General features: G+C 58.1%; 227 protein-coding genes, 3 tRNA genes and 1 riboswitch (1 of these 231 cut by a window edge). Of the genes, 122 read left to right on the top strand and 108 right to left on the bottom strand.

Going from position 1 to position 226,787, the window contains the following annotated elements:
• The 4 genes from WNY39_RS03135 to WNY39_RS03120 all read right to left on the bottom strand — a co-directional run.
• A protein-coding gene (locus tag WNY39_RS03135; protein WP_342843967.1) for a zinc-binding alcohol dehydrogenase family protein crosses the window boundary here: on the bottom strand, positions 1-962 show its 5' portion. It extends 52 nt beyond the left edge of the window; only the first 962 of its 1,014 coding nucleotides appear in the window; it begins with the start codon at positions 960-962; the stop codon falls past the left edge of the window.
• 64 nt (positions 963-1,026) lie between these two features.
• Positions 1,027-2,124, bottom strand: coding sequence for an L-dopachrome tautomerase-related protein (locus WNY39_RS03130; RefSeq protein ID WP_342843965.1), 1,098 nt, complete (start codon positions 2,122-2,124; stop codon positions 1,027-1,029).
• 140 nt (positions 2,125-2,264) lie between these two features.
• Complete coding sequence (locus WNY39_RS03125; protein ID WP_342843964.1) at positions 2,265-2,426, bottom strand: hypothetical protein; 162 nt, start codon at positions 2,424-2,426, stop codon at positions 2,265-2,267.
• Positions 2,427-2,455: 29 nt separating this feature from the next.
• Positions 2,456-2,746, bottom strand: coding sequence for a putative quinol monooxygenase (locus WNY39_RS03120; RefSeq protein WP_342843962.1), 291 nt, complete (start codon positions 2,744-2,746; stop codon positions 2,456-2,458).
• A gap of 104 nt (positions 2,747-2,850) precedes the next feature.
• Here WNY39_RS03120 and WNY39_RS03115 point away from each other — a divergent pair, with 104 nt between their 5' ends.
• From WNY39_RS03115 to WNY39_RS03100, 4 genes are all read left to right on the top strand, one after another.
• Complete coding sequence (locus WNY39_RS03115) at positions 2,851-3,747, top strand: LysR family transcriptional regulator (protein ID WP_342843960.1); 897 nt, start codon at positions 2,851-2,853, stop codon at positions 3,745-3,747.
• A gap of 219 nt (positions 3,748-3,966) precedes the next feature.
• On the top strand, positions 3,967-4,986 hold the full coding sequence (dusA, locus tag WNY39_RS03110; protein ID WP_342843959.1) for a tRNA dihydrouridine(20/20a) synthase DusA: 1,020 nt from the start codon (positions 3,967-3,969) through the stop codon (positions 4,984-4,986).
• A gap of 33 nt (positions 4,987-5,019) precedes the next feature.
• Positions 5,020-5,841 (top strand): sulfite exporter TauE/SafE family protein, encoded by an 822-nt coding sequence (locus WNY39_RS03105; protein ID WP_342843958.1) that lies wholly within the window; start codon positions 5,020-5,022, stop codon positions 5,839-5,841.
• Positions 5,842-6,047: 206 nt separating this feature from the next.
• The gene (locus WNY39_RS03100; protein ID WP_342843956.1) at positions 6,048-6,251 is read left to right on the top strand and encodes a hypothetical protein; all 204 of its coding nucleotides are present in this window, start codon (positions 6,048-6,050) and stop codon (positions 6,249-6,251) included.
• A 5-nt stretch (positions 6,252-6,256) separates the two neighbouring features.
• Here the strand turns inward: WNY39_RS03100 and WNY39_RS03095 are convergent, their stop codons facing one another.
• The 3 genes from WNY39_RS03095 to ccmI are packed head-to-tail and all read right to left on the bottom strand — an operon-like array spanning position 6,257 to position 8,213.
• Positions 6,257-6,496, bottom strand: coding sequence for a DUF1289 domain-containing protein (locus tag WNY39_RS03095; protein ID WP_341234750.1), 240 nt, complete (start codon positions 6,494-6,496; stop codon positions 6,257-6,259).
• A complete protein-coding gene (gene ruvX, locus WNY39_RS03090) occupies positions 6,493-6,978 on the bottom strand; it encodes a Holliday junction resolvase RuvX (RefSeq protein ID WP_342843953.1) in 486 nt (161 codons plus the stop codon). The genes WNY39_RS03095 and ruvX overlap by 4 nt, the downstream gene beginning before the upstream one ends.
• Positions 6,975-8,213 (bottom strand): c-type cytochrome biogenesis protein CcmI, encoded by a 1,239-nt coding sequence (gene ccmI / locus WNY39_RS03085; RefSeq protein ID WP_342843951.1) that lies wholly within the window; start codon positions 8,211-8,213, stop codon positions 6,975-6,977. Before ccmI ends, ruvX begins: the two co-directional genes overlap by 4 nt.
• Before the next feature lie 222 nt (positions 8,214-8,435).
• Here ccmI and WNY39_RS03080 point away from each other — a divergent pair, with 222 nt between their 5' ends.
• The 8 genes from WNY39_RS03080 to WNY39_RS03045 all read left to right on the top strand — a co-directional run bounded on the left by WNY39_RS03080 (position 8,436) and on the right by WNY39_RS03045 (position 16,043).
• Positions 8,436-9,680: a sarcosine oxidase subunit beta family protein gene (locus WNY39_RS03080; protein ID WP_342843950.1), complete on the top strand. Its 1,245-nt coding sequence runs from the start codon at positions 8,436-8,438 to the stop codon at positions 9,678-9,680.
• Entirely contained in the window at positions 9,680-10,105 is a 426-nt protein-coding gene (locus WNY39_RS03075) for a hypothetical protein (protein ID WP_342843949.1), read from the top strand. The genes WNY39_RS03080 and WNY39_RS03075 overlap by 1 nt, the downstream gene beginning before the upstream one ends.
• Positions 10,106-10,283: 178 nt before the next feature.
• Entirely contained in the window at positions 10,284-10,577 is a 294-nt protein-coding gene (locus tag WNY39_RS03070) for a hypothetical protein (RefSeq protein WP_342843947.1), read from the top strand.
• Positions 10,578-10,670: 93 nt separating this feature from the next.
• A complete protein-coding gene (locus tag WNY39_RS03065) occupies positions 10,671-11,000 on the top strand; it encodes a sarcosine oxidase subunit delta (protein ID WP_342843945.1) in 330 nt (109 codons plus the stop codon).
• A 76-nt stretch (positions 11,001-11,076) separates the two neighbouring features.
• Positions 11,077-14,094 carry a sarcosine oxidase subunit alpha family protein gene (locus WNY39_RS03060; RefSeq protein WP_342843944.1) on the top strand — a complete coding sequence of 1,006 codons (3,018 nt, stop codon included), beginning with the start codon at positions 11,077-11,079 and terminating at the stop codon, positions 14,092-14,094.
• On the top strand, positions 14,087-14,662 hold the full coding sequence (locus tag WNY39_RS03055; RefSeq protein WP_342843942.1) for a sarcosine oxidase subunit gamma family protein: 576 nt from the start codon (positions 14,087-14,089) through the stop codon (positions 14,660-14,662). Before WNY39_RS03060 ends, WNY39_RS03055 begins: the two co-directional genes overlap by 8 nt.
• A gap of 205 nt (positions 14,663-14,867) precedes the next feature.
• Positions 14,868-15,467 carry a superoxide dismutase gene (locus WNY39_RS03050; protein WP_342843941.1) on the top strand — a complete coding sequence of 200 codons (600 nt, stop codon included), beginning with the start codon at positions 14,868-14,870 and terminating at the stop codon, positions 15,465-15,467.
• 120 nt (positions 15,468-15,587) lie between these two features.
• The gene (locus WNY39_RS03045) at positions 15,588-16,043 is read left to right on the top strand and encodes a host attachment family protein (RefSeq protein ID WP_342843939.1); all 456 of its coding nucleotides are present in this window, start codon (positions 15,588-15,590) and stop codon (positions 16,041-16,043) included.
• A gap of 271 nt (positions 16,044-16,314) precedes the next feature.
• On the opposite strand, the gene WNY39_RS03040 is transcribed toward WNY39_RS03045, so the two are convergent.
• Positions 16,315-16,866 (bottom strand): TIGR00730 family Rossman fold protein, encoded by a 552-nt coding sequence (locus tag WNY39_RS03040; protein ID WP_342843937.1) that lies wholly within the window; start codon positions 16,864-16,866, stop codon positions 16,315-16,317.
• 110 nt (positions 16,867-16,976) lie between these two features.
• Between WNY39_RS03040 and WNY39_RS03035 the strand changes: the two genes are divergently transcribed.
• The 3 genes from WNY39_RS03035 to WNY39_RS03025 all read left to right on the top strand — a co-directional run bounded on the left by WNY39_RS03035 (position 16,977) and on the right by WNY39_RS03025 (position 21,475).
• Positions 16,977-18,161, top strand: a complete 1,185-nt coding sequence (locus tag WNY39_RS03035) for an Ig-like domain-containing protein (protein ID WP_342843935.1) — start codon at positions 16,977-16,979, stop codon at positions 18,159-18,161.
• A 154-nt stretch (positions 18,162-18,315) separates the two neighbouring features.
• Entirely contained in the window at positions 18,316-20,118 is a 1,803-nt protein-coding gene (locus WNY39_RS03030) for an ABC transporter ATP-binding protein/permease (protein WP_342844351.1), read from the top strand.
• Between the two features lie 148 nt (positions 20,119-20,266).
• Positions 20,267-21,475 carry a multidrug effflux MFS transporter gene (locus tag WNY39_RS03025; RefSeq protein ID WP_342843934.1) on the top strand — a complete coding sequence of 403 codons (1,209 nt, stop codon included), beginning with the start codon at positions 20,267-20,269 and terminating at the stop codon, positions 21,473-21,475.
• Positions 21,476-21,478: 3 nt separating this feature from the next.
• On the opposite strand, the gene WNY39_RS03020 is transcribed toward WNY39_RS03025, so the two are convergent.
• Positions 21,479-25,279 carry an efflux RND transporter permease subunit gene (locus WNY39_RS03020; RefSeq protein WP_342843933.1) on the bottom strand — a complete coding sequence of 1,267 codons (3,801 nt, stop codon included), beginning with the start codon at positions 25,277-25,279 and terminating at the stop codon, positions 21,479-21,481.
• A complete protein-coding gene (locus tag WNY39_RS03015) occupies positions 25,276-26,523 on the bottom strand; it encodes an efflux RND transporter periplasmic adaptor subunit (protein ID WP_342843931.1) in 1,248 nt (415 codons plus the stop codon). The genes WNY39_RS03020 and WNY39_RS03015 overlap by 4 nt, the downstream gene beginning before the upstream one ends.
• Before the next feature lie 214 nt (positions 26,524-26,737).
• Between WNY39_RS03015 and WNY39_RS03010 the strand changes: the two genes are divergently transcribed.
• Genes WNY39_RS03010 through der form a run of 3 tightly spaced genes read left to right on the top strand, consistent with a single transcriptional unit; the run spans position 26,738 to position 30,407 of the window.
• Complete coding sequence (locus tag WNY39_RS03010; RefSeq protein WP_342843929.1) at positions 26,738-27,451, top strand: tetratricopeptide repeat protein; 714 nt, start codon at positions 26,738-26,740, stop codon at positions 27,449-27,451.
• 52 nt (positions 27,452-27,503) lie between these two features.
• Complete coding sequence (locus tag WNY39_RS03005; RefSeq protein ID WP_342843927.1) at positions 27,504-28,880, top strand: PQQ-binding-like beta-propeller repeat protein; 1,377 nt, start codon at positions 27,504-27,506, stop codon at positions 28,878-28,880.
• A 51-nt stretch (positions 28,881-28,931) separates the two neighbouring features.
• Positions 28,932-30,407 carry a ribosome biogenesis GTPase Der gene (gene der, locus WNY39_RS03000; protein ID WP_341234733.1) on the top strand — a complete coding sequence of 492 codons (1,476 nt, stop codon included), beginning with the start codon at positions 28,932-28,934 and terminating at the stop codon, positions 30,405-30,407.
• Positions 30,408-30,466: 59 nt separating this feature from the next.
• Here the strand turns inward: der and WNY39_RS02995 are convergent, their stop codons facing one another.
• From WNY39_RS02995 to WNY39_RS02985, 3 genes are all read right to left on the bottom strand, one after another.
• Positions 30,467-31,174, bottom strand: coding sequence for a hypothetical protein (locus tag WNY39_RS02995; RefSeq protein WP_342843925.1), 708 nt, complete (start codon positions 31,172-31,174; stop codon positions 30,467-30,469).
• Between the two features lie 65 nt (positions 31,175-31,239).
• Positions 31,240-32,532, bottom strand: coding sequence for a serine--tRNA ligase (serS, locus tag WNY39_RS02990; protein ID WP_342843923.1), 1,293 nt, complete (start codon positions 32,530-32,532; stop codon positions 31,240-31,242).
• Between the two features lie 105 nt (positions 32,533-32,637).
• A complete protein-coding gene (locus tag WNY39_RS02985; protein WP_342843922.1) occupies positions 32,638-33,984 on the bottom strand; it encodes a pentapeptide repeat-containing protein in 1,347 nt (448 codons plus the stop codon).
• A 176-nt stretch (positions 33,985-34,160) separates the two neighbouring features.
• Between WNY39_RS02985 and yajC the strand changes: the two genes are divergently transcribed.
• From yajC to WNY39_RS02930, 11 genes are all read left to right on the top strand, one after another.
• Positions 34,161-34,439 carry a preprotein translocase subunit YajC gene (yajC, locus tag WNY39_RS02980; protein WP_093914628.1) on the top strand — a complete coding sequence of 93 codons (279 nt, stop codon included), beginning with the start codon at positions 34,161-34,163 and terminating at the stop codon, positions 34,437-34,439.
• Positions 34,440-34,475: 36 nt separating this feature from the next.
• Positions 34,476-36,125, top strand: a complete 1,650-nt coding sequence (gene secD / locus WNY39_RS02975) for a protein translocase subunit SecD (RefSeq protein WP_342843920.1) — start codon at positions 34,476-34,478, stop codon at positions 36,123-36,125.
• A 9-nt stretch (positions 36,126-36,134) separates the two neighbouring features.
• Positions 36,135-37,103, top strand: coding sequence for a protein translocase subunit SecF (secF, locus tag WNY39_RS02970; RefSeq protein ID WP_342843919.1), 969 nt, complete (start codon positions 36,135-36,137; stop codon positions 37,101-37,103).
• Complete coding sequence (locus tag WNY39_RS02965; RefSeq protein ID WP_342843917.1) at positions 37,096-37,851, top strand: sulfite exporter TauE/SafE family protein; 756 nt, start codon at positions 37,096-37,098, stop codon at positions 37,849-37,851. Before secF ends, WNY39_RS02965 begins: the two co-directional genes overlap by 8 nt.
• Positions 37,852-37,855: 4 nt before the next feature.
• Positions 37,856-38,209: an Mth938-like domain-containing protein gene (locus tag WNY39_RS02960; RefSeq protein WP_342843915.1), complete on the top strand. Its 354-nt coding sequence runs from the start codon at positions 37,856-37,858 to the stop codon at positions 38,207-38,209.
• 1 nt (position 38,210) lies between these two features.
• A complete protein-coding gene (ccmA, locus tag WNY39_RS02955; protein ID WP_342843914.1) occupies positions 38,211-38,828 on the top strand; it encodes a heme ABC exporter ATP-binding protein CcmA in 618 nt (205 codons plus the stop codon).
• The gene (gene ccmB / locus WNY39_RS02950) at positions 38,825-39,481 is read left to right on the top strand and encodes a heme exporter protein CcmB (protein ID WP_342843913.1); all 657 of its coding nucleotides are present in this window, start codon (positions 38,825-38,827) and stop codon (positions 39,479-39,481) included. The genes ccmA and ccmB overlap by 4 nt, the downstream gene beginning before the upstream one ends.
• Before the next feature lie 64 nt (positions 39,482-39,545).
• Positions 39,546-40,280 carry a heme ABC transporter permease gene (locus WNY39_RS02945; protein WP_342843911.1) on the top strand — a complete coding sequence of 245 codons (735 nt, stop codon included), beginning with the start codon at positions 39,546-39,548 and terminating at the stop codon, positions 40,278-40,280.
• The gene (ccmD, locus tag WNY39_RS02940; protein WP_342843909.1) at positions 40,280-40,429 is read left to right on the top strand and encodes a heme exporter protein CcmD; all 150 of its coding nucleotides are present in this window, start codon (positions 40,280-40,282) and stop codon (positions 40,427-40,429) included. Before WNY39_RS02945 ends, ccmD begins: the two co-directional genes overlap by 1 nt.
• Positions 40,422-40,961, top strand: coding sequence for a DsbE family thiol:disulfide interchange protein (locus tag WNY39_RS02935; protein ID WP_342843907.1), 540 nt, complete (start codon positions 40,422-40,424; stop codon positions 40,959-40,961). The genes ccmD and WNY39_RS02935 overlap by 8 nt, the downstream gene beginning before the upstream one ends.
• Before the next feature lie 176 nt (positions 40,962-41,137).
• A complete protein-coding gene (locus tag WNY39_RS02930; protein ID WP_342843905.1) occupies positions 41,138-41,860 on the top strand; it encodes a DUF3445 domain-containing protein in 723 nt (240 codons plus the stop codon).
• 18 nt (positions 41,861-41,878) lie between these two features.
• Here the strand turns inward: WNY39_RS02930 and WNY39_RS02925 are convergent, their stop codons facing one another.
• The 5 genes from WNY39_RS02925 to WNY39_RS02905 form a co-directional block, all read right to left on the bottom strand.
• Positions 41,879-42,307, bottom strand: a complete 429-nt coding sequence (locus WNY39_RS02925) for a glyoxalase superfamily protein (RefSeq protein ID WP_342843903.1) — start codon at positions 42,305-42,307, stop codon at positions 41,879-41,881.
• Between the two features lie 258 nt (positions 42,308-42,565).
• Positions 42,566-43,369, bottom strand: a complete 804-nt coding sequence (locus WNY39_RS02920) for a lytic murein transglycosylase (protein WP_342843902.1) — start codon at positions 43,367-43,369, stop codon at positions 42,566-42,568.
• A 149-nt stretch (positions 43,370-43,518) separates the two neighbouring features.
• A complete protein-coding gene (glnA, locus tag WNY39_RS02915) occupies positions 43,519-44,925 on the bottom strand; it encodes a type I glutamate--ammonia ligase (protein WP_341234717.1) in 1,407 nt (468 codons plus the stop codon).
• Positions 44,926-44,959: 34 nt separating this feature from the next.
• Complete coding sequence (locus tag WNY39_RS02910) at positions 44,960-45,298, bottom strand: P-II family nitrogen regulator (protein ID WP_341234716.1); 339 nt, start codon at positions 45,296-45,298, stop codon at positions 44,960-44,962.
• 377 nt (positions 45,299-45,675) lie between these two features.
• The gene (locus tag WNY39_RS02905) at positions 45,676-46,197 is read right to left on the bottom strand and encodes a Hint domain-containing protein (protein ID WP_342843899.1); all 522 of its coding nucleotides are present in this window, start codon (positions 46,195-46,197) and stop codon (positions 45,676-45,678) included.
• A 119-nt stretch (positions 46,198-46,316) separates the two neighbouring features.
• Here WNY39_RS02905 and WNY39_RS02900 point away from each other — a divergent pair.
• Positions 46,317-46,400 (top strand) — tRNA-Leu (locus WNY39_RS02900).
• Positions 46,401-46,665: 265 nt separating this feature from the next.
• Here WNY39_RS02900 and WNY39_RS02895 read toward each other — a convergent pair.
• A complete protein-coding gene (locus WNY39_RS02895; RefSeq protein ID WP_341234713.1) occupies positions 46,666-46,947 on the bottom strand; it encodes a hypothetical protein in 282 nt (93 codons plus the stop codon).
• Positions 46,948-47,195: 248 nt separating this feature from the next.
• Between WNY39_RS02895 and WNY39_RS02890 the strand changes: the two genes are divergently transcribed.
• Entirely contained in the window at positions 47,196-49,157 is a 1,962-nt protein-coding gene (locus tag WNY39_RS02890; protein ID WP_342843896.1) for a prolyl oligopeptidase family serine peptidase, read from the top strand.
• A 29-nt stretch (positions 49,158-49,186) separates the two neighbouring features.
• On the opposite strand, the gene WNY39_RS02885 is transcribed toward WNY39_RS02890, so the two are convergent.
• From WNY39_RS02885 to WNY39_RS02855, 7 genes are all read right to left on the bottom strand, one after another.
• Positions 49,187-49,486 carry an antibiotic biosynthesis monooxygenase gene (locus WNY39_RS02885; RefSeq protein WP_342843894.1) on the bottom strand — a complete coding sequence of 100 codons (300 nt, stop codon included), beginning with the start codon at positions 49,484-49,486 and terminating at the stop codon, positions 49,187-49,189.
• Positions 49,487-49,584: 98 nt separating this feature from the next.
• Positions 49,585-51,099, bottom strand: coding sequence for an amidase (locus tag WNY39_RS02880; RefSeq protein ID WP_342843892.1), 1,515 nt, complete (start codon positions 51,097-51,099; stop codon positions 49,585-49,587).
• Between the two features lie 59 nt (positions 51,100-51,158).
• A complete protein-coding gene (locus WNY39_RS02875) occupies positions 51,159-51,866 on the bottom strand; it encodes an ABC transporter ATP-binding protein (protein ID WP_342843890.1) in 708 nt (235 codons plus the stop codon).
• Positions 51,863-52,588, bottom strand: coding sequence for an ATP-binding cassette domain-containing protein (locus WNY39_RS02870; RefSeq protein ID WP_342843889.1), 726 nt, complete (start codon positions 52,586-52,588; stop codon positions 51,863-51,865). Before WNY39_RS02870 ends, WNY39_RS02875 begins: the two co-directional genes overlap by 4 nt.
• Positions 52,585-53,616: a branched-chain amino acid ABC transporter permease gene (locus tag WNY39_RS02865; protein WP_342843888.1), complete on the bottom strand. Its 1,032-nt coding sequence runs from the start codon at positions 53,614-53,616 to the stop codon at positions 52,585-52,587. The genes WNY39_RS02870 and WNY39_RS02865 overlap by 4 nt, the downstream gene beginning before the upstream one ends.
• Entirely contained in the window at positions 53,616-54,482 is an 867-nt protein-coding gene (locus WNY39_RS02860) for a branched-chain amino acid ABC transporter permease (protein WP_342843887.1), read from the bottom strand. Before WNY39_RS02860 ends, WNY39_RS02865 begins: the two co-directional genes overlap by 1 nt.
• An 11-nt stretch (positions 54,483-54,493) precedes the next feature.
• On the bottom strand, positions 54,494-55,732 hold the full coding sequence (locus WNY39_RS02855) for an ABC transporter substrate-binding protein (protein WP_342843886.1): 1,239 nt from the start codon (positions 55,730-55,732) through the stop codon (positions 54,494-54,496).
• A gap of 521 nt (positions 55,733-56,253) precedes the next feature.
• On the opposite strand from WNY39_RS02855, the gene WNY39_RS02850 reads away from it, so the two are divergent.
• Positions 56,254-57,207: an AraC family transcriptional regulator gene (locus WNY39_RS02850; RefSeq protein ID WP_342843885.1), complete on the top strand. Its 954-nt coding sequence runs from the start codon at positions 56,254-56,256 to the stop codon at positions 57,205-57,207.
• Positions 57,208-57,249: 42 nt separating this feature from the next.
• On the opposite strand, the gene WNY39_RS02845 is transcribed toward WNY39_RS02850, so the two are convergent.
• Both WNY39_RS02845 and WNY39_RS02840 read right to left on the bottom strand, forming a co-directional pair.
• Positions 57,250-58,899 (bottom strand): sulfatase-like hydrolase/transferase, encoded by a 1,650-nt coding sequence (locus WNY39_RS02845; protein WP_342843884.1) that lies wholly within the window; start codon positions 58,897-58,899, stop codon positions 57,250-57,252.
• A complete protein-coding gene (locus tag WNY39_RS02840) occupies positions 58,896-59,405 on the bottom strand; it encodes a MarR family transcriptional regulator (RefSeq protein WP_342843883.1) in 510 nt (169 codons plus the stop codon). Before WNY39_RS02840 ends, WNY39_RS02845 begins: the two co-directional genes overlap by 4 nt.
• Positions 59,406-59,542: 137 nt before the next feature.
• Here WNY39_RS02840 and WNY39_RS02835 point away from each other — a divergent pair, with 137 nt between their 5' ends.
• Both WNY39_RS02835 and WNY39_RS02830 read left to right on the top strand, forming a co-directional pair.
• Entirely contained in the window at positions 59,543-60,598 is a 1,056-nt protein-coding gene (locus WNY39_RS02835) for a TAXI family TRAP transporter solute-binding subunit (protein ID WP_342843881.1), read from the top strand.
• 102 nt (positions 60,599-60,700) lie between these two features.
• Positions 60,701-62,986 (top strand): TRAP transporter fused permease subunit, encoded by a 2,286-nt coding sequence (locus WNY39_RS02830; protein WP_342843880.1) that lies wholly within the window; start codon positions 60,701-60,703, stop codon positions 62,984-62,986.
• 12 nt (positions 62,987-62,998) lie between these two features.
• On the opposite strand, the gene WNY39_RS02825 is transcribed toward WNY39_RS02830, so the two are convergent.
• From WNY39_RS02825 to WNY39_RS02780, 10 genes are all read right to left on the bottom strand, one after another.
• Positions 62,999-64,114, bottom strand: coding sequence for an alanine racemase (locus tag WNY39_RS02825; protein WP_342843878.1), 1,116 nt, complete (start codon positions 64,112-64,114; stop codon positions 62,999-63,001).
• Positions 64,111-65,268: an amidohydrolase gene (locus WNY39_RS02820; RefSeq protein WP_342843877.1), complete on the bottom strand. Its 1,158-nt coding sequence runs from the start codon at positions 65,266-65,268 to the stop codon at positions 64,111-64,113. The genes WNY39_RS02825 and WNY39_RS02820 overlap by 4 nt, the downstream gene beginning before the upstream one ends.
• Positions 65,269-65,277: 9 nt before the next feature.
• Positions 65,278-66,570, bottom strand: coding sequence for an ArgE/DapE family deacylase (locus WNY39_RS02815; protein WP_342843876.1), 1,293 nt, complete (start codon positions 66,568-66,570; stop codon positions 65,278-65,280).
• A gap of 9 nt (positions 66,571-66,579) precedes the next feature.
• Positions 66,580-67,233, bottom strand: a complete 654-nt coding sequence (locus tag WNY39_RS02810) for a 3-oxoacid CoA-transferase subunit B (protein ID WP_342843875.1) — start codon at positions 67,231-67,233, stop codon at positions 66,580-66,582.
• Entirely contained in the window at positions 67,220-67,912 is a 693-nt protein-coding gene (locus WNY39_RS02805; protein ID WP_342843873.1) for a CoA transferase subunit A, read from the bottom strand. Before WNY39_RS02805 ends, WNY39_RS02810 begins: the two co-directional genes overlap by 14 nt.
• Complete coding sequence (locus tag WNY39_RS02800) at positions 67,909-69,261, bottom strand: aspartate aminotransferase family protein (protein ID WP_342843872.1); 1,353 nt, start codon at positions 69,259-69,261, stop codon at positions 67,909-67,911. The genes WNY39_RS02805 and WNY39_RS02800 overlap by 4 nt, the downstream gene beginning before the upstream one ends.
• Positions 69,258-70,028: an amino acid ABC transporter ATP-binding protein gene (locus WNY39_RS02795; RefSeq protein WP_341234702.1), complete on the bottom strand. Its 771-nt coding sequence runs from the start codon at positions 70,026-70,028 to the stop codon at positions 69,258-69,260. The genes WNY39_RS02800 and WNY39_RS02795 overlap by 4 nt, the downstream gene beginning before the upstream one ends.
• Before the next feature lie 17 nt (positions 70,029-70,045).
• Positions 70,046-70,702: an amino acid ABC transporter permease gene (locus tag WNY39_RS02790; protein WP_341234701.1), complete on the bottom strand. Its 657-nt coding sequence runs from the start codon at positions 70,700-70,702 to the stop codon at positions 70,046-70,048.
• Positions 70,703-70,720: 18 nt separating this feature from the next.
• A complete protein-coding gene (locus WNY39_RS02785; RefSeq protein ID WP_342843869.1) occupies positions 70,721-71,368 on the bottom strand; it encodes an amino acid ABC transporter permease in 648 nt (215 codons plus the stop codon).
• Positions 71,369-71,472: 104 nt separating this feature from the next.
• Entirely contained in the window at positions 71,473-72,249 is a 777-nt protein-coding gene (locus tag WNY39_RS02780) for a transporter substrate-binding domain-containing protein (RefSeq protein WP_093915365.1), read from the bottom strand.
• Between the two features lie 137 nt (positions 72,250-72,386).
• Here WNY39_RS02780 and WNY39_RS02775 point away from each other — a divergent pair, with 137 nt between their 5' ends.
• Positions 72,387-73,349: a LysR family transcriptional regulator gene (locus WNY39_RS02775; RefSeq protein ID WP_341234698.1), complete on the top strand. Its 963-nt coding sequence runs from the start codon at positions 72,387-72,389 to the stop codon at positions 73,347-73,349.
• Positions 73,350-73,394: 45 nt separating this feature from the next.
• Here the strand turns inward: WNY39_RS02775 and WNY39_RS02770 are convergent, their stop codons facing one another.
• A complete protein-coding gene (locus tag WNY39_RS02770) occupies positions 73,395-74,393 on the bottom strand; it encodes a helix-turn-helix domain-containing protein (protein WP_342843866.1) in 999 nt (332 codons plus the stop codon).
• 142 nt (positions 74,394-74,535) lie between these two features.
• Between WNY39_RS02770 and WNY39_RS02765 the strand changes: the two genes are divergently transcribed.
• Positions 74,536-75,558 (top strand): hypothetical protein, encoded by a 1,023-nt coding sequence (locus WNY39_RS02765; RefSeq protein WP_342843864.1) that lies wholly within the window; start codon positions 74,536-74,538, stop codon positions 75,556-75,558.
• A 53-nt stretch (positions 75,559-75,611) separates the two neighbouring features.
• On the opposite strand, the gene WNY39_RS02760 is transcribed toward WNY39_RS02765, so the two are convergent.
• Positions 75,612-76,259 (bottom strand): TetR/AcrR family transcriptional regulator, encoded by a 648-nt coding sequence (locus WNY39_RS02760; RefSeq protein WP_342843862.1) that lies wholly within the window; start codon positions 76,257-76,259, stop codon positions 75,612-75,614.
• Positions 76,260-76,321: 62 nt separating this feature from the next.
• Between WNY39_RS02760 and WNY39_RS02755 the strand changes: the two genes are divergently transcribed.
• The 7 genes from WNY39_RS02755 to WNY39_RS02725 all read left to right on the top strand — a co-directional run bounded on the left by WNY39_RS02755 (position 76,322) and on the right by WNY39_RS02725 (position 84,358).
• Positions 76,322-77,638, top strand: coding sequence for an NAD(P)-binding domain-containing protein (locus tag WNY39_RS02755; RefSeq protein WP_342843860.1), 1,317 nt, complete (start codon positions 76,322-76,324; stop codon positions 77,636-77,638).
• Entirely contained in the window at positions 77,635-78,531 is an 897-nt protein-coding gene (locus WNY39_RS02750) for a bile acid:sodium symporter (protein ID WP_341234693.1), read from the top strand. Before WNY39_RS02755 ends, WNY39_RS02750 begins: the two co-directional genes overlap by 4 nt.
• Positions 78,528-79,457 carry an SDR family oxidoreductase gene (locus WNY39_RS02745; protein WP_342843857.1) on the top strand — a complete coding sequence of 310 codons (930 nt, stop codon included), beginning with the start codon at positions 78,528-78,530 and terminating at the stop codon, positions 79,455-79,457. Before WNY39_RS02750 ends, WNY39_RS02745 begins: the two co-directional genes overlap by 4 nt.
• The gene (locus WNY39_RS02740; RefSeq protein WP_342843856.1) at positions 79,454-80,221 is read left to right on the top strand and encodes an SDR family NAD(P)-dependent oxidoreductase; all 768 of its coding nucleotides are present in this window, start codon (positions 79,454-79,456) and stop codon (positions 80,219-80,221) included. Before WNY39_RS02745 ends, WNY39_RS02740 begins: the two co-directional genes overlap by 4 nt.
• A gap of 539 nt (positions 80,222-80,760) precedes the next feature.
• The gene (locus WNY39_RS02735; RefSeq protein ID WP_342843855.1) at positions 80,761-81,951 is read left to right on the top strand and encodes a TAXI family TRAP transporter solute-binding subunit; all 1,191 of its coding nucleotides are present in this window, start codon (positions 80,761-80,763) and stop codon (positions 81,949-81,951) included.
• A gap of 93 nt (positions 81,952-82,044) precedes the next feature.
• Positions 82,045-83,982, top strand: coding sequence for a TRAP transporter fused permease subunit (locus tag WNY39_RS02730; protein ID WP_342843853.1), 1,938 nt, complete (start codon positions 82,045-82,047; stop codon positions 83,980-83,982).
• A gap of 58 nt (positions 83,983-84,040) precedes the next feature.
• The gene (locus tag WNY39_RS02725; protein ID WP_342843851.1) at positions 84,041-84,358 is read left to right on the top strand and encodes a putative quinol monooxygenase; all 318 of its coding nucleotides are present in this window, start codon (positions 84,041-84,043) and stop codon (positions 84,356-84,358) included.
• 63 nt (positions 84,359-84,421) lie between these two features.
• On the opposite strand, the gene nrdF is transcribed toward WNY39_RS02725, so the two are convergent.
• The 16 genes from nrdF to WNY39_RS02645 form a co-directional block, all read right to left on the bottom strand.
• Positions 84,422-85,396 carry a class 1b ribonucleoside-diphosphate reductase subunit beta gene (nrdF, locus tag WNY39_RS02720; RefSeq protein ID WP_342843849.1) on the bottom strand — a complete coding sequence of 325 codons (975 nt, stop codon included), beginning with the start codon at positions 85,394-85,396 and terminating at the stop codon, positions 84,422-84,424.
• 8 nt (positions 85,397-85,404) lie between these two features.
• On the bottom strand, positions 85,405-87,531 hold the full coding sequence (gene nrdE / locus WNY39_RS02715) for a class 1b ribonucleoside-diphosphate reductase subunit alpha (protein WP_342843847.1): 2,127 nt from the start codon (positions 87,529-87,531) through the stop codon (positions 85,405-85,407).
• Entirely contained in the window at positions 87,513-87,929 is a 417-nt protein-coding gene (nrdI, locus tag WNY39_RS02710; RefSeq protein WP_342843845.1) for a class Ib ribonucleoside-diphosphate reductase assembly flavoprotein NrdI, read from the bottom strand. The genes nrdE and nrdI overlap by 19 nt, the downstream gene beginning before the upstream one ends.
• 6 nt (positions 87,930-87,935) lie before the next feature.
• Positions 87,936-88,157 (bottom strand): glutaredoxin-like protein NrdH, encoded by a 222-nt coding sequence (nrdH, locus tag WNY39_RS02705; protein WP_341234685.1) that lies wholly within the window; start codon positions 88,155-88,157, stop codon positions 87,936-87,938.
• A gap of 102 nt (positions 88,158-88,259) precedes the next feature.
• Positions 88,260-88,452: riboswitch (cobalamin riboswitch) on the bottom strand.
• A 117-nt stretch (positions 88,453-88,569) separates the two neighbouring features.
• Positions 88,570-90,384, bottom strand: a complete 1,815-nt coding sequence (locus WNY39_RS02700) for a sodium:proton antiporter (protein ID WP_342843842.1) — start codon at positions 90,382-90,384, stop codon at positions 88,570-88,572.
• 143 nt (positions 90,385-90,527) lie between these two features.
• Entirely contained in the window at positions 90,528-91,124 is a 597-nt protein-coding gene (locus tag WNY39_RS02695) for an SDR family oxidoreductase (protein ID WP_342844349.1), read from the bottom strand.
• Positions 91,125-91,186: 62 nt separating this feature from the next.
• Complete coding sequence (locus tag WNY39_RS02690) at positions 91,187-92,563, bottom strand: NAD-dependent succinate-semialdehyde dehydrogenase (RefSeq protein ID WP_342843840.1); 1,377 nt, start codon at positions 92,561-92,563, stop codon at positions 91,187-91,189.
• 161 nt (positions 92,564-92,724) lie between these two features.
• A complete protein-coding gene (rsgA, locus tag WNY39_RS02685) occupies positions 92,725-93,732 on the bottom strand; it encodes a ribosome small subunit-dependent GTPase A (protein WP_342843839.1) in 1,008 nt (335 codons plus the stop codon).
• Positions 93,733-93,771: 39 nt separating this feature from the next.
• A complete protein-coding gene (locus tag WNY39_RS02680; protein ID WP_342844348.1) occupies positions 93,772-94,407 on the bottom strand; it encodes a glutathione S-transferase in 636 nt (211 codons plus the stop codon).
• Positions 94,404-95,333, bottom strand: coding sequence for an AEC family transporter (locus tag WNY39_RS02675; protein WP_342843838.1), 930 nt, complete (start codon positions 95,331-95,333; stop codon positions 94,404-94,406). The genes WNY39_RS02680 and WNY39_RS02675 overlap by 4 nt, the downstream gene beginning before the upstream one ends.
• An 81-nt stretch (positions 95,334-95,414) precedes the next feature.
• A complete protein-coding gene (locus tag WNY39_RS02670) occupies positions 95,415-96,212 on the bottom strand; it encodes an MBL fold metallo-hydrolase (RefSeq protein WP_342843837.1) in 798 nt (265 codons plus the stop codon).
• Entirely contained in the window at positions 96,212-97,018 is an 807-nt protein-coding gene (locus tag WNY39_RS02665; protein ID WP_342843835.1) for a TatD family hydrolase, read from the bottom strand. The genes WNY39_RS02670 and WNY39_RS02665 overlap by 1 nt, the downstream gene beginning before the upstream one ends.
• An 18-nt stretch (positions 97,019-97,036) precedes the next feature.
• Positions 97,037-98,152: a DNA polymerase III subunit delta' gene (locus tag WNY39_RS02660; RefSeq protein ID WP_342843833.1), complete on the bottom strand. Its 1,116-nt coding sequence runs from the start codon at positions 98,150-98,152 to the stop codon at positions 97,037-97,039.
• A 94-nt stretch (positions 98,153-98,246) separates the two neighbouring features.
• Positions 98,247-98,873 carry a dTMP kinase gene (tmk, locus tag WNY39_RS02655; protein ID WP_342843830.1) on the bottom strand — a complete coding sequence of 209 codons (627 nt, stop codon included), beginning with the start codon at positions 98,871-98,873 and terminating at the stop codon, positions 98,247-98,249.
• Positions 98,870-100,039 (bottom strand): D-alanyl-D-alanine carboxypeptidase family protein, encoded by a 1,170-nt coding sequence (locus tag WNY39_RS02650; RefSeq protein ID WP_342843828.1) that lies wholly within the window; start codon positions 100,037-100,039, stop codon positions 98,870-98,872. The genes tmk and WNY39_RS02650 overlap by 4 nt, the downstream gene beginning before the upstream one ends.
• Positions 100,040-100,062: 23 nt before the next feature.
• Positions 100,063-100,875 (bottom strand): SPOR domain-containing protein, encoded by an 813-nt coding sequence (locus WNY39_RS02645; protein ID WP_342844347.1) that lies wholly within the window; start codon positions 100,873-100,875, stop codon positions 100,063-100,065.
• Between the two features lie 279 nt (positions 100,876-101,154).
• Here WNY39_RS02645 and WNY39_RS02640 point away from each other — a divergent pair.
• Positions 101,155-101,244, top strand: a tRNA-Ser gene (locus tag WNY39_RS02640).
• Positions 101,245-101,288: 44 nt separating this feature from the next.
• Here WNY39_RS02640 and WNY39_RS02635 read toward each other — a convergent pair.
• Positions 101,289-101,978 (bottom strand): response regulator, encoded by a 690-nt coding sequence (locus tag WNY39_RS02635; protein WP_342843826.1) that lies wholly within the window; start codon positions 101,976-101,978, stop codon positions 101,289-101,291.
• A gap of 167 nt (positions 101,979-102,145) precedes the next feature.
• On the opposite strand from WNY39_RS02635, the gene WNY39_RS02630 reads away from it, so the two are divergent.
• Entirely contained in the window at positions 102,146-102,874 is a 729-nt protein-coding gene (locus WNY39_RS02630; RefSeq protein WP_342843825.1) for a HAMP domain-containing sensor histidine kinase, read from the top strand.
• A 90-nt stretch (positions 102,875-102,964) separates the two neighbouring features.
• Here the strand turns inward: WNY39_RS02630 and WNY39_RS02625 are convergent, their stop codons facing one another.
• Positions 102,965-103,831 (bottom strand): 2-dehydro-3-deoxygalactonokinase, encoded by an 867-nt coding sequence (locus WNY39_RS02625; protein ID WP_342843823.1) that lies wholly within the window; start codon positions 103,829-103,831, stop codon positions 102,965-102,967.
• A gap of 191 nt (positions 103,832-104,022) precedes the next feature.
• Between WNY39_RS02625 and WNY39_RS02620 the strand changes: the two genes are divergently transcribed.
• The 6 genes from WNY39_RS02620 to WNY39_RS02595 all read left to right on the top strand — a co-directional run bounded on the left by WNY39_RS02620 (position 104,023) and on the right by WNY39_RS02595 (position 111,639).
• Entirely contained in the window at positions 104,023-104,946 is a 924-nt protein-coding gene (locus WNY39_RS02620) for a choline ABC transporter substrate-binding protein (RefSeq protein ID WP_341234671.1), read from the top strand.
• A gap of 78 nt (positions 104,947-105,024) precedes the next feature.
• Entirely contained in the window at positions 105,025-105,858 is an 834-nt protein-coding gene (choW, locus tag WNY39_RS02615; RefSeq protein WP_342843819.1) for a choline ABC transporter permease subunit, read from the top strand.
• Between the two features lie 8 nt (positions 105,859-105,866).
• Positions 105,867-106,898: a choline ABC transporter ATP-binding protein gene (gene choV, locus WNY39_RS02610; protein WP_342843817.1), complete on the top strand. Its 1,032-nt coding sequence runs from the start codon at positions 105,867-105,869 to the stop codon at positions 106,896-106,898.
• A gap of 208 nt (positions 106,899-107,106) precedes the next feature.
• Entirely contained in the window at positions 107,107-109,356 is a 2,250-nt protein-coding gene (locus WNY39_RS02605; RefSeq protein WP_342843816.1) for a pyridoxal-dependent decarboxylase, read from the top strand.
• 261 nt (positions 109,357-109,617) lie between these two features.
• Positions 109,618-110,778 (top strand): FIST N-terminal domain-containing protein, encoded by a 1,161-nt coding sequence (locus tag WNY39_RS02600; protein ID WP_342843815.1) that lies wholly within the window; start codon positions 109,618-109,620, stop codon positions 110,776-110,778.
• Positions 110,779-110,787: 9 nt separating this feature from the next.
• Positions 110,788-111,639 carry an adenylate/guanylate cyclase domain-containing protein gene (locus WNY39_RS02595; RefSeq protein WP_342843813.1) on the top strand — a complete coding sequence of 284 codons (852 nt, stop codon included), beginning with the start codon at positions 110,788-110,790 and terminating at the stop codon, positions 111,637-111,639.
• On the opposite strand, the gene WNY39_RS02590 is transcribed toward WNY39_RS02595, so the two are convergent.
• Both WNY39_RS02590 and WNY39_RS02585 read right to left on the bottom strand, forming a co-directional pair.
• The gene (locus tag WNY39_RS02590; RefSeq protein WP_342843811.1) at positions 111,629-112,840 is read right to left on the bottom strand and encodes a DUF4331 family protein; all 1,212 of its coding nucleotides are present in this window, start codon (positions 112,838-112,840) and stop codon (positions 111,629-111,631) included. The genes WNY39_RS02595 and WNY39_RS02590 overlap by 11 nt on opposite strands.
• 207 nt (positions 112,841-113,047) lie before the next feature.
• The gene (locus WNY39_RS02585; RefSeq protein ID WP_342843809.1) at positions 113,048-113,923 is read right to left on the bottom strand and encodes a hypothetical protein; all 876 of its coding nucleotides are present in this window, start codon (positions 113,921-113,923) and stop codon (positions 113,048-113,050) included.
• A gap of 129 nt (positions 113,924-114,052) precedes the next feature.
• On the opposite strand from WNY39_RS02585, the gene WNY39_RS02580 reads away from it, so the two are divergent.
• Positions 114,053-114,128 (top strand) — tRNA-Thr (locus tag WNY39_RS02580).
• Between the two features lie 188 nt (positions 114,129-114,316).
• Here WNY39_RS02580 and WNY39_RS02575 read toward each other — a convergent pair.
• Positions 114,317-115,273: an EamA family transporter gene (locus WNY39_RS02575; RefSeq protein WP_342843807.1), complete on the bottom strand. Its 957-nt coding sequence runs from the start codon at positions 115,271-115,273 to the stop codon at positions 114,317-114,319.
• A complete protein-coding gene (locus tag WNY39_RS02570) occupies positions 115,270-115,860 on the bottom strand; it encodes a TetR/AcrR family transcriptional regulator (protein WP_342843805.1) in 591 nt (196 codons plus the stop codon). The genes WNY39_RS02575 and WNY39_RS02570 overlap by 4 nt, the downstream gene beginning before the upstream one ends.
• 356 nt (positions 115,861-116,216) lie before the next feature.
• Here WNY39_RS02570 and WNY39_RS02565 point away from each other — a divergent pair, with 356 nt between their 5' ends.
• The 14 genes from WNY39_RS02565 (at position 116,217) to WNY39_RS02500 (ending at position 130,434) form a co-directional block, all read left to right on the top strand.
• Positions 116,217-118,511, top strand: a complete 2,295-nt coding sequence (locus tag WNY39_RS02565; protein WP_342843804.1) for a bifunctional salicylyl-CoA 5-hydroxylase/oxidoreductase — start codon at positions 116,217-116,219, stop codon at positions 118,509-118,511.
• On the top strand, positions 118,511-119,230 hold the full coding sequence (locus tag WNY39_RS02560) for an SDR family NAD(P)-dependent oxidoreductase (protein WP_342843803.1): 720 nt from the start codon (positions 118,511-118,513) through the stop codon (positions 119,228-119,230). Before WNY39_RS02565 ends, WNY39_RS02560 begins: the two co-directional genes overlap by 1 nt.
• Positions 119,227-119,697 (top strand): MarR family transcriptional regulator, encoded by a 471-nt coding sequence (locus tag WNY39_RS02555; RefSeq protein ID WP_342843801.1) that lies wholly within the window; start codon positions 119,227-119,229, stop codon positions 119,695-119,697. The genes WNY39_RS02560 and WNY39_RS02555 overlap by 4 nt, the downstream gene beginning before the upstream one ends.
• Positions 119,690-120,490: an enoyl-CoA hydratase family protein gene (locus tag WNY39_RS02550; RefSeq protein WP_342844346.1), complete on the top strand. Its 801-nt coding sequence runs from the start codon at positions 119,690-119,692 to the stop codon at positions 120,488-120,490. The genes WNY39_RS02555 and WNY39_RS02550 overlap by 8 nt, the downstream gene beginning before the upstream one ends.
• Before the next feature lie 76 nt (positions 120,491-120,566).
• A complete protein-coding gene (locus tag WNY39_RS02545) occupies positions 120,567-121,715 on the top strand; it encodes an acyl-CoA dehydrogenase family protein (RefSeq protein ID WP_342843799.1) in 1,149 nt (382 codons plus the stop codon).
• A 12-nt stretch (positions 121,716-121,727) separates the two neighbouring features.
• Positions 121,728-123,344 (top strand): AMP-binding protein, encoded by a 1,617-nt coding sequence (locus tag WNY39_RS02540; protein ID WP_342843797.1) that lies wholly within the window; start codon positions 121,728-121,730, stop codon positions 123,342-123,344.
• Positions 123,341-124,168 (top strand): tryptophan 2,3-dioxygenase family protein, encoded by an 828-nt coding sequence (locus WNY39_RS02535; protein ID WP_342843796.1) that lies wholly within the window; start codon positions 123,341-123,343, stop codon positions 124,166-124,168. The genes WNY39_RS02540 and WNY39_RS02535 overlap by 4 nt, the downstream gene beginning before the upstream one ends.
• Positions 124,169-125,359, top strand: coding sequence for a kynureninase (gene kynU, locus WNY39_RS02530; RefSeq protein WP_342843795.1), 1,191 nt, complete (start codon positions 124,169-124,171; stop codon positions 125,357-125,359). It abuts the gene before it with no gap.
• Positions 125,360-125,447: 88 nt separating this feature from the next.
• Positions 125,448-126,587, top strand: a complete 1,140-nt coding sequence (locus WNY39_RS02525; protein ID WP_342843793.1) for an ABC transporter substrate-binding protein — start codon at positions 125,448-125,450, stop codon at positions 126,585-126,587.
• An 84-nt stretch (positions 126,588-126,671) separates the two neighbouring features.
• Positions 126,672-127,589 (top strand): branched-chain amino acid ABC transporter permease, encoded by a 918-nt coding sequence (locus WNY39_RS02520; RefSeq protein WP_342843791.1) that lies wholly within the window; start codon positions 126,672-126,674, stop codon positions 127,587-127,589.
• 1 nt (position 127,590) lies between these two features.
• The gene (locus WNY39_RS02515; protein WP_342843789.1) at positions 127,591-128,574 is read left to right on the top strand and encodes a branched-chain amino acid ABC transporter permease; all 984 of its coding nucleotides are present in this window, start codon (positions 127,591-127,593) and stop codon (positions 128,572-128,574) included.
• The gene (locus WNY39_RS02510) at positions 128,567-129,322 is read left to right on the top strand and encodes an ABC transporter ATP-binding protein (RefSeq protein ID WP_342843787.1); all 756 of its coding nucleotides are present in this window, start codon (positions 128,567-128,569) and stop codon (positions 129,320-129,322) included. The genes WNY39_RS02515 and WNY39_RS02510 overlap by 8 nt, the downstream gene beginning before the upstream one ends.
• A complete protein-coding gene (locus tag WNY39_RS02505) occupies positions 129,319-130,008 on the top strand; it encodes an ABC transporter ATP-binding protein (RefSeq protein WP_342843786.1) in 690 nt (229 codons plus the stop codon). The genes WNY39_RS02510 and WNY39_RS02505 overlap by 4 nt, the downstream gene beginning before the upstream one ends.
• Positions 130,009-130,032: 24 nt before the next feature.
• Positions 130,033-130,434, top strand: a complete 402-nt coding sequence (locus tag WNY39_RS02500; protein WP_339758902.1) for a RidA family protein — start codon at positions 130,033-130,035, stop codon at positions 130,432-130,434.
• Here the strand turns inward: WNY39_RS02500 and WNY39_RS02495 are convergent.
• The 3 genes from WNY39_RS02495 to WNY39_RS02485 are packed head-to-tail and all read right to left on the bottom strand — an operon-like array spanning position 130,431 to position 132,459.
• A complete protein-coding gene (locus WNY39_RS02495) occupies positions 130,431-131,222 on the bottom strand; it encodes an iron chelate uptake ABC transporter family permease subunit (protein ID WP_342843780.1) in 792 nt (263 codons plus the stop codon). The genes WNY39_RS02500 and WNY39_RS02495 overlap by 4 nt on opposite strands.
• The gene (locus tag WNY39_RS02490; RefSeq protein ID WP_342843778.1) at positions 131,222-131,980 is read right to left on the bottom strand and encodes a metal ABC transporter ATP-binding protein; all 759 of its coding nucleotides are present in this window, start codon (positions 131,978-131,980) and stop codon (positions 131,222-131,224) included. Before WNY39_RS02490 ends, WNY39_RS02495 begins: the two co-directional genes overlap by 1 nt.
• Complete coding sequence (locus tag WNY39_RS02485) at positions 131,977-132,459, bottom strand: transcriptional repressor (protein WP_342843776.1); 483 nt, start codon at positions 132,457-132,459, stop codon at positions 131,977-131,979. The genes WNY39_RS02490 and WNY39_RS02485 overlap by 4 nt, the downstream gene beginning before the upstream one ends.
• Before the next feature lie 86 nt (positions 132,460-132,545).
• Between WNY39_RS02485 and WNY39_RS02480 the strand changes: the two genes are divergently transcribed.
• Complete coding sequence (locus WNY39_RS02480; protein ID WP_342843774.1) at positions 132,546-133,586, top strand: zinc ABC transporter substrate-binding protein; 1,041 nt, start codon at positions 132,546-132,548, stop codon at positions 133,584-133,586.
• Positions 133,587-133,591: 5 nt separating this feature from the next.
• Here WNY39_RS02480 and WNY39_RS02475 read toward each other — a convergent pair whose 3' ends face one another.
• The 3 genes from WNY39_RS02475 to WNY39_RS02465 all read right to left on the bottom strand — a co-directional run bounded on the left by WNY39_RS02475 (position 133,592) and on the right by WNY39_RS02465 (position 137,110).
• Positions 133,592-134,644 carry a permease gene (locus WNY39_RS02475; RefSeq protein WP_342843772.1) on the bottom strand — a complete coding sequence of 351 codons (1,053 nt, stop codon included), beginning with the start codon at positions 134,642-134,644 and terminating at the stop codon, positions 133,592-133,594.
• Entirely contained in the window at positions 134,641-134,955 is a 315-nt protein-coding gene (locus WNY39_RS02470; protein ID WP_341234645.1) for a metalloregulator ArsR/SmtB family transcription factor, read from the bottom strand. The genes WNY39_RS02475 and WNY39_RS02470 overlap by 4 nt, the downstream gene beginning before the upstream one ends.
• Positions 134,956-135,079: 124 nt before the next feature.
• Positions 135,080-137,110, bottom strand: coding sequence for a PhoX family phosphatase (locus WNY39_RS02465; RefSeq protein WP_342843770.1), 2,031 nt, complete (start codon positions 137,108-137,110; stop codon positions 135,080-135,082).
• A gap of 341 nt (positions 137,111-137,451) precedes the next feature.
• On the opposite strand from WNY39_RS02465, the gene WNY39_RS02460 reads away from it, so the two are divergent.
• The 3 genes from WNY39_RS02460 (at position 137,452) to WNY39_RS02450 (ending at position 140,013) form a co-directional block, all read left to right on the top strand.
• Positions 137,452-138,099 carry an ATP-dependent Clp protease proteolytic subunit gene (locus tag WNY39_RS02460; RefSeq protein WP_342843768.1) on the top strand — a complete coding sequence of 216 codons (648 nt, stop codon included), beginning with the start codon at positions 137,452-137,454 and terminating at the stop codon, positions 138,097-138,099.
• Positions 138,100-138,231: 132 nt separating this feature from the next.
• Complete coding sequence (clpX, locus tag WNY39_RS02455; protein ID WP_341234643.1) at positions 138,232-139,497, top strand: ATP-dependent Clp protease ATP-binding subunit ClpX; 1,266 nt, start codon at positions 138,232-138,234, stop codon at positions 139,495-139,497.
• A gap of 153 nt (positions 139,498-139,650) precedes the next feature.
• On the top strand, positions 139,651-140,013 hold the full coding sequence (locus WNY39_RS02450) for a RidA family protein (protein WP_342843765.1): 363 nt from the start codon (positions 139,651-139,653) through the stop codon (positions 140,011-140,013).
• Here WNY39_RS02450 and WNY39_RS02445 read toward each other — a convergent pair.
• The gene (locus WNY39_RS02445) at positions 140,010-140,657 is read right to left on the bottom strand and encodes a DUF4760 domain-containing protein (RefSeq protein WP_342843764.1); all 648 of its coding nucleotides are present in this window, start codon (positions 140,655-140,657) and stop codon (positions 140,010-140,012) included. The two genes, WNY39_RS02450 and WNY39_RS02445, sit on opposite strands and share 4 nt — an antisense overlap.
• A 427-nt stretch (positions 140,658-141,084) precedes the next feature.
• Between WNY39_RS02445 and WNY39_RS02440 the strand changes: the two genes are divergently transcribed.
• The 3 genes from WNY39_RS02440 to WNY39_RS02430 are packed head-to-tail and all read left to right on the top strand — an operon-like array spanning position 141,085 to position 142,274.
• A complete protein-coding gene (locus WNY39_RS02440; RefSeq protein WP_342843762.1) occupies positions 141,085-141,468 on the top strand; it encodes an NADH:ubiquinone oxidoreductase subunit NDUFA12 in 384 nt (127 codons plus the stop codon).
• A gap of 3 nt (positions 141,469-141,471) precedes the next feature.
• Complete coding sequence (mlaD, locus tag WNY39_RS02435; protein ID WP_342843760.1) at positions 141,472-141,921, top strand: outer membrane lipid asymmetry maintenance protein MlaD; 450 nt, start codon at positions 141,472-141,474, stop codon at positions 141,919-141,921.
• Positions 141,921-142,274, top strand: coding sequence for a DUF2155 domain-containing protein (locus WNY39_RS02430; protein ID WP_342843758.1), 354 nt, complete (start codon positions 141,921-141,923; stop codon positions 142,272-142,274). Before mlaD ends, WNY39_RS02430 begins: the two co-directional genes overlap by 1 nt.
• Here the strand turns inward: WNY39_RS02430 and aat are convergent.
• From aat to accB, 3 genes are read right to left on the bottom strand one after another with little or no spacing between them, the layout of a single operon-like run.
• Positions 142,238-142,873, bottom strand: a complete 636-nt coding sequence (aat, locus tag WNY39_RS02425; protein ID WP_342843756.1) for a leucyl/phenylalanyl-tRNA--protein transferase — start codon at positions 142,871-142,873, stop codon at positions 142,238-142,240. The genes WNY39_RS02430 and aat overlap by 37 nt on opposite strands.
• A complete protein-coding gene (gene accC / locus WNY39_RS02420) occupies positions 142,866-144,218 on the bottom strand; it encodes an acetyl-CoA carboxylase biotin carboxylase subunit (RefSeq protein WP_342843754.1) in 1,353 nt (450 codons plus the stop codon). The genes aat and accC overlap by 8 nt, the downstream gene beginning before the upstream one ends.
• 11 nt (positions 144,219-144,229) lie before the next feature.
• Positions 144,230-144,730 (bottom strand): acetyl-CoA carboxylase biotin carboxyl carrier protein, encoded by a 501-nt coding sequence (gene accB / locus WNY39_RS02415; protein WP_342843752.1) that lies wholly within the window; start codon positions 144,728-144,730, stop codon positions 144,230-144,232.
• Positions 144,731-144,879: 149 nt separating this feature from the next.
• Between accB and WNY39_RS02410 the strand changes: the two genes are divergently transcribed.
• Positions 144,880-146,373, top strand: coding sequence for an AMP-binding protein (locus tag WNY39_RS02410; protein ID WP_342843750.1), 1,494 nt, complete (start codon positions 144,880-144,882; stop codon positions 146,371-146,373).
• A gap of 80 nt (positions 146,374-146,453) precedes the next feature.
• Here the strand turns inward: WNY39_RS02410 and WNY39_RS02405 are convergent, their stop codons facing one another.
• From WNY39_RS02405 to WNY39_RS02385, 5 genes are all read right to left on the bottom strand, one after another.
• Positions 146,454-147,209 carry an ABC transporter ATP-binding protein gene (locus WNY39_RS02405; protein WP_342843748.1) on the bottom strand — a complete coding sequence of 252 codons (756 nt, stop codon included), beginning with the start codon at positions 147,207-147,209 and terminating at the stop codon, positions 146,454-146,456.
• Between the two features lie 43 nt (positions 147,210-147,252).
• Positions 147,253-148,017 (bottom strand): ABC transporter ATP-binding protein, encoded by a 765-nt coding sequence (locus tag WNY39_RS02400; RefSeq protein ID WP_342843746.1) that lies wholly within the window; start codon positions 148,015-148,017, stop codon positions 147,253-147,255.
• Between the two features lie 12 nt (positions 148,018-148,029).
• Complete coding sequence (locus tag WNY39_RS02395) at positions 148,030-149,232, bottom strand: branched-chain amino acid ABC transporter permease (protein ID WP_342843744.1); 1,203 nt, start codon at positions 149,230-149,232, stop codon at positions 148,030-148,032.
• A gap of 3 nt (positions 149,233-149,235) precedes the next feature.
• Positions 149,236-150,267, bottom strand: a complete 1,032-nt coding sequence (locus WNY39_RS02390) for a branched-chain amino acid ABC transporter permease (RefSeq protein ID WP_342843742.1) — start codon at positions 150,265-150,267, stop codon at positions 149,236-149,238.
• A gap of 127 nt (positions 150,268-150,394) precedes the next feature.
• Positions 150,395-151,759, bottom strand: a complete 1,365-nt coding sequence (locus WNY39_RS02385; protein ID WP_341234630.1) for a substrate-binding protein — start codon at positions 151,757-151,759, stop codon at positions 150,395-150,397.
• A 230-nt stretch (positions 151,760-151,989) separates the two neighbouring features.
• On the opposite strand from WNY39_RS02385, the gene WNY39_RS02380 reads away from it, so the two are divergent.
• The 5 genes from WNY39_RS02380 (at position 151,990) to WNY39_RS02360 (ending at position 157,988) form a co-directional block, all read left to right on the top strand.
• Positions 151,990-153,288, top strand: a complete 1,299-nt coding sequence (locus tag WNY39_RS02380; RefSeq protein ID WP_342843739.1) for a short-chain fatty acyl-CoA regulator family protein — start codon at positions 151,990-151,992, stop codon at positions 153,286-153,288.
• A 119-nt stretch (positions 153,289-153,407) separates the two neighbouring features.
• Complete coding sequence (locus tag WNY39_RS02375; protein ID WP_341234628.1) at positions 153,408-153,791, top strand: response regulator; 384 nt, start codon at positions 153,408-153,410, stop codon at positions 153,789-153,791.
• Entirely contained in the window at positions 153,788-154,060 is a 273-nt protein-coding gene (locus WNY39_RS02370; RefSeq protein ID WP_341234627.1) for a hypothetical protein, read from the top strand. The genes WNY39_RS02375 and WNY39_RS02370 overlap by 4 nt, the downstream gene beginning before the upstream one ends.
• The gene (locus tag WNY39_RS02365) at positions 154,060-156,786 is read left to right on the top strand and encodes a sensor histidine kinase (RefSeq protein ID WP_342843736.1); all 2,727 of its coding nucleotides are present in this window, start codon (positions 154,060-154,062) and stop codon (positions 156,784-156,786) included. The genes WNY39_RS02370 and WNY39_RS02365 overlap by 1 nt, the downstream gene beginning before the upstream one ends.
• A 119-nt stretch (positions 156,787-156,905) precedes the next feature.
• Positions 156,906-157,988, top strand: coding sequence for a FliM/FliN family flagellar motor C-terminal domain-containing protein (locus WNY39_RS02360; protein ID WP_342843734.1), 1,083 nt, complete (start codon positions 156,906-156,908; stop codon positions 157,986-157,988).
• 19 nt (positions 157,989-158,007) lie between these two features.
• Here the strand turns inward: WNY39_RS02360 and WNY39_RS02355 are convergent, their stop codons facing one another.
• From WNY39_RS02355 to WNY39_RS02340, 4 genes are all read right to left on the bottom strand, one after another.
• Positions 158,008-158,433 carry a TIGR01244 family sulfur transferase gene (locus WNY39_RS02355; protein ID WP_342843732.1) on the bottom strand — a complete coding sequence of 142 codons (426 nt, stop codon included), beginning with the start codon at positions 158,431-158,433 and terminating at the stop codon, positions 158,008-158,010.
• 8 nt (positions 158,434-158,441) lie between these two features.
• Entirely contained in the window at positions 158,442-158,873 is a 432-nt protein-coding gene (locus tag WNY39_RS02350; RefSeq protein WP_342843730.1) for a DUF6691 family protein, read from the bottom strand.
• A gap of 1 nt (position 158,874) precedes the next feature.
• Positions 158,875-159,306 (bottom strand): YeeE/YedE family protein, encoded by a 432-nt coding sequence (locus WNY39_RS02345; RefSeq protein ID WP_342843728.1) that lies wholly within the window; start codon positions 159,304-159,306, stop codon positions 158,875-158,877.
• 106 nt (positions 159,307-159,412) lie between these two features.
• Complete coding sequence (locus WNY39_RS02340) at positions 159,413-159,652, bottom strand: hypothetical protein (RefSeq protein ID WP_342843726.1); 240 nt, start codon at positions 159,650-159,652, stop codon at positions 159,413-159,415.
• A 106-nt stretch (positions 159,653-159,758) separates the two neighbouring features.
• On the opposite strand from WNY39_RS02340, the gene WNY39_RS02335 reads away from it, so the two are divergent.
• The 3 genes from WNY39_RS02335 (at position 159,759) to WNY39_RS02325 (ending at position 162,363) form a co-directional block, all read left to right on the top strand.
• Positions 159,759-160,043 carry a DUF2312 domain-containing protein gene (locus tag WNY39_RS02335; RefSeq protein ID WP_093914748.1) on the top strand — a complete coding sequence of 95 codons (285 nt, stop codon included), beginning with the start codon at positions 159,759-159,761 and terminating at the stop codon, positions 160,041-160,043.
• Positions 160,044-160,187: 144 nt separating this feature from the next.
• Positions 160,188-161,519, top strand: a complete 1,332-nt coding sequence (gene tig, locus WNY39_RS02330) for a trigger factor (protein ID WP_342843724.1) — start codon at positions 160,188-160,190, stop codon at positions 161,517-161,519.
• 277 nt (positions 161,520-161,796) lie between these two features.
• A complete protein-coding gene (locus WNY39_RS02325; RefSeq protein ID WP_342843722.1) occupies positions 161,797-162,363 on the top strand; it encodes an FkbM family methyltransferase in 567 nt (188 codons plus the stop codon).
• Positions 162,364-162,397: 34 nt separating this feature from the next.
• On the opposite strand, the gene WNY39_RS02320 is transcribed toward WNY39_RS02325, so the two are convergent.
• The 4 genes from WNY39_RS02320 to rpsF all read right to left on the bottom strand — a co-directional run bounded on the left by WNY39_RS02320 (position 162,398) and on the right by rpsF (position 164,394).
• The gene (locus WNY39_RS02320; RefSeq protein WP_342844344.1) at positions 162,398-162,844 is read right to left on the bottom strand and encodes a lytic transglycosylase domain-containing protein; all 447 of its coding nucleotides are present in this window, start codon (positions 162,842-162,844) and stop codon (positions 162,398-162,400) included.
• A gap of 298 nt (positions 162,845-163,142) precedes the next feature.
• The gene (gene rplI, locus WNY39_RS02315; RefSeq protein ID WP_342843720.1) at positions 163,143-163,763 is read right to left on the bottom strand and encodes a 50S ribosomal protein L9; all 621 of its coding nucleotides are present in this window, start codon (positions 163,761-163,763) and stop codon (positions 163,143-163,145) included.
• Positions 163,764-163,774: 11 nt separating this feature from the next.
• Positions 163,775-164,002, bottom strand: coding sequence for a 30S ribosomal protein S18 (rpsR, locus tag WNY39_RS02310; RefSeq protein WP_005852865.1), 228 nt, complete (start codon positions 164,000-164,002; stop codon positions 163,775-163,777).
• Positions 164,003-164,031: 29 nt separating this feature from the next.
• Positions 164,032-164,394 carry a 30S ribosomal protein S6 gene (rpsF, locus tag WNY39_RS02305; protein WP_005852867.1) on the bottom strand — a complete coding sequence of 121 codons (363 nt, stop codon included), beginning with the start codon at positions 164,392-164,394 and terminating at the stop codon, positions 164,032-164,034.
• A gap of 324 nt (positions 164,395-164,718) precedes the next feature.
• On the opposite strand from rpsF, the gene WNY39_RS02300 reads away from it, so the two are divergent.
• The gene (locus WNY39_RS02300) at positions 164,719-165,294 is read left to right on the top strand and encodes a YceI family protein (RefSeq protein ID WP_342843717.1); all 576 of its coding nucleotides are present in this window, start codon (positions 164,719-164,721) and stop codon (positions 165,292-165,294) included.
• A gap of 75 nt (positions 165,295-165,369) precedes the next feature.
• On the opposite strand, the gene WNY39_RS02295 is transcribed toward WNY39_RS02300, so the two are convergent.
• Positions 165,370-166,578, bottom strand: coding sequence for a cytochrome b/b6 domain-containing protein (locus tag WNY39_RS02295; protein WP_342843715.1), 1,209 nt, complete (start codon positions 166,576-166,578; stop codon positions 165,370-165,372).
• Between the two features lie 142 nt (positions 166,579-166,720).
• Between WNY39_RS02295 and fabD the strand changes: the two genes are divergently transcribed.
• The 23 genes from fabD (at position 166,721) to cysE (ending at position 187,367) form a co-directional block, all read left to right on the top strand.
• The gene (fabD, locus tag WNY39_RS02290) at positions 166,721-167,653 is read left to right on the top strand and encodes an ACP S-malonyltransferase (RefSeq protein WP_342843713.1); all 933 of its coding nucleotides are present in this window, start codon (positions 166,721-166,723) and stop codon (positions 167,651-167,653) included.
• Positions 167,654-167,700: 47 nt separating this feature from the next.
• A complete protein-coding gene (gene fabG, locus WNY39_RS02285) occupies positions 167,701-168,438 on the top strand; it encodes a 3-oxoacyl-[acyl-carrier-protein] reductase (RefSeq protein WP_342843711.1) in 738 nt (245 codons plus the stop codon).
• 201 nt (positions 168,439-168,639) lie between these two features.
• A complete protein-coding gene (locus WNY39_RS02280; protein ID WP_093914756.1) occupies positions 168,640-168,873 on the top strand; it encodes an acyl carrier protein in 234 nt (77 codons plus the stop codon).
• A 176-nt stretch (positions 168,874-169,049) separates the two neighbouring features.
• Positions 169,050-169,583 carry a GNAT family N-acetyltransferase gene (locus WNY39_RS02275; protein ID WP_342843708.1) on the top strand — a complete coding sequence of 178 codons (534 nt, stop codon included), beginning with the start codon at positions 169,050-169,052 and terminating at the stop codon, positions 169,581-169,583.
• A gap of 86 nt (positions 169,584-169,669) precedes the next feature.
• Complete coding sequence (gene fabF / locus WNY39_RS02270) at positions 169,670-170,929, top strand: beta-ketoacyl-ACP synthase II (RefSeq protein ID WP_342843706.1); 1,260 nt, start codon at positions 169,670-169,672, stop codon at positions 170,927-170,929.
• Positions 170,929-172,113 (top strand): endolytic transglycosylase MltG, encoded by a 1,185-nt coding sequence (gene mltG, locus WNY39_RS02265; protein ID WP_342843703.1) that lies wholly within the window; start codon positions 170,929-170,931, stop codon positions 172,111-172,113. Before fabF ends, mltG begins: the two co-directional genes overlap by 1 nt.
• Before the next feature lie 612 nt (positions 172,114-172,725).
• Positions 172,726-173,952, top strand: coding sequence for a terminase family protein (locus tag WNY39_RS02260; RefSeq protein ID WP_342844343.1), 1,227 nt, complete (start codon positions 172,726-172,728; stop codon positions 173,950-173,952).
• A 179-nt stretch (positions 173,953-174,131) separates the two neighbouring features.
• Entirely contained in the window at positions 174,132-175,310 is a 1,179-nt protein-coding gene (locus WNY39_RS02255) for a phage portal protein (RefSeq protein ID WP_342843701.1), read from the top strand.
• Positions 175,303-175,527 carry a hypothetical protein gene (locus WNY39_RS02250; protein WP_342843699.1) on the top strand — a complete coding sequence of 75 codons (225 nt, stop codon included), beginning with the start codon at positions 175,303-175,305 and terminating at the stop codon, positions 175,525-175,527. Before WNY39_RS02255 ends, WNY39_RS02250 begins: the two co-directional genes overlap by 8 nt.
• Before the next feature lie 38 nt (positions 175,528-175,565).
• Positions 175,566-176,162: an HK97 family phage prohead protease gene (locus WNY39_RS02245; protein ID WP_342844342.1), complete on the top strand. Its 597-nt coding sequence runs from the start codon at positions 175,566-175,568 to the stop codon at positions 176,160-176,162.
• A 40-nt stretch (positions 176,163-176,202) separates the two neighbouring features.
• Positions 176,203-177,378 (top strand): phage major capsid protein, encoded by a 1,176-nt coding sequence (locus WNY39_RS02240; protein ID WP_342843697.1) that lies wholly within the window; start codon positions 176,203-176,205, stop codon positions 177,376-177,378.
• 165 nt (positions 177,379-177,543) lie between these two features.
• Positions 177,544-178,143, top strand: coding sequence for a head-tail connector protein (locus WNY39_RS02235; protein ID WP_342843695.1), 600 nt, complete (start codon positions 177,544-177,546; stop codon positions 178,141-178,143).
• The gene (locus WNY39_RS02230; RefSeq protein WP_342843693.1) at positions 178,140-178,478 is read left to right on the top strand and encodes a head-tail adaptor protein; all 339 of its coding nucleotides are present in this window, start codon (positions 178,140-178,142) and stop codon (positions 178,476-178,478) included. The genes WNY39_RS02235 and WNY39_RS02230 overlap by 4 nt, the downstream gene beginning before the upstream one ends.
• A complete protein-coding gene (locus tag WNY39_RS02225; RefSeq protein ID WP_342843691.1) occupies positions 178,475-178,885 on the top strand; it encodes a DUF3168 domain-containing protein in 411 nt (136 codons plus the stop codon). The genes WNY39_RS02230 and WNY39_RS02225 overlap by 4 nt, the downstream gene beginning before the upstream one ends.
• A gap of 36 nt (positions 178,886-178,921) precedes the next feature.
• Positions 178,922-179,362, top strand: coding sequence for a phage major tail protein, TP901-1 family (locus tag WNY39_RS02220; protein ID WP_342843689.1), 441 nt, complete (start codon positions 178,922-178,924; stop codon positions 179,360-179,362).
• A gap of 4 nt (positions 179,363-179,366) precedes the next feature.
• A complete protein-coding gene (locus WNY39_RS02215; RefSeq protein WP_342843687.1) occupies positions 179,367-179,681 on the top strand; it encodes a gene transfer agent family protein in 315 nt (104 codons plus the stop codon).
• Positions 179,678-179,887 (top strand): rcc01693 family protein, encoded by a 210-nt coding sequence (locus WNY39_RS02210; protein WP_342843685.1) that lies wholly within the window; start codon positions 179,678-179,680, stop codon positions 179,885-179,887. The genes WNY39_RS02215 and WNY39_RS02210 overlap by 4 nt, the downstream gene beginning before the upstream one ends.
• Positions 179,884-180,540: a phage tail tape measure protein gene (locus WNY39_RS02205; protein WP_342843683.1), complete on the top strand. Its 657-nt coding sequence runs from the start codon at positions 179,884-179,886 to the stop codon at positions 180,538-180,540. The genes WNY39_RS02210 and WNY39_RS02205 overlap by 4 nt, the downstream gene beginning before the upstream one ends.
• Before the next feature lie 12 nt (positions 180,541-180,552).
• Positions 180,553-181,185: a DUF2460 domain-containing protein gene (locus tag WNY39_RS02200; RefSeq protein ID WP_342843681.1), complete on the top strand. Its 633-nt coding sequence runs from the start codon at positions 180,553-180,555 to the stop codon at positions 181,183-181,185.
• Positions 181,185-182,072 (top strand): DUF2163 domain-containing protein, encoded by an 888-nt coding sequence (locus WNY39_RS02195; RefSeq protein WP_342843679.1) that lies wholly within the window; start codon positions 181,185-181,187, stop codon positions 182,070-182,072. Before WNY39_RS02200 ends, WNY39_RS02195 begins: the two co-directional genes overlap by 1 nt.
• The gene (locus WNY39_RS02190) at positions 182,069-182,515 is read left to right on the top strand and encodes an NlpC/P60 family protein (RefSeq protein WP_342843677.1); all 447 of its coding nucleotides are present in this window, start codon (positions 182,069-182,071) and stop codon (positions 182,513-182,515) included. The genes WNY39_RS02195 and WNY39_RS02190 overlap by 4 nt, the downstream gene beginning before the upstream one ends.
• Positions 182,515-186,435 (top strand): glycoside hydrolase/phage tail family protein, encoded by a 3,921-nt coding sequence (locus WNY39_RS02185; protein WP_342843675.1) that lies wholly within the window; start codon positions 182,515-182,517, stop codon positions 186,433-186,435. The genes WNY39_RS02190 and WNY39_RS02185 overlap by 1 nt, the downstream gene beginning before the upstream one ends.
• Before the next feature lie 119 nt (positions 186,436-186,554).
• The gene (gene cysE / locus WNY39_RS02180; protein ID WP_219580669.1) at positions 186,555-187,367 is read left to right on the top strand and encodes a serine O-acetyltransferase; all 813 of its coding nucleotides are present in this window, start codon (positions 186,555-186,557) and stop codon (positions 187,365-187,367) included.
• A 191-nt stretch (positions 187,368-187,558) separates the two neighbouring features.
• On the opposite strand, the gene WNY39_RS02175 is transcribed toward cysE, so the two are convergent.
• The 5 genes from WNY39_RS02175 to WNY39_RS02155 form a co-directional block, all read right to left on the bottom strand.
• On the bottom strand, positions 187,559-188,881 hold the full coding sequence (locus tag WNY39_RS02175; protein WP_342843671.1) for a pyruvate dehydrogenase complex dihydrolipoamide acetyltransferase: 1,323 nt from the start codon (positions 188,879-188,881) through the stop codon (positions 187,559-187,561).
• A 12-nt stretch (positions 188,882-188,893) separates the two neighbouring features.
• Complete coding sequence (locus WNY39_RS02170; RefSeq protein ID WP_342843669.1) at positions 188,894-190,261, bottom strand: pyruvate dehydrogenase complex E1 component subunit beta; 1,368 nt, start codon at positions 190,259-190,261, stop codon at positions 188,894-188,896.
• A gap of 3 nt (positions 190,262-190,264) precedes the next feature.
• Entirely contained in the window at positions 190,265-191,275 is a 1,011-nt protein-coding gene (gene pdhA / locus WNY39_RS02165; protein ID WP_342843667.1) for a pyruvate dehydrogenase (acetyl-transferring) E1 component subunit alpha, read from the bottom strand.
• Positions 191,276-191,444: 169 nt separating this feature from the next.
• Positions 191,445-191,744: a septum formation initiator family protein gene (locus tag WNY39_RS02160; RefSeq protein WP_341234606.1), complete on the bottom strand. Its 300-nt coding sequence runs from the start codon at positions 191,742-191,744 to the stop codon at positions 191,445-191,447.
• 163 nt (positions 191,745-191,907) lie between these two features.
• Positions 191,908-193,101 carry a phosphoglycerate kinase gene (locus WNY39_RS02155; protein WP_342843664.1) on the bottom strand — a complete coding sequence of 398 codons (1,194 nt, stop codon included), beginning with the start codon at positions 193,099-193,101 and terminating at the stop codon, positions 191,908-191,910.
• 133 nt (positions 193,102-193,234) lie between these two features.
• Between WNY39_RS02155 and WNY39_RS02150 the strand changes: the two genes are divergently transcribed.
• The gene (locus WNY39_RS02150; RefSeq protein WP_341234604.1) at positions 193,235-193,741 is read left to right on the top strand and encodes a peptidylprolyl isomerase; all 507 of its coding nucleotides are present in this window, start codon (positions 193,235-193,237) and stop codon (positions 193,739-193,741) included.
• The gene (locus tag WNY39_RS02145) at positions 193,734-194,288 is read left to right on the top strand and encodes a peptidylprolyl isomerase (RefSeq protein ID WP_342843662.1); all 555 of its coding nucleotides are present in this window, start codon (positions 193,734-193,736) and stop codon (positions 194,286-194,288) included. Before WNY39_RS02150 ends, WNY39_RS02145 begins: the two co-directional genes overlap by 8 nt.
• Before the next feature lie 58 nt (positions 194,289-194,346).
• On the opposite strand, the gene WNY39_RS02140 is transcribed toward WNY39_RS02145, so the two are convergent.
• The 5 genes from WNY39_RS02140 to WNY39_RS02120 form a co-directional block, all read right to left on the bottom strand.
• Positions 194,347-194,697, bottom strand: a complete 351-nt coding sequence (locus tag WNY39_RS02140; RefSeq protein ID WP_341234602.1) for a DUF6614 family protein — start codon at positions 194,695-194,697, stop codon at positions 194,347-194,349.
• A gap of 122 nt (positions 194,698-194,819) precedes the next feature.
• Positions 194,820-195,329: a polymer-forming cytoskeletal protein gene (locus tag WNY39_RS02135; RefSeq protein ID WP_341234601.1), complete on the bottom strand. Its 510-nt coding sequence runs from the start codon at positions 195,327-195,329 to the stop codon at positions 194,820-194,822.
• Positions 195,319-196,647 (bottom strand): M23 family metallopeptidase, encoded by a 1,329-nt coding sequence (locus tag WNY39_RS02130; protein ID WP_341234600.1) that lies wholly within the window; start codon positions 196,645-196,647, stop codon positions 195,319-195,321. Before WNY39_RS02130 ends, WNY39_RS02135 begins: the two co-directional genes overlap by 11 nt.
• Positions 196,648-196,843: 196 nt before the next feature.
• Positions 196,844-197,653: a ferritin-like domain-containing protein gene (locus WNY39_RS02125; RefSeq protein ID WP_342843658.1), complete on the bottom strand. Its 810-nt coding sequence runs from the start codon at positions 197,651-197,653 to the stop codon at positions 196,844-196,846.
• Entirely contained in the window at positions 197,650-198,111 is a 462-nt protein-coding gene (locus WNY39_RS02120; protein ID WP_342843656.1) for a peroxiredoxin, read from the bottom strand. The genes WNY39_RS02125 and WNY39_RS02120 overlap by 4 nt, the downstream gene beginning before the upstream one ends.
• Positions 198,112-198,208: 97 nt before the next feature.
• Here WNY39_RS02120 and WNY39_RS02115 point away from each other — a divergent pair, with 97 nt between their 5' ends.
• The 8 genes from WNY39_RS02115 to uvrA all read left to right on the top strand — a co-directional run bounded on the left by WNY39_RS02115 (position 198,209) and on the right by uvrA (position 210,902).
• Entirely contained in the window at positions 198,209-201,562 is a 3,354-nt protein-coding gene (locus WNY39_RS02115; protein ID WP_342843654.1) for a DUF3971 domain-containing protein, read from the top strand.
• Between the two features lie 9 nt (positions 201,563-201,571).
• Positions 201,572-202,636, top strand: coding sequence for a tRNA preQ1(34) S-adenosylmethionine ribosyltransferase-isomerase QueA (gene queA, locus WNY39_RS02110; protein ID WP_342843652.1), 1,065 nt, complete (start codon positions 201,572-201,574; stop codon positions 202,634-202,636).
• Between the two features lie 73 nt (positions 202,637-202,709).
• Positions 202,710-203,969 carry an MFS transporter gene (locus WNY39_RS02105; protein ID WP_341234595.1) on the top strand — a complete coding sequence of 420 codons (1,260 nt, stop codon included), beginning with the start codon at positions 202,710-202,712 and terminating at the stop codon, positions 203,967-203,969.
• A gap of 100 nt (positions 203,970-204,069) precedes the next feature.
• A complete protein-coding gene (locus tag WNY39_RS02100) occupies positions 204,070-204,648 on the top strand; it encodes a DUF924 family protein (protein ID WP_342843649.1) in 579 nt (192 codons plus the stop codon).
• A gap of 98 nt (positions 204,649-204,746) precedes the next feature.
• Positions 204,747-206,141 (top strand): dihydrolipoyl dehydrogenase, encoded by a 1,395-nt coding sequence (gene lpdA, locus WNY39_RS02095; protein ID WP_342843647.1) that lies wholly within the window; start codon positions 204,747-204,749, stop codon positions 206,139-206,141.
• A gap of 59 nt (positions 206,142-206,200) precedes the next feature.
• Positions 206,201-206,764, top strand: a complete 564-nt coding sequence (locus WNY39_RS02090; RefSeq protein ID WP_342843645.1) for a methyltransferase domain-containing protein — start codon at positions 206,201-206,203, stop codon at positions 206,762-206,764.
• Between the two features lie 21 nt (positions 206,765-206,785).
• The gene (locus tag WNY39_RS02085; protein ID WP_342843643.1) at positions 206,786-207,949 is read left to right on the top strand and encodes an MFS transporter; all 1,164 of its coding nucleotides are present in this window, start codon (positions 206,786-206,788) and stop codon (positions 207,947-207,949) included.
• Positions 207,950-208,019: 70 nt separating this feature from the next.
• Positions 208,020-210,902 carry an excinuclease ABC subunit UvrA gene (gene uvrA / locus WNY39_RS02080; protein WP_342843641.1) on the top strand — a complete coding sequence of 961 codons (2,883 nt, stop codon included), beginning with the start codon at positions 208,020-208,022 and terminating at the stop codon, positions 210,900-210,902.
• 78 nt (positions 210,903-210,980) lie between these two features.
• Here the strand turns inward: uvrA and mmsB are convergent, their stop codons facing one another.
• The 4 genes from mmsB to WNY39_RS02060 form a co-directional block, all read right to left on the bottom strand.
• On the bottom strand, positions 210,981-211,853 hold the full coding sequence (gene mmsB, locus WNY39_RS02075) for a 3-hydroxyisobutyrate dehydrogenase (RefSeq protein ID WP_342844341.1): 873 nt from the start codon (positions 211,851-211,853) through the stop codon (positions 210,981-210,983).
• A 2-nt stretch (positions 211,854-211,855) separates the two neighbouring features.
• Positions 211,856-212,899, bottom strand: coding sequence for an enoyl-CoA hydratase/isomerase family protein (locus tag WNY39_RS02070; protein WP_342843639.1), 1,044 nt, complete (start codon positions 212,897-212,899; stop codon positions 211,856-211,858).
• Positions 212,896-214,038 carry an acyl-CoA dehydrogenase family protein gene (locus WNY39_RS02065; protein WP_342843637.1) on the bottom strand — a complete coding sequence of 381 codons (1,143 nt, stop codon included), beginning with the start codon at positions 214,036-214,038 and terminating at the stop codon, positions 212,896-212,898. Before WNY39_RS02065 ends, WNY39_RS02070 begins: the two co-directional genes overlap by 4 nt.
• A 108-nt stretch (positions 214,039-214,146) precedes the next feature.
• Complete coding sequence (locus WNY39_RS02060; RefSeq protein ID WP_342843635.1) at positions 214,147-215,646, bottom strand: CoA-acylating methylmalonate-semialdehyde dehydrogenase; 1,500 nt, start codon at positions 215,644-215,646, stop codon at positions 214,147-214,149.
• Between the two features lie 187 nt (positions 215,647-215,833).
• Between WNY39_RS02060 and WNY39_RS02055 the strand changes: the two genes are divergently transcribed.
• The 3 genes from WNY39_RS02055 to coaD all read left to right on the top strand — a co-directional run bounded on the left by WNY39_RS02055 (position 215,834) and on the right by coaD (position 217,826).
• Positions 215,834-216,730 (top strand): LysR family transcriptional regulator, encoded by an 897-nt coding sequence (locus WNY39_RS02055; protein ID WP_341234586.1) that lies wholly within the window; start codon positions 215,834-215,836, stop codon positions 216,728-216,730.
• 61 nt (positions 216,731-216,791) lie between these two features.
• Complete coding sequence (locus WNY39_RS02050; protein ID WP_342843632.1) at positions 216,792-217,226, top strand: CBS domain-containing protein; 435 nt, start codon at positions 216,792-216,794, stop codon at positions 217,224-217,226.
• 102 nt (positions 217,227-217,328) lie between these two features.
• On the top strand, positions 217,329-217,826 hold the full coding sequence (gene coaD / locus WNY39_RS02045; RefSeq protein WP_093914799.1) for a pantetheine-phosphate adenylyltransferase: 498 nt from the start codon (positions 217,329-217,331) through the stop codon (positions 217,824-217,826).
• Between the two features lie 3 nt (positions 217,827-217,829).
• Here coaD and gap (WNY39_RS02040) read toward each other — a convergent pair whose 3' ends face one another.
• The 3 genes from gap (WNY39_RS02040) to gap (WNY39_RS02030) all read right to left on the bottom strand — a co-directional run bounded on the left by gap (WNY39_RS02040) (position 217,830) and on the right by gap (WNY39_RS02030) (position 220,197).
• The gene (gap, locus tag WNY39_RS02040; protein ID WP_342843630.1) at positions 217,830-218,831 is read right to left on the bottom strand and encodes a type I glyceraldehyde-3-phosphate dehydrogenase; all 1,002 of its coding nucleotides are present in this window, start codon (positions 218,829-218,831) and stop codon (positions 217,830-217,832) included.
• A 124-nt stretch (positions 218,832-218,955) separates the two neighbouring features.
• Positions 218,956-219,099 carry a hypothetical protein gene (locus WNY39_RS02035; protein WP_341234583.1) on the bottom strand — a complete coding sequence of 48 codons (144 nt, stop codon included), beginning with the start codon at positions 219,097-219,099 and terminating at the stop codon, positions 218,956-218,958.
• 96 nt (positions 219,100-219,195) lie between these two features.
• Complete coding sequence (gene gap, locus WNY39_RS02030) at positions 219,196-220,197, bottom strand: type I glyceraldehyde-3-phosphate dehydrogenase (RefSeq protein ID WP_342843628.1); 1,002 nt, start codon at positions 220,195-220,197, stop codon at positions 219,196-219,198.
• Between the two features lie 208 nt (positions 220,198-220,405).
• On the opposite strand from gap (WNY39_RS02030), the gene WNY39_RS02025 reads away from it, so the two are divergent.
• The gene (locus tag WNY39_RS02025; RefSeq protein WP_341234581.1) at positions 220,406-221,398 is read left to right on the top strand and encodes a DUF808 domain-containing protein; all 993 of its coding nucleotides are present in this window, start codon (positions 220,406-220,408) and stop codon (positions 221,396-221,398) included.
• Positions 221,399-221,483: 85 nt separating this feature from the next.
• On the opposite strand, the gene tkt is transcribed toward WNY39_RS02025, so the two are convergent.
• The gene (gene tkt, locus WNY39_RS02020) at positions 221,484-223,499 is read right to left on the bottom strand and encodes a transketolase (protein ID WP_342843625.1); all 2,016 of its coding nucleotides are present in this window, start codon (positions 223,497-223,499) and stop codon (positions 221,484-221,486) included.
• 234 nt (positions 223,500-223,733) lie between these two features.
• Between tkt and WNY39_RS02015 the strand changes: the two genes are divergently transcribed.
• Both WNY39_RS02015 and WNY39_RS02010 read left to right on the top strand, forming a co-directional pair.
• Positions 223,734-224,255 carry a hypothetical protein gene (locus tag WNY39_RS02015; RefSeq protein ID WP_342843623.1) on the top strand — a complete coding sequence of 174 codons (522 nt, stop codon included), beginning with the start codon at positions 223,734-223,736 and terminating at the stop codon, positions 224,253-224,255.
• The gene (locus tag WNY39_RS02010) at positions 224,255-224,647 is read left to right on the top strand and encodes a cell division protein ZapA (protein ID WP_342843621.1); all 393 of its coding nucleotides are present in this window, start codon (positions 224,255-224,257) and stop codon (positions 224,645-224,647) included. The genes WNY39_RS02015 and WNY39_RS02010 overlap by 1 nt, the downstream gene beginning before the upstream one ends.
• Positions 224,648-224,688: 41 nt before the next feature.
• Here the strand turns inward: WNY39_RS02010 and WNY39_RS02005 are convergent, their stop codons facing one another.
• The 4 genes from WNY39_RS02005 to WNY39_RS01990 all read right to left on the bottom strand — a co-directional run bounded on the left by WNY39_RS02005 (position 224,689) and on the right by WNY39_RS01990 (position 226,674).
• Positions 224,689-225,609, bottom strand: coding sequence for a calcium/sodium antiporter (locus WNY39_RS02005; RefSeq protein ID WP_342843619.1), 921 nt, complete (start codon positions 225,607-225,609; stop codon positions 224,689-224,691).
• Between the two features lie 205 nt (positions 225,610-225,814).
• Positions 225,815-226,177: a Grx4 family monothiol glutaredoxin gene (gene grxD / locus WNY39_RS02000; RefSeq protein WP_341234576.1), complete on the bottom strand. Its 363-nt coding sequence runs from the start codon at positions 226,175-226,177 to the stop codon at positions 225,815-225,817.
• Positions 226,174-226,419 (bottom strand): hypothetical protein, encoded by a 246-nt coding sequence (locus WNY39_RS01995; RefSeq protein WP_341234575.1) that lies wholly within the window; start codon positions 226,417-226,419, stop codon positions 226,174-226,176. Before WNY39_RS01995 ends, grxD begins: the two co-directional genes overlap by 4 nt.
• 18 nt (positions 226,420-226,437) lie before the next feature.
• Positions 226,438-226,674 carry a BolA/IbaG family iron-sulfur metabolism protein gene (locus WNY39_RS01990; protein ID WP_341234574.1) on the bottom strand — a complete coding sequence of 79 codons (237 nt, stop codon included), beginning with the start codon at positions 226,672-226,674 and terminating at the stop codon, positions 226,438-226,440.
• Positions 226,675-226,787: the final 113 nt, after the last annotated feature.

The raw sequence follows: 226,787 nt of genomic DNA, 5'->3' as shown, positions 1-226,787 counted from the left end.
GCATGGGCACGTTTGAGGTTTTCGGCATTGATAGCCCCGAAGCTCTCTGTCGCGGTAGAGCGGATCTTGCCCGCGTCGATCAGACCCGCCACGGTATCAAGGATTTCACCCTGACGTGCGATGTCGTCGGTGGTGAACAAAGACCGCGTGAACATCAGCTCCCAGTGGATAGAAACTGCCTTGCCTTTGAACGGCATGATGTCAAAGCCCTTGGGATCATCAATCAGACCAAAGCGGCCCTGCGGAGCGATGAATTCAGCGATCTGCGTCACATAGGTTTCAGAATAGTTGGTCGAGAACACAAAGGCTGGCGCGCCGATGTTTAGGGCTGCAATCTGTTCCGGCAGTGGTTTGGAATGGTCCACAACGTGATGCGCGCCTAACTCTTTCACCCAATCTTGCGTTTCAGGGCGCGAGGCCGTGGCGATGATCGTCAGGTCGGTCTGCTCGCGCAAAAGCTGGATCGCGATGGAGCCAACGCCGCCCGCGCCGCCGATGATGACGATGGCGTTGGCAGCACCCGGCACCGGATTTGTGACGTTCAGACGATCAAAGATCATCTCTTGCGCTGTCAGTGTTGTCAGAGGCAGAGCCGCTGCCGCAGCGGTGTCGATAGATTTGGGCGCGTGGCCGACGATGCGTGCATCCACAAGGTGGTATTCGGCGTTGGTGCCGGTGCGGTTGATGGCGCCTGCATACCAGACCTTGTCACCGGCTTTGAACTGGGTGACTTTATCGCCAGTCTCAACAACCTCGCCCACGGCGTCCCAGCCGAGGATCACAGGCGCATCGCCTTCTGCTGGGCGGTTTTGACGGACTTTAACATCGACAGGGTTGACCGAAACGGCGGCGACCTTGACCAGAATGTCATGGCCTGTCGCTGTTGGTTTATCGATCTCAAGATCGATCAGAGCATCAGCGCGGTCAATAGCGCCGTTTGTGGTGTAACCGATGGCTTTCATTATTTATTCTCCGAATGTGTGTGGGGCTACGCGGTGCCCATGTTAGACGCCACGCGATGTTTGATTACGGCTGGGTTGTTAGGATGACATAGGCGTGGTCGCTGCCATCGGTCCCCATGTTTAGTGCAGGGTGCGTGTGCAACTGGTTGGCGACGATATAAAGCGTGCCGTCTGGCGCAAAGGCAAAGCCATCGGCCCACCGCAACAGCGTGTCGTCTTGGGCGAAGACCTTAAAGCTGTCGGGTGTGGAGACCGTCACAGCATTGAGGGTGACATCTCCTGAGAACACGCGGCCCTCACCGTCAATGATAAAGCCGTCATTCGGGCCTTTCTCAGCGTAGCGGGTGATCTGTGCGGCCAGCGCGGTGTCGTCTTGTGATGCGTCCGCCAAAGCAGCAGCAGGGATGGACCATATATCGCGGCCATTCATCGTGCCGAAGTAGACATTTTCAAATGCCGGATCGATTGAGATGGCGTTCATCGACAGGTGCCACGGGGTGGCGTTGCCGTCCGCATCTTTGAACCCGACAAGATTACCGTCGATCACGACATCTTCGTCAGAGGGCATGAAACGTTTCGTGGCCTCCATCACACGGCGTGCCGCACCTGATTCAATATCGATCACAATGAACGCGGGCTTCAGGTCGGCCGCAGGTGCAGTGAAGGTCATGTCGGCGATGTAGATCTGGCCGCGTTCTTCATCGAGGGCGAAGTCCTGAAGGAAGGAGATCGGGGTCACCACCTCGGACGGGATCTCGATGATTTTGTGCAACGCGTCAGTCTGCGTGTCCCAGCCGACCAGTTTCGGTGCGCTGTCAGCACCGCCCATATCGAGGATCCAGACAATCCCGTTTGCATCAGATTTGATCCCGATTGAGCCAGCAATACCAACTTTGCCAGTTTCAGGGCCATCAGCCCAATCCTGCGTAGGGAACGGAACCTTCGTGCCGTCTTCGAGGACTTCAACGACCCGCAATTTCGGACCATCCAGTGGCTGCTGGGTGATGATGACGCGGTTGTCGGGTGTGACAGTGATGTTGCCGGGGCGCGTGTCGCTGATTTCCGCAAAGGTTGTAAGCTCGGCGGTGGTCTCGGCAGATGTTTGCGTGGCGAATGCAAAGGACAAGGCCATCGCGGATGTGAGCAGTTTTGTAAGGGTCATGGCAGGCACCTTTCCGAGGAGCGAATGGAATTTGAAGGAAAACAAGTGAGGGTGAGGCACACCGTCCCCGTGATCCGACACGCACGTGCGAGATTTTTTGGAATCACGGAGAAATTTTTTAGTGCAGGTCGTTGAGATGGTTACTTGCGAAAGGCGCGTCGCAACCACCCCGCCAGATCGACGGCGCACGCCGTCGAGCCAAGGTTCCGGATGCCTGTTAGATCATGTGGCGACAGCCGCGCCACTGGGCGTTTTACGTCTTTTGGTTGGACAACTACTGGGGTGGCGTGGATCGTTTTCATGATGCGGTCTCCGGTTGTAGTGGCGTCGATCAGCCGATGTGGGACATCTCGTTCAGGATGAATTCGGCTACAGCGCCATCAGTGGCCGTCATGTAGGCTGCAAGGTGCGGCGCGCCCATGTGCGTCTGCCACAGCTCGCGGCTTTCCCAGTTTTCATAAAATGTGAAATGCTCAGGGTTTTCGTTGTCCTGATGCAGGTCGTAATTGATGCAACCCTCTTCGGCGCGGGTGATCGGAACCAACTTCAAAAGCTCGGCCTTAACCAGTTCGATTTTGTCTGCGTTGGCTGTGATGTTGGCGACGATTGTAAGCTTGGACATTGGGTTGTTCCTTTGAATGTCTGTTCTGATAATAAACATATACATCGCAGGCATATGCGGATAAACAGACATCCTTCGAAATAATAATCCGAGAAATCCGTTTAATGCTGATCGACAATATACGACTGTTTTTGACCATCACCGAAAAGGGAAGTCTCGTCGCTGCAGGCCGCGAGGTTGGGCTTTCGGCGACCACGGTTTCCGAACGGTTGGCAGCACTTGAGGCCCATTACGGCGTGGTTCTGTTCAACCGCACGACGCGTTCCCTCAGCCTGACGGACGAAGGCCGGACGCTCCTCAGCGGGGCCAAGGTCGTGCTGGGTGAAATCGAAGACCTTGAAACACGCATCCGGCACGGGGCTGAAACCTTATCTGGCCCAATCCGGGTCAGTGCGCCGATCGACATTGGCCGTAGCATCGTGTCAGACGTGATATCGAGCTTTACGGCCGAGCATCCGGCGATTTCAATCGAGCTGCTGCTATCGGATGGGTATGTCGATATCGTCGGGCAAGGCTTCGATCTGGCCCTGCGGTTTGGTGCCGTGACGGACAGCACTTTGCGCACGCGCAACCTCGGCCACTTCCGCCGCATCGTTTGCGCCGCGCCATCCTACATCGCACAACATGGCGCGCCACAAACGCCCGCCGATCTGGCGCACCACAACTGTCTGATCATGCGGTTCGGGCCGACCCTCGACAACGTCTGGCGCTTCGGCTCAGGCAATAAACCGCAGGCCGTAACCGTCCGAGGCAACAAAACCGTGAACGATGGATCACTGGTGCGGCAATGGGCGCTGAACGGGCATGGGATCATTCTGAAATCTGAACTCGATGTCATTGGAGACGTAGAGTCAGGTAAGCTTATCGCTCTCCTCGAAGATTTTGCACCACCTCCCAATCCGCTTCAAATGATGTTTCCCCCAGGAAGAGCACAGCCAAGGCGCGTGCGCGCCTTGGCCGATGCATTTTCACAAGCATTGGCACCATGGAAGTCAAAATAGCGCGCTGAAAGAACCCGAAGCCGTGCCCTCTATCTATTGATGTCTGCTATAACAACTCAAATCATTTCGCGATCGTTGCGCAGCGAACGACCGCTTCCCGCCCGTCGCATCTATGCCGAGCCATACTAAAACCTCCCCCCTCATCCCTACCTATTGTCGTCCCTCCAATTTCCCCCTATCTACACATATTGCCAGTCGCACAGCACATGGGTTTCGTAAGTGTCTGAAAAGAATAAATATATCCTCAGCCGAAATGCACGCCTCTCCGTGGCACCGATGATGGACTGGACGGATCGCCATTGCCGCTATCTGCACCGGCTGATGTCAAAGCACACGTTGCTCTATACCGAAATGGTGACGTCGCCTGCGTTGGTGCGCGGCGGGGCGTTGCATTTGTTGGATCATAACCCGCAAGAGCATCCGGTGGCGCTTCAACTGGGCGGGTCTGACCCGGCAGAGCTGGCCGAGGCCGCGCGGTTGGGGGCGCAGGCGGGGTATGACGAGATTAACCTTAATGTCGGCTGTCCGTCCGACCGTGTGCAGTCGGGCAGTTTCGGGGCCGTGTTGATGGAGCAGCCGGCCTTGGTCGCCAAATGCGTGGCGGCGATGCGCAGGGCGGTGGATGTCGAAGTGACCGTGAAATGCCGCATTGGTGTGGATGATCAGGACCCCGAAACCGTGCTGCCGGAGTTTCTGGCGCATGTCGTGGGGGCGGGGTGTGAACGTGTGACGATTCACGCCCGCAAGGCGTGGCTCAAGGGGTTAAGCCCCAAGGAGAACCGCGATATTCCGCCCTTGGATTATGACCTTGTACACCGGATGAAGGGGCTGTTTTCGAACCTGCATATCTCGGTCAATGGCGGGATTACATCGCTGGATCAGGCAGAGGCGTTTCTGGACGGTGGCTTGGACGGTGTGATGGTCGGGCGCAGTGCCTATCACAGCCCGGCTGATATTTTATGTCAGGCGGATCGGCGGATTTACGGGCAGGGCGAGGATACCACCGCCGAAGCCGCCGTTGCACAAATGCTGCCCTATATTGACGCGCATATTGCGGGCGGCGGGCGGTTGAACCAGATCACCCGGCATATGATGGGGCTGTTTGCGGGGCGGCCCGGTGCGCGGGTCTGGCGGCGGATGCTGTCCGAAAACGCATCAGGCCCGCAAGCAGACCGTCAGGTTTTGATTGATGCGCTGGATGCGATGCAAACGCTGGCAGAGGCGCAAAAAGCGGTGTAGCACCAAGGGCAAGCATTAACGGAGCCCCGCGCCATGACCGATACATCCCTTTTAGTTCAAATGATTGTCCTGATCCTGTTTATCGGGGCCTTTGCCGGTGTGTTGGCCGGGCTGTTGGGGGTGGGCGGCGGTATCGTCTTGGTGCCTGCGTTTTTCTATGCATTCCAAACCCTTGGTTTTGACGGGCCTCAGTTGATGCAGATGTGTCTGGCGACCTCGCTTGCGACGATTATTGTGACGTCTCTTAGGTCGGTGCACAGCCATAATAAGAAGGGCGCGGTCGATTGGGAGATCCTAAAGACATGGGCACCCGGCATTGTGATCGGGGCGGTGATTGGCATGCTGACCGTCGCGCAGCTGCGCACATCGGTGTTGCAGGGGATCTTTGGCGGACTGGCGTTGATTGTCGGGCTGTACATGGCGTTTGGCCGGTCGGAATGGCGCTTGGGGCAGGCGATGCCAACGGGTGTGGCGCGCGCCACGCTGTCGCCGTCGGTCGGGTTTTTATCGGTGCTGATGGGGATCGGCGGGGGCAGCTTTGGTGTGCCGCTTATGAGCCTGTTTAACGTGCCGATCCACCGTGCCGTTGCCACGGCCGCCGGGTTTGGTGTGCTGATTGCGGTGCCGTCGGTGATCGGGTTTTTGCTGGTCGCGTCGCCTGAAAACAGCCCGCCTTGGACGGTTGGCGCGGTGAACCTGCCCACCTTTGCGATTGTGATTGCGATGACGCTGATGACCGCGCCGCTGGGGGTGAAACTGGCCCACGCCATGGACCCCAAACCGCTCAAGCGGGTGTTTGCGGTGTTCTTGATCCTTGTGGCGTTGAACATGTTGCGCAAATCGCTGGGTCTTTGATCGGCGGGCTTTCTGTGCCGGCGTTCATGATCAAACTGCTCAATTAGAAACAATACTGCTGAATTGGTTCGCAATTACGTGCAAATACCTCGGTATTGCCGCAATCTCGCCTTAACTCGAAGGTTAGTTAATCAAATCGGAAGCTAAAATTCCGAGACTAACACCACGCGACAGAATCAGCGTGGTATCGAATGAGAGACAGTGCAATGACAGCGAAAGTTGAAAACCAAGACACGAATGTGATCGCATTCACACCCAAGGCACCGACTTGTGGCCATTGGACAGCGGCACAGCAGTTTCAGAAAATTGCGCATATGACGGCTGTGAATGACAACTACGGCCCCTCTGCTTGCGAGGGCGCACAGACCAGCGACCTGTTGTTGGATTTTCTGTACAGCGTAGCGCAGTAAACGATTTAATCTTGCTGTCTGGCCAGTTTAGCAGCCCGACCGCCGCGCCGTTTTGAATGCGCGCCTGCGCGCGACGGCAATTCGTCCATGATCTGACGCCGTGTTTCAGGCGTCATCCGAGACCATGCACCGATTTCATCAATAGACCTGAGGCACCCGGTACAAAGCCGCGTTTCGGGATGCACAACGCACAGCTTGACGCAGGGGCTTTCGACCTCGTCCCGTTTCCAGACTTCGTCTGTCATGCCGCGCCCCCTTGCATGCGCAACACGCGCAAACGATCCAATACACCTTGCAAGATATACCCCGCCGCCACGTGATCAATCACCTCTGCGCGACGTTTGCGTGACGTATCCGCCTCGAGCAGGGCGCGTTCGGCGGCAACAGTGCTAAGCCGTTCATCCCAATACCCGATGGGAATATCACCCAGCCTGTCAAAATTACGTGCAAAGGCGCGGGTCGATTGGCAGCGCGCCCCTTCTGACCCGTCCATATTGCGCGGCAATCCAAGGATCAGCCCGCCAATGCGCCGGTCCGCAATAATCTCACTCAGCCGTGCCGCATCGACGCCGAATTTCTTGCGACGCACGGTTTCAAGTGGCGTAGCAATCGACAGAAAGCTATCGGTGACCGCCACGCCGATGGTTTTTTCACCCAAGTCCAACCCGATCAGCGCCTGCATCGGGGGCAGGGCGGCGGCGAATTCTATGATGTCTTCATAGATCATTTTATCAAATTTGCCTTTTCGCCCGCGCGCGCAATCATATCGGTCGATGCAGGATCACCCGCAAAGACGTCCATCGCGTTGTCATATATCGCTTGGGCACGATCAGTCTGCCCCAATACGCCAAGGCTCGATATCAGGCGCGCCCAGTCTTCGGCAGGGCCGCCTTCGGTCGCCAAACGCTCTGACAACCCGTCGACCATTGCGCCAATCATCTCCATCCGCGCGGCCGGGGTCATGTCTTGGGCCGCTTCAATATCATCCTGCGACGGGCCGGGCAGGTCGCTTTGGCGCGTACCGGTGCCGATCTCGGGGATGGTATAGTCGACCCCGGCCAGATCCGCGACGGGTTCGATTTGCCCCAATATGGGTTCAATCCAGGGCGCATCGGCGGGGCCACGGCGCAGCAATCCATCCCAAATTCGAAAGCCCTGATCGGGCCGTCCGGTCTGGATCAGCATCAAGCCCCAGTAATAGCTGGCGGTCCCGTTCTCGGCATCGCGCGTCAACACGGCCCGCAAGACCGCTTCGGCCTCGGGGGACACATATCCACCCGCAGCCATGATCAATAACTCCGCGTAATTCACGACCTCTTCGGTCGACGCATCAGCCCCTTTTAACCGCACCACGGCGGATTGCGCCTCGGCGGCGGCAGCGTAATTGCCAATCCGCGCCTCGTTCTGCGCCAGCAAAGTTTGCCCCTGCACATCATCGGGCCGTGTCGCAACTGTTTCGCGCAGCCGGGTCAGCAAGGTCTCGTATTCGGCGCTCAGCTCGGCCCCGACCGACGCTTGGGGAATACCCGCAACGGCATCAGCCTGACTGGGGCGGGTTTCACGCAACGTCTTGGCGAAAGCGATGCGGTCTTTCAGCGCCAGATCGCCATAGCCCGGCGCGCCCAGCCTAGAATACATAAACAAGCTGCCCCCGATCAGCGCCAACGCAATCACCGCCATCAGCGCTTTCGAAGGCGCGCGCCCGGTCTGCACATCCGCGGTGCGGCCCTTGTCAGCGGCCAGAATGCGGCGCGAAATTTCGGTCTTGGCCCGTGCCGCATCTTCAGACGACAACACCCCACGTGCGACCTCGCGTTCAACCTCGGCCAGTTGATCGCGGTAAACTTGCACGTCTTGTTCAACCCGCGACGGGGCCTGTACTGCCGCGCCACGCCACAGGGCGCGGATCAGCAAAACGGTCACAAGGGTGGCACCAGCGGCGGCGATGATCCAGAAATTCATACGGGTCGGGTCCATTCATTCAGTAGACCGCACATCTAAACCGTGTTGCGCCGTGAAAAAAGGGGCCATATTGCAGCACCCTGTTTTGCGATTTGTGCGATTGCAGGGGATGTCGTAAAACTGATACGGAATGCCGCGCAGAGTATCCTCTTTTCTGCCTGCTCACCCAGAAAGAACCCAAGCGCACAGCCGCGTGCGAATCCATGCCGGGGACCGTCCTTTATGAAAAAGTATTCCGCCTTTGCCATCGCCCGCGAAGCACTGCGCCACCACACAGGTTGGACACGGGCATGGCGCGACGCGCAGCCCAAAAAACGCTATGACGCGATCATCATCGGGGCAGGCGGGCACGGGCTGGCGACGGCCTATTACCTTGGCAAAAACTTTGGCATCACCAATGTGGCGATCCTGGAAAAGGGCTGGCTTGGCGGCGGCAACACGGGCCGTAACACAACGATCATCCGCTCGAACTACCTCCAAGATCCGTCCGCCGCGATCTATGAAAAGGCCCGCAGCCTTTACGAGACGATGAGCCAGGATTTGAACTACAACGTCATGTTCTCGCCGCGCGGCGTGATCATGCTGGCCCAAACCCACCACGAGGTGCGCGGCTATCAACGAACGGCCCATGCCAATGCGTTGCAGGGTGTGACGACAGAATTTATCAGCCCCGCACGTGTCAAAGAACTGGTGCCGATCATCAACCTCGACGGCCCCCGCTATCCCGTTTTGGGCGGCTTGTGGCAGGCGCGCGGCGGCACGGCGCGCCACGATGCGGTGGCTTGGGGCTATGCGCGGGCCTGTTCCGACATGGGCATGGACGTGATCCAGAAATGCGAAGTCACCGGCATCCGGTCCGAGGGCGGCAAAGTCGTCGGCGTGTCCACCAACCGCGGCGATATCGATTGCGACAAGCTGGGCATGGTCGTGGCAGGCCACTCCGGCCATCTGGCCGATATGGCCGGTTTCCGGCTGCCCATCGAATCCGTTTCGCTTCAGGCGCTGGTGTCCGAGCCGATCAAACCCTGCATGGATGTGGTCGTGATGGCCAACACCGTTCACGGCTATATGTCGCAGTCGGACAAGGGCGAAATGGTCATCGGGGGCGGCACCGACGGCTATAACAACTACACCCAACGCGGGTCTTTCCACCATATCGAGGAAACCGTCCGCGCCTTGATCGAGACCTTTCCAATGGTGTCGCGCCTCAAGATGCTGCGCCAATGGGGCGGTATCGTAGACGTCACGGGCGACCGCTCTCCGATCCTCAGCAAAACCCCGGTTGAGGGCGTGTTCATCAACTGCGGCTGGGGCACAGGCGGCTTTAAGGCGATCCCGGGGTCCGGCTGGGCCATGGCCGAACTGATGGCCAAAGGCCGCTCGCCGCTCACGGACGCCTTCGGGCTGAACCGTTTCCAAGAGGGCCGGTTTATTGATGAAAGCGTGGCTGCTGGGGTGGCGCATTGATGGAATATCTAGCTGTGATCGGACTTTCACTTGACTTGGTTGGTGTAGTTGTTCTCGGTTTTGATGTTCTATCACTCCAAAAGGCTGCCCGAGATTCTGCAGAGAGCAACCGAAAGTCTATCGAGTTTCACCGAGAGGGCCTCGCCTTAGGTGTTGGTTGGTTAGAATGGCGTACTGGCTCGGTTTCTGAAGGGTTATTTGAAAGTGATGGAGGAATTGATGCTGATGCAGCTCAAAATGACTTTAAAGCATTAACTGACTTTGCCAGAGACCTCGACGACCGTGTTTCAACACTAGTTGAACTGATTGATGAGACCACGATTACTCAAGAAAGCGCAGCTAGCCGCTCTCTTAAGCTTACAGGGTTTGGCTTGGTTCTGATCGTGATAGGGTTTGGCCTACAGATCGCAGCTCAAACGATTTGAGGGAATAAATGCATATTTTAATCAAGTCCATCTGCCGCATCGCCACCGCAGAGCCCCATTTGACACTCCAGATCCATCTAATGTCCCCACATTCCATGGCAAACCCTCGCAATTCCCGGAACAATTTTCCCGTTCACGGTGTTGTGTCTTCATACAGAGTTTATGAAGGATCAGTACAATGGCAACACCAGAGCATAACCAAACACCCCACAGCCAAACACCGCACACCACGGTTAACAAAACCAACGGCACCAGCACCGGCATCATCATCGGTGTCCTTGTTGTCTTGGTTCTGGGCTTCGGCTTCTACTACTTTTCGGACGGCGATCCGATGGATACGTCCAACGACATCAACGTTACCGTTGAAGGTTCCGGCGATGCGATGGAAAACGCTGCGGAATCCGTTGGGAACGCCGCAGAATCCGCGGCTGAATCTGTCGAAGACGCAGCTGACTCCGCTACCGGCAACTAAGCCGACCACACACCATTCTTTCGCGACCAAAGTCGATCCCGCACGCGGGGTCGGCTTTTTTGCGTTTCGCGCAACCTGCCAAAGGAGCGTCTCATGCTGATCCTCACCTGCCCAAACTGCGGCATCACCGCCGAAGAAACCGAATTCCACGCAGGAGGAGAGGCGCATCTAACCCGGCACGGCCCCGGCGCATCGGATGATGATTTTGAGAAATACCTGTTCATGCGTGAAAACCCCAAGGGCGTGCATTTTGAACGGTGGCGGCATGTCTATGGCTGCGGCAAATGGTTCCACGCCGCCCGCGATACCATGACGCTGGAAATCTTTGGCACCTACACGGCCCAAACCAGCACGATCCCCCAAGATATCATCGACAAAATCACCGACCGACGCCCCGATTGGCAGCCCCCCAAGGCCCCGTAATGTCGCTGTTTCATTTTGCCCAAAAAAACTCCCGCCGGAGGCATCCGCGCTCTCCGCAAACACCAAGGTTAGACCCATGAGCACCAGAATTGCCACAGGCGGCCGCCTGCTCAACAAATCCAATGCTGTCAGTTTTTCGTTCAACGGCAAACAGTTGCGCGGCTACGAAGGGGACACGCTTGCCTCGGCACTTCTTGCCAATGACCAGATGCTGGTGGGCCGGTCGTTCAAATATCACCGCCCCCGTGGCATTGTCGCCGCGGGCCCAGAAGAACCCAACGCGTTGATGAACCTGGGTCGTGGCGGGCGGTTTGAACCCAACCAGCGCGCCACCACGACCGAACTTTTTGACGGGCTTGAAGCGGCCAGCCAGAACCATTGGCCCAGCCTCGAATTCGATGTGGGCGCGATCAACAAACACCTCAGCCGGTTCCTGCCTGCGGGCTTTTACTACAAGATGTTCATCCATCCGCGTCCGTTCTGGAAACATGTGTATGAACCGATTATCCGTCACTCCGCCGGTCTGGGCAAAGCGCCCAAAGAACAAGACGCGGACAGCTATGAGCATTTCCACGCCTTTTGCGATGTGTTGATCATCGGTGGCGGTATTGCGGGGCTCGAGGCCGCGCGCACCGCCGCGCGTGCCGGGGCCAAGGTGATCTTGCTGGAGCAAACCGCCCATTGGGGTGGCCGCGCGCCAGTTGATGGCGGTACCGTCGAAGGGGCGTCGGTGACGTCCCATATCGACGGGCTGGTCAGCGAATTGTCTGCGATGGAAAACGTCCAGATGCGGACCCGCGTGATGGGGGCAGGGGTCTATGACCACGGCTATGTGCTGGGCTATGAACACCTGACCGACCACGCGCCAGCGGCCCAAGGGCCACGCCACCGTTTGTGGCGCATCCGGGCGGGCCATATCATTACCGCAACCGGCGCGATTGAACGGCCATTGTCCTTTGCGGGCAATGACATCCCCGGCGTCATGCTTGCGGCCGCTGTGCGGGATTATCTGGTGAATTTCGGTGTCTCCATCGGGGATCGCACGGTCCTCGTCACCAACAACGATGACGCATATCGCACGGCAATCGCGCTGACCGAGGCGGGCCTGAACGTGCCTGCGATCCTTGATGCCCGCGTGCTGCCTGAGGATTCCACCCTGATGGCCCGCGCTAAAGAGCTGGGCATACGGGTGATGATGGGCCACGCGGTGTCGTCGGTCCAAGGTGGCAAACGGGTGACAGCCGTCAACGTCTGCAGCCAGGCTGGCGAAGGTGCAGTGCTGGAAACCATCGACTGTGATGCGGTCGCCATGTCGGGCGGCTGGTCGCCCGTGGTGCATCTGTGGTCCCACTGCGGCGGCAAACTGGTGTGGGATGTAGCGCTTGCCACCTTCCGCCCTGATGTGAACCACCCACCCATTGGTGCGGATGGACATGGGTTTGTCACAGCCGCAGGTGCTGCGGCGGGCTTCTTTAGCTTGGACGATATCCTGCATGATGCCCACGCGGCGGCGGATGGCGTTGTTACGACCTTGGGCTTCAAACTACCTGCCGATGTGGTTTCCCCTAATGCCGAGCGTCAAGAGGAAACCCCCTTGGCCCCAGTCTGGATGATGCCCCACGGTGCCAACGTCAAGCTGCGCGAAAAGACGTGGCTGGATTACCAGAACGACGTGAAAGTGTCCGACGTGCGCCTTGCCGCACAAGAGGGTTTTGTAAGCGTCGAGCATACCAAGCGCTACACCACCCTTGGCATGGCGACGGATCAGGGAAAACTGAGCAATATCAACGGCCTTGCGACGCTTGCAGGGGCATTGGATGCGGATATTCCAACCGTGGGCACGACCACCTTCCGCCCGCCATACCACCCGATTTCGATGGGTGCGATTGGCGGGGAGGCGCGCGGTGACGTGTTCCAACCGCTGCGCCGCACGCCGATGCATGACTGGCACGCGGCGAATGGGGCTGAATGGGAACCTGTCGGCCATTGGCGCAGGCCCTATTCCTATAACCGCCCCGGCGAGACGATCCATGACGCGGTCATGCGCGAAGTGACCAACACACGCACCAATATGGGCCTGCTGGATGCGTCCACCCTTGGCAAGATCATCGTCAAAGGGCCGGATGCGGGCAAGTTCCTTGATATGCTCTACACCAATATGATGAGCAGCCTGAAACCGGGCAAATGCCGCTATGGCTTGATGTGTTCGGAAAACGGGTTTCTGATCGACGATGGCGTGGTCGCGCGCATCGATGATGACACCTTCCTGTGCCATACCACCACGGGCGGCGCGGACCGTATCCACCAGCATATGGAGGAATGGCTGCAAACCGAATGGTGGGATTGGAACGTCTATGTCGCCAATGTGACCGAGCAATATGCGCAGATCGCTGTCGTTGGCCCCAATGCCCGCAAATGCCTTGAAAAGCTGGGCGGGATGGATGTCAGCAAAGACGCGCTTGGTTTTATGGAGTGGGTCGATGGAGAGTTGGGCGGGTTTAAATGCCGCATCTACCGTATCTCGTTCTCGGGCGAGCTGAGCTATGAAATCGCCGTGGATGCGGGCGTGGGTCAGGCATTCTGGGATGCGTTGATGGTTGCGGGCAATGACTTGGGCGTAATGCCCTATGGCACCGAATGTCTGCACATTCTGCGCGCCGAAAAGGGGTTCATTATGATCGGGGACGAAACCGACGGCACCGTAATCCCGCAGGATCTGGGGCTGAACTGGGCGATCTCGAAAAAGAAAGAAGACTACCTTGGCAAACGCGCGCAGCAGCGCAGCCATATGGTCGACCCGACCCGCTGGAAACTTGTGGGGCTTGAGACAACCGATGGCAGCACCTTGCCAGACGGGGCCTATGCCGTGGGCGAAGGCGTCAATGAAAACAACCAGCGCAATATGATTGGGCGTGTGACGTCCACCTATCATTCGCCCACGCTGGGTAAAGGCATCGCCATGGGGCTGGTCCTGAACGGCCCTGACCGCATGGGCGAGGTGCTGGAATTCCCCGGCACCGATGGCAAAACCTACAACGCGAAAATCGTCGATCCGGTGTTTTACGATAAAGAAGGGGAGAAGCAGAATGTCTGAGCCCATCAGCGCCCTGAACGGGGCCGTTTACACGCAAGGCATCGCAGAAATCACCGCCCTTGATCCGATTGGTATGATCTCGCTCCGTGGTGATTTGACTGCGGGTTATCTGAAAAAACCTGTCAAGAAGATCACCGGTGTTGCCATGCCGGAGATGCGCGGCATCAATCTTGAGGACGGCAAAGGCGTTGCCTGGATGTCGCCGGATGAGCTGCTCTTGATCGGCCCCTATGCGGATGTCGCCACCAACCTTGAGACGTTGCACAAGGCCATTGGCAGCAATCATGCGTTGGCCGTGAACGTATCTGATGCCCGCGCCGTTTTCCGCATTACCGGCACACACACCCGCGAGGTTCTGGCCAAGCTGGCTCCGGTGGATACCAGCCCCGATGCATTTGCCCCCGGCACGATCCGGCGCACGCGGCTTGCGCAGGTGCCAGCGGCATTCTGGTTGATTGATGATGATACGGCAGAACTGGTCTGTTTCCGGTCGGTCGCGCAATATGTCTTTGATCTGCTGAAAACCGCGGCACAGCCCGGATCAGAGGTGAATTACCACCGCAGTTAACCTTTGCAGTCATAGCCTGCGCATAAAACCCGTTGCGATAACGGAACTTAGCGCGGGTTTGATTTGTTGAGGTACCAAGACGTCAGGTGAACCCGTGTTTATTGGCGGGTCTTGGGGGGACGTTCTTTTGCGTCCTGCCCCTTGACCTTAGGCCTTGAGGGGCTTCATGTGACCCAGATGAAATTAATCAATGGAGGCCCAAAAAATGGCTTTTTCACTTCCCGATCTTCCCTATGCCCACGACGCCCTTGCTTCCAAAGGCATGTCCGCTGAAACGCTGGAATATCACCACGACAAGCACCACAATGCCTATGTTGTGAACGGAAACAAAGCGATTGAAGGCACCGAATGGGCTGACAAATCCCTCGAAGAGATCATCAAAGGCACCTATGACCCCAAAGCGGTCGCCCAAAGCGGCATTTTCAACAACATCAGCCAGCTGTGGAACCACAACCAGTTCTGGGAAATGATGGGGCCAAAAGGCAACGCAATGCCGACCGAGCTGGAAAAAGCCATCACCGAAAGCTTTGGTTCCGTTGACAAGTTCAAGGATGATTTCAAAGCGGCTGGCGCAGGTCAGTTCGGTTCCGGCTGGGCGTGGCTGGTTAAAGACACGGACGGCGGCCTGAAGGTTACCAAAACCGAAAACGGCGTGAACCCCGTTTGCTTTGGCCAAACAGCATTGCTGGGCTGCGACGTGTGGGAACACTCCTATTACATCGATTTCCGCAACGCGCGTCCTGACTATCTGACAAACTTCCTCGACAACTTGGTCGATTGGGAAAACGTCGCCTCGCGCATGTAAATTGCTAATGCATTAAGATCGAAGGCCCCGTGAACAATTTTCGCGGGGCTTTTTCTTTGGAACAAGTGTATTTTTGAAGTGTTTTCTTAATGACGCAACTCTCACGACAGGAGCAGACAAATGGCAAAGCTGGAAAATGGAACCTGGGTCTTGATCGCCGACGGTGAAAAAGCACTGTTTATGGTGAACGAGACGGATGCCGAAGACCCGTTCTTGCAAGTCTTCCGCGAGGAAGAGCAGGACAATCCGCCAAACCGGGATCAAGCCGCCAACCGCCGCGGGCGCTTTAACGATGGTCCGTCCGTCCACCGCTCGGCTGTGGATGACACCGACTGGCATCAGCTGTCAAAGGACCGCTTTGCCCACGAGCTGTCGGAAATCCTGTACAAGCAGGTCCACAAAGGGAAATTCGAAAGAATCGTACTCGTTGCGCCGCCGAAAACTTTGGGCGAATTGCGCGATGAAATGCATCAAGAGGTCGCGGCCAAGGTTGTTGGTGAAATCCCTAAGACGCTGACCAATCATCCTATGGATGAGATCGAAAAGATCGTGAAGGCAGAGCTAGAGAAGGCTTAGCCCTGTGTGAAGCCCGCTTAGAGCGAGATATTTTTGCAACATCGAAAAAGCCGGCGGGGCAGGTAAGCCACGCCGGCTTTAGATGCGTCTGGCGGCGGATGGGGTGGCTTTGAATGCCTGTTCCTGCCGGCTGTCTGCCTCACGTAATATATCAGGAACGGGCGCTTAGATGCGCCCTCACAGCGCTAACAGTTGGTGCTGCGATAGCTCCGCATGTGGCAGGTTCGTCGGTTTGCATCGATCCAAAAGATCAGGCGCAGCTAGGTGTCTGTCAGGCGAAGGAAGTTTTTAGCGCCTCAAACACGGCATCTACATCCGGGACGGATACAAAGTAATCCAGCAGCGTCTTATCCGCAAATCCGTTCGCCACAACATGATCCAAAAGCTGGATCAACGGGTCCCAGTAACCATTTGTATTCAATAGAATTACCGGCTTTTCATGCAGACCCAGCTGCCGCCATGTCAACACCTCGAACAGCTCGTCCAGTGATCCGGCCCCGCCGGGCAGGACGACGACTGCATCGCAGTTCATGAACATGACTTTTTTGCGCTCGTGCATCGTTTCGGTCACGATGTATTGGGTCAAATCGGTTTTCCCGACCTCCCATTTGACCAGATGTTCGGGGATCACGCCAAAGGTTATCGCGCCTGCGTCCTGTGCTGCACGGGCAACCGCACCCATCAATCCAACATCGCCCGCCCCATAGACCAGCCGCCAATTGTTGTCTGCCAACCCCTGGCCCATGGCCTGCGCGGCGGCCATGTATTCAGGGTCCGCACCGGGGCGTGATCCGCAATAAACGCAGATGGATTTTTGAAACATGACGGGGGTCCTTGTCAGCAAATGTGAAACTGCGGTGCAGCTCTATTTTGACCCTTGATAACCTGCTTGTTACAAGGGCTCAATGTGGTGAGTACCAAGGGGTGGTGGTAATGTCGGTGTTCCAATCGCGAAATGCTCAGGTTTTGGGCGGGGTTGTCGTTGCTGCGGTTGTGGTCGTGGCGGGATATCTCCTTTTTGTTCCTAGTCTTACCCCCGACACCGACCTGTCAGAAGACGTGTCAGAAACCGCACAACCTGTCGCCCAATCCGCAGCGGCCCCGGAACTTGCCAAGCCGGAAACCTCTGCCAAGCCGGAAACCGTTGCCGAGAGCGCCGAACCAACCCCGCAAAAGCCCAGTTTTGACGAGGTGCGCCGCGATGCGGATGGTGTAACGGTCATCGCAGGGCGCGCCGCGCCGGGCAGCGAGGTCAAGGTCGTCAGCAACGGAGCCGAGATCGCGACAACCACCGCCGATAGCGCCGGAAAATTCGCAACGCTTGCCATCCTGCCCCCCGACGGAAAGGGGCAAGTTTTAAGCCTTGAGGCCGACGTGGAAGATACCGAAACCCGCTCCGAAGATGAGGTTATTCTGGCCCCCATGATGCCGAAGGCCCCCGAAGTTGCGGCGGTTGAGGAAGACATTCAGACGACCTCGGAAGTCGCTGAGAACGAAGCGCAAACCGAAGAACCCATGGCTCAAACTACACAGGCTGATCCTGTCGACACCGCCCCAAAAACCACCGCTCAGGATGACGCCCCGCAGCAGGTGGCGCTGTTGAAATCGACGCAGGACGGGGTGGAGTTGTTAACCGATGAAACCCGTGATGCGGCGCAAAGTGTGGCGCTGGACACCATCACATATTCCGAGCAGGGCGAGGTACAGCTTGCCGGGCGCGCCCAATCGACAGGTGCCGCCGTTCAGGTGTATCTGGACAATGCAGCCGTTGGTAAATTGCCCGTAAACGAAGAGGGGCGCTGGCGCGGTGATATCGAGGGGATCGATACCGGGATCTATACCCTGCGAGTGGACGAGCTGAACCAAGACGGCGACGTGATCAGCCGGGTCGAAACACCATTCAAACGCGAAAGCGCCGAGACTTTGGCACGCGCCACTGCCAATTATGATGGCCCGATCAAAGAGGTTACCGTGCAGGAAGGGGCGACGCTTTGGGCCATTGCCCGCGAACGCTATGGCGATCCGACCTTGTATTTGCGCGTGGTCGAGGCGAACCGCGATTCAATCCGCGACCCCGATTTGATTTATCCCGGTCAGGTCTTCGATCTGCCCGACTAACGCGCGCGGCGTCCAATTAGCGTGATGATTTTGCCCGTTGCTCTGGCAACCCTGTGGCTTGCGACCTATGTAGTGACGCAAGCATTCAGGAAAATTTATGTCAGCCGATACCACCCGCGCCGCACCTGGTGCTAAAAACCCGCCTCGCACCCCCATGACCGAAGAAGAAATGGCCAACGCAGCCGAGCGTCAGTCAAACCTTTTGGTGTTGAAAAAGGTCGCCCCCTATCTTTGGCCCAAGGACATGCCTTGGGTGAAAAAGCGTGTGGTTTGGGCAATGCTGTTTTTGGTCATATCCAAGCTGATTTCCGTATGTATTCCAATTATTTACAAAGGTGCTGTTGACGGGCTGGCGAACGAAGGCGTGCCGCTTTTGGCCCTTGGCGCGATTGGTCTGACCATTGCTTATGGCGTGGCGCGGGCGATGAATGTCGGCTTTCAACAGCTGCGCGATGCGGTGTTTGCGCGGGTCGGGCAGCGTGCGCTTCGAATGCTGGCGTTGGAAACCTTTCACCACATTCACCGCCTTTCGATGCGCTATCACATCACCCGCAAGACCGGCGGCCTAAGCCGGATTATTGAGCGTGGGGTCAAAGGCGTTGATTTTCTGCTGCGCTTTTTGCTGTTCTCGATCGGGCCGCTGATCCTTGAGCTGATATTGATCGGGATCATTCTGACGGTGCTGTTTGATTTCTGGTATCTGCTGGTCGTTGCCGTGACCATCGGGCTGTATGTTTGGTTCACCTTTGCGGTGACCGAATGGCGGGTAAAGCTGCGCCGCCAGATGAACGACCAAGATACCGATGCCAATCAAAAGGCCATCGACAGCTTGCTGAACTATGAAACGGTCAAGTATTTCGGCGCGGAAAACCGCGAGGCACAGCGCTATGATATGGCGATGGCAGGCTATGAAGAGGCCGCGATCAAGACCAACTATTCGCTGGCGTTCCTGAACTTTGGTCAGTCCCTGCTGATCACCTGTGGTTTGGTTGGTGTGATGATCATGGCCGCGATTGGCGTGCAAAACGGCTCGCTCACAGTTGGTGATTTCGTCATGGTGAACGCCTATATGGTGCAAATCACCATTCCGCTGAACTTCCTCGGCACGGTCTATCGTGAAATCCGGCAGGCGCTTGTTGATATGGGGCAGATGTTCACGTTGCTGGATCAACCCGCTGAAATTAAAGACAAACCAAACGCGCCAGACCTAAAGGTTGACGGCGGTCGGGTGACGTTGAAGGACGTGAAGTTCGGCTATGACCCTGAGCGGCAAATCCTCAAGGGCATATCGCTTGAGGCCGCACCGGGTGAGATGGTTGCGATTGTCGGATCAACGGGATCGGGAAAATCCACCATCGGGCGGCTGTTGTTCCGGTTTTATGATGTGAACGGCGGCGCGCTGTTGATCGACGGCCAAGACGTGCGTGACGTGACCCAAGACAGCCTGCACAAATCCATCGGGGTGGTGCCCCAAGACACCGTGCTGTTCAACGACACGATTGGATATAACATCGGCTATGGCCGCGATAATGCCACCCAAGCCGAGATTGAAGCCGTGGCGAAAGCCGCGCAGATCCATGACTTTATCCAAAGTTTGCCAAACGGATATGACACGGCCGTGGGCGAGCGGGGGCTAAAGCTGTCGGGCGGTGAAAAGCAGCGCGTGGGGATTGCACGGACCTTGCTCAAGAACCCGCCGATTTTGTTGCTGGACGAAGCCACCAGCGCCCTGGACAGCGAGACAGAGCACGAAATTCAAGATGCACTGCGTCAGGCGGGCAAGGGCCGTACGGTGCTGACCATCGCGCACCGTCTGTCTACTGTTGCCGAAGCAGATAGAATTGTGGTGCTTGAGCAGGGCGAGATTGTCGAGCAGGGCAGCCATGATGATCTGCTGGCGCGCAATGGTCGTTATGCGCAGCTATGGCAGCGTCAACAGTCCGAGGATGAAACTTAATTATACGGCGCGGCGGTCACGCGCTAAGTGACTGCCGCGGCCACGTCTATGGGGCAGATCACCGGTATTTTGCGGTAAGCCTCTCTCATTTTTCTATGTAAACGGCCCTGTTAAAGCGCCTCGATATCCAATTCAAAAGGAACGTCCCATGCAAACCAGCATGCTCCGCACGGCGCTAATTCTCGGACTGATCTGTGTGACCGGCCCCTTCGCCATCGACATGTATCTGCCCGCATTGCCCGCGATCGAGGCCGCACTGGGCACATCGGTTTCCGGCGCGCAATTGACCTTGGTTGCGTATTTTCTGGCTTATGGGGTGTCGCAGCTGGTTTACGGCCCGCTGTCGGATCAGATCGGGCGTAAAAAGACGTTGCTAATCGGGATGAGCATCTTTGCAGTCGGATCGGTCATCTGCGCAGCTGCCCCCACAATCGAGGTTTTGGTGATTGGTCGCCTGATCCAGGGGATGGGTGGTGCGACCGTGATGGTGATCCCCCGTGCGATTATCCGCGACATGTACACGGGCGCGCAGGCCACGCGGTTGATGGCAACGATCATGCTGGTGATCTCGATCTCGCCGATGCTAGCCCCCTTGGCGGGCAGCGGCATTGTGGCGGTCGGCAGCTGGCGCGAGATTTTCTTGGTGATGGGGATATTTGCAGGCCTAAGCCTGACCTTGGCGCAGGTGACCCTGCCAGAAACCCTGAAACAGGAGCGTCGGCGCAAGGTGAATATCAAGGAGCTGTCGCGCAGCTGCGGGATATTGCTGCGCGATCCGGTTTTCCTAGGCCTGACCTTTATTGCGGGCTTTGGCATGGCCAGCTTTTTCCTGTTCGTGTCCAGTGCATCCTTTGTCTACACCGGAGAATACGGGCTGACGCCGACGGAATTTTCATTGGCCTTTGCGTTTAATGCGGTCGGGTTTTTCATTGCCACCCAGATGGCTGGACGTCTGGCAGATCGCTGGGGGCTGGCCACATTGATCGGGCGCGGCGTGATCGGGTTTGCCACCTGCGCGACCGTGTTGGCCCTGCTTGAACTGGCGGGTTTCCAAGGCATGTGGTTGCTGCTGATCGGATTGTTTATGGCCTACGCCTGCCTTGGTGTGGTGATCCCGTCGGCCATGGTGGCGGCGCTTGACGCCCACGGACGGCGGGCAGGCATGGCATCATCCCTAAGCGGCAGCATGACCATGATGATCAGCGCGGCCTGCATTGGCCTGTCGACCCCGTTCTTTGACGGGACCGCATTGCCCATGGTCGTCAGCATTGCGCTATGCGGGCTGGCGGCGGTGGGGCTGGTGATTGTGACCATGCCAAAGCTGCGGCAGCAGCAAATGGAACTTGCTACCGCCTAGGGGTTATTCCGCTACCTTCAGCTTTGACAAAGGGGCTGCGTCGTCGCCCCAGATCAGGATGCCTGTCTTAAGACGTTGCGCATCCTTTTCCAGCGCCCAATCCTGTGCTGCCTTGCTGGCACGGCCCAGCGACATCTTGGCCAGCAACTGGGCAACCCAGCGGGCATAGGTGGTGGCCCAGACCCGCAGGGCCAATAGCGAGGGCGTCACCATCAGCGTCAGCACCGTTGCCACGCCAAGGCCGAACACCACAGCCGTCGCCAGTTGTTTCCACCACAGGGCAGTGGGGCTGTCGATGGTGTAACCGCCATTGGCGAAATCAAGGCTAAGGCCGAACATCATCGGGGCAAGGCCCGCCATCGTTGTAATGGTGGTCAACAGAACCGGGCGAATACGGGCCTGCGCGGTGCGAATAATCGCCTCGATCCGGGGCATGTACTGGCTGAATTCCTGATAGGTATCGATTAGAATGATGTTGTTGTTCACCACGATCCCGGCCAAGGCGACGATCCCCGTGCCGGTCATGATGATCGAAAACGTCTGGTCCATCACCAGCATCCCGATCAACACGCCTGTGGTTGACAGAACGACGGCAATCAACACCAACACCGAATTATAGATGCTGTTGAACTGGGCCAGCAGAATGATGAACATCAACCCCAAGGCCGCCGTAAAGGCAGAGCTTAGGAATGCCTGGCTTTCGGCCTGATCCTCTTGGTCGCCGGTCCATTCCGTGGTGATGCCAGCGGGCAGCGGGTTCGTCTCAAGCCATTTGCTGATCTCGGTGATCCGTTCGTTGGCGTTGATCGGGATCATGCGCAGCTGCGCTTTGTCCATCCCATCTTGCAGATCAATATCGGCCGCCGCGACCGTGCGGTCGGTGATCTTATAGCTGGTACCATCCAGTGTGGTGATATCCGCGTCAGATGCCGCAGGGCGCATGGTGGCAAGGGTGATGTCGGTTTCCGCGCCGTCGATCACTTCGGTTTTCACCAGTTTGGCCAGACCGACCGAAACCCCAGCCTTGATATCAAGGTACCGCTTTTGATCGACGCGGTTAATCTCGGCAAGCTTTGGCACAGGCTTGCGGGTGATGAAATTCGACAGTGGCACCAAGCCGTCAATCGTGCGCACCTTGAGCGTATCAAGGGTGCTGAGCACGCGGTCTTCTTCGGGCAGGCGAACCCTGATCTCGATCTCTTCGTCTGAGGTATCAACCCGCATGGTATCCAGCAGCAACCCGCGCGTCACCAGTTGCACCATGGCACCGACGGTCAGCACATCGGCCCCGTATTGGCCCGCCTTGGCGACATCCACGTCGATTTGCCAATCAATGCCGGGCAGGGGGCGTGTGTCTTCGATCAGGGTCAGGCCGGGGGTTTTGTCGAAATGGTCGCGCGCCAGTTCGGTCGCAGTGATCAGATCGTCAAAGTCATTGCCTTTCAGGCGCAGATGCACCGGCTTGGCCGACGCCGGTCCACGGGCCTGCGCCAGAATTTCGATTTTGACGCCGGGGATCTGGCTTAGTTCTTCGGTCAGCTCTGAAATCACGATATCGCCATCCAGCTCGGGCTGCAGGGCGCGGTCTTCCCATGGGATCGTTTCAAGCTGGACTTGGCCGATGCTGTCCTTGGGGGCCTGCGCGCCACCGGTATTGCTGTCCAACCCACCTTCGCCCGCGAAGGCAAAGGCGGTTAGCACGCCGGGATGGTCAAGCACGATCTCTTCGGCCTGTTTCATGATCGCGTCTTTTTCCGTCAGCGACAGGTTGCCCCGCGCCAAGACATAGACAATGGCCTGCTCGGGTTCGGATTCGACAAAGAATTCGACGCCCTTTGAGTTGTTGCTAAAGAAGATCATTGTGGTGCCGACAAAGACAAACACCACACCAATCACGACCAGCGGCATCACGGGGTTGCCCGCGATAAATTCGATCACGCGCCCGAATGCCGATCTGCGGTAGCCCGATTTGATCACATCAACAGGCTTGCTGAACAGTTTGGACGTAACCCATTGGCCACCGCGCCCCATGCGCGTGAACAGCGCGAAAAAGCTGACCAGCCCCAACATCGCACCCGAGATGCCAATCGAGACCAAGGCCGCGAGCGCCGCAATGCAAAGGAAAACGATGGCAAATACAGGAATGACGGAGCCGAGAATATCCAGCCCGTCCATTGACGCAAATTGCGCGGAAATCACCCCAAACAATGGCTGTGCCAGCGCCATCGGAACGGCCACCATCGCAAAGGCGACCGGAAACAGCAGCAGATGCAGGTAAAAACGCAAGCCCGCGATGGCTGTCATATTATCAGCCATCCAGCGTTCCAGCCGCCCGGTCACGCCGCCCAAGACAGGCAGATAGACCAAGGCCACGACAAGGGAGGCGGACAGAACGAAAATCAAGGTGACGGGCAACATGCCCATGAATTGCCCCGGCACACCGGGCCAGAACAGCATTGGCAAAAACGCGCATAGCGTCGTGGCCGTGGACGAAATGATCGGCCAGAACATGCGCTTGGCGGCGGTGACATAGGCCTGCATCGGCCCTTCGCCTTGTTGCTGGCGCGCATCGGCATATTCGACCACAACGATGGCCCCATCGACCAACATGCCCACGGCCAAGATCAGCCCGAACATCACGATGTTCGAGATCGAGATGCCCATGAGCGCCAAAAAGGCGAAACACAAAAGAAACGAGGTCGGGATCGCAAAACCCACCAGCAGCGCCGCGCGGATACCAAGGGCCGCCAGCACCACAATCATCACCAGCGCCACGGCGGTCAGAACAGACCCCAAAAGCTGTTGCACCATGCTGTCCACGACGCGGCTTTGATCGTTCGAGGTGCCAATTTTCACGGCGGCCTTCAGCCCGTCGGGCCAATTCGCGCTCTGCTCGGCCACGACCTGTTTCACGCGGGAAGACGTGTCGATCAGGTTGAAACCCTTGCGTTTCACCACCTGCAAGGCCAGCGTCTTCTCGCCGTTAAAACGTGCGGTGCCTTCGCGGTCTTCAAAGGTCAGGTTGATGGTCGCCAGATCACCCAAGGTCACAACGCGATCCCCGTTGGTTTTAACGGGCAGGTCATAAACATCGCGCGGCTCGTCAAAGGACGACGGAATCTTGACCGAGAATGTCCCCTGATCCGACTGTACCTCGCCTGCGGCGATCAGTTGGTTGTTGTTCTGAACGGTGTTGATCAATTCACCAGCGGTGACGTCATAGGCCTCAAGGCGCAGCGGATCGATCAAGACCTCCAGCATCTCGTCACGGTCGCCAGCAAGCCCGGCCTCAAGCACCGCATCCATGCCTTCCAGCTCGTCCTGCAATTCGCGGGCGACACGGGCCATCGTGCGTTCGGGCACGGGGCCGGTCAGGTTGACGATGATGATCGGGAATTCGGAAAAGTTGATCTCGGTGATCGAATATTTCTCGTAACCTTCGGGGAATTTGCCCTCGGCTGTGCTCATGGCGTCGCGCACATCGGCCATGATCTTGGTTTTGTCCCAGCCAAATTCAAACTCAAGCGCGACACCGGCATAGTTTTCAGCGGCGGTGCCGGTCATGGTTTTCAGCCCGTCCAGATCGGACAGCTCGGTCTCCATCGGTTTGACCAGCAAGGTTTCACTGTCGATGGCGGAAATACCGGGGAACTGCACGGATACAAACAGGGCAGGGATTTCAATGTCGGGTTCACCCTCTTTGGGCAGGGTCGAATAGGCATATCCGCCCACCACAAGGCTGAGCAGAATAAACGCCATAACCATGCGGGCACGGCCAGCGGCCCAATCGACGATACCACTCATTGGGTAACCTCTTTGTAAGTGGGTGCAACGGTGACGCCAGCAATCACGTACTCTTGTCCCAACACGATCACATCTGACGTTTGCGGCAAGCCGCTGACCCAGACGCCCTGTTTGCTGTCACGGACCAGTTGCACGGGCACAAAGCCAACCACATTCGCGTCGTCGATGACACGCACGCCCAAGATGCCCTCGTCATTCAGGGTGAGCGCAGATTGCGGCAGCAAATGCGCGTCGACCCCGTCAGAGGAAATGGCGATTTCGGCGGTTTGGCCGTCACGGATGGACAGATCGCTGTTGTCAACGTCAATTTCGATGCGGAAGGTGCGTGTTGTCGGATCAGACGCACGAGAGATAAACGTGACCTGACCGCCAATCTCGCGGTTGTCTGCGGCCAGCCGCGCGCGGGCCATAGCACCAAGCGCGACGCGGTTCACCTCGGTTTCGGGGACAAACCCAACCAGCTTGATCGGATCCAGTTGGATCACGCGGGCGCAGAGGCTGCCGGTTTGCAAAAGGCTGCCCAATTCGGCGGTGTCGCTTTCCAGCAATCCGTCAAAGGGGGCGGTTAACGTCAGGCGGTCGATTTCTGCTTGGGCGCTGGCCACGGCGGCTGCGGCGGCTTCGATCCCGGCTTTGGCCGCGTTCAACCCGGCTTCGGCAGAGCTTAGGCCGGCCCGCGCACCTGCGGCTGTTGCCTGTGCGGTTGCCAGTTGTGTGGTGGATGAAAACCCGCCTGCGCCCAGCTTTTCGGCTGCATTCAGCTTGATCAATGTCTCGTCCAGGCGGGCTTGGGCCTCTTCAACGCGGGCTTGGGCCTCGGGTACGCGCGATTCAGCCTCGGCAAGGCGGGCTTCGGCCTCGCTTTTGGCGGCACCGCGTGTGCCGATGTCCAGCGTACACATGGTATCACCTGCGGTGACTTTCGTCCCTTTGCGCAGGGGCGGGGACGTCACGATGGCGGATGTTTCTGAGGCGACATCAACGGTCCGGGCGGCGGCGGTTTGGCCACGTACAATCACGGCCGATGCCAAGGGGCTGGCGGTGCTGCGCTGCACCACGACCTTGACCAATTGCTGTTCAGCGATTTGGGACGGGTTTGCGCCGTCCTCTGCCGCGCCTTCCTGCGCTGCCGTGGCATCGTCTGGCTGTGCGTCAGACCGGCCCAACAATATGTCCCGTTCAAAGATCGCCATGTACAAGAGGGCGGAAACGGCTATTGCCGCAAGAATGGAAAAAATACGCATATTTCGCCTTTGGCCGGTCAGATTTCATTAGTCGCATACTATAGACAACGATTTGTTAGGCCAAATTGACTGGCATGACCAGTTCACAGGTGTTTTTTATGGCGGCTGCGAAGCCGTGGCCGGACGGATGCTCAAAGACGATGCAAGGATGCCCTTGGCAGGGTGGCTGTCGCAGGTTAAGAGGGGCGCTAATTCACGGTGGGACAGGCAAGATATGAGCGATACAGACAGTTTCATTGACGAGGTGAACGAAGAAGTCCGCCGCGACCGTTTTTATTTCATGCTCAAGCGGTATGGCTGGATTGCCGTTCTGGCTGTGGTGCTGCTGGTCGGCGGTGCCGCGTGGAATGAATACCAAAAGGCGCAGGCCCGTGACCAAGCCGAGGCACTGGGCGATGCGATGTTCGCCGCCCTTGAGATTGAGGATTCGGCCAGCCGCGCCGCCGCTTTGGAAGAGATTGAAACGGTGTCACCGCAGTCTGCTGCCGTGGTCGGGTTTCTAACCGCGTCTGAACAAGCCGCGGCAGGGGATACTGCCGCTGCAATTGAAACGCTGAATGCGATTGCCATCAACGGCGATGTGCCAGCCATCTACCGCGAGATCGCGCAGTTCAAAGCCGTCACCTTGCAAGGCACGGACACACCAGCCAGCCAACGCCGTCTGGCGCTTGAGGCACTGGCCCAGCCTGGCAACACCCTGCGTTTGCTGGCCAGCGAACAATTGGCACTGATCGAGATAGAGCAAGGCAATACACAAGCTGCGATTGACCAGTATCAGGCGATCTTATTGGATGCTGAAGTCACCACAGACTTGCAACAACGTGCCCTTCAGGTGATTGTGGCGTTGGGCGGCGAGCCTGAGATGGGCGGCGCAGCCCTAGGCGCGCAACCTGATGTGTCTGATGCGACAGGTACGGACGGAAACTAACGTCAGAAATGGCGCAAGAATGACATGAGTTAAGAGCAAAGCGAGCAGGGCTATGACCAATCTCCACCGCATCCGTGCAAGATCACCGCGAACCGGACGGGTCTCGTTGGGCATGGGGGCCGTTGTGGCGTCATTGCTGCTGTCCGCCTGTTCTGAGCCTGATGTGATTCTACCCGGCCTGCGCGAAGATGTGCGCGCAGTCGTACAAAGCGACGATGGTTTTGACGCGCCAGCCGATTTGGCAGTGCCGGAAAATACATCCCGCGCAATTTCGCTGCCCGCCATGACAAACAACGCCAGCTGGACCCAAGCTGCAGGCACACCCAGCACACGCGTGAACCACGCGGCGTTGTCGGCGGCACCACAATTGGCATGGTCCGCCAACATCGGCAGCGGTGATAGCCGCAAACAGCGCATTAATGCGACGCCGGTCGTCGCGGGCGGTCAGGTCTATACCATCGATTCCGGTGCGTTGGTCACTGCGACATCAACCTCAGGTGCAACGCTTTGGACGCGTGATCTGACGCCTGTCAACGACGGGCAGGGCGATGCCACCGGTGGCGGCTTGGCCGTTGATGGCGACACGGTTTATGTCTCGCTTGGCTTTGGCACCGTCACGGCACTGGATACCGCATCGGGGGCCACCCGCTGGGAACAAGATATCGAGGCGACCGGATCAGGCGCACCGACCGTTTATGGCGATCTGGTGTATTTCACATCCGGTGATGATCTGGGCTGGGCGCTGAACAAAAACAACGGCCGCGTGCAGTGGCAAACCGGGTCGAACACCGTCGTTGGCAACGTCTTGGGCGCGCCAGCCCCCGCCATCAGTCCTGAAATCGCGGTTATGGCATTCGGGTCTGGCGAAGTGCAGGGCCTGTTCCGCCGTGGCGGTCTAAGCCGCTGGGACACGTCGGTTGTGGGCAAACGCCCGGGCCGCGCTTTGGCGAATGTATCGGATATCACCGGTGCGCCGGTCATCTCTGGCAACACCGTCTATGTGGGTAACATGTCCGGCCGCTTGGCCGCTGTGACCTTGGCTGGCGGTGAACGTCTGTGGACCGCACGCGAAGGCGTGGTTGGTCCGGTCTGGCCAGCGGGCGATAGCGTGTTCGGGATCACCGATTTGAATGAATTGGTACGGCTGGACGCTAGCACTGGGCAACGTATCTGGGGCGCGAAGCTGCCGAATTTCGTCAAGGAAAAGCCGAAACGCCAATCCGAGGTCTTTGCACATTACGGTCCGATCCTGGCCGGTGGCCGGATCATTATCGCGTCGAACGACGGGGTGATGCGCAGCTATGATCCCACCAATGGTGCGCTGATCGGGACGGTCGAAATCCCCGGCGGCGCGACAACGGCACCGGTTGTGGCGGGTGGCACACTTTATGTTGTCTCGTCAAAAGGGCAATTGCACGCTTTCCGTTGACCTTGAAATAGTCTAGAGGGCAGGCTTGACCTGACCTTCGGAGCCGTTTCAATGTCCTTCACCCTCGCCATCGTGGGCCGTCCCAATGTGGGAAAATCCACGCTGTTCAACCGTCTAGTCGGTAAAAAACTGGCGTTGGTCGATGACCAACCCGGTGTGACGCGCGACCTGCGCGAGGGCGCTGCACGTCTGGCTGACCTGCGATTCACCGTGATTGACACCGCCGGGCTTGAGGAAGTCACCGATGACAGCCTTCAAGGTCGCATGCGCCGCCTGACGGAACGCGCGGTTGATATGGCCGATGTCTGTCTGTTTATGATCGACGCGCGCGTCGGCGTGACCCCGTCCGATCTGGTCTTTGCCGATATCCTGCGCAAAAAATCCGCTCATGTCATTCTGGCCGCCAACAAGGGCGAGGGCAAAGCCGCTGATGCTGGCGTGATCGAGGCCTATAGCCTTGGTCTGGGCGAACCGATCCGCATGTCGGCCGAGCATGGCGAAGGGTTGAACGACCTTTATACCCATCTGATGCCGATCGCCGACGGTTTTGCCGAACGCGTTGATACGGACACGCCTGAAACAGACGTGGACCTGACCGAGGAAGAGGCCGAACTGGGCGACGAAGATGCGCCCATGCCCGTGCCCACCAATACCAAGCCACTGCAAGTCGCCGTGGTTGGCCGCCCGAATGCGGGTAAATCCACGCTGATCAACCAGATCATGGGCGAAGACCGCCTGCTGACCGGACCAGAGGCGGGGATCACCCGCGATGCGATTTCCTTGCGTACGGTCTGGGACGATGTGCCAATGCGTATCTTTGATACGGCAGGCATGCGCAAAAAAGCCAAGATTCAGGAAAAGCTGGAAAAGCTGAGCGTCAGCGACGGTCTGCGCGCGGTGAAGTTTGCCGAAGTCGTGGTTGTATTGCTCGACGCTGAAATCCCCTTTGAACAGCAAGATTTGCGCATCGCCGACTTGGCTGAACGCGAAGGCCGCGCCGTGGTCGTTGCGGTGAACAAGTGGGATCTTGAGACCGACAAACAAGGCAAGCTGAAAGACCTGCGCGAAAGCTTTGAACGCCTTTTGCCGCAGCTTAAAGGCGCGCCTTTGGTGACGGTATCGGCAAAAACAGGCCGTGGTTTGGACCGCCTGCAACAGGCGATCATGCGCGCCTATGACGTCTGGAACCGCCGGATCACCACCGCGCAACTGAACCGTTGGCTCGCGGGTATGATGGAGGCGCATCCGCCCCCCGCGCCCCAAGGCAAACGTATCAAACTGCGCTATATGACCCAAGCGAAAACCCGGCCACCGGGCTTTGTTGTCATGTGTAGCCACCCTGACAAAGTGCCCGAAAGCTATAACCGCTATCTGGTGAATGGCTTGCGGATTGACTTTGACATGCCCGGCACACCTATCCGTATCTGGATGCGGGGTCAGTCCGATGCGAACCCCTATAAGGGCCGCAAAAAGTCCAAGCCGTCAAAGCTGCGCAAACATACAAACGGGCACCGTCAGGACCGCTAGGCGCGGCAGATTTTTTCAAAAAATCTGGGCCGGATTTTTTGAAAAATTCCGCGCGCCCCTCAAGCCTTACGCCATGATCTGAATGTTGGCAGCAGCAGGGCGATCGCGCCGCCCGCTGCCAGCGCCGCAACGCTTGGCGTGGTGGCATAGTTCTGCATTACAACGGCTATCAACGCCCAGATGACCGCGACCCCATAGGTCGGCGCGCGCATCAGCGTCGATTGCACCGCAGCGGCAATCACGATTGCGAGGCTGACAAAGATCAGCGCGGCTGCTTCCGCGCCGACCCAGCCATAGCCCGCCGCCAACAGACCCAAAGACACACAGGATGCCGCACTTAGCCAACCTGCATATAGCCCGACGGGCAGGGCGGCGAACCAACGGTCACCGTCGGGGGCTTCGAACAGGGCGATCAGGGCCGCGATCAGCATCGCCCAGATCAGGACAGACGCCCAGATCGGGCTGGCATTGGCCACGGCCAGCCAGAAACATCCGATGAACAGCGAAACAGCCAGTGGCACGCGCATGTCATGCCACGCGAAATCCTCGCGGGCCTTCCACAGACCCCAGCCCATGCCGATGATCAGCCACAGATAGATGACGCCCCAGATCGAAAACGCATAGCCCGCTGGCTGCACAGGCGGCGACACCTGCGGCACGGGGAACTGATTGGGGTCAAACCCGGCAAAGCTGGTCACGAAAAACGGTGACGCGGCAAAGCCGATGGCCAGTAAAAATGTCACAAATGCGGTCAGGGGGCGGGCCATGATGCGTCCTTTTGAAGTGATCGTTCAAAACGCAACATAGCACGGCCCCATTCAGTTCCCAGAGCTTATGACAACTTGCCATCCGCGCCCAAAAGCGTCTTGCCACCCAGATAGGGGGCCAGCACGTCGGGCAATTGCACCGATCCGTCGGCTTGCTGACCGTTCTCAAGCACAGCAATCAGGCAGCGCCCCACGGCCAGACCGGACCCGTTCAGCGTATGTACAAACTGCGGCTTGCCACCATCGGCGGGCTTGAACCGTGCGTTCATGCGCCGCGCCTGAAAATCGCCGGTGGTCGAGACCGAGGAAATCTCGCGGTAGGTTTTCTGACCGGGCACCCAAGCCTCGATGTCATAGGTGCGGCACGCGCCAAAGCCCATGTCGCCGGTGCACAGCAGCACGGTGCGATAGGGGATGTTCAACCGTTCCAACAAATCCTCGGCACAGCGCAGCATGCGCTTTTGCTCGGCCTCGCTTTCATCGGGATGCGTGACCGATACCATCTCTACCTTTTCGAACTGGTGCTGACGCAACATGCCTGCGGTGTCGCGGCCCGCCGATCCGGCCTCGGACCGGAAGCACAGGGTGTGCGCGGTATAGCGGCGCGGCAGGTAATCGGCGTCGATCACATGGCCCGCTGCGATATAGGTCAGCGGCACCTCTGAGGTCGGCACCAGCCACCAGCCATTGGTGGTCTGATAGCTGTCTTCGCCGAACTTGGGCAGTTTGTCAGTGCCATACATGGCGTCATTATTGACCAGCACGGGGGGGTTCACCTCGGTCAGGCCGTTTTCATCGACATGGGTGTCGACCATGAACTGCGCCAGCGCCCGGTGGATGCGCGCCACGGCCCCCGACAACAGCACAAAGCGGCTGCCGGACATCTTGGCAGCCGTCTCAAAATCCATCGAGGCGGCAACGCCGATGATGTCAAAATGTTCGCGCGCTTCAAAGTCGAACGTCTTGGGGGTGCCCCAGCGGCTGACCTCGACGTTGTCATTCTCGTCTGCACCTTGGGGCACATCATCGGCGGGAAGATTGGGGATGCGTGCCAACATGTCGGTCAGCTTGGCGTCCAGTTCCTTGGCGTCGGCGTTCATCTGCGCGACCTCGGCCTTCTTTTCGCTGACCAAGGCCCGCAGCCGTTCGAATTCAGCCTCGTCGCCCGATGCCTTGGCCGCGCCCACCAGTTTGGAGGCTTTGTTTTGCTCGGCCTGCGCTGTTTCCGCGCTAAGGATCATGCCGCGCCGCGCCTCGTCCAGTGCTAGGATGTCGCCCGAGACAGGCGCATCGCCGCGCCGTGCGAGGGCCGCGTCAAACGCATCAGGGTTTTCGCGGATGGCTTTGATGTCATGCATGGGTCTGTCCTTTGATCTGGTATCGCCCGATTTTGAATCGCTCAGGCGCGCTTTGCCCGCGTTATGCCCGATTGTGGATCGCGGGGCCAGATGTGGTGTGGGGGGTTATGTGGGGTTACTTGGCTGGTATCCGATAGAAAGTTGGTGCGCACGCCAGCCTTGAAAAAAGTCAGGTTGGCTATCAAAATCCGGTTCGTCTTTGCTGTCGGGCAGTTCAGAGCTTGTTCCTTTACAATTGAAAAGGAAAACACCGTCAAAGTCTTCTTCTCCTCCATTATATTTAGACAAATCTACTTTCCGAAGCGCGGCACCAAAGAAGTTACATCTTTCAAATTCGCTAACTCCTTCTAGCTTGAGAGACCGAATTTGGAGGCCTTGGAAATTTGCCTGGAAGAAACGTGTGCCTTTTAGGTGAACGTACTGACAGTCGCTGTATTTAAAGTTATCGCCGGAAGCGTTGCTGTCATCAAAGAAAGAATTCCTTACATCTGCCTCAACAAATGAGTTTTTGAAAAGCTGGCAATGGAGGAACTGGGCACCATTAAGTTTTGCTTGATCGAACCGGTTTCCCTCAATGGTTGAGTGAGAAAACTTTACACCCGACATAACAGCATCTTTGAAATGACTATTTTGGATGATGCACTCGCTGAACTGACAATTTGTCATGTCTGCACCAGAAAAACTCGTGCTTTGAAATGAGCAATTGGTCCACATCGTTCCATCTAGCCGACTATTTTGGAACATTGAATCGCTTAATGTGAGAGTGTGGAAAGAGCATTCAGCCAAGTCCAAATAATAACCACGATCTCGTTCGTGGGCTAAGGCTTTCTTCGATCTTCGATCAAGTACAAGAAGCGCAGTTTGCACGTCCACCCGTGTTCCTATATTATCAGAAATTACGTTATTTCTGACGTAAGCACAAAGAGTTTCCATGACCTGTATATGATCACGCAGACTATCTTGGGCGATGCGTTCTAGCGCATAGATCGCGCCTATGCGTACTTCTAGATTTGGTTTTGTGGACTCACCATACTCATCCTTAACTGTCTTTTCCGCACCCAGTCCTTCAACGGCCTTGTTTAGTCGATCTGTGATTTGGCCCTGTTCAGCAACATTGACTTGTTTCTGGGCAACGACAGCGCGCCATATTACAAAAGGGGCACCGATCATAGCGACGATAATGCCTGTCAGACCAAAGCTAGAGCCTGCACCCTGTGGAAAATTACCAAACACAGCCGAGCCGAGCAGCTTGAACGCTGCCGCAATGGCGAGGGAAAAAAGCCCGCCTACGATCAGTATACCGACCACAGAAAGAAACGGCCCTAAGTAGCTGCGCTTGCGCCAGTCAAACGGCTCGGCAAAACCGAACCATGCTCTCATTGATTGTTTTTCGTCGTCCAACGGCACACCCTCATATTCCCCACCACCATGCCGTGCAAATTCGCGTGTCACAACCGCTCAAAACGGGTGAATGGCGCTGAACGTGGCTGTTGGGGCCGTGCTTGGCCCATTGGGGGTTGAAATACGCGTTAAGCCTCCTTGCAAAGCCCCGCATCTAGACCTAGGTTCCGCCAAACTTCGACGGCAGGCCGGAACGGGCGTGCTCCCTCATTCAAAGGACCAACGCCATGCAAGGTATTCAACAATTCGTCCCTCTCATTCTGATCTTTGCGATCATGTATTTCCTGCTGATCCGCCCGCAGCAGAAGAAGGTAAAAGAACATCAGGCGATGGTTAAGGGCCTGCGCCGTGGCGATCAGGTTGTCACCCAAGGCGGTCTGATCGGTAAGGTCGTCAAGGTCAAAGACGATGGCGAGCTTGAGGTCGAACTGGCCGAGAACGTCAAAGTGCGCGTTGTGCAGTCGACCATCGCGACCGTTGTCTCCAAGACCGAACCCGCCAAGTAAACTGCCAATAGGGCAGCGTTAAGAAGGGCTTGCGCCATGCTTCAGATTGATCTGTGGAAACGGGTGTTGATCATCCTCACCTGTGCGGCTGGCCTGTATCTGGCGCTGCCCAACGCGTTTTACGGCCCCGTAGAGCAGCATAATGATGCGCTCAAGGCGATGGAGGTGGCTGGCCCCACGCCCGAGCTTGAGGCGCAAGCGGCCCTGTGGCCCACATGGCTGCCCGAGCAGTTGGTGAACCTTGGGCTGGATCTGCGCGGCGGTGCGCATCTGCTGGCCGAGGTCAACGTATCCGAGGTCTATGCCAACCGGATGGAAGCGGCATGGCCCGAGGTGCGCGATGTGTTGCGGTCGATCACGCCCGTGCGTCGTGTCGAGGCCCCCGAGGGCGAGTTGCGCGTGCGGATCAACGACGCAGACAAGATGGCCGAGGCGCTTGAGGCGGCGCGCACATTGGCGCGGCCTGTGCAAACGATCACAGGGGCGGGTCAGAATGACATCGTCGTCAGTGGTGCCGAAGACATCATTAGCGTGACCCTGACCGACGCCGAAAAGCTGGCCACGGACGAGCGGACGATGCAGCAATCGCTGGAGATCATCCGCCGCCGCATCGACGAGGTTGGCACACGCGAACCCACGATCCAGCGCCAAGGGTCGGACCGCATTTTGATTCAGGTGCCCGGCATCGGATCAGCAGCCGAGCTGAAGGCGATCATCGGGACCACGGCGCAGTTGACGTTCAACCCCGTTGTGAACCGCGGCGCGGATGAAAACGCATCCCCCGGTCTGGGCAATTCGCTGTTGCCCGACGCGGAATCCGAGGGCGTGTTCTACATCATCGAAACCGCCCCCGTTGTGACCGGCGAACAGCTGGTTGATGCGCAGCCCAGCTTTGACCAGAACGGTCGGCCTGCGGTCAGCTTCCGCTTTGACACCACGGGTGCCCGTAAATTCGGGACCTATACGGCTGAAAACATTGGCGCGCCCTTCGCGATTGTCTTGGACAACGAGGTCATCAGCGCCCCCACCATCCAAAGCGCCATTCCGGGCGGGTCGGGTATCATCACCGGCAATTTCTCGGTCGAGGAATCGACCAATCTGTCCGTCTTGCTGCGGGCAGGGGCCTTGCCTGCGGGGCTGACCTTTGTCGAGGAACGCACAATCGGGCCGGAACTGGGCCAAGACAGTATTGATGCGGGTAAGATCGCCACGAGCGTCGCCTTCATCGCCGTGCTGTTCTTTATGTGGGCGAGCTATGGTTTGTTCGGTTTCTTCGCCAACATCGCGCTGATCGTGAACGTATGCATGATCTTTGGCCTGCTCAGCCTGATCGGGGCGACGCTGACATTGCCCGGTATCGCGGGTATCGTTTTGACCGTCGGTATGGCGGTCGATGCGAATGTGCTGATCTTTGAACGCATCCGTGAAGAACTGAAAACCGCCAAAGGCCCGGCACGTGCGATCAGTCTGGGATACGAGCGCGCGCTCAGCGCCATTCTGGATGCCAACATCACCACGTTCATCATCGCTGTGATCCTGTTTGTTCTGGGGTCGGGTCCGGTACGGGGCTTTGCCGTGACGTTGGGCATTGGCATTATCACGTCGGTCTTTACCGCATATTTCGTCACCCGTCTGATGGTCGTGTTCTGGTTTGAACGCTCCCGTCCCAAGACGATCACGGTCTAGGAAATTGATATGAAACGCTTGCGACTGATCCCTGACGAAACCAGCTTTGACTTTTTCAAACACGCTAAATTCACCTTTGGCGCGTCCTGTGTGGCTGTGGTGCTGGCCTTGGCCGTGTGGTTCACGATGGGTCTGAACTATGGCATCGATTTCCGCGGGGGCACGACATTGCGCACCCAAAGCGAAGCGGCCGTTGACGTCGCCGCCTACCGCGCGGCGATCGAGCCGTTGGGGCTGGGCGATGTCTCGATCTCTGAAGTGTTTGACCCGACCAGCGATGGCAGCAAACACGTCGCCATGGTGCGCATTCAGGCGCAAGAGGGCGAAGAAGCCGCAACGCCCGAAATGATCGAAGCGGTCGAAGGCGCGCTGAAAACCGTCGCGCCGAGCATCATCTTTACCTCGGTTGAATCCGTGGGTCCGAAAGTATCGGGCGAGCTGATCCAGACCGCGTTCCTTGCCGTTGGTGCGTCACTGGCGGCGATCCTGATCTACATCTGGTTGCGGTTCGAATGGCAGTTTTCCGTTGGTGCGGTTGCGGCGCTGTTTCACGATGTGATCCTGACCATCGGCATTTTCTCGGCCTTGCAAATCCGGTTCGATTTGCCGGTGATTGCGGCGATCCTTACCATCATTGGTTATTCGATCAACGATACGGTGGTGATCTTTGACCGGCTGCGGGAAAACCTGCGCAAATACAAAAAACGCCCCCTGCGCGATGTGATGAACATCAGTGTGAACGAAACCCTTAGCCGCACCTTGATGACATCGGGCACGACCCTGTTGGCGCTGATTGCGCTGCTGGTGCTGGGCGGTGATGTGATCCGTGGCTTTGTCTTTGCGATCACATGGGGCGTTGTCGTCGGGACCTATTCGTCGGTCTTTGTGGCGAAGAACGTGGTGCTGTTCCTTGGGGTCAAACGTGACTGGACCAAGAAAGACAACAACACAGGTCAATACGCCAACATAGATGCCTGAGGTATTAGCAGCAGCCGGATCGACCTCGGGTTTGATCTGGCTGTTGTGCGCTGTCATTGTTGCCGGGCTGGTGCGCGGCTTTACCGGATTTGGCAGCGCAATGATCATCATGCCCGTCGCGGCATCGGTTCTTAGCCCCGTCCAAGCTGTCATATTTCTAACAGCCGCAGAATTACTGGGCCCGTTGCCCAATTTGCCCTCGGCCTTGCGCGAAGGCACCAAACGCGACGTATCCCTTTTGCTGGCCGGTGTGGTGGTGGCGATGCCGCTGGGGTTGCTTTGCCTGTCCTACATCTCTCCTGATCCGTTCGGTTGGATTGTATCCGGTGTTGTTATGCTGCTGCTGGTCCTGTTGATCACGGGCTGGCGCTATTCGGGCACTTTGGGGACTTCGTTGATTGCTGGAACAGGTGGATTGGTCGGTTTTATGACGGGCTTTGCCGGTATTCCCGGCCCGCCGTTGATTATGCTCTATATGGCCAGCACCTTGCCGATACGTGTGATCCGCGCGAATTTTCTGCTCGTTCTTGTGGGCATCGATTTGCTGCTGTTTGCCATGCTCTGGGCCAGCGATCTGTTGGTCTGGCAGATCGTGGTGCTTGGCCTGCTGATGGGCATTCCCAGCGTCTTGGCCAATATGATCGGGGCGCGGCTCTTTAACCCCGGCTCCGAGAGGCTTTTCCGCACTGTGGCCTATATTGTCATCGGGCTTTCCGCTATTATCGGTCTGCCGCTGTGGAAAGGATAAGGTCATGCGCCTGAACGAGGTTGTATTTAACGATGCCAAACCTGTCGAAGGGTACGGCCCCGGATTTTTCCGCATCGGCGGCACCGTTGTCGAGGGCCCCGTGATCACCGGTGCCATGGGCACCCAGACATGGGGAGGCTTTGACGACGTGACCCCGCTGCTGGAACTGGTAGGCAAGATCGACATCTTGTTTCTGGGGATGGGGGCCGAGATTGCCCATGTCCCCGCCGACATGCGCCGCCAGCTTGAGGGCGCAGGGCTGGGCCTTGAGGTGATGTCGTCACCCGCAGCCTCGCGGACCTATAACGTGTTGCTCAGCGAAGGCCGGCGCGTGGCGCTGGCGATGATACCGATCTGATATGACATTGCGGGTAAATGATCTGGCGGTCGCGCGCGGCGGCGTGCCCGTGCTGAGCGGCGTATCGTTTGAAATCGCACCGAGCGCGGCGCTGATCCTGCGCGGGCCGAACGGTGCGGGCAAAACAACGTTGCTGCGCACCATCGCAGGGCTGCAACCGGCGCTGTCCGGTCAGATCGACGGGGCGGATGAAACCATCGCCTATGCAGGACATGCTGATGGCCTCAAGGCGATGCTCAGCGTGGCCGAGAACCTGATGTTCTGGGCGCAGGTCTTTGGCAACAGCGATACCGAACCGGCGCTGGCTGCCTATCAGCTGGACCCGCTGCGCGACCGTCTGGCAGGTACCTTGTCGGCTGGCCAGAAACGTCGCTTGGGGCTGGCGCGGTTGATGGTGACAGGGCGGCCCGTCTGGGTGCTGGACGAGCCGACCGTGTCACTGGACGCCGATGCAGTTGCGATGTTCGCGGCGGCAGTCACAGCGCATCTGGGGGCAGGGGGCATGGCGCTGATCGCGACCCATATCGACCTTGGCCTGAACGCAGATACCTTTGATGTGACCCCATACCGTGCCAAACCCGACATGCGCAGCGGTGCCAGTGACGAGGCGTTTTTATGATCGCCCTGCTGCGCCGCGACCTGATGCTTGCGTTCCGCGCGGGCGGTGGCTTTGGCCTTGGGCTTGCGTTCTTTTTGATCGTGACGGTGCTGGTCCCGTTCAGCGTCGGCCCGCAATCTGAATTGCTGTCAACCATTGCGCCGGGAGTGTTGTGGTTGGGGGCTTTGCTGGCCTGCCTCTTGTCGCTGGATCGCCTGCTGGCCTTGGATTTCGAGGATGGTACGCTGGATCTGCTGGCCACCGCGCCCCTGCCGCTTGAGGCCGCACTGAGCATCAAGGCGCTGTCCCATTGGCTGACCACGGGCCTGCCGCTGGTGATGGCCGCGCCGATCTTGGGGCTGATGCTGAACCTCGAACCTATCGGATATATCTGGCTGATTGCCTCGCTCGCCCTTGGCACGCCAGCCCTGTCGGTGATCGGCACCTTTGGTGCCGCGCTCACGGTCGGGATCAAACGCGGCGGGTTGTTGATGTCGCTGCTGGTATTGCCGCTGTACGTACCGACCCTGATTTTCGGGGCCGAAGCCGCACGTCGCGGGGCGATTGGGTTGGATGGCACAACGCCTTTGATCCTGCTTGCAGGCATCACACTTGGCACAATTGCGCTGATGCCTTTCGCCTCGGCTGCGGTGCTGCGGATGACATTGCGGTGAGCAGCGCCGCGCCTGAGGCGTTTTGCCCATTGAGTGCATCCTAGCGGAAGGGTAAATACCAAACATGTCTTTGTGGGAATACGCCAATCCGGTGAAATTTTTGGGCCTCTCCGCCCGCGTGCAGCCGTTTCTATGGGCGGCGGCCGCCATTTGTGTGGTCGTCGGCTTGGTCTGGGGGTTTTTCGGGACGCCCGATGATTACCGTCAGGGATCAACGGTCAAGATTATCTATCTGCACGTCCCCGCGGCCCTGATGGCGATTAACGCATGGTTCATGATGCTGGTGGCGTCCTTGATCTGGCTGATCCGCCGCCACCATGTCAGCGCTTTGGCGGCCAAGGCCGCTGCCCCCGTGGGGATCACCATGACGCTGATCGCGCTGGTGACTGGGGCAATCTGGGGCCAACCCATGTGGGGCACGTGGTGGGCGTGGGATCCGCGCCTGACGTCCTTCCTGATCCTGTTTTTGTTCTACCTCGGCTATATCGCCCTGTGGGAGGCGGTCGAGGACCCAGATACCGCCGCTGATCTGACCTCGGTTCTGTGCCTCGTGGGGTCAGTATTTGCGGTGCTGTCGCGCTATGCCGTGAAATTCTGGAACCAGGGCCTGCACCAAGGGACCTCCGTGCCGGTGGCAACGGGGGGGCGCACGGTTTCAGACGTGTTCTTTTATCCGCTGGCAATCAGCATGGTCGGCTTCGGCCTGCTGTTTCTGGCGTTGGTCTTGTACCGCACCGGCACTGAAATCCGCCTGCGCCGCGCCCGCGCGCTGCTTGCCCGCCGCAAAAGGGACATGTGATGCCTGATCTGGGAAAATACGCTACCGAAGTGTTGGGGGCCTATGGCCTGTCACTGTTCCTGATCGCTGCACTGATCGTATTGACCTTGCGCAAAGGTCGCCGAGCACGGGCCGATTTGGCGCGGATCGAGGCCGATAAAGATGCCTAAAATCTCGCCCCTCATGATAGCCCCGCCGCTGATCTTTGCCGCCTTTGTAGCGCTTGCCGCCTTTGGCATGTTCCGCCCCGACCCCGAAGGGCTGCCATCGACATTGGTCGGGCAAACCGCCCCCGCGCTGCCCGACAAAGCGCTCGACGGCTTTGCGGTGCCCGCTGCCGATGTCTTCACGAATGGCGAAGTCACGCTGGTCAATTTCTGGGCCAGCTGGTGTCCGCCCTGCCGGGCAGAGCATCCGAACCTGCTAAAAATGCAAGCGGACGGGATTGCCATCGTCGGGGTCAACTTCAAAGATACCGCAGGTGCGGCGAGCAGTTACCTCACAGACGACGGCAATCCGTTTCAGGGCGTCGCCTTTGACCCTCAGGGGCGCACTGCGATTGACTGGGGTGTCACCGCCCCGCCTGAAACCTTCATCATTGATGGTGAGGGGACAGTTCTCTTTCGCTTTGCCGGCCCCTTGGTGGGGAGCGATTATGAACAACGTTTCCTCCCCGCGCTTGGGGACGCTTTGGCGCAGTAACGGGTATTTCCAAATGGACTTAAATCCTCGCCGAAGGCATCTCTTCCTTTTGGCGGTAGTCCAAAGAATTTCGCCTTCGGCGAGGATACTTACGAGCCAGAGAAGACGGACGGTCGCGCCACATGTCATTTTATGTGACTTGATTGAACCGTCCCCCTATCACTTGAACTATGAGAATGATTTTACAGCAAGTCTTACCGTCTGAGCAGAGTGGCGATGTGCGGTTGCCGGGGGTGGCACCTTGTGGGGCGGAGGATTGGCTGCGTGTCGATGATGCATATGGCGCGCAGATGCAGTACCGGGCGGCGTTGATTGCCGGGCGTCCGTTAGATGTCTTGTACGAGCCGGAGAGTGCGCGTGCGGGCAGTTGCGAGGTGTTGCGGGAGGCATTGTTGATCTTGCCGAAGCTGGGGTTCGATGTCGGGGGCAGCCGCGTCGTTTGCCCGGATGGGCGCGAGGTTGATCTGGATTGGCAGGCCCCGCTGCGCTGTTTGGGGCATTTGGTGCAGGAAGACATATGCGTTTTGCAAAAGCGGGGGGACGAGCATGTATTGGCCGCCGCCGTGTTATGCTTTCCTGCGAATTGGCGATTGGTCGAGAAGGTCGAGCAGCCGTTGACGGCGATCCATGTTCCGGTGGATGAGTATGACGCGAATATTGCGCGCCGTGTGCAGCGGTTGTTTGACGGTGTGCAGGTTGGCAGGCCGTTGTGGCGGTACAACAGGTTGAGCTATGCCGATGCTGATCTGCACCAGCCCCGCAAGCGCGAGGTCGATGATGCGATGCCGTTTCTGCGGTCGGAACGACAATGTATTTTGCGGCTGCCTGAAACGGAGGCTGTGGTCTTTACCATCCACACCACCGTGGTGCGCCGCGAAGACACGCCTGCCGCAGAATGACCGGGCAGGCGTGTTACGTTAGCGTGGGTGGAGCACCAGATGCGGTTGCCCGTCCGAGGTCTTGCGCGGTGAGATCCCATCCGCGCCCACCACTGCCGTGACCTGTTTGCGCAGGTTGCTGAACAGTGGCGAGGTCACCACATCAACCGCTTTGTCAAAGCGCAGGGTGAGCGACCACATGCCGCTGCCGGACAGTTTGGCGGCTTTCACGACGCCTTTGAACGGTTGGGCAAGGTAGTTGCCCGAGACGCGGTCACCCGGCGTCCAGCCATGAGCGGGCGCGCTGGCCTGTGCGCTCAGCGTGTTCCAGTCGCGCGCGCCCCATTGATGGGCGACCATTTCCAAGGTCGCCGCATGGGAGACGGCTTTGCCTTGGGATGCGAGATCGGCGCGCAGACGTTTTGCCTGAGATTTCAGGACATCGGTCGAGGGTATTTGGGTTGTCATTATAACACTCCTGCTCTCGCAAAAGTCGAAGGGGGTCCGCGTTGCCCATCAATCGGCGAGATTGAAGGTGTTGTGTTTTCAAGGGCTTCACCGGAATGCGGACGGCAGGGGCCTTTCCCTTTGCCTTATATGGCGGGTTACCGCCCGGATTTCAAGCGAAGGTTTATGTGGCAATGATGGATGCCTTCGGCGAGGATTTTGGACCATTTGGAATAGGAGGGGCTACGTACCACGTCCGGCGCGCAGCCTGTTTCGGGGTTAGCCGTCGATGCGGGCCGCCATGATGGCGATTGCCTTTTGATAGACGCCGGCGGCATTCCATTGCTTGATGACTTCGAAATTGCCTTGGCCTTCTTGGTAGCCGACGCCGGGTTGCCAGCCTTTTTGACGCAGGAAGTTCGCGGTTGAGGCAAGGGCGTCTGCTTGGTTATAGAAGTCAACGCGCCCGTCACCGTTTGCATCAACGCCATAGCGTAGGGCATTGCCGGGCAGGAATTGCGTGTGGCCAAGTTCGCCGTGTTTCGCGCCCTTGGTGGTGTTGGTGATCGCCCCTGCATCGACGAGCTTTAGTGCGCCGATGGCGTGGGGTTCAAAGAATGCAGAGCGGCGGCAATCATAGGTCAGGGTGGTAATGGCCGACACGACGGCGCTGTCGCCCATGAAGCCGCCGAATGCTGTTTCCATCCCGTGGATGGCGATGATCACCCCTGCGGGGACTCCGTACCGGGATTCAAGCGCGGCGTAGAAACTGGCATCGCGGGCTTTGCGTTTGCGACCTTGGGCCACAATGGTGTCCGCGCCGCGCACCTGCATGAACTTTGACAGGCTGTATTTGAAGGACTTCTGATTGCGGTCTGCGGCGATTGTGCCAGAGGCATATTGTGCCTTTGCCAAGGCGTTTAGCCCGGCCTGACCCACGCCTGCTGCGGCTGCTTCCTTGGCAAAGGCGGATTTCCATGCGTTAAAGCCGCCCGCGTTGTTGCCGCATTGCGCGGCGAACACCGGCGACGACAGCCCCGCCGTAAGCAAGCAGGCTGCGGCGAAAATCTTGGATGGATGCATGGGGGAAACCTCAAAGTGACGGAATTTAGGCAACATTAGCCGTTGGTGTTAAAACTTCAAAGTGAAACTAGTGTGAATACCCGGCCAGACAACATGCAAAAAGGGCGCCCCGGATGGGACGCCCTTTCGCTGTGTGTGTATGCTGTGGATTAGCAGCTGTAGTACATGCCGAATTCAACAGGGTGGGGTGTGTGCTCGTATGTGTGCACTTCTTCCATCTTGAGTTCGATATAGCCTTCGATCTGGTCCTTGGTGAACACGTCGCCGGCCAGCAGGTAATCCATGTCGTTTTGCAACTCTTCCAGCGCTTCACGCAGGGAGCCACATACGGTTGGGATATCGGCCAGTTCTTCGGCAGGCAGATCATAGAGGTTCTTATCCATGGCTTCGCCCGGATCGATCTTGTTCTTGATGCCGTCAAGGCCGGCCATCAGCAGAGCCGAGAAGCACAGGTAGGGGTTCGCCGCAGGATCGGGGAAGCGTGCCTCAACGCGCTTGGCTTTGGGGCTTTCTGTCCATGGGATCCGAACACAACCCGAGCGGTTGCGGGCGGAGTATGCGCGCAGAACGGGGGCTTCGAAGCCAGGGATCAAACGCTTGTAGCTGTTTGTCGCCGGGTTGGTGAAGGCGTTCAACGATTTGGCGTGAGACAGGATGCCGCCGATGAAATACAGCGCTTCTTGGGACAGGTCGGCGTATTTGTCGCCTGCAAACAACGGCTTGCCGTCTTTCCAGATCGACATGTTCACGTGCATGCCAGAGCCGTTATCGCCGTAGATCGGCTTGGGCATAAAGGTTGCCGATTTACCGTACGCATGTGCCACGTTGTGGATCACATATTTGTACTTTTGCAGCTCGTCCGCTTGATGCGTGAGGGAGCCGAAAATCAGGCCCAGCTCGTGCTGACAGGACGCAACCTCGTGGTGGTGCTTGTCCACTTTCATGCCGAGACGTTTCATCGTCGACAGCATTTCAGCGCGCAGGTCTTGGGATTCGTCGACTGGGTTGACCGGGAAATAGCCACCCTTAAGGCCGGGGCGGTGGCCCATGTTGCCCATCTCGTAGTCAGTGTCGGTGTTCCAGGACGCATCGGATGCGTCAACTTCGTAGGATACCTTGTTGATCGAGTTCGAGTATTTGACGTTGTCGAACAGGAAGAATTCAGCTTCTGGGCCCATATAGGCCACGTCGCCGATGCCGGATGATTTCAGGTATGCTTCGGCTTTTTGCGCTGTACCGCGTGGGTCGCGATCATAGGCTTCGCCTGTGTCTGGCTCAACAATGGAGCAGTGCACGCAAAGTGTTTTTTCTGCATAGAACGGATCAACATAGGCGGTGTCGGTGTCGAGCATCAGTTTCATGTCCGATGCTTCGATGCTTTTCCAGCCCGCGATCGAGGAGCCGTCAAACATGAAGCCCTCTTCGATGAAGTCTTCGTCGACCAGATCCGAAACGATTGTGACGTGCTGCAGCTTGCCGCGTGTGTCCGTAAAGCGAACATCTACGTATTCGATGTCCTCATCCTTGATTTTTTTCAAGAAGTCCTTGGTGCTCATTGGATGATATCCTTTTTCTTAAAACTTTGTTGGATTACAGCGCGTCTGAACCGGTCTCGCCGGTACGGATGCGGATTGTTTGTTCGATGGTGCTGACAAAAATCTTGCCATCGCCGATTTTTTCGGTTTTCGCGGCGTTCACGATGGCGTCGATAGCGGCATCAACTTGGTCATCATCCAGAACAATCTCGATTTTAACCTTTGGCAGAAAATCAACGACATATTCGGCACCACGGTACAGTTCGGTGTGGCCTTTTTGGCGACCGAAACCTTTGACTTCGATCACGCTCAGACCTTGAACGCCGACCTCCTGAAGTGCCTCTTTTACTTCATCTAACTTGAACGGTTTGATCACAGCTTCGATCTTTTTCATCTGAGGCCTCCCTGCCGATATGCGCCATTAATATTTGCATCTGGGTCATTTCACGATGCAAGGCGACGGTCTACCAGACGTCGGGCGGAGTCCACATCAAGCGATGAAATTTCGGGCGCGCAGCATGAAAAATGTGCTGCGCGATTAAATTATAGGCAGAAGTGAAATGACGAGGGCGGGGGTATCCGCATTTTTGCGCGCTGCGCCTGATTTTGGCTGGCAGTAAGCCGACCTGCACGACATTTGGCACGGCTGTGATTCCACATCAGCGGGTCGCAAGGGGGCGGACGCCATGTGCGTGACGGGCAGGATAGGGCGCTATCAAGGGGGCCGGGCTGCCTAAGCCGTTGGCTCGGGCAGCTTTGATTTTACGCAGCTTATGCGGCGTCTAGTGCGGCACCTCTGGCCCGGCTGGCATCCGCTGTTCCCAGCTCAAGCCCGCCAGCATAGATGATATGCGGGCTGTCGCAGAAGATCTGGATCAACACCTGATTTTGTTCGCCTTGGTCGATGATAAATTCATCATCCACAAGCGCGCGCGCTGGTACCAAAGCCCGTTCGCAGTTGAACAATGCCCGCGACCGCCAGTCGCGGATCAGAACCATTTGATCACCAGCTAACAGCGTATCGGATTCAGGGCGTGTATGGCCCAAAGACCCGGCCGCAAAAGAGATCGTGCGCACCTTGCGTGTTGTACGTTGGATATGAGTGACTTTGGAGACCCCGCAGTCGCGCGTAATAAGCTTGTCACCTATACTGAGAATTTCCGCTGGAATTTCCCCATCAAGCGTGAGCAAGCGAGTCCCCGATGTCAGTCCTGTATCGACGCTGACATAGGGCATATATTGGCCCGCTGGCGAAATATTTTCGCCGACGCGCACGACCGTATTCGGTTTCATGGGCGTATTTTCCTTATTTACCTGCCTCAGGTGCCGATTATCTTATTGCAAAAAACAGTTGGTGTCTTGTGTTTTTTGCACTCGCCTATCCCAAAGTTGTTTGATAGAGACCGCGCAATGCGGGTGTGGCGGAATTGGTAGACGCACCAGATTTAGGTTCTGGCGCCTATGGCGTGGGGGTTCGAGTCCCTTCACCCGCACCACTCTATCCCATTGATGTTGAATTTAGACGTTTGTTTGAATGCGGATTTATCCGCTTCAAGGTTACAAGTCTTATTGCAATTAGGTTTAGATTTGGCTGGAAGACACACGCTCCTTACCGGCCTATCAGATTGATATCATTGGCTTCTTGTTGTCGCTAAAGAGCTACACAAGATTATCCTTAACGCAGAACTGCGCGGCCCATTGGGTGCGCAGTACCGCCAAGCGAAAACGCGTTGGGCTAGCGACTTAGAGTGTGCATGCGTATTACGACGGATCAACTTCGGGAACGGTGCCAAGCCTAACGATGAACGTGGGCTCACTTACTTCACCGGAATCGGGGTCTTCGGTCACCCAATAGGCATCAACACCGACGCAACTGTCAGAACGATCCTCGCGTTCCGCACGCAGTTCGGCCTCGTCAGCCGTGGAATATTTTATCTGTTTATCAATGCTCAAGCTGACGCGCCCGTCACGGCCGGCCGGTTTTTCGACGTAGGTCTGGCAGATATAATGCACCTTAGGCCCGGTTTCGTGGTCGTTGCTCATCTCTACCTCCTGAACGGATCGTTCAACTTACGTCGATGATTACCCTGATCCGCGGGGATGCGCTATCGGTGAATGGTTTGCCTTTTGACGGTCGCGCGCAGCATATCCTTAACCTCCGAACAATTTACCAAAACTTGCCGGTTCGAAATTTCTTTTGCCTCTGCATTGTTATTACCTCCCGCTATGATAGAAATTTTGTGAAATGTACCACGTAGTGTGGTGTCCAATTCTGCGAAGAGGTGTGTTTCTTGAGGAAAGTACTGGTGGCCCTTGTCGGCATCGTCGCGATCATTGGGGCGGGCGCAGTGTTTGTGACCCGTGATATCCCAGCAACCCAAGTGACCCTTAAAGACGGCGATCTACCTCCGCTTATTCCCACCCGCGCATTTTATGCTGATCCGCGTGCCGCCTATGCTTATGTCGCATCTGGCGACGGGAAATATGTATCATACGAACAGGCCAGCCTAACCGGCCGCAGTACCGCCATCAAAGAGGTCACGACAAACGAGGTTATCTCGACGCTTCCGACAGAGCTTCAACTTCGTAGGTGGCACCCGACGAAACCGTTGTTGCGCTTTTTATTCGAAGGGCACGACTGGGAGGTGGACCCATACAAGCCTGAGCGGGAGAACTGGAAACGTATCAGTCCGGTTCGTCTGTCAGGGGGATGGGCGAAGAATGAGCGTGCTGCCACTGAATATCAAAGGATTTTGACATGGGGCAAAGCACATCGAAATGATGTCGGTCATATGTGGTTGGTGTCTCAGGATGGCCTGAGCGCCGAAAAAATCGCCGAGGGGAATGCGAAAGCGAAGTATTGGGTTTTCGATCAAGACACCAAACCAATATTGCGTTTGGACAGCCTTGACGCCGCAACAACGCGATTGTTTCGTAAGAAAGAGAGCGGCTGGCAAAAGCTTGCGGACATCAGTTTGAACGATCAGTTCGAACCTTTGGAGCGGGTGCGTCCCGATGGTACTTTTCTTGCGCGCTCCTCCAGAGGGCGTGATAAAGCTGCGCTTGTTTCCTTCGATGTAACGACGGCAAAGGAGACTGTACTGCTTGAAAACCCAGATGCTGATATCGGCCGGACAACGGCATTGAACATAGCGGGGCAACCCGATGTCATCCGGATGGGTATTGATACCAACGAACGCGTCGCATTAACCGAGCGCGGGCAGGTGTTCCTTGATATTCTGGCAGAGTTTCCACAGCCAATATCCTTGGGCGCGACGAGCCCAACAGCATCGGGTCGGTATGTAACGCAATCTCTTTCTTCACAGAATAAATCCTATGTTTTCCTTCTTATTGATCTTGAGGAGAAATCATATGTTACGCTTGGCGAATATCATTTCCGCCGCTTCGCGGAAAATCTTGTGCAGGAACAAGCGGTGTCTTTCAAAGCACGAGACGGGCTAGGCATCCCGGCCGTTTTGACGATGCCGAACGATGTTAATGGCCCGGTGCCTTTCATCGTCTATATTCACGGTGGACCGGCCCAGAACGTGAGCGGCGGTTATAATCATGAAACGCAGTTTCTTGTGAACCGGGGATATGGGGTGTTGGCTGTGAATTTTCGCGGGTCAACCGGCTTTGGCAAGGCATTCCAAAACAAAGGGTTCAAGCAGTTCGGACGTGCCATGCAAGACGACATCGCGGATGCCGCGCAGTGGCTTGTTGATGAAGGGCTTGCGGACACTGATGCATTGGTGGCGATGGGAGGGAGCTATGGCGGATATTCCGCCGCTTTGGCCATGACCCGTGATCCCGGCCTATTTGACGCAGCGATTGTCGAATTTCCGATGTTGGATGTTGAATTCCAGTCAAAGACTTACCCGGGCTTTTGGGATAACGGCATAGACGGCTGGTGGCGGTATTTCGGCAAGGTTGATAACCCTGACGATCTCGAACTGATGCGGGAATACTCGCCCTCAAATCGGGTTGAGAAACTCCATGGGCCGATCATGTTGCTGGGCGGCCTCCGCGACCAGATCACCGCAGTTCAACAAGTGCAGGAGTTTGAGGCCGCAGCCAAAGCCGCCGGCAAAGATGTCGAGGCGCATTATTTTGCCGACGCAGGTCACGGTGTCAGCCATTGGCGCGACCAGCTACGCCGCGCGCGTTTGGTTGAGGATTTTCTGGCAGAGCACGCAGGCGGGCGCTCTGGCGGGTTCGAGTTTGTTGAGCGTGCACCGGCATTCATCGACTGAATGGGGCGGGGTGCGGGCTAAGTCATTAATTATACTTTTTTCGAAATCTCACGACAAACGTGCAAGGTCACCGGCTGTTCGACAATCATATCGGCTTTTTGAAAGAACGCCTGCACCGCGCCGGACCCATTATGAAGATCTTTGGCTGCTTCGGTCGCGAACCGTTCGTAAGTTGTGAAAATCCGGGGGTCGGTTGTATCTTGGGAAACAAAGAAGCCGACAGTTTCCGGTTCATGCGCTGCAACATAATTTGCAACCTCGCAAAGTGCGGCGCTTAACTCTTCGTGTTTTCCGTCCTTTGAACGAATTATCGCAGTGATCGTAATCATACCGGTTTCCATATTCATATTGGGGCGGGCCGACCGACTGTGCCGGTCGGCCCGGTACTTTTGTTTGTTGTGTAGGGGGCAGAGTCCGCTGTTTTCTTCTAGGCGCTGGCCCAGTCTACGGTCGCCTCGAATGCAGCTGCGGCCGCATAGATGGTGCTTTCGCTATAGTCTGCCCCGGTGAGCATAAGACCAACTGGCAGCCCATCCACTTGGCCGCAGGGGATCGACATCGAAGGATGGCCGGTCACATCGAACTGCGATGTGTTTGCGATCATTTCAAAGGCGCGGGTGATGACTTCGGTGATCGAGGCCCCAGGCTCTGGCAGTTTCGAGGCCGTGATGGGCAATGTGGGCATCAACAGCAGATCATAATCTGCAAAGACGGCGTCATAGCTTGCCTTGACCTTACGGGCGAGGTTCTGCGCCTTGGCGTAGTAACGTCCGTTGTAGTGATCGATGCCGTATTGCCCGACCAGCATGCTGATCTTGAGACTCTCGGAGAGATCATCGGCCTTGTCACGCCAAGCGGCATGGAAGTCGAGCAAGCCAACATCATACGCTCCTTTCCAGTTCATTCCCATTCCGTTTCCCTGCATCATCTGCCATTGCAGCCCCTCAAGTGCGATTGGGCCCCATACGGCTGCGGCAAGCAGGTGATCAGGTATGGAGATTTCCTCTACGACGGCACCGAGGCCGCGATAGGTTTCTGCCGCTTCTTTCACGGAATCCGCGATGCCGGGCATCATGTTTGGGGCAACAAATCCTTCCTTAAGGACACCTATTTTCATGCCCTGGACACCACGATCCAATGCCTTGGTATAGTCATCAACTTTCGGCGCATATTGGCGGGGGTCCATTCCGTCTGCACCGGCCAGCACCTCAAGCAGCAGCGCGTTATCCGCTACGGTTGTGGTCATCGGGCCTGTGTGGTCAATCGTGGCTTCGATCGGCATAACGCCGGTATAGGGTACCAGTCCGTGGGTCGCCTTCATCCCAGCGATACCGCAGAAAGACGCGGGCATGCGGATGGACCCGCCTTGATCGCCGCCGATGGCCATATCAACGATGCCGCCACCAACCAGCGCCGCCGATCCAGAGGATGACCCGCCTGCGGAATAGCCCGCCTTGCGCGGGTTGTGGACCATGCCGGGCTTTGAGGTGTGGCTGCCGCCAGACAGGCAGAAATATTCGCACACGGCCTTGCCTTCGATGGTGGCACCTTCGTCCAACATGCGCGTTACGATTGTCGCATCAGATACCGGAATGAATCCGGCAAGTGTGGAGGCACCGTTGGTCATAGGCACACCGGCCAAGGCCACGTTATCTTTAAGGGCAATGGTCTTGCCTTTGAGCTTGCCCTCGCCCGCGCCTTTTACCTCTACCTTGCGCGCCCATGCGCCGAACGGATTGTCGGCAAGTTCGGGGGTGTGTCCGGTTGTGCGCGGGTAGGTAACGGGCGGGGTATAGTCCGGTTCGGCATCGACAACATCATAGGCGTCAAAGTTGCCCTGCATCAGGCTCATATACTCTTCGGCTTCGGCATGGGTCAGGGACATGCCGAGGTTTTCACCGATCTCAATAACCTGTTCTAGGGTGGGTCTTGTGATAGTCATGGTTGTTCTCCTTCTCAGATGTCTTGCTTGGTGGCTGTTTGCAGCTGTGCCCGACGAGGTCAGGCCGCGCTCATACCGACGAATTGGGAAACGGTTTCAGGGTTTTGCAGGTCTTTTGGCGACATCTCTCCGGTGATGACGCCTTTCTGGATGGTCAAAACGCGGGTCGACAGTGCGGCTATGAATTCAAGGTTCTGTTCGACGAGAACCAAAGAAAGGCCACGCCCCCTGAGCACCTTCAAAGTTTCGACGATTTCTTCCAGAATTGACGGCTGGATGCCTTCGGTGGGCTCATCCAAAAGCATCAGTTTAGGGCGTGAACAAAGACACCGCGCAAGGGCAAGCAATTGTTGCTCTCCACCGGACAGCGCGCCGCCCCGACGGTCAAGCAAGCGTTGCAGGCGCGGGAAAAGTGAGAGGATTTCGTCAATGAAACCCGCGTCCTCGTCAGATTGCCCGGCCATTCCCATACGGAGATTTTCATAGACCGTGAGATCGGGAAAAATCTGCCGCCCTTGAGGCACCAGACCCAAACCTGCGCGGGACCGTTTGTGCGGCGGCAGTTTGGTGATGTCTTGGCCATCGAAAATAACGCGGCCGCCCGTTGCCGGGAGGTGCCCCATCAACGTGCTCATCAGCGTGGTCTTGCCCATGCCGTTGTGCCCCAGAATGCCAAGGAACTCGCCCTCTGCCACGTTCAGGGTTGCGCCCATCAAGATTGGGATGCGGCCGTATCCAGAATGTAATGAATCGACTTCAAGGATCATGCTGCCAATCCTTTGCCGAGGTAAACATCGCGTACGCGCGGATCCGCAAGGACCACGCTGACGTCGTCTTCGATCAATACCGCGCCTTGGTGCAATACGGTTACCGTTCGGGCAATCATTTTGATAAACTGCATGTCATGCTCCACCACAATTAGGGCTCTTTTCTTGTTGATCTCGATGATCAACTCGGCCGTGCGTTCGACCTCGTCGTGGGTCATTCCTGCAGCGGGTTCGTCTAATAGGATCAGTTCGGGTTCACCGGCCAGAACGGTTCCGATTTCAACCCACTGGCGCTGGCCATGTGCCAGTTGACCCACTTCGCGCTTGGCAATGCCGGTCAGGCGCAACTGGGTCAGGATCGCTTCGGCAAGGTCCGTGGCAAAGTTGGGCGTGTGCTTTTTGCGCGCGGCGATCCACAGGTTTTCCTCGACCGTCATCGCGTTGAAAACGTTCGGCACTTGCGTCTTGATTCCGACGCCCTGTCGCGCGATCTGGTGGGGCAACGCGCCAGAAATGTTGCCCCCCCGCAGGTGCACGGTGCCCTCAGTTGGGGTAAGTTGCCCGGTCAGCAGTTTGAAAAATGTCGATTTCCCCGCGCCGTTTGGCCCGATGAGACAGCGCAGTTCAAGTTCCTTCAGGCTGAAGTTTACTTTGTCTACAGCGGTCACACCCCCGAAGCGGATCGTCAGATTTTCGGTTTGTACAAGCGGTGTGGTGTTCATAGCTTTACCTTTGACGTGGCCGCGGAGGGTTTCGATCCGGTCCGGGGCAGGCGCGACATCACAAAGTCGCGGAAAGTTGGCGCAATGCCTTTTGGCACGAGCAGGACGAAAATGATCAAGATGGCCCCGAGGATGAAATTGGCATCTAACGTTTGTTGGCCGCCAATTTCGGTCACCAACCATTGCACCAGAAGACAGCCGATGATCGGACCAATCAAGGTGCCGCGTCCACCGATAATCACCCAGATGATGATTTGCGCCGATAGGCCCAAGGCAAATATCGTCGGGCTAACAAAGGCCCCCCAGTTGACGTAGAGCGCCCCAGCGAACCCCGCAACAGCCCCGCCGATCATGAAGGTCAGCAGTTTATAAAGCCGGGGATCATAGCCCAGCAAAGCCGCACGGGTTTCGTTTTCGCGTATTGCAATGATGATACGCCCAAAGGTGCTGGCAATCAGAACGCGCAGCCCGATGTACACTGCGATCAATGCCAGCCCAGTGACGGTCCATGCTTGTTCGGGACTTAGGATATAGTTGGTGTTTCCGGGTATATTGAATGTTGGTATCCCCGGTATCCCATTGAACCCGCCAATCCGCGCGGTGCCGATCTTATAGAAATCGCCGGCGGTGGAATTCACGAGGTTGAACAGTATCAGCGACACTGTCAGGGTAATCACACCCAGATAAACATCGCTGATCCCGCCGTAGATCATGAAATACCCCAGCAGGGCAGCAAAGATAACCGGGACCACAATGGCCAGCACGATCGCGGGGGTGCTGTCGCCAAAGTTGATGGCCGATACCGCATAGGCGTAAGCACCCAATCCGAAAAACGAGGTTTGGCCAAAGCATAGGATGCCGCCATACCCCCAGATGAATCCAAGGCTTAGGGCAAGCACGGCCATCGCGGCAAACACGGTCAGCTGCATGATCTGGAACAGGTCAATGTAAAATGGGGCGATGATGACAAGCACCGCAGCAATGGCTGAACCTACAAGCGCGCCAGTCATTCCGTTTAGGTTTTGCATTACAGACGTCCTTTGAAAAATTTGCCAGAGATGCCTGTTGGCAACATGCGGATCAGAACCACGGCTGCGACAAACAAGATGACTTCGCCAAAGACCGGAGTGGTAAAGAAAGCAGCGATCTGATTGATGAACCCAAAAAGGCCGGATGCAGTGATCAGCCCCCAAAGGATTGAGGTTCCACCGCCAACAACGGTGATGAACGCCTTTGCTATATAGGCAGCACCCATGGTTGGAACGATCCCGGCGACGGGGGCCAAAAGACCGCCAGCCAACCCCGACATTGCGGCACCTGCACCGAAGGTGGCCATATATACACGCGCGGGGTTCACACCCAGTGTCGCGGCCATATCTGGGTTTTGCATAACCGCGCGGGCGATCAGCCCTGCGCGGGTAAAACGCATCACGGCCCAAACCAAAACCATCAGCAAGATTGCCATAACCGCCAGAAAGGGAGTGTAGAGGCTCGATTGGTATTGCCCGACTTTGAAACCACCCAAAGGAGAGGCCACGCCGACAATCGTATTGCCGAACATCATCGTGGTGCCCCCTACAATAACAAGGCTTAGACCCCAGGTCGCCAACATGGTGTCCACGAGGCGACCGTATAAAAACTGGATCAGGCATCGTTCGACGATGACCCCGACAAGCCCGACAAAGACGGGGGCAATAACCAGCATTGCAAACCAGATATTCACCCCCGCCGAAACCGACAGTACCGTGGCATATGCCCCGAGCATGAGGAATTCCCCATGCGCGAGGTTGATGATTTTCATCATACCAAAGATCACCGCAAGTCCGGCGCTAATAAGCAAGAGCGACGCAATGCCACTGATGATGTCCAGACCTACGATAATCGCGATGTCCATTTCTGATCTCCTTAAATGTCGATTTCGTACTGGGTCGTGTCGTTGGGATTGGCGGCAAGATCACAGACCGCAGCGGTATCCAGCGGCGGTTGTGCCGGGAATGTTTCGAGCACTTTCCAAGACTTGTTTTCTACTTCTGCAAGGAAGGCATTGCGCGTCACGTGGTGGGTCTTGGGATCGATCACCACTGTGCCGCTTGGCCCCTCAAAGGACAGCCCGGTCTCCAGCGCTTCGATCACGGGCATACGCTCGGGTGTGCCAGCCAATTTCACGGCTTCGGCCCAAAGGTGGATACCCTCATAGCTCGCCGCGGCAAGTTCACTGATGTATGGCGTTTGCGCCCCGTGCTTGTCTTTGATCGCCTTTACAAAAGCTAGGCTGGCTGGCGTCTGAAGCTCTTCGAAATAGCCATAGCTGCCCAAGACGCCTTTGCTTTCGGAATCTTCCAGCGTTGCTGGTTCGTTGACCAGACCAAATGTCGTGGATGCAATCGGGATTTCATCCTTCAAACCCGCCGCCGCCCACTGACGATAGAATGCGGTGTGGTTGCCGCCCACCATTGCTGACAGCACCAAATCGGGCTCTGCGGCTTGGATCCGCGAGATCGAAGGGCCGAAGTTTGTCACATCCAGCGGGAAAAAGTCGATCGAGAGAACTTCACCACCGTTGTCTTGGACATATTTTTTCATCCACTTTGCGGTGATCTGACCATAGTTATAATCGGCCGCGATGATGTAGACCTTCTTGCCCCAAAGATTCATCGCATAGGGAACAAGCTTTTCAACTGTCTGGGCCGGTGTGGTACCTAGATTGAAGGTATTCCGGTCGCATACGCCGCCCTCATAAAGCGTGTTGTAGAAATAGAGCGTTTTGAACCGGTCAAAGATCGGCCGGATCGCTTCGCGTGATGCGGACGTGATCCCACCATGCACAACATCGACTTTGTCGCGCACAGCCAGTTGTTGGGCAAACTGGGAATAAAGCTGGATGTTCGACTGGGTATCATAGTTGATCAACTCGATCTCGCGACCCAAAAGACCGCCAGCTGCGTTCAGCTCCTCCACGGCCAGTTGGATCGCATAAACCATTGGTTCGCCCGTTGCGGCGAGCGGCCCAGCAAGGTCATGCAGGCTGCCGATTTTGATTGGCCCATCGGCGGCCCGCGCGACGCTGCCGATCAAGGAGGGTGCCGCCAAAGCGACGCCCCCAGCGGCTGAATTTCTTAAAAAACTACGGCGAGAGAGTGACATTTAAGATTACCTTTCTGTTGGACGTCTCGTTTTGCTGAGACTGTTTTTGGTGTTTTGCGGGACGTGAGGAGAGGCCATTTTTCAACTGGTCTCACGAGACCGGGTGAACTGCGTAACTTTTGGTCAGGGGCCAGAAAACAGAATATTTTAGCGAAATGCGGTCAGTCGCAGGAATCAGCTCGCAAGGGTTGAAAATCTCGAAAACGCGGTCGGGGCCGTTGTTTTCCAAGTGGCTTAAATTGCGCTTCCTGTGATGATTTTTTAGGCAGGTGAACGACATGTTTTCTCCGGAACCAATTAATGCGAACTCTGAAAAGCCGGCCAAAGCCTTGCCCTGATTGGTATGATCATGGGAATACAAATGACTTTCGCTTGTCTGAGCCTGCCAGTTTATGTGCTCATTCTGCCAATTTGTGCTGAATGTCCGCTTTTCGCACAGATCATCAAAAATCTTGCGATATTGACGATTGGGGCCACTCTTGAAGCTGCACGAGGATATCTGCGCGACTTAGGAGAACACCATGCTGCACTTGCGAAATACTGGAATTGATAAGGTCGGCCCCGGCTTTGAAAGCTGGCACCAATCCACCTGTCGAGACTTTTCAACCACCGAATGCGAGATTCCGACGGACGCTGTATTCTCTGGGTCGGTCAAATCGTGGCGGTCGGGTTCGTTGGGTTTTGGCGATGTCGCGGCAAAATCCAAAGGGTCGAATATGCCCTTGATCAGACGTCAGACTGACATCCGTAAAGACCCGCGTGACCACATCATGCTATATGTCGTCACCAAGGGTAAAATCGGACTGGTGCAGTCAGGGCGTTCGGTTTTTGTACAGAACGGGGATGTGGTTCTTTATGATCAGGCCAAACCGTTCCGGATCGAGTTTGTCGAGGACGCGCGTGGCTTGGTTATGGCAATTCCGCGGGCCCATGCCACGACGAGGCTTGGGAATCTGACAGATCTCACAGCGTGTAGTATTCCGCGCCAAACCCAGGCCGCAAAATTCACGCAATCGATCATGTCGCAGTTCCAGCCTTCCATAGATGGCGACGTACTAGACATATCGCCAAAAATGGAAGCCTCCGCGCTCGATTTGATTTTCGGTAGTATCGAACATTATTTTCAAGATCCCGTGCCGCTTTCACAGGGGCACCGGCAAGAGCAGCTGCTTAAAATCAAAGATTACCTTGTCGGAAACTTGGCTGATACCGATTTAAGCGTCGATAAGATTTGTGCCGCTCAGGCCATATCGCCGCGCTCCCTCAACCGATTGTTCAGCACAGAGGGCACCACGCCTATGCGTTGGTTATGGCAGACGAGGCTGGAAGAGGCTTATCGCCGGATAATGCGAGGGGGCGTCCATTCGATCACGAACATCGCCTACGATACCGGCTTTACCGACGTTTCTCATTTCAGCCGGGCTTTCAAAAAGGCATTCGACCAGACGCCAAGCTCCCTTCTTCGACCACGTTAAAGCATTCGATACTTGAGGCACTGGCCGCTCGTGCAAAACCCGTCAGTCAGGGCGTCCAACAGGAACAAGGCTGCTAAACGGCTTGCCTGTGGCTTGCTCATATTCCTGCTCATCCCAGAACCCGATCAGGATACCGCCCGATGCGGCGTGCTTTTGGCGTTCCAGAACGGCGGGGGTGGCGGTGATGCGGGTGTGGTGGCGTCTTGACCAATCCAGCAGGGCCGCTTCCATGCGTGCGCGGACGGCCACATGCGCAGCGGATTTTGACGCGCCAATGTCGCGCAGCTCTTGCGGGTCGGTTTCAAGGTCGAACATCACCGGGCGAAACCCTTCGCAGCGGATGTATTTCCAGCGCCCGTCAAAGATCATCACCGTATGGGCATGTTCCTGCGCCACGTCCAATTCACGCGCCATCTCAGACCAGTGATAATCATGTTCGCTGATCGCATAGCGGCGCGAGAACCCTTTGGTGCCGTTCAGGATCGGCGTCAGATCGCGGCCCTCGATGATGTGCGGTTTGGCCACGCAACCAAGCGCGTTCATAAATGTCGGCGCAAGGTCGATCATCTCGACCAGCTCTTCGCAGATTGACCCGCGTGAGGCGTCCGCCTCGGGGCGGGGATCGGCGATAATCAGGGGCACTTTGGCGGCGACGTCGTGGTAGAAGTCTTTGTCGCCCATCCAGTGATCGCCCATATAATCGCCGTGATCCGAGGTGAAGGCGATGATGGTGTTTTCGCTGATGCCGGTTTCATCCATCCACGCAAACAACCGGCCAAGATTGTCATCAAGCTGTTTGATCAGGCCCATATAGGCGGGGATCACATGTTCGCGCACATGATCGCGGGCAAAACTGCGGCAGACCCGCGCGTTCAGATAGGCCGCCATAAGCGGATGATCGGTCGACAGTTCAGCCTCTGACCGGATCGGGTCAATGACATGCTCGGCCCCGTACATGTCGTGGTAGGGGGCAGGGACGATATAGGGCCAATGCGGTTTGATATAGGACAGATGGCACATCCACGGGCGGCCGTCCTCTTGCGCCTCGGTCATAAAATCGATGGCGCGGTCGGTCATATAAGCGGTCTCGGAATGCTCTTCTGGCACATCGGCGGGCAGGCGAGAGTTCTTGAGCAGCCAAGCCGAAAGCCTGTCACCGTTTTCATCCAGACCGGAATTGGCAAAATCCCCCCAAGGGTTGTCAGATTCGTATCCGTTTTCGACCAGATAATCATCATAGGCAGACCAGCGCTGGCGCGGGCTGTCAGGGTGCAAGCCGTCGTCACGCTCATAGGGTTCGAACCCGCATTCCGACCGGCTCACCCCGATTGTGCTTTTGGGATCAATCCCCAGCCAGGCCATGCCTTCAACATCGGCGGTCATATGGGTTTTGCCGACCAGAACGGCGCGGGCTCCGGCCTCGCGCAGGTGATCGCCCAAGGTGGGTTCCCCAACCCGCAGGGGGGTGCCGTTCCACGTTGATCCGTGGCTGCGCACATAGCGCCCGGTATAGGCCGACATCCGCGACGGGCCGCAGACAGGCGATTGGATATAGGCCTTGTTGAACTGAACGCCGCGTTTGGCGAGGGCATCAATATGGGGCGTATGCAGATGCGGGTGGCCATAGCAGCTTAGGTAATCAAAGCGCAGTTGATCTGCCATAATCCAAAGTACATTGGGGCGTTTGGTCATGATTTTGGGTCCTCGGTTAACAGATCATCTATCGGCTGGCGCAGGAATTCTTCGAGCCTGTCAAAGTAGCTGGTAAATTGCTTAATCTCTTGGGGGGTAAAGCTGCGTCGCAACGCGTCGCGGCGTCGTTTCATAATGGGCGCTGCCTTGTCATAGGCGGCGCGGCCTTTGTCGGTCAAGGCGACGCTCAGCTGGCGACCGTCTGTCTCGTCGCGTTGCATGGTCACCAATCCCTTGCGCTGCATCTGTGGCAGGCCCCGGCTAAGCTGTGAGTGATCCACGCGTTGGATTTCGGCCATTTCACGGATCGACAGCGGCCCGGTTTCTGCAAGATCCCACAGCACTCGCCATTCCAGAACAGAAAGCCCGCCTGCGCTGTGCAGCAGCTTCTGGCTTTGACTGCGCGATGCAGCATAGGCGGCGGGCATGCGCGCAAAGATGTTTACCTCTTCGCGGGCGCGCCTTGCGCTGATCTTTTCAGACCGGGTTTTGGGCGTTTTTGACATCGGCTCCTCCGAGATTGGATAAAGCCTGAAAAAATTATGCGTGACAAGTCATATATTTTTTGCCACCGTAAGGCACAACCCGATGTAAGTCGGGGGTGCATCTGTGGAGGAACGCACCGCATATAGGGAGGGAACACATGATCAAATCAACCATTCTCGGGGCAGCCGTGGTGCTGGCCCCGCTTGCTGCAACAGCGCAGCAAACATTGACGGCAGAGACTACCAGCGCAGGGTCTTCGCCGCATTATATCGACACAACCTTTGCCGCCGCATTGGAAAGCGCGGGGGTCGCAACCTTGCAAATCACCGAAGGGGCAACGCTGACCAATTCGGTCAAAGCGGTCGCTGAAGGCCGGCTGGATATTGCAGCGGCTCCGCTGATTCTTCCGTTCCTTTTGTCGCGCGGGATTGGCCCTTACAGCGGTGTTGGTGCTGAAAAAGGCAAGGAACTGGCAGATAATATCCGGGCTATTTTCTTTCACGCGGGATCGCATCAGATTTTTGCCTATTACGACAGCAAACCCATCGAAGACATCACCAAGCTGGACGGTACGCGCATCTGGAACGGCCCGCCCCGCGGCGCGGCGCTTACCTCTGGTCGTGCGACCGTGCAATTGCTGTCAGGGTTGAAAGACGGCGAAGGATATGAGGGCGTGCAAACGCCTTGGCCCGACGCGGTGTCGACCATTACCGGCGGCAGCGTTGATGCTTGGACCTCGCCTGATGGTCTGCCATCTGGGCGTCAAATTCGTATCGCCGCAGCGGGTGCCACGACCATTCATGACATCCCGTCGGCGCTGTACAATAGCGAGTTGGGCAAACAGATTACCGCCGCACCCGGACATGCGCCGTTTTCGATGCCGGTCGATGAATACCGCGCGGCCTATGCGGGCAATGACATCACCATCGTGACCGACGACGACACCTTTGACAGCTATTCCACCGCCTTTGGCGAAATCGTTCCGGCTGAGATGGATGAACAACTGGTGTTCGACATTGTCACAGTGGTTCTTGAGGCTCAGGACCGGTTCGAAAAGGGATCGCCCATTGGCCCCAACCTGAACATGACCTTTGGCGATATTGATGGCGTCAGCCAAGGTGCTTGTGGTGCGGTGCAGATCAAAATGCATCCCGGTGCCATCCGCGCCTATCAAGAGGCCGGTTTTACCGTCGCCGAGTGTTTGCACCCTTAAAACCTTGCGGCGCGCCAACCTGTTGGCCGCCGCTTTTCCATACATTTCAATGACCTCGCAGGCCCGGTTTAACGCCGGGCTTGCCACAAAAGGCTTACCCGCATGACCGAGCTGACATTCCAAAAAATGCCCTTGGGCCATAAGATCGCTTTTGTGCTGTCGCTGGTTTTGGTGTTGGTGGGGATGATCAACACCATGCCCGAGATTGCTGGCTTGCAGGACTGGGCGCGCGAGATCACGGGCCGTCCCTATTTTCGCGTCTCGGGCTTTGCGACCGAATATTTTTACCCGCCCGTGTTTCTTTTGATGATGGTGATCGTCGCGCTGCGTTCCAGCGTTTATCGGGACTGGAAGGAAAACAAACCGCATCTGGCGTGGCTTGGCTTGCTGCTGGACCTTGGGCTGGTGCTGGGGGCGTTTCTTGGCGCGCTTGGCTATCTGGTCGAGATCGACAGCGTGTGCCTGTTCGATCAAATCAGCGGAGAACGCGCCCGTCTGATCCAAGAGGCCGCAGAACGATCTGTCGGCGTTATTCCCGGCATGACGCTCGAGGCCGAAGTCCCGTCCTGTCAGGCGCGGTTTGGCATCTGGATACTGCCGCTGCTGCTTACGATTATCACGTTGTTTTTCCTTTATAACGTGAGGGTTTGGGGTGCACCTTTGGCGATCGTTGCCAGTATTGTGGTGCTCTATACGGTGACAACGGCCCTGTTTTGGGTGTTCGATCTGTCGGACAACAATTTCTTGCTGACAAAACTGGGCGCGGATGGTGGTGATCCCATGGCGGCGGCGATCCAAAAAGCCACCAACGTCTTTATTTCACCCGATGGCATCATGGGGCGGTTTATGGATATCGTGGTCAATCAGGTGTTTCCCTATGTCATTCTGGGGTCCTTGTTTGGCACCTCGGCGGGCGGCAAATCATTGATCAAACTGGCTGTTAAGCTGACACGCCGTTTGCGTGGCGGCCCTGCACATGCGGCAATCATTTCCTCGGCTATGTTTGGCACCATCACCGGCGGCCCTGTCACCAACGTTTTGTCGACCGGCCGCCTGACGATCCCGATGATGATCCGCAACGGGTTTAATCCGCGTTTTGCCGGCGGGGTAGAGGCGGCTGCGTCTTCGGGCGGGCAAATCATGCCACCGGTGATGGGGGTGGCGGCCTTTGTCCTCGTGGCGCTGACCGCCGTGCCCTATACCAAGGTTATCGTGGCGGCGTTTTTGCCTGCGATGGCCTTCTTTTTCTCGATCTTTCTGACCGTGATGTTTCAAGCACGCCGTGACGGCGTCGAAGCCATGGGCGAAGTACCCGATGATCTGGTCATGGTCCCTCAAGACCGCTTGAACGTCGTGATGATCTTTGCCCCGATCATGGTCATCTTGTTTCTGCTGCTTGGCAGTAAGGATGCGGTCGCGAGTGGCCCGCTGAGCTGGATCTTGTGGGATGGCGCGATACAAACGATCACGAACGCCACCGGTGATGCCGTGTCTGCGGGCTGGTGGGCTGTGATTGCGCTGCTGCCGCTGTTGCTGCTTGATCCCGAAATTCGCGCGAAACCCAGCCGAATACTACGCTCGCTGGCCGATGGTGGCGTGTTGCTGTCGCGCTTGTTCCTGCTGTTGTTCGCGGTGTCGATCATCTCGTCTTTCCTGAACGAAAGCGGCCTGACCGGAGAGTTGACGCGCGCCGTTACCGCATGGCTTGAACACGCGCAGATGTTGCGCCTTTTCGGGTTCGAGATTCCGATTGTGGGCGGCGTCTATCTGATGCTGGCGTTGTTCTGCGCCATGTTCTGCGCGATTTTACTGGGTATGGGGATGCCGACGGTGCCCGCCTATGTGAACGTCGCCTTGTTGCTGGGGCCGCTGCTCAGCAACCTTGGCGTCAGCTTTTTTACCGCGCATATGTTTGTGTTTTACTTCGCCGTGGCCTCGGCCATTACGCCGCCCGTTGCCATCGCCGCCTTTGCCGCCGCGTCGATCTCAAACACTGAACCGATGCGCACCGGGTTTTCCGCTGTGCGGGTGGGGATCGTTATGTTCGCCATCCCCTTTATATTCGCGTGGTACCCCGAGCTGTTGTTGATCGAAGAGGCCGTGACCGTCACCAATGATGCAGGCCAAAGCGTTTTGATCGACGGCTACACCGGCGAAACCGACTGGGCGTGGATGGCCTTTCTAGGCGCGCGGCTTGTTTTGGCGCTGTATCTGCTGGCATCCGCGCTCAGCCGCTATGACCGCGGGCCGATAGGTGGGTTTGAAATGAGCGCACGGCTGGTGATTGCGGTCCTTATCCTGTGGAAAACCGCCATGGTGATGTGGGTCGGTATCGGTTTGGCCATCGTTGTTCTATGTGCGCATTATTTCTATGCGGGACGACGGTAAAACCTGCCGGCCTTAGCGAAACACCCGTGGATTGCGCAGACCCCAGTCTGAATAGAGATCAGCCATGATGGTGCGGAATTGTTGTTCCGTCGCACCCAACGAGGTGTGCGCGCCGCCGGTTTCGCCAAAGACTGTCGCCTCGTCCCCGACCTGAACGCCGTCTAGGTCGGTGGCGTCCACAACAACGGTGTTCATGGAAACCTTGCCCAACACCGGGGCGATCTGGGAGCCAATGGCCACGGCAGCATCGTCTTGCAAGTCGCGCCGGAACCCGTTGGCATATCCGATCGACACGCAGGCCAGTTGCCGGTCGCTGCGCAGCCGATGCGCCCCGTCATAGCCGACAGTGGCACCCTTGGGATAGTCGCCAAGGCTGACCACCCGCGCCTTCAGGTCCATCGTGGTCTGGAACCCCAGTTCGGGCTTTAATATCCCGTAAAGGATCGCGCCGCAGCGGTACATATCCGTCTCAACAGGTTCATCGGCCACTAAGGTGAGCGAGCTTCCGGCATGCACCAGAATGTCAGACCTATCGAGCGTGCTGTTGTCGATGATCCAAGCTACCTGTTGCTGAAACAGCTTTGATGCCAGGCGCAGGTTTTGCGGGGTGTTGCAGGGGAAATGCGTGCAGATGCCCACGATGTCCTCGGCCAGCATCTCCAGAATGGAAAGGCAGGTTGCGCGGCCTTGATCCGTTGAAATCTCAAGCCCGTCGCGGGACATGCCCAATGCGTTCAGCGCCAGATGGCAAGGGACGGGGTGGCCCGCATTTTTAAGGGCCAGCAGCGTTTGAGCGACCTCAAGCGAGCCGACCTGCTCCTCGACCTGCGCATCCAACGCGTCCTCAATCTCGGGCGGGGTGGCGGCGCGTACGCGGATCAAGGTTCCCGTAAAGCCTGCGCCGCGCACGGCGTAGCCTTCGGCGTTTGATGTGATGCCAATACAGGTCACGCCTTGCGCTTGGATCAGGGGCACGACCTGTTGAATACCGTGGCCATAGGCGTCGGCCTTGAGCACTGCACAAAACCTGCGCCCTTTTGGGACCAGCCCAAGCGCAAGTTTGAGGTTGTTGGATATCCTATCGCGGTGAATTTCGCACCACGAGCCAGGGCATCGTTCCTGTGTCATGGCTTGGGCGGGCCAAGCAGCCGCGCAAGGATGCCACAGAACTGATCGGTGACAATCGGCAGCAGGGCATCGGGGAAATCGTAATCAGGGTTGTGCAATTGCGGCTGGTTTTCACCAGACCCGATATAAAGCATTGCGGCCTTGGCCCCGTCATCCCCGATGCGTCCAAAATCCTCGGACCAGCGCATGGGGGTGGCCATGTCGTTGATCGCAAAACCCAAATCCGCCGCCACGTCGCGCGCGATACTTGTCGCCTCGGGGTCATTGACCACCGACCGGAATACGTCATGCCACTGGACCTCGACCTTTAGCGGGCCTTTTTCCTGCTCGATATGCGACAGCGCGTCGGCGATCAGGCTGTCCATACGGTCGTTCGTCATGGTGCGCAGGGTCACGCGCAGTTCACCATCCGCAGGGGCAATGCCAAAGCTGGGTTCGCCAAGTTTTGCATAGGTCAGCGTCGACAGCGCAAAATCATCTGCGTCAATGGTCCCATGGCCAAGCGCACCCAGCGAGGTCATCAGCCGCGCCATGGTGCCAGCGGGCGATAGGCCATCCTCTGGCGCAGCCGCGTGAGAGCTTTTCCCCGTGAGCAGGATTTGCATGCCACGCGACGCGCAGTTTCCCGGCCCCGGACGCAGGCCAATTTCCCCCAAGGGACGGCCCGGCACATTGTGATAGGCAAAGGCATAGTCGGGCCGGATCTCAGGCCAGCGTGTGTCTTCGATCACCGCTTTTGCACCTGCGCCGGTTTCCTCGGCTGGTTGAAACAGCAAGATAACCCGCCCCGACGCAGGGCGCGTTGCCAACGCCATGGCCACACCCAGCATGCTGACCATATGGCCGTCATGCCCACACAGATGCCCTTTGCCGTCGACCTGCGATTTATAGGGCAGATCGGATTGCTCGTGAATGGGCAGCCCGTCCAGCTCGCAGCGCAGCAGAACGGTGGGGCCGGGGGCGTGCCCCTTAAACTCTGCCGCAACACCGTGCCCGCCTAAATCGGACCAAATGCGGTCGGGGTTCAGTGCCGTAAGCTCGGTGATCATGCGCTGCGCGGTCGCGGCCTCTTCGCCTGACAGCTCTGGCGCGCGGTGCAGATCATGGCGCAGCTGCGTCAGATAATCGATTTGGGTCGGGGAAAGCGCCTGCATCATTGATCCCTATCGTTCTTCCGTGCCGCACCAGTCGGCGATGAACAGGGCGGTTGCCTTGGTGACACGGCGGATGCTTTCAATCTCGACCCGTTCGTTAAAGCCGTGGATCGCTTCGGCGCGGGGGCCGTACACCAGCGCGGGGGTGTCTGCATACAGCCCAAAGAAACGTGCATCGGTGGTTGCGGTGATCGCCTCGCGGACCAGTGCCTCTCCGGTGACGTCGTGGTGCGCGGTTTCCAACGCTGCGATGGCAGAAAGCGCATTGGCCGAGCTGTCTTGGGACAGGGCGTACCCTTCGGCGTGAAAGCCGTGATAGACGATGTCGGGCAAGGAGTTGCTGAGGAACGCGTTTTCACGGGCGGCATCCAGGATCACCTTTTCGATCTCGGCTTTTGCGGCGTCGATGGATTGGCCCGGAAAGATTGCCATGCGCACGTCAAACACGCTCCACGCCGGAACCGAACTGGTCCAATCGCCGCCTTCGATCTTACCGATATTCAGGTTCAGCGCATGATCCATATGGGCATAGTCATCAGGCCGGTTTTCCGCCGCGTTCCAGCGGTGTTCCATCTCGTGCAGGGCGCGGATCAGGGGAAAGGCCGCCTCGATCGCGTTGGCCCCTTGGCCGGCATAGGCGACATGCGTGGGCAGACCTTTCAGGTGGACCTGAAACCAGATCACCCCAAGCTGCGCGATGGCCAGATGTTCGGAGAACGGCTCGGGGATCAGGGCGGCGTCTGCAGTATAGCCGCGCGCCAGACAGGCCAGCGCGCCATTGCCGGTGCATTCTTCCTCGACCACGGATTGAAAATAAACGTCCGCGCCGGGGGCAAACCCACAAGCGGCAAGCGCATCAAGCGCGAACAGGTTGGAGGCCAACCCGGCCTTCATATCACCGCCGCCGCGCCCATATAGCCACCCGCCTTCGATACGCGGTTCAAAGGGCGGGCTGTCCCACATGTCCAGCGGTCCGGCGGGAACCACATCGATATGCCCGTTCAAAATCAGCGACCGGCCTTGCTGCGTTTTTGACCGATGAGTGCCAACCACATTTACCGCGTCCTCATAGGGGCCAAGCACGGGCGAGAACCCCGGCAAATGCTGGATTTCAGCGATATCAATCTGCCAACGGTCAAGCGCGTATCCGCGCTGCGTCAGTTCATCCGCCATGAAATTCTGCGCAGATTGTTCGTTGCCACGCGTCGAGGGGTGCGCCGTGAGGTCGGAGAGAAAAGCCAGCTGACGGTCAAAGGCGTCGTCGACGGCGGCGCAGATGCGGGTGTTCAGATCGTCTTGCATTGAGGTGCCTCAGAATGTGGGGATCGGGGTGTCGGGCAGGATCAGCGGCGCGTCGGTGGCCTCGGCGATTTCAGCGGCGGTGACCCCTTGGGCGGTTTCAACCAGATGAAAGCCATCGGCGCTGACGTCGATCACGGCCATATCTGTGAATATGCGCGACACGCAGCGATGCGCCGTTAGGGGCAGGGTGCATGTTTGTTTCAGCTTGGGGTTTCCCGCGCGGTCCGTATGGGTGGTCAGGACGATCACGCGCCGTGCTTTCTGAGCCAGCTCAATCCCGCCGCCGACACCGGGGCTGAACTTGCCGGGGATTTTCCAGTTGGCCAGATCGCCTGTGGCGCTGACCTCGAACGCGCCAAGCATCGTCAGATCAAGTCGTCCGGAGCGTACGATGGCAAAGCTGTCCGCGCTGTGCATAAACGCCGAACCGGGCAGGGTGGAGACATAGGCCCCGCCCGCATCAATCAGGTTTCTGTCAGCATCTTCTGGTGACAGGGCCGGGCCAATGCCCGTCAATCCGTTTTCAGTATGCAGGCACACGGGGAAATCAGCGGGCAGATGGTTCACCACCTTTGTTGGCAAACCGATCCCCAAATTCACCACCGTACCGGGGGCAATCTCGCGCGCGGCGCGGGCAACCATACGTTCCCTAGCGTTGGACAACGGCGTATTCCTTTGACAGCTCGGCAAGCGGGGTTACGTGATCGACAAAGACACCAGCCGTGTGCACATCATCAGGGGCAATCGCGCCTAGGGGCACAATGCTTTCCGCCTCGGCGATCACGCAATCTGCTGCCATGGCCATCAGCGGGTTGAAATTCCGCGCAGTGGCGGCAAAGGCGAGGTTGCCAAAGGTATCGGCCCGGTCCGCGTGGATCAGTGCCACATCGGCGCGCAAAGCAGGTTCGACGAGATAGGAAACCCCCGCCATTTCAACGACCTGTTTGCCAGCGGCAAGTTCGGTGCCGATCCCGATGTCGCTAAGTATCGCGCCGATCCCGGCCCCGCCCGCGCGAATACGTTCGGCTAGAATGCCCTGTGCGGTAAACTCGACCTCAATCTCGCCTGTGTTCATCAGTTCGATCGCATGGATGTTCAGCCCCAGATGGGTCGTGATGAGACGTTTAACCTGACCGCTTTGCAACAGGTGGTCGATGCCCATGCCGGGTTCGTTTGCGTCATTCTTGATCACGGTCAGATTGCTTGCGCCATGCGCGACCAAGGCGTGGATCAGCGTCATCGGGGTGCCGGGCACACCAAAGCCACCGATCATGACCGTATCACCATCCTTGATCCGGCCAATCGCCGCATCCATCGCGCATGTTTTGTCGGGGAACCTCATGCGGCTTGCTCCACCGGTTGGCCGATCTCGGCAGCGAAGGCATCCAGCGCGTCGCGCAGAATCACCATCATTTCGCCGATTTGAGCCTCGGTGATGATCAGTGGCGGTGCCAACAGGAAATGATCTCCCGCCGTGCCGCCGCGCGTGCGGCGCGAATAGATGATCAGACCGCGGGCATAGGCCAGTTCAACCAGCCGGTCATAGGCGTTCAGCGCGGGGTCGAGCGGCTCCATGGTGGTACGGTCCGACACAAATTCGAATGCGGTCAGCAAGCCCTTGCCACGCACGTCGCCGATAAAGGGATAGCGGTCCATCAAGGCGCGCAACTCGGCCATCAAAACCTCGCCCATCTTGGCGGCGTTTTCGATCAGGCCCTGATCTTCCATTTCCTCAAGCACGGCCAAACCGGCAGAGCAGGCCAAAGGATTGCCCGCATAGGTGAACCCGTGTTGGAACCCGCCCGCATCCAGCACCGGTTCAACGATACGCGCGCCCGCGATGATCGCGCCCAGCGGGGCATAGCCTGCGCCAAACCCCTTGGACATGGCGACGATATCCGGTGTGATGCCCCAATGTTCGGCAGCTAGGAATTTGCCGGTACGGCCCGCGCCGGTCATGACCTCGTCATAGATCAGCAGCACGCCATATTCGTCGCAAATCTCGCGGATGCGCCCGTAATAGCTGTCTGGTGCGACCAAGGCCCCGGTCGACGCACCGCCAACGGGTTCCATCACAAAGGCCAGTACATTCTCCGGCCCTTCCTCTAATATCCTGTCGCGCAGCAATTCGGCATATTTCAGACCGCGTTGTTCTTCGGTCAGGTTATCGCGGTCCAGATAGGTGGCAGGCGCGTCGATCTTGGGCATGCCTTCCATCATCGGGGCAAAGGGCGCGCGCAGGGGATCGTAGCCGGTCAAATCCAAGGCCCCAAGGGTGCAGCCGTGATAGGATGGAAACCGCGAAATGACCCTGTGCCGGTTGGGTTGCCCTTGGGTGAGGGCATATTGACGGGCCAGTTTCACGGCGCTTTCCACCGCCTCTGATCCACCGGAAACAAAGAACACGCGGTCCAGCCCGTCAGGGGTCATCGCGACAGTTTTGGCGGCCAGATCCTCGGACGGGTGGGTGCGAAAATGCAGACGGTAGCCAAAGGTCGCCTTGTCCATCTGCGCTTTGATCTTTGCCAGCACGCGGGGGTTGGAATGGCCGATGTTTGACACCATCGCGCCGGACGATCCGTCGATATACCGATTGCCGTCTTCGTCGAAGAGATAAATCCCCTCGCCGTAATCCAGAAACGGGCGGGGGTTGCGGGACTGGTAAAACAGATAAGACGCCGCGTCGGTCATTTGTTAGCCCCAAGGTGTTTGCCCAAGAATTCACGGGTGCGCGCCTTGGTGGGGTTTTTGAACAGAACCTCGGGCGGGCCTTCTTCGACAACCACACCTTGATCCATGAACAACACGCGATCACAGACAGAGGCCGCGAAATCCATCTCATGGGTGACGATGATCATCGTCATGTCCTCTTCAGCCAGCTTTTTCATGACCTGGTTCACCTCATCCACCAGCTCTGGGTCCAGCGCCGATGTCGCCTCGTCAAACAGCATCAGTTTGGGGTGCATCGCCAGCGCGCGGGCAATCGCGACGCGCTGTTTTTGACCGCCAGACAGCTGCGAGGGGTAGTAATCGATCCGCTCAAGCATACCCACCTTATCAAGCTGCTCTTCGGCCAGTTTATCAGCGGCTTCCTTGGACAACCCCTTGAGCATCTTGGGGGCCATGGCGACGTTTTCGCGGGCGGTCATATGTGGGAACAGGTTAAAGTGTTGAAACACCATGCCGATCTGCTGGCGCATCTCATTGATGTGTTTCTCATATTGCCTATGCGGCAGCTTTTTGTTGACCTGAACGCCGTCCAGCCAAACCTCGCCCTTGGTCAGTGGATCAAGGTCGTTGATGGCGCGCAAAAGCGTGGATTTTCCCGAACCCGATGGCCCGATGATGGCAACGATCTGCCCGCGTTCTACCGTTAGGCTGATGTCTTTGAGAACCTCAAGGTTGCCATAGGATTTCTGCGCATGACGGACGTCTACGAAGTCTTGTTTATCGGTCATTGTTTTGGCCTTGTGGATCAGCGGGAAAGCGAAATGCGGCGTTCAATTTTACGCTGCACCCATTCCATGCAAAGATTGATGACATAGTAGAATGCCGCGGCAAGAATGTAGAATTCGAAGGGGCGGTAGGTTTTCCCGATGACGCGCTGCGCCGACAGCGTCAGCTCGCTTACCCCGATCACCGACACAAGGGCGCTGTCCTTGAGCAAGGCGATCATGTTGTTGCCAATGGGCGGGATAACGGCACGTACCGCTTGCGGGATCACGATCTTACGCAAGGCTTGGCCACGGCTAAGGCCGACGGTGCGTGCGGCCTCCATCTGGCCCTTGTCGACGGACAGGATCGCGGTTTGGATCAGCTCGGAATTATAGACGGCAAAGTGCAGGCCCAGCCCGATGACCCCGGCCACAAAGGCGGGCAGGTCGATGCCGATTTGCACCAAGCCGAAATAGATCAGGAACAGTTGCAGCAGCAGCGGTGTCCCCATGAACACCCACGCAACCAAGCGAAACGGTTGCCGGATGATCCATGGCGCGTAGAGCGCGATCACCGCAAAGACGATGCCCCCGAAAAAGCTGATGATCGCGGCGACAACGGTGATGCCGATTGTCCAGGCACACCCCAGCAGGATGATGTCCAGGTGCTTGGGAATAATCGAAAAATCTAGGCCCATCTGTTTTTCCTATTCGAATCAGGTGATCTGTACTTTGCGGTCCAGCCAGGTCACGCCCCGGCCGACGACATAGATGATGATCATGTAAAGAACCCCTGCGAGCAGGAACATTTCAAAGGGCTTGTAGGTCGATCCGATATAGCGTTGGGCCGTATACGTAAGCTCAATCACCGAGATTGCGGCGACCAGCGCTGTCGCCTTGATCAGCATGTTCAGGTTCACGCCAAGCGGGCGGACCATCAGACGCGCAGCCTGCGGAAGGATGATTTGGTACATGGCCTGCCAATTGCTAAGCCCCAAGGTGCGGGCGGCCTCGCGCTGGCCTTTGTCGATTGAAATAATCGCGCCGCGGATTGTCTCGGTCATATAGGCGCCGGCGTTGATGCCCAGACCGATCACCCCAGCCTCGAACGCGTCAAGCTGGATGCCGATCTGCGGGCCGCCAAAATACAGGATGAAAAGCTGGATCAGCGCGGGCGTGCCACGAAATACGCTGACGTAGGCCGCGCCCAGAAATCGTATAAAGGCAAAGCGTGACAAGCGGGCGGCGACGCCCAATATCCCGCAGAAAAGCCCAAGGATCGCGGTGAGGACCGACAGTAATATGGTCAGTCCTGCCGCCTCAAGAAAGAACGGATAGACTTTGAGCATCAGGTCAATATCCATGTCGCCCCTCCTTTTTCAGTTATTGTGGTGCTTAGCTGCATGGCTCGGACGGCGCAGCACGGCAAAGTGCCTCTCGCCGCGAGAACAGGCGAGAGGCAACAGGCTTAGCGGATGTCTGCGCCAATCCACTTTTCAGCCAAAGCGACATAGGTGCCGTCTTCCATCATGGAATCCAACGCTTTTTGCATTTCCGCTGCCAGCTCGGGGCTACCTTCGCGGATGGCGATGCCAGCACCGAACGGTTTCGTGTCCGGATCGTCGAACATTGCGAATTCTTGCTCTTTCGCTGTCATCGCAAGGATGGCCGCGATTGAATCGTTCACAATCGCATCGACACGGCCATTTTCCAGCTCAAGCAGCAGCTCGGGCAGGCCTTTGTATGTGTTGATGTCATAGCCTTTTGCGCGGGCCCAATCTTCGTGGGTTTCGCCCAAGGTCAAACCGACTTTCTTGCCCTCAAGATCGGCAAGGCTTTTGATGTCTGATCCGGGTTGCGTAAAAATTGCGCGCTTGTCGGAATAGTAAGGGCCGACAAAGTCGACAACTTCGTCGCGTTCGTCCGTGATGGTCATGGAGCCGACGATTGCATCGTATTTATTGGCCAGCAAGCCGCCGATGATTCCATCCCACGCGGTTGTCACGATCTCGGCCTCCAGGCCCATACGCTTGGCGATTTCGGTGCCCACGGCGGGGTCAAAACCGACGACTTCGTTTTGATCGTTCACAAAGTTAAAGGGAGGGTAGGCACCGGACATTGCGATGCGAATAACACCTTTTTCCTTAAGGGTATTAAGCTCTTCGGCCACGGCTGCGCTTAGGCCCGCGACGGCAAAGCCTGCTGCAACAACGGCAGTTTTCAGGATCGTACGACGAGAAGTCATTTTGGTCTCCATGCTGGTTTTTGGTGATTAAGTCACCTGTGATACAAAAGGCGGTTGGCCCGCTCTGCAAAAAGACTTGCACAGAGGAATTGTATCATGCAAATAAATAATAAGCATCATGAGTATAGATTTTAACTATGATACTACCGCATCAAAACCGGTTTCCATGGAACCTCGATTGGAACTTACTGCGCACTTTTATGGTGGTCGCAGAGCAACGCGGTATATCCAAGGCGGCGACTTATCTAGGGCTTAAACAGCCAACGGTGTCGGCGGCGCTAAAGCGGCTGGAGCAAGCGTTCGGCAAAACCCTTGTGATCCGCAAACCCAACGAATTTTCGATCACCCGCGCGGGTCAGGTTTTATACGCTGAATGTGCGGCTATCTTTGGCACCGTGTCGCAACTGCCCGCCATCATGGACGAGGGGAACGCCGAATTGCGCGGCCATCTGTCCATCGCGATTACCAGCTCCGTGATATCAGAGCATTTCGACGAATTCCTGAACCGGTTTTCGAAAAACCACCCCAACGTGACCTATTCCTTTTCCGTCTATGAAAGCGACGAGGTCGAGAAAATGGTGACCTTGAACCGGTCGAGCTTCGGTATTTGCCTGCTGCCGCGCATTCCCAAAAAGCTGGACACCATGGTGCTGTACAATGAATATTTCGGGCTGTTTTGCGGGGCGCGGCATCGCTTGTTCAATGTAAAAGACATCTCTCCGCAGGATTTGGAAGGGGAGCCCTTTGTGGCCTTCCAAACCGAAGCTGAGGGCGGCCCGCTTGAGGCCGTGTCGATGCTGCGCGCCCGTTTGAACCTGGCACGTAACTGGCGCGGTGTTTCGTCCAGCTTGAACGAAATCCGGCGCATGATCATGGCGAATGTCGGGATCGGCGCGCTGCCGCTTCACGTAGCAAAGCAGGATGTTGCCGCCGGACATATCCGCCAGCTGCCCCCCTATGAGGACCTGCCGCTGGTCAGCATTTATCTGCTGAGCAATCCAGCGCGCCGGCACTCAGAAGCGGAAACGATATTCCTGGCCGAGATTGAAGCGGAACTGTCTGCCATTGGCGTGTCAGATCGGACCTACGGGATCGGGTGAATTTAATGGCGCTTCCGGTTGCGCGCCGATTTGCCGTTAAGGAGTTCACGCGCGTGATTTCAGCCAATCGCGGGGGCTGGCACCAATGACCCTTAGGAATTCGCGGTTGAAATTCGACTTGGTGTTAAACCCGCTGGCGAACATCGCTTCGGTCACCGATGTGTCGTTTTGCATCAAAGCACAGGCATGGTGCACGCGATGGGCATTGATATAGCGCGATACGTTTTCGCCTTTGTATTTGTTGATTGCGCGTGAAAGCTGCTTTTCCGGTACCAGTAGTTTTCGCGACAAGCGTGACAGCGACAGGTCAGGATCAAGATAGGGCTTGTGCGTGGCGATATAGGTTTCGAGCTTTTCGATAATCGCAGCATCGCGGTCCTTGTCTTGCTCTGTATCATGGCTGCGTTTTGCTTGGGGGTCGTTCTGGCTTTCTATCGCGTGCGACAGGCCAAGTGCACCAAGTACCAGCAACGTGATCGACGACAATAGACTGGGCAGCCAAAGCAACATATCCGAATGCCCTGATGCAAGACGGACCGCGATGAAAATATCGGTGGCCGCAGACCCGATCAAGGCAAGCGCCAGAACGCGCCAGACCAAAACGATAAGATAGCCGTTTTCCAACCGGCTGTGGGGCAGGCTGTCTTCGCCTTCGCGCAGAACAATCAAGATGGCGAGGCCATATCCCGCAAAAAGAGAGGGGATCACCACGTCCAGCCAGTCGGGGTGAATGATCAGACCGATCACCACAAGGACAGGCCCGATTATCAGATGAACATAAATGTTTTGATTGCGCAGATGACCCGCCGATGCCTGTCGAAAGGCCAGCCAGGCGATTGCGGGGATGATGCTGGCAACAAGTGCCTGAACGATCCGTAGGCTAGAGACGCCATAATATTGGACCAACGCGATGATTGCGCTTTGCACCGCGCAAACGGTGATCAGAACCAACAGCGTGATATGTGTTTTTCGGGTCAGCACGCGGTGCAGAACAAAGCCGAGCAGCAGTAAAGCGACAATCATGGGAACGGGTAAAACTGGCATCAGGAAACGTCCGCTTTTCTAATCCTCAAAGGTCCTAAATCCCGATCTGCACGACCTGAAACCGGATATCGGTCGTCTGAAACCATGCGAGCGGCTGAATGGGGGTGTCAACATTCAAACCAATTATTCGAAAGGTTATCCTATGAAACATACAGTTTTTGCCGCAGCTTTGCTGGTACCTGTCGCGACCGGCGCATTCGCATCAGAGGTGGGGCTGATTGAGCAGACCATCGCGGTTCAGCATCATAGTCACGGGATGGAAATGTCTGTCATGTTTCCGGCCACCGGGCAGGACAAAGTTATCTTTGGCGAAAACGCGGTGTTTTACGGCGCGCCTGTCCTTGAGAACGCAGAACCCGTGGCTGGGCAATATCCGGTCGTTCTGATGTCACATGGGTGGGGCGGAAACTATGCCCGGATGGCGTGGCTTGGCGCAGGGCTGGCAGCGCGGGGGGCAATCGTGATTGCGGTCAATCACCCGAACAGCACGACTTTTGATCTGGATCTGGACGGCGCATTTAACCATTGGACCCGTGCGCAGGATTTGTCGGCCGCGTTGGACAACGTGGTGCGGGATACGACCTTTGCGGACCTCATTGATGAAACGCGCATTTACGCCGCTGGCTTTTCCTATGGCGGGTGGACCGCGCTTTCCTTGGGCGGTGTGCAGGCCAAGCGCGACGGCCTGTTCGCCTATTGCGAGGCCGCGGGCCCCCAGTCGCAGTTCTGCGTCGAACTGGCCACGGCCGCACATGACCCGGCAACGCTGGACGCACGGAAATATGACGCATCCTATAAGGATCACCGGATAAGCCGGGTTGCGGCGATTGACCCCGGCCTGACATGGAGCCTGACATCCGCAGATATGCAGGAGTTTGACACCCCGCTTTTGCTGATCGGATTGGGTGAGGGGGACGACCGCCTTGCCGCGACCGACACAAGTGCAGGGGGCAGCAATTTTGAAGCTTTGGTGCCGCAAGCGAGGGTTCTGGATATCGCCCCCGCCATGCACTTTAGCGCGCTAGGGCTGTGTAAACCGGCGGGCGAGGCGATCTTGCTTGATGAAAAGGATGATCCGGTCTGTACCGATCCCGAAGGCACGGACCGTGCGCAGGTATTGAACATGATCGTTGAAGCGATGGTGGATCACTTTGACCTGGACTAACAACGATAAGGCATGGTGGTGGCCGCAGCTATCACCATGCCGCAAGAGGATTTTCAGACAACCATACCCGCCGCGCAAAAACCAATAAGGCGGTCGATTTGCGCGTCTTCTGTTGAATGCCCCGCACCCAACGCGCCGATACGTTCTTTCGATGTCAGCAGCGCAAGCATGGCGGCGACGGAGAACGCGAACCCCTCTGCCACCTGTTGTTTGGATGCATGTGGCAGAAGCGTTTGAAACTCGGCCAGAAATATCTGGGCCGTCGGGTCAAAACACTCCGCTGAAATTTCGCGCCAACGGTCATCCGAGGACACAAAAGCCACCAATCGGGCGTAATCGCGCCATGCGGGATCTTGTGCCAACAGATCAAAGAAGGGGCGCATAAAGGCGGCGATGACAGCCTCAATCCCCCACATATCTGCAGATTTCGCCTGATCGAGGGCCGCAAGCCTGACACGCGACAATGTATCAGACCGGCGCGCGACGGTCTGATGAAACAACGCTTTCTTGCCGCCCCCATGATGGTGGATCGTGCCAACAGGCTCGCCTGCCTGCGCCGCGATGTCGCGGATCGTGGCACCATCATATCCGCTGATGGCGAAAATCTTTTCCGCTGCATCGAAAACACGGGCTTTCGTCTCAAGCGCCCGTTTCGAGGGGGCTCTTTTCCGCTTGGTCTCAAGGGGTTGCACGTTTGTCATGAAAACACCTTGCCTTAAATTGAACATTTGTTCAAGCTAAGGATCAACAAGGGGAGGACGCGATGGGAGACGCGGATAAACGGCTTGCTCTGATAGGGGCAGGGCCGATGGGGTTGGCAGCGGCAAAGCTGCTGGCGGAAAATGACATCGAATTTCAGGGGTTCGAGCTGAATTCAGGCGTGGGGGGGCTGTGGGACATCGATGCCCCGCAATCGACCATGTACGAGACAGCGCACCTGATCTCGTCCAAGAAAATGACAGAATTCACCGATTTTCCGATGCGCGAAGAGGTTGCCGAATACCCCTCGCACCGCGAGATGAAACGGTATTTCGAGGAATTCGCGGCGCATTTCGACCTGCACAAACACTACCACTTTGGGGCCAAGGTGTTGGACTGTACCCCGCTGGGCGGCCCCAATGACGGTTGGCGCATCACATGGCGTGATGACGCGGGCGATCATGTCGAGGAATTCGCGGGGCTGCTGATCGCCAACGGCACGCTGAGCACACCGAACATGCCCAGCTTTAAGGGCGAATTTACAGGCGAGCTGATCCATTCATCGCAATATCGCCATCCCAGCCAGTTTGATGGCAAGCGCGTACTGATCATTGGCGCAGGCAATTCCGGCTGCGATATCGCGGTCGATGCGATCCATCACGGGGTGTCCTGCGATCTGTCGATGCGGCGCGGGTATTACTTTGTGCCAAAATACGTCTTTGGCAAACCCGCCGATACGATGGGCGGCGCGATCAAGCTGCCCATGGCGCTCAAGCGGATTGTGGACGGGGCGATCTTGAAATGGTTCGTGGGCGATCCGCAGAAATACGGGTTCCCGAAACCGGATTACAAGCTGTACGAAAGCCATCCGGTGGTGAATTCGCTGGTGCTGTACCATGCGGGCCATGGCGACATTGCGATCCGCCCGGATATCGACCATTTCGATGGCAAGACGGTACATTTCAAAGACGGCACCAGCGCTGAATATGACATGATCCTCGCCGCGACGGGCTACAAGCTGGATTACCCCTTTGTCGATTATGCACATCTGAATTGGCAAGGTGCGGCACCGCATTTGTACCTCAATTGCATGCACCCCGAACGCGACGATATTTTCGTGCTGGGCATGGTCGAGGCATCAGGTCTGGGCTGGCAAGGGCGGCACGAACAGGCCGAAATGGTGATCCGCTATATCAAAGGGCTGCGCGATGGAGCGCCCGAAGCGCGAGAGCTGAAAAAGACCAAAGCGCGCGGGTTCGAGCGGGCGACGGGCGGCATGAGCTATATCGACCTGCCGCGTATGGCATATTACGTCGACAAGGCAACCTACCGCAAAGCGGTGGGCCAGTGGATTGCCAAGCTGTCAGGAGGCCGGACATGATTGACGAAGCTGTGCTCGCGTTCTCTGCCGGGTCGTTGATGGTGCTGAATGCCATTCTGGCGGTTGTCATGTTCTCAATCGCGATTGACCTAAAACCGCGTGATTTCAAGATATTGGCGAATGCGCCTAAACCTCTGATCGTCGGCCTGATGTCGCAATTTCTGCTGCTGCCTGCGCTGACCTTCCTGCTTGTTCTGGTGACGCAACCGCAGGCTTCGGTTGCCCTTGGGTTAATCTTGGTTGCGGCCTGTCCGGGGGGCAATATCTCTAACTTTATTACGCATCGGGCGGGTGGGAATGCTGCATTGTCGGTGTCGATGACGGCCTTTGCCACCATTGCCGCGATTGTTCTAACGCCGCTAAATATCGCGTTTTGGGGCAGCCTGTACCCCCCCTCGGCCGAGATCCTGCGCGCGACGGTGATTGACCCTGTCAGCATTGCAATCACGGTGGGGTTGATGCTGGTGCTGCCGCTTGTCCTTGGGCTGGTGCTGAATGCCAAACGCCCTGATATCACCCGCAAACTGCGCATGCCGCTACAATGGTTGTCGATGGGGATTTTCCTTGGCTTTATCGTGATCGCCCTTGCCGCCAATTGGGGGCTGTTCCTTGCGTTTGCCGGTGGCATCGCGGGGCTGGTAATCGTGCATAATGCGCTTGGCCTTGGGGGCGGCTATGCGCTGGCGACCCTTGCGGGGCTTTCCCCTTTTGACCGTCGGGCCGTGACGATTGAAACGGGCATCCAGAACTCGGGCCTTGGGCTGGTGTTGATCTTTGGTTTCTTCGGCGGGCTGGGCGGCATGGCGATTGTCGCCGCGTTCTGGGGCGTTTGGCATGCGATTTCCGGCCTTGCCTTGGCGAGGTTCATGTCACGTACGGTGGCCGCGCGATGACCCGTATTTTGATTACTGGGGGGGCTGGGATGGTGGGCCGCGCCTTGGCCGCTGTCTTGCCGTCTGAAAACCTTGTGGTGACCGATCTTGCCGACACCGGTCTGCCCGGCCATTTGCGGTTCCGGCGAATGGATGTGACGGGCGCGGACCCGGATAAGGTGATCGGACAGGAACGCCCCGACGTCGTTGTGCACCTTGCGTCCATCGTGACCCCGCCGCCGGGCATGAGCCGTGAACAGGCGTTCGCGGTGGATGTGACGGGGACGCGGAATGTGCTGGACGCATGCGCGGCGCATGGTGTGAAACGCTTGGTCGTGACCAGTTCCGGTGCGGCCTACGGCTATCACGCCGACAACCCCGTCCCCCTGACCGAGGACGCGCCGTGTCGGGGCAACCCTGAGTTTGCCTATGCCGATCACAAGCGCCAAGTCGAAGAGATGTTGGCCACGGCACGCGAAACCACCCCCGCGCTTGAGCAGGTCATCCTGCGTGTCGGGACGGTTCTTGGCGCGGGTGTCGACAATCAAATCACCGCCCTGTTTCGCCGTAAACGTCTGCTGTCGATCCGGGGCAGCGACAGCCCGTTTGTGTTCATCTGGACGCAAGACCTTGCGCGGATTGTCAAACACGCGGCGACCGATGGTCCGGCGGGCATTTTCAATGTGGCGGGGGACGGCTGGCTGTCTATGGATGATCTGGCGCGGGCCATGGGCAAACCGGTGCTGCGGTTGCCAGCTTGGGGCGTAAAGGCCGTGCTGGCGGTGCTGCATCCGCTGGGTCTGTCGCAATATGGGCCTGAACAGGTGCGGTTTTTGCAATATCGTCCGGTGCTGGCCAACGACCGGCTGAAACAGGTGTTCGGCTACACGCCTGAACTGACGTCAGCCGAAGTTTTTGATCTATGGCGGCGCGAGGCAGGGCTATGAAAACAGCGGTTATTTCCGGCGGAAACGGCGGCTTGGGCCGGGCGCTGGCCGATCAACTTGAAGCGCAGGGCTGGCATTGCGTGCTGATGGACATCAGCATTGTGGGGCTAGAGGCGTCAGAGACCAGAACCCCGGTGGCGGTCGATCTGACGGATGGGGCCGACTTGGCGAATGCTGCATCGCGGATTATCGCGATGCGTCCCTCAATCGATCTGGTAATCTATAACGCGGGCGTGTCGCAAATTGGCCCCTTCGCGCGGTCCGATGCGGCCAGTCACCGGCGGGTGTTCGAGATCAACTATTTCGCTGCGGTCGAGATGGCCCGTGCGTTTGTGGTACCGATCCGCGAAAGCCATGGCACGCATCTGGCCATTTCATCGGTCGCGGGGTTCGCTCCGCTGCATAACCGCACCGCCTATGCCGCGTCCAAACACGCGATGCAGGGGTTTTTCGCATCGCTCAGGTCCGAGGAAGCCCCCTTTGGCGTGCGATGTCTGATCGCCGCGCCCAGCTTTGTCGCGACCAATACGGGCAATGCGCAACAGTCCGAGGACGGGATCGTGCGCCCCGGTTCTGCTGCGGATGGGATCGATCACCTGAGCCCCGAAGCCGCCGCCAAAATCATTTTGCGTGGGGTGGAAAAGGGGCGTGAATTCATCCCCGTGGGCCGCGTGGCGCGTATTGCGGCCCTACTGATGCGCGCGTCGCCCGGTCTGTACCAGTTCGCCATGCGCCGCAAAATTCGCGGTGGCGGGGCGGCGTAGCCCATTGCGCGGCAATGCAGGCTGTCCGGTGTTGTTTCCGCGCTCGCGAAAACTTGGTACGTAACGTCACTTGCCAGAAATCTGGGGAAATGGCTGTCTGGGCAGGCTGCTCCGCAGGTTTCTGGGAAAATATCGGCGCTGCCATCGTCCATAAAATAAGGGGATAGTACGCGGTCGCGCCCGTAAAGCGGGAGTCGAGTGCCCCCTAGAACAACTTCGCGTATTGTGGAACCACGTTCCGCTTTGCGGTATTGCCGCAAGGTAAATTTGCTCCTAGTCTTTCCGAGTGAATCAGTCGTGTATCCTTGGGAGACGGATACCGAACGCGAGATTTATCGTGACCGGCGCAAGATATCGCATCTTGGCGCGACACGTATAGCCGGCAAGGGGAGGGGCCGGGTCTATTCTGAGAAATCAGGACGTTTGCCGATAGTGAGCTATCGCCAAATCACATGCTTTTCGGGCGGTTATTGGACCTCTGCGCCAGCAGACCATTCCCCGAAAGCCATAAATAATTCGAAAAATCGGGAGGATTAACGATGAAGAAACTGAATAATACTGCAAAGCTGGGTCTGGGGGCGCTTGCCGTCACGCTGGGTCTTTCAAGCGCTGCAATCGCGCAAGATTACGAATGGCCACGTTTGTTGGTGATCGGCACGCCGGGCACGTCAACGGGCAGCTTTGCCTCGACAAACGGTTGGGGTCCGACCTTGCAAAAAGAGACCGGTACCACCGTGCGTATCGTTCCCGAAGACAGCGAGCCGATGCGCTATAAGCGCCTGACAGATCGTGAAGATATCGCGATTTCGTCTGTGTCCGCCTCTGAAATGGCATCGCAAACCGAGGGCGTTGGCGGCTATGCTGCGGTCAAGCCACTGGCGCAACGTATTCTGTGGCACCACAATGACACGCCGTGGGGTTTTGTTGTGGCAGGCGATTCCGATCTGCAAAACCTTGAAGACATTGCCAAGGGCGGCGTGCGCGTCACATCGGGTGTGTTTTCCCCCGCGATTGTCCGCGCCGTTACACAGGCGTTGCCAGCCTTTGTTGGCCTGACGCCAGAAGAAGCGGCCGAGAAAATCACCTTTGTTCCGGCATCCAGCTACGGCGAAAACTGCCGTTCGGTGGTCGAAGGTAAATCGGACGTCGCATATTGTTCGCCGATCTCATCGGTGCTGTCTGAAATGGAAGGTGCCCCCGGCAGCATCCGTTGGCTGGCCATGGACCCTGAAAACAAAGACGGCTGGAACGGCTATCTGAACTATCGCCCCATGACGATCCCGACCAAGGTTTCCTTGGGTGTGAAGACGGCGCAGGGCGTCAATTCGATGACGTCGAACTTTGTCTATGCTGTGCCAGCCACAGCGGATGTTGATTTTGCCTATAACATGGCGAAATGGATGCACCAGTCGCATGATGCCTATAAAGGAACGCATGCCTTGGCCGCACGGATGTCTGTTGATCTGTTCCGTGGCTATCTGAACAGCAACCCGATCCCGGTTCACGAAGGCACGGTGAAATACCTGCGTGAAATCGGCCAATGGACCGATGCGGATGATGCGTGGAACAACGCAGCGATTGAGCAAATGGACCAGTGGATGACGGCACGCCAAGCGGGCCTGAAAGATGCCATGGAACAAGGTGTTGAGGTCAATTTCGAGAACGAAGCGTTCCTTGAAATCATGGCCAAGCACACCGAAGGCCTGAGCAGGTTCCGCTCGCGTCTGTAAGCGGACACTCGAACCTGAAACTGACGGAGCGGTCACCCGCTCCGTCATCCTAATATTTGCAGTTTCATTCACCTCATTCTTCGGGATCGTCAGATGTCAGACACTCAACCCCATGTAGCACCGGATATTGATGCCGAACCCGGCTCGGAAACGACGCGTCTGGGGGCATTGTTTTCCTGGACCAGCATCGCCTTTGTCGCCCTTTGCACCTGCGGTTTGGGTATGGGGCTTGCCTATGCGTTTGGGGTGCCCATTGGCGGTAAACGTCTGCTTGAGGGGCAATATTACTGGTTTTTCATCGGTATTTTTCTGGCCGCAGCCTTTATCGCGTTGCCCGGCCGACAAAGCCAACGCAGCGTGCCGATTTATGACATTGCCGCGGCTGTCATCGCCTTTGGCATCTGCATGTGGTTTTCCACCCACGCGTGGGACATCGTGCAAGCGGGCTGGACCAATTACCCCGCTGGCGTCGTCTTGTGGGTGCTGATGCTTGAGGTCGCCCGCAGATCGGGTGGCCTACCATTCTTGCTGGTGGTGTTCCTGCTGGGGCTTTATCCGCTGGTCGCTGACTTCTTCCCGGGGCTGCTGATGGGCATCCCCTATACGTTTGAGCGTATGATCGAGGCGCATGTTTTCCGCACCGAAGGGTTGATGGGCATCACGACCAAGATCGTTGCCGAAATTGTCCTTGGTTTCCTTGTGTTTGCAGGGGTTCTGATTGCGACGGGGGCGGGGCAGTTCTTTATCGATCTGGCCAATGCGGGTTTTGGCAAATACCGTGGCGGACCGGCCAAGGTTTCCATCGTGGCCAGCGCGTTTTTCGGGTCGCTGTCTGGTTCGATCTTTTCCAACATTGCGGGGACGGGGTCGATCACCATTCCGACCATGAAAAAGGTCGGCTATCCCCCACATTACGCCGCCGCGATCGAGGCGTGTGCCTCGACCGGTGGGGTGGTGATGCCACCCGTGATGGGGGCGATTGCATTCGTGATGGCGATCACCATTGGTGTGGATTACGCGACCATCATGGTGGCGGCGATCCTGCCGTCACTGCTGTTTTATTTCGGCCTGCTTTTGCAAGTTGACGCCTATGCGGCGCGCAAAGGGCTGGTGGGCATGACCCAAGACAAACTGCCATCCGCGCGCGAGGTCATGAAACGCGGCTGGCCGTTCCTGTCGGTCATGGTGTTTCTGGTCTGGGGCTTGCTGTACATGCGTTGGGAATACTATGCGCCGTGGTATGCCAGTGCGATGATGATCGCGCTCAGCTTTCTACAACGCGAAACGATGATGACGCCGACGCGCCTGTTTGCAACGCTTCGTCAGGTTGGTGTCTTGGTGACGCAGACCGCCGCGATCATCTTGCCGATTGCCTTTGTTGTCAGCGCCTTGACCATTACGGGCGTGACCGGCTCCATGACATCGGGGCTTGTCGCTTTGGGTGGGGATAACGTGTACCTCATTATTGCGCTTGGGGTGCTCGCCTGTTTCATCATGGGCATGGCGGGGCTGGCGATTGTTGCCTATATTTTCCTCGCTGTGACGTTGGCCCCGGCTATCGTTGAAATCGGCGGGCTGAACGTCGTCGCGGTGCATTTCTTTATCGTGTACTACGCGATGCTGTCCGTGATCACGCCGCCTGTCGGGGCTGCCGCTTTCCTTGCGGCGACAATTGCAGGGGCGAAACCGATGCAAACCTCCTTTACGGCGATGCGCCTTGGGGTTGTGATCTATTTTGTGCCGCTGTTCTTTCTGTTCCAACCGGCGCTGGTGCTGCAAGGTGATCTGACCCCGCTGATTTATGTTTTGCCGTCGATCATCATCGGGATTATGCTGCTGTCTGGCGGTCTCGAAGGGTATCTGCTCGGCTTTGGTCTGGTGCGCCCTTGGATGCGGTTGCCGCTTGCCGTCGCGGGGTTTGCGTTCAGCTTTCCGGGGTTGATGACGACCCTGATCGGCGGGCTGGCATCGGCGGCGATGGTTGCCCTGATCTGGTGGGACAATAAGAAAACCGCGCAGGTGGCTGCATAGATTTGAATGGCTGTGCCCCCCGTGGGCGCGCCCCAACACCGCAAATAAGGAACCACATATGTCATTCGTTCACGTAGTCGCCGTTATCACCACCAAACCGGGCCAGCGTGCCGCCGTGTTGAAGCTGTTCAACGCCAATGTTCCGGCTGTATTGGCCGAAGACGGCTGTATCGCCTATGAGGCGACAATCGACACCGAAAACGCGGGCCCGATGCAAAGCGCCTTTGGTGAGGATACGTTTGTGGTGGTGGAAAAATGGGCCAGCATGGACGCGCTTGGCGCGCATGCCCGATCGGCCCATATGAAGGAATATGGCGCGCAGACCAAAGACATGCTGGCCGATCGCAAGATCCACATTCTGTCGCCTGCGGCCTGATCAAAAGGCCCTAGGTTAACGCCGCCCCGAATGTTTGGGGCGGCGCTATTTGTTTGATAGGGATCAGAAATCCCAGTCTTCGTCTTCTGTCGCGACGGCCTTGCCGATCACATAGGTCGATCCGCTGCCCGAGAAAAAGTCGTGGTTCTCGCCGTCTGTTGACAGGGCGGCAAGGATCGCGGGGTTCACCTCGCAGGCCTGTGCAGGGAACAGCGCCTCGTAGCCCAGATTTTGCAGGGCCTTGTTGGCGTTGTAATGCAGGAACGCTTTGACGTCTTCGGTCAGACCCAGATCATCATACAGCTCGGCGGTGTAATGCGACTCGATCTCGTAAAGGTCGAACATCAAGGAGAAGGCAAAATCCTTCAGCTCATCGCGTTTTTCGGCGGGCAGCTGTTCGGTCGCGCGTTGGAATTTATAGCCGATGTAGTAACCGTGGATCGCCTCGTCGCGGATGATCAGGCGGATCAGATCGGCGGTGTTGGTCAGCTTGGCCCGGCTGGACCAATACATCGGCAGGTAAAAGCCTGAATAGAACAGGAAGCTTTCCAAAAATACCGATGCGATCTTGCGTTTATAGGGGTCAGCGGTGGCGTTGTATTCCTGCAGGATCAGACGTGATTTCGCCTGAAGATGCGGGTTTTCCTCGGACCAGCGGAACGCCTCGTCAACGTCCTTGGTCGAGCAGAGCGTTGAAAAGATAGACGAATAGGACCGCGCATGCACCGCCTCCATAAAGGCGATGTTGCTGAGCACGGCTTCTTCGTGGGGCGTTTGCGCGTCTGGCATCAAGGCCGGTGCGCCCAACGTGTTCTGGATCGTATCCAGCAGGGTTAGGCCCGTCAGCACGCGGATCGTCAGCGTGCGCTCTTGGGGGGTCAGGGTGGCCCAGCTTTGCACGTCATTCGACAATGGCACCTTTTCGGGCAGCCAGAAATTGACGGTCAGGCGGTTCCAGACCTCAAGGTCTTTGTCGTCTTGGACGCGGTTCCAGTTAATGGCGCGGGGCACGGCGGGCGTGTGGTTGAAATCTTTCATATCGGCTCTCACAATGTGCAGGAAACGCAGCCGTCGACTTCCGTCCCCTCAAGGGCGGTCTGGCGCAGGCGGACGTAATAAATGGTTTTGATGCCTTTTTTCCACGCATAGATTTGCGCGCGGTTGATGTCGCGGGTCGATGCATCGGCGGGAAAGAACAGGGTCAGCGACAGGCCCTGATCCACATGCGTCGTCGCGGCAGCATAGGTGTCAATGATCGCCTCTGGCCCGATCTCATAGGCGTCACGGTAGAATTCAAGGTTGTCATTGTTCATGAAAGGGGCAGGGTAATACACGCGCCCGATCTTGCCCTCTTTGCGGATCTCGATCTTGCTGACGATCGGGTGGATCGACGAGGTTGAGTTATTGATATAGCTGATCGACCCCGTGGGCGGGACGGCCTGCAAGTTGCGGTTATACAGCCCGTGTTTCATGACCAGTTCGCGCAGTTTGGCCCAATCGTCGCGGGTGGGCAGGTCTTTGCCGTCAAACAGCGCCTTTACCGCGTCGCTTTCGGGCAGCCAGTCGCGGGTGGTGTATGTGTCAAAGAAAGTGCCGCTGGCATAGGCGCTGTCGGCAAACCCGGCAAAGCTTTCGCCCTTCTCCTGCGCCAAAAGGTTCGACGCGCGGATGGCGTGATAGGCGACGGCGGCGAAATACACAGAGGTAAATTCGATCCCCTCGGCACTGCCATAATGGATGCGTTCGCGCGCCAGATAGCCGTGCAGGTTCATCTGACCCAAGCCGATTGCGTGGCTTTCGTCATTGCCGCGCCGAACCGAGGGCACGGAATTAATCGCAGACATCTCGGACACGGCCGTCAGCACGCGGATCGATGTTTCCACCGTCGCGCCAAGATCAGGGCCGTCCATCGTTTTGGCGATGTTCAGCGACCCCAAGTTGCACGAAATATCGGTGCCAAGGTGATCATAGCCCAGATCGTCGTGGAACGTGCTGGCCTCGTTCACTTGCAGGATTTCCGAACACAGGTTCGACATGGTAATGCGCCCGGCGATGGGGTTGGCGCGGTTCACCGTGTCTTCGAACATGATATAGGGATAGCCGCTTTCGAACTGGATTTCCGCCAAGGTCTGAAAGAACTCGCGCGCGTTGATCTTTTTCTTGCGGATGCGTTTGTTGTCGACCATCTCGGCGTATTTCTCGGTGACCGAAATATCCGAGAACGGTACGCCATACACCCGCTCCACGTCGTGGGGCGAGAACAGATACATGTCCTCGTTTTTCTTGGCCAACTCAAAGGTGATGTCGGGGATAACCACGCCAAGACTGAGCGTCTTGATGCGAATTTTCTCGTCCGCGTTTTCACGCTTGGTGTCCAAGAACTGAAAGATATCAGGGTGATGCGCATTCAGGTACACGGCACCGGCACCTTGCCGCGCGCCAAGCTGGTTGGCGTATGAGAATGAATCTTCGAGCAGTTTCATCACGGGGATGACGCCCGAGGACTGGTTTTCGATCCCCTTGATCGGGGCCCCATGTTCGCGCACGTTGGTTAGCATCAAGGCCACGCCGCCGCCGCGTTTGCTAAGCTGCAGGGCAGAGTTGATACCGCGCCCGATGCTTTCCATGTTGTCTTCAAGACGCAGCAGGAAACACGAAATCAGCTCGCCCCGGCTTTGCTTGCCCGCGTTCAAAAACGTCGGTGTGGCGGGTTGGAAACGGCCCGACAGAATTTCATGCATGAACGCCATCGCTTGGGTCTGATCGCCCTGCGCCAGCGTCAGCGCAGTCATCACAACGCGGTCCTCGTAACGTTCCAGGAACCGTTTCCCGTCACGGGTTTTCAGCGTGTAAGACGTGTAATATTTGAACGCGCCCAGAAAGGTTGGAAACCGGAACTTTTGCTTGAATGCCGTGTCCCAAATCTCGCGCAGGAATTCGGCTGGATAGGCCTCCAGCACCGCGGCCTCGTAATATCCTTCGTCGACCAGATACCCGAGCTTTTCCTCAAGCGAGTGGAAGAACACGGTGTTCTGGTTCACATGCTGCAAAAAGTATTCGCGCGCGGCCTTGCGGTCGGCGTCAAAACGGATGTGCCCCGCCTCGTCATATAGGTTCAACATCGCGTTCAGCGCGTGATAGTCCAGCCCAGCGGTCATACCGTCATCAAGCATTCAGTTCTCCAAAATTTGTCCAGCCCGTCGCGAATGCGGGCGATGTCTAGGTCCGTGCCTGCCAGCTCAAACCGGGTGAGCACGGGCACGTTGCATTTCTTGGCGATCACGTCGCCCGACAGCGCAAAGGTCGCGCCAAAGTTACGGTTTCCCGCACCGATCACACCGCGCAGCAGCGCGCGGCGTGTCGGTTCATTCAAAAAGCGGATCACCTGTTTGGGCACAGCGCCGCGCCCTGCGCCATCGGCGAATGTCGGACAGACCAGCACAAAGGGGCGGTCAGGGGCTGGCATCGGATCGGACGGGCGAATGGGGATGCGCATGGCATCAATCCCAAGCGCTGCAACCAGCCGCGCGGTATTGCCCGTTGCCGACGAATAATAGACCAGCCCGCCCATTGCCGCTCAGGCCAACTGACCGATCATATCGGGCCGGAAACCCGCCCAATGTGCGTCGCCCGCGACCACGACAGGCACCTGACGGTAGCCCATTTCGGTCACGCTTTGCATGGCTTCGGCATCTTGTGTCAGGTCGATCACACGGTATTCCAAACCGCGCATATCCAGCGCGCGGGTGGTGGCGGTGCATTGCACGCAAGCGGGTTTCGAATAAACTGTGATGGTCATGCCCATATCCCTATCTGTTTTGGTGCAAAGGGACGGGGGCGCGCGGGGCTTAGGCCAACATGGCCACAACCTTCAACACGTCCTCAAGCCCTCCGCTCGCGGTGGTTCGTATCGTGCCAAGGCAGGTCTCCTGGCTCACGGCTCGGATGTGGGGGCCTCCTTCCCGATGCGGGTGCATCAGTGGGTCATAGGCCAACACTTGCCGCTTACAGTTGCGGGGGCAGCGCCGGTTTCTCACCGGTTTCCCTCTTAGCCCGCGACTCGCGCCACAGGAACCAAAGCAACTACATATTGGGGTGCAATGCTGTTTGGTGTCAATATGCTGTTGTTGGGATCGGGTAAATTTTTCTGTGATCAGACCGTAGCGGCCGGGATTTACCCTTGAGCAATGCCAAGCCCCCGCCGATATGCATCACTCCTCGGGTGGGCGCAAGGCGATGATGCGCAGGCCCGGCGCGCCTTTGAAGTCTTCGTTCTTGCGGATAAAGCGGATGGTCCCGTTCGCCGTAATCCGGGCCAGCAATTTGCCGTCCGGCGTCTCGTTGCGCCAATCGGCGAGCGTAAATTCCTCGGACAGTTTTGTGATGCGGAAGGTCCATCCGGCGGCCATCAATTTCTCAAGCTCGGCGTGGGTTGCCTCAAGGCCTAGCGGGCGGCCCCCCAAGGTGCGGGGCAATTGGTGGCGGCTGCTGTCGGCGCGTTCGCGCATCACCTGAAACACGTTTTCACGCCCGAATTCCGGGGCAAGGTCGGTGGTCACCAGCGTGTTATAGGCGTCGTTGTCCGTGGCCGCGATCAAGGTGGCATAGCTGACCAGTTCGACCCGCTGCTCTGCGGCCTCTGACAGAATATCACCCGAGAATGTATCGATGCCCGCAGCGCGGGCTTTGCGCAGGCGGATAAAGTTTGGATCGGTCATCAGCACGGGTACTTCGGCCTTGCGCAGCACCTCGGCCAGCGCGGTTGTCCAATCGGCCCCGCCAATGATCACGACGCCCGGCACATCTGCACCGGCCAGCCCCAACAGCCGCGCGAATGGCGCGAGGGTAAAGCCGTTAACCACGACCGTCACCGCCACTAGGGCAAAGGCCAGCGGTGCGATCAAAGCGGCGTCTTCAAACCCAAGGCTGAGCAATCTTTCACCAAATAACCCCGCCACCGCGACCAGAACCACACCTCGTGGTCCGGTCAGCGCGACCAGCAGCTTTTCGCGAAACGGAATGCCAGACCCGATAAGCGAGATGAACACCGTCAGGGGGCGCGCGACCAGCACGACCACTGCTACAAACGCCGCCGCGCGCCAATCAAGATTGCCAAGCGCGTCCACATCCAGACCCGCAGCAAGCAGAATGAACACACCCGACACCAACAGCACGGTTGCATGTTCCTTGAAGCGGCGCAGCTCTTCGTAGCTGGGCAGTTTTGAGTTCGCGATCACGATCCCCATGATCGTCACCGCCAGCAGCCCGCTTTCATGCAGCACCGCGTCAGATGCCGCAAACACCCCCAGCAACAAGGCGAAAAGCACCGGCACTTTCATATATTCCGGGACCCAGCCGCGCTTGAACCCGCGCGACAGACCAACCCCAGCGGCCACGCCGGCTGCGGTTGCCACGGCAGCACCCAGCAGCAGTTCGATCATCGCCTCGGACGCCGTGGTGGCCGTGTTCAGCGCCAGCACGACCTCGAACGCGAGGACAGCGGCCAAGGCCCCGATGGGATCGTTAATGATGGCTTCCCATTGCAGCAGGGTTGCAGGGCGGCGCGACAGCCGCGCGGTGCGCAGCAGCGGCGCGATCACGGTGGGTCCGGTGACGATCATGATGCCACCAAACACGGCAGAGCTGGACCAGCTAAGCCCTGCCACATAATGCAGCGACAGCGCGGCCATCAGCCACCCCAACGGCGCGCCGATGTAGACCAGCCGTCGGACCCCGCCAACCGCGTCTTGCAGCGTGTGAAAGTTCAACGACAGTCCACCCTCAAACAGAATAATTGCGACGGCGATGGAGATCATCGGGGCCATCAGCGGCCCAATATCGCGGGCGGGATCAAAGATGCCAAACACCGGCCCGATCAGAATACCGGCGACCAACATCAACACGATTGCAGGCATCCGAAGACGCCACGCGATCCATTGCGATCCAACGCCAATGGCACCGACCAATGCGATTGCCGTTACGGGGTTCAGCGCGCCAAGCGTTTCTGTTGCCACAATGTGATCCATCTATTGTTGGTGTTTTGAAATAGCATGTGACGGGCGCGAGGCAATAAATATTCCGGTTGTCACAGGTCTAGGGGCAAACACAAAAACGCGGACACCGTTGGGTGCCCGCGCATCTCTAAAGTGGGGATGGTTCAATCAGCGGATCAGGCCGATTGCATGTTCAGAGCCATCCCGTCGTATTGCCCGCTGATTGCGGCATCGGCCAACACATCGGCAACATCGCGGCGCGACGCCTCGGCTGAGGTGTCCACGTCGTCGCCCAAGATCACGTTATCGCTGCGCGCATCATCAGTCAGGGCAACGGGGCGCAGAATGGCATAGGTTAAGCCGGATGCTTTCAGGTGTTCATCGGCAGCGTGCTTGGCCTTGAGGTAGTGTGCCAAATCGCCGGACGGGTTTTCCTGATCCGCCCCGACAGAGCTGAGCATGACAAAACGTTTTACGCCCGCCGCTGCGGCCAGATCAGTCAGACGCTGCGCGCCGTCGCGGTCAACCTTATCGGTCATTTCGGCATCCGTGTCGCCGCCTGAACCCGCGGCAAACACCACGATATCCATGCCTTGGCACACATCATCCGACAAATCGGTCAGGTCGCCGTGGCGCAAATGCGTGCCCTCGGGCAGATCACTGGTGTCAGAGCTTTCGCGCACCAATGCGGTTGCCTCATGCCCTTGATCAATAAGGTTTTTCACCACATGCGACCCGGTTTTGCCAGTGGCACCTGCGACTAGAATATTCATGCTCATCTTTTGTACTCCTTCAACGTGTTACTGTGTTTGATTTTGGTGTGCGGCCTGTTTGATCAGGGCAGAAAGATCGCTTTGACGTTCACGAATTCCTTCATGCCAAAGCCGCCATGTTCGCGCCCATAGCCAGAATCCTTGACCCCGCCGAACGGCATATTCGGATCAGCCGCGCCAAATGAATTGATGCGCACCATGCCGGTGTCAAAATGATTGCGGGCCAGTTTCAACGCGCGCTCTTCGTCGCGCGAGAAGATGCCCCCGCCAAGACCGTAGCGGCTGTCGTTCGCGATGCGCATGGCGTCGGCATCATCCTTGGCGCGGATGACGGCGGCCACGGGGCCAAAAATCTCATCGTCATAGGCGGGCATGCCGGGTGTGACATCTGCCAACACCGTTGCGGGGTAATAGGCCCCTTTGCGATCAGGCGCTTCGCCGCCGCACAGGGCCTTGGCCCCTTTGGCGACGCTTTTTTCGACCTGATCTTTGACGGTGTCAAATTGATCCTGGCTGGACAGCGGGCCAAGCTGGCTGGCCTTGTCCGTTGGGTCGCCCATGGTGATCTCGCCCATTTGCTTGGCAAACGCCTCGACAAAAGCGTCATAGACCTTGTCCGTCACGATGAACCGCTTTGCTGAAACGCAGGTTTCGCCGTTGTTATAAAGCCGTCCCATGACAGAATACTTGACCGCCACGTCAATATCCGCGTCCTCAAGCACCAGATAGGCGTCGTTGGACCCCAGTTCGAGGACTGTCTTTTTCAGCGCTTTGGCGGCAACCGAACCGATGTGGCGGCCGGCACCATCGCTGCCCGTCATGGTCACGCCGCGCACTTTGGGGTGTTCGATCAGTTTGTCGCTGGTGTCATGGTCGATCAGGATCACTTGGAACAGGTCTTCGGGCAGACCGGCCTCGATGCACAATTCGCGCAGGCGCAGGCCGGATCCGGTACAAATGCTGGCGTGTTTCAAGACGCAGCCATTGCCAGCCATCAAATTGGCAGCCAGCACGCGGACGGGTTGGTACAGCGGAAAATTCCATGGCTGGATCGAATAGATCACGCCAATGGGCTGATAGCTAACGACGCCGCGCTTGCCCTCTGCGCCATGGGTGCGCTCTTCATCGGCAAGGGCGTCGGGGCCGTTCTTGGCGGTGTAATCGAAAATCGCGGCGCAAATCTCGACCTCGCTTTGGCCATCCTTGAGCAGCTTACCGGTCTCTTGCGTCATAAGCGCCGCAAGTTCATCCGCATTGTCGCGCAGCTTGGTTGCGATCTTGGAGAGATAGGGCGCACGTTCTTCATGCGTCAACTCGCGCCATTCCAGAAATGCGGCATGGCAGGCCTCTAGCCGCGCCGTGGCTTCATCCTCTGACATCATGTCATATGTTTGGATTTCTTCTTCGGTGGCGGGGTTTACCGTGGTGATCTTGGACATGCTCGCTCCTTTTTGAATTCAAAGGGGCAACACGGGCATTGGGGAATGGTTCCTGCCTGCGGTTTGGGCAGATGGAAAGCTATGGTAGGGTTTTCTTGCTATGGATTTTGGTTAAGGCATTGAGAATATTTGTTTATATTCCGCGCTGAACCTTAAATGAACTACCGCCGTTTCCCACGGGTTTGTGAAGACGCTGTCGTATTATCACGGTTTTCGTCTTGCAACTTGCGCCAGCGGTCCAGTCTGGTCGGGTCCAAATCCCCCGCCGTAACTGCCGCTTGCACGGCGCATCCGGGCTCATGCGAATGGGTGCAATCGCGGAACCGGCAGTTTGGGGCCAGCTCGGTAATCTCGGCAAAGAGGACGTCCAGACCCACCGACACATCGGCGACATGCAGCGTGCGCATCCCCGGCGTATCAATCAGCCAGCCGCCGCCCTTGATCGCATGCAGGGATCGCGAGGTGGTCGTGTGCCGCCCCTTTGCATCATCTTCGCGAATGCCGCCTGTCTGTTGGGCGTCTTCCGGTGCTTTATCGGCAAGCGTATTCAGCAGCGTCGATTTCCCTACGCCAGAGGACCCCACCAAGGCGACCGTCTGGCCATCGCCGCACCATGGCCTCAATACTTCGGCGGCATCGGGCGTCTTGGCGTTTACAGTGACCACATCAAGATCCCGCTGCAGCGCGAGGGCCTGATCTTTGTACTGCGTCGCATCGTCGATTTTGTCTGCTTTGGTAAGCACGATCACCGGTTCGGTCCCCGCCTCGTTGGCTAGGGCAAGATAGCGTTCCAGGCGCGCCGGATTGAAATCATCGTTGCACGAGGTCACGATAAACAAGGTATCCACGTTGGCCGCGATCAACTGCGGCACGCGCCCGCCCTTGGCCTGCCGGTTCAGCAGCGACCGCCGGTCCAACCTGCGCACCAACATGGGTTCATCCGGTTCCAGCAGCACCCAGTCACCCACCGCAAAGTCAGTGGTGTTTGTCTTGGGCGGCAAAAGCAGCCTTGCTGGCCCGTCAAGGGTTTCTGCCGACATGCGCGACCGGTGCACGGTGGCAATGCGGGCAGGGCGCAGGGCGGCGTCGCCTTCCTCCAGCTGATCTTGGAAAAAGTCGGACCAGCCCAGATCGGCCAGTGACAGTGTGGAATGTGTTTCAGTATTCACGGTTATGGGAGTAGCGCGCTGGCGCGATGTTGCAAAGGGTCATTCTTGTGCAGCCCGCGACGGGAAAACTGTGGGCGCATCGCCCGGCCGCCATTGGGGGTATTTGACCATCACCTGAGCGAACGCGTCCGAGGCCAAGAACCGTGCCAGCCAGCCTTGCAGCTGTGGCCATGGCTGCGCATCGAACCACGGCTTGTCGATAAAGGCGAACTGACGAACAAAGGGCGCGATGGCGATGTCCGCCAAGCTGGGGTGGTCAAACAGGTGAACGTCGATTTGCGCGTTGAGATCAGCCAGAAAACCCGATGCCTCGGCGCGGTGATGGGTTGGATCATCATCGGGATAGCGGGTCGTGTATTTGGTGCGGTCCAATGCGTGTTTGAATGGCCCGTCAGAGTGCGCGATCAGGTCCCAGCCTGCCTGTGGCATATTCAGCAATCCCTGCGGGTCAGACTGCGAAAGCGCCCAGATCATAATGTCGAGGCTTTCATCGATCACCAGGTCTGGCAATTCAAGGCAAGGCACCGTGCCGCTTGGGGACGTATCTAAAAACGCCTGTGGCTTGTCACGCAGCACGACTTCTCTCAACTCCACCTCTACATCTGCGGCCAAGATCGCCAGTCGGGCGCGCATCGCATAGGGGCAGCGGCGAAAGGAATAGAGCACCGGTGTCATGGCAAGATGGACAGCCACATCCACGCGGTCAGCACGGAGGCACCTGTGGCAATCAGCACCGAACTGGCCGCCACGCGCCGGGCGCGGCCATACATATTGGCAAAGATATAGGCGTTGAACCCGGGTGCCATCGCCGCCGTCAGAACGCCCGAGCGGAACAAATCCTGCGGCAGACCAAAGCTGGACCCCATCAGCCAGACAATCGCCGGATGAATAAGCAAGGCAATGGCGCAGACCATTACGATGGCTTTCAAATCGCCCTCTGGCTTGTACTGGAACAACACCGCCCCAAGCGCGAAGAGAGCCGTTGGCAAGGCGGCGCGTATCACCAGCGACAGCGCGTCATCAACAACTTGCGGAATGGCGATACCGCTGAAGTTCACGATAAAGCCCGCAATAATCCCGATCACGAGGGGGTTGTGGAACATGGCGTTGCCAACATTGCGGGCCAGTGCAGCGCCCGACTGGCCGCGATTGCGGACAAATTCCATCACGGTAATGCCCAAGCCATAGCAGAAAGGCGAATGCATCGCGATGATCGCGATATTGCCGGTCAGCGCATCCGCGCCATACGCCCGTTCCGTGATCGGCAGGCCCAGCAGGACCGAGTTCGAGAACAGACAGCAAAATCCGATGGCGACGCAATCCTCCCAGTCGCGCTTAAAAATCAGCCGCGCGCCACAAATGCCAAGTGCAAAGCATAGCGTGGCACCGGTGTAAAAGCTGATCAAAAGCCGGGGATCGAAAGAGGCCGACAGATCGAGGGTCGCGATGGATTGGAACAGTAGACAGGGGATCGCAAAGCTTTGGGCGAAGCGCATGATCCCGTCGATACCAGCGGTCGGAAAGACGCCGCGCCAGACCGAGACATAGCCAAAGCCGATGACCAAGAAGACGGGAAGAATGACATCAAGAAGTGTCTGCACGAAAGAAGCCTTGAGATTTTTCGCGGATCGCTGGGGGGTTCACACCCCCAGACCCCCGTGGAGTTTATTTGGCAAAATGAATTAGGCGGGAAAGGTCAGTGTCATGCCATCAAAGGCCGGTTGAATATGGTCGGGGGTTTCGGCAGCGAGGGTGTCATAGTCGAGATCGTTGTGCATGTTGGTCAGCACGGCGGTTTGCGGGGCCATCTTTTCGACCCAGCCGAGGGTTTGTTCAAGGTGGCTGTGGGTCGGGTGCGGGTCGCGGCGCAGGGCGTCAACGATCCAGCAGGTCAGGTTTTCCAGATGCGGCCAAGCGGCATCGGGGATGCGGGCCACGTCCGGCAGATAGGCGACATCGTTCATCCGAAAGCCGAGCGCGTCGATGCCACCGTGGTTGACCAGAAACGGTGTGAAATTCAGGGGGCCACCGGGGCCGTCAATTGTCACGTCGCCGTCGATCAGGTTCATGTCGAGGATGGGCGGGTATGACGACCCTTCGGGCTGGATGAACACATAGCCGAAGCGGTCAAGCAGCGCCTCGCGGGTGGGGATGTCGGCCCAGACGGGCAGGCGTTTGCGCATATTGATCACGATCATGCGCAGGTCATCCACACCGTGCACATGGTCGGCGTGCGAATGCGTATAGATCACCGCATCAAGCCGCCCGACATTGGCATCCAAAAGCTGGCTGCGCATGTCGGGGGAGGTATCGATGAGCACGGATGTGGTGCCCGCATCGGTGATACGTTCCACGAGGATGGAACAGCGGCGGCGTGCGTTTTTGGGATTGGTCGGATCGCAGGCCCCCCATTGCCCACCAAGGCGTGGCACCCCGCCAGAAGACCCGCATCCCAAAATGGTGATCTTCATCGTTGCCATTATGCCGCCTCGGAGAAGGCCGCGACCTTGGTAAAGAGCCGGTCAAAGTTGGCTTGGGTTTGGGCCGCGAATGTCGCGTAGTCGATGCCGAAAGTTTCCGCACCGCGCCGCGCCGTATGCGCGGTATAGGCCGGTTCATTCCGTCTGCCGCGATGGGGCGGCGGGGCGAGATAGGGGCTGTCGGTTTCGACCAAGATCCGGTCAAGCGGTGCCGCCGCAAAGATGTCACGCAAATCGCTGCTTTTGGGGAAAGCGGTGATGCCGGACATCGACAGATAGAAGCCCAGATCAAGGGCGGCGCGGCCCAGTTCGGCGGTGCTGGAGAAACAATGCATCACGCATGGATACGCGCCGTTGCTGTATTCCTCGCGCAGGATGCGGGCCATGTCGTCATCTGCGTCGCGTGAATGGATGATCAGGGGCAAACCTGTGTCGCGGGCCACGGCAATATGGGTGCGCAGGGAGGTTTGCTGAATATCGGCAGAGTCAGCGGTGTAGTGGTAATCAAGGCCGGTTTCGCCAATGCCCACCATCTTGGGGTGCTGCGTCAGGGCCATCAGATCATCGTAGCTGGCCATTGGCTCGGAAGCGACGCTCATCGGGTGGGTGCCGGCGGCATAGAAAACCGGTGCGTATTTTTCGGCGATGGCACGCACGGAGGGTTCATTTTGCAGCTTGGTGCAGATGGTGACCATACGCGTGACGCCAGCCTGTACGGCGCGGTCGATCACATCGGGTAATTCATCCTGAAAATCGGGGAAATCAAGGTGACAATGGCTGTCGGTGATGGGGTAAATGTCGCTCATGCCGGTCCCGTTTGTTTATCATCTGGGTGCGGTTTGACCCATCTTGAACAGGGTATCTAGGACCAGTGCAGCAGGGTCAAGGTTGACGGCCATCCCGTGACGCGCGCGGGTGCTGATCTCGTGGGCGGCTTCGGCCCATGCGCGGCCTTGGGCGGGGGTGGCCGACAGCCGGGTCAACACGGCGTGTTCATTAGGCGCGGCCTCGGTTTCGGGGGGCTGGCCTGTGGCACCAGTGCGGGCCAGGCGCAGCATCAGCAGATCAATCAACGTGAATAGCAACGACAGTTTTTCTTCGGCACCGCGGGCGGCGGCGGCCTCGGCCAGGGCTAGGGCGCGCGACCGGTCGAGCTGGGGCAGGGTGCCCAGAATGCCAACGAGCTCGGCATACATCTTGAGGCCGCCCATCAAGGACAGGCCAAGCGCGCCGCCGACAGACCCGCCGGACAGCGCCGCGAGGGCCGCAGGATCCCCTTGGATATCCACATCGGATTGGGCGAGCGCCAACGCCATATTCTCGGGCGACAAGGTGCCAAGGCGCAAGGTGCGGCAGCGCGACCGGATGGTGGGCAGCAGGCCCGATGGGCGGTGGCTGATCAGCAGGATAATCGCGCGGGCGGGGGGTTCCTCGAGCATTTTCAGGAGCGCGTTGGCGGCGTTGGGGTTCATCAGATCAGCGTCATCGATGATCACGACGCGGCGACCGCCATCTGCCGCAGACATCTGGAAAAAGCCGTTCAGCTTGCGGATATCATCGACGACGATCTGTTTGCGCAGACGTTTGGTTTTCTCGTCCACCGACCGGGTCACGGATTTAAGCGCCCCTTCGCCGCCCGCAGCAATGCGGTGGGCCACGGGATGATTGGGGTCGATATCAAGGTTGGTGGGCGGTTCGGGGGCGAACATGCCACCATCATCAGGGTCAGGTGTGGCTAGCAGAAACTTGGCCAAGCGCCAAGCCAATGTCGCCTTGCCCACGCCACGGGGGCCGGTCAGCAACCAGCCGTGATGCAGTTTGCCAGAATTGAACGCGTCCAGAAATGCGGCTTCTGCATCCGCTTGCCCGAACAGGCGCGGTGTGTCGCGCGGGTGGCGCGTGCCGTCAATGCGGTCTGGTTGGGGGGCGTCATCGCTCATGAAGTGCGTTTACCATGGAATGAGGGCGTTGGAAGAGGGGCAGCGCGCAATTACCGGCATCGGCGTAGGCGTGCAGATGTGCGACCGGGTGCACTTAGCCGATCCGCTTTTGCGTGGCGGCCAGAATATCTTGGGCGACAGAGAGGATCGGTCGCGCGCCATCGATGACAACAAATCGGTCGCTGAATTCCTTTGCCAAGGATAGAAACCCCTTGCGCATTGCAGCTTGCAGGCTTTCGCCGAAATCCTCGAACCGTTCTTCGACGGTGTTACGCGATAGCGCCCGAGACAGCCCTTCGGCGGGGTCCATGTCGATCAATAGCGTCAGATCAGGCTCAATACCGATCATCAGGTCATGCAATTGGTCAACGGTGGCGCGCAGATCGCCCCGGCTAAGCCCCTGATACATCCGCGTGCTGTCGGCAAAGCGGTCGCATATTACGACCTTGCCCGCGTCAAGCGCGGGTTGGATTGTCCGTTCCAGATGGTCGCGACGGGCGGCGGTAAACAGCAGGATTTCAGTATGGGCGGACCAGCGATCAGGATCGCCTTGCAACACAAGCGCGCGTATTTCTTCGGCACCGGGGGAACCGCCGGGTTCGCGCGTCAGGATCACGTCGTGACCGGCGTCCTCAAGCGCTTGTTTCAGCAGCTTGGTCTGCGTGGACTTGCCCGACCCATCGATGCCTTCAAAGCTGATAAAGACGCCCTTAGTGCTCACGAAGCGTCCTCGGGACCTTCGTTGAGGCGGGTCAAAAGATGTTGTGCTGCGGCAGTCAGTTTGACGAAAAAACCACCCGGCGCGATTGCTTCGGATGCGACCAGTGGCGCGCGTACTTCAGGCAGGTCGCCGCGGGTCAAGACCAGCTCGCCCACTGGGTCGCCCTTTGCAATGGGGGCGCGTAAGGGGCCCGTATAGACCACCTCTGCCTTGAAATCGGTACCGCCAGAGACAGGAACCAAGACCGACAAATCATCGGCCAACTCCATGCCGACTGTATTTGCCGATCCGATTGCCACGGGGGCCTGCGCGATTTGCGTACCAGCCGCGCCCATGGACCGTTGTGCAAACTGGCGGAAGGCCCAATTTACGATCGCCTCGGATTCCTGCGCCCGTGCAGCGGCTGAATCCAGCCCTGAGATGACGAAGATCACCCGGCGATCCCCCTGCTTGGCGGAGCCGACCAAACCATATCCCGCCTCTTCGGTGTGGCCGGTTTTCAGACCATCTGCGCCAATACCAAGGCCCAGCAGCGGGTTGCGGTTATATTTATTCTGCGGCGCGCGGCCATCGAACAGGAATTCGCGCTGTGCAAACATCGGATAGTATTGCGGGTAATCCGTGATCAGGCGCATGGCAAGCAACCCCAGATCGCGCATCGACATGCGTTGCCCTGCAGCAGGCCAGCCGTTTGCATTGGCGAATGTCGAGCTGGTCATGCCCAATTGTTGTGCGCGGCGGGTCATCAGCCGGGCAAAACCGGCCTCTGTACCATCGGGGCTTAGGGCCTCTGCAATCACCGCGCAGGCGTCATTGCCCGATAAAACGATGATCCCGCGCAGCAAATCTTCGACGGTGACGCGGTCGGTCGTATCCAGAAACATGGTCGAGCCGCCATAAGACATCGCATGCTGCGACACCGGCAGTTTTTCGGTCAGGTCCAGCCCGCCATTGCTTTTACCGCGCTCGATGGCCTCGAACGCCATGTAAAGCGTCATCAGCTTGGACATCGACGCGGGCGGCAAAGGTTCATCTGCGTTTTTGGCCAGCAACACCGTGCCGGTCGTCTGATCGATCACGTAGGCGGCGGTAGCACTGGTCTCAAAGGCCTGCGCAGGCAAGGACCAAAGAACCAAAGCAAGCGTGGCGGCGAAAATGCGGATCATGTTAAAGCTCCTTTGGCTTGTGGTCAGTTCGACACCGCATAGGCGTCGGAAAACCCTTCGGCTTTGATCGATTTCATCAAGGCGGTCAGCTCTGTCTTGCTTGACGCGGGGCCGACGACCACACGCCAGAATGCCTTGCCGTTAATCTCGCTGCGCTTGACGGTGGGCAGCATGCCCGCGCTGCGCATCTGGTTCGCCGACCGGTTGGCATTTGCCTCAACACTGAAAATCCCGATTTGCACATAGGGTTTCGACAGGCTCGATGCTTTGGCGGGCGCGGGTGCTGGCGCGGGGGCAGGTGCTTCGACCGCTGTTGTCTCAAGTGCGGCAGTGGCAATCGCCTCCACCGGCGCAAGGGTCGTCTCGGTCACCGATGCTGGCGCTTCGACGGTTGTGTCGGGCGCGGAATCCTCGGCCGGCGTGCCGACTTCCTCGCGGCGCAGGGCCGTGACATTCAACGGGGCGGGGGCACCCGCCAGGACACCCAAGGCTGCCGCCGCGTCGGACGACATTTGCAGATTTGGGCCGGGCAGATCGCGTTCACGACGGAATAATGCGCCAATCACAAATTTGCCGTTGGCCTCGTTGCGGATAATGACGCGTTCAGGATCGCTGACATCCGGATGTGCGACCCAGACGCCACCAAGGCTGGGCCGGCCATCCCAAAGCCCTTGATCTGTCACCGAAAATACATCGGGCGCTTCGACGTCACGCTCGATCAGCTTGGTCGAGGTAGAGGTCGCTTCCGCTGACGGGCTTTTCTGCCCGAACCCCAATCCATCAACCGCATCACAGCCCGAAAGTGCGGTCAAAACGATGCCCGCAGCGGTGGCCATCAAAAGCGGCCGCGCCTTAGAAAATAATGAAACCTCGTGCCTGTCCATTTTTGCCGTCCTTGCCTGCTGACCGGCGTTTTCGCCGTTGTCCATTCGCGCCGTGAAAACGGCATGTTTCATGCCCCATTGCCGGGGTCTTTGGCGCACAGTAGCCTTTGAAACCCGCGCTGAAAAGGCTGAGCCTGCATCATCGGCAAAATTCCCCTCAGATTACGGGGCAGTTATCTGCATTTCGAGGTTTGCAGAATCGCCTTCGCCCCTCTATGCGGTCTGTGCTGCGGAGGAGTGGCAGAGTGGTCGAATGCACTGGTCTTGAAAACCAGCGTGCGTGAGAGCGTACCGTGGGTTCGAATCCCACCTCCTCCGCCATTGACCTGCCTTGCAGCCATCCCAGTATGCAGCAAAACACCAAGTTAAGTATTTTGATCGGCCAGTTCGCCAAAATCGAAATAGTCGAGTTTTTCGTTTTCGAGGGAGGTGGTGAAGTCAGGGCTATGCTGTAAGACCGGAAAGCCGTCTACATAGGTCACCTGTTGCAGCGCGCGGAGGATCAGTGACACGATACGGTCATCGCTCAGCTCATTTTGCACCAGTTGGGACATGGCGGCGATTGTCCGGTCGTGGATGGCGTCCATTTCGCTTTGCAATACCCGAGAGGCGTGCTTTTCTAGCCGCTTTGTCGCTGATTTCATCATCATTTCCAGCGATATTGCGTCTAGATCGGCTTTGTCCACGTAATCTTTGCAGCCGTTCTTGATCGCTGAAACGGCAACTTCGTGCGACGCTTCGCCGGTGATCATGATGGTTGCCGCCTGCGCATTCTTAGGGTGTTGGCTGATAATCTGTATCGCCTGTAGGCCGGTTTCGTGGGTCAGGTGATAATCCACAAAGATAACGTCATATCTGCGCCGGTCGAGAGCGGCGCGCATTTGGTTCAGGTCACAGGCGGTGTCGACGGATAGGCGCAGGCTGGTGCGGCGAAACTGCCGCATGATGTTTTTACAATCAAACGAAGAATCGTCGACGATTAGAACCATTAGTTCTTTGTTTTCGGGGGCTAGGATTTCTGTGCCGTCATCACTGCTGCCTTGACCATCATGCATTTGGGCCATCCGTTTGCTTTGCTTGCACCCGCGAAGTTGGACGATGTTTGTTAATAGTAAATGACCAGAATACGGTTTTCGCCCAAGTAGATGGATCGACTATTACGGAATTTCTGATCTGGCACGTTAAGAATTCAGAAGGCTCGGTCTGCTAGCGTCGACCTGTCGTGGCCAGATTTGGAGAGCGCTTTGTGCTGAATGTGATGTCTCAGGTAGAGGGGCTGCGGATATCGCAGGAGGCGTTTGTATCCCATTTCGTGCACGATCTGCGGGCGTGTTTACGGGCGGTTGAAACGCTGCCTGACTGGATAAAAGAGGATCTGGAAGAAAATTCGGAAAACGTGCCCGAGGAGGTGTATCAGTATCTGACCAGCATCCAAGTGAGTGCACGGCGCGCTGATCGTTTGCTTGCCGATGTGCGGGAGCTTTGCGAGTTGGGTGCGGGGGCCGATCCAATTGAGAAGGTGGAGCTGAGCGCGGCGGTTAGATCATTGTTGGACCGCTATAACCTTCCCGATGGGTTTGACATTGAACTGAACATGGCCGAACAGCAATGCGCCTTGCCGCAAGTCAGCTTTGACAAGGTTATGACGGCGCTATTGGACAACGCGGTCAAACATCATGGGGGGCGAGGCGGGACGATATTCATCACCAACATCAATACGAACGCCGCGCTGTTGGTTGGGGATGACGGGGCAGGCATCGCCGAGGAATATCGCGAAAGTGTTTTTGACCCGTTCATAACGCTGAAACCACGTGACGTGGTTGAGGGGAGCGGGATGGGCCTAACCCTTGCGCGTCGCCGTGTCGAAAGCTGGGGCGGTACCTTGCGTGCGGTAGCAGACCCTAGGGTTAAGGGGGCGGCATTCGAGATTGGGTTTAGCACAGCGGGGTAGTCAGTGCAGGCCGCACTCCGGCAATCCCGCGATCTATGCTATGATGTCTTGTAGCCCCACCAGCATTAACCCCTGTCGGCGTCCGGCAGTCTAACCCTTGCTCAATTGCGCCCACACCTGTCGTAGACCCGCAAGCGACAACTCCTCGCGCGATAACAACCGCGCCTGTACAGCTTGGGTGGCGAGGGCGGATTTATAAAGCGTGGGCAAGACGCCGTCGCCCACGATCACCACATTCTGGCCCAGCCAATAGGGGCGGGCCCCTGACAGCTCCAACCCGATCAGTGATCCCATCAGGCGCGACCAGCCGAGGTTTTCGGGTACCCCGCTTATCGCCGCATCAGCCGAGATTTGCGCCAATGTGGCGGCAAAGGTTTGCGGCCTTGCCATCACGTCATCGACGGCTTGGGCAAACGCAGCCTCGTCCAGTGGCCCTTGGCCCGCGCAATCAGACAGGGGTGGGTTGAATGTAAGCGTATTGGCAAGAACAGGCGTCAGATAGCTTTGGAAGCTCACGACCTCGCCTGCGCTGATATGCGACCAATGTGATTGTGATGCGACCGTGCAGATGACCCCGTCAAAATCAGGTTCTTGGGCAAGCATCCCGCCGATTGCCGTCTCGCAACCCAACATCAGATCCGCAGGCTTGGCCTGACGTAATCCGGGCACGACGTGCAACACCACCCGAGGGTCAGGCGTCTCCATCAACAAGCTGCCCGCCATTGGCGCGGCAGGCACTGCGCGGTACATGTCGGCGGGCATTCTGGGCAACCCTGCGCATAACACAGGGGCCGGTGCGCGTGTCGTCAAATAGGGCGATAGAAAATCGGCCAAGCCGTCGGGCGACAGGTCCGTGGGCGCTGCATGTTTGGCGATCACTTCGCCAACCGCGCCGATCACCGTAACAACCGGATATTCTGCCCCCCATGTGAGGCCGATCCATTCTGTACTGCGCATCTTGGAATACCTTTTTCGAGGGGCTTGGGCGTAGGTTTGCGCGTGGCTAGCAATCGAACGGCGGTCCCGCAAGCCCGGGCGTGCTGCCTTTGGCCCAATAGAAACCCGTGGGCCAGAAATCGGGTTGCATCATTGGGCATGTTAGCGCTCTAATGCGCCATCAATTATAACAACACAGGGAGCTACCCGAAATGAAAATTCTCGCCACCACGACCGCTCTTACGCTTAGCCTTGCCACCAGCCTGTCCGCTGCTGGCTGTGATGAGGTTACGTTTTCCGATGTAGGTTGGACAGACATTACAGCCACGACTGCGGCAACCACGGTTGTCTTGCAGGCGCTGGGCTATGAAACCGACATCAAAATTCTTTCGGTTCCGGTGACATACACCGCGATGGCCGCCGGGGATGTTGACGTATTCCTGGGCAACTGGATGCCGACGATGGAGGCCGACATCGCGCCCTACCGCGAAGCGGGCACCGTGGACACCGTGCGTGCCAACCTGAACGGTGCGAAATATACGTTGGCCGTCAATAAGGCCGCCGCTGACATGGGCATCACGACATTTGCCGATATCGCAGCGAACGCCGACGCGCTGGATGCGACGATCTATGGCATTGAGCCGGGCAATGACGGCAACCGTTTGATCCAGTCGATGATCGACGACAACGCTTTTGATCTCAAAGACTTTGAGGTCAAGGAATCGTCCGAGCAGGGTATGTTGGCGCAGGTCAAGCGTGCGACAGGCAAAGGTGAGCCGGTTGTATTCTTGGGTTGGGAACCACACCCCATGAACGCGAATTTCGATCTGACCTATCTTGAAGGCGGCGATGATTTCTTTGGCCCGAACTTGGGCGGTGCGTCGGTCTTTACCAACACCCGCGCGGGCTATGTCGAGGAATGCCCGAATGTTGGCAAACTGCTGAACAACATGGAATTTACTCTGGCCATGGAAAACGAAATCATGGGTGCCATTCTGGATGACGGCGAAGAGCCCGCAGATGCGGCGACCGCTTGGATCAAGGCAAACCCGGGCGTGTTGGACACGTGGCTGGCAGGCGTGACCACCCAAGACGGTGGCGATGCGATGGCGGCTGCAAAGACAATCGTCGAGTAATGAACCCTTAACGATCAAAGGGCCTGCCATCGGGCGGGCCCTTTTCTACATTAAAACAACCCTTTCGCGGAGACCCCAATGAACTGGCTCACCGACAATAAAATCCCCATCGATGACGCCGCCGAGGCGGTATTTGACTGGCTGCTGGTCCACGCAGGGTGGTTGTTCGACGGGCTGTCTGTCGCGATGGAGTGGTTGATTGACGCCATTCTGTGGGTGCTGCAAACGCCGCATCCGTTGATCATTATCGCGGCATTCGCGGCGCTGACCTGGGCGATCCAACGCAATTGGAAAACGCCGCTGATGATCGTTTTGGGGTTCTTGTTTATCCTCAACCAAGATTATTGGGAGGAAACTACAGAAAGCCTGACCTTGGTTTTGTCGGCTTGTGTGGTCTGTATGGGCGTGGGTGTGCCAATTGGTATCGCCGCTGCGCATCGCCCCAAATTATATCGTTATATGGCCCCTGTGCTGGACCTGATGCAAACCCTGCCGACCTTTGTTTACCTCATCCCCGCGATTGTATTTTTCGGGATCGGCATGGTGCCGGGCCTGATTGCGACGGTGATTTTCGTGCTGCCCGCGCCTATCCGCTTGACCCAATTGGGTATAGCATCCACGCCCAAACCGCTGCTTGAGGCGGCGCAGGCTTTTGGGGCGAAGCCCAGCCAGACATTGTTCAAAATCGAATTGCCCTATGCGTTGCCGCAGATCATGACGGGGCTGAACCAGACCATCATGCTGTCCTTGTCCATGGTCGTGATCGCGGCCCTCGTGGGTGCCGATGGCTTGGGCGTGCCGGTTGTGCGGGCGCTGAATTCGGTCAACACAGGGCTTGGGTTTGAATCCGGCCTGATTATCGTGGTCGTGGCAATTATGCTGGACCGTATGCTGCGGGTGACACGGAAATGAGCGCTGATATGAAAACCACCCCTCAAAATGCTGTCGAATTCGACAATGTATCCATCGTGTTTGGCGACCGTCCTGAAAAGGCATTGCCGCTGATGGACGCAGGTCAGGACCGCGCCGAGATCGAGGTCGCCACCGGCCAAGTGCTGGGCGTTCACAACTGTTCGTTGGACGTGAAAGCGGGCGAAATTCTGGTGTTGATGGGGCTTTCCGGTTCCGGCAAATCAACGCTGCTGCGTGCGGTGAACGGGTTAAACCCGATGGCGCGCGGCACGGTGCGGGTCAACGATGGCGACTGGTCCTGTGATATTGCAGAAAGCACCGCCGCCGAATTGCGCCGCGTGCGCCGCGAATGCGTGTCGATGGTGTTTCAGCAATTCGGGCTGCTGCCATGGCGTTCTGTGCGTGACAACGTGGCGTTGGGGCTGGAACTGGCCGACGTGCCCAAGGCCGAACGGCTGGAACGGGCAGACAAACAACTGGCGCTTGTGGGGCTTGCCGATTGGGCGGATCGCAAGGTTGGTGATCTGTCGGGTGGTATGCAACAGCGCGTGGGCCTTGCCCGCGCCTTTGCGACCGAGGCACCGATCCTGCTGATGGACGAGCCGTTCTCGGCGCTTGATCCGCTGATCCGCACGAGGCTGCAGGACGAGCTGCTGGACCTGCAACGCGAGTTGAAACGCACCATCATCTTTGTCAGCCACGATCTGGACGAGGCGTTCAAGCTGGGCGGCCGCATCGCGATCATGGAAGGCGGACGTATCGTGCAATGCGGCACCCCGCGCGAGATTTTTTCGAACCCCGCATCGCCCTATGTGGCTGAATTCGTTGCCAATATGAACCCGCTGGGCGTGCTGACGGCGCGCGATGTGATGGGGCCAGTGGTCGGGGATGATGCCACCTCGGTGGCCGCTGAAACGCCCGTGGATGATCTGATCCACCAGCTGGACGACAAGGTCGGTGAAATCGCGGTCGAGGAAAACGGTGAAACCATTGGGACCGTGACGGCGGCAAGCATCATCGAAAGACTGCAAACACGCTGATCTACCAGCAGATCGGTCAGCGCGCGGTTTAGCGCGACCTCTCCTTTGTAGGAAATTATGAAACCCCGTGTTCTTTTTTGAACACGGGCACCAAAAACTTGCCAGAATACACGTTATACGATTACTGTTTCCTTGGTTTGTTTATTTTATGTGCCGCAGTTTACGCGGCCCGTTGTTGTTTCATTTTTTCAAAAAAGGCCGATGCTTTATGACCACATCCGATAGCAAAACACATTTCGCCAATGTTGCCGCCGCGTATCACGCGCAGGCGCAAAGCAACAATCGTTTAGACCTGTTGAATGAAAAAGGGACTCCGTCTTTGGCGGGCTGGTTCTTTGGCCCGATGGGCGAGAACGAAGCCGTCATGCACAAGATGGCCAAAAAAGCGGTGAGTGCCAATGCGAACGCGCGCCGCGAATATGGCGACCAGTTTCATGATCCGGTCTACGTGACCGAGGAAATCAAGGCGTCCAAGGAATACAAAGAAACCATTGATGCGCTTGAAAAGCAGCTGGATCACATGCTGCACGCGCTGCACGGGTCTATCCCGCTGTCCAGCTATCGCAACCAGTCCCACATGTATTGGGATTGCACGATGCCGGGTTTCGTCGGCTATTTTGCGGCGATGCTGTATAATCAAAACAACGTCGCCGCCGAAGCGTCCCCCGTCACAACCTTGTTGGAAATCGAGGTGGGCAAAGATCTGGCGCGGATGTTGGGATATACCGTGCCGGAAACCACGCCGCCGCCGGACGGTGCGATCGTTCCTTGGGCGCATATCACCTGCGATGGGTCCGTCGCGAACGCAGAAAGCATGTGGGCCGCGCGCAATCTGACCTATCTGCCGGTGTCGCTGGCCAACGCGATCAAGCTTGAGCCATCCATGGCCGCGGCCAAGAATTTCAAAGTTCCGCTGGTTCAGGGCGGCCATGCCAAGCTGATCGAGTTGGACAATTGGACGCTGATGAACCTTGGTGTGGACACCGTTATCGACATGTCGCCGCGCCTTCAGAAAGAGTGTAAAATCTCGTCCGAGACCCTCAAAGAAATGCTGGACAAATACTCGGTTCAGAACATCGGCCTGACCGAGATGCACCGCACCTATATCAAGGATGTGACTCAGCTGCCTGTCATCATGGCCCCCAGCACACGGCATTATTCTTGGCCCAAGGGGGCGGCGTTGTTGGGCATCGGTGCGAATTACGTGTTGGACACCCACGTCAATCTGGATGGCCGCATGAAGATTGATGACCTGCGCAAAAAGATTGAGGACTGTTACCAGAACCGCCGTCCGATCCTTGAAGTGGTTGCCGTTCTGGGCACAACCGAAGAAAGCTCGGTCGATCCGCTGGCCGATATTGTGGCCCTGCGCGAGGAATACCGCAAAAAGGGGATGGAGTTTACGATCCATGTTGATGGTGCGTGGGGGGGGTATTTCGCATCTATCCTGCGCAAACCGCGTTTTCCGCAGCCGGACGGTCAACAGGGTGCGCAGGAACACACGCCGTCGATGGTGATGAGCGACTATGTCACGCGCCAATACGAGGCGCTGCCCCATGCTGACACGCAAACCGTTGATCCGCACAAGGCGGGGTTCATTCCCTATCCTGCGGGGTCGTTGTGCTATCGCAATGGCGCGATGCGCGATCTAATCGCCTTTACCGCGCCGGTGGTCTACCACGGCGGGGTCGACCCGTCCGTGGGCGTTTACGGGATCGAAGGGTCCAAGCCCGGTGCGGCGGCGGCAGGTGTCTATCTGTCCCACGCGATCATCCGCCCCGATCAATCGGGCTATGGCAAACTGCTGGGCAAATGTATCTTCAACTCCAAACGGTTTTACGCACAGCTGCTTGCCCTCGCAGGGTCTGACGAATGTTTCAAAGTGGTGCCGTTCCAACGGTTGCCCGCCGAAAAACAGGGCAAATCCAAAGCCGAAATCGCAAAGCAGCTTGAGCTGATCCGTACCGAGATCGTGCCGCGCGAGAATGATGATCTGGTGAAATATCTGGCCGCCCACCCCGACGCCCAAGAGGTGTTCCGCGAAATGGGGTCGGATCAGAACATCGTCACCTATGCGCTGAATTTCCGCACGGCGGATGGCTGGAACACCGACATCGCGCTGGCGAACGATTTCAACACGGCGATGTTTCAGGCGTTAAGCATCGGGACATATGATGGCGGCGTTGTCCCCAAGCAGCCGATGTTTGTGACGTCGTCTGCTTTTGGTGTGGCCGACTATGGGCAGGAATTTGTGGATGCGTTTGGCGCGCGGTTGTCCCTGCCACCAACCGAAGGTCAGGCGATCAATTTTCTAATTTCCACGACCCAAGACCCGTGGGTCACGGCCACAGAAAAAGGCAACTGGCTGCCGATCGTTCTTGAGGCATTCAAGCAAACGGCGATTGATCAGACCAAGAAGATTGTCAAAGACAATGGCTTACGTCCTTGGGAGGGGTGAATAAAATCAAGGGGCGCTAACGTGGCGGAGCCGGCATTTAGACGAGTGTGCCGTATCCGGACGAATAAGTTTGGCGGCCAGCAGGCTGGTGAGGGCGGCAAAAATCCCTATAATTGGCCTGCTTACGGTAGAACTTTCGTCCTGCTGTACGATTATGGGTTTCAGTCCGGCGCGTTGTCTTGCACAAGAAAAGGCTAATAAAGGGTAAACATCTGAGTAACTAGCGATCACATAAATCATAACAATTCATCTGGGGAGAGAATGAATATGTTGAAGATTGCAACTGGCGCAAGCGAGGAGAGCGATACCGTTGAGGCCGTTAACGAGGCGCTTCAAATCGCATTGGACGGGATGGACGGGGTGGCCCCAAAGGCTGCTCTTGCTTTCGTTGGTATCGACGTAGACGCGCAGGCGTTGGTTGATGCCTTTGCCAAGGCTTTGCCTGGGGTTGAACTGGCGGGCTGCACCACCGACGGCGAAGTCGCCGGCCCTGGTGGGTTCCTAGAAGACAGCGTCGTGATTACCCTGTTCGGGGCGGAAACGATTGATTTCACGGTTGGCATTGGCCACGGTGCGTCTGCCGATCCGAAAAAGGCGACTGCGGATGCGGTGGCCGATGCGAAATCCAAAACCGACAAGGAACCCGCGCTGTGCGTGGCCATGCCCGAAGGCATCGGCCCAAACATCAGCGATATTGTGGGCGGTCTGCGCGACGCTTTGGGCCAAGATTTCCCCGTGGTTGGCGGGGCGTCGGGCGATCAGATGCGGTTCCAAGGCACCAGACAGCTTTGCAACACCGAAGTGGCGTCAGATTCAGTCGTGGTGCTGATCATGTCGGGACCGCTGATTTACTCCTGCGGCGTTGCAACGGGCTATGTGCCCCTTGGCAACCGGCACAAGGTCACCAAGGCCGAAGGGTCAACCATCCATGAAATTGATGGTAACCCGGCGATCAATCTTTATCGCGATTATGTCGAGGGGCAGTCGGTGCATTTCCCCTTGGCCGTTTACAGTTCCGAGCGTGACGATTTTCTGCTGTCCTCGCCCCAGGCGTTTCACGAGGACACAGGCGCTGTGACCTTTGTGAACCCTATCGAGGTGAATAAAGAGGTGCAGCTTGCCACGGCCTCGCGCGATGAAATCATCGCCGCGTCCCGGACCGCGGTCGAGAACGCGTTTCAGGGGTTCCCCAAGCAAAGCCCGGATGCTGCGCTTTTCTTCTCTTGTGCGGGGCGACGGGCCGCTTTGGGCACGCGCACCAAAGAGGAATACGAAAGCTTTGAAGCCATCATTGGCGGGGCATTCCCAACTGCAGGTTTCTATACCTACGGCGAGATTGGGCCAGCAGGCAGTCAAGGCAAGGCAGAACAACACACGAATGCGTTTCTTGCTGTTTTGTTGGGGGCCGCGCCCGCGGTTTGATCAACATTTATGACATTGGAGAAGCCACCTCGGAAAGGGTCTGACCTGGATAAACAGCTGCGGCGATTGGAAAAGCGGCTTGAAAAATCCGATCTGCGCCGGGTCGAGCTTGAGGATCTGATGGACGCCTCGCACGCGTTCCAGCGTCGTGTGATCGCGGATATCGAAGACCAGAAATCCCAGATCGAACAGCTGTATAAATCGCTTGAGGCTGAAAAAGACCGCACAGAACAATTGTTGCGTTCAATCATGCCCGAAGCCATCGCCGAAGAGCTTAAGGCCAACGGCAAGGTGCGCCCGCGCCATATCTCTTCGGCGACGGTGATGTTCACGGATTTCGTTGATTTCACCAAAAGCACCGAACAGATGAACCCCATTGATCTGGTGCGTATGTTGGACCGTTATTATGGCGCGTTCGATGAAATTGTGGCCAAGCACGGCGTCGAAAAGGTTAAGACTATCGGCGACGCTTATATGACGGTCGCAGGTGACTTGAACGGGGCAGGGCATCTAGACCATGTTGCCGCCACCTGCGCCGCCGCGACCGAGATTATGGCTTATGTTCAACACAACCTTGATTACACGGCCCAAGACGAGGTCGCGGGCTGGGGCTTGCGGATCGGCATTCACACCGGCCCGATCTCAAGCGGTGTGGTCGGAACCAAAACGCTAAGCTTTGATATCTGGGGCGATACGGTCAATACCGCCGCACGGATGGTCAGCGCCTGCGACGAGAATACCGTTTTGCTGTCGGCAGACACCGCCGCGCTGGTCAAACCCCGCGATAGGGTGGTCGAGCGCGGCGATATCGAGGCAAAGGGCAAAGGCACCTTGCAAGTGTACCGTTTACTTACTCCATAAAGATCGGATGAACCGGTTCCAGCTGGCTGCCCGGCTTGAATTTTTGGTTGATGGAGGGAGCGACATAGGGAAACCGGTCGCTCATCCGTTGTGTTCCGATACTGGGCAGGTCGGCATCCGGGCCGGGCTGCATAAAGGGATTAAGGTCTTTCAGCGTCCAGAAAATCGCATCCTCACGCAGATTGCGCCCGTTGGGGTATCCGGGCTTTGCCTTTGGGTCCCAGTGGATCATGTCGGGCAGATAGAAATCAACTTTCTCGGCCACCTTGGCTTGGCTGACCTCAAGCTGTTGAAAACGGTAAGTAAATTGCTCCAAGTAGTTGGGTCGGTCCTCGTGTGGGGCTGATGCGTTGTAGGCGTTGTTCAGGTCGCCAACGGTGGGGTATTTCGCGGCATTTCGTGGGGTGTAATATTCCGGATTATAACCGCTTGGCGCATCAACCAGATAGATGCCCTGAATGCCCGCGCGTCCCATCCTATCCACGGTTTTGCCGGCACCGTCCGCCACTGTTACCCAGAAATTCAGCCGCTCTTTGCCCATGTCCGGCACCTCGAGCACGATCAACGTCATGTCCGTGCGCCCGAACGCCAGTTCAGACGAACCCGCAGCGGGCAGGTGGTCGCCGCCAGCCAGCGCTTGCGTGATCGCCAACGCCACGGGTGCGTCCACGGTAAGGAAATCAAAGAAAAACGGGTCGCGGCGGGGGCCGACGAACAGCAGTTCTTCCATCTTGCCTTGTACGATCTGCAATTCGTGGTTCAGCGCGTTGGTCTTGCCTTCGCCATGCATGATGCCCGTCCATTTGGCGTCGCGCGCCTCGGCACCGATGGCCCTGCGCAGCTCAACAGGTTGTTGCTGGCCATCCATGGCTTTGCCCGCTTTGATTTTATAGGCGATGTCGGGCCTGGCATCATTGTCGGTGTCAAAGTTAAAGATATACACCAGATCAGGCGACAGGGTGATCTTGTCAGAGGGCTGCGTACCCGGCGCGCCGGAGCCGGACAGCGGGTTCAAAGTCATCGCCATCGCCAGCCCCCCAGTCTGGGTTCCGTGGAACAGGAACACATCACCGATGTCTGCCCTTGGGTGCTGCTGCGTATAGGGGGAATCGCGGTGATCTGATGCCAGAGCCGCGCCGGACAATGCCGCAAAGGCAGAAGAGAGGACAATCTGCCTGATGGAAAAAAGGTTAAATTTCATAGGTCTACCCGCTTCTTATAATATTCATCAAGAAAGTGAGCAAAGCCTAGCAAGTATTAACCTACCTGCCTATAGGGTGGTGTCATAATCTGGGATACTCGGACTACGTGTGGTTAAAACGCCCGCGCAACAGGGCTGCATGTACAGATATCTGCGGCTCATCTGGCGACCCGTTCGTTTTGTCTGCGTTCTGGCAAAAATGCCGCCTTACGGCATGATCATCCGCACGTTGGGGATCTGCTGGATGCGCAATACGTCTTGGTCGTAATTCTCTGTCATTTCTTCGACCAGCTCATCGGTCCAGCCCGGCATGTCCAGCTCTTCTTCGATTGCGTCTTCCATGGCGAATTTGCTCAGGAATGCTGCAATCACCTTTTGCTCCTGCGACCCTGAAATCTCGGGGTGGGCGGCGATATAGGTGCGAAAGCGTTTCATGCCTTCGACGGTCATGATCGTTTCCAGTAGGTCAAATTCGTTCTTCAGCTTTGCGTTCTTGGGCAGGCCTGCGATCTCGCGCATGATTGTGCCCCAGATCAGCGGCGCGTCCTCGTTGCACCAGACGGTGACCGCAATTTCTGGCGCAGAATCGTGCAACAATTCCAAGGTTTCCGACCAGCACACGTCGGCCTGATCCTTGTTGCCCCAGAAATGCGCGTCGGAATTATCCGCTGACACGCCATGCAATATCGGCAGCAAGGTCGCCGGATTGCGGATACCCAAGAACAGCTCGATCTCGTCATCGGGAAACAGCTGCACAATACGCATCATGCGCACCGGTGCCGCCGGATAAAGCATCCCCTCGACCATCGCCGTGGCAGGTGTGCGGAAAAAATTGGGGTCCGACAAAACCACGCGTTTCGCGTCGGCATCATCCAGAATCGCTTCCAGCAAAACGTCACGCGCGCCCTCGGCCACGGTGGATTTATACATCGCATTCAACGTGTCGCGAAACAGCCCGCGATAGGTGCTTGGCCCCGGTACAACGGTCCCGTCTTTGGCCAGCCGGTCGGTGTTAGCCAGCAGGCTTTTCAGTAAACGCTCTTCTTCGGTGTAATGGGCACCTGCGTGTAAAACCAACTGCATGGATATCCAGCTCAACTTCTATCGTGTGACCAAGGCAATAGCCGTTCTTGCCCGATCTGTAAAACTGCAAAATATCTGCTATTTCCCCTCTTGCGCCCCCCCGAGCAATCTTCTAAACGAACGCCCAGTGCCCCTATAGCTCAGCTGGTAGAGCAATTGATTTGTAATCAATAGGTCCGCGGTTCGAGTCCGTGTGGGGGCACCATTTCAGCAAGAATTCAAGATATACGCAAGTCATGGCCGTGTGCATGCTGCTCAAGTATTTTTTTGACATACCAGCCGGGTGGAAATGCCCTTAAGCGTGGCAGCGAAACACCTCTCGGGCCAGAAATATTCCAGTTCGGCGTTTCGAAACCCCAAATTTCCCATCCACACAGACACTTTCCCAAACCATCACGCCGCCAAAACCCTCCTGCGCGGCAAGGGTAGCGTTGTCCACAGCAGGCAGATGACGATCAGCGCGACGCCCAGCCATCCCAGCGCTGGCAGCGTTTCTCCGTCCACGTAAACGGCGAGGACGGCGGCGACCACCGGCTCGAACAGGGTGATGGTTGTGGCCATGCTGGCGGGCACGCGGGCTAGGCCTGCGCCAAAGGCGAGGTAGCCCAAAAACATCGGGACCAGTGCCATGTAAAGCCCGACCACCAGATTGCCCGCGCTGTCCAGAAAGGATGCGCCGGTGATCAGCAGGACGGGCAAAAGCAGCAATCCTCCAAGGCCGAAGGTCGCGCCCATCGCGACGCGCGGCGGTAAATCGCGGCGCATCATTCGTTGGGCCGTCCACGAATACAGCGCATATGTGCCCCCGGCCACAAGGCCGAGGAATGCGCCCAAGGGGACGTTGCTTGCCGTGCCATGGCCGCCCTCGGACAAGCTGAGCAGCGCGATGCCGCCAAGACCGATGGCAGCACCGATGGCCCAGCGAACGGTCAGGCGGCGGCCATCAAGCGCGTATTCGATCAGCGCCGAAATCAGCGGCGCGGACCCGATTGAGATCACCGTACCCACCGTCACGCCCGCAAGGCGCATGGAGGCGTAGAAAGCCAAGGGATAGATCGCCACAGAGACGGCCCCCACCAGCAATGCCATCCGCTCGCGCCGCAGCGCTGCGCGATGGGCCCAGATGCCCTTGTATGCGATCAAAGCCTGAAGCGCGCCGCCGATCCCCATGGCGGCCGCGCCGATCGCAAGCGGGCTGACCCCGGGGGCGAATGTGGCGGCTGTCCCGGTCGTGCCCCAAGCAATCGCAGCGAACAGGCAAAAGAGGGCACCAATGGTCTGCTGGGCGGGGGCGTTCGATGGGGCGGGGGCGTTCGATGGGGCGGGGGCGTTGGAAGGGGTGTTGGTCATAGACGCGCCAACATGTCTTGGGCCATCGCACGGGCGCTGCGCAGTCGGTTTGCGTCGCCCTCAAGCCCGGCGCGGGTCATGGCTCCCTCAAGCAAAAAGGCCAGATGCGCCGCCAACGTTTCGGCGCGGGCTGTGTCATCTGGCAAAAGCTGCGCAAGCTCGGTGTGCAAAATCGCCTCTACCTGTTCTTTGTGCCGGCGCACCGCTGTGCGGCCCGCGTCATCAGCATCCAGTTCGGCCGCCGCGTTCAATAACCCGCAGCCGCGAAAACCGCGCTCATAGGCGAAAGTGGCGTGATCATCATAGGCGTCAAAAACCGCGAGGATTTTGTCCTTGGGGTGATGCGCCGTCGCCTCGCGGGCCGCATAAAGGGCGAGCCATTCACCATGGCGTTGATCGATATAAGCCGCCACCAGATCAGATTTGGACGCGAAGTTATTGTAAAGGCTTTGCTTTGCAACGCCCGCACGGGCGGTGATCGCGTCGATCCCTGTGGCGGCGATGCCATCATTATAAAATAACACCGCCGCTGCGGTGAGCAACCGGTCACGGGCGCTGTTGCCTTGATGCTTGGGCTGTGGGGGCATTCTGACCTCGCTAAGAATAGGTAGACCGGTCTTCCTATAAATTTAAGAGAGTCAATGGGTGAGGGAAGGGGGCTACGCTTTGCGTCGATTAATGCCATTCGCTTTTGCCATCTGGCACGGACGGTGAATGTGACGGTATAGCTGAAGTCAAAAAGGCGGTGAAAAGCAGCGCAGCGAAACAGAATAGCATCGATTTTACTTGGCCCGTTTTAAAAGCGAAGTGACGGCTTTTTACGCGTCTAGCGGCCCACTTCGTTCCCCTTCAGTTAATTACTTTAAGATTAAAATATCTATACTTGAAATAATAAACGACTCACTCTAGCGTCGTAGGTATTGGCAGGATGAGGAGTGGCGTTATGCGGGCGATATGTTTGGGTGGTGGGCCCGCGGGGCTGTATTTCGCTATCTCTCTCAAGCTGCGTCAGCCCGATGCTGATGTGACCGTTGTTGAACGCAACAAGCCCGATGATACCTTTGGTTGGGGCGTGGTTCTTTCCGACGAAACTCTTGATAATCTTGAACAAAATGATCCCGTTAGCGCGGCTGAGATCCGCAGCCATTTTGCCTATTGGGATGATATCGCGCTGCACCACAAGGGGCAGGTGATCACGTCGTCGGGACACGGGTTTTGCGGGATCGGGCGCAAGAAACTGCTGCTGATCTTGCAGGAACGCGCGCGCGCCCTTGGCGTTAACCTGCAGTTCGAGACCGAGGTGAAATCGGCGTCGGCCTATATGGACGACTATGATCTGGTGGTGGCTTGTGACGGGTTGAATTCGAAAACCCGGCTAGAGTTTCAGGACACATTCAAGCCCGACATTGATGTGCGCCGTTGCCCGTTTGTCTGGATGGGCACGCATCAGAAATTCGATGATGCCTTTACCTTTATCTTTGAAAAAACCGACAAGGGCTGGGTGTGGGTGCATGCCTATCAATTTGACCCCGACACGGCGACATTCATCGTGGAATGCTCGCAAAAAACCTATGACGCGTTCGGCTTTGGCGAGATGAGCCAAGAAGAAAGCATCGCTGTCTGCGAGGAGATTTTCAAAGATCACTTGGGTGGGCATAAGTTGATGACCAACGCGGGCCACATCCGTGGCTCTGCATGGATCAAATTTCCCCGTGTTCTGTGTGAAAAATGGAGCCACGAGAACGTGGTTCTGCTGGGCGACGCCTCGGCCACGGCGCATTTTTCCATCGGGTCGGGGACCAAACTGGCGTTGGAGTCCGCCATCTCGCTGGCCAAACATGTGACCGATGATGCTGATTTGAAGACGGCGTTCGAGAAATACGAAGATGCGCGCCGGCTTGAGGTGTTGCGCCTGCAATCGGCGGCCCGCAATTCGGTCGAGTGGTTCGAGGATGTTGAACGCTATCTTGACCTTGATCCGGTGCAGTTGAACTATTCCATGTTGACCCGCAGCCAACGTATCAGCCACGAAAACCTGCGCGCGCGTGATCCGCAATGGTTGGGCGGGGCCGAGGCGTGGTTCATGGAACAAGCGGGCGCAGACAGCAATCTGCCCGCGCGTGCGCCGATGTTCGCACCGTTCCAATTGCGTGATATGACGCTGGAAAACCGTATCGTGGTGTCGCCGATGGCGCAGTACAAGGCGGTCGAAGGCACGCCAACCGACTGGCATTTGATCCATTATGGCGAACGCGCCAAGGGCGGGGCGGGGCTGGTCTATACCGAGATGACCTGCGTTTCGGCTGAGGGGCGGATCACGCCGGGCTGTCCGGGGCTTTACGCGCCAGAGCATGAGGCCGCGTGGAAGCGGTTGACGGATTTCGTGCACGCGGAAACACCTGCAAAAATCTGCTGCCAGATTGGCCACGCGGGCCGCAAGGGGTCGACGCAAGTTGGCTGGGAAACGATGGATGCGCCGTTGCCATCGGGCAATTGGCCTCTGCTGTCCGCCTCAGCGATCCCGTGGTCCGACGAAAACCAGACGCCCAAGGCGATGACCCGCGACGATATGGATGCGGTCAAGGCCGAGTTTGTAGCGGCCACAGAAATGGCCGACCGTTCCGGGTTCGACATGATCGAACTGCACGCCGCCCATGGCTATCTGATCTCGTCCTTTATCTCTCCGCTGTCGAATACACGCGATGATGAATACGGCGGGTCGCTGGAAAATCGGATGCGCTATCCTTTGGAGGTGTTTGCCGCAATGCGCGCGGTCTGGCCTGACGACAAGCCGATGGCGGTGCGTATTTCGGCCAATGACTGGGCGGGTGATGATGGCGTCACCCCCGAAGAAGCCGTTGAAATCGCAGCGATGTTTGACAAGGCCGGTGCCGATATTATCGACGTGTCAGCCGGACAAACCTCGACCCAAGGGAAACCAGTCTATGGCCGCATGTTCCAAACGCCGTTCTCGGACCGGATACGCAACGATGGCGGGATCAAGACGATGGCGGTGGGTAATATATTCGAGGCCGATCATGTGAATTCGATCCTTATGGCGGGCCGCGCCGATCTGGTCTGCCTTGCGCGGGCGCATTTGGCTGACCCCTATTGGACATTACACGAGGGGGCCGCCATCGGCGACCGTCAGGCGGTCTGGCCGAAACCGTATGAGGCGGGGCGGGATCAGGCGTGGCGCAATGCCGACCGGATCGCAGAAATGGAAGGGCGTGTTTAATGGTTAGAGTACTAGTCACAGGGGGCGGTTCGGGCATCGGGCGCGCAATCGCACGGCATTTTGCGCAGGACGGTGCCGATGTCACCATTGCGGGCCGCCGGATGGACGCGCTGGAGGAAACCGATGCGGGCCGCGGAATGACATGCCGCGCTTTGGATGTGACGAACGAGGTTTCGGTTCAGGCGTTATTCGACGCGCCCTATGATATCGTAATCGCCAACGCGGGCGCGGGAAAACCGTCCAAACTGCGCGATATGACGCTGGCCGACTGGCAATCGACACTGGACGTGAACCTGACCGGCACATTCCTGACCTTCCGCGCCGCGCTGGCCGGGATGCAGGCAGGCGGGCGGTTGATTGCTATCGCCTCGACCGCCGGGTTGCAGGGTGGGCCCAACATCTCGGCCTATGTGGCGGCAAAGCACGGTGTGCTGGGGCTGGTCCGCGCACTTGCCAAGGAAGTCGCCCGTGACGGCATTACCTGCAACGCGGTCTGCCCGGGGTTTGTGGATACCGATATGGGGCAAACGGCGGTCACCAATGTGATGACGCGCTTTGATATCCCGCGCGAAAAGGCGGAAAAAATGGTGGTCGGCGGCAACCCGATGCGGCGCATGATCACCACCGACGAAGTGGTGGCTGCGGTGGCATTCCTAGCCTCGCCCGGCGCGTCGATGGTTAATGGCCATGCGCTGTCGGTGTCGGGCGGCGAGATATGACCACCGCGTCGAAAGACCGCCTGCGGCTCTGGCTCCGCCTGTTGGGCCTGACCCGTCACGTGGATGGGCACCTGCGTGATAAGCTGCGGGTTGAGTTCAAAACCACCTTGCCACGTTTCGACGTGATGGCCGCCCTGTCGCGCCACCCCGAAGGCCTGAAAATGAGCCAATTGTCCGGCGTGTTGCGCGTGTCCAACGGCAATGTCACGGGCATTGCCGACCGGCTGGCCGAAGAAGGGTTGGTTGAACGCGTGCCCGTTCCTGGGGACCGCCGCGCAATGATCTTGCGGCTGACACCCGCAGGGAACGCCGAATTTGCACAACAAGCCGCGGCCCATGAGGCGTGGATCAACGATATCCTGCACGGCATCAGCGCGGCGGATGCCCGTCTGATGGCCGCCCAACTGATAGCGGTGGCGCAAGCTGCTGAGAACAAGGAAAAAATAGATGACCCAAGCCATGCGTAGCGACGTAAAGCACTTTCTTTGCGAGATCAAAGACGGCATTGCCACGGTGCGTTTGGACCGGCCTGATCGCAAAAACCCGCTGACCTTTGACAGCTATGCCGAGCTGCGCGACTGGTTCCGCGATCTGGTCTATGCAGATGATGTCGACGTCGTGATATTCGGATCAAATGGCGGGAATTTCAGCTCGGGCGGGGATGTGCATGACATCATCGGGCCGTTGACCCTCATGAATATGAAGGAACTGCTGCGCTTTACCCGCATGACCGGTGATCTGGTCAAGGCCATCGTGAACTGCGGCAAACCGGTGATCGCGGCGGTTGACGGGATCTGTGTCGGCGCGGGCGCGATCATCGCCATGGCATCGGACCTGCGGCTTGCCACGCCCGAGGCCAAGACGGCGTTTTTGTTCACCCGTGTCGGCCTTGCCGGATGCGACATGGGGGCCTGTGCGATTTTGCCCCGTGTGATCGGCCAAACCCGCGCGGCTGAGCTGTTGTATACAGGGCGGTCGATGTCTGCGGATGAGGGCGAACGCTGGGGCTTTTTCAACCGTCTGGTGGCGGGCGACGCGTTGGAGGCTGAGGCGCTGAAGCTGGCCCAGCAAATCCAGTCGGGTCCGAACTTTGCCCATATGATGACCAAAACGATGCTGGCGCAAGAATGGTCCATGTCGATTGAACAGGCGATCGAGGCGGAGGCCCAAGCGCAGGCGATCTGCATGCAAACCGGTGATTTTGAACGCGCCTACAACGCTTTTGTCGCCAAGCAGCGGCCCGTGTTTGAGGGGAACTGAACGATGGTGCGTGATGTGAGTGCGGGAGCCTCCGGCGGGGGTTTATCGGGCAAAATGAATAAGAGGGTGTGGTGTCATGTCTGACCGGAGTTTTCTGGACTGGCCGTTTTTTGAGGACCGGCATCGGGCCTTGGCGGATGATTTGGACGCTTGGGCTGCCGGGGCTTTGGCTGGTGTGGACCACAGCGACACGGATGAGGCATGCCGGTCGCTGGTCGGGATGTTGGGCGCGGGCGGTTGGTTGCAGTATTCGGGCGCGCAAGCAGGCGAAGCGTTGGATGTGCGCAGCTTGTGTCTGATCCGCGAAACATTGGCGCGCCATGATGGGTTGGCCGACTTTTCCTTTGCCATGCAGGGGCTTGGGACGGGGGCCATTAGTCTGTTCGGCACGGCAGAGCAGCAAGTCGAATGGCTGCCAAAGACCCGCACGGGTGCGGCGATATCGGCCTTTGCCTTGACAGAACCGCAGTCGGGGTCTGACGTTGCGAATTCGACCATGACGGCCGAGCGTGACGGCGATGATTATATCCTGAATGGTGAGAAGACCTGGATCTCCAACGGTGGCATCGCTGATGTTTACACCTTGTTTGCCAGAACGGGCGAAGCGCCGGGTGCGCGCGGCCTGTCGGCGTTTATCTTGCCCGCAGGTTTGCCGGGGTTCGAGGTTGCCGAGCGGTTGCAGGTGATTGCACCGCACCCCTTGGCGACATTGCGGTTTACCGATTGTCGGGTGCCTGCGTCCTCAATCTTGGGCGCGCCGGGACAGGGGTTTGCCATTGCAATGTCGGTGCTGGATGTGTTCCGCTCGACCGTCGCGGCGGCTGCTTTGGGCTTTGCCCGCCGTGCGCTGGATGAGGCGTTGCAGCGTGTGACCGCGCGCGAGGTGCAAGGCAAGCCACTGGCGGATTTGCAGATGGTGCAGGGCCATATCGCGGATATGGCGGTCGATGTGGATGCGTCCGCCCTGCTGATTTACCGCGCGGCATGGCTCAAGGATCAAGGCGCGCCGCGGGTCACCCGCGAGGCTGCGATGGCCAAGTTATTTGCCACAGACCATGCGCAGATCGTGATCGACAAGGCCGTGCAGCTGTTCGGCGGCGACGGGGTGCGCCACGGTATGATGGTGGAAAGCCTGTACCGTGAAATCAGGGCGCTGCGCATTTATGAAGGCGCGTCAGACGTGCAGCGGGTCGTGATTGCGCGGCAAACCATTGGTGCGATGTAAGGGGATTTGGGTATGCAACCGTCAGGACATGTCGATAGCTTTTCACGGGATAATTTGCCGCCAACGGAAAGCTGGCCTGATCTTTTGTTGGATGGGTTCGAATATTCTGATCGGTTGAACGTTGCCGTAGAACTGACTGATAAGATGGTGGAAAAAGGGTTTGGAGATTACACGGCGCTGATTGGAAATGGCCGCAGGCGCAGCTATAAAGAGATGGCAGACTGGACCAACAAGCTGGCGCGCGCGATGGTCGAAAACCTTGGGGTGAAGCCCGGAAACCGCGTGTTGATCCGGTCGGCGAATAACCCCGCGATGGTGGCCTGTTGGTTGGCTGCAACCAAAGCCGGGGCCGTGGTGGTGAACACGATGCCGATGCTGCGCGCGGGAGAGTTAACGGCGATCGTTGACAAAGCCGAGATCAGCCACGCCATTTGCGACACGCGGTTGATGGATGAAATGACGGCCTGTGCCAAGACCTCCCGATTTTTGAAATCTGTGGTGGGGTTCGACGGGACCAGCAATCATGATGCCGAACTTGACCGGCTTGCGTTGGAAAAACCCGTGCAGTTTCAATCCGTTGATACGGCTGTTGATGATGTGGCGCTGCTTGGCTTTACCTCGGGCACGACGGGCAGCCCCAAGGCGACGATGCATTTTCACCGGGATTTGCTGATTATCGCAGACGGCTATGCCCGCGAGGTTCTGAACGTCACGCCTGACGATGTTTTCGTCGGATCGCCCCCCTTGGCGTTTACCTTCGGCTTGGGCGGGCTGGCGATTTTCCCGTTGCGCTTTGGTGCAGCAGCCACCTTGCTGGAAACCGCGTCACCGCCAAATATGATTGAAATCATTGAGAAATACAAAGCGACTGTGTGTTTCACGGCGCCTACAGCATACCGTGCGATGCTGGTCGCGATGGACGACGGTGCGGACTTGTCCAGCCTGCGTGCCGCTGTCAGTGCCGGGGAAACCTTGCCCGCGCCCGTGTATCACGAGTGGCAGGAAAAAACCGGCAAGCCGATGCTGGACGGAATCGGCGCGACCGAGATGTTGCACATCTTTATTTCGAACCGCTTTGATGATCATCGCGCCGCCTGCACGGGCAAGCCTGTCACGGGGTATCGCGTCAGGGTGGTGGATGGCGAAGGCCGCGAATTGCCCCGCGGGGATGTGGGGCGTTTGGCGGTACAGGGCCCGACCGGCTGCCGCTATCTGGCGGATGAGCGGCAAGCGGTTTATGTCAAAGACGGTTGGAACATCACCGGCGACAGCTTTAGCATGGACGACGATGGATACCTGCATTTTGCCGCCCGCAACGATGATATGATTATCTCGTCCGGGTACAACATCGCGGGTCCCGAGGTCGAAGCGGCGCTGCTGGCGCACCCGTCTGTGTTGGAATGCGCGGTCGTGGGAAAGCCCGATGAACGCCGTGGGTCAATCGTTCAGGCGCATATTGTTCTGACCGAAGATGTACCAAGAAATGGTAGCACAATCAAAATGTTGCAAGACCATGTTAAACAGACCATTGCGCCATTCAAGTATCCGCGAGACATTCAGTTTATTGATGCTTTACCAAAAACCGCCACAGGCAAAATACAGCGTTTTGCGCTAAGGGAAAAACAGTGACTAATTTTGACGAAGCCTCTGAAGGGGCGAAAATGGATTTTGCCAAGGACATGTCCTATGGCGATTATCTGGGGCTGGACGCGATCCTGTCGTCGCAACACCCGCTAAGCGAGGCCCATGACGAGATGCTGTTTATCGTGCAGCATCAGACGTCAGAGCTGTGGATGCGATTGGCCATTCACGAGCTGCAAGCCGCGCGGCAGGTGATGCTGACGGATGATCTGGCCTCGGCGTTCAAGATGCTGTCACGGGTGGCGCGGATTTTTGAACAGCTTAACAGCGCGTGGGATGTGCTGCGCACCATGACCCCCAGCGAATACACCGCTTTTCGCCCGTCTTTGGGGAATTCCAGCGGGTTTCAGTCGCATCAATATCGTCTGGTCGAATACCTACTGGGCAATCGCAATGGTGCGTTGATACAGGTCCACAAACATAAGCCAGACGCATTGAAGGCGCTGCAAGATGAACTGGCCCAACCCAGTCTGTATCAGGTGGCAATCACCCATCTGTGCAAGGGGTTCGGGCATGACAACCTGGCAGGGGAGCCGGGCAAAACCAATTGGGACGCGCAACCTCAGGTGCAGGACCTGTGGCAGAAGGTCTATGAAGACCCGTCAAAATACTGGGCATTGTACGAGCTGGCGGAAAAGCTGGTTGATCTCGAAGATTACTTTCGCCGCTGGCGCTTTAACCACGTGACCACCGTCGAGCGGATTATCGGGTTCAAGCGCGGTACGGGTGGTACAAACGGCGTCGCCTATCTTCGTAAAATGCTTGAAGTCGAACTTTTCCCAGAACTCTGGCACGTGAGAGGAGCCCTGTAAGTGGCTGATATTTTGAATAAAGAGGCGTTCTTTCTGCCCGAAGGTGTGATTTATCTTGATGGTAATTCGCTGGGCCCATTGCCGCGTGCCGTGCCTGCGCGGGTGCAGGCGATGATGGCGGATGAATGGGGCGAAATGCTGATCCGAGGCTGGAACAAGGCCGATTGGATGGCGCAGCCCAGCCGCGTCGGCAATATGGTCGCCCGTATCATTGGTGCGCCTGACGGATCGGTTGTGATGGGCGATACCCTGTCGATCAAGGTGTTTCAGGCGCTGTCATCCGGGCTGAAACTGCGCAACGATCGTCGTGTAATCCTTAGTGATAACGGGAATTTTCCGTCTGACCTCTATATGGCGGAAGGGCTGGTGAAGCTGCTGGAGCAGGGATACGAGCTGCGCACGGTTGCCCCCGAAGAGGTCATGGATGCGATCAGCGAAGACATCGCCGTGGTGATGTTGACCGAGGTCGATTACCGCACGGGCCGTAAGCACGACATGAAAACGGTGACGGAATTGGCCCATGCCAAGGGTGCCGTGATGGTCTGGGATCTGGCGCATTCCGCTGGCGCGCTGCCCGTCGACATGACGGCGTCAAATGCCGAATTCGCCGTGGGCTGTACCTATAAATATCTGAACGGGGGGCCGGGCGCGCCGGGCTTTATCTATGTGCGCCCTGATCTGGCGGACACGGTTGAACCTGCCTTGGCTGGCTGGCTGGGACACCGCCAACCGTTTGAATTTGATCTCAACTATGCCCCTGGCAACGGTATTGAACGGATGCGGGTGGGCACACCCCCGGTGATCCAGCTGACCGCGCTTGAGGTCGCGATGGAATTGTGGGCCGATGTGGATATGAACGATCTGCGCGCCGCGTCCATCGCATTGCAGGAACAGTTCATCGAAGAAATTGAACGTGATGTGCCATCGCTGACGCTGGCCAGCCCGCGCGATGCGGCGATACGCGGCTCGCAGGTGTCGTGGCGATTTGAACATGGCTATGCCGCGATGCAGGCGGTGATTGATCGCGGGGTGATCGGTGATTTCCGTGCGCCCGACATCATGCGCTTTGGCTTTACGCCGCTGTATATCGACAGCGCCGATGTGTCTGCTGCAGTCAAGATTATCGCTGACGTAATGAACAATAATCTTTGGGACACCAATGCTTACAAGGTGAAATCACGGGTCACATAAGGCGCTGCTTGACCGACCCGACACAAAGGTCACTGTAGAATTATCAAACGGGCCCAAAAAAGAGGTCCACACACCAAGGGAGACTACAATGAAACTAAGAACACTAATTACTGCGGCCTCGATCGCGGCGCTTGGCGCGGGCATGGCCTATGCCGATGGCGGCAAGGTTAAGGTCGGTATGATCACCACGCTGTCTGGTGGTGGTGCCGGTCTTGGCATCGACATGCGCGACGGCTTTGTGCTGGCGGCCAAGGGCAACGAAAATCTGAAAATGGTGATCGAAGACGACCAGCGCAAGCCGGACGTCGCGGTGCAATTGACCGACAAGCTGATCCAGTCCGAAAAGGTCGATGTTTTGACCGGTATCATCTGGTCGAACCTTGCCATGGCCGTGGTGCCCGCCGCGACCGCACAGGGCAAATTCTATCTGTCCCCGAACGCCGGTCCATCCGCATTGGCAGGCAAGGGGTGCAGCCCGCTGTACTTTAACGTCGCTTGGCAAAATGACGCCTTCTATGAGGCCGGTGGTCTGTGGGCCAGCGAGAATGGCATCGAAAAAGTTTTCCTGATGGCCCCGAACTATCCAGCGGGCACAGATGGCATGACCGGCTTCAAACGCACCTTTAACGGAGAGGTCGTGGGCGAGGTTTACACCAAATTGGGTCAAACCGACTATGCGGCAGAAATTGCACAAATCCGCGCATCGAACGCCGATACGGTGTACTTCTTCCTGCCAGGCGGAATGGGAATTTCATTTATGAAACAATTTGCCGGTTCCGGGGTCGATAAGAATGTGATGGGTCCAGCGTTCAGCTTTGACCAAGGAATCTTGGGCGCAATCGGCGATGCGGCACTGGGCGTCAAGAACACATCGCACTGGTCCAAGGACATCGACAACGCCGCGAACAAGAAATTCGTCGCGGACTTCCAAGCCGAGTATGGCCGCCTGCCGTCGCTCTATGCGGCGCAAGGATATGACACCGCGCTGTTGTTGCTTAGCGCAATGGGCAAGGCGGATGTCGCAGATGCAGCCGCGTTCCAGGCGGCACTGGAAGAGGCCGATTTTGCGTCCGTCCGGGGTGATTTCGCGTTCGCGCCAAACCACCACCCGATCCAAGACATCTACATGCGCGAGGTCATCAAAGAGGGTGATGTCGTGACAAACAAGATCGTCGGCGTGGCATCACGCGGTCACCAAGACGTCTATGGTGCTGACTGCAAAATGTAACCTCATACGCTGCGCCGGTGGTCACTGGCGCAGCGTGTTCAGGCAGGTCGACACCTGCAAGACCTACCTAAGGAACGCCCCCTTATGTCGATGATATTATTGATCGAACAGGTCCTGAACGGGCTTCAGTTCGGTGTCATGCTATTCCTGATGGCTGCTGGCCTGACCCTGATTTTCGGCGTGATGGGCCTGATCAATCTGGCCCATGGATCGCTCTATATGGTCGGTGCCTTTGCCGCCGCTGCGGTCGCGGGATGGACGGGGTCTTTTGCCTTGGCGCTGGTTGCTGCACTGGCGGCATCCGCTGCGGCTGGTGCGCTGGTTGAATTGCTGGTGATCCGCCGTCTCTACGACCGCGATCATCTGGATCAAGTGCTTGCCACCTTTGCACTTATTCTCATTTTCTCCGAAGGGACGCGTTGGCTGTTTGGCTCGTTCCCGTTGTTTTTGGATGTCCCTGCAGCGCTGGCTGGCCCGATCATGCTGCCCGGTGGCATTTTATATCCGCTCTATCGCTTGGTGATCATCGGCGTTGGTCTGCTGGTCGCCGCCGGGGTTTTCTGGCTGATCGCGAAAACGCGCATCGGTATACAGATCCGCGCGGGCGAGGCTGATCGCGAGATGATCGCCGCCTTGGGCATTGATATTTCAAAGCTTTATACGATGGTCTTTGCCCTTGGGGCGGCGCTTGCCGGGCTAGCTGGCGCGCTGGTCGGGGCAATCCAATCGGTGCAGGTCGGGATGGGCGAGCCGGTTTTGATCCTTGCCTTTGTGGTGATCGTGATCGGCGGCATCGGATCGATCAAGGGTGCGCTGGTCGGGTCGATCCTTGTGGGGCTTACCGACACATTGGGCGGCGTGCTGCTGCCGCCGCTTTTCGGGACATTCATGCAGGCGTCTTCGGCCAATTCGGTTGGGTCAGCGGTCGCATCGATGTCGATCTATATCTTGATGGTCGGGGTGTTGCTGTTCAAACCCTCTGGCCTGTTTGGAGGGAAGTAACATGACCCGCGAAACCCTTTTGAACATTGTATTATTCGCGATCCTGCCCGCCACGGCGCTGGTCGCGTTACTGCTGGACGAGCCGTTTATCATCACGCTTGCGACCAAGGCGGCGATCCTTGCACTGGCGGGGGTGGGGTTGAACATCGCACTGGGGCTTGGTGGGTTGGTCAGCCTTGGCCATGCGGCGTTTTTCGGGCTGGGCGGCTATGCCATGGGTATCCTTGCCAGCCACGCCCAAAGCTATACGCCGCTGATGGAAACGCCGATTCTGATCGAGGGCACCAAATCAATGCTGGTCATCTGGGGCGTGGCGATTGTCACCTCGGCGCTGGCCGCCCTTGCCATCGGCGCGCTAAGCCTGCGAACGACCGGCGTTTACTTTATCATGATCACGCTCGCCTTTGGTCAGATGCTCTATTATTTCGCGATTTCATGGCCTGCCTATGGGGGCGAGGATGGGCTATCTATCTATGTTCGCAACGATTTTCCTGGGCTCAACACCCTTGATCCGATCCAGTTTTTCGCCATCGCTTTTGGCATCTTGGCCATCGTTTTGTTTGGCGCGGGACGTCTGGCCAAAGCCCGCTTTGGCCTTGCGCTGTCGGCGGCACGGCAAAACGCCGAGCGGGTTGAAACCGTGGGCCTGACCCCGTTTCGGTTACGTCTGGTGGCCTTTGTGATCTCGGGGGCCGTTACCGGACTGGCAGGTGCGCTGTTTGCCGATCTTAACCGTTTTGTCAGCCCCACGATGTTCAGCTGGCACACCAGCGGCGAGATCATGGTGTTCGTCATCTTAGGCGGGGTCGGGCGGCTGTTTGGCCCTGTGGCCGGTGCGGCGCTGTATATTCTGCTTGAGCATACATTGGGCGGGCTTAGCGAATTCTGGCACGTTTATCTGGGTCTGCTTTTGTTGCTGGTGGTGTTGTTTGCGCGCGGCGGCCTGATTGGCACGATCGCAGGGCGCGAGGTGGCACATGACTGAACCATTGTTGAAACTCTCGCATCTGAACAAAAGCTTTGGCGCGCTCAAGGCGACCGATGATGTGTCGCTGACGCTGGTGCCTGGGGAAATCCACGCGCTGATCGGGCCCAACGGCGCAGGCAAATCGACGCTGATCAAACAGATCGCTGGCGGCTTACGCTCTGATAGCGGGACGGTTGAATTCGCGGGCCGTGATGTGACCCCCTTGGGCACCGTGCCGCTCGCGCGGGCCGGGTTGGGGCGTACCTTCCAAATTTCGTCGCTGGCGATGGAATATACCGTGCTGCAAAATACTGTGCTGGGCGCCTTGGGTCATGATGGCGGCGTCATGCGGTTTTTCCGTCCGGTGATGAAGGACCGGGCGCTGGTGGATCGCGGGATGGCCGCGCTGGAACGCGTCGGGCTGGCCGATCAGGCCGCCAAGCGTACCGCCGATCTATCCCACGGCCAACGCCGCCTGCTTGAGGTCGCCGTGGCCCTGACACTAGAACCCAAGGTGTTCTTGATGGATGAGCCTATGGCCGGGCTGGGTGCGTCAAGCTCAAAACGGCTGACCGGGTTCTTGGACACGTTGCGTGCGCAGGCCCCGATCTTGCTGGTTGAACATGATATGGACGCGGTTTTTGCCCTTGCGGATCGGATCAGCGTTTTGGTCTACGGCCGGGTGATCGCCACGGGCACCGCTGATGAGATCAAGCGCGACCCCACCGTCCGCGAGGCGTATCTAGGTGCGGAGGATGCGGCATGAGCTTACTCGAACTTAAAGGGATTACAGCGTCTTACGGCCCGTCCCAAGCGTTGTTCGGCGTCGATCTGACGCTTGAGGCCGGCGAGGTTTGCGCGTTGATGGGCCGCAACGGCATGGGCAAATCCACCACGATCAAAGTGATCTGCCGGATGCTGAAACAGTCCGCTGGCACCGTGCATTTCGATGGTCGCGATCTGGGCCCGTTGCCCAGTTACAAGGCGGCGCAGGCGGGTCTGGGGTTGGTCCCCGAGGGGCGGCGGTGTTTCGGCCCGCTGACCGTTTATGAAAACCTGATCGCGGCGGCGCGCCCCGGCCCGTGGGATTTTGAACGGGTCTGCACACTGTTTCCCCGCTTGGGCGAGCGCGTCGATCAGGTTGCGGTGTCACTGTCGGGGGGCGAACAGCAAATGCTGGCGATTGGCCGCGCGTTGATGACAAACCCGACGCTGCTGATGCTGGACGAGGCGACCGAAGGGCTGGCCCCGGTCGTGCGTCAGGAAATCTGGGCCGCGGTGGCAACGCTCAAGCGCGAGTCCGGGCTGGCATTGCTGGTCGTAGATAAGTCACTGGCCGAATTGCGACAGGTCGCAGACCGCGCTGTCATTCTGGAACGCGGCGCATCCGTGTGGTCGGGGCGCATGGATGCCCTAGATGCCACCGTGGTCGATCAATATCTTGGCGTTTAAGCGCCTGACTGAAAAGGAAAACAAATGTCTCATCAAGTGATCCAGCCCGAAGGATGGGCACCGGCCAAGGGCTATGCCAATGGGATGCTTAGCGCGGACGGGCATCTGTTTGTCGGCGGCCAAATCGGCTGGACAGCAGATCAGAAATTCGAGGCACATGATTTCATCGGTCAGATGAAACAGGCGTTGCGCAATATCCGCGATGTGGTCGAAGCGGCCGGTGGCGTGCCCGAAGATATCATGCGCCTGACGTGGTATGTGACGGATAAGGCTGAATATCTGGCCGCCCAAGCCGAGGTGGGCCGCGCCTACCGCGAGGTGATGGGGCGGCATTTCCCGGCGATGGCGATGGTCGTCGTCGCGGGCCTGATTGAGGATGAAGCCCGCGTGGAGATCGAAGCAACTGCCGTTATTTCAAAGGCCTAGCGCCGGAATACGGCTGCCAAGCCGGTCGACGTGGCGAAAAGAACCGCCGCGACGCTGACGATGCTGGGCCCTGTGGGCGTGTCGAGGGCAAAGGATGCCGCCAGCCCGCCCAAGGCCGAGATCATGCCAATCACGGCGGCAATGAGCGCCATCGTTTCAGGGCTGCGCGAAAACGGGCGTGCGGTGGCGGCGGGGATGATCAACATTGCCGCAATCAGCAAGGCGCCCACGACCTTCAACGCAACCGCGACGGTGACGGCGAGGGCCAGCGTCAGAATCAACTGTTCGCGTTTGGGGTTCAGCCCGCTCGCAGTGGCCAGATCAGGGTTCAAAGTTGATGACAGTAACGCCTGCCAACGCCAGACCAGCAAGGCGATGGATGTAGCAGCGCCGCCCCAGATCACGGCAAGGTCGCCTTTGGTCACGGCGAGAATTTCCCCAAACAGATAGGCGCTTAGATCAACCCGTTGGTTGGGCAGCAGCGACACGGCGACCAAACCAATGGCCAACGCCCCATGTGCCAACACGCCGAGCAATGCGTCGGTGCTGACATTGCGCCCGTTCAGCCCGGCGACAATGACCGCCATGGCCAGCGCGACGACCAAGACCCCGCCAAAGATCGGCAAATCCAGCGACAGGGCCAGCGCGACACCCAGAAGGGCCGCGTGGGATGTTGCGTCGCCGAAATACGCCATGCGCCGCCATACGACGAAACAGCCCAACGGGGCGGCAGCCAGTGCGACGCCAACCCCCGCAAGGGCCGCGCGCAGTAAAAAATCGTCCAGCATCAGTGAACCCCGTCGCAGTTCGTGTGGTCATGATCGTGATCCGGGTGGTGATCATGTGAATGGGTGTGTTCGTGCCGATAGAGCGCAAAGGCCCCTTGTGTACCCGTCCCGAAGAGGGCGCGGTATTCGGGGGCATCGGCGACAATCTCGGGGGTGCCTTCGCAGCAGACATGCCCGTTCAGGCACACCACTCGGTCTGACGCGGCCATGACCACGTGCAAATCATGGCTGACCATCAGCACAGCACAGCCCATTTCGCGGCGCACGTCCTCGATCTGGCGATAGAACGCGGCGGCACCGGGTTGGTCCAGCCCTTGTGTTGCTTCGTCCAAAATCAAAATGTCAGGAGTGTTCAGCAAGGCGCGCGCCAACAGAACCCGCTGAAACTGACCACCCGACAGATCAACCATCTGCCGTTTGGCCAAATCGCCAACCCCGGCCTTTTTCAAGGCGTTTTCCACAACGGCGCGCGGATGGCGGTGTGGCAGGTTCAAAAATCCGCGCACCGTCAGCGGCAAGGTGGCATCGATCTGCAGCTTTTGTGGCACATATCCGATGCGCAGGCCTTCGGCGCGGGTGACGGTTCCACTGGCGGGTTTTAGCGCCCCGATCAGCGCGCGCAGCAGGCTCGATTTTCCCGACCCGTTCGGACCGACGATGGTCACGATCTCGCCCCGGTTAATAGTGATGTTCACGTTCTTTAGAACGGTTTGACCATCCAGAACGAGGGTCAGGTTTTTTGTCGAAATCAGGCTCATACGGCATCCTGCGATTGGCACGCGGGGCACAGGCCTTGGGCCTCGACGACGGCATGTTCGATTTGAAATCCAGCGGCGCGGGCCGCTTTGCCAAGACGCCCTTGGGTCAGGGTCGTGTCGCTTTCGGCCACCGATTGACAGCTGCGACAGATCAGAAAGGCGGGCGTGTGGTCCTGACCCAAATGGGCGCAGGCGATATAGGCATTCAGCGCCTCAATCCGGTGGGCGCATCCGGCTTTGACCAGAAAATCAAGCGCGCGATAGGCGACAGGGGGCTGGGTGCCCAGACCTTCGGCCGCCAGATGCCCCAAGATATCATAGGCCCCAAGCGCGCGATGTTCGGCCAGCAACAGTTCCAACACCCGGCGGCGCACAGGCGTCAGCCGCAGATCAAGAGCTGCACAGCGGAGTTCGGCCTTGGCCATGGTATCACTGACACAGGCGTGGTGATCGTGGGTTTCGAATCCGATGGTGGTCATTTCTGCCTCCGCTACAAGTTAGGGTATTGATATGTTATAACATCTGATCTATCAAGCGTTACATTATAACAATTCGGAGCATCCCCATGCGCTATTTATTGCCTGCCTCTTACCTGCTTTTGTCCACCGCTGCATGGGCTGACGTTCCGCGCGTGGCGACGGATATCGCGCCTGTGCATTCGCTTGTGTCGCAGGTGATGGCGGGGGTCGGCACGCCTGATCTGACGATCCCGCCGGGTGCGTCGCCGCACAGCTATGCCATGCGCCCGTCCGAGGCGCGCGCGCTGGCGGCGGCTGATCTGGTGGTGTGGGTCGGCCCTGCGCTGACCCCTTGGATGGGCGAGCCTATCAAAGCATTGGCGGGCGATGCACTGCATCTAGAGCTTGAAGACGTCGTCGGCACCCTTGTGTTGAAGAACCGAGCAGGTGTGGCGTTTGAGCCTCATGAGCACGGTGAAGATCATGACGAACATGTCGGCCATGACGACGAGGATGATCACGAGGGTCATGAGGACCATGAGGACGACCATGATGAGCACGCCGACGAGCATGATGATCACGACGACCATGATGACCACGCTGATCATGATGAACATAACCACGCGGCGGGGGCGGTCGATCCGCATCTGTGGCTTGATCCGGTCAATGCGTCGCTATGGTTGAACGCAATCTCGGATGTGCTTGGCCAGATCGATCCGGAAAACTCGGCCCTATACGCCGCCAATGCGTCCAAAGCGCAGGCCGATCTATCCGATCTTCAGGCCAGCATTCAGGCAGAGCTTACCCCGCTGCAGGGCCGGCCGTTTGCGGTGTTCCATGATGCCTATCACTATTTCGAGGCGCGTTTCGGGGTGGAGGCCAGCGCCGCGCTTTCTCTAAGCGACGGCAGCGCACCCAGTGCGGCGCGTCTGGCCGAGGTGCGCGAAGTCGTGCAGTCGGTTAACGCCGTCTGTGTCTTTACCGAACCACAGTTCAACCCCGGTCTGGTCGCCGCCCTGACCGAAGGGAGCAGTATGAAATCAGCGCCGCTTGATCCCTTGGGCGCAACGCTAACCCCCGGTCCCGCGCTTTATGGCGCGGTGATCCAGGGGCTCGCAACATCCTTTACCGAGTGTCTGTCAGAGTAACGCGTTCACAGGGTCACCCACAGCTGGAACAAGATCCCAGAGGTGAGTGACCCGACCAACGCGATGGCGATATACAGGAAAAACACCGGCTTTTTGACCAAGGCCCAGACAGCGATGGCGGCGGGCAGGGACGTCACACCGCCCGCGACCAAGAACGCAAGACCTGCGCCCGGTGCCATGCCTTGGCCCAGCAAGCCACCCACCAAAGGCAGCGCCGCATAGCCGTTCAGATAGGCCGGCACGCCGACCAATGTGGCCAATCCGATGGGTGCAAAACCCGAGCCGCCCAAGACGCTTGTGATTGTTTCGGCCGGGATCCACGCCAGCATCAGGCTTTCCAGCAAAAACGCCAGCGTCAGCCATTTGGCGAGGAAAAAGGTGGTTTTCACGGCCTCGCGCCAGAATTTGGTCACGCGGGCATCGTCCTGCCAGAATTCCCACACCACCGGCTGTACGCTGCGCACCTTTGAGGCACCACAACCGCCATTGCCCACGCCTTCGCGCAGTGGATCGGCCAAACCGCCAGCTTTGCCCATGACATGTACGACAACGCCGCCAAAGACACCGAGGCCGACGGCGGCGAGGGTTTTGGCCACCGCAAATTCAAAGCCCACGACGCCCGTGGTCAGGATGAACATGGACGGGTCCATGACGGGCGAGGCGAGCCAGAAGGCCATGACCGCCGACAAAGGCACGCCCATGGCCAGCAAGGCCGCGATCAGCGGGATCACCCCGCAAGAGCAAAACGGTGACAGCCCGCCAGCAAGTGCTGCAATCACGATCATGATGGCAGGCGATCCGGTAAAGGCCCGCGCGATTAGCCCATCCGCGCCGGTCGCCCCGGCATAGGCGGCGATCCCGATCGACAGGATCAGAAACGGCGCGACATTCAAAAGGTTGGTGGCGGCGAACTGCGCGCTGGTGATGGCTTGGGGCGGGTTGATGATGAAAAGCACCGCCAGCAGGGCGGCGCAAAACAGCCAAACACGTTCATTCGTCCAGATGTGGCGCAGCAGATCGACGCCACGGTTACGCGGGGGGAGGGTGATATCGGTCATGCGGCGTCTTCCTTGTTTAATGTGACCCCGACGCAGCATTCTGACGTCAAAAAGGCCACTGTTTCTTGCATCGCGTCGAAATCCACGCGGTTAACGATTTGCCGCCCCTGACGCGACTGAAGGACCAGCCCGGCATCCACCAAGGTGCTAAGGTGGTGGGCAAGGGTCGACGGCGCTGCCCCCAGATGTTGGCCAATCTCGCCGACGTTCAGACCGTCATGGCCGGCGCGAACAAGCAGGCGAAAGACGGCCAGACGGGTGTCGTGACCAAGGGCGGCGAGGGAGCGGGCGGTTTTGATGTGATCTGTCATGGGTTCAGTCAAAACTATAAAACTAGTTTTGTAAAGATGATTCGATGCGCTTGGTCAAACACCCCTCGCATGAAAACGCCCGGAGCGGTCACTCCGGGCGTAATGCATAATTCTTAAGTGGTTGTTATACGGCGATTTTGCCGCCGCCTTGTTTGGTGATCACCACCACCGCCGGGCGCGGTGGCATGGCGGGATCAAAGTCAGGCCAACGGGTGGCGGGGTCCTCAAATGTGCTGTTACGCTCGAACCCGGCCAGATTTTTTGTGCCATCCGTGCCCGGATGCTGAACCGCGACAAACAAGGTTTCGCCGTCATCGGTAAAGTAGGGGCCGCACATTTCCCCGCCGACGGGACAGCGGAAGAACAGCTTGGACGTGCCACGTGCATCGCCTTCGGTCTCAACCGCATAAAGCCCGTCTGACTTGCCCGTCTTGGCCCAGCTGCCGCCCTGATCGGTGCTGACCCACAGCCGGCCATCGGCGTCGATGGCGCAATTGTCCGGGCTGCCGAACCACCCGTTTTCAGACGTGTCGGGGTTCCATTGCGCGCCGACCTCGGCCAACGATGGATCGCCGCATTTCACCAAGATCGACCATGTACCCGTGGTCGCGGCGTGGTTGCCGCCATGTTCTTTGATCTCGATGATGTGGCCAAAACTGCTTTCCGGGCGGGGGTTTGCGGCGTTGACGTCATCTGCGCCGCGCTTGGTGTTATTGGTCAGCATGATGTACGCCGTGCCATCGCCACGCGGTTGCGCGTCTTCGGGACGGTCCATCGGGGTCGCCCCCAGCAGATCAGCCGCCATGCGCGTGTCGATCATCACGTCGCCTTGGTCATTGAACCCGTTTTCGGCCGTTAGGGGACCGGTGCCATGGATCAGCGGCAGCCACGCCACAGTGCCATCTTCGTCAAAGCGCGCGACATAAAGCGTGCCATCGCTGAGCAGTTTGGAATTGGCGGCACGGTCGTCGGATACCTTGCCACCAGACACGTATTTATACTGATAATCAAAGCGGTTGTCGTCGCCCATGTAGACCACCAAACGGCCATCGCTGCTGACCGTTGTTTCGGCCCCTTCGTGGCGGAAACGGCCCAAAGCAGTATGCTTGATTGGGGTAGAGGTCGGGTCCATCGGGTCAACCTCGACCACCCAGCCGAATTTATTGGGCGCGTGTGGTTCTTTGTCGATGTTGAAGCGGTCGTATTTCTGACCCCATGCATACCACATCCCCGGCACGCCATAGCGTTTCTGCGAAGCAGCTTCGCGGCTGGTGGGGTCAATCACCGGCTTGCCGTCGGCATCCAGATTGTCGGTCCAATAATACCCGTGAAAGTTTTCCTCGGCCATCAACCAAGTGCCCCACGGGGTCAGGCCACCGGCGCAATTGTTCAACGTGCCGATCACCTTGGTCCCGCTGGGGTCGTCGTTGGTTTTCAGACGTGCGTGACCGGCGGCAGGGCCATCCAGCGTCATCGCCGTGTCCAGCGGGCTGATGCGGCGGTTCATTTTGCCGTCGCGCACAACCTGCCATGCACCGTTTGCATCCTTGGCGATCTCGACAACCGATCCACCATGGGCAGCCATTTCAATGTCGATAAGTTCAGGCGTCATGCCGGAAAACCCGGCGCGGTCCTGACGGCCAAGACCGGGGAACATCACCTCTTCGTTGGTGTATTCGTGGTTCACACAAAGCAGCCCGCGCGTGCCATCATCGTTCAGCGGCACGAACCCGACATAGTCGTTGTTATAGCCGAATTGTTGCAGCTGCGCGGCGGCGGTCTGGTTCATCACGTCAAATTCGGGCGCATCGGCAGTGATCGGATCGCCCCACCGCAGCAAAACCTGCGCGTCATAGCCATCGGCCACGTGGTGGGTTTCGTCGTTCCCCCACGTCAATTCATCAAAGGCATAGCGGCTGGTGGGCGCGGCGGCGTTCGCTTGATGCGGTGCCACCATGGCCGAGGTGCCAAACAGCGTGGTTGTCGCGGTGACACCCAACATCCCGCGCAAGATGTCGCGGCGGCCGTAGCGCGCATTGATGACATCGCCAATCGTACGCTCAAGGTTGGGGTTGGTGGGGATATCGTCAAAGGCCTCATAGGCCTCGGCCTTATTGCCGATAGACGGATCGTTAAGGATATCATGGCGGGTCATGGCAGCTCCTGCATGTTTGCTGTGATGCCGCGAAACATCGTTTTAATATGTCACAATGCTGTGCAAATGGAATGAAGGTTTTGTGACACGTGGCCGGCAGGGGCCGCGACATTGATAAATTTTTCGATATTTTTCTGTTTGGCAACATGGCGCATTTCGTGTCCCGAGCGGCGGTATATTAGCGCGCAACGGGCAGCGCCTTGGACTGAAACCTGCGGACAACGGCCCCCAGTCACCCAATGGATGGGCCAGCACCCCTTGAACCCCAAGTATGGCGAGACTAATCTGTGAGTAAGGGTTTCGCGGGTATGGTCCTGCGGACGGCACAATCAGGCAGGCTTATGAACGATCCACACGATACCTATATGAACACGCTTGTCCCCATGGTGGTTGAACAAACCAGCCGGGGCGAACGCGCTTACGACATTTTCTCGCGTCTGCTGAAAGAGCGGATTATTTTCCTCTCCGGTCCTGTGCATGATGGCATGTCGTCACTGATCGTCGCGCAGTTGCTGCACCTCGAGGCCGAGAACCCGTCGAAAGAAATTTCGATGTATATCAACAGCCCCGGCGGCGTTGTGACATCGGGTTTGTCGATCTACGACACCATGCAATACATCAAACCCAAGGTATCGACGCTGGTCATCGGTCAGGCCGCATCGATGGGGTCGCTGCTGTTGCAAGCGGGTGAACCCGGCATGCGTTTCTCGCTGCCCAACAGCCGTGTGATGGTGCACCAGCCCTCTGGCGGGTATCAAGGTCAGGCGACCGATATCATGATCCACGCGCAAGAAACGCAAAAGCTGAAAACGCGCCTGAACGAGATCTATGTAAAACACACCGGCCAGTCGCTTGAGAAAGTCGAAGCGGCGCTGGAGCGTGATAACTTTATGTCCCCGGCAGAAGCAAAAGACTGGGGTCTGATCGACGAAATCGTGGAAAACCGCGGTAAAATGGACGACCCGGACGCCGATAAAAAAGGCAAGTAAATAAGGCGTGCGTGGTTCATGATTTTGCGATTGTGGACCGCGCACCGCTAGCCTAAGCTGTTCCGGAGCAAAAAACAAAACTGCACTGCCGCAAGGTGGGCAAGATCACAAGACAGACCTGAAAGGGTTGAAATGGCGAATACGACCAGCGGCGATAGCAAAAACACTCTCTACTGCAGCTTTTGTGGTAAAAGCCAGCACGAGGTGCGCAAGCTGATTGCGGGGCCGACTGTGTTCATCTGTGATGAATGCGTCGAGCTGTGCATGGATATCATCCGCGAAGAGACCAAGGCATCCGGCCTGAAAGCCACCGATGGCGTGCCCACACCAAAAGATATTTGTGATGTGCTGGACGATTATGTGATCGGTCAGGCAATGGCCAAACGCGTTTTGTCCGTTGCTGTGCACAACCACTACAAACGTTTGAACCATGCCCAAAAGGGCGGTGATATCGAACTGGCGAAATCCAACATCCTGCTGATCGGCCCAACCGGTTGCGGTAAAACGCTGCTGGCGCAAACGCTGGCGCGCATTCTGGATGTGCCGTTTACCATGGCTGACGCCACCACATTGACCGAAGCGGGTTATGTCGGCGAAGACGTTGAAAACATTATCCTAAAGCTGCTGCAATCGTCCGAATACAACGTTGAACGTGCGCAGCGCGGCATCGTTTATATCGACGAAGTTGATAAAATCACGCGCAAGTCCGAAAACCCGTCGATCACACGCGATGTGTCGGGCGAGGGCGTTCAGCAAGCGTTGCTGAAGCTGATGGAAGGCACGGTTGCATCTGTTCCACCACAAGGGGGCCGCAAGCACCCGCAGCAGGAATTCCTGCAAGTGGATACGACCAACATCCTGTTCATCTGTGGCGGGGCCTTTGCGGGTCTTGACCGGATCATTGCCGCACGCGGCAAAGGGTCTGCCATGGGCTTTGGTGCGGATGTCCGCGACAAAGATGCCCGCGGCATCGGTGAGATTTTCACAGATCTGGAGCCTGAAGACCTGCTGAAGTTCGGTTTGATCCCTGAATTCGTCGGCCGTCTGCCTGTTTTGGCGACGCTGGAAGACTTGGACGAAGACGCGCTTGTGACCATTTTGACCCAGCCCAAAAACGCGCTGGTCAAGCAATACCAACGCCTGTTCGAGATTGAAGACACGCAGCTGACCTTTACAGAGGATGCGCTGTCTGCCATCGCGAAACGTGCGATTGAACGTAAAACCGGTGCCCGTGGCCTGCGGTCCATTCTTGAGGACATCTTGCTGGATACCATGTTCGATCTGCCTGGCATGGATACCGTGACCGAGGTTGTGGTGAACGAAGAGGCCGTGATGTCGGACGCAGCGCCGCTGATGATCCACGCCGAAGCCGAGAAAGAGCCCGCAACCGCAGGCTAAGCTTTTTCCATATTCATTGATCAAAGCGCGCCCTGATGGGCGCGCTTTTTTCGTTTAATGGCAGGGCTTTAGGTGATTTGATATTTTCACATCTTGACGGCAGATCGGGTATTGGGTCTGACTGTGCCGCAGATGTTTCACAAAGGACAAACCATGATACAGCGTATATTTTCCGGCGGAGAGTTCGAGGCCAAGATCGGTTATTGCCGTGCGGTCGTTGCAGGCGGTTTCGCCCATGTGGCGGGCACCGTGGGGCAGGGTGACACCGTCACCGATCAATGCCGTGCCGCGTTAACCACGATTGAGAACGCGTTGGAAAAAGCCGGCTGCATGATGGCCGACGTGGTGCGCGTAAACTATTATCTGCCGGACCGGGCCGAATTTGAACCCTGCTGGCCGATCTTGTCAGCAGCCTTTGGCGAAAACCCACCTGCTGCGACGATGATTGAATGCGGATTGATCGACGATAAATACCGCATCGAGATTGAAGTCACAGCACTGGTCCCCACTGCCTAACGCTGGCGCGGGATGGGGCGCTCGTTCGGGCTGCCGTTAATGTCGCGGGCATTATGCTTGCGCCATTGACCATAAAGGGCCGTCAGATGCTCGTATGTGTTGGGGTTAATCTGTTGCATGCCGGCAATCAGATGTCTGGAATCATCCACCAGATTGCACATGATGGACCTGAGCGTCTTTTTCAGCATGTCCTCGTCCAGATCCCCCTCGGTGATGCCAACCGCAAGGAATTCGTAATAATTGAGCAGCGTCGTCAGGGCGAGGGCGCTGTCCCGTCTAACCTTATGTTCCGCAATAACATCTAAGGACGCGCCGGGGGGCGGCATGGCATTGCGCGCGGCGTTCCAGTCATCAAAGGCCACATCGGTATATTCAGGGAAATAGGCGCGCCGTTTTTCGATAGTGCCTTGGAATTCAGAACTTAGCCGCGTTTCCAGCAAGACCGTGATCGTATGCTGCTTGCGCTGCGCATGGCGTGCGGCGCGGGTGCTGAACCAAAAGGTCAGGATCGCGGCAACCACCGAAATCGCGGCGACGATGGTGCCGGTCGCGGTCAGGAATGCCGTGTATTGCGGACTGGGCTTGTTAGGAAATAATGCATAAACGCTGGATAAGCTGGCCGATGCCAAGGGCAGCAGGATCAACAGGAATATGCAAAGGGTACAAAGGACTAGTAACGCGCCAAATATAAAGAGGAATGCGCGCGCAATCATCGTCTAAAGCAGCTTAGCCTTATCCGTTGCCAAAGCCATCACGGGGAAGGCCGTTGCCGAAACCGTCAGTTGTCATTGCTCTACCCCTCAATTGGTATGCGTTTCTCGTATCATACAAAAGGACCGCAAGCCAGTTCTTCCGGCGGATACAGATCCTTTTATGCCTGTAGACCTTAATATAGGGTAAGGGACTCAAAATTGCAAAAAATTGATACATCTGCGCTTGGGGCGGCTTTTCGCAGCAAAATCAGGGTCAAAGCAGGGTTAGGCGGTTAAATTCAGGGGCCGCGCCGCCAGCGATGACTAGACGTTGCCCCACCAATCGGGCATAGACAAACCAAAGCTTCAGGAGACCTAAATGGGCATTCTATCTTCTTTCTTGCGCGCCGTCACATGGTGGAACGGCCAGACCCTGAACACGCAGCTGTTTACTTGGCGCAAGGGCACCAAGGTGGGCGAAGATGCCGAGGGCAATATCTACTATCGCAACGTTGACGACAGCAAACGCTGGGTGATCTTTAACGGAGAGATTGAAGCCTCGCGGGTGAACCCCGATTGGCACGGCTGGCTGCACCACACCTGGGATGAAACGCCACAAGACCGCCCTTTGACGCACAAACACTGGGAAAAGCCGCATCAGGAAAACCTGACAGGCACGGCGCTCGCCTATGCACCTGCGGGGTCCATTCGCCGCGAACACCCGGCAGACCGTGGCGATTACGAGGCTTGGAGCCCGGAATAACCCATGCGTGATGACCTGCCAGAAATCATGGTGGGCGGTGTCGTTTTGGCCGCTGCATTGGGCTTTATCATTTATGCGGGGCAGGCGGCTGGCATCGGGCGGTCGTCAGACAGCTACGCCCTAAAAGCCAGCTTTCGTAGTATCGAAGGTATTGATGTGGGCACTGACCTGCGGCTGGCCGGGGTCAATATCGGCAAGGTCACAGACCTGACGCTGAACGCCGAAACCTACCGTGCGGACACGGTTGTATCGGTGGCCCATGGCATCGAAATCCCGGACGACAGCGCGCTTGTGGTGTCCTCCGAGGGGCTATTGGGCGGTAATTACATGGAAATCGTGCCGGGCGGGTCACCGTTTTACTTATCCGACGGGGATGTGATCAGCGACACTCAAGGGGCGATCAGCCTGATATCGCTTTTGATGAAATTCGTTTCAGGCCAAGGAAATGACTGATGCGTAAGATGTTGATCTTGCTGGCGTTACTTGCGGCCCCCGTACAGGCGCAACAGGTGACCAGCGCCGATGGCGCGGTGCTGCGTGCCTTGGATAAGATATCTGGCGAAGCCAAAGATTTCGAGATCAAGCGCGGCCAGATTGTGCGCGCCGGCAGCTTGGCCATTCAGATGAACGATTGCCGTTTCCCTGCCGGTAACCCCGCAGGTGATGCCTTTGCCGAGCTTGAGATCGTTGAATTCGGAAATGAAAACCGCTTGTTTTCCGGCTGGATGATCGCCTCTTCCCCGGCTTTGTCGGCGCTCGAGCATCCGCGCTATGACATCTGGGTCATCCGCTGCACAACCTCCTGAGGTGTCGACGGGGCAGGCCCCTCGAAATCAGCTGTCAGCTCCAATGCCTCTTCTAGACGTTTGTGATAGGCGTCCCGGGTAATCTCGACCGCGCCCAGCGATGCCAGATGCGGTGTGAGGAATTGCGTATCAAACAACGTGAACCCGCCCCGTTTGAGCCGGTCAATCAGGCAGGCCAAGGCGATTTTTGACGCGTTATCGCGGCGCGAAAACATGCTTTCCCCGAAAAATGCAGCCCCCAGCGTGACACCGTAAACACCCCCGACCAGATCATCGCCGTCCCATACCTCGATCGAATGGGCGGCACCACGGTCATGAAGCGCTTGGTAGAGCGCAAAGATTTCGGCGTTGATCCACGTGTCTTCGCGGTCGGCACAGCCTGTCACCACGTCAGAAAACGCGGTGTTGATCGACACGGTAAAGGGGGTGCGACGCATGGCCCGCGCCAGACTGCGCGAGATGTGGAACCCGTCGATGGGAAAGACGCCCCGCAAACGCGGATCGACCCAGAAAATATCCGGATCGTCGCGGTGTTCGGCCATGGGGAAAATCCCCATGGCATAGCCTTGCAATAAAAGCTCGGGCGTTAGGTCAGGCATCGCCCAAGTTGGTTTCGAGCCAATGTTCCAACCAGTGGATGTTGTAATCCCCTGTCAGCACATCTTTTTCTTCCAACAGCGCGTGAAACAGCGGGATCGTCGTATCGACACCGTCCACGATCAGCTCGCCCAAGGCACGTTTCAACCGCGCCAAGGCTTCGGGGCGATCACGGCCATGCACGATCAGCTTGCCGATCAAGCTGTCGTAATAGGGCGGGATCGAATAGCCATCATAAAGCGCGCTGTCCATCCGCACGCCAAGGCCACCGGGCGCATGGTACTGCGTGATTTTACCGGGGCAGGGCGAGAAGTTAGGCAGCTTTTCCGCGTTAATCCGTACTTCAATCGCGTGACCGTTAATCTTGAGGTTTTCTTGGGTGAAGGACATGTCCATGCCCGACGCCACGCGGATTTGTTCGCGCACCAGATCAACGTCAAAGATGCCTTCTGTCACCGGATGTTCGACCTGCAAGCGTGTGTTCATCTCGATGAAATAGAATTCGCCGTTCTCGTACAGGAATTCGATTGTGCCAGCACCGATGTAGTTGATGTTGGCCATCGCGTCGGCACAGACTTTACCGATGCGCGCACGCTCGGATTCCGTGATCGACGGGCCGGGGGCTTCCTCGAATACCTTTTGGTGACGCCGTTGCAGCGAACAATCGCGTTCGCCCAAATGCACAGCGCGGCCTTTGCCATCACCAAACACCTGAATTTCAATGTGGCGCGGCGTGGTCAGATATTTCTCGATGTAGACTTCGTCATTGCCAAAGTTCGATTTACCCTCGGCACGGGCCGTCATAAAGGCGCGTTCCATGTCAGCCGCGGTTTGCGCGACTTTCATGCCCTTGCCGCCGCCGCCAGCCGTGGCTTTGATGATCACGGGATAGCCAACTTCTTCGCCGATACGCTTGGCGTCTTCCAGCGTTGCAACCCCGCCGTCCGAACCGGGAACACAGGGCACGCCCAGTTCCTTCATCGTGTCTTTGGCGGTGATCTTGTCACCCATGATGCGGATATGCGCAGCTGTGGGGCCAATAAAGGTCAGACCGTGGTCTTCGATGATCTGCACAAAGCCCGCGTTTTCAGACAGAAAGCCGTATCCGGGGTGGATCGCTTCGGCGCCTGTAATCTCGCAAGCTGCGATGATCGACGGGATCGACAGATAGGATTGCTGGGATGACGGCGGGCCGATGCAGACAGATTCGTCGGCCATGCGCACATGCATTGCATCGCTGTCCGCGGTGGAATGTACCGCGACAGATTCGATGCCCATTTCGCGTGCGGCGCGGATCACGCGTAACGCGATCTCGCCCCGGTTGGCGATAAGGATTTTCTTGAACATTGGTTTACGCCTTATTCCAGGATCACCAAAGGTGCGCCGAATTCGACGGCTGCGCCATCTTCGACCAAGATACGCTTGACCGTGCCTGCACGCGGGGCGGGGATGTGGTTCATCGTTTTCATGGCTTCAACGATCAGCAATGTGTCACCCTCGGCGACGGTGGTACCAACGCTGATAAAGGCGGGTGCGCCGGGTTCGGCCTGCATATAGATCGTGCCAACCATGGGCGATACAACCGCGCCGGGGTCAGACGCCGGATCGGCATTTTCTGCTGGGGATGGGGCAGGGGCCGCCATGTTCGCAGGGGCCGGAGACGCCATTGGCGCGGGTGCGGCCTGCATCTGCTGTGGTGCGACGATCTGCTGAGGGGGCTTGCGGCTGACCCGCACATTCAGGCTGTCGTCTTCGGCATAATCACGCTTGACCTGAAGCTCGGTCAGGTCGTTTTCATTCAACAATTCGGCAAGCGCACGGATAAATGCCACATCTGCGTCATGGGTGTTTTTTGTCATTTTGTTCCTCAGCCAGTATATAACGCGGGGCGCGAATGCCTCAGCCCCAAAGCTGCTGTCTTATAGGACATGGGCGCGGTTATGGAAAGCAACCAGTTGCCGATAGGGCAGCGCCTTGCCAAACTGCGTTAAACAAAGGGGCATTCACCATGAATCTAGCACATTGGCTGGCGCGCAGCGCGCAGGCGGGTGGGGAACGGCCCGCCTTGTTTTTGGGCGAAACGCAGGTTGCAAACTATGCCGAATTTGACGCGGGCGCACGGGCTGTGGCGGGGTGGTTGCAGGCCAAAGGGATAAAACCCGGCGACCGCGTGGCGATCTTTATGAAGAACACGCCCGAATACCTGATCCTGTTCTACGGCATTTGGTATGCGGGCGCTGCTGTGGTGCCGATCAATGCCAAGCTGCACGGTCGCGAGGCTGATTTTATCCTGGACGATTCCGGTGCAAAGCTGGTTTTCGCCAGCCCCGATCTGGCCCACGGGCTGCGCCAAGATCACCGCGTGCTGGTCGCCCCCTCCGACGCGTATCGCGCGATTCTGGCCGCGGTGCCGGTGGATGCGGTGGCTGACCGTGGGGCTGATGATCTGGCGTGGCTGTTCTATACATCGGGCACCACGGGCAAGCCCAAGGCCGTGATCATCACCCATGGCATGGGGCTTTCAATGGCGCTTTGTTACGGGGTCGATGTGGATCAGGTGTCGGGCGAGGATACAGCGCTTTATGCCGCGCCGCTAAGCCACGGTGCGGGGCTGTATAATCTGATGCATGTGCAGGCGGGTGCGCGCCATGTTTGCCCCGCATCTGGCGGGTTTGATGTGCCCGAAATTCTGGATCTGGCAGAACATTTTGGCCGGGTGCATATGTTCGCGGCCCCCACGATGGTGAAACGGCTGACCGATGGCGCGCGGGCAGTGGGGCGCAGCGGCGATGGGCTGCGCACGATCGTCTACGCGGGCGGCCCGATGTACACCACCGATATCATCGACGCGGTCGATCACTTTGGCCCGGTGTTCGCGCAGATATACGGACAGGGCGAATGCCCGATGGGGATCACGGCATTGCACCGTGTCTGTGTCGCGGATCGTGAACATCCCAATTGGCGGGGGAGATTGGGGTCGGTCGGGCGCGCGCAGGCAGCGGTTGAGGTACGGATTGGCGATGCTGACGGCAGGCCCGTTGCGGATGGTGTGGCGGGCGAGATTATGGTGCGTGGGCAGACCGTGATGCCGGGCTATTGGAACAATCGGGGCGCGACCGAGGCGACGTTGAAGGACGGCTGGCTGATGACGGGGGACGTGGGGATGATGGATGACGAAGGGTTTGTCACCCTGCAAGACCGCAGCAAGGATGTGATTATCACCGGCGGATCAAACGTGTATCCCCGCGAGGTCGAGGAAGTCTTGTTGGAACATGCGGGCATAATCGAAGCGTCAGTCATCGGGCGCGCCCATGCGGAGTGGGGAGAGGAAGTGGTGGCGTTCATCGTCGGGCAGGTGCCGGAGGCGGAACTGGATGCGCTGTGCCTAAACCGGATTGCGCGGTTCAAACGGCCCAAGACCTATATCAGGGTCGAGAGCTTGCCGAAGAATAACTACGGTAAGGTCCTCAAGACGGAACTGCGGGCGCTGTTAAAGCCGTAAAGCCGCAGCGGGGGCGGAAAATTTCAAATTTTCCGGACCGGAATTTTTGAAAAATTCCGCGCCCCCCGCTGCTGTTGGTTTTAGATGGCGAGGTATTCCGCGCGCAGTTCGGCGTTGTTCAGAACCTCTTCGGCGGTGCCGTCAAATACGACGCTGCCCGTGTCCATGATCACCGCACGATCCGCCAGCTTCAGCGCACGCACGGCGTTTTGTTCCACCAGAATGGTCGTGATGCCTTGGGATTTGATCAACGTCAGCGTCTTTTCAATCTCGTCCACGATCACCGGGGCCAGACCCTCGTAAGGTTCATCCAGCAGCAACACCTTGATGTCGCGGGCCAAGGCACGGGCGATGGCCAGCATTTGCTGTTCGCCGCCCGACAGCGTCACACCTTCTTGTTTGCGGCGCTCTTTCAGGCGGGGAAACAATTCGTAAATGCGCTCCAGCGACCAGCCGATAGGCGGGGCGATTTGGGCAAGTTGCAGGTTTTCCTCGACCGTCAAACCGGCAATGATACGGCGGTCTTCTGGCACCAAAGCCATGCCACAGGCCGATGCCTCGTGGCTGGCCATCTTGTGCAAGGGTTGGTGGTCTAGCCACACTTCGCCCTTGCGCAGTTCCGGATCGCCGATCTGTGCAAGTGTCCGCAGGGTAGAGGTTTTTCCTGCACCGTTACGGCCCAGCAGGGCGAGGATTTCGCCCTCGTGCACGTTAAAGCTGACGCCTTGCACGATATAGCTTTCGCCGTAATAGGCGTGGATATCCCACACCGATAGATAGGCAGGGGCGGTCGCCGCGTGGTTGGCGTTTTTGGAAAAATCGGGGGTCGTGTTCATAGCATTATCCTTACGAGAGGTGCGGGGCAGACCCCGCCCTGCATCATGCGGCGACTTGGGTTTCGCCCAAATACGCTTCGCGGACCTTGGGGTGGCCTTTGATGTTATCGGGGGTGTCTTCGACCAAAGGTGTACCTTGGGCCAGCACCGTGATCCGTTCGGCCAGTGAGAACACCACATGCATGTCATGTTCGATGATCGCGATGGTGATGTCGCGCTCCTCTTTGATCTGTTTGAGCAGATCAATGGTGTTGTTGGTGTCGGCGCGCGCCATGCCTGCTGTCGGTTCATCCAGCAGCAAAAGCCGGGGATCTTGGGCCAGACACATCGCGATCTCAAGCCGACGTTTGTCACCGCGCGACATGGACGCCGCATGCATGTGACGTTTATCCGCCAGTTTCATCTCGACCAGCATTTCCTCGGCCTTGTCCAACACGTCGCGGTGGCTGCCGATGGCGTTATAGCCGTTCATCGCAAAGGCCCCGTCGCGTTTGGCAAAGCAGGGGATCAGCATGTTTTCCTGCACGCTCAGATCGCCGAAAATTTCGGGCGTCTGAAACACGCGTGAAATGCCCATCTGGTTGATTTCATAGGGTTTGCGCCCCAGCACCGATTGCCCGTCAAACATGACCGACCCGGTATCGGGGATCAGTTTTCCCACCAGAACGTTCAGCAGGGTGGATTTGCCCGCACCGTTCGGCCCGATGATGGCATGAACCGAATTTTCAGCGACATTCAGGTTCACATTCCCGAGGGCTTGCAGACCGCCAAAGCGCTTGTTGACGTTTTTGATTTCAAGAATATTCATCGCGTCCGCTCCTTATTCTGCAGGTGTTGTTGTGGTGCCGTCAGGCGATTTAGGGTCGGCTTTCTTGCGTCTAAACAAGTTGCCGATGCGTTGACCGCCTTCGACCAGCCCGCCGGGCAGGAAGATCACGACCAGCATGAACAGCAGGCCCAATGTCAGGTGCCAACCTTTGCCCACAAAGGGGTGGATGATCGTGACCATAAAGTTTTCGATGCCGTCGGGCATGAAGGAAAACCAGCCATGCAGAACGTTGTCGTTGATCTTGGAGACGATGTTTTCCATGTACTTGATGAAACCAGCGCCCAGGATCGGCCCGATAAGCGTACCTGCACCGCCAAGGATCGTCATCAACACGACCTCGCCCGAGGCTGTCCAGAACATGCGTTCCGCGCCTACTTGGGTGTCCATCGCCACCAACAAGCCACCCGCAAGACCGGCATACATGCCCGAGATCACAAAGGCCGCCAGCGTATAGGGTTTGGAGTTGAGACCGGTATAGTTCATCCGCTGCTGGTTCGATTTCACGGCCCGCAGCATCATGCCAAGCGGCGACCGGAAGATGCGGATCGACAGGTAAAAGGCGACCAGCATGATGGCAGCGGCGATGTAATAGCCCGCGTTAAAGGTAAAGACCCAGTCGCCCAGTTGCAGCTGTGTGCTGGCCTTCATGTCCAGACCGAACAGATTGGCGCGCGGCGATTGGCCAGCGGGCAATGCCCCGTCCAGAATGCGCGGATCGGTGTATTTTGGTTGCAATCCGGTTTCGCCACCCGTGATCGGCGTCAGAACCGAATATGCCAGCGCATAAGACATTTGTGCAAAGGCCAAGGTCAGGATCGAGAAATAGATGCCCGAGCGGCGCAGCGAAATCCACCCCACCAGCAACGAGAACAAGCCCGCCACCAAGACCGAGACCATGATCGCAGGGATCACATTCATCGTCAGCAGCTTCATCATCCAGATGGCGGCATAAGATCCCACACCCAGAAAGGCCGCGTGACCAAAGCTGAGATAGCCAGTCAGGCCGAACAGAATGTTAAAGCCGATGGCAAAGATCCCAAAGATCACCAGACGTTGCATCAGGTCAGGATAACCCCCGTTGAACTGCGCCATGGCAGAACCTTCGGGGAAGGGGTTCAGGATGAAGGGGGCAAAGAGGCAAAGCAATGCCACAACAAAGAGGAGGCCCGCGTCTCTTTTTGATAGTCCAAACATGGTTTATTCCTCCATCACGCCTTTGCGGCCCATCAGACCACGGGGACGCGTAAGCAAAATGATGATTGCAACAAGGTAGATGATGATCTGGTTGATGCCGGGGATCAGCTCTAGCACGGCTGACATCGAGGCAAAGCTTTCCAAGATACCCAGCAAGAAGCCCGCCAGCACAGCACCGGGCAGAGAGCCCATGCCGCCGACAACAACCACAACAAAGCTAAGCACCAGAAAATCCATACCCATATGATAATTGGGCGAATTGATCGGCGCGTACATCACACCTGCCAAACCGGCCACGGCCGCAGCGATACCGAACATGATGGTGAACCGTTTATCGATGTTGATGCCCAGCAGGCCAACAGTTTCGCGGTCTGCCATACCAGCGCGCACAACCATCCCGAAGGTGGTGAATTGCAAGAACGCAAACACAGCGCTGATGATCACAGCGGCAAAGCCAAAGTAGACCAAGCGCCAGTAGGGATAGATGATGGTGTTGGGATCAAAGCCAAGCATCGCGCCAAAATCAAACGATCCGGCGAACACTGCGGGGGCAGGGGTCGGGATCGGGTTGGCACCGTAGAAGAACTTGATGACCTCTTGCAACACGATCGCAAGGCCGAATGTCACCAGAATTTGGTCCGCATGGGGGCGCTTGTAGAAATGCTTGATCAGCCCGCGTTCCATGATGAAACCAATGGCAATCATCACCGGGATCGCAAAGAGGATCGACAGCGGCACGGCCCAGTCGATGATCGTATCACCTGCCGTTTGCCCAACGATTTCATGGATATAGGGCACGTCGACCTTCATCGGATTGCCCAGAAAATCCTTGCGGGTGTCATCAATGATGGTGTGGCTGAGGGTTAGAAATTTGCTAAAGGTCACTGCACAGAATGACCCGATCATGAACAACGCACCGTGGGCAAAGTTGACCACGCCCAAGGTGCCGAAAATCAGGGTCAGCCCCAAGGCAATCAGCGCATAGGCGGACCCCTTGTCTAGACCGTTCAATATTTGAAGAAGAATTGCGTCCATGGTCTATCCCATCTGTCACACGTATTGCGCGCCCGAAATCGGGCGAGGTCGCTGTCGGTTGGTACTGTTGTATTAAGTGGTGCTGCGGGGCAGGCGGCGTGGCCCGCCCCGCAAATTTATGGTGCGATTATGCGCCAGCGTTACATGAACCCAGGCTACCGCCTGCGAACTGTTCGTGATCAGGTGCATATGTCACTTGATCGGCTGGTGTAACTTCGACGATTTCCACCAGATCGTATTCGTTTTCTGGGTTTTCTTTACCCTTCACAACGACAACGTCCTTAAAGCACTGGTGGTCATCCGCGCGGTACAATGTTGGACCGTTGCCCATACCGTCGAATTCAAAGCCTTCCAGCGCTTCGACAACCGCACATGGGTTGAACGAACCGGCGCGTGTAACCGCGTCAGCATAAAGCATGGTCTGCACATAGCATGTGTGCGCGGCCTGCGATGGTGGGAAGCCGTATTTGGTGCCAAAGGACTGAACAAAGGCGTTTGTACCAGAGTAGCGCGAACCCAATTGGTCTTCGAGCTTCCAGTCCCAGTTTTGCGAGCCAAGAATGCCTTTGATGTTGGCACCCGCACCGCGGGCCATCAGCTCGGAGTAGAGCGGCACAACGATTTCGAACTTCTTGCCGTTGACCATCTTGTCGCGCAGGCCGAACTGAACCGCGTTGGTCAGCGAGTTCACCATGTTCCCGCCGTAGTGGTTCAGAACCAGAACGTCGGCACCGGATTGCAGAACAGGCGCGATATACGCCGAGAAGTCGGTTTGTGTCAGTGGTGTTTTAACCGCGTTCACAGTTTCCCAACCCAAGGCTTCGGTCGAGGAACGAACAGCTTCTTCTGTGGTGTAACCCCAGTTGTAGTCAGCGGTCAGGTGATAGGCCTTGCGGTCTTTGCCGTATTCATTGGCAAGGATCGGCGCGAGGGCGGCACCGGACATGTAGGAGTTAAAGAAGTGGCGGAAGCCGTTGGCCCGCTTGTCTTTACCCGTCGTGTCGTTGGCGTGGGTCAGACCCGCCATAAAGATAACACCGGCCTCTTGGCACAGCGCTTGTACGGCCACAGCCACACCGGAGGACGAACCACCGGAGATCATGACAGCGCCGTCTTTTTCGATCATCGACTTGGCAGAAGCGCGCGCCGCGTCAGATTTTGTCTGTGTATCGCCGGTTACATACTGGACCTTCTTGCCCAGGATGCCCGTGCCGTTCAGCGCCTTGGAGCTGAAGGTTTGCATCATGCCGCCGTCGCCGCCACCGTTCAGGTGCTCGACTGCCAGCTCGAATGCGCGCAGTTCGTCGGCACCTTCGTCAGCGTAGGGGCCAGATTGCGGTACGTTAAAGCCAAGCGTGACCGTGTCGCCCTCTGGGGCGTTGGTATATCCGGCATGTGATGCCGCGCTAAGATACGTCGGCAGTGCAAGGCCAGCGCCGGCTGCGGCACTGGTCTTGATCAGACCACGACGTGTCAAATTAGAAAATGACATTTAATTCCTCCCAATTGTTGAAACCGCGCCATGAATATTTTTTCATGTACACGATGCACAAAGGTGCAAAGACGATATGAGGGGAATATTGAAAACCGATCAATAAGCCCCTTGATAAAAACAATTATTCTGTAAATATATTCGCAAAGTAACTAGTGGGTTTGTAAAGTTTATGATGTTGCATCGCAGAAAGTCGTTGGAATCGTGCGGTAAAATAGGAGCGCATAATCGTGTCTCGTGAGGGTTTGACGGGCAGTCGCATCCGAGAGCGGCGTATCATGGCGGGGCAGAAGCAAGCTGACCTTGCCGCTATTGTTGGTATCTCGGCGAGTTACCTTAATTTAATCGAGCATAATCGCCGTAGAATCGGCGGAAAATTGCTTCTGAACATCGCCTCTGCGCTTGGGGTTGAGCCTACTACGTTGACCGAAGGGGCTGAAGCCGCGTTGATTGCAGCACTGCGCGAGGCGGCGGATGATACAGGGCTGAGCGGGCCAGAGGTGGGGCGTGCGGATGAGTTCGCCGGGCGGTTCCCCGGCTGGGCTGATGTCCTGGCCAATGCGCAACGCCGCATCGCAACATTGGAACGCACGATCGAGGCACTGACCGACCGATTGGCCCATGATCCGCACTTGGCGGCATCCATGCACGAACTGCTGACCACGGCAGCGGCCATCCGGTCTACGGCATCTATTTTGGCGGATACCAAGACGCTGGAACCCGAATGGCGGGATCGTTTTCACATTAATATCGACCAAGACAGCAGACGGCTGGCGGACAGTGCGCAATCTTTGGTCGGATATCTTGAGGCTGACCCCGAAACCACGCCCGCCGCAAGTTCCCCCCAAGAAGAAGTCGAGGCGTTTCTGGCTGCGCACCGGTTCCAGTTTGCGGTTCTTGAACAGGCCGGTCAGGACGAGAACGCCATTCAGAACCTTGCCAACGCCGCACCCGAGCTGAAAAGCATCGCCGCGCGACATATTGCCCGCACCGTGCTGCAGCAGGTGGCGGCGGATGCAAGTGCCCTGCCGATTGAGCGGATCAGGGAAGTGATCCGAACCGTCGGCCGTGATCCCATGGCCTTGGCCCAGCATTTGCATCAACCGGTCGGGCGCGTGCTGCGGCGGATGGCGGCGATGCCTGAGCTTGGGGCTGGCCTGTTGGTGTGTGACAGGTCTGGTACCGTGATTTTCCGCAAATCCATCGAAGGTTTCATGGTGCCGCGTTTCGGCGCGGGTTGCCCGTTGTGGCCGCTGTTTTCGGTGCTAGGAAACCCCGGCGTGGTGGTCAAGGAAAGGGTAGAGCAGTTGGGCCGCGGCAATGCCGAATTCGACTGTATCGCCGCCTGCGAGGTTCAATCGGTACACAGCTATAATGCGCAGCCTTTGGTGCAATCGGTGATGTTGATTTTGCCCGCACAAGGGCTGGCAACCGGACCACGGCTTGAGGTGGGGGCGACCTGCCGCGTCTGCCCGCGCAACAATTGCCCCGCACGCCGTGAACCATCAATTCTGAATGACGGCATGTGATGCGGCAGTTTGGCATCAAACTGGTTTTGACAGTGCCATCAATAAGGTGCATCCTCTGATCCGGTGGCAAAGATTGCTTTTCAAAGGCGACGGGCACCACCACGGGAGGGAAATTACCGATGACAAAGCACGTCGTGCTCGTCGAGGATGAGACAAATATCGCAGAGGCAATCCGCTTTCTGCTGGGCCGCGAAGGCTGGCGCGTCGAGACATTGGCCAACGGGTCATCCGCCGTGGATGTGATCCGCAATGTCTGCCCTGATCTGGTGATGCTTGATGTGATGTTGCCCGGGAAAAGCGGGTTCGAAATCCTCAAAGAATTGCGGGCCGATCCGGCTTTTGTTGACCTGCCGATCCTGATGCTGACCGCACGTGGGCAGGCCCGCGACCGCGAGATGGCCAAAGACGCAGGCGTTAGCCGCTTTATGACAAAGCCGTTTTCGAATGCCGAAATGCTTGAGGCGGTACATTCTTTGACAGCGACAACCCCAACCGCGTCATGAGCAACCGGCCCGGATCGCCCCTGTTTCTGGCCCGGCGCAGCTATCGGTTTCGTCGGCTGATGGACGCGGTGCGATTGCTGCCGGTGCTTGCCCTCGCATTCTGGATGGTGCCGCTGTTATGGCCGGTACCTGATGGGGCCGCTGACCCGGTGATTACGACGTCACACGCGCTGCGCTATATCTTTGGCGTCTGGCTGGGCATGATCTTGTTGGCCCTGTTTCTGTGGCGTCGCACCGCGCGCAAGATCGCGCAAGAAAACCAAAGCTGATGGTGTCGCTGAACCAACTGATTGCGGTGTGCCTGTTGTATGTGGTGGGCCTGTTTGCCGTCGCCTTTGCGGCGGAGCGGGCGGCGATCAAGGGGCGGGGCGATTGGCTGCTGCGTTCGCCGCTGGTTTATACGCTGTCCCTGTCGATTTATTGCACCGGTTGGACGTTCTATGGCGCGGTTGGATATGCCGCACGATCGGGGCTGGAATATGTGACGATCTATCTTGGCCCCAGTCTGGTTCTGATCGGCTGGTGGTGGTTGCTGCGCCGCTTGGTGCGCATCGGGCGCTCGCACCGCGTGACATCGGTCGCCGATCTGATTTCCTCGCGTTATGGGAAATCCAACCTGCTGGCCATTTTGGTGACGGTCATGGCTGTTATTGGCGTGACCCCCTATATTGCGCTTCAATTGCAATCGGTTACGCTGTCCTTGTCGATTTTTGCCGCCCCTTCAAATCTGGCTGGCGGCGCGACTGATCCGATCAACACGGCGCAGGCGGCGTTTTGGGTGGCCGTGGGGCTGGCGCTGTTTACGGTATTGTTCGGCACACGAAACCTGAACGTCAATGAACGCCACCACGGCGTGGTCATCGCCATCGCGGTCGAGGCGATTGTAAAGCTGTTGGCCCTGATTGCGGTCGGCATCTTTGTGGTCTGGGGCCTAGCGGGCGGCCTGACCGAGGCGATGGCCCAGATCGACCGGTCGGACATTGGCGTATGGCAGGTGGACGGCGGCCGTTGGGCGACGCTAACCTTGCTGGCCGCGGCGGCGTTGATTTGCCTGCCGCGGATGTTTCAGGTGCTGGTGGTCGAAAACGATGATGAGCGTCATCTGCAAATCGCCAGTTGGGCATTTCCGCTGTACCTGATGATGATGAGCCTGTTCGTCGTGCCCATCGCTGTTGTGGGCCTTGACCTGTTGCCAGAGGGGTCGAACCCCGATCTGTTCGTGCTAAGCTTGCCGCTTAGTCAGGGGCAGAACAATCTGGCGATGCTGGCATTCTTGGGCGGGTTTTCATCGGCCACCTCGATGGTGATCGTGGCGACGCTCGCCCTGTCAACTATGGTCAGCAACCATATCGTTATGCCGATCTGGTTGGCGTTCGGGCAGGGGACCGTGCAGCAATCGGGTGATGTGCGCCATGTGGTGATCCTGTCGCGGCGGCTGTCGATTCTGTTCATTATCGCCCTTGGATATTCATATTACCGCGCCTCGGGCGGCAGCGGTGCGTTGGCCGCGATTGGCACGATTTCCTTTGGCGGGGTCGCGCAGTTCCTGCCGGTTCTGCTGGGCGGTGTGTTCTGGCGCGGGGCGACGCGCACAGGGGCGGTGTTCGGGCTGTGCATCGGCTTTGCCGTGTGGATATTTACCATGCTTTTGCCCAGCTTTGGCCCGGGCGCTGTCCTGTCCGCCCAAACTTTTGAGCAAGGGTTGCTGGGCCTGTCGTGGCTGCGGCCAGAGGCGCTGTTCGGGCTAAGAGGGTTGGACCCCACCGTGCATGCCGTGATCTGGAGCCTGTCGTTGAACACGCTGGCCTTTATCCTAGGGTCGCTGGTCAGCTTCCCCACCCCGATGGAACGCCTTCAGGGCGCGCAATTCGTCAACATTTTTGACCACTCAAGCCCCGCGCGCGGCTGGACGGCATCCGAGGCCGGGACTGAAGACCTGATGATCATGGCGCAGCGAATCCTTGGTCCGAGCGAGGCGCAGGCGTTCTTTCGCGCGCAGGCCCGATTGCAGGAAAAAGCCGAAGGATTGCCAGAACCGACACCGCGCTTTGTCCAGGCGTTGGAGCGGGAGCTTGCAGCATCGGTGGGGGCTGCGACTGCCCATGCAATGGTGGCCCAGCTGGTGGGCGGCGCGTCCGTGTCCGTGCGTGATCTGCTGGCGGTGGCCGACGAATCTGCGCAAATGCTGGAATATTCCAGCCAGCTCGAGATCAAGTCGCGCGAACTGTCTGATACGGCAGAAAAACTGCGCAGCGCCAATGACAAGCTGACCCAGCTTTCGCACCAAAAAGACAGCTTTCTCAGCCAGATCAGCCACGAATTGCGCACGCCCATGACGTCGATCCGGTCGTTTTCCGAAATCCTTCGCGATGCGCAGGCATTAAGCGCGGAGGAAAAGACCCGCTATGCGTCGATTATCCATTCCGAAACCATCAGGCTGACGCGGCTGCTGGACGATCTGTTGGGGCTGTCGGTGCTCGAGAATGGCGCGGTCACGTTGAACCGGCAACGCGGGTCGTTGCGCGACGTGCTGGACCTTGCGGTAACCACGGGCAACGCGGCGAATTCTGGCGCGATAGAGATCATCCGTGACGCAGACAGCGAAGATGTGATGCTTGAGACCGACCTCGACCGGTTGGCGCAGGTGTTTATTAACCTCATTACCAACGCGCAAAAATATTGTGTCGCGGAGATGCCCGAACTGCGGATCAGCGTCACGCGCCTTGAGGGGTATGTCGCGATAGATTTTGTCGATAATGGTGCCGGCATTGATCCGGCCTCGCGCGCGTTGATATTTGAGAAATTCAGCCGTGTGCCGGGGCAGGGTGGTGAAGGGGCCGGGCTTGGCCTTGCTATTTGCCGCGAAATTATCACGCGTTTGCAAGGGGATATAGTCTATCTCGCTGATGGTCCCGGCACTGGTTTTCGCGTGACGTTGCCCATTGGATCGCACAACGATGCCCCTGATAATAATGAAGTTGCCGCGTCTGCATAAAGGTCATCTTTACGATTAACCGTTTACACCTTCGCTAAAGGGGTCTGAGTACGGCGGAGTATGCAGTGACAGAGCAGCAACAATCAGCGATGCGGCGAAAGACGCAGGCGGGACGGGCTATGCACCAGTCGCGCACTGTTTCTGTGCTTCGGGCGCTGCGGCTGAGCATGTCAAAGGTCGGCCAGGATCTATTTGAATTACCATTGGCCGTGTTGGGGGCCACCCAAGACGTCGTGGGCAATGACGCCTGTGCAAAGGTGTTTGACGAAGACCAGTTGATGGTGTTGCTGGATGGGCCTGCGGGCGCGCGCGGTGCGGCGATGGTCGATGCGGCCTTTGTCGGGGGGCTGATCCAACAGCAGACGATGGGGACGGTGCAGCCGTTCAATGCCGACGGCCCGCCCCGTATCATGACGACCACGGATGCGTCTTTGATCGAACCCTTTATCAACACGCTTTTGGAACGGGCGGCCCCCTTGCCCCAAATCGAAGAGGAACGGCAGTTAATGGCCGGGTTCAAATTCGGGGCAAAGGCGCAAAACCTGCGTTTGCTGATGCTGGCGCTAGAGGACGACGCGTATCACATCCTGCGCCTGACCCTTGATCTGGCCCAAGGCGCACGGCAGGGGGAACTGCTGCTGTGTTTGCCTGTGCCTAAACCGCCGCCAAAGATCGCCGATCCGGATGCGGCAGAAGAGGATGAGGCCGTTGACGAAGGCAGCAAAACCCTGTGCGAGAATGTGCTGTCACTGAAAGCCAACCTGATCGTCTCGCTGACCCAGCTTCAACTGCCCATTCGGGTGGCTGGGGCTTTGCAGGTGGGTCAGGTCCTTGAGTTGGGGCGCGTCAGCTTTGGGGATGCCCAGGTCAGAACAACGGAAGGGCGGATTGTGGGGCATGGCATGCTGGGCCAGCGCGATGGCATGCGCGCCTTGCGGGTCAAGCATCGGGCAAAAAGCCGAGAGACTCCGCTGCGGCGATCATCTGATGCCGGGGCCTTGCGGGCCGAAGCGGCGCAGGATGCCCAATTTGACGACTTTTATAGCGTGCAGGACCTGCCTGCTGTGGCGGGCCAAGGCGGGGATCACCCTGCCAAGCCCGATACAGGTATGGATTTTGCCACCGCACCCATGCCCGATCTGTCGGATTTACCGGGGTTCGAGGATGACGCCGAAAGTACACCGGACGCGATGGGCCAGTAATACGGGCCCATCTGGCTGCTTACGCGTAGTTGGTGCTTAGGACGCCGCGCATATGGGACAGATCATAGCCGCCCTTACTGGCCGCTTCGATCAGATCATCAGCAGGAACCTCTCCCGCCTGACCAAGGGCCCAAGCGATTGTCGACCGTGTACCCGACGCGCAATAGGCCAGAACGGTTTCGTCCTCAGCCCCCGCGCCGATTGCGCGGTTGTTGGCAATAACATCTGGCGTCATCGTCTGGTGGGTCAGCGGCTGGAACGCAAACTTGATCCCGGCGGCTTCGGCGGCCGCCTTGATCGCCTCGTGCTGATGGCTTGGCGGGACCTCGGCATCGGGGCGGTTGCATAGGATCAAGGTAATGCCTGCCTCGCGGATCGCGGCCATGTCGGACGGATCAATCTGAGGGGAAGCAAAGAAGCGGGGGGTGATTTGGCGCATATCCATGGCTTGATTTAACCAGCTGCGGGTTTGCTGTCCAGCAATGCCGAGACTTTGGGCGCGATTAACATGCCCACCAGCATTGCTGCGAAAAAGACCAAGCCACCAATGCCGCCAAAGCTAAGCGATGCAAGCGCCGGACCCGGGCAAAGACCGACCAGCCCCCAACCCATACCGAACAGGACAGCACCGAGAATCAGACGGCGGTCAAACTTGGCCTCGGGGCGGGCAGGGAATTCGCCGCCAATCAGCGGTTTACGGTCGCGCGTCATCGCCCATGCGATGGCCATCGGTATAATCGCACCGCCCATAACAAAGGCCAGTGTCGGGTCCCAACTGCCAAAGAAATCAAGAAACCCCTGCACCTTAACGGTGTTGGTCATGTCAGCGATATAAAGACCAATGCCAAACAGCGCACCGGACAAAACAGCAATCATATTCCGCATCTTACAGTCCCCCCATCATGGAGCGCAGGGCAACAACCATTACCGCACCCGCAAAAATATAGATCAAAGTGGCCACAATTCCGCGCGGTGACAGCCGCGAGATGCCGCAAACCCCGTGGCCTGACGTACAGCCGTTGCCGACCCGTGTTCCGATGCCAACCAGCAGCCCGGCCACGACGATGAGCAGCCAGTTATCGGTCAGGTTTGTCGTTGCGGGGCGGCCGGAAAAATAGATCAACAGCGCCGGTGCAAGGATAAGCGCCGCGATAAAGCTGAGCCGTTCGACCCAAGTATTGCGGCCAGAGCCATCAACAAGCCCGCCGATGATACCGCTGGCCCCCATGATGCGCCCGTTGCCCAATAGGTAAACAGCGCCCGCGCATCCAATAATCAGGCCGCCAACCAGCCCCCAAATCCATTCGATTTCAATCATGTCATTCCCGTTCACACATAAGGAGGGGCCGCGTCGGCGACCCGTGTTAACAGAATACATAAGGATTATTGAATATGTTTCAAGCTCTAATGCGCGCGTCGCGTCATTAGCCCAGCATGATACCGATCACGACCATCATCAGACCGATGACCGACAGAAACAGCGCGCCAAGGTTCAGCGGCAGCGCTTTTTGCAAAACGGCGCGCATGTCGTCCTCGGGCAGGTTGGCGCGTTTTGCGCGCATCACGGTGACGATACACCAGACAAGGCCAAAGAATCCCACCAGCGAGATCACAGCGCCGGACCAGATCAGAATGTCGAACAAAGATGTTGATGCGTTTTCCATGCGGCGCGGGCTATCTCAATTGGCAAGGTATCGCAAGTGTGGCTTGCGGCAGGGCAGGTGCGGCGTTAGTCAGGGCGCTGACCCATTCCAGACACAGGACCCCGCAATGAGCGACAGTGCAACCAACCCCGAATCCGCCGACGTCGTTGGCGATGCAACCTACCGCGTGACCGCAAACGAGCTTCGTCAGTTTGTGGAGCGGATCGAACGCCTTGATTCCGAAAAGAAAGATCTGGCCGAGCAACAAAAAGAGGTGATGGCCGAAGCAAAATCGCGCGGCTACGACACCAAAGTGCTGCGCAAAGTGATCTCCTTGCGTAAACGCGACAAAGACGACATCGCCGAAGAAGAGGCGGTTCTTGAAATGTACAAAGAAGCGCTCGGAATGTAATCGGGGCTTGGTTTGGCGGGTTTTATTCCCTGCCAGTCCGGGCCCAACCCAAATCCGCTTGCGCCCAAGCGCAGGCCCAAATAGAAGAGCGGAAATTTTTCCGCCCGCGCCGATTATCGCGCGGCCTTACCCTATGGAGCAAACATGCAGGTCAACGAGACGCTGAACGAAGGTCTGAAACGCGGCTATGCCATCACTGTGACAGCAGCTGAGCTGGAGGCCAAGGTCAACGAAAAGCTGGCCGAAGCACAGCCCGAAGTCGAAATGAAGGGCTTTCGCAAAGGTAAAGTACCTATGGCGCTGCTGAAAAAGCAGTTCGGCCAAAAGGTCATGGGCGAAGCGATGCAAGAAGCCATCGATGGTGCCATGCAAGAGCATTTTGAAAAGTCCGGCGATCGCCCCGCGATGCAGCCAGATGTGAAAATGTCCAACGAAGACTGGAAAGAAGGCGACGACGTCGAGGTCACCATGACCTATGAAGCGCTGCCAGAGATTCCTGACGTTGATCTGACATCCATCAAGCTGGATAAAATGGTCGTTAAAGCCGACGATGCCGCCGTTGAAGAAGCGCTGGCAAACCTCGCCGAGACTGCACAAGATTTTGAATCGCGCAAAGCGGGCACAAAAGCCAAAGACGGCGACCAGATCGTGTTTGATTTCCTGGGCAAAGTTGACGGCGAAGCGTTCGACGGCGGTGCCGCCGAGGATTATCCTTTGGTACTGGGGTCGAATTCCTTCATCCCCGGCTTTGAAGAGCAGCTGGTTGGTGTTGTTGCTGGTGAAGAAAAAGACGTTACCGTTTCTTTCCCTGATGATTACCAAGCGCCGAACCTTGCGGGCAAAGAAGCCGTGTTTGAGTGCAAAGTCAAAGACGTTAAAAAGCCTGTTGCCGCCAAGATCGACGACGAGCTGGCAACCAAATTTGGCGCAGAAGACCTGGCCGGTTTGAAAACACAAATCGCCGAACGTCTGGAAGCCGAATACATGGGCGCATCGCGCGCCGTCATGAAGCGCGGCCTGTTGGACGAGCTGGACAAACTGGTCAGCTTTGACCTGCCACCGTCCTTGCTGGACGCCGAAGCAGGTCAGATCGCGCACCAGCTGTGGCACGAAGATAACCCTGATGTTCAGGGCCATGACCACCCAGAGATCGAAACCACAGAAGAGCACAAGACATTGGCCGCACGCCGCGTTCGTCTGGGCCTGCTGCTGGCAGAACTGGGTCAGAAAGCCGAAGTTCAGGTATCTGACGCCGAGATGACACAAGCGATCATGAACCAGGCACGTCAGTACCCGGGCCAAGAGCGTCAGTTCTTTGAATTCGTTCAGCAAAACCAGCAAATGCAGCAGCAGCTGCGCGCGCCATTGTTTGAAGACAAAGTCGTTGATTATGTGTTCGAACAGGCGACATTGAACGAAAAAGAAGTGTCCAAAGAAGACCTTCAAAAAGCTGTTGAAGCGCTGGAAGACGAATAAGTCGTCCTTTCAAGCTAGGTGAAGAATAAGGCCGTCCCGCTTGGGGCGGCCTTTTTCGTTAGAATGCAGGCGTTTGATCTGCTTTACTGCGCCCAATCGCAGCGGTTGCAGCCATAAGGGGGCGGTTGAGAACGTGTCGGATGAAACGAACAACAAAGCGCGCCGCGCAGCAAAAAACCAACACCCTTTGAGCGATGAAGAACGCAAGGCTCGCCGGCGCGCAAAACGGAATTTGCGCCATGCCGAGGCCATGGGTTTTCTCAAGGGGGTGACTGCGATGTTGAAACCTGGGGATCTGGCGATGGATTGCGGTGCCAATGTGGGGGTTGTGTCCGCTTTGCTGGCCGACACCGGTGCCGATGTGATCAGCTATGAACCCGACCCTTACGCCTTTGAACAGCTGACAACAGCGATGAAGGACCGCAGCAACGTGCAGCTTGTAAACGCGGCAGTGGGTGCGACGTCGGGCACCGTCCGGCTGATGCGCGCTGAAAACTTCGACGAGAATATGAAAGGGGCATCGGTTAAGAGTACGATTGTTGATGGCGGACGTATGATCGACTCGGACAATTATATTGATGTCGCGCTGCTGGATTTCCTAAAGATTATCGCGGCTGAAATCGAGAAGCGCGGCGAGATCGCGTTTGTGAAGATGGACATCGAAGGGGCCGAGCTTGACCTTCTTGAGGCAATGGATGCCGCTAACTTGATCGAGGGGATCCGATGTCTGGTCGTCGAAACCCATGAACGTAAATTCGCCGATCTGAGGCCGAGGTTCCGCGCGCTGCGAGAAAAGTTTGCGGAGAAGTATCCTGCCCGGCAGGTTAACCTCGATTGGATATGAACTCAGGTTCGACCGTCGCCGTGACACTCTGGTGCTAGGACCGCAGGCCGGTCTCGGTCAACATGCCGCGTTTTTTCGCCTCAAAGTAATACCCGCGGGCGTACCATTTGATTGCGGTGTCGTGATCGCCGTCTGCCAGCAGCCATGCCCCACGCAGATATTTCACACCATATTTTAGGTTCACATCAGGGTTCAGCAAGTCGCCAGAGCTGCCCTGAAACCCCATGCCGCGCGCTGTGGCGGGCAAGATCTGCAACAGGCCGTAGTAGGGGCCATTGCGGGCCTCTGGGCGGTGTGTGCTTTCCCTGATCGCAAGGCGGTGCACCAGAGGGCGGGGTACGTCGTAAAAATCGGCCCATTTATTGATGAGACCGCGCAGTTCCGGTGTCTCGTTCGGATGGAGCTGCATTCTGGGGGCGTCGGGGGATACCGTCGCGGAGTTGCTTGAACAGGCAGCAAGGCCGGCGCTGCACAAAAGCATCTGGCACAAAAGGCGGCGTGATAGGACTGTCATCTGGGAACTCTGGTTTTTGCTTGGGAAACACTACAATGGTTGAGGTGTCTCGCAACCTTGACGGTCTTGCATGGGCAGAGGGGCGCCGAAACGGCTTGATATAGGCGTAGAAGCTCAGATGTGGGGGCGGTGGCCTGCAGAATTTGCTTTTTTGAGGGGCGATTCTGGCAAAGGCCGACGTAGGGCCTGAACCGACCCTACCAAATGAAAACGCCGCCCCCGGCAATGCGGGGACGGCGTTAAATCGTCTAAGGCGTTAAGAGACTTAAGCTTTCGCTTCGTCGTCGTCTTGCGCTTCAACAGCTTCGGCCAGATCTTCGTCGTCGTTCGCGGCAGAGCCGATATCGTCGAACAATTCGGAAATCTCGAACTCGGCTGCGGCTTCTTCTTCCGCTGCCAGTTCTTGGATCGACTTGCCTGCCGCCTGAAGCTCGGCCTCTTCAGGGGAACGTGCAACGTTCAGCTGAATGGTGGCTTCGACTTCGGGGTGCAGAACGACTGTTACGTCGTGCAGGCCCAGATCTTTGATCGGGTTGCGCAGAACGACCTGCTTGCGGTCGACTGTGAAGCCCTCGGCGGTTGCAACATCGGCTGCGTCACGTGTTGTAACGGAACCGTACAAAGCACCCGAATCGGAAGCGGAACGAATAACAACGAACTGCTGACCGTTCAGCTTGTCCGACATTGCTTCGGCTTCTTTTTTGGTCTCGAGGTTTTGCGCCTCAAGCTGTGCTTTCTGGCCTTCAAAGGCTTCGATGTTGGCTTTGGAGGCCGACAGCGCTTTGCCTTGTGGCAGCAGATAGTTGCGTGCGTAGCCGGGCTTTACGTCCACGACTTCGCCCATTTGGCCAAGCTTGGCCACACGTTCCAGAAGGATAACTTGCATGTGCTTTCTCCTTACTTAACGGCGTAGGGCAGCAAGGCGAGGAAGCGGGCGCGTTTGATGGCACGGGCCAATTCACGCTGCTTTTTCGCAGAAACTGCTGTGATACGGGATGGAACGATTTTGCCACGCTCAGAGATGTAGCGCTGCAGAAGACGTGTGTCTTTGTAATCGATTGCCGGTGCGTTGTCGCCCGAGAAGGGGCAGACTTTACGACGGCGGAAAAATGGTTTTGCGGCCATGGTTTATGTCCTTTCTTTCAAGCTGATGATCAACGGCGCTCGCGGCGTTCGCCGCGCTCGGGGCGTTCGTCACGTTTTTGCATTTGAACGGATGGCAGTTCTTTATGCTCATCAACTTTGATGGTCAGAACGCGCATAACGTCATCGTGCAAACGCATCAGACGTTCCATCTCCTGAACGGCGGTTGCAGGTGCATCCGAACGCAGGAAGGCATAGTGGCCCTTGCGGTTTTTGTTGATCTTATAGGCCATCGTTTTGACGCCCCAGTATTCGCTGTCGACGAGCTTGCCGTCGTTGTCAGCCAAAACTGTGCCAAAATGTTCGATAAGGCCTTCTGCTTGCGTGTTGGACAAGTCCTGACGCGCAATCATAACATGCTCATAAAGCGGCATGTGCACTCCTATTTATATCAAGGCGCATTTCATAGGTAGGGCATGAGCGTTTTGCGGCCCCACCACGAGAGTCTGCGCGGTTCAAAAGATGATGCAAAACGAAGGGTCGATATACACGGTTTGGCGTATAGGGCAAGGGGCAATGCGCTGTGTCAAAAGGGTGTGATTGACCGCTGTCACTATGACGGATCAAAAACCACTGTGCTATGCCCTTTGTGCGCGCAACTGTTCATTCTTGCGCAGACAGTGTTTGCCCTTGCTGGGTTGCCTACCGCCGTAATTGCGCCATTTAGTCCTTATGACAATCCAACCGGAGTATTTATTATGACCTTCAAATCCATCCTGCTTGCCACGGCCCTGACATTGGGTGCCACATCCGCCTTTGCCGCCGAGAAATATGTTCTGGACGCCAGCCACAGTCAGATCGTTTTCACCTATAACCACCTTGGTTTTTCCACAACGACCGGCATGTACAGCGGTTTTGACGGCGAAATCATGCTGGACGAGGCAGAGCCTGCGAATTCTTCTGTCACCGTGTCCTTTCCGGTTATGGACATGATCACCGGCTGGCAGCCGCGCACCGATCACTTTATGTCCCCTGACTTTTTCGGCGCAGCCGAAGGTGACATGGTGACATTCACGTCGACAGGTATCGAAGTGACGGGCGAGAAAACCGGCCTGATCACCGGCGATCTGACCATGAACGGCGTGACGAAATCAGTTGTTCTGGATGCCACGCTGAACCAAATGGGTGATCACCCGATGGCGGGCAAGCCTTGGGCCGGTTTCGACGCAACAACAACGGTTCTGCGTTCGGACTACAACCTTGGTAAATTCGCGCCTTTCGTAAGCGACGAAGTCAGCATCAACATTTCCATCGAGGCAATGAAAGCAGACTAAGCTTTCCAGCCAAGTGGTAGAAATGAAAACGCCGGGGTTAGCGCCCCGGCGTTTTTGTGTTTGGTGGCTGGCGGCTTATTGCGCGGGGCGGGTCGCCGTGAGGTTGATATCAATGGTGACATCAAACGCCAGTGTGGAGGCATCGGTTACGCTTTGACCGATGGCAAAGGCGCGTCTGTCCAAGGTTGTCGTGCCTTGCATTGTCGCGGTGTCGCCATCTACCGTTAGGGTAAAGGGCAGGGACACAGGTACAGACTGGTCTTTGATGGTCAGCGCACCGTCGGCCAGATAATCGCCATTGGCCACCGTGATATCGGCAGCAAATGTGGCGGTGGGGAAATTTTCAGCATTGAAAAAGTCAGCACCCATTGCCTGATCCGTGACCGATCCGAGGGTGAGCGACGGGATCGAGATTGTCGTGGTGACGTTGCCCGCTTTGCCCTCGGTTACCATTTCGTCAAAGGAAATGGCGGAGGTCCAATCGCTAAAGCTGCCCTCGACTGCCGAACCGAATTGGCTGACGGTGATGCCGATTGTGCCATCCTGTACCGTCCATTCGGATGCCACCTGCTCCAAAGCGGGGGCAGGGGCCGCTTCGCCGCCGCCATTCCCGCCAGAGAGGCCCAAGCCAGCACCGAGGGCCACAGTGACCAGCCAGACCGCCGCGGCGGTCAGCACCGGTGCGCTGCTGTGGTGTTGGGCAGGCATGGGGCCGATGGGTGGTTCGCCCGGCAACATCCGCCGCAGGGTCGAATCGCGATCAATAAAGTGGTGCTTCAGCGCGCCAGCGACGTGCAAAAGCAACGCGATAATAAGCACTTTGCCAGAAATCACGTGAACGGAGCCAAACAGGTGTTCGATCTGCGTGCTTTTGGGGACCAGTGGAAGGTTTTGGCCGAAAGGCCACCAGATCGGGGCAAAACCCGATGCGGCAGCGTGGCTGATCCAGCCTGCCAGTGGCACAATCACGAGCGACGCGTAAAGCACCCAATGCACAGTTTCTGCCAGCCAGCTTTCCAGCTTTTTATCTGCGTTCAGCAGCCCCGGTTTGGGTTGGCTTATGGCCCAGATAATCCGTGCCAGCGCCACAAAAAACACCGAAACACCCATGGTTTTATGGATCGAGAAGAACCACGCTTTTTGCGTCAACTGGTCTTGGGTCTCATAGGGCAGACCTTCGGCGAACATGCCAGACCCGATCAAAGCGATAATCAGTAAAGCCGTCAGCCAGTGAAAAAACTTTGTGACGCCGCCGTAGCGGATTGCGGTGTTGCTAATGGCCATTTGGGTCTCCGGGTTATGGGGGTATAGTTTACGTCAAAGCGGTGCGCGGCGGCAATTACGGATATGCGCACAGGGTCGGTGCAGGCTTGTTTGCGCTGACCCCACAGGATAAAGCCGTTTTAATCAGAAACGGGGGGACCTTATGAGCATTGCATTTGTATATCCGGGCCAAGGCGCGCAAACCATCGGCATGGGCCGTGATCTGGCGGATGCCTATCCAGCGGCCAAGGCCGTGTTTGACGAGGTCGACGAGGCTTTGGGCGAAAAACTGTCTACATTGATCTGGGAAGGCGAGGCCGAGGCGTTGACCCTGACCCAGAACGCGCAGCCTGCGTTGATGGCCACGTCGATGGCCGCCATGGCCGCGTTGAACGCCGAAGGGATCACCGTTGAAAAGGCCGCATTCGTTGCGGGCCATTCCTTGGGTGAATATGCAGCACTTTGCGCGGCTGGCACGTTTTCGCTGGCCGATACTGCGCGTTTGTTGCGCATTCGCGGCCGGGCCATGCAAGCGGCCGTACCGGTTGGGGAGGGCGCAATGGCCGCCCTGCTAGGGCTGACCTTTGAACAGGCCGAACAGGTTGCTGCAGATGCCGCCCAAGGCGACGTGTGTCAGGTCGCCAACCAGAACGACCCGGCGCAGAATGTTGTGTCGGGCAGCAAAGCCGCCGTTGAACGCGCGCTTGATCTGGCCAAGACGGCGGGTGCAAAACGCGCCTTGTTACTGCCGGTGTCCGCACCGTTCCATTGCGCGCTGATGGCCCCCGCAGCCGAAGAAATGGCCGAGGCGTTGGCCGGTGTGACAATGAACGCGCCCGTAGTGCCCGTCGTGGCAAATGTTGTGGCCGAGGCCGTCAGCGACCCCGATGTGATCCGCAAGCTGCTGATCGAACAGGTAACGGGCCAAGTGCGCTGGTTGTCTTCGGTCGAATGGATGGGCGCGCAAGGCGTGACCGAGATTTGGGAAATTGGCGCGGGCAAAGCCTTGTCCGGCATGATCCGCCGCATCAACAAGGAAATCACTTGTGTGAATATCGGCACAGCAGCAGACGCAGCCGCGATGAACACGGCATAAACCAACGCGATAAATAGGGGCGCAAGCCGCGAGTAGAGGATATTTATATGTTTGATTTAACTGGTAAAAACGCGCTGATCACCGGTGCATCCGGTGGTATTGGTGCAGATATTGCGCGCAGCTTGCATGCGCAGGGCGCAACCGTGGGGCTGTCTGGTACCCGCACAGAACCGCTTGAGGCGCTGAAGGCCGAACTGGGCGAACGCGCCCATGTGTTGCCCTGTAACCTAAGCGATATGGACGCGGTCGAAGCCCTGCCCAAACAAGCGATCGAGGCAATGGGATCGGTTGATATCTTAGTAAATAACGCCGGTATCACCCGCGATAACCTGTTCATGCGCATGTCGGATGACGAATGGAATTCGGTGATCAACGTGAACCTCACCGCGACGTTCAAACTGTGCAAAGGCGTGATGCGCGGCATGATGAAATCCCGCTGGGGCCGGATCGTGAATATCTCGAGCATCGTGGGTGCGACGGGCAACCCCGGGCAGGCAAACTATGCCGCGTCCAAGGCCGGAATGGTCGGCATGTCAAAGTCATTGGCCTATGAAGTGGCCAACCGCGGTATCACGGTGAACGCGATTGCACCGGGGTTCATCACCACGGCGATGACCGAAAAACTGACCGATGACCAGAAATCGGGAATCATGTCGCAGATTCCTGCCGCACGCATGGGCGAACCTGCTGAAATCGCTGCTGCCGTTGTTTATCTGGCCAGCGCGGAAGCCGCTTATGTTACAGGGACCACCTTGCATGTGAACGGCGGTATGGCCATGTTATAGCGGCGCGCCGCAAAGCGTTTGCCAAACTTGCGTCTTATGCTAAAGGAGGCGCAGAAACGAATTTGGGAAGGCTTGATCGCCCCCCATGTCTTGTGTCAACAAGAACCATAGCCGCCCCTCGGGGCACGATCCAAACGGGCCTACAGGCTTTGGGCGGAACCAGAAGAGGGCAAGAGTTGCCCGAATGTATGAGGACAGATTATGAGCGACGTCGCAGAACGCGTAAAGAAAATCGTAGTAGAGCACTTGGGTGTTGAAGAAGACAAAGTTGTTGAGAACGCTTCGTTCATCGACGATCTTGGCGCAGACAGCCTAGACACTGTTGAGCTGGTGATGGCGTTCGAAGAAGAATTCGGCATCGAAATCCCAGATGACGCAGCTGAAAACATCCAAACTTTCGGCGACGCGGTCAAATTCATCAAAGAAGCTTCCTAAGCCTTCTTGCGATGGCCCGCAGCGCGGGTTGATCGGCAAAAATTACAGAAAACGGCGTTCTTTCACATCGAAGGGACGCCGTTTTTTCTTTTGTTTTGGCGATTTTACTTGTTTTTCCACCGTGGGTTGGGCGACAGTGGTGGCATAATAAGTTTAGCGTGAAAGTACTTCACCATATGTCTCGAGCTGTACCAACGATCAACACCGCCCGGCTGACCTTGAGGTCGATGCGTTCCGATGATTTCCCGCGTTTCGCCGAAATCTGGGCCACGCCCGAGGTTGTTACCCATATTAGCGGAAAACCATGGCCCAAGGCGCGTTCTTGGGATGCGTTTTTGCGCAATGCAGGTCATTGGCAGGTCGCAGGTTTTGGCCAATGGGCGATCCAGCCGCGTAGTACCCTTGAAATGGCGGGGCAGACTGGATTTTTCTTTGGGGCGCGTGGATTTGGCGATGATTTTGACCCTTATCCCGAGGCGGGTTGGGTCTTGTCGCCCGACGCGCAGGGCATGGGGTTGGGCCTTGAGGCCGCAACCGCGGCGCATGATTGGTTTGATCGCGTTGTCACCGGCCGTACCGTCTGTATGATTGACGCGCAAAACGATGTGTCGCTGCATTTGGCGGATACATTGGGTTATGTGGCGATGCGAGATGAGGAAGTTGAGGGCAATCGTGTTTGCCTGATGACACGCAAAGGCCCGCCGAGCTGAAACAGAACTGGTGTATCGCGTCTTGAAATTCGGCACGTCACCAAGGTATAGCCGTCCAACGTAGAAATACACCAAGGGGCTTTGATATGCGCAGAGTAGTTGTGACGGGTTTGGGGCTGGTGACGCCTTTGGCCGATGGGGTCGAGGCCAGCTGGGCGAGAATTTTGGACGGTCAATCGGGGGCGGGCCAGATCACTGGGTTTGATCCAAGCCGGTTGGTGACGCAATACGCGTGCGAAGTTCCCCTTGGCGATGGCACCGACGGCACGTTCAATGCCGACACCTATATGGAGCCTAAAGAACAGCGCAAAGTGGATACGTTCATTTTGTTCGGCATGGCCGCTGCACAACAGGCGATCGAGGATTCCGGTTGGACGCCAACCGATCGCGAAGATCTGGACCGCACGGGCGTTTTGATCGGTTCGGGTATCGGTGGCTTGAACTCCATCGCGAACACCGCCGTGATGATGCATGAAAAAGGCCCACGCCGCGTCAGCCCGTTCTTTGTGCCGGGTGCGTTGATCAACCTGATCTCGGGTCAGGTTTCGATTCGCTATGGTTTCCGTGGTCCGAACCATTCGGTGGTCACTGCCTGTTCCACTGGTGCGCATGCCATTGGCGATGCAAGCCGTCTGATCATTCACGGTGATGCCGATGTGATGATTGCGGGCGGGGCCGAGGCCGCGATTTGTGAAATCGGTATGGCCGGTTTTAACGCGTGCAAGGCACTGTCGACCAAGCGTGGCGATGACCCGACCAAGGCCAGCCGCCCCTATGATGCGGACCGCGACGGTTTCGTCATGGGCGAGGGTGCAGGCATTGTTGTTCTGGAAGAATACGAGCACGCCAAGGCGCGCGGTGCGAAAATCTATGCCGAAGTTCTGGGCTATGGCCTGTCGGGTGACGCCTATCACATCACCGCACCTGCCGAAGACGGCGACGGGGCTGAACGGTCCATGCGCAACGCGTTGCGCGGGGCGGGGCTTGAGCCGAAAGACGTCGATTACATCAACGCCCATGGCACATCGACAATGGCCGACGTGATTGAGCTGGGCGCGGTTGAGCGTATGCTGGGGGATGCTGTCGAAACGGTCACCATGTCGTCGACCAAATCGGCCACCGGTCACCTTTTGGGTGCTGCGGGCGCGATTGAGGCCATATTCTCGATCCTGGCGATCCGCGATCAGGTGGCACCGCCGACGATCAACCTGGATAATCCGGCTGTTGAGACAAAGATCGATCTGGCCCCGAACAAAAAGGTCGAGCGTAAGATCGATGTCGCGCTTAGCAACTCTTTCGGGTTTGGCGGCACCAACGCGAGCGTGCTGTTCGGAAAGATTTCCTAATGTGGAGACATATTGCGTCTAACGCGGTGACGTTCCTGATCTTGGGGCTGTTCCTTTTGGGCGGCGTCATTCTTTGGGGGCGGGGGCAATATGATGCGCCCGGCCCGCTGGCCGAGGCGATTTGCCTGCAGGTCGAGCGTGGATCAAACATGCGTGCCGTCGGCGATAACCTTGCCGGGCAGGATGCAGTGACGTCGGCGATGGTTTTCCGTTTGGGGGCCGAGTACGAGGAAAAGACCCAAGCGCTGAAGGCAGGCAGCTTTCTGATCCAGCCGGAAGCCAGCATGAAAGAGATCGTGGACACGGTCACACGGGGTGGCGCAAGCACCTGCGGCACCGAAGTTGTGTACCGGATCGGCATCAACCAGATCAGCACACAGGTGCGCGAGCTTGATCCCGCAACCAGTAGTTATGTTGAACGGGCTGAATTCACCCCCGGTGTGGATGAGGCTCCCGAGATTTATACCCAGACGACAGCCAACGCCGACACGCGGTATCGCATTGCTGTCGCCGAGGGTGTGACCAGCTGGCAGATTGTTGAAGCGTTGAAATCGATTGATCTGCTGGAAGGGACTGTTGCCGCTGTGCCAGCCGAGGGCACATTGGCCCCCGACAGCTATGAAGCGACCAAAGGCCAAGATCGCAATACCATTCTGGCGTTGATGCAGGCCGTGCAAGAACAGCGGCTCGCGGAAGCATGGGAAGCACGTGATCCGGGCCTGCCGATCGAGACACCACAAGAGATGCTGATCCTCGCGTCGATCATCGAAAAGGAAACCGGTGTGCCAGAAGAGCGCCGCCAGGTGGCCAGCGTGTTCATCAACCGTCTGAACCAAGGCATGCGTCTGCAGACTGACCCCACGGTGATCTATGGCATCACCAAGGGCGAAGGCGTTCTGGGGCGTGGATTGCGCCGCAGTGAACTGCGCGCAGCGACGCCCTATAACACCTATGTCATTGACGCGTTGCCACCGACACCGATTGCCAATCCGGGCCGCGCAAGCCTGATGGCCGCCGCGCAACCTGCTGAAGAAGACTATGTTTTCTTTGTTGCAGATGGCACGGGCGGGCATGCCTTTGCACAGACGCTGGAAGAGCATAACCGCAATGTGGCCGCTTGGCGTGTGATTGAGGCCGAGCGTGGTGCAGCGGCGGCGGGCAATGCGTCAACGGGGGGCGATTGATCTTGCGATTGGGGCCGGAATTTTAAGAATTCCTTAACCATCGTAAGGGCTTGGAAGGTTTTGGTAACTTTGTTTTCCTTGACTTTGCGACCGCTCTGACGTAGATATCTAGGCATGCTAGACGAAATGGGCAGACGGCCCCGGATTGATTTCCGGTGGCCGTTTTTTCGTGTTCGCTCGGATTTGGAGGTTCCAAACGAGAGGCTTGAGCAACAATGACTATGATTACCCCGGAGCAAGAGATTGCTGAAAGTGAAGAGCATTTCAGAGCGCTTCAAGCAGCAATCCGCGACCTGCGTCGCGAAATCCAGAGCCTGAAAGAACAGGCCATTTCCGGGGAGGAATTAAATGAAACTGAGGCGTCCAAGGCACTGTGTAAAGCCAGTGGCATGGTGGCGACCTGCGTCAAAGTGGAGACCTATCTTAATGACTGTAGAAACAGACAAGCGGGCATTGCGCGAGGGGGGTATGCCCTTGACCTTGGGCGGGCACGGGCTGAGATCGGGTGCAAGCTGGATAGGCTCCGCCGATGCGGCGCTGCAAGACCAGTTTCTGAATGAACTGGATGAGGGAGAGCTTTTGGCTCTCCCTTTTTTGTTCGAGTTTTGGGCGATGCCCCATCAATTGCCGCCCGAAGGCAATTGGCGGTCGTGGGTGATTTTGGGCGGGCGCGGAGCTGGTAAAACCCGTGCAGGTGCGGAATGGGTCCGGTCGCAGGTCGAAGGGGCGCGGCCCTTGGATGCGGGGCGCTGCCGCCGCGTGGCGCTGGTGGGCGAGACGATTGAACAGGTCCGCGAGGTGATGATCTTTGGCGACAGTGGCATTCTGGCCTGTTCGCCAGCAGACAGGCGGCCCGATTGGGAGGCGACCCGCAAGCGTCTGGTCTGGCCCAACGGGGCGGTGGCGTCGGTGCACACGGCCCATGACCCCGAAGGGTTGCGCGGGCCACAATTCGATGCGGCCTGGGTCGATGAGCTCGCCAAGTGGAAGAAGGCCGAGGAGACATGGGACCAGCTGCAATTTGCCCTGCGTCTTGGGGATGACCCGCGCGTTTGTGTGACGACGACGCCGCGCAATGTGGGGGTGTTGAAGAAGTTGCTGGCGTCGCCCTCGACGGTACGAACGCATGCGCCGACCGAGGCGAATGCCGCGAATTTGGCGGGGTCTTTTCTGGAGGAAGTGATGGCGCGCTATCGCGGGACCCGGTTGGGGCGGCAAGAGCTGGACGGCGTGTTGCTGGCCGATGCTGATGGTGCGCTTTGGACATCGCAGATGCTCGAAGGCGGGCGTGTGGGCGAATTGCCGACGTTTGACAGGATTGTGGTGGGCGTTGATCCGGCGACGACGGCCGGATCAGCGTCGGATGAATGCGGGATTGTTGTGGTGGGCGCGCAGACCAAGGGGCCGCCGCAGAACTGGCGGGCCGTTGTTTTGGCAGATTGCACGGTGCAAGGGGCCACGCCATCGGGATGGGCGCGCGCTGCGATTTCGGCGATGGAGCAACATGGCGCGGACCGGTTGGTGGTGGAGACCAATCAAGGCGGGCTGATGGTCGGCGAGGTGTTGCGCCAGATCGATCCTTTGGTGCCGTTGAAATCGGTTCATGCGTCGCGGGGCAAGGTGGCCCGGGCCGAGCCTGTGGCCGCACTTTATGAGCAGGGGCGGGTTGCCCATGTGGCGGGGATGGATGCGCTGGAGGATCAGATGTGCCGGATGACCGCGCGTGGCTATGAGGGGGCGGGATCGCCCGACCGGGTGGATGCGCTGGTCTGGGCCTTGCACGAGCTGCTGATCGAGCCTGCGGCGCATTGGCGGGCACCGGGGGTGCGATTGCTGTGACGAGGGGCGTGTGTGGTTGGCCGGCCCTTCGGGGAGAGTTTATTTGGCAAAATGAAATAGGGGGTGGCGTTTTTGGGGCAACGTACGGTCGGTTTCGGAGGCGTTAAACTTTTATTGGCATTTTGATTTTGCGGACGATGCACAGCGGTAAAGCGAAGCGGGCACAGGAGTGGGGCGATATGGTTTTTGATTTTCTACGGCGCGGGGCAGTGGTTGATGTGCCCGAGCAGAAGGCATCGGCGATTGGCCCCACTGTGGCGTATCAAACCGGAGGGCGTGTGGCATGGAGCCCGCGTGATGCCGTTAGTCTGACGCGGGTCGGGTTTTGTGGAAACCCGGTGGGGTTCCGGTCGGTCAAGTTGATTGCGGAAGCGGCAGCGGCCTTGCCATTGGTGTTGCAGGATGCCGAACGCCGCTATGACACGCACCCTTTGATGGGGTTGGTCAGCCGACCCAATGGGGGGCAGGGCCGGGCGGAGTTGCTGGAGGCGCTTTACGGGCAGTTGCTGCTGTCTGGGAATGGCTATGTCGAGGCTGTGGGGGGCGAGGCCGGTGTGCCGGTGGAGCTGCATGTATTGCGGTCGGACCGGATGTCGGTGGTGCCCGGCGCGGATGGGTGGCCCGTGGCCTATGAATATGCGGTCGGTGGGCGCAAGCACCGGTTTGATGCGAGCGGGCCTGTTACGCCGGTCTGTCACATCAAGAATTTCCACCCGCAGGACGATCACTATGGGTTTAGTCCCATGCAGGCGGCGGCGATGGCGATGGATGTGCATAATTCAGCCTCGCGGTGGAGCAAGGCGTTGCTGGATAATGCGGCCCGTCCGTCAGGCGCGATTATTTACCGTGGTGCCGAGGGGCAGGGCAAGTTGAGCGACGACCAGTACGACCGTCTTGTTTCTGAGATGGAGAGCAACCATCAGGGCGCGCGCAATGCGGGTCGGCCGATGTTGCTGGAGGGGGGGCTTGATTGGAAACCGATGGGGTTCTCGCCCTCTGATATGGAGTTTCACAAGACGAAGGAGGCGGCGGCGCGCGAGATTGCCTTGGCCTTTGGGGTGCCGCCGATGCTGATCGGGATCGCGGGGGATGCGACCTATGCCAATTATCAAGAGGCGCATCGGGCGTTTTACCGGCTGACGGTGTTGCCTCTGGCCACCCGTGTGACTGCGGCCTTGGCCCATTGGTTGTCCGGCTTTTCGGGGGAAACTGTCACGCTGAAGCCGGATCTGGATCAGGTGTCAGCGTTGGCACAGGAGCGCGATGCGCAATGGGCGCGTGTGGCCGGTGCGGATTTTCTGACTGAAGCGGAGAAGCGCAGCTTGTTGGGTCTGCCTGCGGTGGCCGCTGATGCATGAGGGTGTCCGGCTTGATCAGTTCGAATGCGCACCGGGGCTGCGGTTGCAAGCGCATGAGCGCGTGAGTGCGATCCACCATGAGAACCTTTTGCAGCGGTTGGACCGGCTGGAGGAGATGATGGAGCGGCTGGAGCGGCGTTTGTGGCTGACGGTTTACGGTGTCGTGGCGGTCATTCTGGCGCAAGGGGTGCAATCGTTCTTGGTGGTGCAGCCCTAGGGATTTGAAATTCAAAGGAGACGGTCATGGAAAATGACATGTTGAACCCCGACCCCGTGTCGGGGAACGAGAGAGTTTTGTCTGCGGCCGGCGGTGGTCTGGAACACAAGTTCGCCCGTTTCGGGGATGGGATTACCGTGGAGGACGGCACCGAAATCAGCGGTTATGCCAGCCTGTTTGGTGCGGCGGATCAAGGCGGGGATGTGGTGCGCAAGGGGGCCTATGCTGCGTCGCTGGCGGCGGCCACGACGTCGGGGCACCGGATAAAGATGCTGTGGCAGCACGACCCAAGCCAGCCGATCGGCGTGTGGGATGAGGTGCGCGAAGACGCCATGGGCCTTTGGGTCAAGGGGCGCATTCTGGACAGTGTGGCACGGGGGCGCGAGGCCGCAGCCTTGATCGCGGCGGGGGCCATTGACGGGCTTAGCATCGGCTATCGCACGGTGCGGGCCGCCAAGAATGACGCCGGTCAGCGCATGCTGACAGAGCTGGATTTATGGGAGGTGTCACTGGTGACGTTTCCGATGCTGCCCACGGCGCGGGTTGCCGCAAAGAGTGATTTCGTCGCGGTGGGGGATGTGCTGCGCGAGATGGCGGACGCGTTCAAAGACGCGCGGGCACAGCTGCAGCCTTAGAGGCGCGGCCCGAATACCAACTTTAACCAAGGGTATGTGAATGGATCAGATGAACACGAAAACACGCGGCGCATCTGCGTCAGCCGCTGAGGAAGTCCGTGAAGCCGTCACCGGCTTTGTGCAGGATTTCAAAGGCTTTCAGGCCGAAATGACGACCAAGTTGCAACAAACAGAAGAGCGAATGACTATGTTGGATCGAAAAATGACTTTGCCTGCGCGTACACCTTTGGGCGGTGCTGTGGATGCGGGTGCGCCCCATCAAAAAGCAATGAACGCCTATATCCGCAATGGCGATGATGACGGGTTGCGCGGCCTTGAGATGGAGAGCAAATCCATGTCGTCGGCGGTGAATTCCGATGGCGGCTATCTGGTTGATCCGCAAACGTCGGATCGGGTGAAGTCGGTTTTGAATGCCACTGCGTCAATCCGGGCGATTGCGTCGGTCGTGCAGGTCGAGGCGACGTCTTACGACGTGTTAGTAGACCACGCGGATGTGAGCGCCGGGTGGGCCACAGAGGCGGGCACGGTCGGCGAAACAGACACGCCGCAGATTGACCGTATCACGGTGCAACTGCACGAGCTGAGCGCGCTGCCAAAAGCATCGCAGCGGCTGCTGGATGATTCCGCCTTTGACATCGAAGGCTGGCTGGCTGGACGGATTGCGGACAAGTTCTCGCGGGCTGAGGCGGCGGCGTTTATCAGCGGCGATGGTATCGACAAACCCAAAGGTCTGTTGGCGCATGCCACAGTTGATAATGACGTCTGGACCTGGGGCAATCTGGGCTATGTGCCCACCGGTGTCGATGGCGAGGTGACGGCGGATGCTGTTGTCGATCTGGTCTATGCCTTGGGCGCGCAATACCGCGCGAATGCAAGCTTTGTCATGAGCTCGAAAACCGCGGGCCGGGTGCGCAAGCTCAAGGATCTGGATGGCCGTTTCTTGTGGTCGGATGGTCTGGCGCAGGGCGAACCTGCACGTCTGATGGGGTATCCCGTGCTGGTGGCCGAGGACATGCCGGATGTGGCGACGGATTCATTCTCGGTCGCGTTCGGTGACTTTGCGGCGGGCTATACCGTAGCTGAGCGCCCCGATCTGCGCATTCTGCGCGATCCGTTCAGCGCCAAGCCGCATGTGCTGTTCTACGCCACCAAACGGGTGGGCGGCGACGTCAGCGATTTTGCAGCCATCAAGCTTTTGAAATTCGGCATCGCGTAAAGCGGCGTCGAACACGGGGCCGGGGCGACTTGGCCCCGGTCCGGGCGCGTGCCGCAAGGTTTGGGTGCATTGTCTAGCTGCTCCCTCCGACCGAGCAATGCAGCCTGGTACGCGTCCGGGTTCCATTTCAGGGGACAGGGAAGAACGGAATAATTGGAGACTTCCATGATGTTGATCGAAGAGACAAGCGTGCCGGACACCGCATTGCCGGTTGATGCGTTCAAGGGCCATCTGCGGCTGGGGAGTGGATTTGGCACCGACAGCTTGCAAGACGAGGTATTGGTCAGCTTTCTGCGCGCCGCCTTGGCCGCGATTGAGGTTCGGACTGGTAAGGTGTTGATGCGGCGTGGTTTTACGTGGTCGCTGAACGCATGGCGCGACCCCGCAGGACAAGTGCTGCCGTTTGCCCCTGTGCATGCCGTAAGCAGCGTCACATTGATTGCGAGAGGCGGGGTCGAGACGGCCATTGCGCCTGAACGCTATTGGCTGGAGCAGGACGCGCAGCGCCCGGTTCTGCGCCCGGCAGAGGCCGTGTTGCCAGCGATCCCGAGGGGTGGGTCGGTATCGATTGTGATAGACGCGGGCTTTGGCGCGACATGGGATCAGGTTCCGCCGGACTTGCGGCAGGCGGTGTTTTTGCTGGCCGCCCATTATTATGAATTCCGCAACGAAACCAGCCTGAGCGAAGGGTGTATGCCGTTTGGCGTCAGCAGTCTGATCGAGCGGTACAAGACCATGCGTCTTGGGTTCGGGGCAGGCAAATGAAGCCGTTGCATTTGAACCGTCGACTGGTGCTTGAGGCCCCCACGCGCGAGAGCGATGGGGCGGGGGGATACCGTGTGGTCTGGGCACCCTTGGGGGCGCTATGGGCAGACGTTAAGGCACGTAGCGGGCGCGAAGTAAGCCAAGCCGGCGTGCCCGTGAGCCGCATGGGATACGCGATTTGCGTGCGCGCGGCACCGATGGGCAGCGTCGAGCGGCCCCAGCCGCAGCAGCGGTTTCGCGACGGCGCGCGGGTCTACAGCATTGAAACAGTGGCGGAGCGTGACCCGCAAGGGCGCTACCTGCTTTGCCTCACTCAAGAGGAGCTGATCGTATGAGCTATGCCATGTCAGGGCCATTGCAGCAGGCTGTGTTCGCGGCGCTTTCCGCAGACACGGCTTTGACCGAACTGGTGGGGGCCGCGATCTTTGATGCGGGACCTGTGGGGGATGTGCCGCCGCTTTACGTACGGCTGGGTGATGAAGACGTGCGCGATGCGTCGGACGGCAGCGGTGCAGGTGCGTTGCACCAGTTTGGCATTGCCATTGTGAGTGCGGCACCGGGGTTTGCGGATGCCAAACAGGTTGCGGGCGCAATCAGTGACGTTTTGCACGACGCCGATCTTGCGCTGAGCAAGGGGCATCTGGTGAGCCTGCAATTCACCCGAGCGACCGCCAAATACGTCGCGGCGGCGCAAGTTCGCCAGATCAACATGCAATTTCGCGCACGGGTGCAGGACACCTAAGGCGCACACTGACATTCATTTTCAAGGAGAACCGACATGACAATTCAAGCGGGTAAGGACCTTTTGGTCAAAGTGGACATGACAAGCGACGGACAATTCGAAACCATCGCGGGCCTGCGCGCCACGCGCATCAGTTTCAATGCGGAGCCGGTCGAGGTCACGTCACTGGACAGCAATGGTGGGTGGCGTGAATTGCTGGCCGGTGCCGGTGTGCGGTCGGCGGCGATCAGCGGGTCGGGTGTGTTTCGTGATGCCGGTACGGACGAGCGTGCACGTCAGTTGTTTTTCGACGGGCTGACGCCGGACTTTCAGATTGTCATCCCCAGCTTTGGTATCATCGAAGGCCCGTTTCAGGTGGCCGCGATTGAATATGGCGGGTCGCTGAATGGCGAGGCCACCTATGAGCTGAGCATGCAGTCGGCGGGGGAGCTGGTCTTTACGCCGGATGTGGTCGTTGACCCGGGCACCGGGGCCTAGGCGCATGGCAAATCCGTGGAGGGGTGATGTGGCGCTGGTCGTCGACGGGCAACGCCATGTGGCGCGCCTGACACTGGGTGCCTTGGCCGAGCTGGAGGAGACGCTGGAAGAGCCTTCCTTGATGGCGCTGGTCGAGCGGTTCGAGAGCAACCGTTTCTCCAGCCGTGACGTATTGCGGTTGCTGGTTGCGGGCCTGCGCGGCGGCGGGGTCGAGACGTCGGAAGACGCCTTGGGTCAGGCACAAATCGACGGTGGCCCCATGGGGGCCGCCAAAGCCGCTGCGGAGCTGCTGGCCCGTGCGTTTGTGGTGCCTGCGTGACAGCGCAAAAGGGGCTTGATTGGCCCGCGATGATGCGTGCGGGCCTTAAGGGGTTGGGGCTGACGCCTGCAGATTTCTGGGCGCTGACCCCAGCTGAGCTACAGCTGATGCTGGGCACGACAGGGGCGCAAGCACCGTTACTAAACGATGGATTGTCGGCGCTGATGGCCGCCTATCCCGACACATCGGAAGGGAGCAAGAAATGACAGAGAATGGGTTTGACGGTCTTGAGGACGGGGCCGAGCGACTGAACAGCACATTGTCGGAAACCAGCAGCTTGGTGTCCGGCTTTGACAGTGAGCTGCGGCGCATGCGCACCGCAATTGCCGGAACTGGCAGGGATGTGGCGACCTTGGAGAAAGGGTTGAGCAAGGGCCTACGCCGCGCCTTTGATGGGGTCGCGTTTGACGGGATGAAGCTGTCGGATGCGCTGTCGACCGTCGCGCGGTCCATGGTCAACACGACTTATAACGCGGCGATCAAACCGGTCTCCGATCACGTGGGCGGGATGATCAGCCAGGGCGTCGGGTCGCTGGTGCAAGGCATCTTGCCCTTTGCCAATGGCGCGCCGTTTTCCCAAGGCAAGGTCATGCCTTTTGCCCAAGGCGGCATCGTGAGCAGCGCGACAGCGTTCGGAATGCGCGGTGGGATGGGCGTGATGGGCGAGGCAGGGCCAGAGGCGATTATGCCGCTGGCACGCGGCCCAGACGGAAAGTTGGGGGTCAAAGGCAGCGGCGGGGGCGGCACGACCGTGGTCATGAATATCACGACTCCGGATGTGCAGGGGTTCCAACGCAGCCAAAGCCAGATCGCAGCACAGATGTCGCGGGCGCTGAGCAGTGGCAACCGCAACCGGTAAAGGAGCGCCGATATGAATTTCCATGATGTTCAATTTCCGCCATCGCTCAGCTTTGGGTCCGTTGGTGGCCCGCAGCGGCGCACGGATGTTGTCACGCTGGCGAACGGGTTCGAGGAACGCAACACGCCGTGGGCACATTCGCGCAGGGTGTATGATGCGGGTCTAGGCATGCGGTCGCTTGACGACGTTCAGGCGCTCACGGCGTTTTTCGAGGCGCGTTTTGGCCAGATGTACGGCTTTCGCTGGAAGGATTGGTCGGACTTCAGATCGTGCCGGTCGGCCCTTGGGGTGGCGTTTGACGATCAGGTTCTCGGGCTTGGCGACGGGGTTCGTAAGGATTTCCAGCTGGTTAAGGTCTATAAATCGGGCGATCACAGCTATCTGCGGCCCATCGCCAAGCCGGTGCAGGGCACGGTGCGTGTGGGGATTGAGCAGGACGAGCTGCAAGAGGGGGTTGATTACGAAATCGATACCACGACCGGCATCATCCGTTTCGCCAGCGCACCGGACAGCGACTTGGTCGTCTCAGCTGGCTTTGAATTTGACGTGCCTGTGCGTTTTGACACCGACCGCATTCTGGTCAGCGTGGCCAGTTTTCAGGCTGGACAAGTGCCTAATGTCCCCGTGATCGAGGTGCGTGTGTAATGGTTGAATTTAACAAAGAGCTGGATGCACATCTGAAAACCGGCATGACGTCGCTATGTCATGCTTGGGTGATCCGGAGGCTTGATGGGGTTGTGCTGGCTTTTACGGATCACGACCGGCCGCTGGCTTTTGACGGAGCGACTTTCAGCGCTGACAGTGGCCTAACCGCGCGGGCATTGTCGCAAAGCACGGGTCTATCCGTCGACAACACCGAGGCCATGGGCGCGCTGAGCCATTGGGCGATCCGCGAGGACGAGATTGAGCAGGGCCGTTACGACGGGGCCGAGGTGACCTGCTGGCGGGTGAACTGGGCCGATGTCACACAGCGCACCGTATTGTTTCGTGGCAGCATCGGCGAAATGCAACGTGCCGGCGGCGCGTTTCAAGCGGAGTTGCGCGGACTAACCGAGGCATTGAACCGTCCCTTGGGCCGGATCTACCAAAAGCCGTGCAGCGCTGTTTTGGGGGATGCGCACTGTGCGTTTGATCTGAATGCGCCGGGATACGCCGCGTCAGCAGATGTCGAATTTTGCGAAGAGGGCCGGATATTTCGTTGGGACAGCTTGCCCGGTTATGATGATGGCTGGTTCGCTCGGGGGCGGCTGGAGGTTCTGGACGGGCCTGCCGCCGGTCTGTGGGGGATGATCAAGCACGACCGCAAGCTGGCGGATCACCGCGAAGTTGAGCTGTGGGAGCCTATCCGTGGTGAGATGGCCAGCGGCACGCAGGTGCGGTTGATCGCTGGCTGTGACAAGCGGATGGAGACATGCCGTTTGAAGTTCAACAACCTACTCAATTTCCAAGGTTTCCCAGACATTCCGAACGAGGATTGGGTGATGGCTGTGCCCAAGCCCTCGGGTGCGAATACGGGTGGATCCTTGCGATGACAGAGTTTCAGGATCAGATCGTGACCGCCGCGCGTGGCTGGATTGGAACACCGTATGTGCATCAAAGCGCAGTCAAAAACGCAGGCTGCGATTGCCTGGGTTTGTTGCGTGGCGTGTGGCGCGAGGTGTTGGGGCCAGAACCCGAAGCCGTGCCTGCCTACTCGATGGACTGGTCAGAACCGCAGGGCGATGAACGATTGTGGCGGGCGGCGCTTCGGCATCTTGAGCCGAAAAAACTGGGGGACGAAGCGGCCGGTGACGTACTGTTGTTTCGGATGCGCAGCGGGGCGGTTGCCAAGCATCTTGGGCTGGCTGCGCGGGTGGGGCCGGATGCCTCGTTTATTCACGCCTATAGCGGTCATGGCGTGACCGAAAGCTCGCTGAGCGCACCGTGGCAGCGCAGGATTGTGGCACGATTTGCATTTCCGACGGAGGCGATCTGATGGCGACGATATTACTTTCTGCAGCAGGTGCGGCGATTGGCGGCTCGGTCGGGGGCACCCTTGCGGGGTTATCCTCGGTCGCGGTTGGCCGGGCTGTTGGCGCGACTTTGGGACGCGTTATTGACCAGCGGTTGCTGGGCGAGGGCGCGCAAGCGGTCGAGACGGGCAAGGTTGATCGGTTTCGTTTAACCCGCGCCGGAGAGGGGGCCGCCGTCACCGAGCTGTACGGCCGCATGCGGATCGGCGGGCAGATCATCTGGGCGTCGGATTTCGCTGAAACCACCATGGTCAGTGGCGGGGGCAAAGGCGCACCTTCGACACCGAAAACGACCGACTACAGCTATACGGTGAGCCTTGCCGTGGCCCTGTGCGAAGGAGAGATTACCGGAATCCACCGTATCTGGGCGGACGGGGAGGAAGTTTCGCCAAGCGATTTGAACATCAGTATTTATCGCGGTACGTCTGATCAATTGCCCGACCCGACGATCGCTGCCGTTGAGGGGGCTGACCGCGTTCCCGCCTATCGTGGCACGGCCTATGTGGTGCTGGAAAATCTGCCGCTGGGTCAGTTTGGCAATCGCGTGCCGCAGTTTTCCTTTGAGGTCACACGCCCCGAAGAATCCGGATCACCCGAAGGGGCGCAAAGCGTCACACATAATGTGAGTGGCGTCGCCTTGATCTCGGGTACAGGTGAATATGCGCTGGCGACAACAGCGGTGCATTACACGGACGGCTCCGGCGCGCGGTGGAGCGCAAATGTCTCGACCCCGTCAGGCAAGACCGATTTTTTGACGTCCTTGGATAATTTGAACACCGATTTGCCCAAGCTTGAGGCCGCTTCGCTGGTGGTCTCGTGGTTTGGCGACGATCTGCGGTGCGGCGAATGCGCTGTCCGGCCCAAGGTGGAAAGCGCGATGATCGAGGGCGAGAATATGCCTTGGGCTGTGTCGTCGCTGACGCGGCCGGCGGCGCAGGTTATCGTGCAGGAAGAAGGCAGGCCGGTCTATGGTGGCACGCCTTCTGATCTGTCGGTGATCGAGGCCATTCAGGCGATGAATGCGGCCGGCAAGGCGGTGTTGTTTTATCCGTTCATCTTGATGGATCAACTGGCTGAAAATACGTTGCCGGACCCCTATAGCGATGCGCAAAGCCAGCCTGTTCTACCTTGGCGTGGCCGGATCACCTTGTCCAAAGCGCCGGGTCAAGACGGCAGCCCGGATGGCACCTCAACCGCAGATGCGCAGGTTGCTGCGTTCTTTGGCACGGTGACTGCGGCGCATTTTCAGGTGTCCGAGGGGCAGGTAATCTATTCTGGGCCGGACGAATGGTCGCTTTCGCGTTTCATCCTGCATTATGCAGCCCTTTGCGCGGCGGCTGGTGGCGTTGAAGGGTTCTGCATCGGGACCGAGATGCGCGGGCTGACCCAGATCAGAGGGGCTGGGGGCGCGTTCACCGCCGTTGAACGTTTCCGCGACCTTGCTGCCGAGGCACGTGCCCTGCTGGGGCCAAGCACCAAAATCAGCTATGCCGCTGATTGGTCTGAATATTTTGGGTATCAACCACAAGATGGCAGCGGTGATCGGTACTTTCACCTTGATCCGCTCTGGGCTGATCCGAACATCGATTTTATCGGTATCGACAACTACATGCCGTTGTCGGATTGGCGTGAAGGTCAAGATCATCTGGACGGGCAACAGTGGGATGCGATCTATAATCTCGATTACCTCAAATCCAATGTCGAAGGGGGCGAGGGGTTTGAATGGTATTATCACTCGGACGAGGCCCGCGCCGCGCAGATACGCACGCCGATCACGGACGGACAGGAAAATGAACCGTGGATCTACCGCTATAAGGACATTCGGAATTGGTGGTCTAACCCCCATCACGAACGCATTGGCGGTACACGTGCGCCGAACCCAACCGCGTGGGTGCCTGCCTCAAAACCGATTTGGTTTACAGAATATGGGTGCGCCGCAATTGATCGCGCGACCAACCAGCCGAACAAATTCCTGGACCTAAAAAGCTCGGAAAGCCGTTTGCCGCACCATTCAACGGGCGCGCGGGACGAACTGATTCAAATGCAGTATTTGCGTGCCTTTACCGAACATTGGTCGGACCCTGCGCATAATCCGATCTCGGCCGAGTATGCGGGGCCGATGATCGATATGTCGCGCGCGTTCGTCTGGGCGTGGGACACGCGGCCCTATCCGTTTTTCCCCAACAATCGCGGGCTATGGAGCGACGGCCAGAACTATGCGCGGGGGCACTGGTTGAACGGGCGCACGTCATCGCAGCCCTTGTCGGCGCTGGTTGCGCAAGTATGTCGCCGTGCCGGGCTGACGGCTTTTGATACCTCGGCGCTGTATGGCGTCGTCCGCGGCTATGCCGTGGATCAGGTCAGCGATGCGCGGGCCAGCTTGCAACCGTTGATGTTGCGCTATGGGTTTGATGCGGTGGAACGGGGCGGCGTGTTGCAATTTGTGATGCGTGACGGTCTGAACCCTGTCCTCGTGGACACCACAAAACTGGTGGACAGCAGCGACGTGAGGGGAGGGATCGAGCAAACCCGCGAAGCGCAGGCCGAAATCGCGGGCCGTGTGCGGCTGCGGTTTGTGCAAGCCGATGGGAATTTCGATACCATCGCCGAAGAAGTGGTACTGGCCCAAGACGCCCCCCATGCTGTTGCCGCCTCTGAATTCAACATGGCCCTAACCCGCGCCGAAGGCCGCCAAGCAATCGAACGTTGGCTGACCGAGGCACGCGTCTCACGCGAGACGGTGCGGCTGGCATTGCCACCCTCGATGTTGTCTGTCGGTGCGGGTGACGTGATAGAGCTGCCCGCTGAGGGGGAGGAAAGCAACGCGCTTTACCGGATTGATCGGGTTGAGCAGGGCGATTTGCAAGTGGTGGATGCGGTGCGGATTGAACCCGGCGTCTATGCTCCTGCGCCTTTTGATGATGAACTGGCCACGCTCAAACCGTTCGCGGCACCTGTGCCAGTTTCTGCCGTGTTCATGGACTTGCCGTTGTTGCGCGGGGACGAGGTACCGCACGCCCCCTATATTGCGACAACAGCACAACCCTGGCCGGGCAGCGTGGCTGTTTACAGTGCTGCCACGGACGAGAATTACCTGTTGAATAAAGTGCTGCCAATACGTGCAACCATGGGCGTGACCGAAACGGATTTGGCCGCTGCAAGGCCAGGGCTGTTTGATCGCGGCGGGGTTTTGCAGGTGCGCTTGACCAGCGGCATGCTTGAAAGCGTTGAGGAGGCGGCCTTGCTTGGCGGTGCTAATCTGGCGGCGATTGGCGACGGCACGGCAGATAATTGGGAGGTGTTTCAGTTCAGCGGGGCAGAGTTGGTGGCCCCAAACACCTATTGGCTGACGAACCGGCTGCGCGGGCAGGCGGGCACGGATGCCTTGATGCCGCCCGTATGGCCCGTCGGATCAAAGTTTGTTTTACTGAACGGTGTGCCGTCGCAACTGGCGCTAAGCCCCAATTTGCGACGGATTGCCCAGCACTACCGGATCGGACCAGCGCAACGCGGCTATGATGATCCGTCATATGTGCACCGTGAACAGGCGTTTAACGGCAACGGGTTGCGCCCGCTGAGCCCCTGCCATCTGCGTAGTGCGGTGTCACCGGGCGGGACGACCTTTACCTGGACCCGGCGCACCAGAATTGACGGGGACGGGTGGGAAGGCATGGAGGTTCCGCTGGGTGAAGAGGCCGAGCAGTACCTCGTGCGGGTGTCGCGGAATGGGGAGATATTACGCGAAATGAGGACGACTGTTCCAAGCTGGCACTATGCGGATGCGACACGTGCGGCGGATGGTGTGACAGGGCCGGTGCTGCTGTCTGTCGCTCAAACCTCGGCCAGTTACGGGGTCGGGCCCGCGGCTCATTTGGTGGTGTGACCTGCGCACCGGTTGGATGGGATCCCCCACATCAAGGATATTGATGCGGGGGATCAAGGCTTTGCGTTTGGCACTTTGTCCCAATGTGATATATTGAGGGGGCAAAGAAGGATATCGTCATGGCAGAGCCCCGCAGAAATATTGCATCAGTTGACCCGGTTTGGGATCAAATCCTGACCGAAGCGCAGCAAGCTGTTTTGGATGAGCCGCTGATTGGCGGCTTTGTCCATGCCTGTATCTTGCACCATAAATCCATCGAAAAAGCGCTGTCCTACAGGATCGCGGCGAAACTGGCGTCGAATGAAATGTCGATGATGGTCGTGCGTGAAATGGTGGAAGAGGCGTATAATAACGATGCGTCTTTGATCAAAGCGGCGCGCGCTGATCTGGTGGCGATTTACGAACGCGACCCGGCCTGCCATCGGTTGTTGCAGCCGATTTTGTACTTCAAGGGCTATCAAGCGGTACAAGCGTACCGCGTGGGGCATTATTTGTGGACGAAAGGGCAATATGATCTGGCCTATTTCGTTCAGATGCGGGTCAGCGAAATTTTCGGCGTCGACATTCACCCTGCGGCCAAGATTGGCAAAGGGATCATGATTGACCACGCGCATTCGGTGGTGATTGGCGAAACCGCCGTGGTTGGGGATAACGTGTCGATGCTGCATTCCGTTACCCTTGGCGGGACCGGTAAGGAGGAGCAGGACCGGCATCCCAAGATCGGTGATGGCGTGTTGATCGGGGCCGGGGCCAAGGTGTTGGGCAATATCACAGTCGGGCATTGCAGCCGGATTGCTGCGGGTTCCGTCGTGCTGGAGGCCGTACCGCCCTGCAAGACAGTTGCCGGCATTCCAGCCCGCGTCGTGGGCGAGGCGGGCTGCGAGCAGCCGTCGGTCTTGATGGATCACATGCTGGGGCCGCAAGGCGAGTAAGTTTTCAAGATAGATCTGAGAAAATGGAAAAGCCGGGATCAGACGATCCCGGCTTTGTTCGTTTTAGGATGGGGGGCTTTCCGCCCCATTTCATGCTTAGGATGGGGGGCTTTCCGCCCCATTTCATGCTTAGGATGGGGGGCTTTCTGCCCCCCAAACCCCCCGAGGATTTTAATCCATTTGGAAGGGGGTCAGGCGAGCATGGCCATGGGGTTTTCCAGGTTGTCTTTGATGGCCGCCAATAGCTGTGCACCCAAGGCACCGTCGATGACGCGGTGATCGACGGAGAGGGTGACCGACATCACGGTGGCCACTGCCAGTTCACCGTCTTTGCCGACGACCGGTTTTTTCACGCCAGCACCAACAGCCAAGATCGCGCCATGGGGCGGGTTGATGACCGCGTCGAAATTGTCGATACCGAACATCCCAAGGTTAGAGATCGCAAAGCTGCCGCCCTGATATTCATGCGGCGCAAGTTTGCGGTCGCGGGCGCGGGTGGCGAGGTCTTTCATCTCGGCCGAGAGGGTCGAGAGTGATTTCGTCTCGGAGTCTTGAAGCACCGGAGTGAAGAGCCCGCCATCAATAGCAACGGCCACGGCAACATCGGAGGGCTTGAGCTTGAGGATGCGATCCCCGGCCCAAACGGCATTGGCATCTGGCACCGCTTGCAGGGCCAAAGCGCAGGCTTTGATGATGAAGTCATTGACCGAGAGTTTCACACCACGGGATTCAAGCTGTTTGTTCAGGTCAGCCCGGAACGCCATCAATGCATCCAGCTGAATATCGCGGCGCAGATAGAAATGCGGGATGGATTGTTTGGCCTCGGTCAGGCGCGACGCGATGGTTTTGCGCATGCCGTTGAGGGTGACTTCCTCGAACGCGCGACCTTCGTACATTTTCATCACGGCTTCAGCGGACGGGCCAGCAGCTAGTGCTGCTTTGGGCGCGTCAGTTGACGGGGCTGCGGCGGCGGCACTTGGCGCGGCTTTTGCGGTGCCCCCGGCCAATGCGGCAGCGATATCGGCCTTGACGATGCGGCCATGGGGGCCGGAACCGGACACAGCGGACAGATCAATCCCTTCGATCCCAGCCATACGGCGTGCCAGCGGTGACGCGAAAACCCGCGTTGTGTCCGGCTTGGGGGTGGGGGTCGGTTCAGGTTTTGGCGGCGTGGACGGGCCATCAGTGTTCGGGCCTGGTGCGCGGGCGGTATCTGCGACCGCGGCAGCAGGTGCAGCGGCTGGGGTTGCGCCGATGTCATCCGCGCTTTCGCCGTCTTCCAGCAGCACGGCAATCGGCGTGTTCACTTTGACGCCTTCGGTGCCATCCGCGATCATGATCTTGCCAATGACACCTTCGTCGACCGCTTCGAATTCCATCGTCGCCTTGTCGGTTTCGATCTCGCACATCACATCGCCAGAGGACACGGTGTCGCCCTCTTTGACCAGCCATTTGGCCAATGTGCCCTCTTCCATGGTGGGGCTGAGGGCGGGCATGAGGATTTCTATGGGCATGTGGTCCGCTCCTTATTTATAGGTGACTTTTTTTACCGCTGCGATCACGTCATCGGTGGTCAGCAGGGCCAGTTTCTCAAGGTTTGCCGCGTAGGGCATTGGCACATCCTTGCCGGTGCAGTTGATCACTGGGGCATCCAGATAATCGAACGCTTCTTGCATGATGACGCTGGTGATATAGTTGCCAACGGACCCTTGCGGCCAGCCTTCTTCGACCGTGACACAGCGGTTGGTTTTCATCACCGATTTGATGATGCTGGCCGTGTCCATCGGGCGCAGGGTGCGCAGGTCAAGCACTTCGGCGTCGATGCCATCCTCGGCCAGTTTCTCAGCAGCTTCAAGGGCATAGGTCATGCCGATGCCAAAGCTGACGATGGTCACATCGCTGCCTTCGCGCCAGATGCGGGCCTTGCCAAACGGCACGGTGTAATCCTCAACGTCAGGTACATCAAAGGACTTGCCATACATGATCTCGTTTTCAAGGAAGACGACCGGGTTCGGATCGCGGATCGCCGATTTCATCAGACCCTTGGCGTCAGAGGCGGAATAAGGCATCGCAACCTTGAGGCCGGGGACCTGCATATACCAAGCGGCGTAATCCTGGCTGTGCTGCGCGCCAACGCGGGCGGCGGCACCGTTGGGGCCGCGGAACACCATGGGTGCGCCCATCTGGCCGCCGGACATATAGAGCGTCTTGGCAGCCGAGTTCAGGATGTGGTCAATCGCCTGCATGGCAAAGTTCCACGTCATGAATTCCACGATCGGGCGCAGACCGCCGAATGCGGCGCCGACGCCGATCCCGGCAAAGCCATGTTCGGTGATGGGTGTATCGATCACCCGCTTGGCACCGAATTCGTCCAGCAACCCTTGGGAAATTTTGTAAGCGCCTTGGTATTCGGCCACTTCCTCGCCCATCAGGAACACGTTTTCGTCGCGGCGCATTTCCTCGGCCATGCCGTCGCGCAACGCTTCGCGCACGGTTTGCTTTTTCAGCTTGGTGCCTTCGGGCCAATCAGGTGTTGTGTCGGTTTCCGGGGCGGCGGGTGCTTTAACCTCGGCCGGTTTGCTCTCTGCTGCGGGGGCAGGGGCCGCCGCTGGGGCATCAGATGATACATTGTCGGCGGCAGTGGCATCTTCGCCTTCTTCCAGCAGCACGGCGATTGCGGTGTTGACCTTAACGCCTTCGGTGCCTTCGGCGATCAGGATTTTGCCCATCACGCCTTCATCGACGGCTTCGAATTCCATCGTGGCTTTGTCGGTCTCGATCTCGCACATGATGTCGCCGGAGGACACGGTATCGCCCTCCTTCACCAGCCATTTGGCCAATGTGCCTTCTTCCATGGTGGGGCTTAGGGCGGGCATAAGAATTTCAGTTGCCATGGTTCAAGCCTCCTGTGGAACTTCGGTTGCGTAAATATCGGTCCAAAGCTCCTCCGGGGCGGGCTCCGGGCTTTTCTTGGCGAATTCGGCGCTGTCGTTGACGATTTTCTTGATGTCTTTGTCGATCGCCTTCAGATCGTCTTCGGTGGCGTATTTCTGATCCAGCAGGATGTTGCGGACCTGTTCGATCGGGTCACGCTCGTCGCGCATTTTCTGTACTTCTTCACGAGTGCGGTATTTCGCAGGGTCCGACATGGAATGGCCGCGATAGCGATAGGTTTTGATCTCAAGAATATAAGGGCCGTCACCGCTGCGCGCGTGCTTCACAGCGCGTTCGCCCGCGTCTTTGACCGCCAGCACATCCATGCCATCGACCGCTTCGCCGGGGATGCCGAACGCCTTGCCACGTTCCCAGATCTCGGCGCTCGAGGTCGAGCGTTGCTGCGAGGTACCCATGGCGTATTGGTTGTTCTCGATCACGAAAATCACCGGCAGCTTCCATAGGGCGGCCATGTTGAATGTCTCGTATACTTGGCCTTGGTTCGCAGCGCCGTCGCCGAAATAGGTAAAGGTGACGTTGTCATTGCCTTTGTACTTGTCAGCAAAGGCGACGCCCGCACCTAACGGCACGTTCGCGCCCACAATGCCGTGGCCGCCGTAAAACTTCTTCTCCTTAGAGAACATGTGCATGGAACCACCCTTGCCGCGCGAATACCCGCCTTCGCGGCCGGTCAATTCGGCCATCACCCCGTCAGGGTTCATGCCGCAGGCCAACATATGGCCGTGGTCGCGGTAAGTTGTAATGCGGCTGTCGCCTTCTTTGGCGGTTGCCTCAAGGCCGACAACAACGGCTTCTTGACCGATATACAGATGGCAAAAGCCGCCGATCAGACCCATGCCATACAGTTGGCCGGCTTTCTCTTCGAACCGCCGGATCAGCAGCATGTCCTTGTAATAAGCCTTAAGCTCATCAGCACTGGCATTGGTTTTCTTGGTCGGTTTCTTGGCTGCCATGGGGCAAATCCTCCGTACAGTTGTCCCGCGCACGCGCAATATAGTTTAGCGTTAAACTATCTATTACCGGATTCGACCAATGATGGCGAGAGGCTTTTGCCGCGAACTGCCGTCTTACGCGAAAGCGCGCGTTGAACAGGCAGTTACTGTCAAAGAATTAAACAAAAAGTTAGCGTATGACGATCTCGTCGGCGCGGATCATGCCCAGCACCTTGCGAGTTTGTTCGTCCAGCAGGTCAAGATCAAGATAGTCGTCGGACAGGCGCGCGGTCAGATTTTCCATCCGCGCCACATCGATTTGAACCTGATCCAGTTGCAGCTTGAGGTCTTGCGCCTCGGCCAAAATCTCGGCGCGGCGGAACAGGCCGAAATTACCCTGCACGGCAGCGAATGCGAAATACATCGCCAGCCCGAATGCGATCGTGAAAAACAATACGGTGCCGAATGCGGGGCGGGTGCTGCGGTTCATTTGGGTCTGCCTCAAGCCGTCTCTTGGTGGACGTAACACCTGTATGACACAGGTGATTCGCAAAGGGAATCCCCCGTGATTCGTTTTTGGCAAAAATCTGATCACAAAATGCGCAGGCGGAATTTTTGAAAAATTCCGGGCCGTTTTCTTTCAAAGAAAACGTCTAGCCGCCCAAAGCTGCCACACCCGGCAATGTTTTGCCTTCCATCCATTCCAAAAACGCACCGCCTGCGGTCGAGATATAGGTGAAATCATCCGCGGCACCGGCTTGGTTCAGCGCCGCCACGGTATCACCACCGCCTGCAACCGAACTCAACGCGCCGTCGCGGGTTAGCTGTGCTGCTGCCCGTGCTGCGGCGACAGTGCCGGTGTCAAAGGGGGCAATCTCGAACGCGCCCATGGGGCCGTTCCAAATCAGTGTTTTCAACCCGGCAAAGGCGTCTTTGACCAGCTCAACGGTATTGGGGCCAGCATCCAGTACCATTTGATCGTCTGCCAGCACCGTATCAGGACCCAACTGGATCACCTCGTGATCGGCACCGGCGGCAAATTCGCGCGCCACCAAGCCATCGACAGGCAGCAAAACACGGCAGCCCGCTTTGTCGGCCTGCGTCATGATATCTTTTGCGGTTTCGAAAAAATCAGGCTCCGACAGGGACTTGCCCAGCTTTGCGCCCATGGCAGCTAGAAACGTATTCGCCATGCCGCCCCCGATCACCAGCAGATCCAGCCGGTTCACAAGGTTTTCCAACAATTCGATCTTGGTCGATACCTTTGCGCCGCCCACAACCGCGCCAACAGGGCGTTCGGGCTTGGCCAATGCGGCCTCAAGCGCGGACAGCTCTGCCTGCATCAAACGGCCCGCGCAGGCGGGCAGCAGCCGCGCCAAGGCTTCGGTCGAGGCATGCGCACGGTGTGCGGCAGAAAAGGCGTCGTTGCAATAGACGTCACCCAAACCGGCCAAGCGTTGCGCGAATGCGGGGTCATTGTCCGTTTCGCCGGGGTAAAAGCGGATGTTTTCCAGCAGAACCACATCAGCGGCGTTAATCTCGTCTGTGCCGTTTTCGGCGGCTTCCAGCGTTTCGGCCAGCACGACCTTGCGGGAGAGGGCGGCCTCAAGCGCGGGTTTGACCACCAACAGGCTCAGGTCTTGCACGCGTTTGCCCTGGGGGCGGCCAAAATGCGCCAGCAGGATCGGTTTGCCGCCTTTGTCCAGAATGTCATGCACGGTTGGCACGATGCGCTGGATGCGCGTGTCATCGGTGACCCGCCCGTTTTCGACAGGCACATTGATATCGACCCGTACCAGCACCCGCTTGCCGCGCAGGTCCATGTCATCCAGTGTTTTCCAGCCCATCGTATTTCCCCCGATCCAATCCGCAGTTGGTATCGTGTTTTGCCGTTATCGCGCGCGGGGTCAATGCACCTGCTTGGCAATTGCTGCGAGTCGTCTTAGGTAACTTGCAATGATTTATGAATAGGAGAGCGGCATGGCCGAGATCAAAGACCCAGAAAACACGATCCTGATGGAGCTTACAGGCGGTACTGTCACCATCCAACTGTTGCCAGACGTGGCCCCCAAGCATGTTGAACGCATGAAAGAGCTGGCCCGCGCGGGCAAGTATGACAACGTGGCCTTCCACCGCGTCATCGAAGGTTTCATGGCGCAAACCGGCGACGTGGCCAACGGCAACATGGAAGATAACTTTAACCTGCGCGCAGCAGGCACAGGCGGGTCGGACCTGCCCAACGTACCGGCTGAATTCTCCAAGGTGCCACATGCACGCGGCAGCATCGGTGCCGCACGTTCCGCCAACCCGGACAGCGCCAACAGCCAGTTCTTTATCAACTTCAAAGACAATGATTTCCTGAACGGTCAATACACCGTTTACGGTCAGGTCATTTCCGGCATGGAACATGTTGATGCGATCACACGGGGCGAGCCACCAGCGACCCCAGACCGCATGATCAGCATGAAAGTCGCCGCAGATGCGTAAGCTTTTCGCAGCTACTCTTGCGACGGCCTTGATGGGCAGCGCGGCGTTTGCCAGCGGTCTTGAGATCACAGTCGATGGCGAAGCCCAAGGCGTGATCAAGATTGACCTGCTCGAAGACGTGGCCCCCCAGCATGCTGAACGCCTGGCGGCGCTGGCCGCGGCAGGGGCCTATGATGGCGTGGTGTTCCACCGCGTGATCGACGGCTTTATGGCGCAAACCGGCGATGTTCAATTCGGCAAGGCCGGTGGCAGCACCAGCCGCGCGGGCATGGGCGGGTCGAATATGCCCGATCTGCCGGCCGAGTTTTCGGACCTGCCGTTCGATCGCGGTGTTGTGGGCATGGCGCGCAGCCAAAGCCCCGATTCAGCGAACTCGCAATTCTTTATCATGTTCGATCAGGGGTATTTCCTGAACGGGCAATATACGGTTGTGGGCAAAGTCACCGAAGGGCTGGACGTGCTCGACGCGATCAAGCGTGGCACTGGCGGCAACGGCGCTGTTGTTGGCACGCCTGACATGATGAAAACGGTCACTGTCACCGAATAAGAGCGTTGCCAAAGAGAATTGGAAAGGGGCGTGGGTATCGACGCCCCTTTTTGCATTTTTAGATAAACGCCATCCGCTCTGCGCGTTCGGGGTCAGGGAAGGGGCGGTAAAGCGCGATATCAAATTCCCCGACCATCTGATGCACCGTGGTATAAAGCCGTTCGACCTGCGCATCTTGCGTGCCGGTCAAACGAAAGGCTTCATCCAGTTGCGCAAGATCCCGCACGTCGATCTCAAGCAGGAAATCCCGTGCCCTTGGTGCTCCAAAGCCCAATTTACGACGACACAGCCGCCATGACTGGATCACGCCGCGATCTTGCAGCAAGGTCATCCAGGCCTCGACCGCGACGGCAAACCCCACCGCTTTGGCCGTGTCGCGCAGATCAATTGAGCAATGGTAAAGGTTCATAGGTCGGTTCCGTAATGGCTTGGGACCGACCGTGGCACCAGAACCCTAAGAAACACCTAAGCTGAAAACAAAACAGGCACCGCCCATTGCGATGCCTGTCGATACTCTAAACGAGATTTAAATCAGGAAGCCGGGTTCGGCTTTTGCACTGGTGCGGATTTTGAACCCGGGTTCAGCGGATCGTCTTGACGCTGAACGGAGCCTTCGAAATGCGCACCGCTTTCGATTGCGATTGTTTTGTGGATGATGTCGCCCTCGACCCGCGCGGTCGATGTCAGGCGGACCTTCAGGCCGCGCACACGGCCCACGATGCGGCCGTTGATTACCACATCATCAGCGATCACTTCGCCTTTGATTGTGGCGGTTTCACCGATGGTCAGCAGATGCGCGCGAATGTCGCCTTCAACCGTGCCTTCGACCTGAATGTCGCCGGTTGTTTTCATGTTGCCTGTGACGTGCAAATCAGACGACAGGACCGACGCAGGCGGCTTGGCCTTTGGGGTGCTTGCCTTGAATTCATTCGGGCTTGTCGCGGCAGGTGCCGACGCCGAAGAAGAGGAAGGTGCCGTTGGGTTGGACGCTGGCGCGTCGGACTTTGGGGCGGGATCGTTGATTTTGCTTTTAGAAAACATCGTTTGCAGCCTTAATAAAGATCATGGGATTTACAGCCTTGCCACCAATACGAACTTCGTAGTGAAGGTGAACACCGGTTACCCGTCCTGAGGCTCCCATATCACCAATACGCTGTCCGCGCGATACCCTTTGGCCAGTTTTCACGCGCATTTTTGACATATGCGCATATCGTGTCTCGATGCCGAACTCATGCTGTATCTTGACGAGTCGCCCATATCCTGAGCTCCAACCCGCGTGGACTACAACACCGTCAGCCGTTGCATAAAGCGGTGTGCCATTGCCGGAGGCAAAGTCGACACCGTTATGCATACGCCGCCCGCCGGTTTTTGGATCGCGGCGAAAACCGAACTGGCTGGTAAAGCGAAAGGCGTTTTTCACGGGGTTGGCAAAGGGCGCTTTTTGCGCGGCGATGCGGTACATGTTCAACCGATCCATCTGGTTCAACAGACGGTTGGCGCGCAATGTGTCTGGGGATTGTTCTTCGCCACGGGTGGAGAAACTAAGCGGCATCAGCGGGCCGCCTTGACCGGAATATCCGCGCCGCACGGTTTCCAGCATCCGGTCTGTGGGCAGGCCTGCACTGCGGAACATCTTGTCGAGCGGGGCTACGGAAACGGTCATGGCTTCTTCTAGTTGGCGGAAAATGGCATCGTTCTGATCGCGCATCAGCGCCAGTTCCTGCGACAGCTCTTCGGCCTCAAGCAGGGCATCTTGGGCGTCAATCACAACCTGATCACGTTCCTGCGCCGTGCGGGCAAGGGCATCCGCCAGAATGCTGATCGGTGCCGAGGATTCCACATCCTGCGCCGTTGCCGTGCCGTTTTTGGCGGCGTCGCCTTCGATGGCTGCCAGCTTAAGGCGGGCCTCTTCACGTTCTTTCATGGTGTCGCGCAAGGTGGATTGGATCACTTCGATCCCGGTTTCCAGCTCGCGGCGGTGGGTCTCAGAGGCCAGCAATTCAGATTGCATGACCGAGATTTGTTTCAGCGCCGCGTTAAAGCGTTCTTGCGCGGCGGCGGCCTCTTCTGCGCGGCCATTGCGCTGCGCGGACAGATCGGAAAGGCGGGCTTGGTATGTACTTTGATCGCGTTTGGCCTGTTCGCGGAAATTGCCCGACCCGATGCTGTCCATCAGCAAGATCGCAGTCGCGATAATGGCCCAGGCGACAAGGGCGGAACAGCCCGCAAAAGCAAAGAGTTGGGTGGCGGGTCTAAGTCGGATAAAACGCGTGTCGGAATCAGATTTCAAAAAGACGCGGCGTTCCGGAAAATACCGTTCCAACACCGAATGGACCTTAATCGCCAACCTCGTACGCACGTTCCGCTATCCCTTGATCGTCTCCATGTTATGCGTCGGCGCTCTTGTCATGGGATGACGGCACCGTTTGCACTCGATGTGCTTAGCCAAGGGCATCCGGTCGGGCAAGCCTGTTGCCCCTGAATGGGCGGTTTTTGAATGGTTTACCAAAAGCGTTGGCAAAAATCCGCCTATTCAAGGGGTTATTAAGGGTGCCTCACGCAGTTTCGGTCAGCGGCCAGTAGAAATCTGGCGGAATCCCGGCATCGGCACGTTTCTCTTCGTTAAAGGGCGGCTTGAGCACGCCGTGGAAATATTTGCGCACCAAACCGTGAAATGCATCCTTTGGGTCCATCTCGTGACGGCCGCACAGAAAGTGGAACCATTTCGACCCATAGGCCACATGCGCGACCTCTTCGGCATAGATTGTCTCAAGCGCTTCAACGGCTTGGGTGGCTTTGGCCTGTTTGAAAATCTTGATCATGTTGGGCGTCACATCCAACCCGCGTGCCTCAAGCACCATGGGTACAACCGCCAGACGGCCCATGAAATCATCCGCTGTATCCTCGGCCGCGCGCCACATGCCGGCATGGGCGGGCAGGGCACCGTAATGGCTGCCCAATGCCTCAAGGCAATCACACATCAGATTGAAATGCTTGGATTCCTCATCCGCCGCTTTTACCCAGTCATCATAAAACCCGATGGGCATTTTAATGTCGGTGAACCGCGCGATGATGTCCCAATGCAGGTCCACGGCGTTCAGCTCGATATGGGCCACGGCATGCAGTAAGGCGATACGCCCCTCGGGCGATCCGGGCTTGCGATGCGGCACATCACGGGGCGACAGCAGTTCCGGCTTTTCCGGCCGCGCGGGTTGCATCGGCGGGTTGGCTGACCCGATTTCGGGTGTTTCGCCAGCCTCACGGGCGGCGCGCCATTCGGCAGCGAACCCGTGCGAGAGCTTGGTCTTCTCGCGGCCATCTGCGGTGCGCAGTACCGCTTCGGCCATCTGTGCCAGCGGCATCATAGCGCTTGCACCGCTTCCAGCACTTCTTCGACATGGCCGGGGACTTTTACCTTGCGCCAGATCCGCGCAATATTGCCTTGCGCATCAATTAGATAGGTGGCGCGCTCAATGCCCATGGATTTCTTGCCATACATGTTTTTCTCGCCCCACACGTCATAGCTTTCGGTCAGGGTGCCGTCATCATCGGCCAGCAACGGCACGGTCAATTCGTGCTTTGCGGTGAATTTGTCGTGCTTGGCCATGGTGTCACGCGACACGCCGTATACCTCGGCCCCCGCATCCTTGAACGCTTGCAGATGCTCGGAAAAGCTGATGGCCTCTTTCGTGCAGCCGGGCGTGTCGTCGCGGGGGTAGAAATACAAAACAACGGGTTTGCCACGCAGGTCTGACAGGGTCACGCTGCCGCCGCCGGTCACGGGGGCTGTAAAATCGGGGGCCGGTTGGGAAATTTCTGGCATGGGGCACTTTCTATTGTATTGGAAGCGTTATCTTAGAGTGGCATAGTAGAACAGCGCGGCGGAACTTAAAGCCCTAGCGCCTTTAAAACGGACGATCATGTCAGACGAAACCGCCGGCACCCCGGTTAAAAAATCAAAACGTCTGTGGCAGGCGACCAAATGGTCGTTGCTGTTCATTGTGCTATGCGTGGCAGCGGTGGCAGGCACAGCGCTGTATCTGATCCGCAGCCCCATCGTGGTGCCCCAATGGATCGAAGCGCGGATCGAAGCCCGCATGGCGCAGGACGTGCCGACCGCAAAGGTCGAGTTTGGCGAGATGGTGTTGATCGTCGACGAGGGCTGGCGGCCGCGTATCCGCTTGCAAGACGTGTCAATCCTGACCCCGCAGGGCGCTGAACTCGCCGCTTTCCGCGAAGTTCGCGCCAGTTTCTCGGCCCGCAGTCTGTTGCAGGGGCGTATCCAACTGCGTGATCTGGCGCTGTCGGGCATTGTCGCTGATTTGCGGCGTGATCCTGATGGGCGGGTCGCGTTGCGCGCCAGCACCGCGCTCGCCCCGGCAGAGCGCCGCGCGGCCACCATGCCGCAACTGATCGGGCAGTTGGACGCGTTGTTGCAACGGCCGGGGCTTTCGCGGTTGCGGTCGGTTGATGTGCGTGCGCTGACCCTGCGGTACACTGATCTACAGTCCGAGCGGGTCTGGACCGCAGATGGCGGGCGTTTGCGCCTGAACCGTGACGACGACACCTTGCGCATTTCTGCCGATTTGGCTGTCTTGGGGGGCGGGGCCAGCGTGGCCACATTGGCCGCGAATTATACCAGCACCTTGGGCGACACCGCCGCCCAGTTCGGCGTGACATTTGATGGAGTTGATGCAGGCGATATTGCGGTGCAAAGCCCGGCCTTTGCGTGGCTCAAGGTTCTGCGCGCCCCGATATCTGGGTCCGTGCGCAGCAGCATAGACGAGGACGGCAGCTTTGAGCCGCTAAACGCATCGTTGCAGATCGGCGCTGGCGTTGTGCAGCCCAATGCCAGCGCCAAGCCGATCCCCTTTGACGGCGTGCGCAGCTATTTCAGCTATCACCCCGATCAGCAGTTGCTTCAGTTTGATGAACTTGCAGTCTCAAGCCAGTGGGTGTCAGGCAGGATCGAAGGCGACGCCACAATCGGCGGGCTAGAGAACGGCAAGCTGAGCGATTTGACGGCGCAAATCCGCATGCGTGATCTGGTGGCAAACCCCGCAGATGTTTACGCGCAACCCATCAGCATCGAAGGGGCCGATCTGGATGTGCAGATCAAGCTGAGCCCGTTCAGCGTGACCGTGGGCCGGATGGATATTCATGACGCCGATACGACGTTGAATGTCAGCGGCGAACTGGATGCTGGCCCGGACGGGTGGCGCGTCGCTCTTGATGCGGGGCTGAACGAGATTTTGCCCGAACGGGTGCTTGAGCTGTGGCCCGAGAACGTCAAACCCAAAACCCGCAAATGGGTGGCGGAAAACGTCTATGCGGGCACGCTCACGGATGTGGATGTTGCGTTTCGCCTTGCGCCCGACGCGCCGCCGCACACCTATCTTGCGTTTGATTTCAATGACGCCGAGGCGCGGTTTTTGCGCAGCATGCCGCATCTTAAGCACGCAAGCGGCCATGCCAGCCTGTTGAAAAACCGCTTTGTTGCGTCTGTGGATACGGGCCAGATCACCGCCCCCCAAGGGGGCGATGTGATGATCCGCAGCTCGTCCTTTATCATGCCCGACGTCACGATCAAGGATACCCCGCCGGGGATCGTCAGACTGAACAGCAGCGCCTCGATCGAGGCGGTACTGGCCCTGCTGAACCTGCCGCCGCTGATGGCGATGGACAAGGCAAACCTGCCTGTAGCGTTGGCGCAGGGCACGGCAGACCTATCGGGGACATTATCCTTTCCGATCAAAAAAGGGTCGGACCCCAAGCTGACGATTTTTGACATCAGCGGTGATCTGCGGGACGTGCAAAGCGATATATTGGTCAAGGATCACAGGCTGTCGGCGGATCGGCTGTCGGTGGTAGCCTCCAATGCGAATATCACGATCAAGGGGCAGGGCGATGTTGACGGCGTGGGTTTTGACGGCGGTTGGTCCAAACCGCTTGGGGTTGCGAATGTCCCGAGCGAGGTGCGGGCCGATATCGAGCTAAGCCAGAACACCCTCGACCAGTTCAACATTCAACTGCCGCCGGGCAGCGTATCGGGCAGCGGGCGCGCGTGGTTTGCGTTGGACTTACCTACGGGACGTGTGCCGTCCTTCGCACTTACCTCTGATCTGCAAGGGGTGCGTTTGAACGTGCCGCAATTGGGCTGGACAAAACCCGCAGCGACCAAAGGATCGCTTGAGCTGTCGGGCAAGCTGGGAACCGTGCCGCAAATTGATCTGATCGAGGCGAAGGTCGCGGGGCTGACGGCCAAAGGGTCGGTGAAACTTGCCACCACCGGTGGGCTGGATCGCGCCCGGTTTGACACGCTGACGGTTGGGAACTGGCTGGATATTCCTGTCGATCTGCTGGGGCAGGGCGCGGGCAAGCCTGTGCAGGTCGTGGTGCGCGGGGGCCGTCTTGATCTGCGCAACGCCGAATTTGGCAGCTCAAAACCCAGCGGTGTCAAAGGCCCGCCCATGCTGCTGCAGCTGGACCGGCTTCAGGTCACCGACAAGATCGCCCTGACCAATATGCGGGGCCAGTTCGACATGGCATGGGGCCTTGATGGCCGGTTCGAGGCCAATCTGAACGGCGGCACGCCGGTGTCCGGTCGCGTCGCCCCCCAAAGCGGCCGCAGCGCGATCCAGCTGGTGTCGGCGGATGCGGGCGGAGTGTTGCGGTCTGCGAATATGTTGAAACAGGTGCGCGGCGGAAACCTGACGCTGACGTTGATGCCTGTGGGCACCGGCGGTGCCTTTGACGGGCGCGCCCAGATTACCGATGTCACGATCCAAGACGCGCCCGCGATTGCAGCACTGGTGAACGCGGTGTCTGTGGTCGGTCTGGTGAACGAGCTGAACGGCGATGGCATCTATTTCGACACGGTCGAGGCTAATTTTCGCATGACCCCGAACCGCGTGACCCTGTCCGAGGCCAGCGCGACGGGCGCGTCATTAGGTATCTCGATGGACGGGGTGTTTGCCACCGATACGGGGCGCATGGCGCTGCAGGGGGTGATCTCTCCGGTCTATTTGCTGAACGGTCTGGGCAGTTTCCTGACCCGCAAGGGCGAAGGGTTGCTGGGCTTTAACTACAGTCTGGGGGGCACTGCGGAGAACCCCGACGTGTCGGTGAACCCGCTGTCCGCGCTGGCACCGGGGTTCTTTCGTGATATCCTGCGCGCACCCGCCCCAACCTTGCCCCCGGTTGAGGGGGAGGCTGGAACCCCCGCGCCTGCAGCACCGCAAAAACCGGTTGTGACACCGGATTATGGGCGGTAAGCGGCAGCCATGAAACTAAGTGATTTTGATTTTGACCTGCCCGATCGGCTGATCGCCACCCGTCCTGCGGTGCCGCGTACGTCGGCGCGTCTGCTGGTGGCAGATGGCCCTGTGCTGCACGACAAAAAGGTAAGCGATCTGCCCGACTGGCTGCGCGCGGGCGACAGGCTGGTACTGAACGACACCCGCGTTATTCCCGCGCGCCTAAGCGGTCAGCGGCACCGCGACAGCGCCCAAGGGCCGGTACAGGCCCGGATCGAGGTCACGTTGCTGGAACCGCGTGCCAATGGCACATGGGCCGCGCTGATCAAACCGTTGAAAAAGCTGAAGATCGGCGAAGAGGTCGTGTTCAGCGATGATCTGCGCGCCACGCTTGAAGCGGTGGAAGACGGTCAGGGACATCTGCGGTTTAATTGCGCAGGCGATGATTTTGACCGTGCGTTGAATGCGGCGGGGGCTATGCCATTGCCGCCCTATATTGCCGCCAAGCGCCCCGCTGATGCCCAAGACATGACCGACTACCAGACGGTTTTCGCCCGCAACAAAGGGGCCGTCGCCGCCCCCACCGCATCGCTGCATTTTGACGAGGCGTTGTTGGCACAACTGGCGCGGATGGGGGTGGAGTTCACCCATGTCACCCTGCATGTCGGGGCAGGCACGTTTCTACCGGTCAAGGTCGATGACATATCCGACCATAAGATGCACAGCGAATGGGGGCAGGTCAGCGCCCAAGCCGCGTCCGAGATCGCGGCGACCAAGGCCGCTGGCGGGCGCATTATCCCCGTTGGCACCACGGCACTGCGCCTGATCGAAACCGCCGGACGCAGCGGCGAAATTCAGCCGTGGGAAGGCGACACCGATATTTTCATCACGCCGGGGTTCACCTTCAACGTGGCCGACGCGCTGATGACGAATTTCCACCTGCCCAAATCGACCTTGATGATGCTGGTGGCCGCGCTGATGGGCCAAGAGGCGATAAAAACCCTCTATACCCATGCGATAGAATCAAATTATCGGTTCTTTTCCTACGGTGATGCGTCCCTGCTTTTGCCAAGGGCGCAAAAAACCGCCTGAGTGTCGTTCAAAGGGATGACTTATACGCCGAACCCCGTCAGGGAGGGGCGAGGTTTGCAATAGGATTCGACTGATGCTTAAGGTTTTCACCAGCGTATGGGCGCTTTTGTTGGGTATGTGCTTGCTGATGATCGGCAACGGCATGCAAGGCACCTTGCTGGGTATTCGCGGCGGCATCGAGAATTTTTCGACCTTCCAAATGTCGATTGTTATGTCGGCCTATTTTGCGGGTTTCTTGGGCGGGTCGCGCATGGCCCCCGGCATGATCCGGCGTGTCGGCCATGTGCGGGTTTTTGCCGCCGTTGCATCGCTGATTTCCGCTGTGATGATCCTGTACCCGACTTTTCCCAATATTGCGGTCTGGTCGCTGGGCCGGGTGTTGATCGGGTTCTGCTTTTCGGTGGTCTATGTCACCGCAGAAAGCTGGCTGAACAACGCGGCCACCAATGAAAACCGCGGGCAGGCGCTGTCGCTTTATATGATCGTGCAAACCGCAGGCATCGTGATCGCGCAAGCCTTGCTGCTGACGGCTGATCCGTCGGGCTTTGTCTTGTTCGTTATTCCATCCGTGCTTGTCAGCCTTGCGGTCACGCCGATTTTGCTGGCGGTCAGCCCCACGCCGGCCTTTGACACCACCAAACCCATGAGCCTGAGCAGCCTGATGACGGCATCCCCCTTGGGCTGCGTCGGCATGTTTTTGCTGGGCGGGGTCTTTTCGGCGCAATTCGGCATGGCATCGGTTTACGGGGCCGAGGCGGGGCTAAGCGTCGCGCAAATTTCGATCTTTGTGGCGGTGTTTTTTGTCGGCTCCATGCTGCTGCAATATCCCATCGGTTGGATGTCCGACCGGATGGACCGCCGCCTGTTGATCGTGATCACAGCGGCCATCGGTTTTGTCGGCTCGATTCTGGGCATGATGATGGGCCACCAGTTCCCGATTTTGCTGCTCTCTGCGTTTATCGTGGGGGGCATGTCGAACCCGCTTTATTCGCTGCTGATCGCCCATACCAACGATTTTCTTGACCTCGAAGACATGGCCGCAGCGTCGGGTGGTATGATATTTATCAACGGGTTAGGGGCAATCATGGGTCCGATCATCACGGGTTGGATGATGGGCACGGCGCTTGGGCCAGGGGGCTTTTACCTGTTCACTGCGGTGCTGTTCGCCGCGCTGGCCGTCTATGCCTTCTACCGTGCCACGGTGCGCCCGTCGATCGCGACAGATGTGACCAGCCAGTACGTCCCGTTTTCGGCAGCAACGGCGGCCTTGGCAGTCGAAGTTGCCCATGAATACGCCGTCGAAAATGAACAAGCCGAGGAAAATGCCGCTTAAGCGTGGGTTTTGTGACGCTTTTGTTACAAAACTTGAGTTCCAAAGCTTTCATATTCGTCGTTAGCTATATTTGTGTATTGGGTAGGCAAAGGAACACGATGTGATTGGCCCCGAGGAAATACTGAAATTCTGGCTTGATGATGCCGGAGAGGAAAAATGGTACGCGGTTGATGATGCTTTTGATCAGGAAATCCGCGACCGCTTTCTAACCACGTGGGAGGCCGCCTGCGAGGGCAAGTTCTCGCTTTGGCTGACCTATCCGACCGGGGCCTTGGCCTATATCATCCTGACCGATCAGTTCCCCCGCAACATGTTCCGCGGGCAGGGGCGTGCGTTCTCGTCGGACCGGATTGCGCTGGCCGCGGCAAAGTCGTCGATCCACAAAGGTTGGGATATGCGCATTGATCCGCCCGCGCGGCAGTTCTTTTATCTGCCGCTGATGCATTCGGAAAACCTGATGGACCAAGACCGCTGCGTGCGACTGATTTGCGAGCGCATGCCCGCCAGTACCAGCAATATGCTGCACGCCCGCGCACACCGTCAGGTGATCCGTGATTTTGGCCGCTTCCCCTATCGCAACGAGGCGCTGGACAGGCATAGCACGGCCCATGAAAAGTCCTATATCGAGGATGGCGGCTATGGCAGCACCATGCGCGCCTTGCAGGATGAAGCGGCCTAAGACATCTGCATCGTTTGAAGTAATCTCGCGGTTGCTGAGGGGAATTATATAGTTTACCGTTAAACTATATTTATTCTCCCATGCTGCGAGGTTTCCCTATGGCTGAAAAATCCTTTGATCTGATCGTGATCGGTGCCGGGCCGGGCGGCTATGTCGCCGCGATACGTGGCGCGCAGCTGGGGCTGTCCGTGGCGATTATTGAGCGTGAACATCTGGGGGGCATCTGCCTGAACTGGGGCTGCATCCCGACCAAGGCGCTGCTGCGGTCCTCCGAGGTGTTTCACCTAATGCACCGGGCCAAGGAATTCGGCCTGAAAGCGGATAATATCGGCTATGATCTGGATGCTGTTGTCAAACGGTCGCGCAAGGTTGCCGGGCAATTGTCGGGCGGCATCGGCCATCTGATGAAAAAGAACAAGGTCACCGTGTTCATGGGCACGGCGAAACTTGCCGGTAAGGGCAAAGTGTCGGTGAAAACCGACAAGGGCAGCGAAGACCTGAGCGCCAAAAATATCGTGGTGGCCACCGGTGCCCGAGCGCGCAACCTGCCGGGGCTTGAGGCCGACGGAAAACGTGTCTGGATGTACAAAGACGCGCTGGACCCGCCCCACATGCCGAAAAAGCTGCTGGTCATCGGATCGGGTGCAATCGGCATCGAATTCGCCAGTTTCTACAACACCTTGGGCGCAGAAACGACCGTGGTCGAAGTGATGGATCGCATTCTGCCGGTCGAGGATGAAGAGATCAGCAAATTCGCCAAAAAGCAGTTTGAAAAGCAGGGCATGAAGATCATGCAAAAGGCTGTTGTGAAACAGCTGGACCGCGCCGCTGACAAGGTCACCGCCCATATCGAAACGGGTGGTAAGGTCGAGAAACACGAGTTTGATACGGTGATTTCCGCCGTGGGCATCGTCGGCAATGTCGAAGATCTGGGCCTTGAGGATATGGGCGTGAAAATCGACCGGACCCATGTGGTGACCGACGAATATTGCCGCACAGGCGTTGATGGGCTCTATGCTATTGGCGATATCGCGGGTGCCCCGTGGCTGGCACATAAGGCGTCGCACGAAGGCGTCATGGTGGCCGAGCTGATCACGGGCAAACACGCGCATCCGGTCAAGCCTGAATCCATCGCGGGCTGCACTTATTGCCACCCGCAAATCGCATCTGTCGGCTATACCGAGGCCAAGGCCAAAGAGCTGGGTTTCGATGTCAAAGTCGGGCGCTTCCCCTTTATCGGCAATGGCAAGGCAATCGCGCTTGGCGAACCCGAGGGGATGATCAAAACCGTGTTCGACGCGAAAACCGGTGAATTGCTGGGCGCGCATATGGTCGGTGCCGAAGTGACCGAACTGATCCAAGGGTACGTGATCGGCCGTCAGCTGGAAACCACCGAGGAAGACCTGATGAACACCGTCTTCCCGCATCCGACGCTGTCGGAAATGATGCACGAGGCCGTGCTCGACGCTTACGGCCAAGTCATCCACATGTAAAAAACGCCCCGCGCCATTCCGTTCTGGACGGGGTGGCGCGGCGCTGCCATAGATTGGCTATGGTTAGTCTTAATCGCGTCGTCATGGGCCCGGCTTCTCGTCGGATGATCCAGAACCTCATCCCGCAGCAGCTTGATGTTGCAGAGATTTCTGGGAAATGGGGCGAGATGTTCGATTTCAAATCCTATGAACAATTCCGATACCCTGAATATGATATCTGCGCCGGGCCGGTCATGGACAAACAGCTGGACCGCCCACGCAAATTTGATCTGATCCTTGCCAACCAAGTGTGGGAGCATCTGGATCGCCCTTATGCCGCCACCAAGAATATCCGCCGGATGTTGAAAAAGGGCGGGCATTTCTGGGTTGCTGTGCCGTTTTTCGTCCCGTTTCACGCGGCCCCGATGGACAACTCACGTTGGTCGGCACGCGGGTTGAAAAACCTGCTGGTCGAATGCGGGTTTGACGAGGACGAAGTGCAATCGAGCCAATGGGGCAACCGCCACGCAGCCCTGCGCAACATGGAAGAAAAATGGCCCCCCGAATATGACAAGGCCACCGACGACATCAGCAATGACCCCGACATGCCAATCTGTGCATGGGCCTTGGCCCGAAAAACTTAAAATCACACGAGTGTTCCAGTTATGAAAACCCCTTTTCCTTTGATCTTCGCGCTTTGGGGCGCGGGTCTCGGCTCTGCCGCGCAATATGGCAAGGTCAGCGTGGTGTTCGATGCGCTGCCTGCGGTCTATCCGGGGGCAGGGGCCATGCTGGGCTTTGCCGTGTCCTTGGTCGGGCTGGTCGGCATTATCTTTGGCGTGGTGGCCGGGCTGGTCGTGGCGCGGGTGCGGTACCGGCGGGCATTGATCGGCGCGCTTTGGGTCGGGGCTGCCATGTCGGCGTTTCAGGCGCTTTTGCCCAGCTTGCCGCTGTTTCTGGCCAGCCGAGTGATCGAAGGGGCGTCACATCTGGCCATCGTCGTTGCGGCCCCGACATTGATCGCGCAGCTGAGCGCACCCAAGTACCGCGGGCTGACCCTATCGCTGTGGGGGACGTTCTTTGGTGTGGCCTTTGCGATTTTGTCGCTGCTGGGCCGTCCCTTGGTCGACAGTTGGGGTATTTCGGCACTATTCGTCGCGCATGCGGTCTATATGGCTGGTTTCGCGATGTTTTTATCCGCGCGGCTCAAACGGCTTCCGCCCGAGGGGCCGCAGCCGGTGCTGAACCTGCGCCAGATTATACGTGATCACGGTTCCATCTACCGCTCGCCGCGCATCAGCGCCCCTGCGGCGGGGTGGCTGTTTTATACCTTCTGCTTTGTCTCGATCCTCACGGTTTTGCCCCCCTATCTGGCCCCGGAATTGCGCAACATGATCCTTGCGGCGATGCCACTGGTCAGCATCGCCGTGTCCATGACGGTGGGCGTTTGGTTGATGCGCCATCTGCAAGCGGTGCAAGTGGTGGAGCTGGGCTTTGCCGGGTCTGCGCTATGCCTGCTGTGGCTGTGGGCCGTCCCGGGTGCACCCTTGGCCTGTCTGGCCCTTGCCGCCGGTTTGGGATTGATCCAGGGGGCCAGTTTTGCCGCCGTGCCACAGCTGAACGAAGACGCCGCGACCCAAGCGAAATCGAACGGGGCGATGGCGCAGATGGGCAACCTTGGCAACACGCTTGGCACGCCGGTTGTTGCCGCCGTTCTGTTGGGCTTTGGCTATGCGGGAATGCCGGTTGTCGCCGGGGTCGCCTGCCTTATGGGGCTTGGCGTGCATCTGATTTTGGGGCATCTGCGCAATCGCGGGTCACGTTCCTGATACGTTCTCATTTTTTTATTGGAAAACCGGTGCTGTCCGCCTATGTACCAATTGGTAATGGGGGTCTGATATGGCTGAGCTGAAAAACATCGAAGTCCGCGGCGCGCGCGAACACAATCTGAAAAACATCGACGTGGATATTCCACGCGATCAGCTGGTGGTGATCACGGGCCTGTCTGGCTCGGGTAAATCCTCGCTCGCCTTTGACACGATCTATGCCGAAGGCCAGCGCCGCTATGTCGAAAGCCTAAGCGCATATGCCCGGCAATTCCTTGATATGATGCAGAAACCTGATGTGGATCACATCAGCGGCCTGTCCCCGGCGATCTCGATTGAACAAAAAACCACGTCGAAAAACCCCCGTTCGACCGTGGGTACCGTGACCGAGATTTACGACTACATGCGCTTGCTGTTCGCCCGCGTCGGCACGCCCTACAGCCCCGCCACCGGCAAACCCATCGAAGCGCAGCAGGTCCAAGACATGGTCGACCGGATCATGACGATGGAGGAGGGGACCCGCGCCTTTCTGCTGGCCCCCATCGTGCGCGACCGCAAAGGTGAATATCGCAAAGAATTCCTAGAGCTGCGCAAACAGGGTTTCCAACGCGTTAAGGTTAACGGCGAGTTTTACGAGCTGGACGAGCCGCCGACGCTGGACAAGAAATTCCGCCATGACATTGACGTTGTCGTTGACCGGATCGTGGTCCGCGAGGGGCTTGAGACGCGGCTGGCCGACAGCTTGCGCACCGCGCTTGATCTGGCCGATGGCATCGCGATCATCGAAACCGCCCCCGCCGAAGGTGAGCCTGAACGCTTTACCTTTAGCGAGAAATTCGCCTGTCCCGTGAGCGGTTTCACCATCCCCGAGATTGAGCCGCGCCTGTTCTCGTTCAACGCCCCGTTCGGTGCCTGCCCGTCCTGCGACGGTCTGGGCAAGGAACTGTTCTTTGACGAACGCCTTGTTGTGCCCGATCAAAACCTCAAGATTTATGACGGCGCTTTGGCCCCGTGGCGCAAGGGCAAGTCGCCCTATTTCTTGCAGACCATCGAAGCCATCGCCAAGCATTACAATTTTAACAAAAGCACCAAGTGGAAAGACCTGCCCGAAAATGTGCAGCAGGTGTTTTTACGCGGCTCCGGCAAGGAAGAGATCAAGTTCCGCTATGACGAGGGTGGCCGCGTTTATGAGGTCAGCCGCGTGTTCGAGGGCGTTATCCCGAACATGGAACGCCGCTATCGCGAGACCGACAGCAACTGGATCCGCGAAGAATTCGAACGCTACCAGAACAACCGCCCGTGCGGCACCTGCGGCGGCTACCGCCTGCGCCCCGAAGCCTTGGCCGTCAAGATCGGTCCGGTCGATGGCAAACCCGAAGAGCGCCTGCACGCAGGCGAGGTTGTGCAGATGTCGATCCGCGAGGCGTTCGATTGGTGTAATGCCGTACCCGACCAGCTGACCAAGCAAAAGAACGAGATCGCCCGCGCCATTCTCAAGGAAATTCGCGAGCGTCTTGGATTTCTAAATAACGTTGGATTAGAATACCTTACACTGGCACGTTCAAGTGGTACGTTAAGTGGTGGCGAAAGCCAACGCATCCGTCTGGCCTCGCAAATCGGGTCGGGGCTGACGGGGGTTCTTTATGTTCTCGATGAACCTTCGATCGGGTTGCACCAGCGCGACAATGACCGTCTGTTGCAGACGCTGAAAAACCTGCGCGACCAAGGCAACACCGTGATCGTCGTCGAACATGACGAAGAAGCGATCCGCGAGGCCGACTATGTCTTCGACATCGGTCCGGGTGCGGGTGTGCATGGCGGGCAGGTGGTCAGCCACGGCACGCCCGAACATGTCGCCAACGACCCCAACTCGCTGACCGGCCAATATCTGACCGGCAAGCGCGAGATTTCCGTGCCCGCCAAGCGGCGCAAAGGGAACAAGAAAAAGATCAAGGTCGTCAAAGCGACGGGTAACAACCTGCAAAACGTCACCGTCGATTTCCCCTTGGGGCAGTTCGTCTGCGTCACCGGCGTGTCCGGCGGCGGCAAATCGACCCTGACCATTGAAACCCTGTTCAAAACCGCGTCGATGAACCTGAACGGTGCGCGGCAAACCCCGGCCCCCTGCGAGACGATCAAGGGCCTCGAACATCTGGACAAGGTGATCGATATCGACCAGCGCCCCATCGGGCGCACACCCCGGTCGAACCCTGCGACCTACACGGGTGCCTTTACCCCGATCCGTGATTGGTTCGCCGGTCTGCCCGAAGCCAAAGCGCGCGGATACAAGCCGGGGCGGTTCAGCTTTAACGTCAAGGGCGGCCGTTGCGAGGCCTGTCAGGGCGACGGCGTGATCAAGATCGAAATGCACTTTTTGCCCGACGTCTACGTCGAATGCGAAACCTGCAAGGGCAAGCGGTATAACCGCGAAACCCTTGAGGTTAAATTCAAGGGCAAATCCATCGCCGACGTGCTGGATATGACCGTCGAAGACGCGCAAACATTCTTTGCCGCCGTGCCCAGCATTCGCGAGAAAATGGACGCTCTGATGCGCGTCGGCCTTGGCTATATCAAAGTCGGCCAGCAGGCAACGACCCTATCCGGTGGCGAGGCGCAGCGCGTGAAGCTGTCCAAGGAACTCAGCAAACGCTCCACCGGGCGCACGCTGTATATTCTGGACGAACCTACCACAGGCTTGCATTTCGAAGACGTGCGCAAGCTGTTGGAAGTGCTGCATGAATTGGTCGATCAGGGCAATTCAGTCATTGTGATCGAACATAACCTCGATGTGGTCAAAACCGCAGATCACATCATCGATATCGGCCCCGAGGGCGGCGATGGCGGCGGGCGTGTGGTGGCCACAGGCACACCCGAACAGGTCGCCGAGGTCGCGGAAAGCCACACGGGCCATTACCTCAAGCCGATGTTGTCACCGCGTAAGGTCGCCGCTGAATAGCTCTGCATCGTTCATTTTGCCAAGTAAACTCCACGGGGGTCCGGGGGTGTGAAACCCCCGGCCTTCGCCCCCGGAAACTCAGCCGCGATTGCGTTGTTCAAACCGGGGCAGCATGGCCGAAAAATCTTTGCCCATGCCGTCTTCATCCTCGACAAATTGCGCATACAGCGTACGGGCCAATTCGCCCATGGGCGTGTCAGCATTGGCCATCTCGGCCGCCTGTTGCGATAGCCCCAAATCCTTGAGCATCAATTCAGCCGCAAATCCGGGCGCATAGCCGTTGTCGGCGGGCGAGGTGGGGCCAACACCGGGGGCAGGGCAATAGGCATTCATCGACCAGCTATAGCCCGAAGAGGTGCTGACCACGTCGAACATTTTCTGACGGTCGAGGCCCAGTTTATCGGCCAGCGCAAAGGCTTCGCAGGTGGCGATCATGGTTACGCCAAGGATCATGTTGTTACAGATTTTCGCGGCTTGGCCCGCTCCTGCATCGCCGCAATGCACGGCCTTTTGACCCATGATGTCGAACAGCGGTTTCGCCTTAGCAAATGCTGGCTCTGACCCACCAGCCATGAATGTCAGCGTTCCGCCAGCGGCCCCGCCGATACCCCCCGATACCGGGGCGTCAACGGCTAAAATCCCTGCATCTTCAGCAGCTTCTGAGGTGTTCTTGGCGCTTTCGACATCCACGGTGGAGCAGTCAATAAACAGCGCGCCCTTGCTCATGTGGGGAATGGCTTGCGCCGCGACTTGGCGCAGGATTGACCCGTTCGGCAGCATGGTGATCACGACGTCCATGTCCTTGACGGCACCCTCAAGATCGGTTGCGACGGCAACGCCCTCGGCAGTGGTGCCCGCGACGTCAAAACCCGTAACCTGATGCTCGGCCTTGGCTAGATTGGACGCCATCGGCGCACCCATATTGCCAAGCCCAATGAAACCAATCTTCATGCTCATGTCGTTTTCTCCAGTGTCAGGGCGTCTTGGCCCAAGGGTTTCAACATCGTTGCGACCGCCGCAAGGGGGACATTCATATCGGCATATTTCCAGCTGGGATTGCGGTCTTTGTCGATGATCGCCGCGCGAATGCCTTCCAGAAAATCGCCATGCTCCATCGCGCGAAAGGTGAACCGGTATTCAAGGTCCAGCGCCTTTTCGATGGTCAATGAAGGGCCGCGCAGACGGTGGATCGCCTCAATCGTGCTGGCCATGGCAAGGGGGCTCATCCGGGACATTTTCTTGTAGGTATCTGACGCGAAATCGCTGTCTTTGGTGCGCAGATTGTTCAGCACATCGCTCAGTGATTCACCGTCGAACAGCTCGTCTATCTGGTCTTGTCGCGTGGCTAAAGTCGAGTCTGGCGGCGCGATTTTTGCGGCGTCAATGGCCGCCACATCGCCGGAATTTTCGAGCGCGAGAATTACGTCATTCCACTTTAGCTGCGGAATGTAGCTATCTGCAAAGCCTGCATAAATTGCGTCTTCGGCGGCCATGCGGGTGGCGGTGGTGCCCAGATATTCACCCATGCGCCCCGGTGCCAGCGCCAGCATCAAAGTGCCGCCCACATCAGGGAGCAGACCGATCCCGCATTCGGGCATCGCGATCTGGCTGTTTTCGCCCACAATGCGGTGCGATCCGTGACAGCCAAGGCCAACGCCGCCGCCCATTGTGAAGCCTTGCAGGAAGGATACAACCGGCTTGGGATAGGCGAAAATCTTGGCGTTCAACCGGTATTCATCGGCCCAGAATTTGCGGCCATAGGCGTAGTCACCTTTGGTGCCAGTGGCATAAAGCTCGGCAATATCTCCGCCGGAGCAAAAGGCGCGTTCGCCCTCCGCATCCAGCACGATCAGATCAACGGCGTCATTGTCGCGCCACGCATCGAATGCGTCTTCGATGGCCAGACACATCTCATAGGTTAACGCGTTCAGCGCTTGGGGGCGGGTCAGGGTGATCCGTCCGGCGCGGCCCGTAATGCGGATGGAAATATCGCTCATCTGTTTTTCAGCATGTCACGGGCGACAATCACGCGCATAATCTCGTTCGTGCCCTCAAGTATCTGGTGTACCCGCAGATCGCGCACCAGTTTCTCGATGCCATAATCTGCCAGATAGCCATAGCCGCCGTGCAGTTGCAGGCATTGATCCACGACCTTGCTGCCCGTTTCTGTGACGAATTTCTTGGCCATGGCGCAGAACTTGGTCGCGTCGGGCGCGCCATTGTCCAGCTTCCATGCGGCGTGGCGCAGGAAGGTGCGGGCGGCTTGCAGCTCGATCTCCATATCGGCGAGCCGCCATTGCAGCCCTTGGAACTGGTCGATGGATTTACCAAATGCCTTGCGGTCGCCCATGTAATTCAGGGTCGAGGTCAGCGCGGTTTGCGCAGCCCCCAGCGAACAGGCGGCGATGTTCAAACGTCCGCCATCCAGCCCCATCATGGCGTATTTGAAACCTTTGCCCTCTTCGCCCACCAGATTGCCGGCAGGGATGGTGCAATCATCGAATTGCACTTGCGATGTCGGTTGGCTGCGCCAGCCCATCTTGTCCTCTAGCCCGCCGAAGGACAGGCCTTTGGTGCCGCTCTCCACATAGACGGTGGACACGCCCGCGGCCCCATCGTCAGAGGTGCGCACCATGGCCACATAGGCGTCGGAATATCCGCCGCCCGAGATGAACGCCTTGGTCCCGTTCAGGGTGTAGCCGTCGTTGGTGCGGTCGCATTTGGTCTTGAGAGCGGCCGCGTCGGAGCCTGATCCGGGTTCGGTCAGGCAATAGCTAAGCACCGTATTCATCGACAAGACATCGTCCATGATCCGCGATTTCAATTCATCGCTGGCAAAACTGTCGAGCATCTTGGCGCACATATTGTGGATCGATAGGAATGCCGCAACCGACGGGCAGGCCATGCTGAGTGCTTCGAACACCAGCGTCGCGTCAAGCCGCGTCAGGCCGGATCCGCCCGCGTCTTCAGACACATACAAACCGCCAAAGCCAAGCTCGGCGATCTTGGGCCAGATTTCCTTGGGGATGGTTTCGTCTTTTTCCCATTGCCGCGCGAAAGGGGCAATATGTTCTTGGCCAAAGCCGTAGGCCATGTCGAAGATGGCAGATTGTTCTTCGGAAAGTGCGAAATCCATAGCGATGATCCCTCCCAAGATCGGTCGAATTGAACGTTCGTTTAATTGTATAGAGATACGCCGAAGGCGCAAGCGGTCTGCGGGGGATTAACCCCCGCAGCGCATGGATCACTCCATCGGTTTAAAGTTGAACTCGCCGCCTTCTTTGATGCCTGACGGCCAGCGCGAGGTCACGGTTTTGGTGCGTGTGTAGAATTTGAACGCATCCGGCCCGTGCTGGTTAAGGTCGCCAAAGACCGATTTTTTCCAGCCGCCAAAGGTGTGATAGGCGAGCGGCACAGGGATTGGCACGTTGATGCCGATCATGCCCACGTTCACGCGGTTTGCGAAGTCACGCGCGGCGTCACCGTCGCGGGTAAAGATCGCGGTGCCGTTGCCCATCTCGTGATCCATGGCAAGGCCAAGCGCCTCTTCGTAGGTTTTGGCGCGCACGGTGGACAGGACGGGACCGAAAATCTCGTGCTTGTAGATGTCCATGTCTTTTGTCACGTTATCAAACAGGTGCGGGCCGACAAAGAAACCGTCTTCATAGCCTTGCAGTTTGAAGTCGCGCCCATCGACAACCAAGGTCGCCCCTTGGTCGATCCCGGTTTGCACCAGCCGTTCAATGTTGGCCTTGGCAGCACCGGTAACAACGGGGCCGTAATCCACGTCTTTGCCGGATGTGTAAGGGCCCACTTTCAGCTTTTCGATGCGCGGGACCAGCTTTTCGATCAAGCGATCAGCGGTTTCATCGCCCACAGGGACGGCCACGGAAATCGCCATGCAGCGTTCGCCAGCCGCACCGTAACCGGCACCGATCAGCGCATCGGCTGCTTGGTCCAGATCGGCATCAGGCATGATGATCATGTGGTTCTTGGCACCGCCAAAGCATTGAACGCGCTTACCATTCGCGCAGCCCGTACCATAGATATATTCGGCGATCGGGGTGGAGCCGACAAAGCCCACGGATTGAATGACGGGGTGGTGCAGGATCGCGTCGACCGCTTCTTTGTCGCCGTTGACGACTTGGATGATGCCCTTAGGCAGGCCTGCTTCTTCCAGCAGTTCGGCCAGCATCAGCGGCACAGAGGGATCACGCTCGGACGGTTTGAGGATGAAGGCGTTGCCGCAGACGATCGCTGGGGCGAACATCCACATTGGGATCATGGCGGGGAAGTTGAAAGGCGTGATGCCAGCGGAGACACCCAAGGGCTGGCGCATGGAATACATATCGATGCCGGGGCCCGCGCTGTCGGTGTAATCACCCTTCAGCAGTTCGGGCGCGCCGATGCAATATTCAACGACCTCAAGCCCGCGCTGTACGTCGCCAGCCGCATCGGGAAGGGTTTTACCATGCTCGCGGGAAAGCGCCTCGGCCAGTTTATCCATGTCGCGGTTCAGCAGGTCGACGAATTTCATCATCACCCGCGCGCGGCGTTGTGGGTTTACGGCGGCCCACGCAGGCTGTGCGGCCATGGCGTATTTCACGGCCTGGTCCATCTCGGTCTCGTTGGCGAGGGGGCATTTGGCCTGCACTTCGCCGGTGGCGGGGTTGAAAACATCGGCAAAACGGCCCGATGTGCCTTTGACATGTTCGCCGTTCAGATAATGGGTGAGCTCTTGCATGGGAATCCTCCGGTTAAGTTTGGGCGAAGGATAGGCTTGCAAAAATGATTGTGAAAGGGGCATGAAGTCAAAACTGTTTTGCATTTTTGCAAGACATATGTGCAGTTTGCACAGCGGGTAGGGGGCCAGCCCCCGTCCTGCGGACTCCCCCGGAGTTTTTTTGGCAAAATGAAGAGAGGTGTGGCGCGTGTTAGGGAATTGGGATGATCTGCGGTTGTTTCTGGCGGTTGCGCGCGAGCAAAGCCTGTCGGGGGCGGGCAAGATTTTGCGGCTTGATCCGGCGACCTTGGGGCGGCGGATGGCGCGGGTCGAAAAGGGGTTGGGCGCGGTTTTGTTCGTGAAATCGCCAACGGGCTATGCGCTGACCGAGGCGGGCGCGCAGTTGTTGGAACGGGCTGAGGCGGCAGAGCAGGCGATGCGCGTGGCCACGGCCCAAGTGGCGGAGCCGTCGGATCGGTTGCGGGGGCAAATCAGGATTGGTGCGCCGGATGGCTGTGCGAATTATCTGTTGCCACAGGTCTGTGCGCGGCTGATCGAGGCAAATCCCGAACTGGACATCCAGATCGTCGCATTGCCGCGGGTGTTCAACCTGTCGCGTCGCGAAGCAGATATGGCGATTGGCGTCAGCGCGCCGACGGCGGGGCGGTTGGTAGTGCAAAAAGTCACTGAGTATAAGCTGCATCTGGCGGCGTCCGAGGCCTATCTGAACAGCAGCGCCCCCATTCGGAGCACTGACGATCTGCAAGGGCATCGCTTGGTCGGCTATATCCCGGATATGATTTTCGACCGCGAGCTGGATTATCTGACCGAATTGGGCATGACTCGCGTCCCTTTGGCATCAAATTCGGTTTCCGTGCAGGTGAATATGATCCGGCAGGGTGGGGGCGTTGGTATTGTCCATGATTTCTGCCTGCCTGCCACCCCCGGCGTCACGCGGGTTTTGACATCGCAGGTGGCGCTGAGCCGGGCATTTTACCTGATCCGGCACGAGGATGATCGCCGCAATCAACGGTTGAGCCGCTTTGCAGATGAACTCGCACAGGGTATTCGAACAGAAGTGTTAAAACTTGAGGCAAATACTTGACAGGTAATAGCATTAAAGGGAACCTAGGGTTCAGAGCAATATTATTGCGGAGGGCTCCTGAATGCTTGTATCTCAAATCCTGAAAACCAAGGCCGACGACAGTGTGACCACGGTCAAGCCGGGCATGTTGATCGCCGATGCGGCGCAGATGCTGGCGGAAAAGCGGATCGGGACCTTGGTGATATCGAGCGACGGCAAGAACCCCGATGGCATCCTGTCAGAGCGTGATATCGTGCGCGAGTTGGGCCGTCAGGGCGGCGCGTGTCTGAACATGACCGTCGAGAGCCTGATGACCCGCAAGCTGGTGACCTGCACCAAAAACGAGACATCAGACGCGATCCTGAACAAAATGACCGAGGGACGGTTCCGCCACATGCCGGTGCTAGAAGACGGTGCATTGGTCGGATTGATTTCGCTGGGCGATGTGGTCAAGGCCCGCCTGATGGAGTTGTCGATGGAGAAAGATGCCCTTGAGGGGATGATCATGGGGCATTAGCCCCAACGTCGCGCGCCAACGTGCAAAATAGGCCGTTGCGTTCCAGGCAAGTAAATGTTTGCCTGCCGCAAATTTTAAGACACAAGAAAACTGGATTACCCTATGCGCGTTGGCCTGTATCCCGGCACCTTTGACCCGATCACGTTGGGCCACCTTGATATTATTCGCCGTGCTGCGACATTGGTCGACAAATTGGTGATCGGCGTGGCCATCAACCGCGACAAGGGGCCGCTGTTCGAGCTGGAAGAACGTGTGGCGCTGATCAATTCGGAATGCGCGGCGCTGTCAGAAGAAACCGGCACCAATATTGTTGTGCATCCCTTTGAAAATCTGCTGATTGATTGCGCCCGTGATGTGGGCGCGCAGATGATCATTCGTGGTTTGCGTGCGGTTGCTGACTTTGAATATGAATATCAAATGGTTGGCATGAACCGTAAGCTGGATGACAGCATTGAAACGGTGTTCCTGATGGCCGAAGCCGAACATCAGGCGATTGCAAGCAAGCTGGTCAAGGAAATTGCCCGGCTTGGCGGGGACGTCAGCAAATTTGTGACGCCCGCCGTCAATGCCGAGCTTAAGAAACGCTTTTCCGGCGCATAACCCCTAAAGGAATTTCGCGATCACGCGGGATGTATCCAGCATGCGGTTGGAGAAGCCCCATTCGTTGTCATACCACGCCAACACGCGCAGTTGCGTGCCGTTTTGAACCGACGTCTGATCGGTGGCGACGACGCAGGAATGGCTGTCGTGGTTCAGGTCAATCGATACAAGCGGCTTGTCGACCATACCCATGATGCCTTTGAGCGGCCCTTCGGACGCGGCGCGTAGAACGTTGTTTACGTCCTCAGCCGTTACCTTGCGGGAAAGCTCGACCACCAGATCAACGCAAGACACATTGGGGGTGGGGACGCGGATCGCGGTGCCGGCGATGATGCCGTCAAGCTCTGGCAGAACCTTGCCCAATGTCTTGGCCGCACCGGTTGTGGTGGGGATCATCGACAGGGATGCAGCGCGGGCGCGGTACAGATCGCTATGCGCCGTGTCATGGGTTGGCTGATCGCCGGTAAACGCGTGGATTGTCGTCATGTGACCGTGCACAATGCCGAAAGCGTCGTGCAGCGTTTTGGTCAGCGGTGCCATGCAGTTGGTGGTGCAGGAGGCGTTGCTCATCACCGTGTCATCGGCGGTAATGATATCTTCGTTCACGCCGTAGACGATTGTTTTCATGGCGTCTTTGCCAGGGGCCGAGATCAGCACCCGCTTGGAGCCGTTCGCAAGATGCTTGGCAGCACCGTCGCGGGTCACAAAGATGCCTGTGCATTCCAGCGCGATATCGACATCGCCCCATGGCAATGCTGCGGGGTCGCGTTCGGCGGTGACGCGAATTGGGCCTTGGCCCACGTCCATCGTGCCATCGCCCAGCGTCACCGGACGGCCATAACGGCCATGCACGGAATCGAATTCGAACAGATGGGCGTTGGTCTCAAGCGGGGCCAGATCATTGATCGCGACCACCTGAAGGTCATCGCCACCCTGTTCCATCAAAGCGCGCAGTACGTTGCGGCCAATGCGGCCAAAGCCATTGATTGCGATTTTGGTTGCCATCGGGGCGTCCTCCTGAATGTGATAGCGCTAACATGATGATCCAAGGCGAAAAGTCAACCGATGGGGCATCAATTAGGGACAGGATTGGCGAAAACCACCGAAAATGAGGGCCGCATGTTTCCGATCAGCGCCAGAAAGCGACCCACTCGAGCAGGTCCATAAACTTTTTAGTTAAAAATATGAGGTTTTCGGTACCGAAATAGGCCACATCCACAACCAGCGCACCAATCAGAACAATTGCCAAAGCGAGGGCGATAGGGGTGTTCATTCCGTAACTTCCTTGCGCGGTGCCCGGCCCAGATACATGCGGCCCCGTTTATAACAGGACCCCAGATATGACAGGGCAGGGCCGGTGCCGCAAGGCTTAGCCAAGTTTGCCCATGGCGACGGCAACATCGGCCATACGCACAGAGAAGCCCCATTCGTTATCGTACCACGCCAGCACGCGCACCATCCGGTCCGAGACGACCATGGTTTGATCCGGTGCAAAGATCGAGCTTTCCTCGGTGTGGTTAAAGTCGATGGAGACTTTCTTTTCCGGGTCATAGCCCAGCACGCGCTTCATCGGGCCTTCGGCGGCGGCGCGCATGGCGGCGTTAACCTCTTCGACGGTGACATTGCGCGAGGCACGGAATGTCAGGTCAACGGCGCTGACATTGGGGGTTGGCACGCGCATGGCGGTGCCGTCCAGCTTGCCTTTCAGCGCGGGCAGTACTTCGCCCAAGGCAGCCGCTGCACCGGTCGAGGTCGGGATCAACGCCATGGCAGCGGCGCGGGCGCGGTACAGGTCATCATGGCGGCGGTCCAGCGTGGGCTGGTCGCCTGTATAGCTGTGGATCGTGGTCATGATGCCGTATTCGATGCCAAAGGATTCTTGCAGAACCTTGGCCAGTGGGGCCAGACAGTTGGTGGTGCAGGACCCGTTGGAAATCATCGTGTCAGACGCTTGCAATTCGTGGTCGTTCACACCGTAAACGATTGTGCGGTCAACGTTTTTACCCGGTGCAGACAGCAACACGCGCTTTGCGCCACGCTCAAGGTGAACATTGGCCTTGGTGCCGTCGTTGAATTTGCCGGTGCATTCCAGAACGACATCGCAGCCATCCCAGTTCAGCTCGTTCATGTCATAGGTCGACATGACCTCGATCGGGCCTTGGCCCAGATCCAGCGTGCCATTGCCGACTTTGACCTCGTTCGGGAAGCGCCCGTGGACGGAATCGTATTTGATCAGATGGGCCGCTGTCTCAAGCGGGCCGGTGGCATTGATGCGGACCACTTCGATGTCATCGCGGCCAGAAGCGGCGATATGTGACAGGGTGCAGCGGCCAATACGGCCAAATCCGTTAATACCAACTTTGATCGTCATGGGGCGTCCTTTGAAAAATGCGGTGACGTTAGGCGCTCTATAATGGCAGCACGCGCGGGACGGAAAGCGGAAAATGACGTAAATTCCGTATGTTAGCGATAACTTGGCATGTTAGCGATAACCTGACATGTTTATCAAAATGCTGCTGGGTCTTTGCCTTCGTCTGGCACTGGGCTAGGTTCATTTCTGACAAATTTGGAGAGACATGATGAGTGGTTTACTGGCGCTGTTGGATGACGTGGCCGCAATTGCCAAAGTGGCAGCAGCAAGTGTGGATGATGTGTTCGGGCAAGCCGCAAAAGCCAGTGCAAAAGCAGCGGGGGCCGTCATTGATGATGCCGCCGTAACGCCGAAATATGTGCATGGGTTCGAGGCCAAGCGCGAGCTGCCGATCATCTGGCGCATCACCAAAGGGTCGCTTCGAAACAAGTTGGTGTTTTTGCTGCCTGCCGGTTTGGTGCTTTCCAATTTCGCGCCTTGGGCGATATCGCCGCTGTTGATGCTGGGGGGTGCATATCTTTGTTTTGAAGGGGCGGAAAAAGTCGCCCATGCCTTGGGGTTAGGCGGCGCGGGGCATGACGACTATCCCGAAAAGGCAGAGATCATCGAAGACCCCGCCCATCTGGAAGAGCAAAAGGCCCAAGGGGCGATCAAGACCGATTTCATTCTGTCTGCTGAAATCATGACGATCATCCTGTCCAACCTTGCGGTGTCGAATTTCTGGATGGAAGCGGCAGCACTGGCGGCGGCGGCGGTCATGATCACGGTTGCGGTCTATGGATCGGTGGCGCTGATCGTCAAAGCGGACGACGTGGGGCTGTACATGGCGAAAAACGGCAACCTCGGCGTCACCCGCACCATCGGCCGCGCGGTTGTGCGCGGCATGCCCAAGTTTCTGACGACGCTCACCATCATCGGCACCGCGGCGATGCTGTGGGTTGGTGGGTCAATCATCATTCACGGGATGGAGGAGCTGGGCTTTGGCACCCTAGGCCACCTGATCCACGACGCAGCCGCCTATATGGGCCACATGGTACCCGCCGCCTATACCGCGACTGTTGAATGGATCGCCAAGGCCGCGATGGACGGTGTGTTTGGTCTGGCGCTTGGGTTGATCCTGATCCCTATTGGCGAAAAGATCGTCACCCCCCTGTGGCGCGCTGTGTTCAGCCGTAAAAAGAAGGGCCCGCAGGCGGTCTGATATCGCAGTGATCTAAAACGAAAAAGGGGGCCAGCGCGGCCCCCTTTTTTAATGTCTGTACGTTATGTCTGAACGCGCGGGTAGCTTACAGCAGCGCTTTGGCTTTGTCGGCCACGTTCTGTGGCGTGATGCCGAACTTCTCGAACAACTCGTCTGCCGGGGCAGAGGCACCGAAACGATCCATGCCGACGAAATCGGCCTTGTTCCATTTGCCACGCTCGCCGGTCAGCCAGCGATCCCAACCCTGACGCACGGCAGCTTCGACACCGACGCGCACGGGGCCTGCGGGCAGAACCCGGCGGCGGTATGCCTCGTCTTGTTCGGCGAACAGCTCCATACAAGGCATGGACACGACGCGGGTACCGATGCCTTGCTCTTGCAGGATATCACGTGCTTTCAACGCGATCTCGACCTCGGAACCGGTGGCGATCAGGATGACCTGACGTTTGCCCTCTGCATCGGCCAGCACATAGGCACCCTGTTCGGTGAGGTTCTTGTTCTTATGCTCAAGACGCACGGTCGGCAGGCCCTGACGGGTCAGGGACAGCACCGATGGCGTGTCTTTCGACGTCAGCGCGATTTCCCACGCCTCAGCTGTTTCAATCGTATCGGCGGGACGGAACACATAGGTGTTCGGTGTCGCGCGGCTGATCGCCAGATGCTCGACCGGTTGGTGGGTTGGGCCATCTTCGCCCAGACCGATGCTGTCATGGGTCATGACGAACACGGTTGGCACTTGCATCAACGCGGCCAGACGCATGGCGGGGCGCGCATAGTCGGTGAAACACATGAATGTGCCGCCATAGGGGCGCATGCCGCCGTGCAGGGCCATGCCGTTCATCGCGGATGCCATGCCGTGTTCACGAATGCCCCAATAGACATAACGCCCACCACGGTTGTCGATGTCGAACACGCCCAGATCAGCGGTTTTGGTGTTGTTCGAACCGGTCAGGTCAGCCGAGCCGCCCACGGTTTCGGAATACAGCGGGTTCAAGACCTCGAGCGTCTTTTCGCTGCTGGCGCGGGTGGCCAGTTTCGGTGCAGTTTCAGAGATCTGCTTTTTGAACGCTTTGACGGTCGCCGACAGTTTCTTGGGCGCGTCGCCAGCCAGCGCGCGGTTGAACTCCTCGCGCTTGGTGCGGGACATGGCGTCGAAACGCTCTTCCCATTCTTTGCGGGTGTCTGCGCCGCGCGATCCAATGGCTTCCCATGCGGATTTCACATCGGCAGGTACTTCGAACGGGCCGGTTGTCCAGCCATAGGCGGCTTTGGCGGCGGCCATCTGGTCGGCATCGGTCAACGCGCCGTGACCTTTTGACGTGTCTTGTGCGGCGTGACCCAAAGCGATGTGGGTCTTGCAAGCGATCATCGAGGGCAGATCGGAATTGCGTGCCTCGGTCAGGGCGGCGTCGATCTGGTCGGGGTTGTGACCGTCGATTTCAACGACATGCCAACCGGCGGCCTTAAAGCGCGCGACTTGATCAACGGTGTCGGACAGGGTGACGGGGCCATCGATGGTGATGTTGTTATTGTCCCACATCACGACCAGCTTGCTCAGCTTGTGACGGCCGGCAAGGGCAATCGCTTCTTGGCTAACGCCTTCCATCAGGCAACCGTCGCCTGCGATCACATAGGTAAAGTGATCGACGATTTTCTTGCCGTATTGGGCGCGCTGGATTTCTTCGGCCATGGCAAAGCCCACGGAATTCGCAATCCCCTGACCCAAGGGGCCTGTGGTTGTTTCAATCGCATCGGCAAGGAAGTTTTCCGGGTGGCCCGCCGTGCGTGCGCCCATTTGGCGGAAGTTCTTCAGCTCTTCGATCGGGAATTGCACGTCGCCAACAAGATGCAGCAGCGAATAGATCAGCATCGATCCGTGACCAGCCGACAGAATGAAACGGTCGCGGTCAGGCCAGAGCGGGTTAGATGCATCAAATTTTAGGTGCTTTTCGAACAGCACGGTTGCAACATCAGCCATGCCCATGGGCATCCCGGAGTGGCCAGAATTGGCGGCGGCGACGGCGTCCAGCGTCAGGGCGCGAATGGCGGTCGCTTTGGACCAATGCTCAGGATTTGCTTTCGCAAGTGCGTTCAAGTCCACGGTGTTGCTTCCTTATAAGGGGGATTAACATTTGGCGGATGAATACCAGCCACCCCGCAAAGATCAAGCACAACCACCCACGGGCAGGTGATGTGTGAAAAGGGGGCGCCAAGATGTTGTTCTTAAAGGGGCAGTAATCCGCGTATGGTTTAGTTAGGATCGATAGCAACAACGTTGACCATCGATTCGATGGTTGGCAAACTGGGCCAAGCAACTTGCGAGGGGCATTAGGGCATGAGCGACATAGAACAATTGCAAGGCCGTATTATGGCCGCCATGGAACGCGCGGCGCGCGGTCTGGAAAAACTGGCACCTGCCAAAGAGGACGTGCCTGACCTGTCGCAGGACCTCGAAGAAGAACGTCTGGCCAATGCGCAATTGACCGAGCGGGTTAAAACCCTGAACGACCAGCTTGAGGCCGCAACAGCCGAGGCGCAAGCCAAGCTGGACGCGGCTGACGCGAAGGTCGCGGAATTGGAAGCCAAGCTGGCCCAAGAGGGGGAGGCCCAGTCGCGGGTTGAGCAGCTGGACGTCGAATTGCAGCAGGTGCGCGGTGCCAATACCAAACTGTCAGAGGCCTGCGCCGCCTTGCGCGCCGCCAACGAAGAAGGTGTCGGGGACGCGGACCTGATCAATCAGGCCATGCAAGCCGAGCTGGACGCCTTGCGCGCCGCCCGCACGGCCCAAATCGCCGAGGCAGAGGCGATCTTGTCTGCCCTTTCGCCCCTCGTCGAAGCCGCGCAGGAGTACGCTTGATGCCCGAAGTTACCATTTCCATCGGCGGTCGCCAGTTCGAGGTTGCCTGCCAAGAAGGCGAAGAAAGCTATCTGCACGCCGCAGCCAAGATGCTGGATGACGAGGCGCAGGTGCTATCGGATCAAGTGGGCCGGATGCCAGAGGCGCGGATGCTGTTGATGGCGGGGCTGTTGCTGGCCGATAAGACCGCCAGCGTCGAAGATCAGGTTGGCGAAGTGCGCGCACAGCTGGCCGAACGCGAGGCCGAACTGGCAAAACTGCGCGACACCGTGGTGGAACCCGAACGCATCGAAGTGCCCGTTGTACCGCAAGCGGTCACGGATGGTTTGGCCGAAATGGCCGCCCGCGCCGAATCCTTGGCTCAAGAGGTCGAAGATAAAGCCGCGAGCTGAGTTTTCGGGTCTGCTTGGTAAATGGCGGGCGGGGGGGGGGCTTACCCCTGCGCCAATACCACATAGGCCGCGTACCCGATTAAAAACACGATCCCTGTAACGCGCCCGATCACGGGGCGCGTCAGCAAAAGCTCGGTGATCACCAACGACAGCGCGATCATGACGGGCAGATCGAAGCTGATGAACCGGCCCGCGACCGGAATGGGTTGGATCACGGCGGTGACGCCCAAGATGCCAAATACGTTAAAGATGTTGGACCCGATCACGTTGCCGATTGCGATCTCGGATTGCCGCCGGAACGCGGCCACCACCGATGTGGCCAATTCGGGCAGGGACGTGCCAACCGCGACGATTGTCAGCCCAATGAACGCCTCGGACAGGCCCGCATCGCGGGCGATGGACACCGCGCCCTCCACCAGAAAACGCGCCCCGAACAGCAAGGCGACAAAACCGGCAATGACCCATAGGAGCGATCTGAGCGCTTTGGGTTTTTCTGTGCTAGGGGTATCGTCTTGGGCCATGTCACCGGGCCGCAAATAGGCCCAGACCAGATATCCGATAAGGCCCGCCAACAGCATCACGCCCGCTGGTCTGCCGATCTCTCCGCCCCAGAAAATCGGTGCCAAAGCCACGGCGGCCAAGACCATCACGCCCGTGTCGCGCCGCAGGGTGGCACCGGAAACGCGGATCGGCCAAACAAGCGCCGTAATCCCCATAATCAACGCGATGTTGGCGATGTTGGACCCGACAATATTGCCGACGGCAATGTCGGGCACACCGCGCCACGCCGCTTCGATCGACACCAGCAGTTCGGGCATGGATGTGCCGAACCCCACGACCGTTAGCCCGATCAACAGCGGGGAAATCGCCAACCGTTGCGCGATGCCAACGCTGCCGCGCACCAAGGCCTCGCCGCCCAAAAACAGGCACAAAAGCCCGGCCGCAACATAGATGTAATCCAAAATGAAACTCTCCGGGCAATCAGCCTGCCGCGATCACAAATGGGGATCAGCTTGGCATGTCTACAAGGGGGGAATAGGGGGTGGCGAAAATAATTTCAGCCGGTGCGAAACTGTGGTGTTTCGCGGTGTTTCAGGGGCATTCGCGCCACAAAAAAGGGCTGGCACGCCAAACGCACCAGCCCCCATGATAAAATCAGCCGTAAAATCAGCCGTTTGCTTCGCGGATCTTGTCGGCGGCGTCTTGGTCGAATTTGACGTCGTTTTCAGCCAGCAATGTGTCCAGCTCACCCGACAGCATCATTTCGGTGATGATGTCACAGCCGCCGACGAATTCACCTTTGACATAAAGCTGCGGCACGGTGGGCCAATCGGAAAAATCCTTGATGCCTTGGCGCAATGCTTCGTCGGCCAACACGTTCACGTCGGCATATTCGACTTCCATATAGTTCAGCACACCGGCCACACGGGACGAAAACCCGCATTGTGGCATGGATTTTGTGCCCTTCATGAACAGCACTACGTCGTTGGCTGTGATGGTCTCTTTGATTTGTGTTGCCGTATCGGTCATTTCGATTTGTCCTTTGGTATAAAGCGTTTGGCGTATTCTTGCGGGTCCTTGGGAATACGGTACGTGGTTTGATGCCCGCCCCCGCCGCCGCCAGAGTGATAGGTTGTTTCGATCTCGTGATAGCCCTTGCCAGGCAGCGACCCGCGGTCGGTATCACGGGTATGGCGCAGGGATTGCAGGCCGCGCAGCACCGCCACGATCAGCACCAGAACTGCCAGTATAACGACAAGTGTCAGGTCCATGGGGCGTGCTCCTTGGGGTTAATCGGGGGCCTTGGTCGTCAGGGCCAGCGCGTGCAAAGCCCCGCTGGGGCCGTCCATCTTGCCCTTGAGAGCGGCATAGACGGCGCGTTGTTGCTGCACGCGGTTTTTCCCGCGAAAGCTTTCGTCGATGACCATCGCGGCCATGTGGACACCATCATCGCCTTGGACCTCGATCTTGGCGTTGGGGAATGTTTCGCGCAAAAGGTCTTCGATATCGCTGGCTTGCATCGGCATGGGGGCGGCTCCGTTCGGTTGTGTCAGCCAAGATGTAGTAGTGCGCGCGGCGGCGTGCAAGTTATCTCATTGAGCGATTGCCGATGACGCACTACATATATCAAACCGCACCG

Origin of the sequence: Sulfitobacter sp. AS59 (assembly GCF_038899995.1) — a bacterium.
Classification (GTDB): Bacteria; Pseudomonadota; Alphaproteobacteria; order Rhodobacterales; family Rhodobacteraceae; genus Sulfitobacter.
The sequence above is the reverse complement of the archived record's forward strand: the minus strand, read 5'-3'. Positions and strand labels throughout refer to the sequence as shown.

Coding starts and splice junctions, on each gene's coding strand:
- WNY39_RS03130 (WP_342843965.1), bottom strand. CDS start 2,124: ATGACCCTTACAAAACTGCTCACATCCGCGATGGCCTTGTCCTTTGCA.
- WNY39_RS03125 (WP_342843964.1), bottom strand. CDS start 2,426: ATGAAAACGATCCACGCCACCCCAGTAGTTGTCCAACCAAAAGACGTA.
- WNY39_RS03120 (WP_342843962.1), bottom strand. CDS start 2,746: ATGTCCAAGCTTACAATCGTCGCCAACATCACAGCCAACGCAGACAAA.
- WNY39_RS03115 (WP_342843960.1), top strand. CDS start 2,851: ATGCTGATCGACAATATACGACTGTTTTTGACCATCACCGAAAAGGGA.
- WNY39_RS03105 (WP_342843958.1), top strand. CDS start 5,020: ATGACCGATACATCCCTTTTAGTTCAAATGATTGTCCTGATCCTGTTT.
- WNY39_RS03100 (WP_342843956.1), top strand. CDS start 6,048: ATGACAGCGAAAGTTGAAAACCAAGACACGAATGTGATCGCATTCACA.
- WNY39_RS03095 (WP_341234750.1), bottom strand. CDS start 6,496: ATGACAGACGAAGTCTGGAAACGGGACGAGGTCGAAAGCCCCTGCGTC.
- ruvX (WP_342843953.1), bottom strand. CDS start 6,978: ATGATCTATGAAGACATCATAGAATTCGCCGCCGCCCTGCCCCCGATG.
- ccmI (WP_342843951.1), bottom strand. CDS start 8,213: ATGAATTTCTGGATCATCGCCGCCGCTGGTGCCACCCTTGTGACCGTT.
- WNY39_RS03080 (WP_342843950.1), top strand. CDS start 8,436: ATGAAAAAGTATTCCGCCTTTGCCATCGCCCGCGAAGCACTGCGCCAC.
- WNY39_RS03075 (WP_342843949.1), top strand. CDS start 9,680: ATGGAATATCTAGCTGTGATCGGACTTTCACTTGACTTGGTTGGTGTA.
- WNY39_RS03070 (WP_342843947.1), top strand. CDS start 10,284: ATGGCAACACCAGAGCATAACCAAACACCCCACAGCCAAACACCGCAC.
- WNY39_RS03065 (WP_342843945.1), top strand. CDS start 10,671: ATGCTGATCCTCACCTGCCCAAACTGCGGCATCACCGCCGAAGAAACC.
- WNY39_RS03060 (WP_342843944.1), top strand. CDS start 11,077: ATGAGCACCAGAATTGCCACAGGCGGCCGCCTGCTCAACAAATCCAAT.
- WNY39_RS03055 (WP_342843942.1), top strand. CDS start 14,087: ATGTCTGAGCCCATCAGCGCCCTGAACGGGGCCGTTTACACGCAAGGC.
- WNY39_RS03050 (WP_342843941.1), top strand. CDS start 14,868: ATGGCTTTTTCACTTCCCGATCTTCCCTATGCCCACGACGCCCTTGCT.
- WNY39_RS03045 (WP_342843939.1), top strand. CDS start 15,588: ATGGCAAAGCTGGAAAATGGAACCTGGGTCTTGATCGCCGACGGTGAA.
- WNY39_RS03040 (WP_342843937.1), bottom strand. CDS start 16,866: ATGTTTCAAAAATCCATCTGCGTTTATTGCGGATCACGCCCCGGTGCG.
- WNY39_RS03035 (WP_342843935.1), top strand. CDS start 16,977: ATGTCGGTGTTCCAATCGCGAAATGCTCAGGTTTTGGGCGGGGTTGTC.
- WNY39_RS03030 (WP_342844351.1), top strand. CDS start 18,316: ATGACCGAAGAAGAAATGGCCAACGCAGCCGAGCGTCAGTCAAACCTT.
- WNY39_RS03025 (WP_342843934.1), top strand. CDS start 20,267: ATGCAAACCAGCATGCTCCGCACGGCGCTAATTCTCGGACTGATCTGT.
- WNY39_RS03020 (WP_342843933.1), bottom strand. CDS start 25,279: ATGAGTGGTATCGTCGATTGGGCCGCTGGCCGTGCCCGCATGGTTATG.
- WNY39_RS03015 (WP_342843931.1), bottom strand. CDS start 26,523: ATGCGTATTTTTTCCATTCTTGCGGCAATAGCCGTTTCCGCCCTCTTG.
- WNY39_RS03010 (WP_342843929.1), top strand. CDS start 26,738: ATGAGCGATACAGACAGTTTCATTGACGAGGTGAACGAAGAAGTCCGC.
- WNY39_RS03005 (WP_342843927.1), top strand. CDS start 27,504: ATGACCAATCTCCACCGCATCCGTGCAAGATCACCGCGAACCGGACGG.
- der (WP_341234733.1), top strand. CDS start 28,932: ATGTCCTTCACCCTCGCCATCGTGGGCCGTCCCAATGTGGGAAAATCC.
- WNY39_RS02995 (WP_342843925.1), bottom strand. CDS start 31,174: ATGGCCCGCCCCCTGACCGCATTTGTGACATTTTTACTGGCCATCGGC.
- serS (WP_342843923.1), bottom strand. CDS start 32,532: ATGCATGACATCAAAGCCATCCGCGAAAACCCTGATGCGTTTGACGCG.
- yajC (WP_093914628.1), top strand. CDS start 34,161: ATGCAAGGTATTCAACAATTCGTCCCTCTCATTCTGATCTTTGCGATC.
- secD (WP_342843920.1), top strand. CDS start 34,476: ATGCTTCAGATTGATCTGTGGAAACGGGTGTTGATCATCCTCACCTGT.
- secF (WP_342843919.1), top strand. CDS start 36,135: ATGAAACGCTTGCGACTGATCCCTGACGAAACCAGCTTTGACTTTTTC.
- WNY39_RS02965 (WP_342843917.1), top strand. CDS start 37,096: ATGCCTGAGGTATTAGCAGCAGCCGGATCGACCTCGGGTTTGATCTGG.
- WNY39_RS02960 (WP_342843915.1), top strand. CDS start 37,856: ATGCGCCTGAACGAGGTTGTATTTAACGATGCCAAACCTGTCGAAGGG.
- ccmA (WP_342843914.1), top strand. CDS start 38,211: ATGACATTGCGGGTAAATGATCTGGCGGTCGCGCGCGGCGGCGTGCCC.
- ccmB (WP_342843913.1), top strand. CDS start 38,825: ATGATCGCCCTGCTGCGCCGCGACCTGATGCTTGCGTTCCGCGCGGGC.
- WNY39_RS02945 (WP_342843911.1), top strand. CDS start 39,546: ATGTCTTTGTGGGAATACGCCAATCCGGTGAAATTTTTGGGCCTCTCC.
- ccmD (WP_342843909.1), top strand. CDS start 40,280: ATGCCTGATCTGGGAAAATACGCTACCGAAGTGTTGGGGGCCTATGGC.
- WNY39_RS02935 (WP_342843907.1), top strand. CDS start 40,422: ATGCCTAAAATCTCGCCCCTCATGATAGCCCCGCCGCTGATCTTTGCC.
- WNY39_RS02930 (WP_342843905.1), top strand. CDS start 41,138: ATGATTTTACAGCAAGTCTTACCGTCTGAGCAGAGTGGCGATGTGCGG.
- WNY39_RS02925 (WP_342843903.1), bottom strand. CDS start 42,307: ATGACAACCCAAATACCCTCGACCGATGTCCTGAAATCTCAGGCAAAA.
- WNY39_RS02920 (WP_342843902.1), bottom strand. CDS start 43,369: ATGCATCCATCCAAGATTTTCGCCGCAGCCTGCTTGCTTACGGCGGGG.
- glnA (WP_341234717.1), bottom strand. CDS start 44,925: ATGAGCACCAAGGACTTCTTGAAAAAAATCAAGGATGAGGACATCGAA.
- WNY39_RS02910 (WP_341234716.1), bottom strand. CDS start 45,298: ATGAAAAAGATCGAAGCTGTGATCAAACCGTTCAAGTTAGATGAAGTA.
- WNY39_RS02905 (WP_342843899.1), bottom strand. CDS start 46,197: ATGAAACCGAATACGGTCGTGCGCGTCGGCGAAAATATTTCGCCAGCG.
- WNY39_RS02895 (WP_341234713.1), bottom strand. CDS start 46,947: ATGAGCAACGACCACGAAACCGGGCCTAAGGTGCATTATATCTGCCAG.
- WNY39_RS02885 (WP_342843894.1), bottom strand. CDS start 49,486: ATGATTACGATCACTGCGATAATTCGTTCAAAGGACGGAAAACACGAA.
- WNY39_RS02880 (WP_342843892.1), bottom strand. CDS start 51,099: ATGACTATCACAAGACCCACCCTAGAACAGGTTATTGAGATCGGTGAA.
- WNY39_RS02875 (WP_342843890.1), bottom strand. CDS start 51,866: ATGATCCTTGAAGTCGATTCATTACATTCTGGATACGGCCGCATCCCA.
- WNY39_RS02870 (WP_342843889.1), bottom strand. CDS start 52,588: ATGAACACCACACCGCTTGTACAAACCGAAAATCTGACGATCCGCTTC.
- WNY39_RS02865 (WP_342843888.1), bottom strand. CDS start 53,616: ATGCAAAACCTAAACGGAATGACTGGCGCGCTTGTAGGTTCAGCCATT.
- WNY39_RS02860 (WP_342843887.1), bottom strand. CDS start 54,482: ATGGACATCGCGATTATCGTAGGTCTGGACATCATCAGTGGCATTGCG.
- WNY39_RS02855 (WP_342843886.1), bottom strand. CDS start 55,732: ATGTCACTCTCTCGCCGTAGTTTTTTAAGAAATTCAGCCGCTGGGGGC.
- WNY39_RS02850 (WP_342843885.1), top strand. CDS start 56,254: ATGCTGCACTTGCGAAATACTGGAATTGATAAGGTCGGCCCCGGCTTT.
- WNY39_RS02845 (WP_342843884.1), bottom strand. CDS start 58,899: ATGACCAAACGCCCCAATGTACTTTGGATTATGGCAGATCAACTGCGC.
- WNY39_RS02840 (WP_342843883.1), bottom strand. CDS start 59,405: ATGTCAAAAACGCCCAAAACCCGGTCTGAAAAGATCAGCGCAAGGCGC.
- WNY39_RS02835 (WP_342843881.1), top strand. CDS start 59,543: ATGATCAAATCAACCATTCTCGGGGCAGCCGTGGTGCTGGCCCCGCTT.
- WNY39_RS02830 (WP_342843880.1), top strand. CDS start 60,701: ATGACCGAGCTGACATTCCAAAAAATGCCCTTGGGCCATAAGATCGCT.
- WNY39_RS02825 (WP_342843878.1), bottom strand. CDS start 64,114: ATGACACAGGAACGATGCCCTGGCTCGTGGTGCGAAATTCACCGCGAT.
- WNY39_RS02820 (WP_342843877.1), bottom strand. CDS start 65,268: ATGCAGGCGCTTTCCCCGACCCAAATCGATTATCTGACGCAGCTGCGC.
- WNY39_RS02815 (WP_342843876.1), bottom strand. CDS start 66,570: ATGCAAGACGATCTGAACACCCGCATCTGCGCCGCCGTCGACGACGCC.
- WNY39_RS02805 (WP_342843873.1), bottom strand. CDS start 67,912: ATGAGGTTCCCCGACAAAACATGCGCGATGGATGCGGCGATTGGCCGG.
- WNY39_RS02800 (WP_342843872.1), bottom strand. CDS start 69,261: ATGACCGACGCGGCGTCTTATCTGTTTTACCAGTCCCGCAACCCCCGC.
- WNY39_RS02795 (WP_341234702.1), bottom strand. CDS start 70,028: ATGACCGATAAACAAGACTTCGTAGACGTCCGTCATGCGCAGAAATCC.
- WNY39_RS02790 (WP_341234701.1), bottom strand. CDS start 70,702: ATGGGCCTAGATTTTTCGATTATTCCCAAGCACCTGGACATCATCCTG.
- WNY39_RS02785 (WP_342843869.1), bottom strand. CDS start 71,368: ATGGATATTGACCTGATGCTCAAAGTCTATCCGTTCTTTCTTGAGGCG.
- WNY39_RS02780 (WP_093915365.1), bottom strand. CDS start 72,249: ATGACTTCTCGTCGTACGATCCTGAAAACTGCCGTTGTTGCAGCAGGC.
- WNY39_RS02775 (WP_341234698.1), top strand. CDS start 72,387: ATGATACTACCGCATCAAAACCGGTTTCCATGGAACCTCGATTGGAAC.
- WNY39_RS02770 (WP_342843866.1), bottom strand. CDS start 74,393: ATGCCAGTTTTACCCGTTCCCATGATTGTCGCTTTACTGCTGCTCGGC.
- WNY39_RS02765 (WP_342843864.1), top strand. CDS start 74,536: ATGAAACATACAGTTTTTGCCGCAGCTTTGCTGGTACCTGTCGCGACC.
- WNY39_RS02760 (WP_342843862.1), bottom strand. CDS start 76,259: ATGACAAACGTGCAACCCCTTGAGACCAAGCGGAAAAGAGCCCCCTCG.
- WNY39_RS02755 (WP_342843860.1), top strand. CDS start 76,322: ATGGGAGACGCGGATAAACGGCTTGCTCTGATAGGGGCAGGGCCGATG.
- WNY39_RS02750 (WP_341234693.1), top strand. CDS start 77,635: ATGATTGACGAAGCTGTGCTCGCGTTCTCTGCCGGGTCGTTGATGGTG.
- WNY39_RS02745 (WP_342843857.1), top strand. CDS start 78,528: ATGACCCGTATTTTGATTACTGGGGGGGCTGGGATGGTGGGCCGCGCC.
- WNY39_RS02740 (WP_342843856.1), top strand. CDS start 79,454: ATGAAAACAGCGGTTATTTCCGGCGGAAACGGCGGCTTGGGCCGGGCG.
- WNY39_RS02735 (WP_342843855.1), top strand. CDS start 80,761: ATGAAGAAACTGAATAATACTGCAAAGCTGGGTCTGGGGGCGCTTGCC.
- WNY39_RS02730 (WP_342843853.1), top strand. CDS start 82,045: ATGTCAGACACTCAACCCCATGTAGCACCGGATATTGATGCCGAACCC.
- WNY39_RS02725 (WP_342843851.1), top strand. CDS start 84,041: ATGTCATTCGTTCACGTAGTCGCCGTTATCACCACCAAACCGGGCCAG.
- nrdF (WP_342843849.1), bottom strand. CDS start 85,396: ATGAAAGATTTCAACCACACGCCCGCCGTGCCCCGCGCCATTAACTGG.
- nrdE (WP_342843847.1), bottom strand. CDS start 87,531: ATGCTTGATGACGGTATGACCGCTGGGCTGGACTATCACGCGCTGAAC.
- nrdI (WP_342843845.1), bottom strand. CDS start 87,929: ATGGGCGGGCTGGTCTATTATTCGTCGGCAACGGGCAATACCGCGCGG.
- nrdH (WP_341234685.1), bottom strand. CDS start 88,157: ATGACCATCACAGTTTATTCGAAACCCGCTTGCGTGCAATGCACCGCC.
- WNY39_RS02700 (WP_342843842.1), bottom strand. CDS start 90,384: ATGGATCACATTGTGGCAACAGAAACGCTTGGCGCGCTGAACCCCGTA.
- WNY39_RS02695 (WP_342844349.1), bottom strand. CDS start 91,124: ATGAATATTCTAGTCGCAGGTGCCACTGGCAAAACCGGGTCGCATGTG.
- WNY39_RS02690 (WP_342843840.1), bottom strand. CDS start 92,563: ATGTCCAAGATCACCACGGTAAACCCCGCCACCGAAGAAGAAATCCAA.
- WNY39_RS02680 (WP_342844348.1), bottom strand. CDS start 94,407: ATGACACCGGTGCTCTATTCCTTTCGCCGCTGCCCCTATGCGATGCGC.
- WNY39_RS02670 (WP_342843837.1), bottom strand. CDS start 96,212: ATGGCAACGATGAAGATCACCATTTTGGGATGCGGGTCTTCTGGCGGG.
- WNY39_RS02665 (WP_342843835.1), bottom strand. CDS start 97,018: ATGAGCGACATTTACCCCATCACCGACAGCCATTGTCACCTTGATTTC.
- WNY39_RS02660 (WP_342843833.1), bottom strand. CDS start 98,152: ATGAGCGATGACGCCCCCCAACCAGACCGCATTGACGGCACGCGCCAC.
- WNY39_RS02650 (WP_342843828.1), bottom strand. CDS start 100,039: ATGATCCGCATTTTCGCCGCCACGCTTGCTTTGGTTCTTTGGTCCTTG.
- WNY39_RS02645 (WP_342844347.1), bottom strand. CDS start 100,875: ATGGCCACCGCTGCGGGCATCGTTTTGACCGCACTTTCGGGCTGTGAT.
- WNY39_RS02635 (WP_342843826.1), bottom strand. CDS start 101,978: ATGCATGATGGTCAAGGCAGCAGTGATGACGGCACAGAAATCCTAGCC.
- WNY39_RS02625 (WP_342843823.1), bottom strand. CDS start 103,831: ATGCGCAGTACAGAATGGATCGGCCTCACATGGGGGGCAGAATATCCG.
- WNY39_RS02620 (WP_341234671.1), top strand. CDS start 104,023: ATGAAAATTCTCGCCACCACGACCGCTCTTACGCTTAGCCTTGCCACC.
- choW (WP_342843819.1), top strand. CDS start 105,025: ATGAACTGGCTCACCGACAATAAAATCCCCATCGATGACGCCGCCGAG.
- choV (WP_342843817.1), top strand. CDS start 105,867: ATGAAAACCACCCCTCAAAATGCTGTCGAATTCGACAATGTATCCATC.
- WNY39_RS02605 (WP_342843816.1), top strand. CDS start 107,107: ATGACCACATCCGATAGCAAAACACATTTCGCCAATGTTGCCGCCGCG.
- WNY39_RS02600 (WP_342843815.1), top strand. CDS start 109,618: ATGAATATGTTGAAGATTGCAACTGGCGCAAGCGAGGAGAGCGATACC.
- WNY39_RS02595 (WP_342843813.1), top strand. CDS start 110,788: ATGACATTGGAGAAGCCACCTCGGAAAGGGTCTGACCTGGATAAACAG.
- WNY39_RS02590 (WP_342843811.1), bottom strand. CDS start 112,840: ATGAAATTTAACCTTTTTTCCATCAGGCAGATTGTCCTCTCTTCTGCC.
- WNY39_RS02585 (WP_342843809.1), bottom strand. CDS start 113,923: ATGCAGTTGGTTTTACACGCAGGTGCCCATTACACCGAAGAAGAGCGT.
- WNY39_RS02575 (WP_342843807.1), bottom strand. CDS start 115,273: ATGACCAACACCCCTTCCAACGCCCCCGCCCCATCGAACGCCCCCGCC.
- WNY39_RS02570 (WP_342843805.1), bottom strand. CDS start 115,860: ATGCCCCCACAGCCCAAGCATCAAGGCAACAGCGCCCGTGACCGGTTG.
- WNY39_RS02565 (WP_342843804.1), top strand. CDS start 116,217: ATGCGGGCGATATGTTTGGGTGGTGGGCCCGCGGGGCTGTATTTCGCT.
- WNY39_RS02560 (WP_342843803.1), top strand. CDS start 118,511: ATGGTTAGAGTACTAGTCACAGGGGGCGGTTCGGGCATCGGGCGCGCA.
- WNY39_RS02555 (WP_342843801.1), top strand. CDS start 119,227: ATGACCACCGCGTCGAAAGACCGCCTGCGGCTCTGGCTCCGCCTGTTG.
- WNY39_RS02550 (WP_342844346.1), top strand. CDS start 119,690: ATGCGTAGCGACGTAAAGCACTTTCTTTGCGAGATCAAAGACGGCATT.
- WNY39_RS02545 (WP_342843799.1), top strand. CDS start 120,567: ATGTCTGACCGGAGTTTTCTGGACTGGCCGTTTTTTGAGGACCGGCAT.
- WNY39_RS02540 (WP_342843797.1), top strand. CDS start 121,728: ATGCAACCGTCAGGACATGTCGATAGCTTTTCACGGGATAATTTGCCG.
- WNY39_RS02525 (WP_342843793.1), top strand. CDS start 125,448: ATGAAACTAAGAACACTAATTACTGCGGCCTCGATCGCGGCGCTTGGC.
- WNY39_RS02520 (WP_342843791.1), top strand. CDS start 126,672: ATGTCGATGATATTATTGATCGAACAGGTCCTGAACGGGCTTCAGTTC.
- WNY39_RS02515 (WP_342843789.1), top strand. CDS start 127,591: ATGACCCGCGAAACCCTTTTGAACATTGTATTATTCGCGATCCTGCCC.
- WNY39_RS02510 (WP_342843787.1), top strand. CDS start 128,567: ATGACTGAACCATTGTTGAAACTCTCGCATCTGAACAAAAGCTTTGGC.
- WNY39_RS02505 (WP_342843786.1), top strand. CDS start 129,319: ATGAGCTTACTCGAACTTAAAGGGATTACAGCGTCTTACGGCCCGTCC.
- WNY39_RS02500 (WP_339758902.1), top strand. CDS start 130,033: ATGTCTCATCAAGTGATCCAGCCCGAAGGATGGGCACCGGCCAAGGGC.
- WNY39_RS02495 (WP_342843780.1), bottom strand. CDS start 131,222: ATGCTGGACGATTTTTTACTGCGCGCGGCCCTTGCGGGGGTTGGCGTC.
- WNY39_RS02490 (WP_342843778.1), bottom strand. CDS start 131,980: ATGAGCCTGATTTCGACAAAAAACCTGACCCTCGTTCTGGATGGTCAA.
- WNY39_RS02485 (WP_342843776.1), bottom strand. CDS start 132,459: ATGACCACCATCGGATTCGAAACCCACGATCACCACGCCTGTGTCAGT.
- WNY39_RS02480 (WP_342843774.1), top strand. CDS start 132,546: ATGCGCTATTTATTGCCTGCCTCTTACCTGCTTTTGTCCACCGCTGCA.
- WNY39_RS02475 (WP_342843772.1), bottom strand. CDS start 134,644: ATGACCGATATCACCCTCCCCCCGCGTAACCGTGGCGTCGATCTGCTG.
- WNY39_RS02470 (WP_341234645.1), bottom strand. CDS start 134,955: ATGACAGATCACATCAAAACCGCCCGCTCCCTCGCCGCCCTTGGTCAC.
- WNY39_RS02465 (WP_342843770.1), bottom strand. CDS start 137,110: ATGACCCGCCATGATATCCTTAACGATCCGTCTATCGGCAATAAGGCC.
- WNY39_RS02460 (WP_342843768.1), top strand. CDS start 137,452: ATGAACGATCCACACGATACCTATATGAACACGCTTGTCCCCATGGTG.
- clpX (WP_341234643.1), top strand. CDS start 138,232: ATGGCGAATACGACCAGCGGCGATAGCAAAAACACTCTCTACTGCAGC.
- WNY39_RS02450 (WP_342843765.1), top strand. CDS start 139,651: ATGATACAGCGTATATTTTCCGGCGGAGAGTTCGAGGCCAAGATCGGT.
- WNY39_RS02440 (WP_342843762.1), top strand. CDS start 141,085: ATGGGCATTCTATCTTCTTTCTTGCGCGCCGTCACATGGTGGAACGGC.
- mlaD (WP_342843760.1), top strand. CDS start 141,472: ATGCGTGATGACCTGCCAGAAATCATGGTGGGCGGTGTCGTTTTGGCC.
- WNY39_RS02430 (WP_342843758.1), top strand. CDS start 141,921: ATGCGTAAGATGTTGATCTTGCTGGCGTTACTTGCGGCCCCCGTACAG.
- aat (WP_342843756.1), bottom strand. CDS start 142,873: ATGCCTGACCTAACGCCCGAGCTTTTATTGCAAGGCTATGCCATGGGG.
- accC (WP_342843754.1), bottom strand. CDS start 144,218: ATGTTCAAGAAAATCCTTATCGCCAACCGGGGCGAGATCGCGTTACGC.
- accB (WP_342843752.1), bottom strand. CDS start 144,730: ATGACAAAAAACACCCATGACGCAGATGTGGCATTTATCCGTGCGCTT.
- WNY39_RS02410 (WP_342843750.1), top strand. CDS start 144,880: ATGAATCTAGCACATTGGCTGGCGCGCAGCGCGCAGGCGGGTGGGGAA.
- WNY39_RS02405 (WP_342843748.1), bottom strand. CDS start 147,209: ATGAACACGACCCCCGATTTTTCCAAAAACGCCAACCACGCGGCGACC.
- WNY39_RS02400 (WP_342843746.1), bottom strand. CDS start 148,017: ATGAATATTCTTGAAATCAAAAACGTCAACAAGCGCTTTGGCGGTCTG.
- WNY39_RS02395 (WP_342843744.1), bottom strand. CDS start 149,232: ATGTTTGGACTATCAAAAAGAGACGCGGGCCTCCTCTTTGTTGTGGCA.
- WNY39_RS02390 (WP_342843742.1), bottom strand. CDS start 150,267: ATGGACGCAATTCTTCTTCAAATATTGAACGGTCTAGACAAGGGGTCC.
- WNY39_RS02385 (WP_341234630.1), bottom strand. CDS start 151,759: ATGTCATTTTCTAATTTGACACGTCGTGGTCTGATCAAGACCAGTGCC.
- WNY39_RS02375 (WP_341234628.1), top strand. CDS start 153,408: ATGACAAAGCACGTCGTGCTCGTCGAGGATGAGACAAATATCGCAGAG.
- WNY39_RS02370 (WP_341234627.1), top strand. CDS start 153,788: ATGAGCAACCGGCCCGGATCGCCCCTGTTTCTGGCCCGGCGCAGCTAT.
- WNY39_RS02365 (WP_342843736.1), top strand. CDS start 154,060: ATGGTGTCGCTGAACCAACTGATTGCGGTGTGCCTGTTGTATGTGGTG.
- WNY39_RS02360 (WP_342843734.1), top strand. CDS start 156,906: ATGCACCAGTCGCGCACTGTTTCTGTGCTTCGGGCGCTGCGGCTGAGC.
- WNY39_RS02355 (WP_342843732.1), bottom strand. CDS start 158,433: ATGGATATGCGCCAAATCACCCCCCGCTTCTTTGCTTCCCCTCAGATT.
- WNY39_RS02350 (WP_342843730.1), bottom strand. CDS start 158,873: ATGCGGAATATGATTGCTGTTTTGTCCGGTGCGCTGTTTGGCATTGGT.
- WNY39_RS02345 (WP_342843728.1), bottom strand. CDS start 159,306: ATGATTGAAATCGAATGGATTTGGGGGCTGGTTGGCGGCCTGATTATT.
- WNY39_RS02340 (WP_342843726.1), bottom strand. CDS start 159,652: ATGGAAAACGCATCAACATCTTTGTTCGACATTCTGATCTGGTCCGGC.
- WNY39_RS02335 (WP_093914748.1), top strand. CDS start 159,759: ATGAGCGACAGTGCAACCAACCCCGAATCCGCCGACGTCGTTGGCGAT.
- tig (WP_342843724.1), top strand. CDS start 160,188: ATGCAGGTCAACGAGACGCTGAACGAAGGTCTGAAACGCGGCTATGCC.
- WNY39_RS02325 (WP_342843722.1), top strand. CDS start 161,797: ATGTTGAAACCTGGGGATCTGGCGATGGATTGCGGTGCCAATGTGGGG.
- WNY39_RS02320 (WP_342844344.1), bottom strand. CDS start 162,844: ATGCTTTTGTGCAGCGCCGGCCTTGCTGCCTGTTCAAGCAACTCCGCG.
- rplI (WP_342843720.1), bottom strand. CDS start 163,763: ATGCAAGTTATCCTTCTGGAACGTGTGGCCAAGCTTGGCCAAATGGGC.
- rpsR (WP_005852865.1), bottom strand. CDS start 164,002: ATGGCCGCAAAACCATTTTTCCGCCGTCGTAAAGTCTGCCCCTTCTCG.
- rpsF (WP_005852867.1), bottom strand. CDS start 164,394: ATGCCGCTTTATGAGCATGTTATGATTGCGCGTCAGGACTTGTCCAAC.
- WNY39_RS02300 (WP_342843717.1), top strand. CDS start 164,719: ATGACCTTCAAATCCATCCTGCTTGCCACGGCCCTGACATTGGGTGCC.
- WNY39_RS02295 (WP_342843715.1), bottom strand. CDS start 166,578: ATGGCCATTAGCAACACCGCAATCCGCTACGGCGGCGTCACAAAGTTT.
- fabD (WP_342843713.1), top strand. CDS start 166,721: ATGAGCATTGCATTTGTATATCCGGGCCAAGGCGCGCAAACCATCGGC.
- fabG (WP_342843711.1), top strand. CDS start 167,701: ATGTTTGATTTAACTGGTAAAAACGCGCTGATCACCGGTGCATCCGGT.
- WNY39_RS02280 (WP_093914756.1), top strand. CDS start 168,640: ATGAGCGACGTCGCAGAACGCGTAAAGAAAATCGTAGTAGAGCACTTG.
- WNY39_RS02275 (WP_342843708.1), top strand. CDS start 169,050: ATGTCTCGAGCTGTACCAACGATCAACACCGCCCGGCTGACCTTGAGG.
- fabF (WP_342843706.1), top strand. CDS start 169,670: ATGCGCAGAGTAGTTGTGACGGGTTTGGGGCTGGTGACGCCTTTGGCC.
- mltG (WP_342843703.1), top strand. CDS start 170,929: ATGTGGAGACATATTGCGTCTAACGCGGTGACGTTCCTGATCTTGGGG.
- WNY39_RS02260 (WP_342844343.1), top strand. CDS start 172,726: ATGCCCCATCAATTGCCGCCCGAAGGCAATTGGCGGTCGTGGGTGATT.
- WNY39_RS02255 (WP_342843701.1), top strand. CDS start 174,132: ATGGTTTTTGATTTTCTACGGCGCGGGGCAGTGGTTGATGTGCCCGAG.
- WNY39_RS02250 (WP_342843699.1), top strand. CDS start 175,303: ATGCATGAGGGTGTCCGGCTTGATCAGTTCGAATGCGCACCGGGGCTG.
- WNY39_RS02245 (WP_342844342.1), top strand. CDS start 175,566: ATGTTGAACCCCGACCCCGTGTCGGGGAACGAGAGAGTTTTGTCTGCG.
- WNY39_RS02240 (WP_342843697.1), top strand. CDS start 176,203: ATGGATCAGATGAACACGAAAACACGCGGCGCATCTGCGTCAGCCGCT.
- WNY39_RS02235 (WP_342843695.1), top strand. CDS start 177,544: ATGATGTTGATCGAAGAGACAAGCGTGCCGGACACCGCATTGCCGGTT.
- WNY39_RS02230 (WP_342843693.1), top strand. CDS start 178,140: ATGAAGCCGTTGCATTTGAACCGTCGACTGGTGCTTGAGGCCCCCACG.
- WNY39_RS02225 (WP_342843691.1), top strand. CDS start 178,475: ATGAGCTATGCCATGTCAGGGCCATTGCAGCAGGCTGTGTTCGCGGCG.
- WNY39_RS02220 (WP_342843689.1), top strand. CDS start 178,922: ATGACAATTCAAGCGGGTAAGGACCTTTTGGTCAAAGTGGACATGACA.
- WNY39_RS02215 (WP_342843687.1), top strand. CDS start 179,367: ATGGCAAATCCGTGGAGGGGTGATGTGGCGCTGGTCGTCGACGGGCAA.
- WNY39_RS02205 (WP_342843683.1), top strand. CDS start 179,884: ATGACAGAGAATGGGTTTGACGGTCTTGAGGACGGGGCCGAGCGACTG.
- WNY39_RS02200 (WP_342843681.1), top strand. CDS start 180,553: ATGAATTTCCATGATGTTCAATTTCCGCCATCGCTCAGCTTTGGGTCC.
- WNY39_RS02195 (WP_342843679.1), top strand. CDS start 181,185: ATGGTTGAATTTAACAAAGAGCTGGATGCACATCTGAAAACCGGCATG.
- WNY39_RS02190 (WP_342843677.1), top strand. CDS start 182,069: ATGACAGAGTTTCAGGATCAGATCGTGACCGCCGCGCGTGGCTGGATT.
- WNY39_RS02185 (WP_342843675.1), top strand. CDS start 182,515: ATGGCGACGATATTACTTTCTGCAGCAGGTGCGGCGATTGGCGGCTCG.
- cysE (WP_219580669.1), top strand. CDS start 186,555: ATGGCAGAGCCCCGCAGAAATATTGCATCAGTTGACCCGGTTTGGGAT.
- WNY39_RS02175 (WP_342843671.1), bottom strand. CDS start 188,881: ATGCCCATAGAAATCCTCATGCCCGCCCTCAGCCCCACCATGGAAGAG.
- WNY39_RS02170 (WP_342843669.1), bottom strand. CDS start 190,261: ATGGCAACTGAAATTCTTATGCCCGCCCTAAGCCCCACCATGGAAGAA.
- pdhA (WP_342843667.1), bottom strand. CDS start 191,275: ATGGCAGCCAAGAAACCGACCAAGAAAACCAATGCCAGTGCTGATGAG.
- WNY39_RS02160 (WP_341234606.1), bottom strand. CDS start 191,744: ATGAACCGCAGCACCCGCCCCGCATTCGGCACCGTATTGTTTTTCACG.
- WNY39_RS02155 (WP_342843664.1), bottom strand. CDS start 193,101: ATGGGCTGGAAAACACTGGATGACATGGACCTGCGCGGCAAGCGGGTG.
- WNY39_RS02150 (WP_341234604.1), top strand. CDS start 193,235: ATGGCCGAGATCAAAGACCCAGAAAACACGATCCTGATGGAGCTTACA.
- WNY39_RS02145 (WP_342843662.1), top strand. CDS start 193,734: ATGCGTAAGCTTTTCGCAGCTACTCTTGCGACGGCCTTGATGGGCAGC.
- WNY39_RS02140 (WP_341234602.1), bottom strand. CDS start 194,697: ATGAACCTTTACCATTGCTCAATTGATCTGCGCGACACGGCCAAAGCG.
- WNY39_RS02135 (WP_341234601.1), bottom strand. CDS start 195,329: ATGTTTTCTAAAAGCAAAATCAACGATCCCGCCCCAAAGTCCGACGCG.
- WNY39_RS02125 (WP_342843658.1), bottom strand. CDS start 197,653: ATGATGCCGCTGGCACAGATGGCCGAAGCGGTACTGCGCACCGCAGAT.
- WNY39_RS02120 (WP_342843656.1), bottom strand. CDS start 198,111: ATGCCAGAAATTTCCCAACCGGCCCCCGATTTTACAGCCCCCGTGACC.
- WNY39_RS02115 (WP_342843654.1), top strand. CDS start 198,209: ATGTCAGACGAAACCGCCGGCACCCCGGTTAAAAAATCAAAACGTCTG.
- queA (WP_342843652.1), top strand. CDS start 201,572: ATGAAACTAAGTGATTTTGATTTTGACCTGCCCGATCGGCTGATCGCC.
- WNY39_RS02105 (WP_341234595.1), top strand. CDS start 202,710: ATGCTTAAGGTTTTCACCAGCGTATGGGCGCTTTTGTTGGGTATGTGC.
- lpdA (WP_342843647.1), top strand. CDS start 204,747: ATGGCTGAAAAATCCTTTGATCTGATCGTGATCGGTGCCGGGCCGGGC.
- WNY39_RS02090 (WP_342843645.1), top strand. CDS start 206,201: ATGGTTAGTCTTAATCGCGTCGTCATGGGCCCGGCTTCTCGTCGGATG.
- WNY39_RS02085 (WP_342843643.1), top strand. CDS start 206,786: ATGAAAACCCCTTTTCCTTTGATCTTCGCGCTTTGGGGCGCGGGTCTC.
- uvrA (WP_342843641.1), top strand. CDS start 208,020: ATGGCTGAGCTGAAAAACATCGAAGTCCGCGGCGCGCGCGAACACAAT.
- mmsB (WP_342844341.1), bottom strand. CDS start 211,853: ATGAAGATTGGTTTCATTGGGCTTGGCAATATGGGTGCGCCGATGGCG.
- WNY39_RS02070 (WP_342843639.1), bottom strand. CDS start 212,899: ATGAGCGATATTTCCATCCGCATTACGGGCCGCGCCGGACGGATCACC.
- WNY39_RS02065 (WP_342843637.1), bottom strand. CDS start 214,038: ATGGATTTCGCACTTTCCGAAGAACAATCTGCCATCTTCGACATGGCC.
- WNY39_RS02060 (WP_342843635.1), bottom strand. CDS start 215,646: ATGCAAGAGCTCACCCATTATCTGAACGGCGAACATGTCAAAGGCACA.
- WNY39_RS02050 (WP_342843632.1), top strand. CDS start 216,792: ATGCTTGTATCTCAAATCCTGAAAACCAAGGCCGACGACAGTGTGACC.
- coaD (WP_093914799.1), top strand. CDS start 217,329: ATGCGCGTTGGCCTGTATCCCGGCACCTTTGACCCGATCACGTTGGGC.
- gap (WP_342843630.1), bottom strand. CDS start 218,831: ATGGCAACCAAAATCGCAATCAATGGCTTTGGCCGCATTGGCCGCAAC.
- WNY39_RS02035 (WP_341234583.1), bottom strand. CDS start 219,099: ATGAACACCCCTATCGCCCTCGCTTTGGCAATTGTTCTGATTGGTGCG.
- gap (WP_342843628.1), bottom strand. CDS start 220,197: ATGACGATCAAAGTTGGTATTAACGGATTTGGCCGTATTGGCCGCTGC.
- WNY39_RS02025 (WP_341234581.1), top strand. CDS start 220,406: ATGAGTGGTTTACTGGCGCTGTTGGATGACGTGGCCGCAATTGCCAAA.
- WNY39_RS02015 (WP_342843623.1), top strand. CDS start 223,734: ATGAGCGACATAGAACAATTGCAAGGCCGTATTATGGCCGCCATGGAA.
- WNY39_RS02010 (WP_342843621.1), top strand. CDS start 224,255: ATGCCCGAAGTTACCATTTCCATCGGCGGTCGCCAGTTCGAGGTTGCC.
- grxD (WP_341234576.1), bottom strand. CDS start 226,177: ATGACCGATACGGCAACACAAATCAAAGAGACCATCACAGCCAACGAC.
- WNY39_RS01995 (WP_341234575.1), bottom strand. CDS start 226,419: ATGGACCTGACACTTGTCGTTATACTGGCAGTTCTGGTGCTGATCGTG.
- WNY39_RS01990 (WP_341234574.1), bottom strand. CDS start 226,674: ATGCCGATGCAAGCCAGCGATATCGAAGACCTTTTGCGCGAAACATTC.